This is a genomic window from Hymenobacter gummosus, assembly GCF_003970915.1.
In the GTDB taxonomy this organism is placed as follows: domain Bacteria; phylum Bacteroidota; class Bacteroidia; order Cytophagales; family Hymenobacteraceae; genus Solirubrum; species Solirubrum gummosum.
Genome location: NZ_RXOF01000011.1, coordinates 1 through 220729 on the forward strand (window position 1 = coordinate 1; position 220729 = coordinate 220729).

General features: G+C 65.5%; 216 protein-coding genes. 131 read left to right on the forward strand and 85 right to left on the reverse strand.

Annotated elements, in window-relative coordinates; genetic code table 11:
* Window positions 1–200 precede the first annotated feature (200 nt).
* The 4 genes from EJV47_RS17545 to EJV47_RS17560 all read right to left on the reverse strand — a co-directional run bounded on the left by EJV47_RS17545 (window position 201) and on the right by EJV47_RS17560 (window position 3406).
* On the reverse strand, window positions 201–1346 hold the full coding sequence (locus EJV47_RS17545; RefSeq protein WP_165903811.1) for an aspartyl protease family protein: 1146 nt from the start codon (window positions 1344–1346) through the stop codon (window positions 201–203).
* Window positions 1347–1596: 250 nt separating this feature from the next.
* Entirely contained in the window at window positions 1597–2670 is a 1074-nt protein-coding gene (locus tag EJV47_RS17550) for an o-succinylbenzoate synthase (protein WP_126694484.1), read from the reverse strand.
* Between the two features lie 93 nt (window positions 2671–2763).
* On the reverse strand, window positions 2764–3006 hold the full coding sequence (locus EJV47_RS17555; RefSeq protein ID WP_126694485.1) for a hypothetical protein: 243 nt from the start codon (window positions 3004–3006) through the stop codon (window positions 2764–2766).
* A 121-nt stretch (window positions 3007–3127) separates the two neighbouring features.
* Window positions 3128–3406 (reverse strand): hypothetical protein, encoded by a 279-nt coding sequence (locus EJV47_RS17560; protein ID WP_126694486.1) that lies wholly within the window; start codon window positions 3404–3406, stop codon window positions 3128–3130.
* A gap of 262 nt (window positions 3407–3668) precedes the next feature.
* Here EJV47_RS17560 and egtB point away from each other — a divergent pair, with 262 nt between their 5' ends.
* The 5 genes from egtB to EJV47_RS17585 all read left to right on the forward strand — a co-directional run bounded on the left by egtB (window position 3669) and on the right by EJV47_RS17585 (window position 8863).
* Window positions 3669–4982 carry an ergothioneine biosynthesis protein EgtB gene (gene egtB, locus EJV47_RS17565; protein ID WP_126694487.1) on the forward strand — a complete coding sequence of 438 codons (1314 nt, stop codon included), beginning with the start codon at window positions 3669–3671 and terminating at the stop codon, window positions 4980–4982.
* A 75-nt stretch (window positions 4983–5057) separates the two neighbouring features.
* Window positions 5058–6092, forward strand: a complete 1035-nt coding sequence (egtD, locus tag EJV47_RS17570; protein ID WP_126694488.1) for an L-histidine N(alpha)-methyltransferase — start codon at window positions 5058–5060, stop codon at window positions 6090–6092.
* Window positions 6093–6430: 338 nt separating this feature from the next.
* Complete coding sequence (locus EJV47_RS17575; RefSeq protein ID WP_126694489.1) at window positions 6431–7807, forward strand: MATE family efflux transporter; 1377 nt, start codon at window positions 6431–6433, stop codon at window positions 7805–7807.
* Between the two features lie 42 nt (window positions 7808–7849).
* The gene (locus tag EJV47_RS17580; RefSeq protein ID WP_126694490.1) at window positions 7850–8482 is read left to right on the forward strand and encodes a DUF922 domain-containing protein; all 633 of its coding nucleotides are present in this window, start codon (window positions 7850–7852) and stop codon (window positions 8480–8482) included.
* A gap of 27 nt (window positions 8483–8509) precedes the next feature.
* Window positions 8510–8863, forward strand: coding sequence for a tRNA-binding protein (locus tag EJV47_RS17585; RefSeq protein WP_126694491.1), 354 nt, complete (start codon window positions 8510–8512; stop codon window positions 8861–8863).
* A gap of 297 nt (window positions 8864–9160) precedes the next feature.
* On the opposite strand, the gene EJV47_RS17590 is transcribed toward EJV47_RS17585, so the two are convergent.
* Window positions 9161–9523, reverse strand: coding sequence for a DUF4296 domain-containing protein (locus EJV47_RS17590; RefSeq protein ID WP_126694492.1), 363 nt, complete (start codon window positions 9521–9523; stop codon window positions 9161–9163).
* Window positions 9524–9573: 50 nt separating this feature from the next.
* On the opposite strand from EJV47_RS17590, the gene EJV47_RS17595 reads away from it, so the two are divergent.
* The 5 genes from EJV47_RS17595 (at window position 9574) to EJV47_RS17615 (ending at window position 14018) form a co-directional block, all read left to right on the forward strand.
* The gene (locus tag EJV47_RS17595) at window positions 9574–10494 is read left to right on the forward strand and encodes a DUF58 domain-containing protein (RefSeq protein WP_126694493.1); all 921 of its coding nucleotides are present in this window, start codon (window positions 9574–9576) and stop codon (window positions 10492–10494) included.
* The gene (locus EJV47_RS17600) at window positions 10491–11453 is read left to right on the forward strand and encodes a hypothetical protein (RefSeq protein WP_126694494.1); all 963 of its coding nucleotides are present in this window, start codon (window positions 10491–10493) and stop codon (window positions 11451–11453) included. Before EJV47_RS17595 ends, EJV47_RS17600 begins: the two co-directional genes overlap by 4 nt.
* A 350-nt stretch (window positions 11454–11803) precedes the next feature.
* Window positions 11804–12853 (forward strand): VWA domain-containing protein, encoded by a 1050-nt coding sequence (locus EJV47_RS17605; RefSeq protein ID WP_165903812.1) that lies wholly within the window; start codon window positions 11804–11806, stop codon window positions 12851–12853.
* A 37-nt stretch (window positions 12854–12890) separates the two neighbouring features.
* A complete protein-coding gene (locus EJV47_RS17610; protein WP_126694495.1) occupies window positions 12891–13565 on the forward strand; it encodes a YggS family pyridoxal phosphate-dependent enzyme in 675 nt (224 codons plus the stop codon).
* Window positions 13566–13637: 72 nt separating this feature from the next.
* Window positions 13638–14018 (forward strand): DUF423 domain-containing protein, encoded by a 381-nt coding sequence (locus tag EJV47_RS17615; RefSeq protein WP_126694496.1) that lies wholly within the window; start codon window positions 13638–13640, stop codon window positions 14016–14018.
* Window positions 14019–14098: 80 nt separating this feature from the next.
* Here the strand turns inward: EJV47_RS17615 and EJV47_RS17620 are convergent, their stop codons facing one another.
* From EJV47_RS17620 to EJV47_RS17635, 4 genes are all read right to left on the reverse strand, one after another.
* The gene (locus tag EJV47_RS17620; RefSeq protein WP_126694497.1) at window positions 14099–14611 is read right to left on the reverse strand and encodes a DUF1573 domain-containing protein; all 513 of its coding nucleotides are present in this window, start codon (window positions 14609–14611) and stop codon (window positions 14099–14101) included.
* Between the two features lie 99 nt (window positions 14612–14710).
* Complete coding sequence (locus EJV47_RS17625; RefSeq protein WP_126694498.1) at window positions 14711–14965, reverse strand: hypothetical protein; 255 nt, start codon at window positions 14963–14965, stop codon at window positions 14711–14713.
* Window positions 14966–15027: 62 nt separating this feature from the next.
* A complete protein-coding gene (locus EJV47_RS17630) occupies window positions 15028–16473 on the reverse strand; it encodes an ATP-dependent DNA helicase (RefSeq protein WP_126694499.1) in 1446 nt (481 codons plus the stop codon).
* Between the two features lie 188 nt (window positions 16474–16661).
* Window positions 16662–17111 (reverse strand): PaaI family thioesterase, encoded by a 450-nt coding sequence (locus tag EJV47_RS17635; RefSeq protein WP_126694500.1) that lies wholly within the window; start codon window positions 17109–17111, stop codon window positions 16662–16664.
* Between the two features lie 267 nt (window positions 17112–17378).
* Here EJV47_RS17635 and EJV47_RS17640 point away from each other — a divergent pair, with 267 nt between their 5' ends.
* The 4 genes from EJV47_RS17640 (at window position 17379) to coaD (ending at window position 20118) form a co-directional block, all read left to right on the forward strand.
* Window positions 17379–17996 (forward strand): DUF4126 domain-containing protein, encoded by a 618-nt coding sequence (locus EJV47_RS17640; RefSeq protein ID WP_126694501.1) that lies wholly within the window; start codon window positions 17379–17381, stop codon window positions 17994–17996.
* A 40-nt stretch (window positions 17997–18036) separates the two neighbouring features.
* Window positions 18037–18543 carry an NUDIX domain-containing protein gene (locus tag EJV47_RS17645; protein ID WP_126694502.1) on the forward strand — a complete coding sequence of 169 codons (507 nt, stop codon included), beginning with the start codon at window positions 18037–18039 and terminating at the stop codon, window positions 18541–18543.
* A gap of 133 nt (window positions 18544–18676) precedes the next feature.
* Complete coding sequence (locus EJV47_RS17650) at window positions 18677–19570, forward strand: DUF3822 family protein (RefSeq protein ID WP_165903813.1); 894 nt, start codon at window positions 18677–18679, stop codon at window positions 19568–19570.
* A 98-nt stretch (window positions 19571–19668) separates the two neighbouring features.
* Window positions 19669–20118 carry a pantetheine-phosphate adenylyltransferase gene (coaD, locus tag EJV47_RS17655; protein ID WP_126694504.1) on the forward strand — a complete coding sequence of 150 codons (450 nt, stop codon included), beginning with the start codon at window positions 19669–19671 and terminating at the stop codon, window positions 20116–20118.
* Window positions 20119–20305: 187 nt separating this feature from the next.
* Here coaD and EJV47_RS17660 read toward each other — a convergent pair whose 3' ends face one another.
* Window positions 20306–20785 (reverse strand): hypothetical protein, encoded by a 480-nt coding sequence (locus tag EJV47_RS17660; protein ID WP_126694505.1) that lies wholly within the window; start codon window positions 20783–20785, stop codon window positions 20306–20308.
* A gap of 39 nt (window positions 20786–20824) precedes the next feature.
* Window positions 20825–21526 (reverse strand): NUDIX hydrolase, encoded by a 702-nt coding sequence (locus EJV47_RS17665; protein WP_126694506.1) that lies wholly within the window; start codon window positions 21524–21526, stop codon window positions 20825–20827.
* A 244-nt stretch (window positions 21527–21770) separates the two neighbouring features.
* Here EJV47_RS17665 and EJV47_RS17670 point away from each other — a divergent pair, with 244 nt between their 5' ends.
* Window positions 21771–22265: a metallophosphoesterase family protein gene (locus EJV47_RS17670; RefSeq protein WP_126694507.1), complete on the forward strand. Its 495-nt coding sequence runs from the start codon at window positions 21771–21773 to the stop codon at window positions 22263–22265.
* Window positions 22266–22597: 332 nt separating this feature from the next.
* Here the strand turns inward: EJV47_RS17670 and EJV47_RS28105 are convergent, their stop codons facing one another.
* Window positions 22598–22756: a hypothetical protein gene (locus EJV47_RS28105; protein ID WP_162910472.1), complete on the reverse strand. Its 159-nt coding sequence runs from the start codon at window positions 22754–22756 to the stop codon at window positions 22598–22600.
* 204 nt (window positions 22757–22960) lie between these two features.
* On the opposite strand from EJV47_RS28105, the gene EJV47_RS17675 reads away from it, so the two are divergent.
* The gene (locus EJV47_RS17675; RefSeq protein ID WP_126694508.1) at window positions 22961–23983 is read left to right on the forward strand and encodes a threonine aldolase family protein; all 1023 of its coding nucleotides are present in this window, start codon (window positions 22961–22963) and stop codon (window positions 23981–23983) included.
* Window positions 23984–24010: 27 nt separating this feature from the next.
* Here EJV47_RS17675 and nhaA read toward each other — a convergent pair whose 3' ends face one another.
* On the reverse strand, window positions 24011–25168 hold the full coding sequence (gene nhaA, locus EJV47_RS17680) for a Na+/H+ antiporter NhaA (protein WP_126694509.1): 1158 nt from the start codon (window positions 25166–25168) through the stop codon (window positions 24011–24013).
* A 95-nt stretch (window positions 25169–25263) separates the two neighbouring features.
* Between nhaA and EJV47_RS17685 the strand changes: the two genes are divergently transcribed.
* Genes EJV47_RS17685 through EJV47_RS17695 form a run of 3 tightly spaced genes read left to right on the forward strand, consistent with a single transcriptional unit; the run spans window position 25264 to window position 27681 of the window.
* Window positions 25264–26526 (forward strand): cation:proton antiporter, encoded by a 1263-nt coding sequence (locus EJV47_RS17685; protein WP_126694510.1) that lies wholly within the window; start codon window positions 25264–25266, stop codon window positions 26524–26526.
* Between the two features lie 9 nt (window positions 26527–26535).
* Window positions 26536–27027, forward strand: coding sequence for a GNAT family N-acetyltransferase (locus EJV47_RS17690; protein ID WP_126694511.1), 492 nt, complete (start codon window positions 26536–26538; stop codon window positions 27025–27027).
* A gap of 9 nt (window positions 27028–27036) precedes the next feature.
* Window positions 27037–27681 (forward strand): DNA-3-methyladenine glycosylase family protein, encoded by a 645-nt coding sequence (locus tag EJV47_RS17695; RefSeq protein WP_126694512.1) that lies wholly within the window; start codon window positions 27037–27039, stop codon window positions 27679–27681.
* 242 nt (window positions 27682–27923) lie between these two features.
* Here the strand turns inward: EJV47_RS17695 and EJV47_RS17700 are convergent, their stop codons facing one another.
* Together EJV47_RS17700 and EJV47_RS17705 are read right to left on the reverse strand one after the other, a co-directional pair.
* A complete protein-coding gene (locus EJV47_RS17700) occupies window positions 27924–28121 on the reverse strand; it encodes a hypothetical protein (RefSeq protein ID WP_126694513.1) in 198 nt (65 codons plus the stop codon).
* 19 nt (window positions 28122–28140) lie between these two features.
* On the reverse strand, window positions 28141–29067 hold the full coding sequence (locus EJV47_RS17705) for a DUF58 domain-containing protein (RefSeq protein ID WP_126694514.1): 927 nt from the start codon (window positions 29065–29067) through the stop codon (window positions 28141–28143).
* Window positions 29068–29327: 260 nt separating this feature from the next.
* Between EJV47_RS17705 and EJV47_RS17710 the strand changes: the two genes are divergently transcribed.
* From EJV47_RS17710 to EJV47_RS17735, 6 genes are all read left to right on the forward strand, one after another.
* Window positions 29328–29684, forward strand: a complete 357-nt coding sequence (locus EJV47_RS17710; RefSeq protein WP_126694515.1) for a DUF3276 family protein — start codon at window positions 29328–29330, stop codon at window positions 29682–29684.
* Between the two features lie 272 nt (window positions 29685–29956).
* Entirely contained in the window at window positions 29957–30520 is a 564-nt protein-coding gene (locus tag EJV47_RS17715; RefSeq protein ID WP_126694516.1) for a YdcF family protein, read from the forward strand.
* A 183-nt stretch (window positions 30521–30703) separates the two neighbouring features.
* Entirely contained in the window at window positions 30704–31804 is a 1101-nt protein-coding gene (gene ychF / locus EJV47_RS17720; RefSeq protein ID WP_126694517.1) for a redox-regulated ATPase YchF, read from the forward strand.
* Between the two features lie 84 nt (window positions 31805–31888).
* Window positions 31889–32098 (forward strand): zinc ribbon domain-containing protein YjdM, encoded by a 210-nt coding sequence (locus EJV47_RS17725; protein WP_126694518.1) that lies wholly within the window; start codon window positions 31889–31891, stop codon window positions 32096–32098.
* 88 nt (window positions 32099–32186) lie between these two features.
* Window positions 32187–32741, forward strand: coding sequence for a hypothetical protein (locus tag EJV47_RS17730; RefSeq protein ID WP_126694519.1), 555 nt, complete (start codon window positions 32187–32189; stop codon window positions 32739–32741).
* Window positions 32742–32820: 79 nt separating this feature from the next.
* Window positions 32821–33276, forward strand: a complete 456-nt coding sequence (locus EJV47_RS17735; protein ID WP_126694520.1) for a hypothetical protein — start codon at window positions 32821–32823, stop codon at window positions 33274–33276.
* Window positions 33277–33369: 93 nt separating this feature from the next.
* Here EJV47_RS17735 and EJV47_RS17740 read toward each other — a convergent pair whose 3' ends face one another.
* Window positions 33370–34806, reverse strand: coding sequence for a M48 family metalloprotease (locus EJV47_RS17740; RefSeq protein WP_126694684.1), 1437 nt, complete (start codon window positions 34804–34806; stop codon window positions 33370–33372).
* A 312-nt stretch (window positions 34807–35118) separates the two neighbouring features.
* On the reverse strand, window positions 35119–36435 hold the full coding sequence (locus EJV47_RS17745; protein ID WP_126694521.1) for a cation:proton antiporter: 1317 nt from the start codon (window positions 36433–36435) through the stop codon (window positions 35119–35121).
* A gap of 102 nt (window positions 36436–36537) precedes the next feature.
* On the opposite strand from EJV47_RS17745, the gene EJV47_RS17750 reads away from it, so the two are divergent.
* Window positions 36538–37083 (forward strand): hypothetical protein, encoded by a 546-nt coding sequence (locus EJV47_RS17750; protein WP_126694522.1) that lies wholly within the window; start codon window positions 36538–36540, stop codon window positions 37081–37083.
* Between the two features lie 104 nt (window positions 37084–37187).
* On the opposite strand, the gene EJV47_RS17755 is transcribed toward EJV47_RS17750, so the two are convergent.
* Together EJV47_RS17755 and EJV47_RS17760 are read right to left on the reverse strand one after the other, a co-directional pair.
* Window positions 37188–37589: a hypothetical protein gene (locus EJV47_RS17755; protein ID WP_126694523.1), complete on the reverse strand. Its 402-nt coding sequence runs from the start codon at window positions 37587–37589 to the stop codon at window positions 37188–37190.
* 211 nt (window positions 37590–37800) lie between these two features.
* Window positions 37801–39177 (reverse strand): type IX secretion system plug protein, encoded by a 1377-nt coding sequence (locus EJV47_RS17760; RefSeq protein WP_126694524.1) that lies wholly within the window; start codon window positions 39175–39177, stop codon window positions 37801–37803.
* Window positions 39178–39529: 352 nt separating this feature from the next.
* On the opposite strand from EJV47_RS17760, the gene EJV47_RS17765 reads away from it, so the two are divergent.
* Both EJV47_RS17765 and EJV47_RS17770 read left to right on the forward strand, forming a co-directional pair.
* Window positions 39530–40942: a hypothetical protein gene (locus EJV47_RS17765; protein ID WP_126694525.1), complete on the forward strand. Its 1413-nt coding sequence runs from the start codon at window positions 39530–39532 to the stop codon at window positions 40940–40942.
* Between the two features lie 30 nt (window positions 40943–40972).
* Window positions 40973–41980 (forward strand): hypothetical protein, encoded by a 1008-nt coding sequence (locus EJV47_RS17770; protein ID WP_126694526.1) that lies wholly within the window; start codon window positions 40973–40975, stop codon window positions 41978–41980.
* 233 nt (window positions 41981–42213) lie between these two features.
* On the opposite strand, the gene EJV47_RS17775 is transcribed toward EJV47_RS17770, so the two are convergent.
* Entirely contained in the window at window positions 42214–44121 is a 1908-nt protein-coding gene (locus EJV47_RS17775) for an ABC-F family ATP-binding cassette domain-containing protein (protein WP_126694527.1), read from the reverse strand.
* A 180-nt stretch (window positions 44122–44301) separates the two neighbouring features.
* Here EJV47_RS17775 and EJV47_RS17780 point away from each other — a divergent pair, with 180 nt between their 5' ends.
* From EJV47_RS17780 to EJV47_RS17795, 4 genes are all read left to right on the forward strand, one after another.
* Entirely contained in the window at window positions 44302–44748 is a 447-nt protein-coding gene (locus EJV47_RS17780; RefSeq protein ID WP_126694528.1) for a MarR family winged helix-turn-helix transcriptional regulator, read from the forward strand.
* 14 nt (window positions 44749–44762) lie between these two features.
* On the forward strand, window positions 44763–46130 hold the full coding sequence (locus EJV47_RS17785; RefSeq protein WP_126694529.1) for a serine hydrolase: 1368 nt from the start codon (window positions 44763–44765) through the stop codon (window positions 46128–46130).
* Between the two features lie 207 nt (window positions 46131–46337).
* A complete protein-coding gene (locus EJV47_RS17790; RefSeq protein WP_126694530.1) occupies window positions 46338–46808 on the forward strand; it encodes a hypothetical protein in 471 nt (156 codons plus the stop codon).
* A gap of 44 nt (window positions 46809–46852) precedes the next feature.
* Complete coding sequence (locus EJV47_RS17795; protein WP_126694531.1) at window positions 46853–47287, forward strand: hypothetical protein; 435 nt, start codon at window positions 46853–46855, stop codon at window positions 47285–47287.
* 420 nt (window positions 47288–47707) lie between these two features.
* Here EJV47_RS17795 and EJV47_RS17800 read toward each other — a convergent pair whose 3' ends face one another.
* Together EJV47_RS17800 and EJV47_RS17805 are read right to left on the reverse strand one after the other, a co-directional pair.
* A complete protein-coding gene (locus EJV47_RS17800) occupies window positions 47708–48040 on the reverse strand; it encodes a hypothetical protein (RefSeq protein WP_126694532.1) in 333 nt (110 codons plus the stop codon).
* Between the two features lie 125 nt (window positions 48041–48165).
* Window positions 48166–49188, reverse strand: a complete 1023-nt coding sequence (locus tag EJV47_RS17805; protein ID WP_126694533.1) for an LLM class flavin-dependent oxidoreductase — start codon at window positions 49186–49188, stop codon at window positions 48166–48168.
* A 411-nt stretch (window positions 49189–49599) separates the two neighbouring features.
* Between EJV47_RS17805 and EJV47_RS17810 the strand changes: the two genes are divergently transcribed.
* The gene (locus EJV47_RS17810; RefSeq protein WP_126694534.1) at window positions 49600–51231 is read left to right on the forward strand and encodes a Na+/H+ antiporter; all 1632 of its coding nucleotides are present in this window, start codon (window positions 49600–49602) and stop codon (window positions 51229–51231) included.
* 98 nt (window positions 51232–51329) lie between these two features.
* Here EJV47_RS17810 and EJV47_RS17815 read toward each other — a convergent pair whose 3' ends face one another.
* On the reverse strand, window positions 51330–55697 hold the full coding sequence (locus EJV47_RS17815) for a GEVED domain-containing protein (RefSeq protein WP_126694535.1): 4368 nt from the start codon (window positions 55695–55697) through the stop codon (window positions 51330–51332).
* A gap of 235 nt (window positions 55698–55932) precedes the next feature.
* Between EJV47_RS17815 and EJV47_RS17820 the strand changes: the two genes are divergently transcribed.
* Together EJV47_RS17820 and EJV47_RS17825 are read left to right on the forward strand one after the other, a co-directional pair.
* Window positions 55933–56184, forward strand: a complete 252-nt coding sequence (locus EJV47_RS17820) for a hypothetical protein (RefSeq protein WP_126694536.1) — start codon at window positions 55933–55935, stop codon at window positions 56182–56184.
* Window positions 56185–56204: 20 nt separating this feature from the next.
* Window positions 56205–56618: a hypothetical protein gene (locus EJV47_RS17825; RefSeq protein ID WP_126694537.1), complete on the forward strand. Its 414-nt coding sequence runs from the start codon at window positions 56205–56207 to the stop codon at window positions 56616–56618.
* On the opposite strand, the gene EJV47_RS17830 is transcribed toward EJV47_RS17825, so the two are convergent.
* Window positions 56615–57184, reverse strand: coding sequence for a Riean_0653 family protein (locus EJV47_RS17830; protein WP_126694538.1), 570 nt, complete (start codon window positions 57182–57184; stop codon window positions 56615–56617). The two genes, EJV47_RS17825 and EJV47_RS17830, sit on opposite strands and share 4 nt — an antisense overlap.
* A 172-nt stretch (window positions 57185–57356) precedes the next feature.
* Between EJV47_RS17830 and EJV47_RS17835 the strand changes: the two genes are divergently transcribed.
* Window positions 57357–58454 carry a PAS domain-containing sensor histidine kinase gene (locus EJV47_RS17835; RefSeq protein ID WP_165903814.1) on the forward strand — a complete coding sequence of 366 codons (1098 nt, stop codon included), beginning with the start codon at window positions 57357–57359 and terminating at the stop codon, window positions 58452–58454.
* Window positions 58455–58469: 15 nt separating this feature from the next.
* Here EJV47_RS17835 and EJV47_RS17840 read toward each other — a convergent pair whose 3' ends face one another.
* Entirely contained in the window at window positions 58470–60668 is a 2199-nt protein-coding gene (locus EJV47_RS17840; protein WP_126694540.1) for an AsmA family protein, read from the reverse strand.
* A 289-nt stretch (window positions 60669–60957) separates the two neighbouring features.
* Window positions 60958–62280, reverse strand: a complete 1323-nt coding sequence (locus tag EJV47_RS17845) for an OmpA family protein (protein WP_126694541.1) — start codon at window positions 62278–62280, stop codon at window positions 60958–60960.
* 182 nt (window positions 62281–62462) lie between these two features.
* On the opposite strand from EJV47_RS17845, the gene EJV47_RS17850 reads away from it, so the two are divergent.
* The 7 genes from EJV47_RS17850 (at window position 62463) to EJV47_RS17880 (ending at window position 67394) form a co-directional block, all read left to right on the forward strand.
* Complete coding sequence (locus EJV47_RS17850) at window positions 62463–63062, forward strand: DUF1572 family protein (protein WP_126694542.1); 600 nt, start codon at window positions 62463–62465, stop codon at window positions 63060–63062.
* Between the two features lie 9 nt (window positions 63063–63071).
* Complete coding sequence (locus EJV47_RS17855; protein ID WP_126694543.1) at window positions 63072–63617, forward strand: 2'-5' RNA ligase family protein; 546 nt, start codon at window positions 63072–63074, stop codon at window positions 63615–63617.
* 192 nt (window positions 63618–63809) lie between these two features.
* Window positions 63810–64271, forward strand: a complete 462-nt coding sequence (locus tag EJV47_RS17860; RefSeq protein WP_126694544.1) for a hypothetical protein — start codon at window positions 63810–63812, stop codon at window positions 64269–64271.
* A 76-nt stretch (window positions 64272–64347) separates the two neighbouring features.
* Window positions 64348–64995 (forward strand): hypothetical protein, encoded by a 648-nt coding sequence (locus EJV47_RS17865; RefSeq protein ID WP_126694545.1) that lies wholly within the window; start codon window positions 64348–64350, stop codon window positions 64993–64995.
* 59 nt (window positions 64996–65054) lie between these two features.
* Window positions 65055–65525: a hypothetical protein gene (locus EJV47_RS17870; protein ID WP_126694546.1), complete on the forward strand. Its 471-nt coding sequence runs from the start codon at window positions 65055–65057 to the stop codon at window positions 65523–65525.
* A 125-nt stretch (window positions 65526–65650) separates the two neighbouring features.
* Entirely contained in the window at window positions 65651–66460 is an 810-nt protein-coding gene (locus tag EJV47_RS17875) for a DUF3667 domain-containing protein (RefSeq protein WP_126694547.1), read from the forward strand.
* A 28-nt stretch (window positions 66461–66488) separates the two neighbouring features.
* Window positions 66489–67394: a DUF3667 domain-containing protein gene (locus EJV47_RS17880; protein WP_126694548.1), complete on the forward strand. Its 906-nt coding sequence runs from the start codon at window positions 66489–66491 to the stop codon at window positions 67392–67394.
* Between the two features lie 95 nt (window positions 67395–67489).
* Here the strand turns inward: EJV47_RS17880 and EJV47_RS17885 are convergent, their stop codons facing one another.
* Entirely contained in the window at window positions 67490–68251 is a 762-nt protein-coding gene (locus EJV47_RS17885) for an SDR family NAD(P)-dependent oxidoreductase (RefSeq protein WP_126694549.1), read from the reverse strand.
* Window positions 68252–68328: 77 nt separating this feature from the next.
* Window positions 68329–68742 carry a helix-turn-helix domain-containing protein gene (locus tag EJV47_RS17890; RefSeq protein ID WP_126694550.1) on the reverse strand — a complete coding sequence of 138 codons (414 nt, stop codon included), beginning with the start codon at window positions 68740–68742 and terminating at the stop codon, window positions 68329–68331.
* Between the two features lie 128 nt (window positions 68743–68870).
* Between EJV47_RS17890 and EJV47_RS17895 the strand changes: the two genes are divergently transcribed.
* The 4 genes from EJV47_RS17895 (at window position 68871) to EJV47_RS17910 (ending at window position 72814) form a co-directional block, all read left to right on the forward strand.
* On the forward strand, window positions 68871–69689 hold the full coding sequence (locus EJV47_RS17895; RefSeq protein WP_126694551.1) for a hypothetical protein: 819 nt from the start codon (window positions 68871–68873) through the stop codon (window positions 69687–69689).
* 92 nt (window positions 69690–69781) lie between these two features.
* Window positions 69782–70696: a helix-turn-helix domain-containing protein gene (locus EJV47_RS17900; RefSeq protein ID WP_126694552.1), complete on the forward strand. Its 915-nt coding sequence runs from the start codon at window positions 69782–69784 to the stop codon at window positions 70694–70696.
* 82 nt (window positions 70697–70778) lie between these two features.
* A complete protein-coding gene (locus tag EJV47_RS17905) occupies window positions 70779–71621 on the forward strand; it encodes an SDR family NAD(P)-dependent oxidoreductase (RefSeq protein ID WP_126694553.1) in 843 nt (280 codons plus the stop codon).
* A gap of 341 nt (window positions 71622–71962) precedes the next feature.
* The gene (locus EJV47_RS17910; RefSeq protein ID WP_126694554.1) at window positions 71963–72814 is read left to right on the forward strand and encodes an SDR family oxidoreductase; all 852 of its coding nucleotides are present in this window, start codon (window positions 71963–71965) and stop codon (window positions 72812–72814) included.
* 126 nt (window positions 72815–72940) lie between these two features.
* Here EJV47_RS17910 and EJV47_RS17915 read toward each other — a convergent pair whose 3' ends face one another.
* Window positions 72941–74428 carry a T9SS type B sorting domain-containing protein gene (locus EJV47_RS17915; protein WP_126694555.1) on the reverse strand — a complete coding sequence of 496 codons (1488 nt, stop codon included), beginning with the start codon at window positions 74426–74428 and terminating at the stop codon, window positions 72941–72943.
* 376 nt (window positions 74429–74804) lie between these two features.
* Here EJV47_RS17915 and EJV47_RS17920 point away from each other — a divergent pair, with 376 nt between their 5' ends.
* The 6 genes from EJV47_RS17920 (at window position 74805) to EJV47_RS17945 (ending at window position 79665) form a co-directional block, all read left to right on the forward strand.
* Window positions 74805–75380 (forward strand): hypothetical protein, encoded by a 576-nt coding sequence (locus tag EJV47_RS17920; RefSeq protein WP_126694556.1) that lies wholly within the window; start codon window positions 74805–74807, stop codon window positions 75378–75380.
* A gap of 145 nt (window positions 75381–75525) precedes the next feature.
* The gene (locus EJV47_RS17925) at window positions 75526–75930 is read left to right on the forward strand and encodes a hypothetical protein (protein WP_126694557.1); all 405 of its coding nucleotides are present in this window, start codon (window positions 75526–75528) and stop codon (window positions 75928–75930) included.
* A 172-nt stretch (window positions 75931–76102) separates the two neighbouring features.
* Window positions 76103–76768 carry a hypothetical protein gene (locus EJV47_RS17930; protein WP_126694558.1) on the forward strand — a complete coding sequence of 222 codons (666 nt, stop codon included), beginning with the start codon at window positions 76103–76105 and terminating at the stop codon, window positions 76766–76768.
* A 54-nt stretch (window positions 76769–76822) separates the two neighbouring features.
* On the forward strand, window positions 76823–77869 hold the full coding sequence (locus EJV47_RS17935) for a hypothetical protein (RefSeq protein WP_126694559.1): 1047 nt from the start codon (window positions 76823–76825) through the stop codon (window positions 77867–77869).
* A 482-nt stretch (window positions 77870–78351) separates the two neighbouring features.
* The gene (locus EJV47_RS17940; protein WP_126694560.1) at window positions 78352–79020 is read left to right on the forward strand and encodes a hypothetical protein; all 669 of its coding nucleotides are present in this window, start codon (window positions 78352–78354) and stop codon (window positions 79018–79020) included.
* Window positions 79021–79044: 24 nt separating this feature from the next.
* Window positions 79045–79665: a hypothetical protein gene (locus tag EJV47_RS17945; RefSeq protein ID WP_126694561.1), complete on the forward strand. Its 621-nt coding sequence runs from the start codon at window positions 79045–79047 to the stop codon at window positions 79663–79665.
* Between the two features lie 194 nt (window positions 79666–79859).
* Here EJV47_RS17945 and EJV47_RS17950 read toward each other — a convergent pair whose 3' ends face one another.
* From EJV47_RS17950 to hslV, 3 genes are all read right to left on the reverse strand, one after another.
* Entirely contained in the window at window positions 79860–80831 is a 972-nt protein-coding gene (locus EJV47_RS17950; protein WP_126694562.1) for a deoxyhypusine synthase family protein, read from the reverse strand.
* Window positions 80832–80984: 153 nt separating this feature from the next.
* Window positions 80985–81491, reverse strand: coding sequence for an STM3941 family protein (locus EJV47_RS17955; RefSeq protein WP_126694563.1), 507 nt, complete (start codon window positions 81489–81491; stop codon window positions 80985–80987).
* A 14-nt stretch (window positions 81492–81505) separates the two neighbouring features.
* The gene (hslV, locus tag EJV47_RS17960) at window positions 81506–82045 is read right to left on the reverse strand and encodes an ATP-dependent protease subunit HslV (protein WP_126694564.1); all 540 of its coding nucleotides are present in this window, start codon (window positions 82043–82045) and stop codon (window positions 81506–81508) included.
* Window positions 82046–82301: 256 nt separating this feature from the next.
* On the opposite strand from hslV, the gene EJV47_RS17965 reads away from it, so the two are divergent.
* Window positions 82302–82889 (forward strand): hypothetical protein, encoded by a 588-nt coding sequence (locus tag EJV47_RS17965; RefSeq protein ID WP_126694565.1) that lies wholly within the window; start codon window positions 82302–82304, stop codon window positions 82887–82889.
* A gap of 79 nt (window positions 82890–82968) precedes the next feature.
* On the opposite strand, the gene EJV47_RS17970 is transcribed toward EJV47_RS17965, so the two are convergent.
* The 3 genes from EJV47_RS17970 to EJV47_RS17980 all read right to left on the reverse strand — a co-directional run bounded on the left by EJV47_RS17970 (window position 82969) and on the right by EJV47_RS17980 (window position 86055).
* Window positions 82969–84750, reverse strand: a complete 1782-nt coding sequence (locus tag EJV47_RS17970; protein WP_126694566.1) for a pyruvate dehydrogenase complex dihydrolipoamide acetyltransferase — start codon at window positions 84748–84750, stop codon at window positions 82969–82971.
* A 140-nt stretch (window positions 84751–84890) separates the two neighbouring features.
* Window positions 84891–85229, reverse strand: coding sequence for a hypothetical protein (locus tag EJV47_RS17975; protein WP_126694567.1), 339 nt, complete (start codon window positions 85227–85229; stop codon window positions 84891–84893).
* 211 nt (window positions 85230–85440) lie between these two features.
* Complete coding sequence (locus EJV47_RS17980; protein ID WP_243651209.1) at window positions 85441–86055, reverse strand: histidine phosphatase family protein; 615 nt, start codon at window positions 86053–86055, stop codon at window positions 85441–85443.
* Between the two features lie 97 nt (window positions 86056–86152).
* On the opposite strand from EJV47_RS17980, the gene EJV47_RS17985 reads away from it, so the two are divergent.
* Together EJV47_RS17985 and EJV47_RS17990 are read left to right on the forward strand one after the other, a co-directional pair.
* Window positions 86153–86602 carry a hotdog fold thioesterase gene (locus EJV47_RS17985; protein WP_126694569.1) on the forward strand — a complete coding sequence of 150 codons (450 nt, stop codon included), beginning with the start codon at window positions 86153–86155 and terminating at the stop codon, window positions 86600–86602.
* Complete coding sequence (locus EJV47_RS17990) at window positions 86599–87813, forward strand: chorismate-binding protein (RefSeq protein ID WP_126694570.1); 1215 nt, start codon at window positions 86599–86601, stop codon at window positions 87811–87813. The genes EJV47_RS17985 and EJV47_RS17990 overlap by 4 nt, the downstream gene beginning before the upstream one ends.
* 256 nt (window positions 87814–88069) lie before the next feature.
* Here the strand turns inward: EJV47_RS17990 and EJV47_RS17995 are convergent, their stop codons facing one another.
* Window positions 88070–88966 carry an AraC family transcriptional regulator gene (locus EJV47_RS17995; RefSeq protein ID WP_126694571.1) on the reverse strand — a complete coding sequence of 299 codons (897 nt, stop codon included), beginning with the start codon at window positions 88964–88966 and terminating at the stop codon, window positions 88070–88072.
* A gap of 234 nt (window positions 88967–89200) precedes the next feature.
* On the opposite strand from EJV47_RS17995, the gene EJV47_RS18000 reads away from it, so the two are divergent.
* From EJV47_RS18000 to EJV47_RS18060, 13 genes are all read left to right on the forward strand, one after another.
* Window positions 89201–90139 (forward strand): NADP-dependent oxidoreductase, encoded by a 939-nt coding sequence (locus EJV47_RS18000; RefSeq protein ID WP_126694572.1) that lies wholly within the window; start codon window positions 89201–89203, stop codon window positions 90137–90139.
* 748 nt (window positions 90140–90887) lie between these two features.
* Complete coding sequence (gene menD, locus EJV47_RS28705; RefSeq protein ID WP_243651210.1) at window positions 90888–92879, forward strand: 2-succinyl-5-enolpyruvyl-6-hydroxy-3-cyclohexene-1-carboxylic-acid synthase; 1992 nt, start codon at window positions 90888–90890, stop codon at window positions 92877–92879.
* A gap of 128 nt (window positions 92880–93007) precedes the next feature.
* On the forward strand, window positions 93008–93832 hold the full coding sequence (gene menB, locus EJV47_RS18015; protein WP_126694573.1) for a 1,4-dihydroxy-2-naphthoyl-CoA synthase: 825 nt from the start codon (window positions 93008–93010) through the stop codon (window positions 93830–93832).
* A 187-nt stretch (window positions 93833–94019) separates the two neighbouring features.
* On the forward strand, window positions 94020–94586 hold the full coding sequence (locus EJV47_RS18020; protein WP_126694574.1) for a hypothetical protein: 567 nt from the start codon (window positions 94020–94022) through the stop codon (window positions 94584–94586).
* A 94-nt stretch (window positions 94587–94680) separates the two neighbouring features.
* Window positions 94681–95034, forward strand: a complete 354-nt coding sequence (locus EJV47_RS18025) for a DUF6370 family protein (protein ID WP_207895923.1) — start codon at window positions 94681–94683, stop codon at window positions 95032–95034.
* A gap of 215 nt (window positions 95035–95249) precedes the next feature.
* Window positions 95250–97511: an N-acetylmuramoyl-L-alanine amidase gene (locus tag EJV47_RS18030; protein ID WP_126694575.1), complete on the forward strand. Its 2262-nt coding sequence runs from the start codon at window positions 95250–95252 to the stop codon at window positions 97509–97511.
* Between the two features lie 179 nt (window positions 97512–97690).
* Window positions 97691–98020 carry an ArsR/SmtB family transcription factor gene (locus tag EJV47_RS18035; RefSeq protein ID WP_126694576.1) on the forward strand — a complete coding sequence of 110 codons (330 nt, stop codon included), beginning with the start codon at window positions 97691–97693 and terminating at the stop codon, window positions 98018–98020.
* A 2-nt stretch (window positions 98021–98022) separates the two neighbouring features.
* Window positions 98023–98490, forward strand: coding sequence for an SRPBCC family protein (locus EJV47_RS18040; protein ID WP_126694577.1), 468 nt, complete (start codon window positions 98023–98025; stop codon window positions 98488–98490).
* 6 nt (window positions 98491–98496) lie between these two features.
* Window positions 98497–98880 (forward strand): DoxX family protein, encoded by a 384-nt coding sequence (locus tag EJV47_RS18045; protein WP_126694578.1) that lies wholly within the window; start codon window positions 98497–98499, stop codon window positions 98878–98880.
* Between the two features lie 10 nt (window positions 98881–98890).
* Entirely contained in the window at window positions 98891–99511 is a 621-nt protein-coding gene (locus tag EJV47_RS18050) for a YdeI/OmpD-associated family protein (protein WP_126694579.1), read from the forward strand.
* Window positions 99512–99705: 194 nt separating this feature from the next.
* Window positions 99706–100404, forward strand: a complete 699-nt coding sequence (locus tag EJV47_RS28710) for an RtcB family protein (protein ID WP_243651212.1) — start codon at window positions 99706–99708, stop codon at window positions 100402–100404.
* On the forward strand, window positions 100405–101109 hold the full coding sequence (locus tag EJV47_RS28715) for an RtcB family protein (protein WP_243651213.1): 705 nt from the start codon (window positions 100405–100407) through the stop codon (window positions 101107–101109).
* Between the two features lie 203 nt (window positions 101110–101312).
* The gene (locus tag EJV47_RS18060) at window positions 101313–102440 is read left to right on the forward strand and encodes a hypothetical protein (RefSeq protein ID WP_126694580.1); all 1128 of its coding nucleotides are present in this window, start codon (window positions 101313–101315) and stop codon (window positions 102438–102440) included.
* A gap of 76 nt (window positions 102441–102516) precedes the next feature.
* Here the strand turns inward: EJV47_RS18060 and EJV47_RS18065 are convergent, their stop codons facing one another.
* Entirely contained in the window at window positions 102517–102723 is a 207-nt protein-coding gene (locus tag EJV47_RS18065) for a hypothetical protein (protein ID WP_126694581.1), read from the reverse strand.
* Between the two features lie 148 nt (window positions 102724–102871).
* Between EJV47_RS18065 and EJV47_RS18070 the strand changes: the two genes are divergently transcribed.
* The 3 genes from EJV47_RS18070 to EJV47_RS18080 all read left to right on the forward strand — a co-directional run bounded on the left by EJV47_RS18070 (window position 102872) and on the right by EJV47_RS18080 (window position 107255).
* Window positions 102872–103984 carry an AMP-binding protein gene (locus EJV47_RS18070; RefSeq protein ID WP_126694582.1) on the forward strand — a complete coding sequence of 371 codons (1113 nt, stop codon included), beginning with the start codon at window positions 102872–102874 and terminating at the stop codon, window positions 103982–103984.
* A 467-nt stretch (window positions 103985–104451) separates the two neighbouring features.
* Window positions 104452–106644 (forward strand): dipeptidyl-peptidase 3 family protein, encoded by a 2193-nt coding sequence (locus EJV47_RS18075; protein WP_126694583.1) that lies wholly within the window; start codon window positions 104452–104454, stop codon window positions 106642–106644.
* Window positions 106645–106850: 206 nt separating this feature from the next.
* Window positions 106851–107255, forward strand: a complete 405-nt coding sequence (locus tag EJV47_RS18080) for a hypothetical protein (protein WP_126694584.1) — start codon at window positions 106851–106853, stop codon at window positions 107253–107255.
* 102 nt (window positions 107256–107357) lie between these two features.
* On the opposite strand, the gene EJV47_RS18085 is transcribed toward EJV47_RS18080, so the two are convergent.
* The gene (locus tag EJV47_RS18085; RefSeq protein WP_126694585.1) at window positions 107358–108062 is read right to left on the reverse strand and encodes a hypothetical protein; all 705 of its coding nucleotides are present in this window, start codon (window positions 108060–108062) and stop codon (window positions 107358–107360) included.
* A gap of 115 nt (window positions 108063–108177) precedes the next feature.
* Window positions 108178–108570, reverse strand: a complete 393-nt coding sequence (locus EJV47_RS18090; protein ID WP_126694586.1) for a hypothetical protein — start codon at window positions 108568–108570, stop codon at window positions 108178–108180.
* A 318-nt stretch (window positions 108571–108888) separates the two neighbouring features.
* Here EJV47_RS18090 and EJV47_RS18095 point away from each other — a divergent pair, with 318 nt between their 5' ends.
* From EJV47_RS18095 to EJV47_RS18115, 5 genes are all read left to right on the forward strand, one after another.
* Complete coding sequence (locus tag EJV47_RS18095) at window positions 108889–109347, forward strand: ABA4-like family protein (protein ID WP_126694587.1); 459 nt, start codon at window positions 108889–108891, stop codon at window positions 109345–109347.
* Between the two features lie 195 nt (window positions 109348–109542).
* On the forward strand, window positions 109543–110388 hold the full coding sequence (locus EJV47_RS18100; protein ID WP_126694588.1) for a hypothetical protein: 846 nt from the start codon (window positions 109543–109545) through the stop codon (window positions 110386–110388).
* 69 nt (window positions 110389–110457) lie between these two features.
* Window positions 110458–111015 (forward strand): DUF2867 domain-containing protein, encoded by a 558-nt coding sequence (locus tag EJV47_RS18105; RefSeq protein ID WP_126694589.1) that lies wholly within the window; start codon window positions 110458–110460, stop codon window positions 111013–111015.
* 157 nt (window positions 111016–111172) lie between these two features.
* Window positions 111173–112183, forward strand: coding sequence for a sensor histidine kinase (locus tag EJV47_RS18110; RefSeq protein ID WP_126694590.1), 1011 nt, complete (start codon window positions 111173–111175; stop codon window positions 112181–112183).
* Window positions 112184–112310: 127 nt separating this feature from the next.
* On the forward strand, window positions 112311–113087 hold the full coding sequence (locus EJV47_RS18115) for a LytR/AlgR family response regulator transcription factor (protein WP_126694591.1): 777 nt from the start codon (window positions 112311–112313) through the stop codon (window positions 113085–113087).
* A 62-nt stretch (window positions 113088–113149) separates the two neighbouring features.
* Here EJV47_RS18115 and EJV47_RS18120 read toward each other — a convergent pair whose 3' ends face one another.
* Entirely contained in the window at window positions 113150–113869 is a 720-nt protein-coding gene (locus EJV47_RS18120) for an HAD family hydrolase (protein WP_126694592.1), read from the reverse strand.
* Between the two features lie 288 nt (window positions 113870–114157).
* Between EJV47_RS18120 and EJV47_RS18125 the strand changes: the two genes are divergently transcribed.
* Window positions 114158–114790, forward strand: a complete 633-nt coding sequence (locus EJV47_RS18125) for a chloramphenicol acetyltransferase (RefSeq protein WP_126694593.1) — start codon at window positions 114158–114160, stop codon at window positions 114788–114790.
* Between the two features lie 15 nt (window positions 114791–114805).
* Here EJV47_RS18125 and EJV47_RS18130 read toward each other — a convergent pair whose 3' ends face one another.
* The 8 genes from EJV47_RS18130 to EJV47_RS18165 form a co-directional block, all read right to left on the reverse strand.
* A complete protein-coding gene (locus EJV47_RS18130; protein ID WP_126694594.1) occupies window positions 114806–115342 on the reverse strand; it encodes a GAF domain-containing protein in 537 nt (178 codons plus the stop codon).
* Between the two features lie 55 nt (window positions 115343–115397).
* Entirely contained in the window at window positions 115398–116003 is a 606-nt protein-coding gene (locus EJV47_RS18135) for a hypothetical protein (RefSeq protein WP_126694595.1), read from the reverse strand.
* A gap of 290 nt (window positions 116004–116293) precedes the next feature.
* Window positions 116294–117082, reverse strand: coding sequence for a LytR/AlgR family response regulator transcription factor (locus EJV47_RS18140; protein WP_126694596.1), 789 nt, complete (start codon window positions 117080–117082; stop codon window positions 116294–116296).
* Between the two features lie 139 nt (window positions 117083–117221).
* A complete protein-coding gene (locus EJV47_RS18145) occupies window positions 117222–118328 on the reverse strand; it encodes a sensor histidine kinase (protein WP_126694597.1) in 1107 nt (368 codons plus the stop codon).
* Window positions 118329–118411: 83 nt separating this feature from the next.
* Window positions 118412–119116 (reverse strand): hypothetical protein, encoded by a 705-nt coding sequence (locus EJV47_RS18150; protein ID WP_126694598.1) that lies wholly within the window; start codon window positions 119114–119116, stop codon window positions 118412–118414.
* Between the two features lie 416 nt (window positions 119117–119532).
* Complete coding sequence (locus tag EJV47_RS18155; RefSeq protein ID WP_126694599.1) at window positions 119533–121737, reverse strand: TonB-dependent receptor; 2205 nt, start codon at window positions 121735–121737, stop codon at window positions 119533–119535.
* A 242-nt stretch (window positions 121738–121979) separates the two neighbouring features.
* The gene (locus tag EJV47_RS18160; protein WP_126694600.1) at window positions 121980–122657 is read right to left on the reverse strand and encodes a hypothetical protein; all 678 of its coding nucleotides are present in this window, start codon (window positions 122655–122657) and stop codon (window positions 121980–121982) included.
* Between the two features lie 165 nt (window positions 122658–122822).
* Window positions 122823–124799: an ATP-binding protein gene (locus EJV47_RS18165; RefSeq protein ID WP_165903815.1), complete on the reverse strand. Its 1977-nt coding sequence runs from the start codon at window positions 124797–124799 to the stop codon at window positions 122823–122825.
* 256 nt (window positions 124800–125055) lie between these two features.
* Here EJV47_RS18165 and EJV47_RS28110 point away from each other — a divergent pair, with 256 nt between their 5' ends.
* Together EJV47_RS28110 and EJV47_RS18175 are read left to right on the forward strand one after the other, a co-directional pair.
* Window positions 125056–125472, forward strand: a complete 417-nt coding sequence (locus EJV47_RS28110) for an ester cyclase (RefSeq protein WP_165903816.1) — start codon at window positions 125056–125058, stop codon at window positions 125470–125472.
* A 265-nt stretch (window positions 125473–125737) separates the two neighbouring features.
* The gene (locus EJV47_RS18175; protein ID WP_126694603.1) at window positions 125738–126571 is read left to right on the forward strand and encodes a hypothetical protein; all 834 of its coding nucleotides are present in this window, start codon (window positions 125738–125740) and stop codon (window positions 126569–126571) included.
* On the opposite strand, the gene EJV47_RS18180 is transcribed toward EJV47_RS18175, so the two are convergent.
* Window positions 126568–127113 (reverse strand): DUF4136 domain-containing protein, encoded by a 546-nt coding sequence (locus EJV47_RS18180; RefSeq protein WP_165903817.1) that lies wholly within the window; start codon window positions 127111–127113, stop codon window positions 126568–126570. The two genes, EJV47_RS18175 and EJV47_RS18180, sit on opposite strands and share 4 nt — an antisense overlap.
* A 63-nt stretch (window positions 127114–127176) precedes the next feature.
* Window positions 127177–127611, reverse strand: a complete 435-nt coding sequence (locus EJV47_RS18185; protein WP_126694605.1) for an EamA family transporter — start codon at window positions 127609–127611, stop codon at window positions 127177–127179.
* A gap of 221 nt (window positions 127612–127832) precedes the next feature.
* Here EJV47_RS18185 and EJV47_RS18190 point away from each other — a divergent pair, with 221 nt between their 5' ends.
* The 3 genes from EJV47_RS18190 (at window position 127833) to EJV47_RS18200 (ending at window position 130127) form a co-directional block, all read left to right on the forward strand.
* Entirely contained in the window at window positions 127833–128783 is a 951-nt protein-coding gene (locus EJV47_RS18190; protein ID WP_126694606.1) for a 3-oxoacyl-ACP synthase III family protein, read from the forward strand.
* A 253-nt stretch (window positions 128784–129036) separates the two neighbouring features.
* Window positions 129037–129723 (forward strand): carboxypeptidase-like regulatory domain-containing protein, encoded by a 687-nt coding sequence (locus tag EJV47_RS18195; RefSeq protein ID WP_126694607.1) that lies wholly within the window; start codon window positions 129037–129039, stop codon window positions 129721–129723.
* A gap of 35 nt (window positions 129724–129758) precedes the next feature.
* Entirely contained in the window at window positions 129759–130127 is a 369-nt protein-coding gene (locus tag EJV47_RS18200) for a hypothetical protein (RefSeq protein ID WP_126694608.1), read from the forward strand.
* 101 nt (window positions 130128–130228) lie between these two features.
* On the opposite strand, the gene EJV47_RS18205 is transcribed toward EJV47_RS18200, so the two are convergent.
* Both EJV47_RS18205 and EJV47_RS18210 read right to left on the reverse strand, forming a co-directional pair.
* Complete coding sequence (locus tag EJV47_RS18205; RefSeq protein ID WP_126694609.1) at window positions 130229–130489, reverse strand: hypothetical protein; 261 nt, start codon at window positions 130487–130489, stop codon at window positions 130229–130231.
* Window positions 130490–130910: 421 nt separating this feature from the next.
* Window positions 130911–131375, reverse strand: a complete 465-nt coding sequence (locus EJV47_RS18210) for a hypothetical protein (protein WP_126694610.1) — start codon at window positions 131373–131375, stop codon at window positions 130911–130913.
* Between the two features lie 156 nt (window positions 131376–131531).
* Here EJV47_RS18210 and EJV47_RS18215 point away from each other — a divergent pair, with 156 nt between their 5' ends.
* The 12 genes from EJV47_RS18215 (at window position 131532) to EJV47_RS18260 (ending at window position 142428) form a co-directional block, all read left to right on the forward strand.
* Entirely contained in the window at window positions 131532–131981 is a 450-nt protein-coding gene (locus EJV47_RS18215; protein ID WP_126694611.1) for a GNAT family N-acetyltransferase, read from the forward strand.
* A 276-nt stretch (window positions 131982–132257) separates the two neighbouring features.
* Entirely contained in the window at window positions 132258–133514 is a 1257-nt protein-coding gene (locus tag EJV47_RS18220; RefSeq protein WP_126694612.1) for a porin, read from the forward strand.
* Window positions 133515–133693: 179 nt separating this feature from the next.
* Window positions 133694–134458: a hypothetical protein gene (locus tag EJV47_RS18225; RefSeq protein ID WP_126694613.1), complete on the forward strand. Its 765-nt coding sequence runs from the start codon at window positions 133694–133696 to the stop codon at window positions 134456–134458.
* Between the two features lie 166 nt (window positions 134459–134624).
* Complete coding sequence (locus EJV47_RS18230) at window positions 134625–135689, forward strand: SIMPL domain-containing protein (protein WP_126694614.1); 1065 nt, start codon at window positions 134625–134627, stop codon at window positions 135687–135689.
* A 339-nt stretch (window positions 135690–136028) separates the two neighbouring features.
* Window positions 136029–137243, forward strand: a complete 1215-nt coding sequence (locus EJV47_RS18235) for a Gfo/Idh/MocA family protein (RefSeq protein WP_126694615.1) — start codon at window positions 136029–136031, stop codon at window positions 137241–137243.
* Between the two features lie 126 nt (window positions 137244–137369).
* Window positions 137370–137843, forward strand: coding sequence for a hypothetical protein (locus EJV47_RS18240; RefSeq protein ID WP_126694616.1), 474 nt, complete (start codon window positions 137370–137372; stop codon window positions 137841–137843).
* Between the two features lie 119 nt (window positions 137844–137962).
* On the forward strand, window positions 137963–138133 hold the full coding sequence (locus tag EJV47_RS28115; protein WP_165903818.1) for a hypothetical protein: 171 nt from the start codon (window positions 137963–137965) through the stop codon (window positions 138131–138133).
* Window positions 138106–138234, forward strand: a complete 129-nt coding sequence (locus EJV47_RS28915; protein WP_279389064.1) for a hypothetical protein — start codon at window positions 138106–138108, stop codon at window positions 138232–138234. The genes EJV47_RS28115 and EJV47_RS28915 overlap by 28 nt, the downstream gene beginning before the upstream one ends.
* A gap of 385 nt (window positions 138235–138619) precedes the next feature.
* On the forward strand, window positions 138620–139522 hold the full coding sequence (locus EJV47_RS18245) for a fatty acid desaturase (RefSeq protein ID WP_126694617.1): 903 nt from the start codon (window positions 138620–138622) through the stop codon (window positions 139520–139522).
* Window positions 139523–139667: 145 nt separating this feature from the next.
* Window positions 139668–140114, forward strand: coding sequence for a hypothetical protein (locus EJV47_RS18250; protein WP_126694618.1), 447 nt, complete (start codon window positions 139668–139670; stop codon window positions 140112–140114).
* Between the two features lie 202 nt (window positions 140115–140316).
* Window positions 140317–141615: a PAS domain-containing protein gene (locus EJV47_RS18255; protein ID WP_165903819.1), complete on the forward strand. Its 1299-nt coding sequence runs from the start codon at window positions 140317–140319 to the stop codon at window positions 141613–141615.
* A gap of 198 nt (window positions 141616–141813) precedes the next feature.
* Complete coding sequence (locus EJV47_RS18260; RefSeq protein ID WP_126694620.1) at window positions 141814–142428, forward strand: hypothetical protein; 615 nt, start codon at window positions 141814–141816, stop codon at window positions 142426–142428.
* 54 nt (window positions 142429–142482) lie between these two features.
* On the opposite strand, the gene EJV47_RS18265 is transcribed toward EJV47_RS18260, so the two are convergent.
* Complete coding sequence (locus tag EJV47_RS18265; RefSeq protein WP_126694621.1) at window positions 142483–143340, reverse strand: hypothetical protein; 858 nt, start codon at window positions 143338–143340, stop codon at window positions 142483–142485.
* 107 nt (window positions 143341–143447) lie between these two features.
* Between EJV47_RS18265 and EJV47_RS18270 the strand changes: the two genes are divergently transcribed.
* A complete protein-coding gene (locus EJV47_RS18270; protein ID WP_126694622.1) occupies window positions 143448–145109 on the forward strand; it encodes a M28 family peptidase in 1662 nt (553 codons plus the stop codon).
* 149 nt (window positions 145110–145258) lie between these two features.
* Here EJV47_RS18270 and EJV47_RS18275 read toward each other — a convergent pair whose 3' ends face one another.
* On the reverse strand, window positions 145259–145948 hold the full coding sequence (locus EJV47_RS18275) for a MarR family winged helix-turn-helix transcriptional regulator (protein ID WP_126694623.1): 690 nt from the start codon (window positions 145946–145948) through the stop codon (window positions 145259–145261).
* A gap of 146 nt (window positions 145949–146094) precedes the next feature.
* Between EJV47_RS18275 and EJV47_RS18280 the strand changes: the two genes are divergently transcribed.
* Window positions 146095–148557, forward strand: coding sequence for a TonB-dependent receptor (locus EJV47_RS18280; protein WP_126694624.1), 2463 nt, complete (start codon window positions 146095–146097; stop codon window positions 148555–148557).
* 2 nt (window positions 148558–148559) lie between these two features.
* Window positions 148560–148823 (forward strand): hypothetical protein, encoded by a 264-nt coding sequence (locus EJV47_RS18285; RefSeq protein WP_126694625.1) that lies wholly within the window; start codon window positions 148560–148562, stop codon window positions 148821–148823.
* A gap of 47 nt (window positions 148824–148870) precedes the next feature.
* Here the strand turns inward: EJV47_RS18285 and EJV47_RS18290 are convergent, their stop codons facing one another.
* Window positions 148871–149773, reverse strand: a complete 903-nt coding sequence (locus tag EJV47_RS18290) for a hypothetical protein (protein ID WP_126694626.1) — start codon at window positions 149771–149773, stop codon at window positions 148871–148873.
* A gap of 498 nt (window positions 149774–150271) precedes the next feature.
* Between EJV47_RS18290 and EJV47_RS18295 the strand changes: the two genes are divergently transcribed.
* Genes EJV47_RS18295 through EJV47_RS18305 form a run of 3 tightly spaced genes read left to right on the forward strand, consistent with a single transcriptional unit; the run spans window position 150272 to window position 154031 of the window.
* Window positions 150272–151711, forward strand: a complete 1440-nt coding sequence (locus EJV47_RS18295) for an AMP-binding protein (RefSeq protein WP_126694627.1) — start codon at window positions 150272–150274, stop codon at window positions 151709–151711.
* Window positions 151712–151723: 12 nt separating this feature from the next.
* On the forward strand, window positions 151724–152839 hold the full coding sequence (locus EJV47_RS18300; protein ID WP_126694628.1) for a DUF3419 family protein: 1116 nt from the start codon (window positions 151724–151726) through the stop codon (window positions 152837–152839).
* On the forward strand, window positions 152832–154031 hold the full coding sequence (locus tag EJV47_RS18305; RefSeq protein ID WP_165903820.1) for an aminoglycoside phosphotransferase family protein: 1200 nt from the start codon (window positions 152832–152834) through the stop codon (window positions 154029–154031). The genes EJV47_RS18300 and EJV47_RS18305 overlap by 8 nt, the downstream gene beginning before the upstream one ends.
* A gap of 240 nt (window positions 154032–154271) precedes the next feature.
* Here the strand turns inward: EJV47_RS18305 and EJV47_RS18310 are convergent, their stop codons facing one another.
* A complete protein-coding gene (locus EJV47_RS18310; RefSeq protein WP_165903821.1) occupies window positions 154272–155159 on the reverse strand; it encodes a LysR family transcriptional regulator in 888 nt (295 codons plus the stop codon).
* A 135-nt stretch (window positions 155160–155294) separates the two neighbouring features.
* Between EJV47_RS18310 and EJV47_RS18315 the strand changes: the two genes are divergently transcribed.
* Window positions 155295–155744 carry a GNAT family N-acetyltransferase gene (locus tag EJV47_RS18315; protein WP_126694631.1) on the forward strand — a complete coding sequence of 150 codons (450 nt, stop codon included), beginning with the start codon at window positions 155295–155297 and terminating at the stop codon, window positions 155742–155744.
* A gap of 218 nt (window positions 155745–155962) precedes the next feature.
* Here the strand turns inward: EJV47_RS18315 and EJV47_RS18320 are convergent, their stop codons facing one another.
* The 3 genes from EJV47_RS18320 to EJV47_RS18330 form a co-directional block, all read right to left on the reverse strand.
* On the reverse strand, window positions 155963–157030 hold the full coding sequence (locus tag EJV47_RS18320) for a hypothetical protein (protein ID WP_126694632.1): 1068 nt from the start codon (window positions 157028–157030) through the stop codon (window positions 155963–155965).
* Window positions 157031–157212: 182 nt separating this feature from the next.
* Window positions 157213–159828 (reverse strand): PEP/pyruvate-binding domain-containing protein, encoded by a 2616-nt coding sequence (locus EJV47_RS18325; protein WP_126694633.1) that lies wholly within the window; start codon window positions 159826–159828, stop codon window positions 157213–157215.
* A 32-nt stretch (window positions 159829–159860) separates the two neighbouring features.
* A complete protein-coding gene (locus tag EJV47_RS18330) occupies window positions 159861–160760 on the reverse strand; it encodes a UbiA prenyltransferase family protein (RefSeq protein WP_126694634.1) in 900 nt (299 codons plus the stop codon).
* A 316-nt stretch (window positions 160761–161076) separates the two neighbouring features.
* On the opposite strand from EJV47_RS18330, the gene EJV47_RS18335 reads away from it, so the two are divergent.
* Complete coding sequence (locus EJV47_RS18335; protein WP_126694635.1) at window positions 161077–163329, forward strand: efflux RND transporter permease subunit; 2253 nt, start codon at window positions 161077–161079, stop codon at window positions 163327–163329.
* 28 nt (window positions 163330–163357) lie between these two features.
* Here the strand turns inward: EJV47_RS18335 and EJV47_RS18340 are convergent, their stop codons facing one another.
* The 3 genes from EJV47_RS18340 to EJV47_RS18350 form a co-directional block, all read right to left on the reverse strand.
* Window positions 163358–164272 (reverse strand): tetratricopeptide repeat protein, encoded by a 915-nt coding sequence (locus EJV47_RS18340; protein WP_126694636.1) that lies wholly within the window; start codon window positions 164270–164272, stop codon window positions 163358–163360.
* A gap of 143 nt (window positions 164273–164415) precedes the next feature.
* Window positions 164416–165006 carry a hypothetical protein gene (locus EJV47_RS18345; protein ID WP_126694637.1) on the reverse strand — a complete coding sequence of 197 codons (591 nt, stop codon included), beginning with the start codon at window positions 165004–165006 and terminating at the stop codon, window positions 164416–164418.
* Between the two features lie 99 nt (window positions 165007–165105).
* Entirely contained in the window at window positions 165106–165351 is a 246-nt protein-coding gene (locus EJV47_RS18350) for a hypothetical protein (RefSeq protein WP_126694638.1), read from the reverse strand.
* A gap of 311 nt (window positions 165352–165662) precedes the next feature.
* Here EJV47_RS18350 and EJV47_RS18355 point away from each other — a divergent pair, with 311 nt between their 5' ends.
* On the forward strand, window positions 165663–167024 hold the full coding sequence (locus EJV47_RS18355; RefSeq protein WP_126694639.1) for a YfcC family protein: 1362 nt from the start codon (window positions 165663–165665) through the stop codon (window positions 167022–167024).
* Window positions 167025–167298: 274 nt separating this feature from the next.
* On the opposite strand, the gene EJV47_RS18360 is transcribed toward EJV47_RS18355, so the two are convergent.
* Window positions 167299–167694 carry a DUF6960 family protein gene (locus EJV47_RS18360; RefSeq protein WP_126694640.1) on the reverse strand — a complete coding sequence of 132 codons (396 nt, stop codon included), beginning with the start codon at window positions 167692–167694 and terminating at the stop codon, window positions 167299–167301.
* Between the two features lie 376 nt (window positions 167695–168070).
* Here EJV47_RS18360 and EJV47_RS18365 point away from each other — a divergent pair, with 376 nt between their 5' ends.
* The 12 genes from EJV47_RS18365 (at window position 168071) to EJV47_RS18420 (ending at window position 181717) form a co-directional block, all read left to right on the forward strand.
* Window positions 168071–168784: a DUF421 domain-containing protein gene (locus EJV47_RS18365; protein ID WP_126694641.1), complete on the forward strand. Its 714-nt coding sequence runs from the start codon at window positions 168071–168073 to the stop codon at window positions 168782–168784.
* 37 nt (window positions 168785–168821) lie between these two features.
* The gene (locus EJV47_RS18370; RefSeq protein ID WP_126694642.1) at window positions 168822–169526 is read left to right on the forward strand and encodes a DUF421 domain-containing protein; all 705 of its coding nucleotides are present in this window, start codon (window positions 168822–168824) and stop codon (window positions 169524–169526) included.
* 535 nt (window positions 169527–170061) lie between these two features.
* Window positions 170062–171918: an alpha-amylase family glycosyl hydrolase gene (locus EJV47_RS18375; protein ID WP_243651214.1), complete on the forward strand. Its 1857-nt coding sequence runs from the start codon at window positions 170062–170064 to the stop codon at window positions 171916–171918.
* Between the two features lie 155 nt (window positions 171919–172073).
* Window positions 172074–173918 carry a glycosyltransferase gene (locus EJV47_RS18380; RefSeq protein ID WP_126694643.1) on the forward strand — a complete coding sequence of 615 codons (1845 nt, stop codon included), beginning with the start codon at window positions 172074–172076 and terminating at the stop codon, window positions 173916–173918.
* A 173-nt stretch (window positions 173919–174091) separates the two neighbouring features.
* Entirely contained in the window at window positions 174092–174712 is a 621-nt protein-coding gene (locus EJV47_RS18385; protein ID WP_126694644.1) for a hypothetical protein, read from the forward strand.
* A gap of 13 nt (window positions 174713–174725) precedes the next feature.
* Window positions 174726–175556 (forward strand): DUF4198 domain-containing protein, encoded by an 831-nt coding sequence (locus EJV47_RS18390; RefSeq protein WP_126694645.1) that lies wholly within the window; start codon window positions 174726–174728, stop codon window positions 175554–175556.
* Window positions 175557–175665: 109 nt separating this feature from the next.
* Window positions 175666–176040: an STAS domain-containing protein gene (locus EJV47_RS18395; protein WP_078012567.1), complete on the forward strand. Its 375-nt coding sequence runs from the start codon at window positions 175666–175668 to the stop codon at window positions 176038–176040.
* A gap of 162 nt (window positions 176041–176202) precedes the next feature.
* Window positions 176203–177114 (forward strand): ribonuclease Z, encoded by a 912-nt coding sequence (locus EJV47_RS18400; RefSeq protein WP_126694646.1) that lies wholly within the window; start codon window positions 176203–176205, stop codon window positions 177112–177114.
* 135 nt (window positions 177115–177249) lie between these two features.
* Window positions 177250–178023, forward strand: coding sequence for a queuosine precursor transporter (locus EJV47_RS18405; protein ID WP_126694647.1), 774 nt, complete (start codon window positions 177250–177252; stop codon window positions 178021–178023).
* Window positions 178024–178033: 10 nt separating this feature from the next.
* Window positions 178034–178624 carry a hypothetical protein gene (locus EJV47_RS18410; protein ID WP_126694648.1) on the forward strand — a complete coding sequence of 197 codons (591 nt, stop codon included), beginning with the start codon at window positions 178034–178036 and terminating at the stop codon, window positions 178622–178624.
* 24 nt (window positions 178625–178648) lie between these two features.
* On the forward strand, window positions 178649–179626 hold the full coding sequence (trpS, locus tag EJV47_RS18415; protein WP_126694649.1) for a tryptophan--tRNA ligase: 978 nt from the start codon (window positions 178649–178651) through the stop codon (window positions 179624–179626).
* 333 nt (window positions 179627–179959) lie between these two features.
* The gene (locus EJV47_RS18420; protein WP_126694650.1) at window positions 179960–181717 is read left to right on the forward strand and encodes a DUF262 domain-containing protein; all 1758 of its coding nucleotides are present in this window, start codon (window positions 179960–179962) and stop codon (window positions 181715–181717) included.
* A gap of 268 nt (window positions 181718–181985) precedes the next feature.
* Here EJV47_RS18420 and EJV47_RS18425 read toward each other — a convergent pair whose 3' ends face one another.
* Together EJV47_RS18425 and EJV47_RS18430 are read right to left on the reverse strand one after the other, a co-directional pair.
* Complete coding sequence (locus EJV47_RS18425; protein WP_243651215.1) at window positions 181986–182936, reverse strand: hypothetical protein; 951 nt, start codon at window positions 182934–182936, stop codon at window positions 181986–181988.
* A gap of 89 nt (window positions 182937–183025) precedes the next feature.
* Window positions 183026–184213 carry a CaiB/BaiF CoA transferase family protein gene (locus EJV47_RS18430; protein ID WP_126694651.1) on the reverse strand — a complete coding sequence of 396 codons (1188 nt, stop codon included), beginning with the start codon at window positions 184211–184213 and terminating at the stop codon, window positions 183026–183028.
* Window positions 184214–184532: 319 nt separating this feature from the next.
* Here EJV47_RS18430 and EJV47_RS18435 point away from each other — a divergent pair, with 319 nt between their 5' ends.
* Window positions 184533–185591 (forward strand): Gfo/Idh/MocA family protein, encoded by a 1059-nt coding sequence (locus tag EJV47_RS18435; RefSeq protein WP_126694652.1) that lies wholly within the window; start codon window positions 184533–184535, stop codon window positions 185589–185591.
* 292 nt (window positions 185592–185883) lie between these two features.
* Here EJV47_RS18435 and EJV47_RS18440 read toward each other — a convergent pair whose 3' ends face one another.
* From EJV47_RS18440 to EJV47_RS18450, 3 genes are all read right to left on the reverse strand, one after another.
* Window positions 185884–186549 carry an NAD-dependent epimerase/dehydratase family protein gene (locus EJV47_RS18440; RefSeq protein WP_126694653.1) on the reverse strand — a complete coding sequence of 222 codons (666 nt, stop codon included), beginning with the start codon at window positions 186547–186549 and terminating at the stop codon, window positions 185884–185886.
* Window positions 186550–186641: 92 nt separating this feature from the next.
* Complete coding sequence (locus EJV47_RS18445; protein WP_126694654.1) at window positions 186642–187346, reverse strand: ATP-binding cassette domain-containing protein; 705 nt, start codon at window positions 187344–187346, stop codon at window positions 186642–186644.
* The gene (locus tag EJV47_RS18450; RefSeq protein WP_126694655.1) at window positions 187339–187653 is read right to left on the reverse strand and encodes a hypothetical protein; all 315 of its coding nucleotides are present in this window, start codon (window positions 187651–187653) and stop codon (window positions 187339–187341) included. The genes EJV47_RS18445 and EJV47_RS18450 overlap by 8 nt, the downstream gene beginning before the upstream one ends.
* A 139-nt stretch (window positions 187654–187792) precedes the next feature.
* On the opposite strand from EJV47_RS18450, the gene EJV47_RS18455 reads away from it, so the two are divergent.
* The 5 genes from EJV47_RS18455 to EJV47_RS18475 all read left to right on the forward strand — a co-directional run bounded on the left by EJV47_RS18455 (window position 187793) and on the right by EJV47_RS18475 (window position 194096).
* Window positions 187793–189358 (forward strand): DEAD/DEAH box helicase, encoded by a 1566-nt coding sequence (locus EJV47_RS18455; RefSeq protein WP_341539270.1) that lies wholly within the window; start codon window positions 187793–187795, stop codon window positions 189356–189358.
* A 159-nt stretch (window positions 189359–189517) separates the two neighbouring features.
* Window positions 189518–190087 carry a biliverdin-producing heme oxygenase gene (locus EJV47_RS18460; RefSeq protein ID WP_126694656.1) on the forward strand — a complete coding sequence of 190 codons (570 nt, stop codon included), beginning with the start codon at window positions 189518–189520 and terminating at the stop codon, window positions 190085–190087.
* Window positions 190069–192381: an ATP-binding protein gene (locus EJV47_RS18465; protein ID WP_126694657.1), complete on the forward strand. Its 2313-nt coding sequence runs from the start codon at window positions 190069–190071 to the stop codon at window positions 192379–192381. The genes EJV47_RS18460 and EJV47_RS18465 overlap by 19 nt, the downstream gene beginning before the upstream one ends.
* Before the next feature lie 9 nt (window positions 192382–192390).
* A complete protein-coding gene (locus tag EJV47_RS18470) occupies window positions 192391–192828 on the forward strand; it encodes a response regulator (protein ID WP_207895924.1) in 438 nt (145 codons plus the stop codon).
* Window positions 192828–194096: a hybrid sensor histidine kinase/response regulator gene (locus EJV47_RS18475; RefSeq protein WP_279389065.1), complete on the forward strand. Its 1269-nt coding sequence runs from the start codon at window positions 192828–192830 to the stop codon at window positions 194094–194096. Before EJV47_RS18470 ends, EJV47_RS18475 begins: the two co-directional genes overlap by 1 nt.
* 12 nt (window positions 194097–194108) lie before the next feature.
* Here the strand turns inward: EJV47_RS18475 and EJV47_RS18480 are convergent, their stop codons facing one another.
* From EJV47_RS18480 to EJV47_RS18520, 9 genes are all read right to left on the reverse strand, one after another.
* Window positions 194109–194738, reverse strand: coding sequence for a DUF4240 domain-containing protein (locus EJV47_RS18480; protein ID WP_207895926.1), 630 nt, complete (start codon window positions 194736–194738; stop codon window positions 194109–194111).
* Window positions 194739–194791: 53 nt separating this feature from the next.
* Complete coding sequence (locus tag EJV47_RS18485; RefSeq protein WP_126694660.1) at window positions 194792–195055, reverse strand: hypothetical protein; 264 nt, start codon at window positions 195053–195055, stop codon at window positions 194792–194794.
* A 20-nt stretch (window positions 195056–195075) separates the two neighbouring features.
* Window positions 195076–196032, reverse strand: a complete 957-nt coding sequence (locus tag EJV47_RS18490) for a 1,4-dihydroxy-2-naphthoate polyprenyltransferase (RefSeq protein WP_126694661.1) — start codon at window positions 196030–196032, stop codon at window positions 195076–195078.
* 165 nt (window positions 196033–196197) lie between these two features.
* Window positions 196198–196782 carry a glutathione peroxidase gene (locus EJV47_RS18495; protein ID WP_126694662.1) on the reverse strand — a complete coding sequence of 195 codons (585 nt, stop codon included), beginning with the start codon at window positions 196780–196782 and terminating at the stop codon, window positions 196198–196200.
* 81 nt (window positions 196783–196863) lie between these two features.
* Complete coding sequence (locus EJV47_RS18500) at window positions 196864–197445, reverse strand: LOG family protein (RefSeq protein ID WP_126694663.1); 582 nt, start codon at window positions 197443–197445, stop codon at window positions 196864–196866.
* 138 nt (window positions 197446–197583) lie between these two features.
* Window positions 197584–199374 carry an arginine--tRNA ligase gene (gene argS, locus EJV47_RS18505; RefSeq protein ID WP_126694664.1) on the reverse strand — a complete coding sequence of 597 codons (1791 nt, stop codon included), beginning with the start codon at window positions 199372–199374 and terminating at the stop codon, window positions 197584–197586.
* A 420-nt stretch (window positions 199375–199794) separates the two neighbouring features.
* On the reverse strand, window positions 199795–200232 hold the full coding sequence (locus EJV47_RS18510; RefSeq protein ID WP_126694665.1) for a YbaY family lipoprotein: 438 nt from the start codon (window positions 200230–200232) through the stop codon (window positions 199795–199797).
* A 110-nt stretch (window positions 200233–200342) separates the two neighbouring features.
* Window positions 200343–200564, reverse strand: coding sequence for a hypothetical protein (locus tag EJV47_RS18515; RefSeq protein ID WP_126694666.1), 222 nt, complete (start codon window positions 200562–200564; stop codon window positions 200343–200345).
* A 12-nt stretch (window positions 200565–200576) separates the two neighbouring features.
* Window positions 200577–201551, reverse strand: a complete 975-nt coding sequence (locus EJV47_RS18520; protein WP_126694667.1) for an arginase — start codon at window positions 201549–201551, stop codon at window positions 200577–200579.
* Window positions 201552–201869: 318 nt separating this feature from the next.
* Between EJV47_RS18520 and EJV47_RS18525 the strand changes: the two genes are divergently transcribed.
* The 3 genes from EJV47_RS18525 (at window position 201870) to EJV47_RS28125 (ending at window position 204018) form a co-directional block, all read left to right on the forward strand.
* A complete protein-coding gene (locus EJV47_RS18525) occupies window positions 201870–203270 on the forward strand; it encodes a type III PLP-dependent enzyme domain-containing protein (RefSeq protein WP_126694668.1) in 1401 nt (466 codons plus the stop codon).
* Between the two features lie 227 nt (window positions 203271–203497).
* Window positions 203498–203644, forward strand: a complete 147-nt coding sequence (locus tag EJV47_RS28120) for a hypothetical protein (RefSeq protein ID WP_165903823.1) — start codon at window positions 203498–203500, stop codon at window positions 203642–203644.
* A gap of 221 nt (window positions 203645–203865) precedes the next feature.
* Window positions 203866–204018: a hypothetical protein gene (locus tag EJV47_RS28125; protein ID WP_165903824.1), complete on the forward strand. Its 153-nt coding sequence runs from the start codon at window positions 203866–203868 to the stop codon at window positions 204016–204018.
* 144 nt (window positions 204019–204162) lie between these two features.
* Here the strand turns inward: EJV47_RS28125 and EJV47_RS18530 are convergent, their stop codons facing one another.
* A complete protein-coding gene (locus tag EJV47_RS18530) occupies window positions 204163–204693 on the reverse strand; it encodes a D-glycero-alpha-D-manno-heptose-1,7-bisphosphate 7-phosphatase (RefSeq protein ID WP_126694669.1) in 531 nt (176 codons plus the stop codon).
* A 237-nt stretch (window positions 204694–204930) separates the two neighbouring features.
* On the opposite strand from EJV47_RS18530, the gene hemG reads away from it, so the two are divergent.
* The 3 genes from hemG to EJV47_RS18545 are packed head-to-tail and all read left to right on the forward strand — an operon-like array spanning window position 204931 to window position 208084.
* Window positions 204931–206277 (forward strand): protoporphyrinogen oxidase, encoded by a 1347-nt coding sequence (gene hemG / locus EJV47_RS18535; RefSeq protein WP_126694670.1) that lies wholly within the window; start codon window positions 204931–204933, stop codon window positions 206275–206277.
* Between the two features lie 13 nt (window positions 206278–206290).
* Window positions 206291–207088 carry a polyprenol monophosphomannose synthase gene (locus EJV47_RS18540; protein WP_126694671.1) on the forward strand — a complete coding sequence of 266 codons (798 nt, stop codon included), beginning with the start codon at window positions 206291–206293 and terminating at the stop codon, window positions 207086–207088.
* A gap of 54 nt (window positions 207089–207142) precedes the next feature.
* On the forward strand, window positions 207143–208084 hold the full coding sequence (locus EJV47_RS18545; protein WP_126694672.1) for a TerC family protein: 942 nt from the start codon (window positions 207143–207145) through the stop codon (window positions 208082–208084).
* 122 nt (window positions 208085–208206) lie between these two features.
* On the opposite strand, the gene EJV47_RS18550 is transcribed toward EJV47_RS18545, so the two are convergent.
* Entirely contained in the window at window positions 208207–210381 is a 2175-nt protein-coding gene (locus EJV47_RS18550) for a biosynthetic peptidoglycan transglycosylase (RefSeq protein WP_126694673.1), read from the reverse strand.
* A gap of 393 nt (window positions 210382–210774) precedes the next feature.
* On the opposite strand from EJV47_RS18550, the gene purB reads away from it, so the two are divergent.
* From purB to EJV47_RS18565, 3 genes are all read left to right on the forward strand, one after another.
* The gene (gene purB / locus EJV47_RS18555; protein ID WP_126694674.1) at window positions 210775–212118 is read left to right on the forward strand and encodes an adenylosuccinate lyase; all 1344 of its coding nucleotides are present in this window, start codon (window positions 210775–210777) and stop codon (window positions 212116–212118) included.
* A gap of 154 nt (window positions 212119–212272) precedes the next feature.
* On the forward strand, window positions 212273–212941 hold the full coding sequence (locus EJV47_RS28920; RefSeq protein WP_126694675.1) for a helix-turn-helix transcriptional regulator: 669 nt from the start codon (window positions 212273–212275) through the stop codon (window positions 212939–212941).
* 221 nt (window positions 212942–213162) lie between these two features.
* Window positions 213163–214263 carry a glycosyltransferase family 9 protein gene (locus EJV47_RS18565; RefSeq protein ID WP_126694676.1) on the forward strand — a complete coding sequence of 367 codons (1101 nt, stop codon included), beginning with the start codon at window positions 213163–213165 and terminating at the stop codon, window positions 214261–214263.
* Window positions 214264–214299: 36 nt separating this feature from the next.
* Here EJV47_RS18565 and EJV47_RS18570 read toward each other — a convergent pair whose 3' ends face one another.
* The 6 genes from EJV47_RS18570 to EJV47_RS18595 all read right to left on the reverse strand — a co-directional run bounded on the left by EJV47_RS18570 (window position 214300) and on the right by EJV47_RS18595 (window position 220323).
* Complete coding sequence (locus EJV47_RS18570) at window positions 214300–214866, reverse strand: hypothetical protein (protein ID WP_126694677.1); 567 nt, start codon at window positions 214864–214866, stop codon at window positions 214300–214302.
* 49 nt (window positions 214867–214915) lie between these two features.
* Complete coding sequence (locus tag EJV47_RS18575; protein ID WP_126694678.1) at window positions 214916–216049, reverse strand: glycosyltransferase; 1134 nt, start codon at window positions 216047–216049, stop codon at window positions 214916–214918.
* 104 nt (window positions 216050–216153) lie between these two features.
* The gene (locus EJV47_RS18580) at window positions 216154–217137 is read right to left on the reverse strand and encodes a glycosyltransferase family 2 protein (protein WP_126694679.1); all 984 of its coding nucleotides are present in this window, start codon (window positions 217135–217137) and stop codon (window positions 216154–216156) included.
* On the reverse strand, window positions 217130–217663 hold the full coding sequence (locus EJV47_RS18585; RefSeq protein ID WP_126694680.1) for a DUF4199 domain-containing protein: 534 nt from the start codon (window positions 217661–217663) through the stop codon (window positions 217130–217132). Before EJV47_RS18585 ends, EJV47_RS18580 begins: the two co-directional genes overlap by 8 nt.
* 25 nt (window positions 217664–217688) lie before the next feature.
* Window positions 217689–218189 carry a DUF4199 family protein gene (locus EJV47_RS18590; protein ID WP_165903825.1) on the reverse strand — a complete coding sequence of 167 codons (501 nt, stop codon included), beginning with the start codon at window positions 218187–218189 and terminating at the stop codon, window positions 217689–217691.
* An 85-nt stretch (window positions 218190–218274) separates the two neighbouring features.
* Window positions 218275–220323 (reverse strand): BatA domain-containing protein, encoded by a 2049-nt coding sequence (locus tag EJV47_RS18595; protein WP_126694682.1) that lies wholly within the window; start codon window positions 220321–220323, stop codon window positions 218275–218277.
* Between the last annotated feature and the right edge of the window lie 406 nt (window positions 220324–220729).

A 220729-nucleotide genomic window follows, 5' to 3' on the forward strand; every position in this document is an offset into this window, starting at 1 on the left:
AAAAGAAGTAGCCCCGGCCGCGTGACGGGCCGGGGCTACGCAGGATGAACCCGCAGGCTCTCCTCAAACGAGCCCCAAGGTAAAAAACTGCTCCTGTTTCTTGCTTTCCATCACAGTATCTAGCCCCACGCCGCTTGATGCGCGGAATCATCTGAGGAGGGGAACTAGTCTTTATATTCTAAGCTCTAGCCGCGGCTGCGCTAAATCTGGCGCTTGAGCGTGAGCCGGGTCACGAACAGGTCCCCGTCGGCGCGGCGCACGAAGATGATGAGCTGCTTGCCGTCGGCGGAGTGCAGCAGGCGGGTAATCTGCGTCAGCGACATGGAGGACACGGACACCAGGTTGATGCTCAGCAGCTCGTCCTGGGCCTGCAGATTGGCCAGGGCGGCCGGGGAGCCGGGCTCCACGCGCTGAATGGTGTAGCGCCGGTACTCGGGGCCGCCGGCCAGCAAATCGATGCCGCACATGTCGTGCTCGAACGGGTCGCGAAACAGCTTGTTGGGTTTCAGCCACAGGCGGTTGTGCGGGTAGTCGATGACGACGGAGAAGCGCTTGAGCAGCTCGAAGCCGAGGTTGCCGTTGCGGGGCGCGTCGGCCCGGGCCCGCACCGCGGCTTCGTCGGGGAAGGAGGTGACGGGCGCCTTCACGTAGTACTGGCCCAGCTGCATGCCCGTCACGCGGCCCAGGTAGCCGTGAATGTCGCCGCTGAGGCCGCGGCCGAGGTGGGTGCGCAGGCGCCGGGGCGGCACCGTGAGGCGGCGGTCGGAGCCGGTTTCGATGGACAGGGCGTGGCCGGCACCGGTGTCGAGCACGAGGCGCAGCGGCAGCTGCACGGAGTCGTTGACGGCCACCTGGGTGTGGATGTAGGATTTGTCGCCCTCGATTTCGAGCGGCAGGCCCACCCAGCGCCGGCCGCGCGGGGCCCGGAACCGCTCGGGCCGGTGAAACACCAGCACCTGGTCTTCGGTCAGCACTTCCACCGCGAAGCTGCGGAATACATCGGCCCCGAGGATGCCGTGAATGGGCCGGCCCACGTAGCGCGAGAGGTCGAACACGTCGTCGGAAAGCAGCAGCAGCGAGAGGCTGGGCGCCACGATTTTGCCGGCTTCGGCGCCCAGATCCACCCGCACCGAGTCGGTCTGGAAAGCCACCAGGGGCGCTTCCTCGCCGGCCCCGGCCACCAGGTAGCGCTGGCCCAGCGTTAGGTTGAGCGAGTCACGCAGGCGGGCATCGGTGATGAGCGAGGTGCCCACGCCGGTATCGAGCATGAAGTAGTAGGGGCCGCGGCCGTTCAGGCGCACGGGCAGCACAATCAGGTTACGCTGCAGCTCGAAGTGCAGGCGCACGGCCGCGGCCCGCGAATGGCGCAGCTGAAACCGCGGCCGGGCCGGCTGCGCCTGGACTAAACCACTGCCCAACGCCCATAATAAACCCCACAGCAGCCAAGTACGACCGCGCAAGAACGAACAAATAGGCAGGGGCGCGGCCATGGGTGGCGGGCGGGTGGGCAGTGAGGGAATCGGCGGAATAAGATACTAAACGTTTCCCCCGAATACTATTCTCATTGTCCAATCCTGCGGTCCAATCGGGCCGGGCTCAGGCGGGCTGCTCCCAGGTGCCGGCGGGCTGGTAGTGCAGCTGCCCGCCGCGCACCTGCAGCGGGGCCGCCAGGTTGTTGTGGTACAGCTGCCCGGTGCCCAGTCCCTGAGCCATGTCGCCCACCGGGTACTGGGCCGTAAACTGGCTGATGGCGTTGAGCCCCACGTTGGACTCCAGGGCCGAGGTCATCCACCAGCCAATGCCCAGCGCTTCGGCCTGCGCAATCCAGCGCGCGGTGGCCGCCAGGCCGCCCAGCAAAGTGGGTTTGAGCACGATGTAAGGCGGGCGCACCGTGCGCAGCAGCTCCTGCTGCCGCGCCAGGTCGGTCACGCCAATCAGCTCTTCATCCAAGGCCAGGGGCACGGGCGCGGTGCGGGCCAGCGCGGCCAGGGCCGCCCACTGCCCGGCCCGGATGGGCTGCTCGATGGAATGCAGCTCGAACTCGGCCAGCCGGGCCAGCCGCTCGGGCGCCTCGTCGGGGCCGAAGGCGCCGTTGGCATCCACGCGCAAGACCAGCTCGGCGGGGCCGGCCACCGCGCGAATAAGCCGCAGCAACGCCAGCTCGGCCGCGAAGTCGATGCCGCCGATTTTCAGCTTCAGGCAGCGGAAGCCTTCGGTGAGCTTTTTCTCAATCTGGGCGCGCATGAAGTCGGCGTCCCCCATCCACACCAGACCGTTGATGGGCAGGCCCGCTTCGCCGCGGCTGAACGCGTTGTCGAACAGCTGCCGCCGGGCGCCGCCCCGCCAGTCGAGCAGGGCCGCTTCCAGGCCGAAGCGCAGGGCCGGCCACTCGGGCTCCAGCAGCTCTTCGGCCAGGGCGGGGTCGGCCTCGGCGTAGCGGCGGGCGTTGAAATCGGCGCAGAGCTGCTGCAGGCGGGCTTCGAAGTCGGGGCGGTAGTCGGGGCTGAGGCCGGCCAGCGGGGCGGCTTCGCCCAGGGCCAGCAGGCCGGGCCGGGCCGCGTCGGTGAGGTGCAGGTACCAGGCTACGTGCTCGGTGAGGGCGCCGCGGGAGGTGCGGGCGGGGAAGTTGAAGCGCAGGGCGCGGCGGGAGTAGTGCAGGTGCAGGGCCATAGCGGGGCGGGGCAGAACGGGCCGTAAAAGTACGCGCCGCGCCCCGGCCGGGAAGGCCGAAGCGCGGCGCGCGGTTTGGAAAAACGGGGCCGCCTAGTCCTGCACCGGGCCGGTGCTGGCCTCGGGGCTGCGGCCGATGGGTGAGCCGGCATTCAGGCTTTCTTCCGACACGTCGGACGGTTCGCCCCGGCGCAGCTTTTCGCGTTCGTGGGCTTCCACCAGCGCGTCGTCGAGGCGGCTGCTCATGCCGCTGCTGCTTTGGCTGCCGGGCTCGGTGCTCGGAGTGATTTTCGCGTCGGGCCGCAGCTGATCGGCGGCGGGTTGTTGCTCGGTCATGGCGCTTTGGGAATGAGAAGGTTGAACATCAGGAACCTCGGGCCGGCATACGCCAAACCGGGGTACTACGGTTGGGCTGCTGCCCCGCCCGGCCGGGGCCGAGCGGGGCGAGTCAGCGACGTTACTCGTCGGAAGCGCCCGAGTCCACGCGGCTGTTGCCGTGCTTGTCGGTGGGGGCGGTGCCGGCGCCGCGCTGCTCGCGGCTCACCGAGGAGGTGCTGCTGTCTTCGGCGCGGTGCATCTGGCTCGGAATGCCCGACACGCCGCTCTGCACCGAGCGGTTGCCCTCGATGGAGCCCGCGTGCTGGGCGTCCTCGGAAGACTGCTTGCTTTGCTGATGACCCTGGTTGCTCGAAGCGTTCGGGTCGTTCTGACTGCGTTGGCCGGATTGAGTTGCCATGATTGAAAGCGGTGTTTTGGGGTGGGACGAAGCAGCCGTGCCCGGCCGGCAAACGGCCGGCATGCTGCGGATTGGTACAGTGCAGTACGCCCCGCCGCAAGCCGGGGTTGAGGTTGAAGGCCGTTTTTTCGGCCCGCCGGACCGCATCCGTCCATTCTGATTAACAAATATTTAATCGGATTTTGCCGCCCGCCCCGGGCCGATTAAGCCCGTCGGCGGTTTATTCGCGTACCTACTGCTCGTCCGTCGTTTTCTGCCGCTCATGTCCTCTTCCACCCTCACCGCTGCCCCCACGCTCACGGCCCGCTACCGCGCCGTGCGCGCCCACTCCGAAGCCCTGTGCCGCCCGCTGCTGCCCGAAGACACCGTGGTGCAGCCCGTCATCGACGTGAGCCCGCCCAAGTGGCACCTGGCCCACACCACCTGGTTTTTCGAGACATTTCTGCTGAAGGAGCACCTGCCCGGCTACCGGCTGTTTCACCCGCAGTACGCGTTTCTGTTCAACTCCTACTACAACTCGCTCGGCTCCCGCGTGAACCGCGCCGACCGCGGCACCCTCTCGCGCCCCCCGCTGGCCGACGTGTACCGCTACCGCGCCTACGTCGACGAGCACATGCAGCAGTTGCTGGCGCCCTACGCCGACGAGCCCGCCGCGGCGCCCTTTGCCGAGGTGCTGGAGCTGGGCCTGCAGCACGAGCAGCAGCACCAGGAACTGCTCGTCACCGACATCAAATACATCCTGAGCACCAACCCGCTGGCCCCCGCCTACTTCCCGGCCGATGCGCCTGCCCCGGCCCCGCAGCCCGCGCTGCCGCCGGCCCGCTGGCTCCCGGTGCCGGGCGGCCTGGGCCAGCTGGGCTACCAGCCCGCGGCCGGCGACGCCCCCGGCTTCAGCTTCGACAACGAGCTGCCGGTGCACACGGTCTACGTGGCGCCTTTCGAGCTGCAGAACCGCCTGGTTACCAACGCCGAGTACCTGGAGTTCGTGGAGGCCGGCGGCTACGAGGATTTCCGCTACTGGCTGGGCGAAGGGTGGGAGCTGGTGCAGACGGCGGGCTGGCAGGCCCCGCTGTACTGGGTGCGGCCCGAGCAGCCCGGCGGCGCCTGGCAGCGCTTCACCCACCACGGGCTGCAGCCGCTGGATCTGGCCGCGCCCGTCACGCACGTGAGCTTCTACGAGGCCGACGCCTACGCCCACTGGGCCGGCGCCCGGCTGCCCACCGAGCCCGAATGGGAGCTGGCCGCCCGCCACTTCGGGGCCGAGCCGGCTGGCGGCAACTTCGTGGAAAGCGGCCTGTACGACCCCGCCCCGCTGGCCCCGGACGCCGACCCCGCGCAGTGCCACCAGCTGCTCGGCGACTGTTGGGAATGGACCTACTCGGCCTACCACCCCTACCCCGGCTACAGCAAGGCCGAAGGCGCCCTGGGCGAGTACAACGGCAAGTTCATGGTCAACCAGCTGGTGCTGCGCGGCGGCTCCTGCGCCACCCCCGCAAGCCACATCCGCCTGAGCTACCGCAACTTCTTCCACGCCGACAAGCGCTGGCAGTTCACCGGCATCCGCCTGGCGCGGTAGGCTCGTTTTTCGTTGTTTGTTACTCGTTTTTCGGCACCCGCTTCTCCCCTGGTTGCCGTCTTTCTTTCTCCCTCAATGGCCGCTTCCCTTCCCGACCAATCCTCCACTTCGCAGCCCCACTCCTCCATTTCCAACCCGAAAAACGAACAACGAACGACGAACAACGAAGAACTGGCCGAGCACGTGCGGCAGGGACTGAGCCGGCAGCCCAAGGCCCTGTCGTCGATGTACTTCTACGACGAGGTCGGCAGCCGGCTGTTTCAGCAGATTATGGCGCTGCCGGAATATTACCCCACGCGCACCGAGTTTGAGGTACTGACCCGGCACCGCGCCGCCATTGCCCAGGCCCTCACGCCCGCCGACGGCCAGCCGTTTCACCTGCTGGAGCTGGGCGCCGGCGACGGGCTCAAAACCAAAATCCTGCTGCGCGAGCTGCTGGCCGCCGGCACCCGCTTTGCCTACGCCCCGGTGGATATTTCGCCCTCGGCGCTGGCAGGGCTGGCCGACAGCCTGCGCGCCGAGCTGCCCAGTCTGCAGGTGGAGCCGCTCACGGCCGAGTACACCCAGGCCCTGGCGCAGCTGCAGGGCCAGCCCGGGCGCAAGGCGGTGCTGTTTCTGGGCTCCAACATCGGCAACTTCCCGCCCGCCGAGCGGCAGCAGTTCCTCGGCGCCCTGGCCGCTCAGCTCAGCCCCGATGACCGCCTGCTCATCGGCTTCGACTTGCGCAAGGACCCGCGCCAGATCCGGGCCGCCTACGACGACGCCCAGGGCGTGACGGCAGCCTTCAACCTGAACCTGCTCACCCGCCTCAACCACGAGCTGGGCGCCGATTTCGACCTTGCGGCCTGGGAGCATTTCGCCGAGTACGACCCGCTGACCGGGGCTATGCGCTCCTTCCTGGTCAGCCGCCGGGCCCAGCAGGTGCACGTGGCGGCCCTGGGCCAGCGCTTCGAGTTTGCCGCCTGGGAGGCCATCCACACCGAAAACTCCTACAAGTTCACCCTGCCCCAGATTGAGCAGCTGGCCGCCGCCGCGGGCCTGCGGGTACAGCAGGTGTTCCAGGACGAGCAGCAGTGGTTTGCCGACGTGCTGCTGGCCCCGGCGGAGTAGCCCAGCCCCGTTTGCAGCGAAAGAGGCCTGTGACACTTCAGTTTGTTACGGGCCTCTTTGTTATAAATCAGTTGCCGACGCGAGTTCCGTACGCGTTGTCCGCGTCGTAGCGCGGTGTAGCGCGAACTTTCCAGTTCGCGTCGCCCGGATAGTAATATCAATCGTCCGGTCGACGCTGTTCTACGAATCGTTGGGAATACGCGAACTAAAAGTTCGCGCTACACCGCCCAAGTCATTTCGCCCTCGACACAACCACTCCGCGGCCGGGGCGTATTCCGGCGTGCACGGGGCCGGCGCGGGCCCGGCGTCCTATCTTTGCGGCCTTTTCCCTTCCGCTTATGGCCCTGGCCGACCTCCGCCCGCATTTTCGTCCTACCCTGATTCTGGCCGGCCCGGTGGTGCTCAGCCAGCTCGGCCACGTGCTCGTCAACGTGGTCGACAGCGTGGTGGTGGGCCACACGGGCACGGTGCCGCTGGCGGCCGTGTCGTTGAGCGTGAGTACGGTGACGGTGCTGCTGGTGCTGGGCCTGGGCATTTCCATGGGCATCACGCCCCTGGTGGCCGCCGCCGACGGGCAGCGCGACGTGCCCCGCATCGGGCAGCTGCTGGCGGGCGGGGTGCTGCAGTGCGCGGCGGCCGGGGTGCTGCTGGCCGCCCTGGGCTGGCTGCTCACGCCACTGCTGCCGTTTCTGGGCCAGCCCCCCGCAGTAGTGGCCCTGGCCGCCCCCTGGATTCGCGTCATGCTCCTGTCCCTGATTCCCTTGATGGTGTTTCAGGGCTTCCGGCAGTTTGCCGAGGGCCTGGGCCTGACGTTTCAGGCCATGCTGCTGTCGGTGCTGGCCAACGTGGTCAACGGCGTGCTGTGCTACGCGCTGGTGTTCGGCAAGCTGGGCGCCCCCGCGCTGGGCATGATGGGCGCCGCCTGGGCCACGCTGGCGGCCCGCACCCTCATGGCCGGGCTCATGGCCGCCTACGTGCTGCGCGCCCGGCGCCTGCAGCCCTACCGCGCCCACCTGAGCTGGCGGCCGGATGTGGCCATTCAGCGCCAGTTGCTGGCGTTGAGCTTGCCCATTGGGGCGCAGATGATGTTCGAGGTGGGCGCCTTCAGCGTGTCGGCCATCATGACGGGCTGGCTGGGCGCCAGCACCCAGGCCGCCCACCAGATTGCCATCAACGTGGCCTCGGTGACGTACATGGCCGCCAGCGGCATTGCCACGGCGGCCACCATCCGGGTGGGCAAGCACCGCGGGCAGGCCGATGCGCCCGGTGCCCGGCGGGCGGGCTTTGCGGCCTATATTCTCACGTTTGCCTTCATGGGCAGCATGGGTCTGCTGCTGGTGGCTGGCCGCCACCTCATTCCGCACTTCTACAGCGCCGATGCCCCCGTACTGGCCCAGGCGGCCACGCTGCTGCTCATTGCAGCCCTGTTTCAGGTATCCGACGGCCTGCAGGTGGTGGGCCTGGGCGCCCTGCGCGGCCTGGAAGACGTGAAAGTGCCCTCCATCGTGGCCCTGCTTTCCTACTGGGCGCTGGCCCTGCCCCTGAGCTACCTGCTCGGATTCGTGCTAAATTGGGGGGCGCCCGGCGTATGGCTGGGGCTGCTGGCCGGGCTGTCGGCGGTGGCGCTGGTGCTGCTGCTGCGGTTTCAGCGCGAAACCAGCGGGGTGAGCGTGCCGGGTCCGGAAATGAACGAAACGGCCGCCTCGCGCCGTTAGAACAGTAGGCTACGTAACTTTCCACGTTCAGGTTGCGCTTCTATGCTCGATTTGTTGCTCTCCCCGCTGTTTGTTTTGCGCACCTGGCTGCTGCTGCCGGCCCTTGCCCCCGCCCCGGCGGCGGCTCCGCGCCCCGTCGTAATGTCCGCGCCGGACCCCAAGCCCGAGCTGCTGGCCTGGTCGGCCACGCGCCGCCTCACCTGGGCCGACTTCAAGGCCCGGCCCATGACCGGCGACCCGCTGCACGCGCTGACCACGGCCAACATCGGGGCCCAGATCGGCTGCCAGGACTACGTGTTTTCGGCCAAGGTGCAGGCCACCTTCACGCCCACCGAGTCGTGGGTGAAGGCGCCGCACACGGCGTCGGAAGCCCTACTGCACCACGAGCAGATTCACTTCGACCTGACGGAAGTGCACGCCCGCCTGCTGCGCCAGAAGCTGACCACGCTCAAATTCAACTGCGACCAGCTGCAGCCGGCCTTCAACAACGTGATGAAAGTGGCCATCAGCAACTGGCAGCGCGAGCAGCAGCGCTACGACGGGGAAACCAACCACGGCCTGAACCTGGTGAAGCAGAAAGCCTGGGACGACCAGATTCAGCAGCGCCTCACCACCCTGCAGGCCTACGCCGCGCCCGAGCCGACGGCCGCCACGGCTACTTCCACCGGGCAGTAGCTACGGCCGGCCGCCTATCTTGCGGCCATGTCCGAACCCTCTACCCCCACCATCACCTGGGCCGATTTTGAGCGCGTGGATATGCGCGTGGGCACCATCGTCGAAGCGCACCCGTTTCCCGAAGCCCGCAAGCCGGCCATCCGCCTCGTCATCGACCTGGGCCCCGAGCTGGGCCTGAAAAAATCCAGCGCCCAGATTACCGCCCTCTACACGCCCGAAACGCTCATCGGCCGGCAGGTGCTGTGCGTGGTCAATTTCCCGCCCCGCCAAATCGGCCCCATGCGCTCCGAAGTGCTGGTTACCGGCGCCGCCGACGAGCAAGGCCGCATCGTGCTGACTTCCTTCGCCGGCCCCCTGCCCAACGGCAGCCGGCTGATGTAAGGATTGTTGGGCATCAGGCATTTATGGCAACAAGTGCCAGGCAACGCGTACCCGTTTTGTCCGCCTGCCAACGTCCCAGCCGCGTAGCGGCGTCATATTGGTAGCCCACCATCAGGAAGGAACGAGTAGAGCTGCAGCGCAGCGGCATGGCCTTGAACGAGACGCGTAAACGTCAGCAAAGCCATGCCGCTGCGCTGCAGCTCTATCTGGCTTTGCCTCCACTTCTCTACCAACATGGCGCCGCGCTGCGGCTGGGGTTTCGGGTCATGGTTTTCCCAAAAGAAAACCTGTCACGCGTTATTTGTTGCCCAATTTGCCCTGGCGCACGTTCAGGCTGTCGACTACGGCGGCGTACATCTGCTCCAGGTCCTTGCCGTGCACGGCGTAGTAGCGCATGCTGGCTTCGAAGTTTTCGTTGGTGGTGTTGTAGCGCCGGTAGAGCTGCTTGGCTTGTTGGCGGTACAGCACCTGGGCCGAATCGGGGCGCATGCGGGTGGCTTCTATCTGGGCTTCGGTCAGGTGCAGGTCGATGAGCAGGCTCACCATCGTCTCGCGCGGCACCAAGCCGGTAGGCGGCACGGCTTCGTCGGACTGCTTGCACTGCGTCAGCAAAAGGGTGGTAGCCAGGCCCAGCCCCAGGGTAATCAGCGGATTCTTCACCTTGCAAAAATAGCACTTGGGCGCCGTCCCGTTATTTTAGCCGCCCGGCCATGACTACACCCGCCCCCGACACCTCGCTGCAGGCCATTCTGCGCCGCCTCCGCCAGCTCGAAATCCGCATCCGCAAGGTGGTGGACGCCCAGCTGCAGGGCGACTTCCACTCCGTGTTCAAAGGCACCGGGCTGGAATTCGACGACGTGCGCCAGTACCAGTACGGCGACGAGGTGCGGGCCATCGACTGGGCCGTGTCGGCCAAGGGCCACGGCACCTTCGTGAAAACCTACAAGGAGGAGCGGGAGCAGTCGGTGCTGCTGCTGCTCGACGTGAGCCGCTCCCAGCAGGTGGGCGCCCAGGGCCGCCGCAAGCTCGACGTGGCCCGCGAAATCTGCGGCATCCTGGCCTTGTCGGCCGCCCGGCAGGACGCGCAGCTGGGCATTCTGGCGTTTTCGGACCAGAAGGAGCTGTACCGCCCGCCGGGCAAGGGCATCCGCCACGCCTATTCGCTCATCAAGTCCGTCTTCGGCCTGGAGCCCCAAAGCGCGGGCACCAACGTGGCCGCCGGCATCCGGCAGGCGCTGGGCCTGCTGAAGCGCCGCAGCCTGGTGCTGCTGCTCTCCGACTTTATCGACACCGACTACGAGCGGGAACTGACCATGCTGGCCCGCAAGCACGACCTCATCGTGGTGCAGCTGCTGGACCGCCGGGAGCAGGAGTTTCCGCCCCTGGGCATCGTGCCCCTGCGCGACCAGGAAACCGGCCGCACCGTGTGGGTGAATACTTCCTCCAAGGCTTGGCGGGCCCGCTACCGCGCCACCTACGAGCAGAACCGGGAGCAAATCGGGCAGATCTGCCGGCGCCACCGCACCTCGTTTCTGAGCATTGCCACCGACGTGGACTACGTGCCGCAGCTGGTGAGCCTGTTTCGCCTGCGCAACCGCCGCGGCGCCCAACCCCAAGCCCCCGCCGCGTGACCAGGCCCCTGCTGCTTCCGCTGCTGCTGGCCGCCGGCCTGGCTACTGCGGTGCCGGCCGCCCGGGCCGGCACCGGCCAAACCGCCGCTGCTACCACCGCCGTTGCCGCCGATTCGCTGCCGCGGGGGCGTTTCGTGCAGCCGGCCGTGCGCGTGGGCGAGCTGGTGGAGTACGAGCTGACGTTTCGCCACGCCCCGGGCCTGAACGTGGTTTTCCCCGACTCCACGGCCGAGTACAAGCCCTTCGAGTACGTGCACCGCCGCTACTGGCCCACCCGCACCCGCCAGGGCCTCAGCCTCGACCGCTGCCGCTACGTGCTGCGCACCTTCGCCCTCGACTCGGTGCAGCAGCTGCGCCTGCCCGTCACCCTGCTGCAGGGCCGCGACACGGTGCTGCTCTACACGGAGCCGGCCAGCATCCGGCTGGTGCGCACCGCCCCCACCCTCCCGCCCGACGCCGAGCTGCCCCCGCTGCGCCAGAACACCGCGCTGCTGCCGGTGGCCGAGCAGTTCAACTACCCCTACTGGCTGGCCGCCGCCGCCGGCGTGCTGGTGCTGGCGGGCGTGGTGTGGTGGACGTTTGGGCGCAACCTGCGCCGCCGCTACCAGCGCTACCGCATGGCCCGCAACCACGTGTACTTCCTGGCTCAGTACGCCCGCCACCTGGAGCGGTTCCAGCTCAGCCGCTCCCTGGCCAACATGGAGCGCGCCATCACGCTCTGGAAAAACTACCTGGCCCGCCTCGAAAACAACTCCCTGAACACGCTCACCACCAAGGAAATCGTGCGGCTCTACGAGGGCGACGCCGACGTGGCCACCGCCCTGCGCCTCTCCGACCGCGTCATCTACGGCAACCAGCTACCCGACGAGGCCACCGAGCAGACCGACCACGCCCTGGACTCCCTGCGCCACTTCGCCGACCGCCGCTACGCGCTGGTGCGGGCCGGCAGAAGGGTATGAGACGAGGTTTAGGGGGCCGAGTGAGAGGGTAGACGGGTAGGAGTTGTTTCTGGGAACGGGGGTGCGGGATGGGTGGAGGGCGTCAGGTCGAGCTTGTCGAAACATCTCGCGTGGGGTCGTTGAACAGTAAATCAGGACGTTATGCCGTGTCCCGCGAGGCGTCTCGCATGCTGCGGCCCAATAGCAGTCTGACGATTGTAATTGCTACCTGGCGAGATGCCTCGGCAAGCTCGACCTGCCGCCCTCCTCCTTCGCGCCTTACTCTATACTGTTCTACCCCTCCCAAAACAACTCCTACCCGCCTACCCCCATACCCTCTTACCCTAACCCCTCCCCTATCTTTGCCGCGCATGGACCAATTCTGGCAGCAATTTCTGGCGCCGTTGTTCGATGGGCTGCGCTACAGCACGCTCACCGGCTACACCTGGGCGCACCCGCGCCTGCTGCTGCTGCTCGGGGCCGTGCCGCTGCTGTTTTTGCTGCGCGAGGCCCTGGCCCAGCGCCGGCGCGGCCGGTTGGGCGTGGCTTTCGTGCGGGGGCAGGCCCGGGGCCACTGGAGCGCCCTGCTGCGCTTCATCCCCGACATCATCCTGGGCCTGAGCCTGATGATGGGCGTGCTGGCCCTGGCCCGCCCCCAGCGCACCGACGAGCGGGTGGAGCAGTCGGGCCGCGGCATCGACATCGTGCTGGCCGTCGACGTGTCGGCCTCCATGGAATTACAGGACTTGCAGCCCAACCGCCTCGAAGCCGCCAAGCGCGTGGCCCAGCGCTTCGTGCAAAGCCGCCGCAGCGACCGGATTGGCCTCATTGCCTTTGCCGGCGAGGCGTACTCGGTGCTGCCCCTCACCACCGACTACGAGCTGCTACGCGAGGAGCTGAGCGGCCTACGCCTGGGTTTGATTCCGACTGATGGCACGGCCATCGGCACGGCACTGGGCGTGGCCACCAACCGTCTGCGCAGCGCCCCGGGCCGCTCCCGCGTGTGCATTCTGCTTTCCGACGGCGAAAACACCGCCGGCGCCCTCGACCCGCTCACCGCCGCCCAGCTGGCCCGCCGCTATGGCCTCAAGCTCTACACCATCGGCCTGGGCCAGGACGGGCGCGTGCCCTACGGCAAGGACGAGCTGGGCCGCCCGCGCTACGTGGAAACCCGCCTCGACGAATCGACCATGCGGCAGATTGCCAGCACCGGCGACGGGCAGTTTTTCCGCGCTACCGACAACTCGGCCCTGCAGCGCATCTTCGCCCGCATCAACCGCCTGGAGCAGTCCGAAATCAAGCTCACCCGCTACCGCAACACCCATGACTACTACCGCTACTACCTGTACTGGTGCCTGGGCTTGTGGCTGCTGTGGCTGGCCCTGAAAAACACCTTCCTCACCAATGCCATGGAGGATTAGCGGTGGCACCACGCGGGCCCGTTACCTTTGCCGGCGTATGAGCATTGACAGCCAGATTCACCACTTCCAGCAGGAGCTGCGCGGCAGCGGCTGCCGGCTGGTGGCCGTGTCCAAAACCCACCCCGTCGAGCTGATCCGGGAGGCCTATGATGCGGGGCAGCGCCTCTTCGGCGAAAACCGCGTGCAGGAGCTGACGGCCAAGCAGCCCGAGCTGCCGGCCGATATCGAGTGGCACCTCATCGGGCACCTGCAGACCAACAAGGTCAAGTACATTGCCCCCTTCGTGCACACCATTCAGAGCATCGACAGCCTGAAGCTGCTGCTGGAAATCGAGCGGCAGGCGGCCCGGGCCGGGCGCGTCATTCGCGGGCTGCTGCAGTTTCACATTGCCGACGAGGAAACCAAGTTCGGCCTCTCCCTGCCCGAAGCCGAAGCCCTGCTGCAGGAAACGGCCGGGAAGCTGCAGCACGTGCAGCTGGCCGGCGTAATGGGCATTGCCACCAACACCGACGACGAGGCGCAGCTGCGCCGCGAGTTTCAGACGCTGCGCGGCTACTTCGAGCAGCTGAAAGCCAGTTACTTCCTCGCCGACGACGCCTTCCGCGAAATTTCCATGGGCATGAGCGGCGACTACCGCCTGGCCGTAGCCGAAGGCAGCACCCTCATCCGCGTGGGCAGCGCCATCTTTGGCTCCCGCGCCTACCCCGCCTGACGCCGGTTTGCCGGCAGCGGCCCGCCCGAACGGGCGACTCCCCATTTCACCACCTCACAAGTTCACCACCACATGACTGCCCGATTGATTTTGCTGGCGGCGGCCGTACTCGGCGCCCTGGGCGTGGGGCTGGGCGCTTTCGGCGCCCACGTCTTCAAAGCCCACCTCGAAGCCACCCAGCGCCTCGACACCTTTGAAACGGCCGTGCGCTACCAGTTTTACCACACGCTGGCCCTGCTGGCCGTGGGCGTGCTGCGCCTCGTGCGCCCCGAGCTGAGCAGCCTCGGCACGGTGGCCTGGCTGTTCATTGGCGGCATCATCGTTTTCAGCGGCTCGCTCTACCTGCTGTGCCTGACGGGCGTCACCAAGCTCGGCGCCATCACGCCCATCGGCGGGGTGCTGTTTATTGCCGGCTGGGTGCTGCTGGCCGTAGCCGCCCTGCGCCTGCCCTAACCGAATGCCCCAAAACGACACCGGCCCGGTCAGCAGCTGCTGACCGGGCCGGTGTCGTTTTAGCGCGAGGCGCGTCGTTATTACGACTTCTTGCCCTTCACTTTCATTTTAGCTTCGCCGTCCTTGGCTTTCACCTTGGTGTCGGCGGCAGCAGCTTCTTTGGGGGCTTCGGCGGGGGCCGCGGCCGGGTCGAGCACTTCGCCTACCAGGGCAATGGAGGTGGTGCCGCCGGGTACGTTCGACTCCACGCTCAGCACTTTGTTCTGGGCGCCCATCTTGCCGGCCGAGTTAAACTTGGCGGTGATGGTACCCGACTTGCCCGGCGCAATCGGCTCGCGGGTCCAGTCCGGGGTGGTGCAGCCGCAGCTCACGCCGATGTTGGAAATGATCAGCGGAGCATTGCCGGTGTTCTTGAACTTGAACACGTGCTCCACGATGTCGCCCTGCTTGATTTTGCCGAAATCATACTTCATTTCGGTGAAGGTAAAGGCCGGGCCGTTCACCTTTTCTTTGGCGTTGGCCGGGGCCGTCTGGGCCTGAGCGGCAAAACCGGCCAGCGTGAGCGACAGCGCCAGTACAAGTGCTTTTTTCATGGTGCGGGTAAATCTAGTGAAGAGGTGTTGACAAATTTAGGGGTTTCGCGCCGCCGGCCAAGAATCGGGCCAACTTCGTGAAGCTCAGGTGAACGGTGACTACCAGATGCGCACCATTTTCTTGCTGCGGGCCTTGGGGCCGTAGCGCCGCGGGTTCGGGCAGTTCTCGTAGGCCTGTCGGTCCTGCGCCGACAGTCTCAGGGGCTCCGCCGGTGCAACCGCCGGCGCCGGGTTTTGGTTTCGGTACACCGAAGGCCCATTGCCGCGCGCCGGAGCCGTCGGCTGAGGCTGGGCGGGCGCGGCCGGGGTGTTCTGGGCCGCGGCGGGCAGGCTCAACAGACAAAGGATGGGCAAAAGCAGGCGCAGATAAGTCATTCGCGTACAAATCAAGGGCTTAAACAACAAGCCGCCCGGAATCATTCCGCCTCGCAGTCGACCAGCTTGGCGTTGAAATTCAGCAGGAAGAGCTTGTCGGAGGCGCGGGTGACGGCGGTGTAGAGCCAGCGGGTAAATTCGGCGTTGATCATGTCCTCCTTCAAAAAGCCGTGGTCGACGAAAACGGCGGGCCACTGGCCGCCCTGGGCCTTGTGGCAGGTGAGGGCGTAAGCGAACTTGACCTGCAGGGCGTTGAGGTAGGGGTCGGCGCGCAGGGCGGCCGACTTCTCCTTCTTGGTGGGCAGGTGCTCGTAATCGGCCGAAACGGCGTTGTAGAGGGCCTTGCTGCGGTCGGCGGGGAAGGCCGGGCTTTCGGTGTGCAGGGTATCGAGCAAGAGGCGCACTTCCAGCTCGGGCTCGTCGGGGTAGTCCACCAGGCGGATGCGGGCGTCGGCGAAGCGGCAGTCGAACTCCTCGATGCGGCGCACGATTTTGGTGACTTCCACGAAGTCGCCGTTGGCCAGAAAGCCCGCTTCCGACTCGGCCGGCAGCCAGGTGTAGTTGTTGCGCACCACCATGAGGTAGTCGCCGGCCTCGATTTCGTCCTCCGCGTCGAACAAGGTGCGCCGGATCAGCTGGTTGTACTGGTTGGCGTTCTTGTTGGAGCGGCAGATGATGGTGGTGTTTTCGTGGCCGTAGTGGCGGTAGGCCCAGCGCAGGCCGTCTTCGAGCTTGTCGCCGCCCATCTTGTAGAGGTCGGGGTAGCCCTTGGTGACGAAGTTGATGCGCGGGGTGGCGTCGGCGGAGCCGGGGGTGGCGTCCTGGGCGTGGCGCAGCTCCTCGCGCAGCTGGGTGGCGTTCATCAGGATGCCCGAGGACTCGGCCTGGCGCATGACCTGGCGCAGCTCGGCATCTTCGACGCGGCAGCGGTAGGACGAGGCCAGTACGCCGGCATCCAGCGCGGGGCTCAGGCTCTGGCCCACCGGTGGCAGCTGGGCCGTGTCGCCGATGAGCAGCAGACGGTTGGTGGTTTTCTCGAACACGTAGCCGAGCAGGTCGTCGAGCAGGGCGCTTTCGCCGAACGACTTCTCGTTGGAAATCATTGAGGCTTCGTCGACGATGAAGAGCGTTTCGCCCGCGCGGTTGGGCTGGCGGGTAAAGGCCATGCTGTCGGAGCCGCCCGACTTGCGGTAGATGCGCTTGTGAATGGTGCTGGCCGGCACGCCCGCGTACTGGCTCATCACCTTGGCGGCGCGGCCGGTGGGGGCCATCAGCACGTACTTGCGGCCCATCTTGTCGAGCCACTTCACCAGGGCGCTGACGACGGTGGTTTTGCCGGTACCGGCGTAGCCGCGCAGCAGAAACACCTTGCGGCCGGGCAGTTGGTCTTTCAGAAAACCGTCGAGCCTTCCGAACAAGTCGGCCTGGTCGGCCGTGGGCTCGTAGGGGAAGTAGTTGCGGACGGAAGGTATGCGGGTTGTTATCATTCGGGGCGCTGAACTCAGCTCTTAGAACAGCAAATTAGGCAGCCGGATTCGATACCCGGCGGGAATAGTTTTCCTATTGCTGTTTCTCGCAGAGGTTCGCAGAAGAGTCGCGGAAGCTCGCAGAGGATGTTCCAGAACAGCTCAGCGAACCTCTGCGCAACCCTCCGCGAACCTCTGCGAGAAACTCGTCAGCACGGTTCCACCACGGCCATCGTCGCGGAGGCTTTGGCAATGACGAGGCCTTCGGCCGGGTTCTTCCCCCCAAACGCCCGCACCTCCGCCTCGCAGAAGTGCAGGCGGCGGCCGGCCTTGAGCACCCAGCCCGAGGCCACCAGCCGCTCCCCTTGCCCGGGGTGCAGGTAGCTGACTTTCAGCTCGGCGGTGACCAGGCCGTGGTCGTCGGGAATGAGCGTGGTGCCGGCAAAACCGGCGGCCAGGTCGCAGAGCGTGGCCACGAGGCCGCCGTGGGCGAAGCCGCGCTGCTGCTGGTGCTGCTGGCCCAAATCGAGGGTGGCTTCCACGCGGCCGGGCTCGATGCGGGTGAGGTCGGCGCCGATGAGGTGCATGAAATGCTGGCGCTGCAGCTTGCGGCGGATGCGGGCGGTGAGGTCGGCAGGGGTTTCGAGTACTTCGGACATTAGGGCAAAGGTAGCCCGCAACCGGCGCTGGTCAGGCTGGTTCGGTGGGGAGCTACTGCTGGGGATTAGTCGCAGTTAAGAGGGATTTTCGATTGGTCAAAGGGTATTGCGGTTCCCGCGAATGCGGTTTTGCCACCGGCGAATAGTGTTGCGGCTCACGCGAATGGCGTTTACCGTGCCGCAGCTCCGGTGGCTTGCGTAGCTTAGGGCACCCTGCGCCGTCCACCTCGGCGCCACCAACGACCTACGCCTGCAATCCGCGGTCCTATGAACCCCTCCGACTACTTTCTCTCCGCCGCCCTGGGGCTGGCCCTGGCGGCCTGCAGCGGCTTTCGGGTATTTGTGCCCCTGCTGGCGGCCAGCATTGCCTACCGCACCGGCTACCTGGCCCCCTCGCCGGGCTTTGCCTGGCTGAGCAGCTGGCCCGCGCTGGCGGTGCTGGGCACGGCCACGGTGGTAGAAATGGTGGGCTACTACGTGCCGGTGGTCGACAACTTCCTCGATACGCTCACCACCCCGGCGGCCTTCATTGCCGGCACGCTGCTGATGACCTCTTCGCTGCCCGAGCTAAGCCCGGTACTGCGCTGGGGCCTGGGCGTGCTGGTGGGCGGGGGCGCGGCGGGCGTGGTGCAGTCGGGCACGGCGCTGCTGCGGGCGGGCAGCACGGCCACCACGGGCGGGCTGGGCAATCCGCTCTTCGCCACCCTCGAGAACATACTGGCCGTGGTAGGCGCCGCGTTAGGGGTGCTGCTGCCGCTGATTATGGCCGGGCTAATGGTACTGGTTATTGTATTGGTACTGAGCCGGATTCGGCGCTGGCGGGCCGGCCGCCGGCAGCGCGCAGATGGGCCGTCAGCCAACCTCGACGGCCCAAATTCGGTTTAGGCCTACACTTGCCCTTCACTCTGCCCCTGATTCCGCCCCTATGACCACACCTGTTTCCTCACCGCCCGATTCGTTGCTGGATGCCTACGCCGACCGTGCCCGGGTGCGCGTCTGCGGGCTCTTGGTACACGAAGGCGCCCTGCTGCTCACCGCCCACCGCGGCCTGCTACCCGCCGGGCAGCCGTACTGGTCGCCGCCCGGCGGGGGCTGGCACTTCGGCGAGACGCTGCGCGAGGGCGTGGCCCGGGAGTTTCGGGAGGAAACGGGGCTGGAGGTATCGGTGGGCCGCTTTCTGCACCTGCACGAGTACCACGGCGAGCGGCTGCAGGCTCTGGAAATCTTCTTTGAAGTCACCGCCACCGACCCCGTGGCCCTACCCCGCCTCGGCCACGACCCCGAGCACGCCCCCGACCAGCAGCTGCTTACCGAAGTGGCCTGGCGCCGCCCCGGGGAGCTGGTGCGCCTGCCGCCCCAGCAGGTGCACCCCATCCTGCGCGACCTGATCAGCGCCGACGACGCCTACATTCCGCAGCTGCGCCTGCGCTGAGCCCTCCGGCCCTGTGCCTTTGCGCAGTCGGTTTCCATCGGTCCTCCGACGGCTTTACTGGGGTGCCCAGGCCGCTGCATTGCCCCGGCCTGCGTACCTTTAGGCTTCCCATCTGCCCCCAGCCGAGCCGCCCGTGTCCGCCTTCCTTGCCCCCGCCGATTCCGCTCTTGCCCTGCCGACGGCCCTGCACCGCCTGCGCGACGAAACCCTCGACGTGGGCAACCTGGCCGGCTACAACCTGTACCTGAGCGCCGGAGCACACGGCCTGCGCCTGGGCGTGGCCGACGTGCGCCGCAACAAGTTCGTGGCCCTGGAAGACTACGCCGCCGCGCCCGCCACCTCCCTGGCCGGGCAGGTGCAGGCCCTCAGCGCCCAGCACGACTTATTGGGCCAGCCCGGCTGGAACCGCGTGCGCCTGGCCGTGCAGAACCGCCACTTCACCCTGCTGCCCGCTCCCCTGTTCCGCGACGGCGACGAGGCCTCCTACCTGCGCCTGCACCACGCCGTGGACGCCCAGCACGAGGTGGTGCGCCGCTACCGCCACCCCGGCCAGGAAGTGGTCAGCATTTTCGCCGCCGAGAAGACGCTGGCCGAGTGGTTTGAGCGCACCTACCCCCAGCAGAAACTACTGCACCAGACCAGTGCCCTGCTCGAAGGCGTGGTGCACCAGAGCGAGCGGCAGGGCCCGCCCCGGCTGTTTCTGAGCGTAGGGCCGCAGGAAGTCACCATCGTGGTGGTGCGCGACAAGCGGCCGGAGTTCTGCAACGTCTTCGCCTTCAGCACCGCCGAGGATTTCATCTACTACGTCATCCTGGTGATGCAGGAGCTGAGCCTCAACCCCGACGACGACCCGGTGGTAGTGTACGGCGACCTGCTGCACGACTCCGAGCTGTTCTCCGTGCTGCGCAAGTACATCCGCCACGTGCGCTTCGGCAACCGTCCCTACGACGTGGGCTACAGCTACCGCCTCAACGACGTATTCGAGTACCGCTACTTCGAGCTGTACAGCCTTCATTTGTGTGAGTGAATGGTCAAATGGCTCGATGGCTAAATGGCCGGTCGTTCTGAGTTGCACACGTCAGAACGACCAGCCATTTAGCCATGCAACAGTTTAACAATTAAAGCATGCGCATTGCCCTCTTCCCCGGCTCCTTCGACCCGTTCACCAACGGCCACCTCGACGTGGTGCGGCGCGGGGCGGGCTTATTTGACCACATCATCATTGCCATCGGCAACAACAGCTCGAAGCAGCGCTACCTGCCGGTGGAGCAGATGCAGGCCACCATCGAGGAGGTGTTTCGCGACGAGCCGCGCGTGTCGGTGCGGGCCTATAAGGGCCTCACGGCCGATTTTGCCCGCGAAACCGGGGCGCGGTATCTGCTGCGCGGCCTGCGCAACACCACCGACTTCGAGTACGAAAACACCATTGCCCAGGCCAACCGCCACGTCAACCCCGAGCTGGAAACGGTATTCCTGATTACCTCCCCGGCGCTGGCTGCCATCAGCAGCACCATCATCCGCGAAATTCACCGCTTCGGCGGCAATGTGGATGATTTCGTGCCGTTTAAGATGTGACAGGTGACAGGTAACACGTGACCGGTTTCCGTGCTGACGCCTGCTTTACTGGTGTTACGAAAAAGGCCGGCTGCTCTGCGGAGCGGCCGGCCTTATGTTTTGATTGGTGTCTCGGTGGCAACGGCGTGCGGCGCATCACTCCGCTACCCCGAACCTGTCACGTGTTACCTGTCACCTTATGGCCCGTTCACCGCTTCACCACCCGCACGCCGATGATTTTGGAGGGCGCCGCAGGATCGGCGACGGGCAGCACCAGGTAGTCTTCGTCGACGAGCTGCAGGCCGGCGCGGCGCGTCAGCTCCTCTTCGTTGTCGCCCAGCAGCACGAAGTCGCGCACTTCGCGGGTGCGGGCGTTGAACGTCACGATGATGGTGGTGCCGTCCTTTTCAAAGGTATTGATCCACCCCTCGCCCTTGGTAGCACGCAATTGCTGCGCCGTGGGCTCCAGGCCAACGGCCTGCGCGGCCGTTTCGCGGGGCGGGCCGAGCTGCCGCCGCACCTGGTCGATGCTGCGGCCGACCAGCGCGGGCGCGTTCAGGCGCCGGGCGCTGGCGCGCTCGGGCCGGGCCGTGCCGGGGGCGGCGCCCTCCAGCCCGCTGGTGTTGCGGGTGCAGGCCGCGCCGCCGCACAGCAGCGCCAGCAACAGCAGCAGGCCAACTCGGCTCATAGGCATACGGCTAGGCATAGGCGGCGCCAAAAAGAGCGGCTACTGTTTGCTGACCACGGGCTCGTTGGCCTTGCCCTGCACCTCGCTCAGGTAGTGGCGCACCACCAGCGCAATGGAGGCGTACGACTCTTCCAGCGCCTTGAGGGCCTCCTGGGGCTGCATCCAGCGCACTTCCTCGATGTACTCCTCGGCCTGAGGCTTCATCAGGGAGTCGTCGAGGCACTGCATGACGTACCAGTTGGTTTTCTTCAGGATTTTGTTGCCGTTGTAGGCGTAGGAGTGCCAGGTGCTGGGCAGCTTTTCGCCCAGGGCCAGCTGCACGTTGGTTTCCTCCTCCACTTCGCGCAGGGCGCCCTGTTCGGGGTCCTCGTCCTTCTTGAGCTTGCCCTTGGGCAAGTCCCACTTGCCGAGGCGGTAAATCATCAGAATCATGCCGTCTTTCACCACCAGGCCGCCGGCCGCTTTGGCAATTCGGAACTGGTCCTTGAGGTGCAGGATGAGGGCTTTCTTTTTCTTGGCCATCAGGGTCAGCGAGGTCAGCTTCTTGAGCTTTTTCACTTCCATCAGGCGCAGCATCCGGTCTATGAAGGCGGGCGTCACGTCGCGCACCAGCACGTCGCCTACCAGGTCCTTGGAGATAAACTCCTCTTCAGGACCCAGAATCAGGTCGTAGCGGTGCTTGTAGACCTTGTCGGAGGTCTTCTTGATGATAATCGGGATGTCGTTGATGAAAACGTTCATCGCGGCAAGTCAGATGGGGAATGGAAGCAGTTGAACGTCCGGCAAGCTGCAAAACACAGCATTAATTTCGGCATCCGAAAGATAGGGACCAAGACGGCTCCGGCCGGACGAGCCGGGTGTGACGGCCAATCAGCCCGCATACGGCTGCGGCCGGGAAAGGTAACACCCCGCCGGAAATTAGCCCAACAATCCGCTCGGCCGCGCCGGGCCCCTTACCTTCGCCCCCGGCTTTAATCCTGCTTTCATGCTTATCGGCCTGCTTTCCGACACCCACAGCCACTACGACGAGCGTATCGGCCACCACCTGCGGGGCTGCGACGAAATCTGGCACGCCGGCGACGTGGGCGACGAGCGGGTGCTCGACGAGCTGCAGGCCCTGGCCCCGCTGCGGGCCGTGTCGGGCAACATCGACGACCGCACCGTGCGCCTGCGCTGCCCCGAGACGCTGGTCTTTGAAATTGAGGGGCTGAAGGTGCTCATGCACCACATCGGCGGCTACCCGGGGCGCTACGCCCCCGGGGCCCGGCCCCTGCTGCAGCGGGAGCGGCCGGGTTTGTTTGTGTGCGGCCACTCGCACATCCTGCGCGTGATGCCCGACCGGCAGCTGGGCCTGCTGCACCTGAACCCCGGCGCCGCCGGCCGCCACGGCTTCCACAAGGTGCGCACCCTGCTCCGCTTCCGCATCGAGGACGGGCGGGTGCAGGACTTGCAGGCCGTGGAGTTGGGGCCGCGGGTGTAGGGTTTTGGATGAGCGGCAAAGAAGAACGTCATCCTGAGCTTGCGAAGGACCTTACTCTCACCCCGCACCGCCGCTGATAACAACGTGCCGACGTTCTTTCGGCAGTACGATAAAAGCGCAGCCACCGCGGCCCGGACGATTGGGCATTGGTGGCTGCGCTTTTCAGTTAGTGCAAGGTGCGAGGAAGGTCCTTCGCAAGCTCAGGATGACGTTCTAACTACATCCAACAAAAAAAGCGTCTTGCGTGGCCACGCAAGACGCTTTTCAGGTATTTACCAGCCGACCGGCCGGGAAGTCACGCGGGCTTCCCGCAGGAAGCCGCGGCGGAAAACTTAGGCAGCAGCCTCGTTTTTCTTGAAGCTGGCTTTCAGCTCTTCGATGTCCACGTTCTTCAGAACGGGGGTGCGGAGCAGGTCCTTAATTTCTTGCACCTTGTTGTTGGCGCGGGCAATGTTCTTGCGGTGCTTACGCTTAAGACGAGTAGCGGTCATGACGCGGTCGGTTTGAGTCTATTCTGCAGAATGAGGGGGCAAAGGTAAGCAAAAATCTGACAGCTTGGATCATGCCGGGTGCAGCAGATTCCGCGCGGCCCGTCCGGCGCAAGTTTAGGGCCGTTATTTTTGCCGACCGATGGGCCGCCGGTGCAGCCCCGGGCCCCGCCAGGCCCTCCTTTGGCCCCCTTTTCTGCCTGACTGATGATTGACCTGCGCTCCGATACCGTTACCCGGCCCACCGCGGCCATGCTCGACGCCATGTTTCGCGCCCCCGTCGGCGACGACGTGTACGAGGAAGACCCCACCGTGCGGGAGCTGGAGCACGAGGCCGCCCGCCGCTTCGGGCTGGAAGCCGGCCTGTTCTGCCCCTCCGGCACCATGACCAACCAGATTGCCATCAAGGCGCACACCGAGCCGCTGTCGGAGGTGGTCTGCGAACAGACTTCACACATCTACCTCTGGGAAGTCGGCGGCATTGCCTTCCACTCGGGCGCTTCGGTGGCCCTGCTGCCCGGCGACCGGGGCCGCCTGACGGCCGCGCAGGTAGCCGGGGCCATCCGCTCCGAAAATATTCACTATCCCACCACCAGCCTCATCAGCCTGGAAAACACCCACAACCGCGGCGGCGGCAGCTGCTACAGCTGGGAGGCCCTGACGGACATTGCCGAGCTGGCCAAGCGCCAGGGCATCCCGCTGCACCTCGACGGGGCCCGCATCTTCAACGCGCTGGTGGCCACCGGGCAGCAGAGCCAGGAGTACGGCCGGCTGTTCGATACGATTTCGGTGTGCCTGAGCAAGGGACTGGGTACGCCGGTGGGCTCGGTGCTGCTGGGCCCGGCGGCCTTTATCAAGAAGTGCAAGCGCATCCGCAAGGTGATGGGCGGGGGCTGGCGGCAGGCCGGCTACCTGGCCGCCGCGGGCCTCTACGCCCTCGAACACCACGTGGCGCGCCTGGCCGACGACCACCGCCGCGCCCGGCAGCTGGCCGAGGCCCTGCAGGCCGCGCCCTACGTCGACTTCGTGCTGCCGGCCGAGACGAACCTGGTCATTTTCCGCCTGCGCGACGGGCTGAGCGAGGACCAGTTCCTGCAGCACCTCGCGGCCAACGACATCAAAGCCTCCGCCTTCGGCCCGCAGATGGTGCGCTTTGTGACTCACCTCGACGTGGACGACGCGGCTATTGCGCAGGTGCTGAAGGCGCTGCAGTCGGTGCAAGCGGCGTAGCGCGAGGCGGTCGGCACGGGCAACGCGCTACTCCTCCGCTTCGCCCTCTTCCGTCAGGTGGCCGGGGGCCAGAATCAGCGCGCCGATGATAGCCGAGGCAGCCGAGCCCAGCAGCACGGCCAGCTTGGCCAGGTCGACGGTGGCCGCGTCGCGAAACGAGAGCGTGGCGAGGAAGATGGCCATGGTGAAGCCGATGCCGGCCGTGAAGCCCAGCCCGACGAAGCGGCGCCAGTTGACGCCCGTGGGCAGCTGGCCCAAGCCCAGGCGCACCAGCAGGGCCGTGACGCCCACGATGCCCAGGGGCTTGCCCAGCAGCAGCCCCAGCCCCACGCCCAGGGCCAGGCCCGAGGTCAGCTGCGGCAGCACCGCGGCCGAGAGGGCAATGGCGGTGTTGCAGAGGGCGAACAAGGGCAGGATACAGTAGTTGACGGGCCGGTCGAGGGCGTGCTCCAGGTCTTCGAGGCGGTCGGCGGGCACGGTGAGGGCCAGCAGCACACCGGCAATGGTGGCGTGCACGCCCGACTCCAGCACGCAAAACCACAGGCCCAGGCCCAACACGAGGTAGGGCCAGAGCGGGCGCACGCGCAGGCGGTTCAGCCCGAGCAGCGCGGCAAAGATGACGGCCGCCCCGAGCAGGTAGCCCAGGTGCAGCCCGCCGGAGTAAAAGGCCGCAATGATGAGCACGGCCAGCAAATCGTCGATGATGGCCAGGGCGGTGAGAAACACCCGCAGGGCGGGCGGCACCCGGTCGCCGAGCAGGGACAGGATGCCCAGGGAAAAGGCAATGTCGGTGGCGGTGGGAATGGCCCAGCCGCTGGCCGCGGGCGTGCCCCGGGTGCAGAGCAGGCAGATGGCGGCCGGCACCAGCACGCCGCCCGCGGCGGCCAGGGTGGGCAGCAGGGCCTGCCGGGGCTCGGCCAGTTCGCCGTAGAGCACCTCGCGGCGGATTTCCAGGCCCACCATGAAGAAGAACACCGCCATCAGTCCGTCGTTGACCCAGTGCATGACGGATTTGTCGAGCGGGCCGTAGCCGAGGTGCGTTTCCCAGAAGCTCAGGTAGTTCGGGCCGATACCCGAGTTGCTGAGCCCGAGCGAAACAGCCGTGGCCAGCAGCAGCAGCACGCCCGCCAGCTGGCCCCGCTCCGACAATTCGCGTATGGGACCGATGAGGCGACGAATGGGCATAGGCAACGGAGCGAAGTGAGGCCGGCCGCGGCCGCCAACGGGCTATTTCGGGGCAAAAGTGCCAAATTCCCGCCGCTTCCCCGCCGAAACTGCCCATGCGCCTGTACGACATTTTCGCCCTGCTGCTGGTGGCCGCCGCCGCTTTTGCCTACCTCAACTACCGCTTTCTGCGCCTGCCCGCCACCATCGGGCTGATGGCCCTGGCCCTGGTGGTGTCCTTGGTGCTGGTGGGGCTGGGCCGCTGGGAGTTGGGCGGCGTGGTGGCCATTCAGCAGGCCGTGCGCCAGATCGACTTCCACGGCCTGCTGGTACAGGTGATGCTCAGCTTCCTGCTCTTCGCCGGCGCCATTCACGTCGATGGCCGCCAGCTGCGCCGCATCCGGCGGCAGATTATGGCGCTGGCCGGGCTGGGCACGCTCATTTCGGCCTTTGTGGTGGGCGGGCTGCTCTACTGGCTGCTGCCGCTGCTGGGCTTCGGGCTGCCGTTTTTGTACTGCCTGCTGTTTGGGGCGCTCATCTCCCCCACCGACCCCATTGCCGTGCTCGGCATCATGACGCAGGTGGGCGTGCGCAAGGACCTGGAGCTGAAGATTGTGGGCGAGTCCCTGTTCAACGACGGGGTGGGCGTGGTCTTGTTCGTGGCGTTGTTCGACCTCATTCAGAGCGGCGGGCCGGTGCCGCGGGCCGGGCAGCTGGCCGCGCTGTTTGCCCGCGAGGTGCTGGGCGGCCTGGCCCTGGGCGCCGCGCTGGGCCTGGGCACCGCCTGGCTCCTGCGCACCATCAACAACTACAAGGTGGAAGTACTCATCACGCTGGCGCTGGTGACGGGCGGCACGGCCCTGGCCACCGTGCTGCACACCTCGGCCCCGCTGGTGACGGTGGTGGCCGGCCTGGTGGTGGGCAACAGCGGCCGGCAGGGCGAATCGGAAGTGACGCATACCCACGTCGACACCTTCTGGGAGCTGCTCGACGAAATCCTGAACGCGGTGCTGTTCGTGCTCATCGGGCTGGAAATGCTGGTGGTGCCGCTCAGCGGGCCGACGCTGCTGGCGGGCGTAGTGGCCTTCGGGGCGGTGCTGCTGGCCCGGCTGGTGGCCGTGGCCGCACCCATGGCCCTGCTGCGGCAGTGGGCCGATTTTCGCAACCACGGCCTGACCCTGCTCACCTGGGGCGGCCTGCGCGGCGGCATTTCGGTGGCGCTGGCCTTGTCCCTGCCCGATTCGTCCACCCACCGCCTCATTGTGACGGTAACGTACGTGGTGGTCATTTTCAGCATCCTGGGCCAGGGCCTGACCATCGGCCCGCTGGCGCGCCGCCTGGGCCTCACCGTACCCGGCACCGCCGACCCCAGCAAGTAATCCGCCGCCATGACGCCCACCGATTTGCGCATCCGCCCCTACACCGCGGCCGACGAGGCGGCCGTGCTACAGCTGTTTCGCAGCAACTTGGCGCCCTACTTCACGCCCCCGGAGGAAGCCGAGTTTCGGCAGTTTCTGCGCGTGGAAGTCGTGGCCGGGGGCCTGCCCTACTTCGTGGCCGAGCTGCCCGACTGGCCGGGGCTGGTGGCCGCCGGCGGCTACGCGCTGAATGCCGTGCACGCCGTGCTGACCTGGGGCATGGTGGAGCGGCGCCTGCACGGCCAGGGCCTGGGGCGGGCGTTTACCGCGTTTCGGGTGCAGGAATGCCGCCGAGCTTACCCTGGCCGCGCCATCGAAATCGGCACCTCCCAGCACACCGCGGCCTTTTACGCGAAACTGGGCTTCCGCACTTTGTCGGTGGAGCCGGATAAGTTTGCGCCGGGCCTGCACGAGGTGCACATGCTGCTCGATGCTGATGCGGAAACCGGCGGCGGCCGGTAAGTTTGCGCCATGACTGCTGCCGCTGCCGCGTACACCTACGACCACGACGCCGCCCGCCGCCACCTCAGCCAGGCCGATGCGGTGCTGGCCGGCATCATTGCCCGGGGCCGCCCGGTGCGCGCCTCCGCCCACGAAGACTTGTACCTGAGCCTGCTCAAGGCCGTGGTCAGCCAGCAGATTTCGACCAAGGCCGCCGCGGCCATCTGGCGCAAGCTGGAAGGCCTGTTTCGGCCCGACGGCTACCCCGAGCCCAACGTGCTGGTGGGCCTCTCCGATGAGGATTTGCGCGCCGCGGGCATCTCGAAGCAAAAGGCCGGCTACCTGCGCGCCATTGCCGAGTTCAGTCTGGCCGGGCAGCTCGACCACCGCCACCTCTCCCAGCTCGACGAGGACGCCTTTACCCGGCACCTGACGCAGATCAAAGGCGTAGGCCGCTGGACCGCCCAGATGCTGCAGATGTTTGCCCTCGACCAGCCCGACGTGTTTGCCGAGGGCGACCTGGGCATTCAGAACGCCATGCGCCGCCACTACGGCCTGACGGAAACCGGCCGCGCCCTGCTGCGCCGCATGACCGAGCTAGCCGAGCCCTGGCGCCCCTACCGCTCCCTGGCCTGCAAGTACCTCTGGCAGTCGTTGGATAATTCGCCGGAGTAAGCTGGCGCAGGCTGCAGTCGACGGCAGCACCGGCAGTCATTGCGAGGCGCAGCCGAAGCAACCGCAGGAAGGCGTAGCCAATCGGTCCTGGCCAATGTGCCAACTACGCAAGAAGCCCCGCCCAAAACCCGCATCTGCAGTTTTGGGCGGCGCCGGTTTTGGAGTGCAGGTATTGTGTCGGCGGGGCTGCCAGAGGAAGGATTGCGGCGCTTTGCTCGCAATGGCAGCCATCCGAACCATTTTCAGCGCTTGGCCTGCTCTTCCTCCCGCTTCGCGTCGCGGTACACCACGATCATGGCCACAAAAATCGACAGGAAGGGCAGCACCATCCCGATGAGGAACCAGCGCCAGAACGAGTGTTCCTGGGCAATGTAGGTGGTGAGCAGGGCGCTCAGAACCGTCAGCACGAAGCCGACGATAAGTAAAACCAAATTTTCCATAACGGGCCGCGAAGGTAGCTCAGCGGGCCTTGCCGCGCTTCACCAGGTAGGCGTGCAGCACCTTGTCGAAAGGCTCCTGAATGTCGACGGGCACGAAGTCGATTTTATACTGGCCACAGCGCAGGGCCAGCTCCTGGGTGTACTGCTGCATGGCGGCGCGGTACTGCTCGCGCACCTGGGCGGGGCTGAGCTTCACGCGCTGCCCGGTTTCCACGTCCTCGAACACGTAGGGTCGCTCGGCGAAGTCGAAATCGGCCTCGGTGGCGCGGTCCATCACGTGAAACAGCAGCACCTCGTGGTGCTGGTGGCGCAGGTGCTGCAGCGCCGCCAGCGTGGCGGCCTGGTCCTGCTGGCTGCGGCCCAGCATGTCGGAGAAAATGACCACCAGGGAGCGTTTGGGAATCTGCTGGGCAATCTGGTGAATGACGCCGGCCACGTCGGTGCCGCCCCGCTCGGCGGTGGGCGCGGTGCGCTCCATCAGCTGCTGCAGCTGCAAGAGCAGCGTGTGGCGGTGGGTGCTGGTGGAGCGCACCGGCGTCTGCACCTCAATTTTGTCGGCGAAGGTGACCAGGCCCACCGCGTCGCGCTGCTTCTGCAACAGGGTGGCAATGGCCGCCGCGCACAGCACCGAGAAGTGCAGCTTGTCGTAGCCCGGGCGCGGGTAGTACATGGAGGGGCTCACGTCGAGCAGCAGGTGGCAGCGCAGGTTGGTTTCCTCCTCGTAGCGCTTCACAAACAGCTTGTCGGTGCGGGCCAGCACTTTCCAGTCGAGGTGGCGGGTGCTTTCGCCGGGGTTGTAGAGCCGGTGCTCCGAAAACTCCACCGAAAAGCCGTGGTAGGGCGACTGGTGCAGGCCGGTGATAAAGCCATCGACCAGCTGCCGGGCCAGAAATTCCAGGTTTTCGAAGGAGCGGACGGCGGCCAGGTCGAGGGGTTGGGAAGGCATAAGCGGCGAAAATAGGGCCTACAGGGAAGGACTGCTAAGGTAACGCGCCGGTTGCGCCCGCGGTGCCCCAGCAGCGGCAAAACCGGCCCGAAATCAGCCCGCCGCAGCGGGCCCGGCCGCGGACAAAATTGTACTGGTTAAATTGTTAGGCTCAAAATTTTTATATCCGTGGGTAAAGGATTAGTTTTAGCCGGGAATTTTGCAATCATCTCAAAATAACCCAGTCAACTCCCCTTTCTTCATCTTTTCAGCTGGACCCCGTGGAAGACCGCTACGAACAGGACGAGATTTATTCCCAGCGCATTAAAGCCGGCAAACGCACGTACTTTTTCGACGTGAAGGCCACGCGCGGTCAGGATTACTACCTGACCATCACCGAAAGCAAGCGCCGCCTGCGCGACGACGACACCTTCTCCTATGAGAAGCACAAGATTTTCCTCTACAAGGAAGACTTTCTGAAGTTTGCCGACGCCCTGCAGGACGCCATCGACTACGTACGGCAGGAGCTGCTCACCCCCGAAGAAGTGGCCGAGCTGGACCGCCCCCGCGCCGACTTCAACGACCCCAACCGTTACGAAGGCCCCGAGTACAACACGCCTACTGCCGACAACTACTAAGCCCCTCCGTTTCCGGGAATTGCACACGCGCTAGCGCAGCGGCTTTGTCGCCGCGCTAGCGCGTTGCTGCGTGTAGACTGGCGCCGGTTTAGTGAGCAAAGCAAGTGTAACCGGTGCCCAAAACAAGACAGGCTTGCGGCCTGCGTCCGGCGCCCGGCCAAGTTGTACGATTGAGGTCAGCAACGCGGCTCGCAGGTTGGAAACCTGCTTTATTCTGGGCACCGGTTACGCCACCTGCGGCGGCTAAACCGGCGCCAGTTATCCGTGACTTTATGCGCCACCTGCCCCGCCTGCTCGTTTCCACCTTCATCTTCTGGCTGACGCTGCACCTGGTCTGGACGGTGCAGGACGGCCTGCACGACACGGCCCAACCGGCCGATTGCCTGCTGGTGCTCGGCAACACCGTCAACGCCGACGGCAGCCTCTCCGACCGCCTGCGCGCCCGCCTCGACAAGGCCCTGGCCCTGTACCGCGGCGGCCTGGCTCCGAAAATCGTGGTGAGCGGCGGGCTGGGCAAGGAGGGCCACTACGAAGGGCTAGCCATGGGCCAGTACTTGGTGGAGCAGGGCGTGCCGCGCACTAGCATCATCGTCGACAACCTCGGCAACAGCACCCGGGCCACGGCTAGCAACTTCGCCGCCATTGCCGCGCGCTGCCAGTTCCGCTCGGTGGTGGTGGTGTCGCAGTTCTACCACCTGAGCCGCTGCCGCTACCTGCTGCAGCAGGCGGGCACCTTCCAGATCAGCACCGCCCACGCCGATTACTATGAGCTGCGCGACGTGTACAGCCTGCTGCGCGAGTTTCCGGCGTACTACGTAGCCATGCTGCGGCAGTGATTGAGTGATTGAGTGATTGAGTGATTGAGTGATTGAGTGATTAGGGCGTACTGACCTTCGGACGCCAGGTTTCGTCAATCGTTTATTAGTCATTGCTAATTGGCCCGCCCGGGCTTCGTACCTTTGCGCCCGAATTGGCCCGCCCGGCCAACTCACTATTTCACTATTTCACCATTTCACTGCATGGGTCTTCGCTGCGGTATCGTCGGGCTGCCTAACGTGGGCAAGTCCACCCTGTTCAACGCGTTGTCGAACGCCAAGGCCGAATCGGCCAACTACCCCTTCTGCACCATCGAGCCGAACGTGGGCGTGGTCACCGTGCCCGACCCGCGCCTGAAGGTGCTGGAGGAAATTGTGAAGCCCCAGCGCGTGGTGCCCACCATCGTGGAGTTCGTCGACATTGCCGGGCTGGTGAAGGGTGCCTCGAAGGGCGAAGGCCTGGGCAACAAGTTCCTGGCCAACATCCGCGAGGTGGACGCCATCATTCACGTGGTGCGCTGCTTCGACGACCCCAACATCGTGCACGTAGCCGGCGGCGTCGATCCGGCGTTCGACAAGGACGTGATTGACACCGAGCTGCAGCTCAAGGACCTGGAAAGCATCGACAAGAAGCTGGCCAAGTCGGAGCGCTCGGCCAAGAGCGGCGACGCCGTGGCTAAGAAGGAAGTAGCGGCCCTGACGCGCTTCAAGGCCCACCTGGAAGCCGGCCACAACGCCCGCTCGCTCGACGCCAACGAGGAAGAGCTGGCCGCCGTGGCCGATCTGCAGCTGCTCACCATCAAGCCCGTCATCTACGCGGCCAACGTGGACGAGGCCAGCATTCCGCAGGGCGGCAACGCCTTCGTGGAGGCCCTGCGCCAGCACGTAGCCAGCGAAAATGCGCAGATTGTGGTCATTTCGGCCGCCATCGAGTCGCAGATTGCCGAAATGGATGACCCCGAGGAAAAGGAAATGTTCCTGGGCGAGTACGGCCTCACCGAATCGGGCCTCGACAAGCTCATCCGCGCTTCCTACGACATTCTGAACCTGATTACCTACTTCACCGCCGGCCCGCAGGAAGTGCGCGCCTGGACGGTGCACCGCGGCGACAAAGCCCCCGCGGCGGCCGGCGTCATCCACTCCGACTTCGAGAAGGGCTTTATCCGCGCCGAAGTGATTAAGCTGCCCGACTACGAGCAGTACCGCTCGGAAGCCAAGATCAAGGAAGCCGGCAAGATGGCCGTGGAAGGCAAGGAATACGTGGTGCAGGACGGCGACATCATGCACTTCCGCTTCAACGTCTAAATCACGGATTCGTGCGGATTTGACGGATTACGCGGATTTCGTGGACGATTCCGCCTTACGCCTCCCGCACTGATTTTGAGCCTTATGGACGTAAAAGACAGCAACGGCAACCTGCTCAGTGAGGGTGACTCGGTCACGCTCATCAAGGACTTGAAGGTGAAAGGTTCCTCGCAGACGCTCAAGCGCGGCACTGTGGTCAAGAACATCCGCCTGACGGGCAGCGCCGCCGAAATCGAGGGGCGCGCCGGGGGCAGCGTGATGGTGCTCAAGACGGAGTTCTTAAAGAAAGCGTAATCCGGCCGGCTGCAACGCTTGCGGCCTCGTTGGTATCCTGAAAACGCCCCGGCTGGTCGGCCGGGGCGTTTTTTTATTGCCTGCGTTTATGCGTCTACCAGTACTCACGGCCCTGCTCCTGCTACCGGGCGCGGCGGCGGCCCAGCACAAGCTGCGCCCCTACCTGGGCCTGCACGCCAGCGGCAACGCCGACATGACCTACGTGGGCCCTTCGGGGCAGCTCGGGGCCGATTACTACCCGCTGCGCCGCCTGGGCCTGAGCGCCTACGCCCATTACTTCCGCCGCCGCTTCGACCGCAACTTCAACAATGAGTTCGAGGAGGACAAATTCGACTGCCTTACCGGCGCCGTGCTGCTGGAGCTGCGCCTGGGCCGGCAGCCCGAGCGGCGCGGTTTCTTTGCGGGCGCCGGGGTGGCCCTGCAGTACCTCAAGGACGACTACCACAGCTACTGGGCGCGCATTTATACTCTGCGCAAGCGTGACGTACTACCGGCCTTCCGCCTGGGCTACGCCTTTCCGCTGGGTCGCCACCAGCTCACGGCCGAGCTGAACGCCACTGGTCCGTACAGTGAAACCCGGCCAACCTCTCACTACACTGAGTCGATTACGCAACTAAGCCTGGGCACCCGGCTGGTGTGGTGAAAATGCGGCAGCCTGGTATCTTGAGCGCCCTGGCCAACTAGCTTGACTGGGGCGCTTCTTGTTTTTAACTACTCGTTTGATGCGTCTTCTTATCCTTTCAACTTTGCTGTTGTTAAGCTGTGGCAGTAAGCAGGGAACCATTACTCAAAGCGGCATATTGGTTTTGGACAGTAGCCGCAATCATACGAGTTTCGAGTATTTTATTCCGTGCGCAATAAACGATACCATTCCGCTGGGCAAGAACCTAGCAAGCATCACACAGCCGGTTGCACATTGGGTAGACCCCGCTGCTTTTGATTGGGCCATTATCCGCTCTTCCTGGGTAAGCACCCCTGACTCGTTTTACATAACCCAACGTCCGAGCACCTGGCTTTACGTAGCTGCCGTTGAAGCCACGTTTGACATTGCGCCCATTGGGGATAATAGGGTCACTGATGCTTCAGCTACGCGGCTGGGCGGACTTGTGACTGTTCGTAAGTTCTCGAACCAACAATACCGAATAACTCACCTCAAGCAGTATCTGCTGCCTGAGTAAACTTTAACCAACCTGCTTTGTGTGGTAATCCAGTTCATAAAAACGGCGCCAGCTAAAATTTATAGCTGGCGCCGTTTTTATGGGCTCAATCTCCTACTGCCCCACTACTTTAAACAGCATGCCCGCCGTCAGCTTATCGGTGGTTTTCATGCCGTTCAGGATGGCCATTTCCTCGTGGCGCTTGGCGGGTACGCCGTTGGCCGTGAGGGCCTGGCTGAGCGTCTGGCCGACTTTGGCCGTCTTGATGCGCACGCGCTCGGGCTGGCGGTTAAGCTTGCTGGCCTCGGTGAGGCGGCGGTAGCCCTGGGCCGTGCGCTGGAAGTCGTCGGCGTAGGAAGTGAAGGCGGCGGGCGAAGTCAGGCCCACGAAGGCGTAGATGCTCTGGCCGTCCTGGATGAGGTAGCTCAGCGAGCGGGCCACGATGCCCTGCTGGCCGGTTTGCTGGTCCTGGCCCACCTGGTCGCCCTGTATGGCCACGGCCGGGAAGCCGTTGATGGTCGTTTTCTGGGCCTGGGCGTTCTGCAGGTTCAGCTGCTGGGCCAGAGCCTGGGCGGTTTCATCGAGGCCCTTGTTGCCGGCGGGCAGCAGCACGATGACGGCTTTGCCGTTGGGCTCGGCCATCTGAAACTGCGAGGGCGAGTTCTGCGACTTCCAGCCCGAGGGAATCGGGAACTGGAACTTCAGGTCGGGGTGGTAGAACACGCTGCCCTCCACGTAGCCTTCGCGCGGGTTGTCGCCGTAGGGCAGGCCCTCAATCATGCGCAGGTACTGGTCGCGGTTGGTGGCCAGTTGGCGGCCGGCCTGCTGCTCGGCGGTGGCGGCCAGCTTTTTTACGCGCTGGTAGCGGTCGGCCGAGTTCGGGTGCGAGGAGAGGAAGGTGGGAATGGTGGCCGCCCCGCTGCTCTGCTCGGTGCGCTGCAGCGTGAGGAAGAAATCGGCCATGCTGGCCGGGTCGTAGCCGATTTTGCTGGAGTACTTCACGCCCAGCTGGTCCGATTCGTTCTCGTCGTCGCGGCCGTACTTGAGCAGGCCCAGGCCAATAACCTGGGAAGCCGGCTGGGCCACCGAGGCCACGCGCTTGGAGAGGATGGAGCCCAGAATCAGCGCGCCGTTGGCAATGGTGGAGCGCGTCTGCTGCTTCTGGCCGTGGCGGGCGGTGATGTGGCCGATTTCGTGACCGAGCACCCCCGAGAACTGCGCCTCGTTGTTGAAGTGCGCCATGATGCCGCGGGTGAAGTACACGTGGCCGTCGGGGGTGGCAAAGGCGTTGATGATGGGCGAATCGACGATGGTGAAGCCCTTCACGTCGGCGGGACGGTCGGAAATGCGGCCCATGGCCGAGCCTTTCTGGTCGATGTAGCTCTGCAACTTGCTGTTGTCGAGCAGGCCGAACTGGGCAATGACCTGCGGATCGGGTTGGGCGCCCTGCACGGGGGCGGCCGCCGGGGCCGTACGGGTCGAATGGGTATCGGAGTCGGCCAGGGGCAGCAGCAGCGCCAGTAGGGCGGCCGACCAGGCAGTAGGAAGCATGGAAATCATGGCAGAAAACCGGAGTCGGGGGAATGGTTGGGTTCTGGCGTTTGCAACGAACGTACCAAGCCAGGGTTTCAGTAGATGAGTAGATGAGCGGATGAGTAGATGAACAGAACGTCATCCTGAGCAAAGCGAAGGACATTCCTCGAACCCCGCACCAACTACGAAGCGCAGCCACCAACGCCTGGACGTTTAGTGGCTGCACTTTTGCCGTTCTGGCGAATCAGCGTTTGCACATTGGCATCAGCGGCGGTGCAGGGTGTGAGCAAGGTCCTTCGCTTTGCTCAGGATGACGTTCTTATTATCTGCTCATCCATGCATCTGCTCATCCTTCTGCCCTTCTTTATCCGCGGCTTCCATTTCCTGCAGGTGCTGCTCCTCTTGCTCGGCGGCGGTGGGGCGGCCGTGGCGGCGGTCGAGCCAGTCCATGACGGGCGTGGCCAGGGCGCCGTGCAGCACGATGGAGGTCAGCACCGTAAAGCCGGTGGTAGCCCACAGCGCGCGGGCATCGGGGAAGACGTGCTCGTTGATGGCGTAGGCCAGGTAAAAGAAGGAGCCGATGCCGCGGATGCCGAAAAAGGAAACCACCAGCCGCTCGGGCCAGGTAAGGTGGCTGCGGCCCAGGGTGAGCACGCCGCCCACGGGCCGCAGCACCAGCAGCAGAAACAAGCCCAGCGCCACCCCGCTCAGCGTGAGCGGGGCCAGCAGCCCGCGCACCAGCGCGCCCCCGAACAGAATCAGAATGACCACGATGAGCAGGCGCTCCAGCTGGTCGGTAAACTCGTGCATCTCGGTGTGGTACTCGTGGCTGCGCTCGTGGGCGCGCAGCGTGACGGCGGCTACGAACACGGCCAGAAAGCCGTAGCCGTGCAGCAGCTCGGTGACGCCGTAGGCCGTGAGCGTGACGGCCAGGGCCACGAAGCCGTACGCTTCGGGGTTGATGCGGACGCGGTGCGGCAAATCGAAAATCAGGAAGGACAGCACCTTGCCGGCCAGCCAGCCGCCGAGCACGCCCATGGCGGTGCGGTAGGCCACGTCCAGCCAGGCCCACTCCAGCAGGCGGCCGCCGAAGGCCCCGGCGGCCGGCAGCAGCACGGCGGCCAGGTGCACGAAGGGAAAGGCCAGGCCGTCGTTGAGGCCGGCCTCGCCGGTGAGGGCGAAGCGCACGTTGTCCTCGCCGCCTTCGCCGGGGTTGCCCACCTGCACGTCGCCGGCCAGCACGGGGTCGGTGGGAGCCAGGGTAGCGGCCAGCAGCACGGCCGAGGCCAAGCCCAGCCCGGCCCCGTAATAGGCCGCCGCCACGAAGCCGGCAATGCTGATGATCATCAGGATGAGCACCAGCCGCAGCGGGGCGCGCCAGCGGTGCAAAGAGAATTTCCGGTCGATTTTCAGCCCGGTGCCGGTCAGGGCCACGGTTACGCAGATTTCGGTGAGGTGCATGGCGAAGGTGGAGTACTTCACCGGGTCGGGGTCGGGCAGATTGAGGGGCAGGGCAAATACGGCCGCGCCCAGGCCCACGAACAGGATGGGGTACGAGAGCGGGTACTTTCGCAGCAGGGAGGGCAGCCAGGCTACGGCCAGAATGGCCACGCCCAGCACCACCAGGATCAGGTTGTAAAGCGACATGCGGCAAGGGTCGGCGGTAGGCTGCGCTTACGCAGCGCCCCGGCGGCGGGATGTGCGGGGCCGTTTCCGTAGTTGGCGCTATTTGCGGACCTTCGCTCCCGCATGGACATTCAGCCCCTACTCGACCACTTCAATCAGCTCAGCGCCGAAGAGCAGACCAAGGAAGTATACGCCCATTTCGGCCTGGCGGTGTACTTCGGGCAGGCCCTGGAGCAGCAGCTGAGCAACATGCTCATCTTCGACCAGCTTTTCCAGGTGAAGCCCGAAACGCCGGCCCAGTACACGGCCCTGTTTGAGGAATACGCCGCCGCGGCCAAGCCCGCCGATTTGCTGGCCGTGGCCGCCCAGCTGGCCTACCAGCTCCCCGACGCCGACCGCGACGAGCTGCAGCGCCTGCTGGTGTCGCGCCGCTTCCTGGCCGATTCGTACTTCAAAGTGCACGCCCAGCGTCTGCTGCAGCCCGAGCTGAAAAGCCAGCTGGTGGCCGATTTTGCGGGCTTTCAGAACCGCTGCCGCCAGCTGCACGCCCGTCTGCAGCAGTACCAGCAGCAGTACGTGCAGCGCACCGGCGTGGAGCCCGAGCTGATGCAGCAGACCTGGGCCACCGTGGTGCGCGACGCGCAGCGGGCCCTGGGCGGGCCGGGCTAGCCCGGCTCCTGCCCCGCGGCGCGTTAGTCCCGGCCACAAAAAAGCCCGTCGGCGCGGCGCCGGCGGGCTTTTTGGGGTTGTACGCGGTAGGATTTATGCGTGTATTATCCCCCAACGGGGCCGGGGTTGTCGATGGGGCCGCCACCGCCGGGGCCGGGGCTGCCGCACACGACCTGGGTGTAGTAGCCGCTTTCCAGGCCGCTGTAGTAGCCAAACCAGAAGTCGTACATCTCGGCGGAAGTGGCGTTCTGCATGTAGTACCAGGCCCATTGCCGGGCTTCGTAGTACCACTGTTCGTAGCCGCCGGGGTTGTTGGCGTAGTTGCACTTGTTGGCCTTGGCATCTTCCTCCCCGTCGTAGAAGCCGTGGTCGTATTCGTTGTCGAAGGGGCCGCCGCGCAGCACCTGGGTAAGAGCAGCCGGCTGGGCCGCAACGGCCGAGGCGGGCAGCAGACCGCCGAGGGCCAGGCCCCCGCACAGCAGCAGCAATCGGAAATGCTTAATCATGTTGGGAATTGGTTGGGGTTAGTGAGACATACCCAAACCTGCCTTTATTATCGAACAGCTTCAAGGAAGCTGCCGCCCAACCTGAGACTAGCATTTGCGCCGGAGCAGCGTTGACCTATTCTCAGCTTACCGGGCCCCGTGCCGGCTCCCGCCGGCTTCGCGACGGGCCAGCCCCACGCGCCGCCCCTGCTTTGTGACGCGGCCAGCGGCCCTAGTTCCCGAACAAGCCCTGGCTGGTACGAATCTGCTGGCCATTGACCACGATGGGCCGGTAGCCGATGATGAGGTCGGTGCGGGTGCCGGGCGGGCGGTAGTACACGAGGATGTCGTACTGGTTCTGGGTGAGCTGGTAGCTGCCCTCGAAGTAGCCCGCGTCGGGGGCGGCGCCGGTTTGGCCCACCACGTAGTAGTAGTTGTAGTAGCCCTGCTTGAGCAGGGCGCGGCCGGTGTAAAGCTGCTGCTCGGCGTTGTAGCTGAGCTTGAAGTCGGGGTTGAGCTTCCAGTCGGTGAGAGCCCCGAAGACGTAGACCGGCCCGGGCGCGGGGCTTTCGGCCCGCAGCTGGAAGGTGGTCCACACGTAGTCGGCGTTGGTGTCGCCGTTGCCGTACTCGCGGTTTTCGAACACGCGCTGGCCGTCGGCGTCCTCGTACTGGGTGTAGGTGCGGCCGGCCCGGGTGGCTTCGGGCAGCAGCAGCACCTCGCGCGGGGAGGCCTGCATGTTGATGCGCTCCACGCCCACGCCGGTGGTGCGGATGGAGCGGATATCGGCGAAGCGGAACTCGTTCAGGGCCGGGAAGGCGTTTTCGAAGTTGAAGTACTGGTAGTCCAGCCGCTGCTCGGCGTCGCGCACGAAGGTGGGGCGCAGGCCGTAGTGGGCGTTGTCCCAGCGGAAGTTCTGGCGCAGCACCACCCGGGTTTCCACCGCCGGATTCACCAGCGGATAAGCCCCGTAGCGGATGCCGAAGTCAATCTGCTGCATGGTGTAGCGGGCCGCGCCGCCGGGGGCCAGCCCCAACTGGGCCTGCACTTCCACCAGGTTCTGGTACACCAGCAGGCGGCGCGAAATGAGCGGTTCGCGGGTGTTGGCGTCCTGCACCACCAGCAGGAAGTTGCCCGAAATCTTCACCGCCGGAATGGGCAGGGTGTAGTGGTAGTAGGGCACCTGCGTGCCCACCGAGGTTTTGTAGCTGGTGAGGTTGAACTCGTTGATGGCGTCCAGAAACTGCAGGTCCGTTAGCACCGAGGGCGACCAGTCGGCGTTGCAGTGCACGAGGCGGGCGGTGAGGCGGCGGCTTTGTTCGCCCAGGTAGTCGAATTCCAGCACCATGGAGCCCGCCTGCTCCACCGGGGCCACCGGCGGGTTGAAGATTTCAGTGGGCTGCCCGGTCTGCACGTAGCACTGCACGCTCTGCACGTCGGGGTCGTAGGTGGCGTCCTCGAAGCGCAACTGCTGATTGGCCCGCGGCGCCTGCACCGGGCTGGCCTGGCCCGGCTTGCCGGCATTAGGGTCGGTGATGGGCGTGCCGAGGGGCACGCAGGCCGGCGCGGCGGATACGGCGAGTAGCAGGGTAACGGTGGAGAAGCGCATATTGCGAAGGTACGGGCGGGGCGGTATCTTCTCCGGCCGACGGAAATTTTCCTTATGTTAAAATAACGCCAAGAAGTTATACATTAACCACATTTACTTATATTAGTATCGGCTAACCGACAGGTTAGCAAGAGGACGAAATCAACACCCATGTCGCCCAATGTAACCGCCCCGCCTCTCCCCTCGACAGCCTCGGCCTGTAACCCGCCAACTTACGGTTATAGTGCTACCGTTGGACATATAACCGAAACCAAAACGCTGTTGCCAGTTTCGGCAACAGGAATGTTGTATGTAACCCTTTGGGACACACCCTAACAATCCGAATACTCAAAAGACCTTAATACGCTATAGTATGACCAAATACACATTTCTATTCTGCTTATTGTTAGCGGCAAAAGCCAATGGACAAAATTGTCCAACTGGTTATGAAGAAAGAAATGTAAAGTGTGATGGCAAAACCGTGAAAAAATGTATTCCGGTAAATTTATCATGTAATAAATGCTGGCATGTATCTTATAGCGACTGTCAGGGCAATGTAGAGACATCTATTTGGGGCGGTAGTTTTGATACGTATGAAGAATGTGTAAGAAAAGCTCAAGACTTTCAAAAAAACCACTCTTTCTTGGGAAATTGCCCGCAAGCTGGAAATAAATATTTAATTACATTATTGGGAGCAAAGGTAAACTTATGCACTAATTCTATCAATTATATTGCTATCAATGATTTAAAAAATAAAATCATTCCTTTTCTCAAAAGATACAAGGCGGAAGTTTCCAACTATAGGCGCTATTTCAGTGGGAAGCCCTATAAACCCGGTGCGATAGTTAAAGATTATGAAAGCATGCTCAAACAGGCAGAGGACAATGTAAAAAAATTAGAAAACCATCTGAATAATATTACAGACCAAAATCTTTCGGAAATAGAAACTGCATTTAATGATATTCAGATCGAAGAAATCAAGTTGCAACAGACCCACGCAAACTATGAAAGTTACATCAACAACAAAAGCAATGAAAGTGAAACAGCAACTAATGCTTTGTCTCGCCCAAACACCCGAAACGCTTCTCAAAGCAATCCAAATAGTACCGAGCAACTACAAAATCAACTCAATACCATAAATCATCAATTTCAAACGAGAAGGGAAAACAATGAACAACTTTTCAATTCTCTTCAAACAGGAATTAAGGACATTTCTGATATACTTGCGCAAAATGCACAGAGAAAAACTGAAGCGAGACAACGGCAATATGAAGCAGACCAACAACGGAGACAACAGCAACTACAAGCCAAACTAGAAGAGGAGAGAAAAAGACAGGAAGAAGAAGAACGCATAAATACCGAAATGATAAGGCAATTCTCAATTGATTCTTTAATGCTATCAAATAATAATTTAACCTTAAAAACCAGCGCAATAAATTCTACAATTGATTCCGTATATTATATAGGCTATAAAAGGCAATATGACGAAGCGCAAATAATACCATTATCACTAAAAGTTTTTATTGTATATAGATATAGAGATGGAACATTTCCGTTATTTTCTAATATAGTTGAAAAAAGTAAATTTGAAAATAATATCAATAGGTACGGCATAACACTTTTAGTAGGGTTTTTCAAAAGCCAATCGGATGTTTCCAATGCATTGAAGGAAATACAATCTAATGCAAAAAATTTTGGAGTAAGCTGTGTAGTAGATAGCAATTTCAAAAAAATAAATATTGTTTCTACTTCTAAAACCATAGACAGTAATTTCTGGAATAAGTAACATTTGACAACCAAAAAGCTTACTACTGTCATGCGAAAGTTTTTTTTCTTTTTTTTCTTTGCAACCCTCACATCTTTTGCTCAAGCTCAAATTTCTGATGAAGAGGCGAAGCAGATTTATCAAGATGCTGAAGAACAGTATGAAGCTGGAAGCTTCTATAATTCTTACACTATCTGTTATCAACTAAAAGAAAAAATGGAGAAATGGACTCCCAAAACTCTTTATCTGCTCATAAAGTCAATTTACAATAATCTTGAAAGCAGCAAAGATAAGAGCGAGGAACATATTAAAAAGTCTTACGAAAACTATAGCATTTTTTCAAAGTATTCCAACGATTTTTTCCAATTAATAGACAAAACCACTTATCCTACAGAGAAATACAATGAAATTTTGCAAATTCATCAATATTTTGAGCAAGGGTTAAAAAATTATGAATATGAAAAGAATAGAAAACCTGAAGACGCAATCAATTTCTTAAATGAATGCGCAGCAAAATTCAAAAGAACTAAGAAAGATATTACCAGTACTGATAATTGGGAAACTTCTTATTCTTTACACGATTCCACATTGCAAATAGACATATTTATACAATCACGGAATACTGCTGCTCGTTTCAATAATGTTCAGCGTGAGCGAATCCTTATTGACCTCTCAAAAGCATGGTTTGAAGATAGAGGATTTGAGAAAGTGCCGTATTCAAATAATCAACGTATGGGTTTATATATTGTAAGTACAAAAAGTTTTAAGAATAAATATGAAGTTTACGATAATATAATTTGGTATGATGCAAAACATTATATAAGAAGTTTAGAGTATCCGTTGCAAGAATTTGAACAACAACTTAATGGTCGTGGGGGCTATGGTTCACGATATGTGCAAGATGGCTACCGCATTTACTATACTTTTGATGAATTCTCCAATGAATTTATAAGTGACTACTACTACAAGAGAATTTTCGATGCCTTTGAATTTTTAATTAATTATTATGGAGGAGGAACACCTCAGGAAAAAAAGCAAGAAACAAAAAGCAAATTTTAAAATTCAGGCAGTCTCTTTGTGACACATCGTAGAAGGGCTGCCTACAACATGGATATTTATACAAGTGTGGCTGAACATTATAAATGGAGCGGACGAACATCACGGCATCAGCATTTTTTAAATCAGCAGGAGTGCTACCAATATCACACCTGCATAAAGCTCTGCTCGTTGCACATCAAAAAGCCCCGCCGGAAGCATCCAGCGGGGCTTGCTAATTCACGGAATCAGCCCGCTTACATCTCCGCCAGCATTTCCCACCGGTCGTTGAGTTGGGCCAGCTCCTTCTTCACCTGCTCGAACTTGAGCGTGGCGTCCTTGAGCTGGGCGGCGTTGTTGTAGATCTGCGGGTCGGCCAGCAGCTTTTCGTAGTCGGCCAGCTCCTTTTCGCGCTCCTCGATTTTCTTTTCCACCTCGGCCAGCTCCTTCAGGGCTTTTTTCTGGTCGGGCGAAGGAGTTTTGGCCGGGGCGTCGGCTTTGGGCTCGGGTTTGGGGGCGGCTTTCGGGGCGGCCGGGGCCGTGAGGCCGAGCTTCTTGGCCTCCTTGGCCCGTTCCTCCTGCCACTGCTCGTACTCGTGGTAGGTGCCGGGGTACTCCTTGAGCTGGTAGTCCTCGATGTACCAGATTTTGGTCGCCACATTTTCCACGAAGTAACGGTCGTGGCTGATGACCAGGAAGGTGCCCTCGAACTGCTCCAGCGCCTGAATCAGGATGTTGACCGACTGCATGTCCAAGTGGTTGGTCGGTTCGTCGAGCAGCAGGAAGTTGGCCTCCGAAATCAGCGTTTTCGCGAGGGCCACGCGGCTTTTCTCGCCCCCGCTGAGCACCTTGATTTTCTTGAACACCGAGTCGCCGGTGAACAGGAAGGAGCCCAGCACCGTGCGCAATTCCATTTCCGTCCGCTTCGAGCCGGCCTGCACCATCTCCTGCAGCACCTCGTTGTCTACGTTCAGGCTTTCCAGCTGGTGCTGGGCGTAGAAGGCCATAATCACGTTGTGGCCCAGCTGGTGGGTGCCGGCCGTGGGCGCTTCCGAGCCCGACACCAGGCGCATCAGCGTGGATTTACCCTTGCCGTTGGCCCCGATCAGCGCAATTTTGTCGCCCCGCTCGATGTGCACATTCGTGTCGCGGAAGATGAGCTTCTCGCCGTACTTCTTCGTCACGTGCTCCATGCGCAGGATGTGGCGGCCGGGCTGCACCGAGAAGCGGAAGGAGAAATTCACCTTGGCCGCCTCGGGGGCTACCGAGTCGATGCGGTCCATCTTGTCGAGCATCTTCTGGCGGCTCTGGGCCTGCTTGGCCTTGCTGGCCTTGGCCTTAAACCGCTCGATAAACCGCTCGGCCTGCCGGATGGCGGCCTGCTGGTTGTCGTAGGCGCCCTGCTGAATTTCGTCGCGCAGAGCTTTTTCCTCCTGGTAGAAGGAGTAGTTGCCGGCGTAGGGCACCAGCTTGCCGCCCGTCACCTCCACCGTCATGTTGGTGGTGTTGTCGAGGAATTCCCGGTCGTGCGACACGATGATGACCGCGCCTTCGTAGCCCGCCAGGTAGGTTTCAATCCACTTGATGGAGGGCAGGTCCAAGTGGTTGGTCGGTTCGTCGAGCAGCAGCAGCGAGGGTTGCTGCAGCAGGATTTTGGCCAGCATCACGCGCATGCGCCAGCCGCCCGAAAACAGCTTCAGCGGCTTCTGCAGCTCCTCGGTGGTGAAGCCCAGGCCTTCGAGGATTTCCTCGGTGCGGGCCTGCATGGTGTAGCCGCCCAGGGCCTCAAACCGCTCCTGCAGGGCGGCCAGCTTGTCGACGAGGTCGTCGGTGTAGTTCGTCTCAAACTCCAGCAGCACCTCGTCAATCTTCTTCTGCAGGCCAAGGGCTTCTTCGAAAGCCTGCATGGCCACCACCAGAATGGGCTCGTGCGAGTCGTAGCTAAGCAAATCCTGGTTCAGAAAGCCCAGCGACACATCCTTGCTCATCGAGATGGAGCCGCCGTCGGGGCGGTACTCGCCCACCAGCAGGCGCAGCAGGGTGGATTTGCCCTGGCCGTTGAGCCCGATCAGGCCAATCTTGTCCTTGGGCTTGATGTGCAGGGAGGCCTTATCGTACAGCGTGCGGGCGCCGAAGTGGAAGTCGAGGTCGGAAATGGAAATCATTTACGTCAGGGTATTGGCGACAAAGATACGCAACCCCGCGCGGGCACCCCGGGCTTGCGGAGCAGAATAAGCGGCCGGCGGTGCTTATGCCGTGCCGCTACACCCGACCGAAAAAAGCGGCGGGCCCTCCTTTTGATTTAGTTGATATATCAACTAAGTTTACTGCCATAACCTCCGCCTATGCAGCCCGACCCGCCCCAGCCAACCGTCCTCTACACCCTGGAGCAGACCATCAAGGCCTACCGCCGGCTCTGCCAGCAGAACATCGACCAGGTTATAACGGACCTGACGGTGGACCAGGGCCTGACCCTGATGGTGCTCAGCAACTACCCCGCCCTGAGCCAGCAGCGCCTGGCCGAGCTGGTGTTCAAAGACAAGGCCTCCATCACCCGCATCATCGAGCTGCTGGTGCAGAAGGGCCTGCTGGCCCGGGCCGCCCACCCCACCGACAAGCGCAAATCCGACCTGCGCATCACCGACGGCGGGCGGCAGACGCTGGCCCGTCTCAGCCCCACCATTCAGCTCAACCAGCAAACGGCCCTACAGGGCCTGAGCGCGGCGGAGCTGGCGCAGTTCGACGCCACGCTGCGGAAAATCCTGGCCAACTGCTCCCCCGCCCAACCTTAACCCTCCCCCCTTTCATGCGCCTACCAATCCTCGGGCTGCTGCTGGCCCTGGCCATGCCCGCCTTCAGCCAGCCCGCCGCCGTGCAAGCCAAACTGGCGGCCTACATGCAGGCCCAGCACGCCGTCAACGGCTTCGCGGGCGTGGTGCTGGTGACGCGCCACGACTCGGTGCTGCTGCACCGGGCCTACGGCCTGGCCGACGGCGAGTGGAACGTGCCCAACACCCTGGACACCAAGTTTACCCTGGCTTCCATCAGCAAGCACTTCACGGCCCTGGCCGTGCTGCAGCTGGCGGAGCGCGGCCGGCTGCGGCTCACCGACAAGCTCAGCGCCTTTGTGCCCGGCTTCCCCACGGGCGACGCCATTACCGTGCACCACCTGCTGACGCACACCGCGGGGCTGGCCCTGGATTTTGAGGACATGTACCTGCACCAGATGTCGGCGCCACCGGATTCGGTGCTGGCGTACCTGCGGCGGCAGCCGGTGAAGTTTGCCCCGGGCACCGGGCTGCAGTACAGCAACGTGGGGTATTACCTGCTGGGGCTGATTATCGAAAAGGCCTCGGGCCAAACTTACGGGGAGTACCTGCAGCGCCACATTTTCGACGTGGCGGGCATGCGCAATACCGGCCTGAACAGCAACCTGGCCCTGGTGCCACGCCTGGCCCGGCTCTACTTCCGCGACGGGGCCGCGCTGGTGAAAAACCCCGCCATCAATTGGGACGTGAACCTGGGGCACGACGGGCTGTACTCCACGGCGGAGGACCTGGCCAAGCTGGACCAGGCTATGCGCGGCACGGCGCTGCTGTCGGAAGCTTCCAAGGCCCTGATGAACACCCAGCATAACAAGCAGTTTCCGGGCAAGGGCTTCCTCGACCACTACGGCTACGGCATCTTTATCAACCCCTTCTACAACCAGGGCCACTACCTGCTCACCCACAGCGGGGGCTACTTCGGGGCCATGACCACCATGGACCGCTACCCCCAGGACGCGGTGTTCGTGACGGTGCTGTCGAACAACCAGGCCGAGTCGCACTGGATCAGCTACGGGCTGGCGGGCATCCTGTTCGGCAAGGCCGTGCAGCTGCCCTACGTGCACCAGCCGCTGCCCGTAGCCCCGGCCGGGCTGGCGGCCTACGCGGGCCGCTACGGCGAAACCGACATCCTGCACGTGGGCGGGCAATTGTACCTGCAGAACCTGGAAACGCCCCTGCTGCCCGAATCGGAGCGGAAGTTCTTCAACCAGAAGAATCCCGACCGCACCGTGGAGTTTCTGGTAAGCAAAGCCGGCCGCCCCTACGCGCTGACGCTGACCAAGGGCGGCGTGCCCGAAACGCTGCCGAGACAGGCGCTGTCGAAGCCGGGCCGGGGGGCCGGGCGGTAGTGGCGGCGCGGCCAAAGTTGACCAGCAGGCACGGAGCGGGCCGCTTAGGCAACGTGCTTAGCTTTGCGGCTGCTTCTTCGCTCTACTCTTTATTCTTCAAGTATGAAACCGTGGCCCGTATGTTTCAGCCTGTTGCTAATGACAGCGTGCTCTTCCGAGCCGGAGCTTCACTACCGCACACGCCTGCCGCGCCCCCGGCCTCTGGTCGTGGCCTCCCGACAGTTGGATTCACTGGCCCGCCCGCTGGAGCCCACCGAAACCTATGCCCCGCGGCTGATATCCCTCGGCATCGAAAGGGAGCTGGCCCGCCACGCCAATGGCCAGATCAAGCGGGTGTACTCGCTCAAGGAAAAAACCTACCGCATTGATGACAGCGTCTCGGCTTTCGTGGTGACGGCCGTGCTGACCAAGCCCCTGGAAACCCTCGACTTCGTGGGCGTATACAAGCCCGGCAACTTCGACTTCTGGACCACCATCGGCCACGCCACCGACAGCCTCGTCATGCCCAGGCCTACCGAAGTGACTCGGCTGGAGGGCAACCGCCGGGAGTACAAAGTCACGTTTGTGACGCAGGGCGGACCTTACAGGATGCTAAGCCGCATCAGCTTTAAGGACACGGCAAACCAGTTTATGGCCTACAAGATGGAGCATTACAGGCCGCAGAAACGAGCCCGATGATAATGCTTCACCCGTTGCGCCACGTAAGCCCCGCTCCATTGTCCATGTTCCGTTCGGCTAGGCTGTTGCTCACGGCCGCCATGTGCCTGGCCGCCCAGCCGATGCGGCAGGTAGAGCCCACCACCCTCCCCCTAGCCGAGCGACAACAGGTCCTTCAGCTTCTGCTCGATTTGCCGCAGCTGCAAGGCTTCTACCACCCCGAGCTGGCGGCGCGGCGGCCGGTAAAGCTCCAAACCGATGCTTTTGTCACTGCTGAGCTGCGCCTGAGCAAGTTCAAGCAGCCCGTACTGCTGCTGACGGAGCGCCAACTGCAACAGCAGGGCATCCGCGACTACCTGCAGCTCGGGCAGCTGCACCGGCGGCAGGATACGCTAATTTTTCGCCTGTACTACCGCGTTGAGGGCGTGGTAGCCGAAGGCCGCTTGGTACGGCAGGGCTCCGGCTGGCGGGTAGCCCGGTATTTCGTAGCTGAGCAGTAAACCTGGCCCCGTCCTACGTTTCTTTACTTTATCCACCCTAGAAACTTAAAGTGGGCTTCACCAGCTTTCGGAGGCTACCCTGAGTTTCCAGGTCGAGCATCGACAGCTTGCGGAGGCCGACCTAAGTTTCCCGGGTGCCCGTCGACAGCTTGCACTGGTCAGCCCAACTTTCCCGGCTGACCAGTGCAAGCTGTGGCTGGCCTACCGAAGTTTCCCAGTGGCTGCCGAAACGCGTCGGCAGCATGCTGGGAAACCTGGCAGCGGTACTACCGTGCCGGGCCTGCCGCTCTTCCCCTCTCGGCCGCAGTGAGGTTGCGGCAGCCCAGGTCCCCAAAACAAGGGGCCGCGCCCTGACAAGCAGAGCGCGGCCCCTGGATAAAGAACCGTCGGCCGCGTAATGGTGCGGCCCGGATGGTCGGGCTATTCTTTCGGGGCCTCGTCCGGGGTGGCCGGGCGCGGACCGCTGCCGTAGCGCGGGTCGTCCTTGGCCCAGGCTTCGCGCTTGGCGTCGTTGGAGCTGTTCTCGGTGGCTTTTACGGCCTCGGGGTTCTGGTTTTGCTCCACGTGGCCGGGCTGCGCCCAGGGGTCGGCCTGCTCACTTTCGCGGGAGTAGTCTTCGGTACCTGGTGCGTCGGATTTGCGAAACTCGCTGAACTCGTCCGGGTTGTCGTTGGAGCCGTCGTTGCGGCGCGAGGCGGAAGCGGGCTTGTCGGCGTCGTGCTCGGGGTGCGGGTGGTTGGGCGTGGTAGCCATACGGGGGTTATTAGCGCTAGGTGAAGAAGCAGGGCGCCGGGAAAACGCTCCTGCCGGCTTCTTATACGGGCCACGGCCGAGCTTGGCCGAACGCGGCGCCAAAGCTGGCCGGCGCCGCCGCGGCTTTAGCGCAGCAGGGGCGCCACCCGCGTGCCCAGCAATTCGATGGCGTTCAGCAGCTCAGCGTGGGGCCGGGTGGCCACGTCCATCTGAAAAGTGACCCGCGTAATGCCGCCCAGCGCCTCGGCGTGGCGCCGGATTTTGGCGGCCACGTCTTCGGGGCTGCCCACCAGCAGGGCACCCAGCGGCCCGGTCTGGGCGTCGAAGGCGGCGCGGGTGACGGGCGGGCCGCCGCGCTCCTTGCTGCGGGCCGAGAAGGTGCGGGCGTAGCCGGGGTAAAACGCCTCGATGGCCTCCTCGGTGGTTTCGGCCACGTAGCCCAGGGAGTGCAGCCCCACCTGCAGCTGCTCGGGGGCGTGGCCGGCGCGGCGCCCGGCTTCGCGGTACAGGTCGATGAGCGGGCGGAAGCGGTGGGTGTCGCCGCCGATGATGGCCACCATCAGCGGCAACCCCAGCAGCCCGGCCCGCGCAAACGACTGCGGGGTGCCGCCCACGCCCAGCCAGATGGGCAGTTGCGCCTGCAGGGGCCGCGGGTAGATGCCCTGCCCCGTGAGGGCCGGCCGGAACTTGCCCGACCAGTGCGGCCGCTCCTCGCTGCGAATCTGCAGCAGCAGCTCCAGCTTCTCGGCAAACAGCGCGTCGTAGTCGTCGAGGTCGAAGCCGAACAGCGGGAAGGCCTCGATAGACGAGCCCCGGCCCACCACCAGCTCGGCCCGGCCCTGGGAAATAAGGTCGAGGGTGGCAAACTGCTGGAAGATGCGCACCGGGTCGGCGGCGCTGAGCACGGTGACGGCGCTGGTAAGGCGGATGTTCTTGGTGCGGGCGGCCGCGGCGGCCAGAATCACGGCCGTGGCCGAATCCAGGTACTCGGGCCGGTGATGCTCCCCGATGCCAAACACGTCGAGCCCCACCTCGTCGGCCCGCTCGATGCGCGCCAGCAGTTGGCGCATGGCCTCGGCGGCGCTGAGGGTGGGGCCGCTGCTGGTGCTGAGCAGGTGCGAGGCGAAGCTGTCGATTCCGAGTTCCATAAGAGGGCGTTGGGGCCGGCGCGGCGGCCGTGAGTACGAGTTGCTGCATCAACCACGGCCGGCAGCGCCGGGTTTGGCCGCGGGCTGGTTACCCCGGGTAAAGCAAGGTGCAGTCTTCGGGAAAAGAGTAAGCCCGCTGAAGCTAGCAGCTAGAGCCAAAATCTAGCTCCCCTCCTCAGATGAGGAGGGGTCGGGGGTGGTTGACTTGCCGTTTGAACGACTTCTAGAATTAATTTCTACTTCTAATTTTTCAACCACCCCCAACCCCTCCTCATCTGAGGAGGGGAGCTAGATTTTAGCTCTAGTGGCTGGTTGAGCCGTTGGGGGCCCTGCATGCCGCCGCTGCGCTGTTACTGCCGGGCTCAATCTATTACCTTGAAGCCAGAGTCCGAACCGTTCATTTGCCGCCGTATGCACGATACGCTACTGCTCTGTCTGGGCCTGTTATTGGTCATCTGCCTGCTGGTGGTGCTCAGTCAGCGGCTGCGCCTGCCCTACCCCGTGCTGCTGGTGCTCGGGGGGCTGGCCGTCGGCTTTCTGCCGGGGCTGCCGCCGCTGAGCATCAGCCCGGAGCTCATCTTCCTGATTTTCCTGCCCCCGCTGCTCTACGAAGCGGCCTGGTTTACCTCGTGGAAGGACTTCTGGCGCTGGCGCCGGCTCATCAGCGTGCTGGCTTTCGGACTGGTGCTGCTCACCTCGGGCGCGGTGGCGCTGGTCAGCCAGGCGTTTATTCCGGGCTTCACGCTGGCCCTGGGCTTTCTGCTGGGCGGCATCGTGTCGCCGCCCGATGCGCTGGCGGCCAGCAGCGTGATGCGCAACATGGCCCTGCCGCGGCGCTTCACGGCGGTGCTGGAGGGCGAGAGTCTGGTCAACGACGCGAGCAGCCTCATCGTATTCCGCTTCGCGCCGGCGGCGGTGCTGTCGGGCGCGTTTCAGTGGCAGCAGGCGGCGGGCAGCTTCCTGCTGGTCACGCTGCTGGGCGTGGCGGTGGGCCTGGCCGTGGCCGCCGTGTTCTACGCCATTCACCGCTGGCTGCCCACCACGCCCAGCATCCACACGGCCCTGACGCTGGTGACGCCCTACCTGTTGTACGTGGGGGCCGAGGCCGTGCACGCCTCGGGCGTCATGGCCGTGGTGAGCGGGGGGCTGCTGCTGTCTTACCACAGCCCGCGCATCTTCACGCCCGCCAACCGCCAGCAGAGCCTGCACACCTGGGCCACGGTGGGCTTCGTGCTGAACGGGGCCGTGTTCATGCTCATCGGGCTGGAGCTGCCGGTTATCGTGGCCGGGCTGGAGGGCTACTCCATGGGGCAGGCCCTGGGCTACGGCGCGCTGATTACGGCCGTGGTGGTGCTGACGCGGGTACTTTTCACGGTGGCCGCCTCGCCGTTCAGTCACTTCATCAGTCGGTTTATCGAGGTCAGCGACGCCAACCCGGGCTGGCGCGGGCCGCTGATTCTGGGCTTCACGGGTATGCGCGGGGTGGTGTCGTTGGCGGCGGCCTTGTCGGTGCCGCTGCTGGGGCCGGGCGGGCAGGCATTTCCGCACCGCAACCTGATTTTGTTCATCACCTTCGTGGTGATACTGCTCACCCTGGTGGGCCAGAGCCTGCTGCTGCCGCTGCTCATTCGCTGGATTGGCGTGGAGGACCGCGACGGGCACCGGCCGGAGGCCGAGCAGCAAAGCGCCATCCGGCACCATTTGGCCCGCACCGCTCTGCGCCGGCTGCGCCGTCACTACCCCGAGCAAGTCCGGGCCAACGTTTTGGTGGGCAGCTTGTACAAGAAGCTGGAAAAAGACTTGCGCCTGAACCGGCAGCGCCTGCACCTGGAGCACGACGACGGCATCGAGGCGGAAGTGGCCGAGTTTCACCGCATCAACGCCGAGCTGCTCGGGGCCCAGCGCCGGGAGCTGCAGCTGCTGCGCCGCCGAGAAGAATTCGACGACGAGCTGATTCGCCGGCAGGAGGTGCAGCTGGATCTGGAGGAGGAAAAGCTGGCCCTGCTGCGGGCCGCCGAGCAGGCAGACGCCGCCGAAGCCTGAGCCCCGTCGGCCCCAGCCGGTTGAGGCGCCGATCCGTCAGCCCACAAAAAAGCCCCGCCGTGCAGCACGGCGGGGCTTTTTTCATGGAGCCGAAGCGCTTACTGCTTCAGCACCTTGATGGTCTTGTCGTGGGCGGCGTCGCGGTAGCGCACCAGGTACACGCCGGCCGGCAGCTTGTCGAGGCGGAAGCTGGCGCGCTGCTGGTCGAGGCGACCGGTCTGCAGCACCTTGCCGGCGAGGTCGAGCAGCTGCACGGTGGCCCCGGCGGCCGCGGGCCCGTCGACTTGCACCGTCAGCTCGGCGGCGGCCGGGTTGGGCGCGGCCGTCAGGCTGAGGCTGCCCGCGGCGGCCGGCAGGATGGCCACCGGCGAGTACGCGGCCGAGTTGTCGGTTTCCACGATGCGCAGGCGGTAGTAGCTCAGGCCGGCGGCGGGGCTCAGGTCGCGGTAGCTGTACTCGGCGGCCCGGCCCAGGCCGGCCAGGGTAGCCAGGCGCACAAAGTCGCGGCCGTTGAGGCTGCGCTCCACCTCGTAGCGCATGTCGGGCGTCTCGGAGGCGGTGTGCCAGCTCAGCAGGGCGGCGGCGCCCGCGCGCCGGGCCCCGAAGCGCGTCAGCGTGACGGGCAGCGGCGTGGCGCTGACGCGCACCAGGTAGTCCTCCGCCTCGCCGTTGGCCGAGCCAGTGCTGGCTCCGCAGGCTTCGGCGTCGAGCACGGCCGCGTTGTTGCCGCCGCGCACGCGCATCTTGGTCGGGCCCAGCGGGGTCGTGGCCGGCACGCTCACCGGAATGACGGCCGTGCCGCCCGCCCCGGCGCTGCTGCCCAGCGAGAAGAACTCGGCGGGCTCAAACACGGCGTTCTGGTTGAAATCCACCCACACGCCGCTGTACTGGTTGCCGTCGCCGCCGAACTTCAGCGTCACGTTGCTGGTCTGGCCCGGCACCAGCACCGGCACGAGGATGGCGCTGGTCGAGGTCTGCACCGTGGAGTAGTCGTGGTAGTAGGGCGCGGGGTTGCCCTCGCCGGCCGTGTTGTTGCTGAGCGGCCACAGGTCCACGCTGGTAATGATGTCGCCCGTGCCGCCGGAAGCGTAGCTCGGGGCGCAGTAGCAGTCGGTGAAGGGCGTCTGGGCCACCGTCACCGGGGCCGAGCTGGCCGATTCGCCGCTGGCCGCGCAGCTTACCACCAGGCGGTAGTCGGTAGCGGCCGACTGGCCCGCCACGGCGTAGCTAACGGTCGTGGCCCCGCCGATGGGCGCGAAGGTGCCGGCGCCGGCGGGGGAGCTTTCCCACTGGTAGCTCAGCCCGTTGATGCCGCTGGGCAGGCCCGAGGCGCCGAGCGTGAAGCCCGTGCCGGCGCACACGCGGCTCACCGAAGCCGTGGCCGTGCCGGCCGTGGGCGTGCCCGTGCAGGCCACGGGCGCGCTGATGGTCACCACGTAATCTTCCACCTCGCCCGAGAAGTTGTTCAGGCAGGCCTGCCCGCTGTTCAGGGCGCCGTTGTTGGAGCGCACGCGCAGGCGCGTCGGGCCGGTGAGGGCGCCGGCCGGCACGTTGATGGTCGCGGAGTAGGAAGCGTCCAGGTTCGAGAAGTTGGTGGGCGGGCCGGTGCCCACGGCGGTGTACTCGGCCGCGTCGAAGGTGCCGCTGTGGTCGTAGTCAATCCACACGCCCACCTGGCTGTTGGCCGCGTTGAAGCGCATGGCCAGGCTGATCGAGTAGGCGGTGCCGGGCGTGAGCGTGGTGGTCAGGGCCGAGTTGCCCGAGTAGTCGGCGTAGCCCCCGCTGGTGCAGGTGGTGCCGGTGTTGCTGAGGGTGTTGAGCGTGATGCCGCGCACCCACTCGTTGGCGCAGCTGCCTCCCGTGGGCGCGCAGTAGCAGGCCAGGAAGCTGCTCTGGCTTACCGTCACCACGCTGCTGGTGGTGTTCTGCCCGCCGTTGGCGCAGGTCAGCACCACGCGGTAGTCGGTGGCGGCCGTCTGGCCCGTCACGGTGTAGCCGGGGGTGGTCTGCGCCGCGCCCAGGTTGGTGAAGCTGCCCGCGCCGGCCGGGCTGCTTTGCCACTGGTAGCTCAGCCCCGTGGTGCCCGCCGCAATGCCCGTGGCCGACAGCGTAAAAGCTGCGCCGCAGGTGCTGCCGACGGAGGCCGTGGCCGTGGTGGCCGGCGGGCCGCCAGCGCAGGCCAGCTCGGGCACCAGCGTCACGGTGTAGTCCTCGGTTTCGCCGTAGCTAAAGCCCGCGCAGCTGCTGTTGCCGTCGAGCGTGGACGAGGTGGGGTAGTACTGCGAACGGACGCGCAGGCGGGTGTCGCCGCTCAGGGCCGAGGCCGGGATGCTGATGGTCTGGCTGACCGAGGCCGTGCTGCCCACGGTGTTGCCGCTGTTCGAGCCGATGAAGGTGTACTCCGCGGCGTCGAACTTGCCGTTGTGGTCGTAGTCGATCCACACGCCTACCTTGGCGTAGCGGCCCAGGTTCACCGTGAGCGGGTAGCTCGTGCCGATGGTTAGCGTGGTGGTGTTGGCGGGCGTGGAAGCCGGGTACAGGAAGTAGTAGGGCGTGCCGCCGCAGCCGGTGCTGCTGCTGAGCGTGTTCAGCGCCACGCTGTTGATGGTGGCATAAGTGGCGCAGCCCGCGCCCTGGGTGGGCGTGCAGTAGCAGGTCAGGAAGTCGTTCTGGGCTACCGTCGTCGGGGCCGAGGCGGTGCTCAGGGTGCTGTTGGTGCAGGTTACCACGGCCCGGTACTCGGTGGCCGCGCGCTGGTCGGCCACGGTGTAGGTGGGCGCCGCCGAGGCCGTGCCCAGGTTGGTGAAGGTACCGGTGCCGGCCGGGCGGCTCTGCCACTGAATGCTGTAGCCGGTGGCGCCGGCCGGCAGCCCCGTCAGCGTGAGCGTGAAGGCGGTGGCGGCGCAGGTGCTGCCCGCCGAAGCCGCCACGGTGGTGGCGGGCGGCGTGCCGGCGCAGGCCGAGGCACTGGCAATGCTGACCAGGTATTCCTCGGTTTCGCCGTACCAGCTGGTGCTGCCCGACACGCAGGCGTCGGCCGGGGCAATGGCCGAGTTGCGCCAGCGCACCCGCATGCGGGTGGGGCCCAGCAGGGCCGTGGCCGGAATGCTGAGCGTATTGGTCAGCACCACGTCGGAGGCAATCTGATCGGAGCCGCCAATGGCGGTGTACTCCGTGGCGTCGAAGGTGCCGCTGTGGTCGTAGTCGATCCAGACGCCCCCCTGCGAGCCGCCGGCGTTGGAGCGCACGCCCAGCGCGAAGGCGTAGCTGGCGCCCTGGCTGAGGCTGGTGGTGAGGCTGGCGTTGCTGGTGTAGTCGGCGTAGCCGCCGCTGTTGGCGTTGCTCACGCTGCTGAGCGTATTCACTGCCACGCTGTTGATATACTCGTTGGTGCCAGTACTGGCGGCGGCGCAGTAGCAGTTGTAGAATGGGTTCTGGGCCACCGTCACGGGCGTGGAGGTGGCCGACAGCCCCGAGGCGCCGCAGGTCACGCGGGCGCGGTACTGCGTCTCGGCCGTCTGGCCCGTGGCCGAGTACGTGGCGGCGGTAGCTCCGTTGATGTCGCTCCAGTTCTGGCCGGCGTCGGTGCTGCGCTGCCACTGGTAGGCCAGTCCCGGCGAGGTACTGGCCCCGCTCAGGCTCAGCGCAATGCTGGTAGACGAGCAGGCCGAGGCCACGCCGGCGGTGGTGCTACCAGCCGTGGGCGTGCCCGCGCAGGGCGGCACGATGGTTACGGCCAGCACGTTCAGCGCCCCCGCGGCCGAGGTCTTGTTGAAGCTGATGCGCTCCACCGACTTGCTCAGGTTGCCGGCGCTGATGGTGGCCCGAAGCTGAAACAGGCGGAAGGTGGTGGTGCTGGCGTTGTCGATGGCGTTGTTGCCGCGGCTGACGCGGCCCAGGCCCTGGTAGGCAATGTTGGCGGTGCCCGAAAACCAGTCGCCCACGGTTTGCGCGGCCACGCTCTGGGTGGTGTTATCGGTAAACGTCAGGGTGAGCGTGACGGTGCTGGCGCCCCCGCCCGAGGTAGCCAGCACGTACACGTCGGCGGCGGGCTGGGGCGCGTCCAGCGTGAGCGTGCCCGAGGCGGTGGCGTTGTTGCCGGTGGCGGGCAGGCGCAGGGAGTTGAAGCTGGTGGCCCCGGTGCCGCCGTAGCCCGCCAGCTGGAAGGTCATGCTGGTGTTCAGCCGGTTGGTGATGATGCCGTTGGCGGGCAGCGGCCGGGTGGGCGCCGTGTTTGGAGCGGTAGGGTTGCGGTAGTCCGGGCTCGTGAAGGTGTAGCCCAGTCCGTCGCTGCCGTCCAGGTCGTAGCTGGTGGTGGTGTTGACGGCGGCCGTGCCGCTGGCCACCACGTCAGCGTTGAAGCCGCTGACGACTACGGGCACGTAGCTGGTCTGCCCGCGGGCGGCCTGGATACCCGCCAGCAGCGCCAGGGCGCCGATTAGTAATCGGGTAATCGTTTTTTGCATACCTTTTTAAACAAGGGTGGTGAAAAGAAGGGCTGTTGGGTGTATTTCGCCCAATATAGAAGCCAGCACCCCCAATCAGTAAAGGCATATACTTATTTTCCAATACACTTTTTGGTTACCACCCCCTACTCCGAAAACCCTGCTCCCGCCAGCGGCCCGAGCGGCGGCGCGGCCACCACTTTTGCGCTGCTGCTCCCGCCCGAAAAAGCTACCTTATCGGGGACTTAGTCCCTGATTGCCATGCTCGCCCGCTTGCTGCTGTGCTTCCTGCTGCTCCTGCTGCTGTGCGGCCCCGGCCCGCGGGCAGCGCATCACCCGCCTCAACGGCAGCCGTATCGGGGCCGGGGAGCTGACGCGGCGCATTCAGCCCCCCGACGACCAGGAGCTGCCTCGGCTGCTGCGCTACCTGCTCAGCCTGAAGGATGAAGCCAACGTGCGCCGCCTGGAAAAGCGCTTCTGGCGCGACGCCGTCGACGACCGGCCCTGACCACCGCCTTTGCCTCGCCCATGCCGCTCTACACCTGCCGGGCGCAGTCACGCCCCAGCCTGACCGATTTCTACTCCCAGCTGCTCAGCAGCGACGACGCCCACACCGTCGACGTCGGGGCGGGTATGCTCACGCTCCTCGAACTGGTGCACCACGCCTTTCCGCTGACGCCCATCTGGGGGCTGACCTCGCTCTACCAGCTCCATCTGCTGGCCCACGACGACGACTGCACGCCGTGGTACGTGGCGGTGGCCGCGGCGGGGCGGCAGGAGTACTGGCTCGAATACCTGCTGCCCGCCGCCGAAGCGCCCTGGCCCGGGGCCTTCGTGCGCGGCCGGGCCCACTCGCTGCCGCAGGTGCTGGAGTACCTGCGCACGGCTATGCGGCGCAGCGGGGGCTGGCCCCACAGCCCGGAGCTGGGCCGGGGCCGCTAACGGTTGAACAGCACGTCGAACCGCCCGCTGCCGAGCTGCACCGTGCCTGCCCCGCTCAGCCCGAACAGCTGCCCCTCGAAGGTGCCGGCCACGATGCTGCGCACGGTATCGAGGTGGGTGATGGTGATGCGGGCAGTGCCGGGCCGGCTCTGGTACTGCCGGTCCTGGCGGCTGTCGGCGAAGTAGAGCTTGGTGCCGGCTTCGGCGCCGGTGGCGCTGGGGCCGCCGGCCGTGGCCCGGTAGGTGCCCGGCCCGGCCAGGGAGTCGAGCTGCAGCACAAAATACTCCTGGCGGCGGCCGTCGGTGCGCTCGGCGGTGAGCAGCAGGTGGCGCCGGCCGCGGCCATCGACGTAGGAGGAGGCTTCCACGCGGTTGTCGCGGCAGCCGTAGAGGCCGCAGCGCTGGCCGGCGGGCGTCCAGACTTCGCCGTCGCAGTGGAAGCCCAGGGTTTCGGCGCCGGTGGCCGTGGCGGGCGGCAGGCCGGCGGTGGGCGAGGTATCGGTTTGCCGGCAGCTGCCGAGCAGCAGCGCGGCCCCGGCAACGAGCGGAAGCAGGAGCGTTTTCATGGGCGGTAGCGGGGAAAAAAGCCAACCCGGCGGGCGCCACCGCACCAGCAAAAGCGAGTGGCGCCGGTTCGCCGGGTGCCAATCCTGTGCCAACTGCCCCGCCGCCCCATCTTGCGGCAACGAAACCCGGCCCGCCGGGGTACACTGCGTTACCACGCCTTGCCCCGTCACCATGCCCGACCTTGCCGCGCTGTTTCGCCCCCTCATCGAACATAGCCACACGGTGTACTTCAGCTACGCCGTCGAGCTGCGCCGCCTCACCTACGTCAGCCCCGCCTACGAGCAGCTGCTGGGCGATGCGCCCGTCCACGCCGCCCGCGACCTGCGCCGCTGGCTGGCCCGCATCCACCCCGACGACCGGGACCTGCTGCGCGAGCAGGTGGCCCTGGTGCTGCAGGAGCGGCAGCCGCTGGCCCAGGACGTGGAGCTGCGCCTGCGCCGCCCCGACGGCCGCCGCCAGTGGCTGTGCCTGACCGTGGGCCGCAGCCACGACGAGCAGGACGGGCCGCTGCTGACCGGCTCGGTGCGCGACATTACCCCCATCAAGGAGTACATGCGCAACGCCAAGAAAAACGCCACCCTCGAAATCCTCTCCCACGATTTGTCGGGCCCCCTGCTCATTGTGCAGCAGCTGGCCGAGCACGTGGCCGAGCAGTCGGAAAGCTACGGCAACGCGACGCTCAACGAGCTGGTGCGGCTGATGCGCACCACCTGCCAGGAAAGCGTGACGCTGATCCGGGACTTCGTCAACCAGGAGTTTCTGGAATCGTCCAACGTGGAGCTGAACCTGCAGCGGGTAGACCTGGCCGCCAAGCTGCGGGTGGTGCTGAACCAGTACCAGCACGCGCAGCGCCTGCTGCACAAGCGCATCGGCTTCGAAACCAACGCCGAGCCGGTGTACGTGTACATCGACGACAACAAGTTTCAGCAGGTCATCAACAACCTGATCAGCAACGCCCTTAAGTTTACCCCCGACGGCGGCAGCATCGACGTGCGCCTGGAAAAGGGTGCGGACCGGGTGCGCCTGCTGGTGCAGGATACGGGCATCGGCATCCCGGCCAAGCTGCAGCCCCTGCTGTTCGAGAAGTTTACCAAAGCCCGCCGCACCGGCCTGCGCGGCGAGCGGCCCATCGGCCTGGGCATGTCGGTTATCCAGACGCTGGTGACGCTGCACGAGGGCCGCATCTGGTTTGAAAGCGAGGAAGGCCGGGGCAGCACGTTCTACATCGAGCTGCCGCTGCTGCCGGAAGACGTTGCCCCGCACGCCTGACGCGCGGCGGCCGGTTTACAGCTCGCTCAGCTCCTCGGCCAGCTTACCGGGCACCCCGATGCTGTGCAGCAGCCCGCTCACCACGCCCTGCATCCAGATGGTAAACACGCTGTAGCGCAAGTCGCGGTCGGAGCGCACGGGGGCATCTTTCAGCTCGGCCCCGCGGCGGCGCGGGTTGTCGTCGCGGATGATGAGCACGTTGGCGGCTTTCGACAGCACTTTGGTACCGAAGGTCTGCTTGTCGCGCCCGCCGCCGCTGGTGCTGAGCATGTCCACCTTCAGATCGGAGTAGCGGGCCCACATGCGGCCAGTTACCCGCTGGCGGTTCACCTGCAGCTGCACCCGGATGCCGTGCAGCTGCCCCCGCTCGAAGCGGGCCGAGCGCGTGGGCACCGTGATGGTGTTCAGAATGGCAAACGGGGCCGAGCCGAACGTACCCTCCACCTGGTGCCGGCCCTGCGGGTCGAGCAGCGACATGCGGGCCACGGCCGAGAAGCGGCAGCGGTCCTGCAGGTAAGCCGTGGCCCGGATGACGGCCGGCGTGGCCGCGCTCATGCGCCGCGGGTCGTTGGTGAGGTTGGTGGCCGCGCCGGTGAGGCGGGTAATGGCGAAATAGCCCGGGCGCTTGGCCAGCTCGCCGGTAAACTTGAAGCGGATGGCCAGGTCCTCCACCTGCAGGCGGCGCACGTCGAGGCGAAACGGCAGGCGGCGCACGTTTTCGGGCGACACCTTGGCCAGCGCGTTGCCCAGCGGGTAATGCGCGTTGCCGATGATGTTCAGGCGCATGTGCGGGGCGGCCACCGTCTGGGCGCGCACGGCCTTGTGCAGCAGCCCCCAGTAGTCCAGCCCCGTCACGCGCACCTCGGGCAGGCGCAGCGTGAGGTGGGTGGCCTGGTGCCCCTTGCGCCGCGACAATTCCCCCTGCGACATCACCGGGCTGATGAGCCCGCGGGTAATGCGCAGCGTGCGGGCCTGGGTACCGAGGCGCAGCGCCGCCCACCGCACGCGGTAGTACGGCGCGTCGATGGTGACTTCCCCGATGCCGCTGCCGCCCTGCCAGTCGCGGGCGTAGAGCACGCGCTGCGGGTCGCGGAAGGCGGCGGCGTCCACCCGAATGTCGCGGCCGCTCAGGCTGATGTCGCTCAGGCGCGGGTCCAGCGCCAGGCGGGTGAGGCGAAGCTGGGCGCGCTGCACCTCCAGCCGCCCGAGCAACACCCGGCGCAGGTAGGGCGCCAGGGCTTCGTGCAGCGGGGGCGGCGTCTGGCTGGGCACGGCAAAGCGCAGGGTGGGCGCGCTCAGGCGCAGGGTATCGGCCTGCAGAATGCGGCGGCTCAGCAGCGGCGGGCGCAGGCCGGCCAGCACCAGCCGCGGCAGCCAGAGCGTAATGCGCGCCGCGCCCCCGGGCAGCTGCCGGTCGTCGATGGGCATTACCCGCAGCGAATCTAGGCGCAGCTGCCGGCCGCGGGAGCTGAAGCGGGCCGCGCCCAGGCTCAGGTGGTGGCCCGGCACCTGGGCTTCCAGGCCGTCGATTTTCATTTCCACGGCCGCCGCGTAGCTCAGGCGCGACGAATCCTGGGCCGCGCCGCGGCTGATGAGCACGTCCTGGGCCGCCAGGTGGCCGTGGCGCAGCTGCGTCCGCTCGCCGCGCCCTCGCCCCGCCGATACCACCCGCACGTCGTTTACCAGCAGGTGGGCCAGCCGGATGCCCGGGATGCGCCGTGGCAGCTGCTCGTGCAGGGGCTTGCCGCCAGCGCCGGGCCGCTCGGGCGTGCGCAGCACCCGGGCCCGCACGGTGCGCACCAGCAGGGTATCTACGCTCACCACCTCGCCCCGCAGCAGTGCCCCCAGCCCAATGCCGGCCGCCCGGATTTCATCGACCGTCACCAGGGCCCAGGGTGCGGGGCCTTTGGCCGAGTCGGGCCGGGCCTTGGGCCAGCCGGCGGGCCGCAGCCACAGCCGGCGCAGGGTGATGGAGCGGCGGCCCAGGTCGGTGCGCAGGCTGCCGATGCGCAGCTCGTAGCGCCCGCCCGACTTTTCGGCCACCTGCCGCTCCAGGGTGCGCCGCAGCCAGGGGTCGAGCTGCTGCAGGGCCACCAGGGCCAGCACCAGCAGCAGGGCCAGCGTGCCCAGCCACCACCACAGCCAGCGGCGGCGGGGCCGGGCGGGCGGCGCGGCGGGCGAATCGGAAGCAGTGGAAACGGGCGAATCGAGCACAGGGACGTGGCAGGTCTGAGCCCTTAACGCAGAAAGGCCCGCCGGGGCTACGTTGGCCCACCCGCCGCCGACCGAATAAGCTTCACCCTGGTCGGTTATCCGGCTTCGCTGGTTTTACCCGCAACGCCGGGCAACCGGCAGGCCGACAGCAGCGCGGAAATCCGTTAGCTGCGCCGAGCTACGGTTTCGCGTGGCGCTAAATGCGCCGATGCGGAGCTGCGTGGTACCTGCTACTTGCCGGCGGCTCGTCGTGTACCACAGCTCAGCGTAGTCAGGCCGATTTTCGCCTTTACTGGCCGCTGGCCCCGGGCGCCGCGGGGGTAGGTCGGCCAGGCCCGCGCCGCAGGCTGCGCAGAATAGCCCGCAGCTCCTTTTCGGTTTCGACGAGCCGGAAATCGTGGCGGCGCACCACGTAGGCGCGGCGCAGGTTGCTGTAGGGCAGCTGCTCTATGCGCTTGTTGAGCACGTAGGATTTGTCGCCCAGGCGGCCGACCACCACCAGGCGCCGCTGCCGGGGCGCAATGCCGCCGATGCTGCGGCGGAAGGTGAAGTGGCGCGCGTCGGTGAAGCGGGCCCGCACCAGGGAGTTGTCGCCGTAGCAGTAGGCCCGCACGCGCTCCAGCCGGGGCACGCGGAACTCCAGGCGGCGGGGCCGGGCGCCGCCCCCGAATAGCGAAGCCAGCAGGGCTTTTTCCTTGTCCAGGTTGAGGTTGAACAGGCTGGTGGTCGTCAGCTCGTAGTAGCGTTTGCCGTTGACGATGACCAGGCGCGGTTTTTCGCCCACCGGCTCCCACACGGTTTCCCCGTCGCGCTGCACGGGCCGGTACAGGGCCATGGCCGGGTCCAGCGAATCGGCCGGAATGCGGATGGTAACGGGCGAGTTGGGCGTGAGGGCGGGGCCGCGGGCGTCGCGGCGCACCGAGACGAACAGCATACCGGCCGTTTCGAGCAGGCCGCCGGCCGCGTCTTCGGTGGCCGCGTCGTTGAGCACCATGCTGGTCGGGTTGTACACTTCCTTCACCTGCACTTGCAAGTGGCGCAGCTCGTAGGGCGCGAAGGCATCCTTGGCCATAATCAGCTCGGTGCCTTCCGCCCCGAAAATGACGGTGTCGCGCCGGTTGAAAGGCTCCGCCGGCGGCACGGTGGCCGCGGCCAGGGCCGGAGTCGGTGCGGCCGCCGCTACGACCGGGGCGGTGGCCCAGGCGGCCGTTACGGTCACGCTGCGGTTGCGGGCCCGGCCGGCGGCGCTGCCGTTGTCGGCCAGGGGCTGCTGCTCGCCCAAGGCGGCGGCGGGCTGAAAGGCGGCCAGCGGTACTTGCTGGCGCAGCAGGAACTGCTGCACGGCCTCGGCGCGGCGCCGGGCCAGCTGCTGGTTGTAGCCAGCCGCGCCCACGCTGTCGGTGCGCCCGACCAAGGTCAGCTGCAGCCCGGGCTGCCCGGCTACTGCAGCGGCCAGGCTGCGCAGCGTCTGCTCGGCCGCCGGCGACAAAGCCGCTTCGGCCGTGGCAAATTCTACGCGCTGGGTGAGCTGCTGCCCGGCGGCTTGCTCGGCCCGCGTCAGCAGGCCGGCCAGCAGGCCCAGGCCCGCCACTATTCGATACCAATACTTCATACCTCGACGTAATACTGCCGGACAAGATATTGAAGCAGCGGGAAAAACCAGCACATTATCAAGCCATTTGAGCCCACTTGGCAGCGCAGCCGACCGGGGTTTTCGGGGGCGCCGCCGGGGCCTGGCCGCCGAGTCCGGGCGGCGCTGCCTAATATCGCAGCCACAACCAGCCTCGTTCCGCCATGTCCTCGCCTACTCCTTCCGCCGCCCTGGCTGCCGAGCTGCTGGCCAACCTGCGCCACAGCTTCCGCAGCTACCAGCAGCTGGCCGACACGGCCCTGGCCCGGCTCAGCCCCGAGGAGTGGCTGTGGCGGCCCGAGCCGGAATCCAACAGCGCGGCCGTCATCGTGCAGCACCTGGTGGGCAACCTCCGCTCCCGCTTCACCGATTTCTGGACCGCGGACGGCGAAAAGCCCGACCGGCAGCGCGACCGGGAGTTTGAGGAACCCGCCACGGCGGCCGGCGTGGAGGCGCTGCGCCAGCAGTGGGCGGCGGCCTGGCCCCTGCTCTGGGCCGTATTTGAGCACCTGGAGCAGTACCCGGAAGACTGGCTGCGGCCGGTCACCATCCGGCAGGAGCCGCACACGGCCCTGGCGGCCCTGCAGCGGCAGGCCACGCACTACGCCTACCACACCGGGCAGCTGGTGCTGCTGGCCAAGGCCCGGCGCGGCGCCGGGTGGCTGAGCCTGAGCATTCCGCGGGGCCAGAGTGAGCAGTTCAACGCCCAAATGCTGGCCCGCCACGGCGCTTCGGCCAACCTTGCGCCCGGTTCCGGAGTTTAAGCGCCGCGTATGCTTGCTATTACTTCCCTGCTCAATCCGCAGAACGCCGCCCGCATCAACGGCATCATCCAGAGCCTGGAGGACGAGTTCGGCCTCGACGACGTGCAGGCCACGCCCGACCCGCACATCACCTACCTGCTGGCCGGCGTGAGCAAACACGAGCCGCTGAAGGAGGTGCTCGAGGACATTGCCGCCACCACCGTGCCCTTCGAGGCGCACACCACCGGCCTGGGCTTGTTTCCGGGCCCGAATCCGGTCATCTACATCCCCGTGCTCCGCTCCGACGAGCTGAACCGCCTGCACCGCCGCCTGCTCGGCGCCACCGAGCCGCTGTGCCTGCGCACCGATAAGTTCAGCACGCCCGAGCTGTGGCTGCCCCACATTTCGCTGGCCCTGCACGACACCACGCCCGAGCTGCTGGGCCCGGTGCTGCAGTACCTCAACGAGCAGACCTTCAACCTGAAGCTGCGCATCAGCAACCTGGCCATCCTGCGCCAGGAAGGCGAGCAGTTTGTTCCCGAAGAGGTGTACCCGCTGGAAGGCGAGGATGAGTGAGCAATGACTGATGGCTCAATGGCTAAACTGTTAAATGGCTGTTTGTTCTGACGCGTGCAGCCAGGAACGACCAGCCATTTAACCATCCAGAAGACCAGAACGACCGGCCATTCAACCATGCAGCCATTTGGCCATTAGGAAAAGCAGTCATTCAATCATTGCGTTACTTTGCCCCGCACCAACCCGCTGCCTATGTACTCCACGCTACTACTGCTGCACTCCTGGACGCGCTGGCTCGTCCTCATTTTTGGTTTGATTGCCTTCCTGCGCGCCTTTACGGGCTGGCAGGGCCGCAAGCCCTACGTCGGGGCCGACAACGGCATGGGCGCCGCCTTTGTGGGCAGCATGCACCTGCAGCTGCTGCTGGGCCTGCTGCTTTACTTCACCAGCCCCTTCGGCGCGAAGGCCTTTGAAACGGCCGGCGGCGCCGTGATGAAAGACGCGACTGGCCGCTTTTTCGCCGTGGAGCACCTGACCGTGATGCTGCTGGCCGTCATTGCCGCTCAGGTGGGCCGCAGCCTCTCCAAGAAAGCCCAGGACGCCGTGCTCAAGCACAAAAAGGCCGCCATCTGGTTTGGCGTCGCCCTGCTGCTGGTGCTGCTGATGATTCCCTGGGGCATCTGGAACCCGGCCCGCCCGCTGTTCCGCTTCTAGCCCAGTTCCGGCCTTGCCTGAGCGCCCTGCCAAGCCCAACTTGGCAGGGCGTTTTTTTATCCCCGCCCAGTTTATCATGCCCGCCTCCACGCTAGCTGCCCAGGCCTTCACCAGCTGCCTGCTCCTGCTGAGCGTGCTGGCCGGCTGCCAGCCCAAGCAGCGGCCCGTAGCTGAGGCTGCCCCGACCGGCGCTGAGCCGGCAGCGGATACCGTAGCCGGGCCACTAGCCCGCGCCGCTATTCACCGGCAGTTTGCGCAGTGGCGGCAGCGGCAGGTGCGCGCCGGCCGGCTCTGGGCGCCCGACAGCTGCAAGCCCTGGCTGCTCCGGGGCCGGGAGCTGCCCGAGCTGCCGCTGAGCCTGCCCGACAGCGCGGAGTACAGCTACTCGTTTGCCGACCTCAACCAGGACGGCCGCCTCGACGGACTTATGACTTTCGTGCCGGCTCAGTGCGACGGGGGCACCGGGGTGCTGTGGCTGCACCTGCGCTACGAAGTGCTGGCCTTGTCGGCCGCCCGGGGCTACCGCCTGCACGACTCGCTGCGGCTGGCGCAGTTCAGCCGCCGCCCGGCCGCCGAGAAGGCGGGCTTCTACGAGCTTGACAGCCTGGGCCCCAACCGCCTGTACGCGACTTACCTGGAGTTCGGCCCGGAGTCGTCGGCCTGCTGCCCCAAGGTCCGGCGCCCGGCGGTATTCGACTTCGCGGCCCGGCGGCGCCTGCGCTGAGTGGCCGGCACTCTGCCGGATTAGGGCTAAATTTGAGCCTGTCCCAGCTATTCATCCCCATGAAACAATTGCGTTGGTTTCCGCTACTGGCCCTGCCCCTGCTGTTGAGCAGCTGCGAAGACGACACCACCGACACCAGCCAGTGCGGCGACGTGGCGCCCCCGCCCGCCGGCTATAAAGTGCTACTGAGCATCGATACCGTGCGCGACGCCCAGCGCCAGCTGCAGTTTGTGCTGCGCGCCCGCGACAACCAGACCTACAACTGCGGCAACTACGCGCTGCAGACCATCCTGTACGCCCGCGGCAACCAGCTGGAGTTTTCCGTCTGCGGGGCCCAGCAAAACGGCGCTACCTGCACCACGCCCCCCGGTCCCGCCATTACGCGCACCACCATCAGCGGCTTTTTGGGGGCCAATTTCCCGCTGCAAATCAACATCCGCGGCCAGCGCAGCACCGGCACCCTGAACCTGCGCGACATTCCCTACCAGATATTCCTGAACGACACGACCTACGTAGCCGCGCGCCGCTAAGGCTCCGCTACTGCCCTGGCCCGAGCCGGCTGACTGCGCGTCAGCCGGCTTTTTTTGGGCCCGTCGCGCTGGCCGGCAGCCGGGTAATTGGCTATATTTCCCCCTGACTTGCAGCCCCTACCGCTTTGGAAACGCTTACGCACCCTTCTCCCCCGCTTGAGGCGCCGGCGGCCGCGGCCGCCCAGCACCCCTGCCTGAACTGCGGGCAGGCCGTGCCCGAGCGGTTTTGCACCCGCTGCGGGCAGGATGTGCACCACACGCACCGCATTACCCTGCACCACCTGCTCCACGACATTCCGCACTCGGTGTGGCACGTCGACCGGGGCATCCTGTTTACGGTGCGCGAGACGCTGCGGCGCCCCGGCTCCACCATCCGGCGCTACCTGGCCGGCGAGCGGGCGGCGCACTACCGGCCGCTGGCGCTGGTGCTGCTGCTGGCGGGCGTGTACTCGCTGCTGGTGCTGGCGCTGCCCATTCAGCTGGTCGCGCCCAGGCCAGCTGGCGCCTCGGCGCAGGCCACCCAGATGATTGAGGCCAACCGCTTTGCCTTCAAATACATGGGGTGGCTCTGCGTGGCCATGCTGCCGGTATTTGCCCTGGGCACCTGGGCGCTGCTGCGGCGGCTACGCTACAACCTGGCCGAGCACCTGACCGCCCACGCCCTGGTAATGGGCGCGGCCCTGGCCCTGCAAGTGCTGAGCGTGCCACTGCTGGCCGGCGCCTCGGGCACCGCCGCGTTCAAGCCCGTGTACTACGTGGCGGCCCTGCTGCTGCCCGCGTTTCAGATGCTGGCTTTCACCCAACTGGCCACGCCGGCCTACCGGCTGCCCGCGGCGCTGTGGCGCAGCGGCCTGGCCATTCTGGTGGGCTTTGTGCTGTTCAGCCTCTTCAACAGCACGGTATCCGAGCTGGCCGTGGGCTACCACGGTCACTAACTGTATTCTACTGCCACTTTCGCCGCTTATGAGCACACTTTCTACCCTTACTCCGCCCCCAGCCACGCAGCATTCCGCGGCGCCGCACCACGCCCACCACCCGGCGGACTGCCTCAACTGCGGCCACCCCGTGCCCGACCGCTTCTGCGGCCGCTGCGGGCAGGATGCCCACCACACGCACCGCTTCGAGCTGGCCGACATGCTCCACGACATTCCGCACTCCATCTGGCACGTCGACAAGGGCATCCTGTACACGCTCAAAACGATGGTGCTGCGCCCCGGCCCCACCATCCGCTCCTACCTGGCCGGGCAGCGCGTCGACCACTTCCGGCCCCTGTCGCTGCTGTTTATGATTACGGGCCTGTACGCGCTGCTGTGCTCGGTGCTGCACATCAGCGCCCTGCCCCCCCGCGACCCGAACATGCCCCAGGTGGTGTGGGAGTTGCAGAAGTCGACCACCGACTTCTTCATGAAGTACCTGAGCTGGTTCTACGTGGCCATGGTGCCGGTGTGGGCGCTGTTTGCGCGCTGGCTGCTGCGGCGCGGCGGCTACAACTACGCCGAGTGCCTCATCATCGTGGCGTTTATCACGGCCATCGGCAATTTCTTCGCCCTGCTCTACCTGCCGGTACTCTACAACTACAGCGGCACGGCCCAGATTGGCACCGTCAGCATGTTGTTCTTGCTGCCGGTACTCGGGTACGCCACCTGGGCTTACGGCAGCCTGCTGAAGCACACCAGCCTGAGCCTGTTCGGCCGCCTCTGGCGCGGATTCACCACCTACCTGCTGGGCTACGTGACCTGCGTTACGGCTATTGTTGTCTTCTCTTACGCCATGAACTGGTCGAAGGTGAAGGCCGCTTACAAAGAGCAGATTCGCCTGGAAATGCAGAAGCAGGGCGCCAAAGCTGCGTCGGCGGCCCCCACTCACTAAGGCGGCCACCCCGCGCTGCCGTTGCCAACAACGAAGGGCCGCCGCAACTCAGGTTGCGGCGGCCCTTTTCGTAGCCAGATTTCTGACCGATGTGCCTACAGGAACATGCCCCCCGAGGCTTCGATGCGCTGGGCGTTGATCCAGCGGGCATCCTCGGTGCAGAGGAAGGCCACCACCCCGCCGATGTCCTCCGGCAGGCCCACCCGGCCCAGGGCCGTCTGGCTGGCAATGTGCTGGTTGACCTGGGCGTTGTCGCGCACCACGCCGCCGCCGAAGTCGGTTTCGATGGCCCCGGGCGCCACGATGTTGACGGCAATGCCGCGGGCGCCCAGCTCCTTGGCCTGGTAGCGCGTGAGCACCTCCATGGCGCCCTTCATGGCCGCGTAGGCCGCGTAGCCGGGCGTGGCGAAGCGGGCCAGCCCGCTGGAAATGTTGATGATGCGCCCGCCGTCGGCCAGCAGCGGCAGGGCCTGCTGGGTGAGGAAGAACGGGCCCTTGAAATGAATGTCGACCAGCTCGTCGAACTGCTGCTCGGTGGTGTCGGCGAAGGCGGCGTGAATGCCGATGCCGGCGTTGTTGATGAGGTAGTGGAACCGCTCGGTGCCGAACGTCTGCTGCAGGGTGCCGCGCAGCTGCTCGAAGAAGGCGGGGAAGCTGCCCGACTGGGCCACGTCGAGGGGCAGGGCGGCGGCGCGGCGGCCCAGGGCCTCGATTTCGGCCACCACGGCCGCGGCCTCTTCCTGCTGGCTGCGGTAGGTCAGTACCACGTCGATGCCCTTCTGGGCCAGGCTCAGGGCCATGTTGCGGCCCAGGCCGCGGCTGCCGCCGGTAACCAGGGCAATGTTGGCTGCACTCATAAGATCAGGGTTGGTGAAATGGATGATGCGGCAAAGGTCGCCCCTCGCCCCCGCCGGCTTATGGTGACAGTTTCAGTTTAAATGGTGACTGTTTCCGCTTCCCGCTGCCGGGCCCACTCGGCTTCGCGGTACTGCTTCGGGGTGAGGCCGGCAAAGCGCTTGAAGAACTTGGTGAAGTTCGAGGGGTCGTAGGTGAGGCGGGCGGCCACCTCCGCCACCGGCGCCGCCGATTCCAGCAGCAGGCGCTGGGCCACGGCCAGGATGCGCCGCTCGAAGTAGTGGCAGGGCGAGTGGCCGGTGGTTAGCCGGATGGTGTTGCTCAGGTGCGTGGGATGAATGCAGAGCCGCGCGGCCAAATCACGGATTTCCAGCATTTCCGTGGCGCGGCCCGCTTCCAGATCGGCCAGGTGCTGGTCGATTTCGCGCAGGAAGTCGGCCAGGATTTCGTGCTGCCGGGCCAGGATTTTCTTGGGTATGGGAGTGGGTGCCATGCTAAGCGCAAGTTGCAACGCGGCTCTTTTGTTTGACCACTCCGCCGCCGCCGGTAGCATAATATTTGCGGCTGGTCGTTGTGGCTGCGGTCAGCCCTTTATCAGCCGCCCCTTTTATTTCTTCTCCTATGATTTTTTCTTCTACGCTGCACCGGACCGCCTTGGCCGGTCTGCTGGCCCTGAGCAGCCTCGCCGCCTGCAAGGAAGACCAGGACGCCCTAAATATTGCGTGCACCGGTCCGGGAGCTACCACGCCCGACAAGCTCTTTCTGAGCCCGCAGGAAGAGCTTTCGACCAGCGGCCGAAAGCTGTGGCTGACCGCCCGCACGCAGGCCTGGTTTCCCTGCGCCAACTACCGCCTGCCCACTACGGCTACGCTTAGCGGCTCGCACCTGACGCTGCAATACGGGCAGCCCCAGGAGCCCACCATGTGCCTGACGGCCCCGGGTTTTGCCGGGGCGCAGGAGAATATTACCAGCCTGGCGCCTGGCAGCTACACCCTGCGCTTGCAGGTGGGAACCCGCAAAACCACCGGCACCCTGCTCGTGCAGCCCGACCGGGTGGAGCTCAGCACCTGCGACACCAACCTGGTAGCCGTGCGCCACCCGCTGCTGCGGCGCGTGCCGGTGGGCACCATCTGGACGCGCGCCAGCTCCACCGCGGGCACGGCCGCCGCCGAGGCCACGGTGCGCTCCATGCGCGACTCGCTGCTGCGCCTCGGCGCCCAGCCCCTCGCGCTGCTGCCGGGCTACTACGGGCAGTTCACGCTCGACGCCAGCGGCAACCCGGTTATCGACCGCTCGGGGTATCACCCCTCGGCCGTGCTGACCAGCGCCGTGCTGGCTTACTCGGGCCCGATGGCCCGGCTCCAGGCCTACCTCGACCGCCACCGGGCCAACGGCCTCTACGTGGTCATCCAGGCCGACAACGGGCAGCAGGCACATTAGACGGACCGCAGCAAGGCTACTTTGCCGCCCGGCCGGGGTGCGGGCCTACCTGGCCGGCATCCCGGCCGGTTTGATTTACGTAACTTCCCGGCATGAACGGTCCCCTCACGCTCGAAGAGTTCTACCAGCAGAAAACCAACTGGCTGCCCGACAACCTGCGCCAGGACATCGGCCACTTCAACGTGCTGCGCCTCGACGACTTCGTGGGGCCCAACGCCTCCCACCTGTCCTACAGCCGCAAGGACTTCTACAAAATCGTGGTGACGAGCGGGCGCAGCAACTACCACTTTGCCGACAAGACGGTGGAAATCCGCGGGCACGCGCTGCTGTTCATGAACCCGCTGATTCCCTACCACTGGGAGCCGCTCGACGACGAGCAGACCGGCTACTTCTGCATTTTCACCGAGACGTTTCTGCAGCGGCACCAGGCCGGCCCGGCCCTCGATCTGCCCCTGTTCCGGCCCGGCGGGCAGCCCTCGTACAGCCTCACCGAAGCCCAGCGCGACGAGGCGGTGCGGGTGTTTCAGAAGATGCAGGCCGAAATCAGCTCCGACTACGCCTACAAGTACGACCTGCTGCGCAACTACGTGTTCGAGCTGATTCACAGCGCCCAGAAGCTGCAGCCCACCACCGCGCTCTACTACAATACCACCGCCGCCACCCGCATTGCCTCCCTGTTTGCCGAGCTGCTGGAGCGGCAGTTTCCCATCGAGACGCCCGGGCAGCAGCTGCGCCTGCGCACGGCCCAGGCCTTTGCCGCCCAGCTGGCCGTGCACGTGAATCACCTGAACCGGGCGCTCAAGGAAGTCACCGGCAAAACCACCACCCAGCTTATTGCCGAGCGGCTGGTGCAGGAAGCCCGGGCGCTGCTGCGCCACACCAGCTGGAACGTGGCCGAAATCGGCTACGCCCTGGGCTTCGAGGAGCCGGCCCACTTCAGCACCTTCTTCCGCAAGCACACCGGGCAGGCCCCTTCGGCGCAGCGCAGCCCGGTGGCGGCTGTTTGATTTTCGCAAGTATCCGTTTGAAGCGGGCAAGCCCCTCCCCTGCCCGCGGCTCTAGCTTTGCATTGTCAAAACCAATCAAGCTATGAGCACTACCCCCATCTGGTTTGTTACCGGCGCCTCGCAGGGCCTCGGCCTGGCGCTGGTCCAGCACCTGCTCAGCCTGGGCTACCGCGTGGCGGCCACCTCGCGCCGCCTCGGCAGCCTGGAGCAGACCCTCGGCCCGGCTTCCGCTGATTTCCTCCCCTTGCAGGTCGACTTGGCCGCTGACCACGACGTGCGGCGGGCCGTCGACGCGGCGGTGGCCCACTTCGGCGGCCTCGACGTGGTCGTCAACAACGCCGGCTACGGCATTGGGGGCAGCGTGGAGGAGCTGACGGACGCCGAAACCCGCGCCGCCTTCGACGTGAACGTGTTCGGCACCATCAACGTGATTCGCCACGCGCTGCCCCACCTGCGGGCGGCCGGGGCCGGGCACATCATCAACGTGTCGTCCATTGCGGCGCGGGCCGGGGCTACCGGCTGGGCCATCTACGGCGCCACCAAAGCCGCCGTGTCGGTGCTGACGGAGGTGCTGGCCCAGGACGTGGCCGCCTTCGGCATCCGCGCCACGGTGGTCGAGCCCGGCGGCTTCCGCACCAACTTCCTCAGTGCCGATTCCCTGGCCCTGCCCCAGCAGCCCCTCGACGCCTACGCCGACGTGCGCGCCTCCCACGCCCGCTACCTGCAGCTGCACGGCCAGCAGGGCGGCGACCCGGCCAAAGCCGCCGCGGCCATCGTGCAGCTGGCCCAGGAGCCAAACCCGCCGGTGCACCTGCTGCTCGGCCAGGATGCCCTTAACCGCGCCCAGACCAAGCTCGACGCGCTGCAGCAGGAACTCAACGCCTGGCGCGGCCTGAGCGAGTCGACCGGCTTCGACGCGCACTAAGGCCCGAAAAGTTTTTCGTTTCCGAGTACGGTAAACGGCGGGCCGGTACGTCTGTTTAAGTGAAGCTGCCCAGGAAGCACTCCAGCCCGTCATGTCGAGCCCCGCGAGACATCTCGCGTGCTGATAGGGGATAGTAAATCCTCGTTCAACGAGCAGATTACTATCCGGCGAGATGTCTCGATCCTCGCTTGATGCGCGACATGCTCGACATGACGGGCTGGAGCACTCCATAACCAGCCTCAGTAAGCCCCCTAACTTTTCCGCCCGCCTTATGCTGTATCTGTTCGGAAGCCTCGCCCTCCAAGATTCTCTCGCTTACCACGAATCCACTTACTCAACCCATGACAACTTCCAACACCAACCAAACCTGGTTCGTGACCGGGGCCTCCCAGGGCCTGGGCCTGACGCTGGTGCAAGCGCTGCTGAGCCAGGGCTACCGCGTGGCCGCCACCTCCCGCAACCTGGACACGCTGAAGCAAGCCGTGCCGCATGAAAACGCGGCGCAGTTTCTGCCCCTGGCCATGGACCTCGGCTCCGAAACGAGCGTGCAGCAGGCCATCGGGCAGGCCGTAGCCCACTTCGGCCGCCTCGACGTAATCGTGAATAACGCCGGCTACGGGCAGCTCGGCGCCCTCGAGGAGCTGAGTGACGACGAGGCCCGGCGCAACTTCGAGGTGAACGTGTTCGGGCTGCTGCACGTGCTGCGCCACGCCACCCCGCAACTGCGCGCCCAGGGCGCGGGCCGGGTGTTCAACATCGGCTCCATCGGCGGCTTCACCGGCGACTTTGCCGGCTGGGGTGTGTACTGCGCCACCAAGTTTGCCGTGGCCGGCCTCACCGAGTCGTACGCGGCCGAGGTCAAGGACTTCGGCGTGCAGGCCAGCGTGGTGTACCCCGGCTACTTCCGCACCAACTTCCTCACCGGCGGCTCCCTGGGCACCCCGCAGCAGCCCCTGGCCGACTACAAAGCCGTGCGCGACTCGCTGACCCTGCACGAGCAGATCAACGGCAACCAGCCCGGCGACCCGGAAAAAGCCGCCGCCGTGCTCATCGAAGCCAGCCAGGCCGCGCAGCAGCCCCTGCACCTGTTCCTGGGCCCCGACGCCTACGGCCTGGCCGAGCAGAAAATTGCCCGCGTACAGCAGGATTTGCAGCAGTGGCAGGCTCAGGCCACCGCTACGAATATTGCTTAAATGGCTAAATGGCTGGCTGATTAAATGGCTGGTCGTTCTGACGTTGAACAATCAACCATTTAACCAGCCAGCCATTCAACCCAAAAAAGGCGCCCGGGTCAGCCCGGGGGCCTTTTTTGGCTTTGCTTACTTCATCACCTCCAGCCAGGTCTTGTGCGACTCGCGGCGGCCGGTGCAGTTGGTGTATTCCAGCAGGTAATAGTAGGTGCCGGCGGGCGTGTTGGCGGCGCTCCAGCCCTCGTTGGGGTCGGTGCCGGAGTACACGCGCTTGCCCCAGCGGTTGAACACCTGCAGGCGGTACTCCGTCACGTTGGCCGGGGCCGATACCTTCAGCACGTCGTTTTTCCCGTCCTTGGTGTTGGGAGTCAGCACGTTCGGGTAAAACAGCTCGGGCTTCACCTCAAACTGGGCCACGCTCTGGCAGCCGGTGGTGGGCGTGTAGGTAACGGTGTAGGTCTTCACCTCGGAAGCGCGCAAATCCACCTCGCCGGTGCTGGCATTGATGGACAAGCCCGCGGGCGTGGCCGAGAAAGTGCCGGCTACCGTCGGCAGATCGGGCCGCACGCTGGAGCCGTTCTGGTAGAAGGGCCCGCAGGCGTAGCTGAAGCGGGTGGGCGCCACGGTCACCGTCACGGGCGTGGAGAAGCTGCCCTGCGGGCCGCACACCACGCGGGCGCGGTACTGGGTCGTCACGACGGGGCGGGCGGCGTAGGTGGCGCTGGTGGCCCCGCCGATGTTGGTCCAGGTGGTGCCGTTGTCGGTGGAAGCCTGCCACTGGAAGCCGATGATAACGGAGTTGGTGTTGCCCGTCAGCGAAAGCGTGGTGGAGGCGCCCGGGCAGATGGCGGCGGCGCTGGCCTGGGCCGTGCCGCCGGTGGGGGCCGTCAGGCAGTTGGCGCCCAGGCTCACGCCCATCACATTCAGCACCGGGTCGGTGGAGTTTTTCGACACCTGAATGCTCTGCACCAGCTTGTTGTAGTTGGCCACGGCCAGCGGCAGGCGCACCTCGTAGATGGTCGGGTCGTTGGGCTGGTTCTCGATGGTGTCGTCGGGGCGGTTGACGCGGCTGCCCACGATAATGGCGGGCGTGGCCCCGTTGCCGTACCAGTCGGGCACCACGATGTTGGTAAACAGCTGGATGGAGTTGTCGGTGAAGGTCACCACAAAGGTCTTGGGCGCGGTGCTGCCGTTGCCCTCGGTGGCCAATACCAGGATTTCGCTGCAGGCCTGGGGGTTGGTGAGCGTGAGCGTGCCCGCGCCGGCTCCGTCGATGCGCAGGGAGTTCAGGCCGCTGCTGGGGCCCATCTGGTACGTCAGCCCCGGGGTGGTGCGGCTACGGAAAAAGCCGCTGGCCGGCAGCGCGCGGTTGGGCCGCTGCCCGGCGGGGTTGATGAAGGTGGAGTCGGCAAAGCACCAGCGCACCGAGGCGTTGCCGCGGTCGACGGTGTGGGTGGTGGAGCTGGCCACCGTGCCCCGGCCGTTGGCAATAACGTCGGCGGTGTAGCCGGTGACGGCGGCGGGGACGTAGACGGTTTGGGCGGCGGCCGTCTGGCTGAGCGTGCAGATTCCCAACGCTCCCAGCAGCGGCGCTAAGAGGGTAAAACGTGTATTCATGTGTGGGTGGTAAGGAGGTATAGCGGGAATGCGGCCGTAAAAAACAAACTCCAATCAGGTATTACAATGCTCTGATTTATATTTTTTCCAGACGCCCGGATTGGCCCGATTTCTGCGCCAGCTCCTGCCTTTGTTTAAAAACCGGTGAATAATAAGGCCAAATACATCATTAATAATTTTTAATTCTCATTTTCGGCATTTCGCCGCGCTTTGGCAAATATTATTATCAAAAGTCCAGCTTAAAGCAGCCTTGGTTAAGACGAGGCAGCGCGAAAAAGATAATTCGCACTTCAGCGCGGTCAGTTTCCCTGGCGCCCGCCTCGTTTCGGTCCCGCTTCCGCCCGGCTATCGATGCCCGACCGATATTGCCGCGGCTATGCGTACTCTCGCCCACTTACGACTGCGCGCCGCCCCGGCTCTGATCCTGGCCCCGGCCCTGACGGGCTGCCTGGTCGTGAAGACCGAGGTGGACTGGCGGGGCGCGGCGGACGCCACAAGCCGCCCGCCGCGCCCCGCCGCCGCGGTGGAGCTGCGCCGCCGTCCGCACCTGGCTACCTTGCCCTTCGTGTTCGTGTCGTACGCTACCCGGGGCTACGGCCTGGCCTTCAGCTTCAGCACGCCGCGGGCCTACGCCACCCTCGACTCGGTGCGCTACCGCCTCTACAACCGCCACGACAGCCTGCTGCTGGCCGGCACCTGCCGCACGGCCGCCCGGTTTTACCGCCCGGCCGGGGCCAACTCCCCCAAACCCGGCCCCGCCAACCCGGCCGGGCGGCTGCGCTTTGCCGCCTGCCAGACGCCGCACACCCTGGCCCTGCCCATCCGCGCCGATTCGGTGGTGCGCCTTGATTTCCAGGCCTTCCTCACCGACTCAGCCGGCCGGCCCCAGCGCTGGTCCTACGACAATTACCGCCTGCTGCGGCACGGCCGCCGCGTGGGCAGCTCCTTCTAACTTCCCGCCGGGCCGCAGTTCGATCAGCTTTCATTGAAGTTGTTTAGGACGTGTCATCCTGAGCGTTTTCTACTAACCAGGCTTCCTAAATAGCTTCATTGCTATAAGTAGCGGCCGGCGCGGCGGGTACACCAAGCCCCAAAACATGGATCAGGACCTCGTTATTCTGGCGTTGAACGCCCGCTGGGGCTGCGCTATTCCCTTCGGCTGGGTGCCTATCATTGGCGCCGGCCAGGTGCCCGATACGGAAATCTATTCCGCCCAGGCTTTCGACCAGTTGCTGAAAGACCTGGGGCCGGTTATCCAGCGGCTTTATCCCGGGGAGCTGATTGAAGTCCGGGAGGGCGGCGCCGTGGGCCGGCCGGACCAGGAGGCGGCCTGCTGGGGCTACGACGGGCAGGAATACCTGTACACCAACGACACCTTTGACTTCGTCCTGTACTTCTCGCACGAGGGCACCGTCACAGTTGGGGGCCGGCAGCTGCTGGCCGAAATTCACCGGCGGTGGCCCGCCTACCGGCAGCACTTGTGGAGCGGCAAGCTCTCGTAACCTTCCGCGGCCGGCGTGATTCCAACGGCTGGCCGCGGAAGCTGCAGCGGCCGGCGGGGGCGCGGCAGGCCGCCGTGCAACCTCCGCGCATGCCCGTGCGACCCACGCGCAAGTCTAACTCACCGGATAGTCAACAACTTGCCGGCCACTCCTGCACCTCTTCGCCCCGGCCATGAACAAACTGCTACTCGCCCCCGCCCTGCTGGTCCTGCTGCCGCTGGCGGCCCGCGCTCAGGTGGGCATCGGCACCACCACGCCCGACGCCAAAGCGGCCCTCGATATCCGCGCCACCGATAAGGGCCTGCTCATTCCGCGCCTGACGGCCGCCCAGCGCACGGCCCTCACGGCCGTACCCCAGGACCTGCTGGTGTACCAGACCGACGGCACCGCCTCGGGCGGGGCCCAGACGGGCTTCTGGTACTACGGCGGCTCGGGCGGCTGGGTGTTTCTCGACGCCAGCGCTGGCAGCGGCCTCACCCTGCCCTTCAGCGGCAGCTTCGGCGGCTCGTCGGCCACCCCGGCCCTCGACGTGAGCCATACCAACGGCGGTACTGCCGTGCGCGGCTCCGCTCCGAACGCCGGCATCGGCGTGTTCGGCAGCAGCAGCACCGGCTCGGGCGTGTACGGCTTGGCCACGAGCAGCGGCGGCTTCGGTGTGCGCGGCAACACCTCGGCCAGCAGCAGCGCGGGCCTGTACGGCTCGGCCGCCGGCACCAACACCTACGGCGTCATCGGTAGCGGTGAAACCGGGGTGCTGGGCCAGGGGAGCAGCGGGCCGGGCCTGAGCGGCAGCAGCAACAGCGGGCCGGCCCTGCAAGCGGCCAAAACCAGCGGGTAGACCGGCCGCGCCGCCGAGCTGACCCTGGCCGGCACCAGCAACGACTCGACGGCCGTGTACGTGAGCACCGCGGGGCCGCGGCCGGCGCTGCGGGCCGTCAACAGCAACGCCAGCGTGCAGGCCGCCATCCGCGGGGTGAAAACGGCCGGCACCGAGGGCAGCGGCGTGGAGGGCGTGGTGACCAGCGGCGGCGGCAACGCGGCCGGGGTGCTGGGCCAGGACAAAACCAGTACCGGGGTGGGCAGCGGCGTCATCGGGCTGACGGTGGGCGGCTACGGAGTGCGCGGCGTGGCCTCGGGCACCGGGGGCTACGGCGTGGCCGGCACGGCCACCAACAGCTACGGCGTCATCGGGGGCAGCACCAGCGGCGTGGGCGTGTACGGCAGCAGCAGCAGCAATGCGGGTGTGCAGGGCGCGGCGAACAGCAGCGGCAGCGGCGTGGCAGGCGTGGTGGGTACCAACTCGGCCGCGACGGGCGTGGGGGTGCTGGGCTCGGCGCTCATCGCGGTGCGCGGGGCCAGCACCGGCACCAACGGCCTCGGCGTGTACGGCACGGCCACGGGCAGCGCCGGCCAAGGGGTGTTCGGGCAGGGCAGCAGCGGGGCCGTGGGCATCGAGGGCAACAGCTCCGGCAGCGGCCGGGCCGGGTTGTTTACCAAAACGGGCACCAGCTCGGGCGCGGTGGTCGAAATCCGGCAGGCCAGCAGCACCACCGACGCGGCCCTGGTGGTACAGGGCAGCTCACGGGTGGAGGAAGTCAACACCACGGCCACCGGCACCGCCAACCTGCTGCCCGTGGCGTACGGCCGCGTCGGCCGCACCGGCAATATCCTGGGCGGCACCGGCAACTTCACCGTCACGCAGACCCTGGCCAACTACGGGGTGTACGTCATTACCATCAGCAACCTGAACACCGTGGACCTGACCAACGCCGTGTGCCAGGTGACGTGCCGCTGGGGCGTGCCGGGCCAGGCCAACGCCCAGTTCGTGGCCACGGCCAACGGCCAGACCAACGGCCGGGGGGAAGTGCACATCAGCAACCTCAACGCGCCCAACAACCTGGCCGAGGCCGACTTCACGTTCGTCGTCTACCGGCCCTAGCTACCTCAAGCTGCGGAGCGCCTGCGTCGTAGCGCGAAGCTCTGCTTCGCGTATTCCGAACGACTCGTGGAACGACCATCGTTATTTGTCTGTCAACGACAACCGTGCTGAATACGCGAAGCAGAGCTTCGCGCTACACGCAGACGGCGCCAGCACTCCGCAACTTGAGTTGGTTAGCGGCCCAGGCCGGTTTGCATCCGAAAGCTGCCGTCACAAAGGTTTACGAGGCTGGCTTTCGGGCGAAAGATGCCGTCGTAAACGTTTACGAGGCTGGGTTTCGGGCGCAGGACGGTCCCGTAAACGTTTACGAGACAGGATCACAGGCGAAAGATGCCGTCGTAAAGGTTTACGAAGCAGGGTTTCGGGCGAAAGATGCCGTCACAAAGGTTTGTGACGGCATCTTTCGTTTTCCCAATATGGGGCTTGGAGCCAGGGATTTAGGCCGATATATTGCCGGGCTTTCATCTCATTCCCATCCGCTTATGTTTCTTCCATTTCTCAAGAATCCGTTCCTTTCCCCTGCCCTCAGCCGCGAAGATTTCCGCGAGCTGATGGAAGGCCACCTCAGCCGCCTCATTGCCCAAAACAAAGACGGCCGCTACGACGCCCTGATTGCGGCCCTGCAGCCCCACCACGACGCCTACGCCGCCCTGCTGGCCGCGCAGAGCGAGCAGGTGGGCACCCGCCTCGGCAATACCGATACGGTGGAGCAGCTGCTGGCCGACTTTAAGAAGTTTGCCAAGGACGAGCTGCTGGTCGACGCGGAGTACCAGTTCAAGCGCAAAAGCCCCAACGCCCAGGCCCTGGCCGAGCTGCTGCCCAAAGGCCGCAAGGAATACAGCAGCGCTACCCTGCTGACGCTGCCCACCCTGCTGGAGCGCACCGCCAGCCTCACCCAGAAATACCAAGCCGCGCTGGGCAAGCCCCTGGCCGACCGCGCCGCCCAGCTAAACACGGCCTTCAAAGCCGCCCGCGGCACCCAGGGCGAAAGCAAAGGCCTGGTGCAGGACGACTCGAAGCAGGAAAAGAAGCTGCGCAAAGCCGCCGCCCGCCAGCTGAAACTCGGCCTGCTGGAGCAGCTCCGCCTCCACATCGACGAGCCGGAAGCCGTGCAGGCGCTGTATGATGCGAAGTGGTTTGGGGGGAAGTAGCTTAGCCGGCCACTAATTCAACCCATGTTTCAGTCCGACAGACTGCCTTCCAAACCCGAAGCATTTGGGTACAAGCAAACCTGGCTGGCCGTCAAAGATGCCGACCCGTTTGAGCTGCTGCACGATGTGAACGTGCGCCAAGGGCAGGTATACGCCGCCAACTGGCAGGAGGGGCTAGCACAAGGCGACACATTTATCAGCCCCGCCATCGGGCCGTGGACGCTTGTCATCAACCCCTTGGTGATGGTCGACTTAACCGAACCCCAAACTCAGGCATTTCTAAGTGCCCTCAGCCGCCGGTTTGGGGAGGTTCAGTTTTTCGGCAATCATCGGGTTGCCGGTTATGGCGCCTGGGGACGGTTTGTCGGTGGCGTGCCCACCCGACTGTTCAGCACTGCTGACGGCGTGACCCGGCTCAACCAAGGCCCACTAGCTGACCTGGAATTACGGTACATAGCCGACCGTAAACAGCAATACGCGGAAGAGGGATTTGACTTCCCCGAAGATGAGCTGAGCTGGCTGGGCGACGAGGACGACGTGATGGAAATGGCCGGCCTCTGGAGCATCAACCCGCAGACCTTGGACGAGCAGCCCGAAACGCTGGAATTAGGTTTGCTGATCGTGCCCAGCCGTTCGCGAGGCTAAGCCCGCCGCACCAGCCAAAACGCCCGCCGCAGAAGCTCTGTGGCGGGCGTTTGTTGATGGTAGCCTGACCGACTACCGGGGTGTGGCTGGCTGCTCGACGCAGGTTGAAAACCTGCTTTATGCCGGGCACCGGTTACGCCGCCTGCGGCGGCTAAACCGGCGCCAGTCAGAGCCAGCCAGAGTCCGTCGGCCGCCTACTGGCCCAGCACCATCGCGAAAATCAGCGGGGCCACGATGGTCGCGTCCGATTCGATGATGTACTTGGGCGTGTCCTGGCCCAGCTTGCCCCAGGTGATTTTCTCATTGGGCACGGCGCCGGAGTACGAGCCGTAGGAGGTCGTCGAGTCCGAAATCTGGCAGAAGTAGCCCCACAGCGGCACGTTGGTGCGCTGCAGATCCTGGTGCAGCATGGGCACCACGCAGATCGGGAAGTCGCCGGCAATGCCGCCGCCAATCTGGAAGAAGCCCACCGTGCTTTCGTCGGTGGCCTGCTTGGTGTACCACTCGGCCAGGAAGATCATGTACTCGATGCCGGTGCGCACCGTGTGCACGTTCTTGATGTCGCCCGAAATGACGTGGCCGGCGAAGATGTTGCCCAGCGTGGAGTCTTCCCAGCCCGGGCAGATGATGGGCAGGTTTTTCTCGGCGGCGGCCAGCATCCAGCTGTCCTTGGGGTCGATCTGGTAGTACTGCTCCAGCTCGCCCGACTTGAGGATCTGGTAGAAGAACTCGTGGGGGAAGTACCGCTCGCCGGCCTGGTCGGCCTTTTCCCAGAACTTGAGCACCGAGTGCTCCAGGCGGCGCATGGCCTCCTCTTCCGGAATGCAGGTATCGGTGACGCGGTTCATGTGGCGCTCCAGCAGGGCCTGCTCGTCGGCGGGCGTCAGGTCGCGGTAGTTGGGCACCCGCTCGTAGAAGTCGTGGGCGACGAGGTTGAAGATGTCCTCTTCCAGGTTGGCACCGGTGCAGCTGATGATCTGCACTTTGTCCTGCCGGATCAGCTCGGCCAGCTGAATGCCCATTTCGGCGGTGCTCATGGCGCCGGCCAGGGTAATCATCATCTTGCCGCCGTCGGCCAGGTGTTTATTGTAGCCCTCAGCCGCGTCGATCAGGGCGGCGGCGTTGAAGTGGCGGTAGTGGTGCTTGAGGAAGTTGGTTACGTTCATCGAAGGAAGTTCGGAATGAAGTGGGTTTGCGAGAGACAAATCAAAGGGGAGCCGGGAATCGTTCAATACGGGCGGGCTATATCGAAGATTCCGAATAGCGTCCCATTGCGGCTGGGTTGCTCACCAAAAAGGGGCGGTGAAACGGAAAAGGATTCAGCTTATTTCGCGGCCGGGGAGCTGGGCCAGGGCACTTTGCTTGAGGATGTACTCTAGCAGTTGCTCCGGATTAAGGTCCACGCCGCTCAGGTTAATCGACAGGGGCGTAAAGCCCAGCGCGGCATTGGCCCCGGCCAGCTTGCGTTTCAGCGGCGACAAACGGCTCAGGTAAATGGGCTCGTTGCGCAGGTGCAGGCACACGAAGTACTCTTGGTTCACGGCGTTTAGGTAGGCCCCGCTGATGTCGGCCCAGGAAATGAGCCCGACGCCCAGGGTGCGGTCCAGGATGCCTTTGTCCGAGATTTGCAGGCGCGGCCGGGCATCGAAGAACTGCCGGACGCCCACGGCCGCGCAGGCCCCGAAGAAGAGCACGGTGACCAGGCCCATAGCCCAGTTGCCGGTTTGGACTATCAGCCAGATGCCCATTACTACAAACGCCACCCCACTCAGCGTGAGCAGGGCATAGCGCCAGCGGGAGTTGTAGTAGATGAGGTCTTCGGTCATGCTAGCGGCGGGGCTTAGCTCGGCTCCTCGATGATGAGGTTGTGGTTGGTGTAGATGCAGATATCAGCCGCAATGTGCAGGGCTTCTTCCACCATCTGCCGGGCCGTGAGGTGCGGGGCGTGCTTCTTGAGGGCCAGGGCGGCGGCCTGGGCAAACATGGCGCCCGAGCCCACGGCGGCCACGTCGGAGTCGGGCTCCAGCACGTCGCCCGAGCCGGCAATGATGAGCAGCTCGTCCTTGTCGGCCACCACCATCATGGCTTCGAGCTTGCGCAGGTACTGGTCCTTGCGCCAGTCCTTGGCCAGCTCGATGGCGGCGCGCTTCAGGTTCTGGCCGAACTGCCCGAGCTTTTCCTCGAAGCGCTCCAGCAGGCTGAACGCGTCGGCGGTGGAGCCGGCAAAGCCCGTGACGACCTTGCCGCCGTGCAGTTGGCGGATTTTGCGCACGTTGTTTTTGGCCACGTGCTTGTCCATGGTAGCCTGGCCGTCGGCGCCCACGGCCACCTGGCCGTTGTGGCGGATGCCGAGCACCGTCGTGGAGCGGATTCTGGTCATAAGTCAGCAGCGGCGCCGCTAGGGGCAACCGGGCCGCAAAGCTACTAGGCCAAAAGAAAAAATCGCCGCCCGACCAACCTTTGCTCCTGGCAACGGCACTTCAGAAGGTCAGCTGCCCCGGTTGCGGCGGGCGAAATCACCTTTCGGTGCGCCGGCCCTTGCTGGCAGCCCGTACGGCAGCCGGCCTAAGCTGGAAATAGCTAGTTCATTTGTTCCTACTTTTGGGCTTTCTGTCCCTGTCCCCTTCCCGCTTACTATGAAACTATGCGTGTTGGCCTTCCCGCTGGCCAGCTTGCTTTTAGCCGGCTGCAACAAATCCCAAACCGTAACGGCCAGCGCCCGTGAGTGGCTGCGGCAGTCCGATGGGGAACGGCTCACCTTCCGCGCCGATGGCATGGGTGCTATCGAAACGCTGGTGGTGACGCAGAAAAACTCCGAATCGACCAGCAGCCGCGGTCGGGGCTTCGGCACCATCACTCATCACAACATCACCCTCACCTTCCAAAGCCAGACAGATGCCGATGCCGGCTTAGTGACGGGTTTCAGCTCAGCTAATGTGTTGTTTTCGCCTCTGCGCCCCGGCTCCCCAGACGGCGTGGGGCTATCCACCGACACGGAGCAGTTGTATAATAATAGCGGCTCGATTAACCGCGCTACTCATTCGCTGACCAAAGACACGCTGATCAACGGGCGCACCCACTCCCGCGTGGTGCGGGGTACGTTCTCGGCCCAGGCAGTGGTGTCCGTGCTGCCCAACACCCTGCAGACGTTCTGGTACGCCAAAGATGCCGGACTGGTGGCGTACCGCAAAGTCACCGGCCCGATTTACTACCGGGTGTTTTAGGCAAACCCCGGCCCGGACGCAAACGGCCCGTTCTGCCGTGCAGAACGGGCCGTTTGCGTTGGCGTGACCATCATCAGGCTCAGATCAGCATACGCATCGGGTCTTCGAGCAGGCCTTTGAGCGTCTGCAGGAAGGCCGCGCCGGTGGCGCCGTCCACCACGCGGTGGTCGCACGACAGCGTCACCTTCATGATGTTGCCGACCTCGATCTGGCCGTTGCGCACCACCGGGGTCTGCTTGATGCCGCCCACGGCCAGGATGCAGGCATCCGGGGGGTTGATGATGGCCGTGAACTCGTCGATGCCGAACATGCCCAGGTTGGAGATGGTGAAGGTGCTGCCTTCCCACTCCGAGGGCTGCAGCTTCTTGCTCTTGGCCTTGCCGGCCAGCTCTTTCACCTCGGTGGCAATGGCCGAGAGGCCCTTCTGGTCGGCGTTGCGAATCACCGGCACCAGCAGGCCTTCATCCACGGCCACGGCCACGCCGATGTTGTACACCTTGTTGACGCGGATTTTGTCGCCCAGCCAGGAGGAGTTGACGGCCGGGTGCTGCTTCAGGGCCACGGCGGCGGCCTTGATAACCATGTCGTTGAACGACAGCTTCACCGGCGACAGTTCGTTGAGCCGCACGCGGGCTTCGATGGCCTTGTCCATGGCAATTTCCATGGTCAGGTAGAAGTGCGGGGCCGTGAACAGGCTTTCGGAGAGGCGGCGGGCAATAACCTTGCGCATCTGCGACACCGGCGAGTCGGTGTAAGTGCCTTCGGCAGCGGCGGGTGCGGCCGGGGCGGCCTGCGGAGCGGCAGCTTTCGGGGCTTCGGCGGCCGGAGCGGCCTGGGGCGCGGCGGCCGGCTGCGCGGCCGGAGCGGCCTGGGCCGGGGCGCCGGGCTGGGCGTTTTCCAGGTCGCGCGACACAATGCGGCCGTTCTCACCCGAGCCGCGAACGGCGCCAAGGTCGATGCCTTTGTCCTGGGCAATGCGCTTGGCCAGCGGCGAGGCGAAGATGCGCCCCCCGGCCGAAGCCGTAGCGGGCTGAGCAGCGGGAGCCGCCACGGCCGCGTTAGCCGCCGGCGCAGCTTCGGCTTTGGGAGCTTCGGCGGCCGGAGCAGCCTCAGCCTTGGGAGCCTCCGCGGCCGGAGCCGGCGCAGCGCCACCCGACTGCCCCCCGATCAGGGCCTGCACGTCGGCGCCTTCCTCACCGATAACGGCCAGCACGCCGTCGACCGGCACCGACTCACCGTCTTTGGCGCCGATGTAGAGCAGGGTGCCGTCCTCGTAGTTTTCCAGCTCCATCGTGGCCTTGTCGGTTTCCACCTCGGCCAGCACGTCACCGGACTTCACTTTGTCACCCACTTTCTTGAGCCAGGCGGCAATGACGCCCTCGGTCATGGTGTCGCTCATCTTGGGCATGCGCACCACAGTGGCCTTCTTGCCGTTGCCGGCCGGGGCCGCAGCGGGTGCTGCCGGAGCGGGGGCAGCTTCCGCCTTGGGGGCTTCGGCGGCCGGGGCGGGGGCGGCTTCGGCCTTCGGAGCCGGAGCCGCTTCCTCAGCCTTGGGGGCCCCGGCGGCGGCCGGAGCGGCGCCACCGCCCTGCACCTGGCTTAGCAGGCCGGAAATATCTTCGCCGTCTTTGCCGACGATGGCCAGCACGCCATCCACCGGCACGGATTCCTTCTCTTTCGGACCGATGTAGAGCAGGGTGCCGTCCTCGTAGTTCTCCAGCTCCATGGTTGCCTTGTCGGTTTCCACTTCGGCCAGGATATCACCGGACTTTACCTTGTCGCCCACTTTTTTGAGCCACGCGGCGATGACGCCTTCGGTCATCGTGTCGCTCATTTTGGGCATTTTTATGATTTCGGCCATTGCAAGTCGTCAATTGAGTTCAGAGGGCCAAAAATAGACCGGATTTTTTGGGGGTACAAACCCGAATTTCCGCAAACGATTTCAGTGCATTTGCGGCATTGGCGCCGTGAAAGTGAGGGCTTAGTACGTAAGCCGACTGCTCAACGGACGCGAATGGGGAAAATCCATTCGGCGTGCATTTCGCAGATATTTCGTTCGGCCTTCAACTGGCCTTTACTGGCCACAACCACCTTTGGCCGTAACTTTCTGATGTGCTGTTCTAACAGCGGCAGCAAGCTCGCCAATGAATCCGGCACTGGCTTTTCGGCCCCGAACAGCACCCGAATCGGGGTGTCTTTATTGGCCGGGTGGAGCACAGCTGCCTGCAGGCGAAAATGCGTGAGTTGCCGACGAGCAGTATCCACCTTCACCGCCACCAGCAGCAGCCCGGTGAAGTGGCGGTGCAGCGTTAAAGGCGGAACGGGAGCGTCGTCTGGCAAACGCACAGAGTAACACTGCAACAGGCTGGGGTCGATGATTTGATTATCTGCGCGTGGCTTGGTCGTAGCCGCATAGCTGAGGGTATCAACTGGTCGGCCAGCTGGCGACTCAGCCGCGGCTTGGTCGTGCGCATCCGGCACTCCGCAGGCGGCGACGCACCCCGTCAGCATACAGCCCAACCCGCGAATCAGCTGCCGTCCACTCATTGCTTTACCCCAAATGCCCGGTATCCATGTAGTTGCGGATACTGAACATGGAGCCGGTGTAGTGCACCTTGTACAGGCACAGGTTGCGGTGCTCGAAGTGGTCCATGCGGCTCAGCGGGTAGTTGAGCAGCTGGCAGAGCAGCACCCGCATGGCCCGGCCGTGCATGCACACCAGCACGTTTTCCTCCTCGGGCCGGCCGCGCAGCACCTCGTCGATAAAAGGGCGCTGCCGGGCCGCTACCTCTTCCGGACTCTCGCCGCCGCGCAGGGCCAGGTGCGTCTCGCCGCGCTGCCAGGCCCGCAGCAGGCCGTGGTACTCGATGTCCTCTTCGGGCGTGATGCGCGTGCCTTCGCGGTGGCCCCAGCTGATTTCGTCGAGGGCGCGGTGCTTTTCGTGGGGCAGGCCGGCGTCCAGAAAGGGCTGAATCGACTGCTGGGTGCGCATTAGGGTGGAAATGTGCACGCGGTCGAAGGGCACGCCGTGGTAGGCGGCGTGAAACTGCCGGGCCTGCTGCTGGCCCACGTCGTTGAGGGGCGCGTCGACGCCGCTGCCCTGCACGATGCCGCGCACGTTGAAGTACGTCTGGCCGTGGCGAATAAGGTAGATTTTCTTGACCACGCGGTTTCGGGGCGTAGTTTTGTTGAACCCGGGGGCCAAAAGTAGCACTTTAGCGCCCCCAATTCCGTCGACCCACCTTTTTGCGCTGCTCCGCTTTATGTTACCCGCCTCCCCCACCCTGCCCACCGTCGCCGAGCTGAACGCCTGGTCGCGCAATACCATGGGCGAACATCTGGGCATTGAAATTACCGCCGTCGAGGAGCGGGCCATCGAGGGCCGCATGCCGGTGGACCACCGCACCCACCAGCCCATGGGCCTGCTGCACGGCGGAGCTTCGGTGGTGCTGGCCGAAACGCTGGGCAGCATCGGGGCGGTGCTGCAGGTCGACCGCACCCAGCAGGCCTGCGTGGGCCTGGAAATCAACGCCAACCACATCAAGAGCGTGCGTTCGGGCTACGTGGTGGGCCGGGCCGAGGCGCTGCACCTGGGCCGCACCACCCAGATCTGGGAAATCCGCATCCGCCACGAGGAAACCGACGCGCTGATCTGCATCAGCCGCATTACCATGGCCGTTATCGACCTGCCGGCCAAAAAGCTGCCGGCGTGAGCGTAGCCAGTCAGTCTTCGACGGAAGCGGCGCCCTCGGCCGTGGTGCGCCGTCTGGTGGCCCTGGCGCTGCGCCACGAGGGCTCGGTGGCCCTGTGGCGCCTGCCCCACGCCCCGGCGCCGGTGCTGCTGCTGAGCCTCCGGCCCCTGCACCTGTCGGGCCTGCCGCCCAGCCTGGAGCCCCAGGCCCCAGCGGGCTTTGCCTTTTACCCCTTCCAAGACGGCGACACGGCCGAGGCCATGCTGCTGCCGGCCGACGTGGTGCTGGACTTTTCGGCCGGGCGGCAGCTCAGCCTCTCGCACGCGCTGCCGCCCGAGGCCGTGGCCGCCGTGCAGCGCGTCATCCACGAAACCGACGAGCCCACGGAGCTGGCCTGGCACGTGAGCCCCCAGCCCCTGCCCGCCACCGCCGACCGCGCCGAGTACGAAAGCCTGGTGGCCCGGGCCGTGGCCGCCATCCGCGCCGGGCAGATGACCAAGGTGGTATCGAGCCGGGCGGCGCGGCGCCCCCTACCTCCGGGCTTCGACACGCTGCGGGCCTTCGACGCGCTGTGCCGGCAGCACCCGCGGGCTTTCGTGAGTTTGGTCAGCGCCCCGCAGGCGGGCACCTGGCTGGGCGCCACGCCCGAGGTGCTGGTGGAAACCGACGGCACCGAGTTTCGGACCATGGCCCTGGCCGGCACCCAGCCCCTCACCCCCGACATCACGGCCAACTCGGCCATGTGGCGGCAGAAGGACATCGAGGAGCAGGCCCTGGTGGGGCGCTACGTGGTGGGCTGCTTCAAGCAGCTGCGCATCCGCGACTACGACGAAACCGGCCCCAAAACCGTGCAGGCGGGCAATCTGCTGCACCTGCGCACCGAGTTCCGGGTGGATCTGCGGCGCGTCACCTCCCCCTCCTTTGCCACCGATATGCTGCGGCTGCTGCACCCCACCTCGGCCGTGGGCGGCATGCCTCGCGAGGCGGCCCTGCAGTTTCTGCAGCGCCACGAGGGCTACGACCGGACCTACTACAGCGGCTTCCTGGGCCCGGTGAACCTGCCCGCGCCCGGCACTTCGCGCCTGTTCGTGAACCTGCGCTGCATGCAGCTGCGCCCCACCGAAGCCCTGCTCTACGCTGGCACCGGCCTCACCGAGGAATCGGAGCCCACGAAGGAGTGGCAGGAAACGGAAATGAAGCTGCGCACCGTGGGCTCGGTGCTGGATGAATAGCGGTTCATCCCGCTGTCATTGCGAGGACGCAGGACATTCCGCGCATCAAGCGGCGTCAATCCTTCCTCCAGTAGCACCGCCGAGACAATCCCTACTGACCTAAAACCGGCCCCTCCCGCAACTGCAGACGCAGGATTTCGGGCGGGGCCGGTTTTAGTTGGTGCCAGTTGGGCCGCTTCTGCCGCGAGAGGAAGGATTGACGCCGCTTGATGCGCGGAATGTCGTGCCTCCTCGCAATGACACCCACCCGAACCGCTCACGCCGCCGTGGCGCAGGCGCTGCTGCCGCTGAGCAGGCGGGGCCGGCCGCGCTGGCGGAATTCTTGGATGGTGCAGCCGTAGTACTTGCGGAAGGTGCGCGAGAGGTGGCTGGTGTCGGTGAAGCCCAGCTCGAAGGCAATTTCCTTGGCCGAGTTGTCGGAGTGCAGCAGGCGGGCCTCGGCCACTTTCAGGCGCGACTTGGTGATGTAGGCCTGCAGGGACTCGCCCGCGTGGCGGCGGAAATACTCGCCGAAGTACGAGGGCGCCATGCCGGCGTATGCGGCCAGGGCGGCCACGCTCAGCGCCTCGGGACCATCGAAGAGGTGGAGCTGGATGCGGTTGAGCACGTCGAGGAAGCGGCGGCTGCGCGGGCTGGCGGCGGGCGCCACCAGCCGGGCTTCGATGTGGCGGGTGAGCAGGCCGAGCATGGTCATCAGCGTGGTCTGGATGAGCGGGGCCGAGTGCGCGTCGGGGCGGGCGTGCTCCTGGCGGATGAGCTGCAGGCAGTGCCAGAGGTGCTCTTTGTCGCGGGCGGCCACCACGTCGCCGGGCACGCGGTTGTAGTTGATCAGGATGTAGCTCAGCTTCTGAAACCAGGCCTTGAAATCGAGTCCGCCGCCGCTGCCGGGAGCGAAGACCTGGTTGGTAAAGCGCAGAAACACGAAGCGCGTGGGCAGCTCGATCTGGAAGGAATGGCAATCCAGCGGCGGAAGCAGAAACACGCTGCCCGGCCCGTAGGCGAACTGCTGGTAGTTGATGCACTGCTGCCCTTGGCCCTCCTCCACGAAGACCAGCTCAAAGAAATTGTGGCGGTGGGGCCGCTGCGTCCACTGCGCGGTTTCTTCCAGGGCCAGCTCAAACGGGGCGGGCGCCGATTGCACGTGCTCTTGCATGGGGTTTCATGGGTGACAGGTGACACGTAACAGGTCTCGGACCGGCTGCGCTTGCACGAATCGGGGTTTCTGGAGCGGTTTGCGGGGCAATAGTAGCGGCTTCGCGCGAAGAAAGGCGGCGTACGGCCCGGTTTACCCCGGCCCGTACCGCATTATCCCCGATCCGTACCACAGGCCCGCGCCGGCCGTACTCCACCTTTGCCCCGTTCCAAACCCACAACGATTTTCCGCTTTATGCAAGCTTTCATCCTCAGCGGCACCACCGGCGCCGACGCCCTGCAGCTCACCGACCTGCCCACGCCTACCGCCGCGGCCGGCGAAGTCATCGTGCAGGTCAAAGCCATCAGCCTGAACCCCGTCGACGTGAAAACGACCCAGGGCAAGGGCGTGTACGGCCGCCTCAAGGACGAGCAGCCGCTGATTCCGGGCTGGGACGTATCGGGCGTGGTCACGGCCGTGGGCGCTGATGTGGCCGATTTCCAGGTCGGCGACGAGGTGTTCGGCATGGTCAACTTCCCCGGCCACGGCCGCGCCTACGCCGAGTACGTCACCGCCCCGGCGGCCCATTTGGCCCACAAGCCCGCCACTATCAGCCACGAGGAAGCCGCCGCGGCTACGCTGGCGGCCCTCACCGCCTGGCAGGCCTTCGTCGATAAAGCACCGGTGCAGGCCGGGCAGCGCGTGCTGGTGCACGCGGCGGCCGGCGGCGTGGGCCACTTTGCCGTGCAGCTGGCCAAGGAGCGCGGCGCCTACGTCATTGGCACCTCTTCGGCCGCCAAGCGCGACTTCGTGCTCAGCCTCGGCGCCGACGAGCACGTGGACTACCAGGCCGGGCCCTTCGAGCAGGCCACCGCGCCCGTCGACGTGGTGCTCGATACCGTCGGCGGCCCCAACCTCGTCCGCTCGGCTTCCGTGCTGAAGCCCGGCGGCCAGCTGGTAAGCATCCTGGGCATGACGCCCGAAGCCACGGCGCAGGCCGAGGAGCGCGGGGCCACGACGGCGGCTTTCCTGGTCGAATCCAGCGGCCGGCAGATGCAGGAGCTGGCCGCGCGCCTGGCCGACGGCCGCCTGCGGGCCCACGTCTCGGCTACGCGGCCCTTCGCCGAGCTACCCGCGGCGCTCGGGCTGGTAGAAACCGGCCGCACTCAGGGTAAAGTGGTGGTGACGCTGTAAAGTGGCCGTTTCCGGCGGCTGTAGCGCATGCCCAGGGCGGCTCCACAGCCGCGGAGCGGCGCTATGTTGGTAGCCCCACCGCTCCGCAAGAACCGCTGAGCTGCAGCGCAGCGGCATGGTATTGCTGATGTTGAACCACGTTTGTCGTTCACGCAGTTCCTGTACCTATGCCGCTGCGCTGCAGCTCTTTTCTGCTTTTGGAGCGCAGTTTCTACCAATATGGCACCGCTCTGCGGCTGTAGGCCCGCTAACTCCAGCTCCGCGGCTGGGGGCCGTATTGCGCTACGCCGGGTCAGTAGTTCATCTTGCATGGACAGCAGTTGGTTTCGCCAGACCAGTAGGCGGTTTCGCGCGGCCAGTAGCCCGTGCTACATGCCTAGTAGTCCGTGCTACATGCCTAGTAGTTCGTTTTGCATGTCCATTAGTTGGTTTCGCATGTCCAGTAGTTCGTTTTGCATGTCCAGTAGTCCGTTCTGCATGTCCAGTAGTTGGTTTCGCATGTCCAGTAGTCGGTTTTGCATGCCTAGTAGTCGGTTTCGCGCGGGCAGTAGCCTCTTCGGGCTTGTCAACCCGAGCTGCGGTGCGTTTCCCCTTAACTGATTCCGCAACCGGAGTTTGCTACGGCTGCCTGCTCGCACCGTCACTCAACCCGCGTCGCTGCGTAACAGGGCTGGCGCGGCTGCCTGCCCGGGCCGCACTGTGGCGGCAGTGGCCTCGGCCGGTCGCAGCCGTTACCTTTGCCCCGCCTATGTCCCAGCTGCTGCAGCCCATCCACAACATCCCCGAAATCTGCGCCCAGCACGGCATCACCGACGTGGTGTTGTCGCCGGGCTCCCGCTCGGCCCCGCTCACCATTGCCTTTGCCCGCCACCCCGACTTGCGGGTGCGCGTGGTGCCCGACGAACGGGCCGCCGCCTTTATCGGGCTGGGACTGGCGCAGGCGCAGCGGCGGCCGGTGGCGCTGGTGTGCACCTCGGGCACGGCCGGGCTGAACTACGCGCCGGCCGTGGCCGAGGCGTTTTTCCAGCAGATTCCGCTGGTGGTTTTCACCGCCGACCGCCCGCCGGAGTGGATTGACCAGCTCGACGGGCAGACCATCCGCCAGCCCAACCTCTACGGCCGCCACGCCAAAGCCGCCTTCGAACTGCCCGTGGACTTTTCGCACGCCGACGCCCGCTGGCAGGCCACGCGGCTGGTCAACGAGGCCATCAACATCAGTCAGGAATTTCCGGCCGGCCCGGTGCAGGTGAACGTGCCGCTGCGGGAACCGTTTTACCCCAAGGCCGGCGAGGAAATCCGCTATGAGCAGGTGCGCATCAGCCGCGAGTTAACTGGAGCGCCCCAACTGCCCGCCGGTGAGCTGGACGTGCTGCGCCGGCAGCTGCGCCAGACGCCGCGGGTGCTGGTGGTGGCCGGCCAGCACCCCCACGACGAGCCGCTGCTGCTGGCCCTGCGCCGCTTCTCGGCCGCCTACCAGGCCCCGGTCGTCGGCGACCTGATTGCCAACGTGCACCAGCCCGTCGGCCCCGACTACGACGCGGCCCGCACGGCCCCGCTGGGCCGGCAGGACGTGTTTATGGTGGTGCCCGAGCCGGGCCTGCGCGAGGCCCTGCGCCCGGAGCTGCTTATCACCTACGGCCAGTCGCTGATTTCCAAGGCGCTGAAAAACTACCTGCGCGAGTACCCCGCCACCCAGCACTGGCACGTGCAGCCCGCCGGCCCCGTCGCCGATACCTTCCGCTCCCTCACGCGCATCATCCGCATGGAGCCGGCGGCGTTTTTCGAGGCGGTTCTGACAGAAAACAATAGTTTTAGAGCTGTTGATACTGGTTCGATTCCCGTCGCGGATGCAGCTTCGACGCTGGACGGAGTCACAACCGGCAGTTATACCCAAGAGCCGAACAGGGCTGCGAATCCCCCCCTCTCTGCAAATACAGGTTCGAGTTCCGTCTCTGGTACTGCCCACGAACAACGAACAACGAACAACGAACAACGAACCAGCCGCCTGACCTGGCAAAGCCCCGGCTCCGCGCGCGGCGAAGCCGCTGCGCCCAAAGACGCCTTTACCACGCCTTGGCAACGGGCCAATGGCTGGGCAACGGACTTCGTGCGGGAGTTTCTGACGCAGCCGGAGCAGCCGTTCAACGAGTTTACGGCCATCTACCGGGCGCTGCAGCTGGTGCCCAACGGCGCGGCCCTGCACCTGGCCAACAGCATGGCCGTGCGCTACGCCAACATCCTGGGTTTGCCGGCCAGCTCCACCGCCGAAGTCTTCGCCAACCGCGGCACCAGCGGCATCGACGGCTGTAACTCCACCGCCGTGGGCGCGGCCCTGGCCCAGCCCGAGCGGCCCGTGGTGCTGCTCACCGGCGACGTGGCCTTTTTCTACGACCGGAACGCGTTCTGGCACAACTACCCCACGCCCAATCTGCGCGTTATCCTGATAAACAACCACGCCGGCGGCATCTTCCGGCTGATTGACGGCCCGCGGCAGCAGCCCGAGCTGGAGGAGTTCTTCGAGACGCGGCAGGCGCTGACGGCCGAAAACACCGCCAAGGACTTCGGGCTGCGCTACTTCACGGCCAGCACGTTTGCGGCGCTGGATAAGGTCTTACCCGCTTTCTTTGCACCCGCCACGAAGGGCGGCGCGGCCGTGCTGGAAATTACCACCGACTCGGCCACCAACGCCGCCTTCTTCGAGCAGTACCGCGCCGCCGTGCGCACGTCTTTTTCTTCTTGAACAGCCTCCGCGAACCTCTGCGTTAAACCTCCGCGAACCTCTGCGAGAAACATCAGCCAACGGTTTTTCTCGCAGAGGTTCGCGGAGGGTTTCGCTGAGGTCCGCAGAGGGCATACGACTTCCACTCCATGTCCCAGCAAGTCACCTGGACGCCCATCAAGGAATTCAAGGAAATTCTGTTTTCCTTCCACGAGGGCATTGCCAAAATCAGCATCAACCGCCCGCAGGTCCACAACGCCTTCACCCCGCTCACGGTGCAGGAAATGATTGAGGCCATGCACATCTGCCGCGACCGGACCGACATCGGCGTGGTTATCCTCACCGGCGAGGGCGGCCGGGCCTTCTGCTCGGGCGGCGACCAGAGCGTGCGCGGCCACGGCGGCTACGTGGGCGAGGACACCGTGCCCCGCCTGAACGTGCTCGACCTGCAGAAGCTCATCCGCTCCATCCCCAAGCCCGTCATTGCCATGGTGGCCGGCTGGGCCATCGGCGGGGGCCACGTGCTGCACGTGGTCTGCGACCTGACCATTGCCGCCGAAAACGCCCGCTTCGGGCAGACCGGCCCCATGGTCGGCTCCTTCGACGGCGGCTTTGGCGCCTCCTACCTGGCGCGCATCGTGGGCCAGAAGAAAGCCCGCGAAATCTGGTACCTCTGCGACCAGTACGACGCCCAGGAAGCCCTCGATATGGGCCTGGTGAACAAGGTAGTGCCCCTGGACCAGCTGGAGGAAACCACCCTGCAATGGTGCCGCAAAATCCGCGAGAAAAGCCCGCTGGCCCTGCGCATGCTCAAATCCTCGTTCAACGCCGAGCTGGATGGGCAGGCCGGTATTCAGGAGCTGGCCGGCAACGCCACGCTGCTGTACTACCTCTCCGAAGAAGCCAAGGAGGGCAAAAACGCCTTTTTGGAGAAGCGCAAGCCCGATTTCGACAAGTACCCGAAGTTCCCGTAACCGCCTCGGCTACCCTGGCTACGTAGTTTCTGAACGCCCTACGCTGCGGCCCGCCCGGCGGCGTAGGGCGTTTTGGTGCTTTTGCAGCAGGTGCGCGGCGCCTGATAGTGTACTTTCGATCATACTTTACAGCATGAAATCAGCGCGCATCATTGTCCGGACTACTTCTGCCGATTTCTGGTGGGGCGTGTATGGCCTGACCGACAAAACGGGCTGGGAGGACCTGGAGCTATTTCACGAGAACGGGCAGCGGATTGGCGGCGTTTGTCTGAACGCGAAACGCTACCTCCGGGCCCATTTACCCGACCTGCAAGCCGACCCGACTGAACGCGAATTTGCCCAGGCCATCCAGCGCTACCTTGCCGATACCGTTTGCCACTACTGGTTTTACTACGACGAGCCCGGCAGCGAGGACTTTTACGAGGTGCCGTACGACGCGCCGCGCAACGCCAGCGGCATCAAGCCCCGTTTCGCCGATATCTGGCACCCGGATGAGCGCGTCGGCCTCTCGACGGTGCAGGAGGCCGTGCGCGAGTTTGCCCGGGCGTTTTTGGGGATAGAAAACTGCGAAGTCGAAGTGACGGACGCGGAGCCGCTGGAAACAGCCATAGCGACGTTTAAAGAGCACGAGCGGCTGTTCGGCGGGGCTAATCCGGTTGAAATCCACTTTGCAGATAACGTCGTGGCGGAGCTGGCCGAAGCCTGGGGCACGACGCAAGAGCAGGCACTGGCCAAGCTGAAAGCCAGCCTGTAGCTATTCAAAGCCTGGCTTCGTTCCGCCCACGCCGCACCGGCAGCTGCCGGGCACCGGTCGGCTGTATCTTTAGACGCTTCAAAACCCACAAGCCATGAAACTCCTCGCCCTGCTCCCGCTGCTCGTTGCCTTATCGGGGCCGGCCCTGGCCCAGTCCAAACCCGCACCGGCCGCCACCCAGGCGCAGCCGCCGCTGCGGGTGGTGGAGGCCTCCTGCGGGCAGTGCCAGCTGGGTCTGCCGGGCAAGGACTGCGACCTGGCCGTGCGCTTCGACGGGCGGGCCTACTTTGTCGACGGCACGAGCATCGACGGGCACGGCGACGCCCACGCCAAGGACGGCTTCTGCAACGCCATTCGCCGGGCCGAGGTGCGCGGGCAGGTCGTCAACCAACGGTTCGTGGCCACGCACTTCCGCCTGCTGCCCGATTCGACGGCAACCAACCGCTGACGGGCTTTGCCTTCGGGCACATTAGCGGCCTTACTGCTTTCGAGCCCCGCCCGTTCCGGCGGGGCTTTTTTGTGCGCCAAAGCCGGGGGCTCAAATCGGGAACCGCCTCCCATTTTGACAAACCGTTAAAAAACTTACGCCCACAGCATGAATAATTTCAGCATAGCTGTACTTTACCCATACCAATTCCCAAAACACCTAACCACCGTTCCCCCATGAAAAAACCCCTACTCCTTTGGGTAGGCCTGCTCGGGCTATGCCCCGTCGTGCAGGCCCAAACCACGCCTACGGCCGCCCGCGTGGCCCCCATGGCCAGCACCCCCTACGCCGCCGATTTTGCCGAAGCCTACCGCCGCTACCCCGTTATTCCGCGCGGGGTGTTGGAGGCCGTGGCCTTTACCCAGACGCACATCCGCCACATCCAACCCACGGAGCCGGCCAGCTGCACCGGCATGCCCCTGCCCGTGGGCGTGATGGGCCTGGTGGCCGACGGCAAGGGCTACTTCCGCGAAAACCTGCGCACGGTGGCCCGCCTGGCCGAAGTCAGCGAGGAGCAAATCAAAACCGACCCGCGCAGCCACATCCTGGCCTACGCGGCCGCCTACGCCCGCCTGGCCGCCGAGCAGCGCCTGACGGCCGCCAACCCCGCCGAGCACCGCGCCGTGCTGGTGGCGCTGAGCGAGTTGCCGCTGGCCGCCGACGCCGTCAACACCTTCGCCCTCGACGCCCACCTGTACGGGGTACTGAGCTTCCTGACGCGGCCCGAAAACCAGCTGCAGTACCATTTCCCGAACTACCAGCTCGACTTACCAGCCTTTTTTGGGGCGGGCAACTACCGCGTGCTCAGCGCCGGCCACACCGAGGTGTCGGGCCGCGGGGTGCAGGGCGGCGGACAGGTGTTCGACCCGAGCAGCTCCACCTACTCGGTGGTCACGTCGGCCGACTACGGGCCGGCGCTGACCAATATGACCACCTGCAACTACAGCTCCCGCTCGGGCGTGGCCGTCACGCACTACGCCATTCACACGGTGCAGGGCACCTACGCGGGCTGCATCTCGTGGTTTAAGAACTGCTCCGCCAGCGTGTCGGCGCACTACGTGGTGCGCTCGAGCGACGGGCAGGTGACGCAGATGGTGGCCGAAAGCAATAAGGCCTGGCACATCGGCTCCGAAAACCCCTACACCATCGGCACCGAGCACGAGGGCTACGTGGACGACGCCTCGTGGTACACCACGGCCATGTACAGCAGCTCGGCCGCCCTGGCCCGCGACATCGTGGGCAGCGGCTACGGCATCAGCGGGCTGCGCACTTTCTACGGGGCGGCCACCACGGGCACCTTCAGCACCGGCGGCTGCGTCAAGATCAAAGGCCACCAGCACTACCCCAACCAGACCCACACCGACCCGGGCGTGAACTGGAACTGGGAGTACTTCTACAAGCTGGTGAACAACGCCCCGACGGTAACCACGCTCAGCGCCGCCTCGGGCACAGTGTACGACTCGGGCGGGGCCAGCGGCAACTACGGCGACGACGTGCGCCAGTGCCAGCTCATTGCCCCCACCGGCGCCAGCAGCGTCTCGCTCACGTTCAGCGCCTTCGACCTGGAAAGCAACTACGACCACCTGCTGGTGTACAACGGGGCCAACAACCAAGCCCCGCTGATCGGCAAGTACTCGGGCACTGCGAATCCGGGCACGCTCACGGCCTCCTCGGGCAAGATGTTCCTGGAGCTGCGTAGTGACTGCGCCACCACCCGCCCGGGCTTCGCGGCCTCCTGGACCTCCAACGGCGGCTCTACCACCTCCTGCCCCACCGACAGCTACGAAAGCAACGGCACGCTGGCTACGGGCGCAGCCATCGGCGTGAACGTGAACAACTCGGCCTACATCTGCCCGGCCGGCGACGTGGACTGGTATAAGTTCACCAGCTCCTCGACCAACAACAATATCAAAGTCACGCTCACCAACCTGCCCTTCGACTACGAGCTGGAGCTGTATAATGCTAGCGGCACGCTGCTGTATTCCTCCACCAACTCGGGCACCACGGCCGAAACCATCACCTACAACGGTGCCCCGGCCGCCGCTTACTACGTGAAAGTGTACGGCTACAACGGCGCCACCAGCAACGCCACCGCCTACACCCTGCGCGTGTCGACGCAGTCGGTGGCCTGGCGGGCCGCTGCTACCGGCGAAACCCTGGCGCTCAGCTCCCCCACGCTCGATCAGCCGGTCGTGACCATCACCAACCCGGTGGAGCCCGGTGCCACGGCCCAGCTGCTGGTGACGAACTACGAAGGCCCGGCCAGCATCGTGCTGCGCGACGCCCACGGCCAGCCGGTAGACGCCGGTACGCAAGTGGATATCCGGGCCGAGCAGCCGGTGCGCTTCCCCTTGCCCACCACCCTGCGCCGGGGCGTGTACGTGGCGGCCGTGCAGCTGCGGGGCCGCGTGGAGTACGTGAAGCTGCTGGTGCAGTAGCCGCGCCCCTTGCTGACCCTAAAAACGCCTGTCCGGACTCCGGGCAGGCGTTTGTTTTGGCTGCCTAGGCTGATTTCAGGTACTCCGACCAGCCCGGCAAGGCGCTGGCGAAAAGAAACCAGCCCCGCACTTGCGTAGTCGAATGACTACATATATATTTGTAGCCACATGACTACACGATGAATCTACGCCGCGACGTTTTCCAGGCCCTAGCCGACCCCACGCGCCGGGCCATCCTGTTGCTGGTAGCCTCCCAGGCCATGACGGCGGGGGCCATAGCCGCCAACTTCGACACGGCCCGGCCCACCGTCTCGAAGCACCTGCAGATTCTGACGGAGTGCGAGCTGCTGCGGCAGGAGCAGAACGGCCGGGAAATCCACTACCACCTGAACCCCGGCAAAATGAAGGAAATAGCCGATTTCATCGAGCCCTTCCGCGCCATGTGGGAGGAGCGGTTCAACAAGCTGGAAAGCCTCATGCAAGCCTACCAAGCCCCGAAAGCAAGCTGATTATGGAACGCAAAACCAACGTGGAGGCCGTAGCAGGCACCCAGAACCTGCTCATCACCCGCGAGTTTGACCTGCCCGTGGCGCTGCTGTTTCGGGCCTACACCGAGCCTGCCCTCATTGAGCAGTGGATGGGCACCCGGGTACTCAAGCTGGAAAACCGGGCGCACGGCAGCTGGCAGTACGAAACGGCCGACGCGCAGGGCCAGGTGGTCTTCCGGGCGGGCGGGGTCATCCACGACTTCCAGCCCGGCCACCAAATCACCCGTACGTTTGAGATGGAGCACGCCCCGTTCAGCCTGCAGCTGGAGTTACTGGAGTTCGAGCCGCTGAGCGAGGACCGCAGCCGCCTGCGCATCTGCTCGGTGTTCCGCTCCGTGGCCGACCGGGACCAGATGCTGCGGCTGCCCTTTGCCCGGGGCCTGGGCATGGCCCACAACCGGCTACAGGCGCTGATGACCACCTTCGCCTAGCGCACCGTGCAGAAGCGCAATACCGCTATCTACTGGGTGGCCACCGCCTGGCTGGCCCTGGGTATGCTGTCGACCGGGCTGGTGCAGCTGCTGCACCTGGCGCAGGAAGACGACTTTGCCACTGCCCTGGGCTACCCGGTCTACTTTCTCACCCTGCTCGGGGCCTGGAAAATCCTGGGCGTGGCGGCCCTGCTGCTGCCCCGCTGGCCGCGGCTGAAGGAGTGGGCCTACGCGGGGTTCTTCTTCACCACGACGGGCGCCATCTTCTCGCACCTGGCCGCGCACGCGCCGGTAACCGCCGCGTTGCCCGCCCTGCTGCTGCTGGCCCTGACCGTTGCCTCGTGGTACTTCCGCCCCGCCAGCCGGCGGCTGCTCCCCCTTACCCAATAACACTTGCCCCATGAACCCTCAGGTTGACGCTTACCTGGCCCAAGGCTGCGGCCGCTGCCCGCTCGGCGGCACCCCCGATTGCACCGTGCTGAAATGGCAGCCGGGCCTGCAAGCCCTGCGCCGCCTCGTGCTCGACTGCGGCCTGACGGAAGAGCTGAAGTGGGGCGTGCCCTGCTACACCTTTCAGGGCCAGAACGTGGTGCTGATTCACGCCTTCAAGGACTATTGCGCGCTGAATTTTTTCAAGGGCGCCCTGCTCAGCGACGAACACGGCCTGCTGACCCAGCAGACGGCCAACGTGCAGGGCGGCCGGCAGATTCGCTTTACCAGCGCGGCGCAAATAGCCGCGCTGGAGCCGGTGCTGAAAGCCTACCTTTTTGAGGCCATCGAGGTCGAAAAAGCCGGACTGAAAGTCGCCTACAAGCCGACCACGGAGTTTGCTATGCCGGAGGAGCTGCGGCAGAAGCTGCAGGAAACGCCGGCGCTGCAGGCGGCTTTTCAGGCCCTCACGCCGGGCCGGCAGCGCGGCTACCTGCTGTATTTCGCGGCGGCCAAGCAGGCCAAAACCCGTACGGCCCGCATCGAGAAATACGCGCCGCTGATTCTGGCCGGCAAGGGGCTGCACGACTAAGCCGCAGCGCGGTTGAAAAAGGCGGTCATGCCGAGCCCCGTGAGACATCTTGCGTGCTGACGTGCGGGAGCAAACCCGTTGTGCAACGAGGAAGACTGTATTCGAGCGAAATGTCTCGCGGGGCTCGACATGACGGGCTGACATCGGTATTGAGGATTTATCCGAACTTGGGGCCTCTTCCCATTCCCGTTTTTATGATTACCGGTCAGGATATTATCAACCTGGGCTACCGCCCGTCCAAGTGGTTTAAGGAGGCCCTGGAGCACGTCAACCGGCACGAGCTGAGCGGCGAGGCGCTGGCCCAGTACCTGCAGACGGTGGCCCCGCGCGTGGTGTACCCCTACGACGAGCCGCTGGCTTTTCACCAGAACATCGAGGCCGACACGCCCGAGGAGGCCAGCAACGTGGAGCAGGTGCTCAGCACCATGCGCGAGCTGATGAAGACGCCCACCTTGGTAGCCGGCACGGTGATGCCCGACGCCTGCCCCACCGGCGGCATCGGCCAGATTCCGGTGGGCGGCGTGGCCGTGGCCCGCAACGCCATTCACCCGGCCATGCACTCGGCCGACATCTGCTGCTCGGTGATGATGACCAGCCTGGGTAACCTCGACCCCAAGCGGGTGCTCGACGCGGCCCACTCGGTCACGCACTTCGGCGGCGGGGGGCGGCCGGAGTTTTCGGAGCTGCCGCGGGAGCTGGAGGAGCAGCTGCGCCAGAACCGCTTCCTCAACAACGAGCGGAGCCTAAACCTGGCCAAGTCGCACCTGGGCACCCAGGGCGACGGCAACCACTTCCTGTTCGTGGGCCGCTCCCGCAACACCGGCGAGACCATCATGGTGACGCACCACGGCAGCCGCGGGCTGGGCGCCACGCTCTACGGGCACGGCATGTAGGTGGCCGAGGCCTTCCGAAAGGATATTGCCCCCACGGCCCTGCCCAAAAACGCCTGGATTCCCTTCGACACCGACGAGGGCCGCAGCTACTGGGAGGCCCTGCAGCTGGTGCGCGCCTGGACCAAGCTCAACCACCTCACCCTGCACGACGCTACCGTGGCCGCGCTGGGCGCCGAGGTGCAAAACCGCTTCTGGAACGAGCACAACTTCGTGTTCAAGGACGAGGACCTGTTCTACCACGCCAAGGGCGCTACCCCGCTAGCCGATAAGTTCGTGCCCGACAGCCAAAACGGCCTGCGCCTGATTCCCCTGAACATGAGCGAGCCGGTGCTCATCGTGCGCGGCGCGACGACTGAAACCAACCTGGGCTTCGCCCCGCACGGGGCCGGGCGCAACCTGAGCCGCTCGGCCCACAAGCGCCTGCACGCCCACAAAACCATCGAGCAAGTCTTCGCGGAGGAAACGGCCGGGCTCGACGTGCGCTTTTTCTCGGGCCACATCGACATTTCGGAGCTGCCCAGCGCCTACAAAAACGCGGCGGCCGTGCAGCGGCAGATGCAGCAGTTTGGCCTGGGCGAGGTAGTCGACGCGGTGCTGCCCTACGGCTGCATCATGGCCGGCGACTGGGAAATCGACGCGCCGTGGCGGAAGAAGCGCCTGCTGCGCCAGCAGCAGCAAGCCTCCAACGACGAGTCGGTGGTGTAGTCTTTCGCCCCACCCTGATTATCAGCCGGCCGGTGGCGTCCCGCGCTTGCGGGACGCCACCGGCCGGTTTGCGTTCGGCCCCGGAAACGAACTTTGCTGGTGTCGGCAGCGGCATTAATGCCCCGTTAAATGCAGCATTGCCGCTGGACGGGGCGCCGAATGGGCATTATTTTAGCGCTGATTCCCGCTAAAAGCTATTTCCGATGAACGCATACCGCTACTCACTTCCCCTGCTGCTGGGCACTGCGCTGCTGACCGGTGCCTGCACCAAAGAAAAAATCGTCGTGAAGGAGGTCCGGCTCCGGCATTCCTGGACCCAGGACACGCTGCTCACGGGCTACAACAAGATCCTGCTGACCGCGCAGCGCGTGAACGACTCCCTGCTGGTGGTGGGCAACAACAGCACCCTGTGGTACGTCAGGCCCTACAACCTGAAGCCGCCGATTACGGGCGCGTACTTCAACCTCAGCCCCAGCTACGGCTCCCTGGTTCAGCCTTCGCTGGGCCCCCAGGTCAGCGTGGCGGTGTCGGGGCCCAATACCCTGCAGGTGTTTGCCACCCGGGCGCCCGTTTCCAACATGGCCAGCTTCACCTTCCGGCCCACCTACAGCACTTCCACCAACACGAACAAGGCTTTTCCGCTGCCCATCAGCGGCAACGGCGGCTACGCGGTGGTGGACGGGCGCTACGTGCTGGCCCCCACCGAAAACAGCCAGAGCGAAATCCGCTGCACCATTCTGCGCGTGGGGCCGCGCTACGGCCACCCGCCCGGCGCCCACACGCTGGAGCTGAAAGCCACCCGCCCGGTTACGCTCACGCCCGCGCCCAGCACGATAGGTTTTTCCAACTCCGCCTACTTCTCGGCCGCCTACTTCCACAAGTTCTTTATCGGCATAAGCGGGCAGTTTTACCGGGTCGACACGCTGGGCCGGGTCAAGGAGTTTGGCTACGGACCGGTGGCCGGGCCCAGCGGCTTCGTCGCGCAGATGTTTGTGCTGCGCAACCGCCTGTTTGCCCTCAGCGGCCCGCGCCTGTACGTATCCCTCGACCAGGGCGAAACCTGGAACCTGTACGCCGATTTTTCGGGCGGGCAGCAGGCCCTGGCTACCTACCACGCCGTGGGCGACGCGTTGTACGCCTCGTTCCAGTCGCAGCTGTGGCGGGTGCGCGTGCTCGACGGCCGCATGGAGTTTATCGAGCTGGACAACGACGGGCTGCAGACCAGCCAGATTACCTCCGTCAACAAGTGCGGGCCGTACGCCTTTATCACCACGCTCTCGGGCCTGTACTACCGCGACACGACCAGCCTGAACACCCCTCGCAAGCAGTAAAGCTGGCTGGTTTGCGCCGACCTGAACCAAGCGCGCCGCCCGGTTGGGGCGGCGCGCTTGTCGTTACGGGCAGCTATCAGAAAATCGAGCCGTAGGCCTGCCAGCCAGCGCACCAGCCGAAGAAGTTGCGCAGGCGCTCGGCCTTGGCTTCTTTCTTCAGGCGCTTGCGGCGGCGCTTCTCCTCCTTGCTCGGCCCGGCCGCGGCGGCGGGCGGCGTAGCCCAGTGCAGGCGGAAAACGACTTTGCGGACCGAGGCGAACGGGCTGGGCGGGGCGGTGTACATGGCCGGGCGGGAAGTTAGGGTGGGAGAAGATGCACGTCAGGGAAGATACGTTTTTGGCGGCTCCGGGGCAAGGTCGACCGCGCCATTTGTTACTTCGCGCCCCGCCGCTGCGTATGGATGCGCATCCCGGCTTTCTTTCTCCGCCCTCATGCCCGCTACCGCCCCCGACTCCCTGCTGCTCAACGGCCGCCGCTACCGCTACGCCGACATCCAACAGTACCCCGCCCACGCCGGCGGCGACATCAACGGCTACGAGGCCCGCGTGCTCGACTTCTGCCGGCAGTGGCTCAACGGCGTGCAGGAGTTCGTGCTGACCACCTCGGGCTCGACGGGCACACCCCAGCCCATTACGCTGCGCCGCAGCCAACTAGTGGCCAGCGCCCAGCGCACCATGAGCCACCTGGGCCTGGGCCTGGGCCAGCACATGCTCGTGTGCCTGAACTGCGAGTTTATCGGCGGGCTAATGATGCTGGTGCGCGCCTTCGAGCACGGCCTGCACCTGACCATCACCGAGCCAGTGAGTGACCCGTTTGCCCGCGTGCCCGCCGACGCCGCCTTTGACTTTGCCTCCTTCGTGCCGCTGCAGCTGCGCGCGGTGCTGGCCGGCGGCCACGCCGCGCGCCTGGAGCCGATGAAGGCCATTCTCATCGGCGGGGCGGCGGTCGACCATTCCCTCAGCCAGCTGGCCGGGGCGCTGACGGTGCCGCTCTACCACACCTACGGCATGACGGAAACCTGCTCCCACATTGCCCTGCGCCGCCTCAACGGCCCCGAGGCCTCGCCTTACTACCGCGTGCTGCCCGGCCTGCACGTGGAGCAGGATGAGCGCGGCTGCCTGGCCATCCGCGGCGACGTGACCAGCCAGGAGCTGGTGCAGACCAACGACCTGGTGCGCTTCGCGGAACACGACCACCACCTGTTTGAGTGGCTGGGCCGGGCCGATTTCGTCATCAACTCCGGGGGCGTGAAAGTGCCGGCCGAAAAGGTGGAGCAGGTGCTGGAAGTGACCCTGGCCGAGCTGGGCCACGCGGGCCGCCGCGCCCTCGTCACCGGCCGCCCCGACCAGCGGCTGGGCCAGCAGGTCACGGCCGTTATCGAGGGCGCGCCGCTGAGCGCAGCCGACTGGCAGGCCGTGCTGGCGCTGCTCGGCCAGCGCCTGGGCCGCTACGAGCTGCCGCGGGCCGTGCACTACGCCGGGCAGTTTGCCCAGACGGCCAGCGGCAAGCTGGACCGCCGCGCCACGCTGGCGATGATTGAATGATTGAATGATTGAATGATTGAATGATTGAATGATTGAATGATTGAATGATAAGGCGTACTGCCCGGCCCGGGGCGGGTTGCGGCTTGGGCGGTTTTTTTCGGGCCCACAGCCGCGGAGCGGCGCTATGTTGGTAGCAACGGTGCCTCCCGGAACGACCCGAGCTGCAGCGCAGCGGCATGGCCTTGCTGATGTTGAACGGAGTTGTCGTTCACGCGGCTCCGGTGCCATGCCGCTGCGCTGCAGCTCAATCCGTCTCCACATGCCGTCCGGGCTACCGACATGGCGCCGCGCTGCGGCTGTGGGTGTTGCACCTTGCGGCTGTTTGCGCCTATTCTTTCACCGGCGCCCGTTGCCTGTTCTCTCACCTGCGCCTACTCCCTGCCTTATTCCCCGCGGAGCCTTATTGTTCTGCCGGCGCGAATGTGTTGTTTTGTAGCTGATCATCTTTCGCGTTTTTCTCTCCACCGATGAAATCCACCTCGTTGCGCCCTGCCGCCGCGTGGCTGCTGGGCCTGGGCCTGGCGGGCTGCGCCGGGGCTTCGGCCACCACCGCTCCTTCCCGCAATGACGCCGCCGCCGCGGCCACCAGCTCGGCCGTCAACAGCCTGGGGGCCGCCACGGCCCAGGCTCTGGCTACGGCCCCGGCCGCCGATGCGCCCCTGGTGCGCCCCGAGCCGCCCTTCCAGGTGGTCAGCGAGCAGTTTGCCGATCTGCGCGTGCTGCGCTACCGGGTGCCCGGCTTCGAGACGCTCACGGCCAAGCAGAAGGAGCTGCTCTACTACCTCTACGAAGCCGCCCTGGCCGGCCGCGACATTACCTACGACCAGAACTACCGCCACAACCTGCGCGTGCGCCGCACCCTGGAGGCCCTGTGGCCGCTGAACCAGGAGCGCATGAGCGCCACCACCAACACCCAGCAGGTGGAGCAGGCCCAGAAGTTCAACGTGTACGCCAAGCGCGTGTGGTTCTCCAACGGCATTCACCACCACTACAGCACCCGCAAGTTCGTGCCCGAGTGCTCGAAGGAGTATTTCGCCGAGCTGGTGCGCGCCGCCGACCGCAGCACCCTGCCGCTGCTGGGCGGCGAGTCGGTGGACAAGTTCATTGCGGCCATGACGCCCATCATCTTCGACCCCAACCTGGACGCCAAGCGCGTAAACCAGGAGGCCGGGCAGGATTTGATCAAGACCTCGGCCACCAACTTCTACCAGGGCGTCACGCAGAAGGAAGTGGAGGCCTACTACGCCAAGAAAATCGACAAGAAGGACCCGCGGCCGGTGTCCTACGGGCTGAACTCGCGGCTGGTGAAGGACAAGTCGGGTAAAATCGTGGAGCAGCCCTGGAAAGTGGGCGGGCTCTACGGGCCGGCCATTACGCAGATTGTGTACTGGCTGGGCAAGGCCGCCGACGTGGCCGAAAACTCCGAGCAGCAGAAGGCCCTGCAGAAGCTGATTCAGTACTACACCACCGGCGACCTGAAAACCTGGGACGAATACAACATTGCCTGGGTGCACGATACCAAGTCGCGCACCGACGTGGTGAACGGCTTCATCGAGGTATACGGCGACCCGCTGGGCTACCGCGCTACCTACGAGGCGGTGGTGTCGTTCAAGGACCTGGAAGCTACCAAGCGCATTCAGGCCATCGGCGACCAGGCCCAGTGGTTTGAGGACCACTCCCCCATCAAGCCCGAGCACCGCAAGAAGAACGTGGTGGGCATCACGGCCAAGGTCATTACCACGGTGGTGGAGTCGGGCGACGCGGCCCCGAGCACGCCCATCGGCATCAACCTGCCCAACGCCACCTGGATTCGCAAGGAGCACGGCTCGAAGTCGGTGAACCTGGGCAACATCGTGGAGGCCTACGACCAGGCCTCGGCCGGCGGCATGCTCGACGAGTTTGCCCTCACCGAGGAGGAGCGGCAGCGCGCCCGGCAGTACGGCTCGTTGGCCGGCAAGCTGCACACCGACATGCACGAGGTCATCGGCCACGCGTCGGGGCAGATCAACCCGGGCGTGGGCACCACCAAGGAAACGCTCAAAAACTACGCCTCCGCCATCGAGGAGGGCCGCGCCGACCTGGTGGCTCTGTACTACCTGATGGACCCCAAGCTGGTGGAAATGGGCGTGGTGCCGAGCCTGGAAGTGGGCAAGGCCGAGTACGACAACTACATCCGCAACGGCCTGATGACCCAACTGGTGCGCCTGCCCCTGGGCGAAACGGTGGAGGAAGCCCACATGCGCAACCGCCAGATGGTAGCCAAGTGGGCCTACGAGAAGGGCCAGAAGGACAAGGTCATCGAGAAAGTGACCAAGGACGGCAAGACCTACTTCCGCGTGAATGACTACCAGAAGCTGCGGACGCTGTTTGGGCAGCTGCTGCGCGAAACGCAGCGCGTGACCAGCGAGGGGGACTTCAACGGCGCCAAGGCCCTGATTGAAACCTATGGGGTGAAGGTGGACCCGGTGCTGCACAAGGAAGTGCTGGCCCGCTACCAGAAGCTCAACATCGCGCCCTACGCCGGCTTTATCCAGCCCCGGCTGGTGCCGGTGGAGCAGGACGGCAAAATCGTGGACGTGAAGCTGGAGTACCCCGCCGACTTCGCCCAGCAGATGCTGGACTACGGCCGCAAGTACTCCTTTCTGCCGCACGCCAATTAGTGGTTTCTGGTTTCTGGTTTCTGAAGGTGTACATAGAGCCACTGGCCGGGTTTCGTTACAACAGTCCTTCTTCACCAACCACAACTAGAAACAAGCAACTAGAAACCAGAAACTCCCTTTGTACTTTTCCCAACAAAAAGCCCGCTGGCACCGACGGTTGCTAGCGGGCTTTTTGCTTTCTTCGTGTTCTGACTATTCCCCGCGCTATGAAAAACCTCGCCGCTGCCACCGTTTGCCTGCTGCTTACCCTCGGCCTGACCTCCGCCGCCCACGCCCAAACCAATTCGACCCGCAACCTGGCTACCCCCACGCCCGATGCGCCCCGCTACGAATACTGCGAAGTGCGCATCGTGGGCGAAGACGTGTACGCCGACTTCGGCTACGGGGCCGAGAAGCTGGGCGGCCCGGAGCTGTCGAAGCTGGAGGTGGGCAAGCTGCAGGTGTTTGCCACGCCCATCAGCGCCCTGAACTACATGGGCTCCTTAGGCTGGGAAGTGCTCCAGACCGTGCAAAGTGCTCCGTTCAGCATGGATAAGAAAGGCCCCAGCGGCAACCGCTACTACGTGCTGCGCCGGCTGCGCTCCTCCACCGGCGTGAATGTGACGAAGTAGTAATTAATAATTAAGAATGAAGAATTAATAATTGAGCGGACGAGCCTGGGACGTAAACAGAAATACCCAACGGTCCAATTACCAATTCTTAATTATTAATTATCAATTCCCCCTCGGGGCATAGTCGCTGCGGTGCAGGCCGCGCTGGGAGAACAGCCGCTCCCGGCCCCGCACGACCTTGTACAGGTCGCCGAGGAAGAGCTTGACGCGGCCGTAGAAGATGGCGCCGCTCAGGTCGTCTTCGAGCCGGTCTTCGGTGAGCAGGGCCTGGCGGTAGCCCACGCCCGCGCCCAGGCCCACCCAGCGAAACACCCGCATGTGCCCGCCGATGGTAGGCTCAATCAGCCAGATGTTGCGGCGCGGCGTGCGGTAGACGGTGCCGTCGGGGTAGCGGTAGCGCAGGTAGTACTGGCCCAGGCCGGCCTGCAGGGGCGTGCTCAGCTCCCAGCGCGGGTTGCCGATGAGCACGTACTCGCCGTAGAGCACGGCGTAGCGGAAGCGCACCCGATCCTGGCTGCCGGGCGGCACGAAGCTGGGCACCGGGGCGGTGGTGGGAATGGCGCTGCTCAGAAAGTATACCCCTACGCCGGTGCGCAGGCGGCCGCGCCACTCCACGCCCAGCTTCACGCCCTGAATGCCCACCAGCTCCTGCTGCAGAAAGGAAAAGCGCTGGTCGAACTGAAACACCACGCGGCGGTGCCGCTGCCGTACCAGGGAGCTGTCGGGCGGGGGCGGCAGCGGGGCAGCGGCGGCCGCTGCGGGGGCCGCCAGCAGGCTGGCCAGGGCGAGGCGGTAGAGAGGCTTCACGGGGCAAAGCTACGCGCTGGCGGCGCGGGAAGTTGTGGCCGGCGGAACCAGCCAGGGCCTGTAAGGGCGGTGGCGGCCGGGCACGCCGGGCGGCTTTTTCCCGGCCGCGCCCGGTTCAGCCACGCCGGCTGGCCCGCCACTCGGCGCGGACCAGGACCAGAATAACCGGCACTTCCAGCGCCGCATAAAGCACGCCCAGCGCCGTCAGCCGCGGCCACAGGTGCAGCAGCAGGCCGATAGTGAGGACGCAATACGCCAGATTGGCCCCGGCAATAATGCGCAGACAGGACCGGGCATCGGTGCGCACGAGCCAGCAGCAGCTCAGCGAGTAGGCCGCAAAGCTCAGCGCCACCGGCAGCAGCCCGTAGAGCACCGCCGGCGGCCAGCCCAAAGCGGCTTCGAACCGCGCCAGTAGCCCCAGCCCTGCGGCCGATACGAGGGCACCTACCCCGTCGAGGGCCAGGAGCTGCCGGGGCGTAAGAGGGCGCAGAAACCGTGGAAAGGCCATAAAGTGGTACCCGGTCGACAAGCCTGGCAAACCGGCGGTCAGCTGCAGGATAAGGCTTTCTGCCCAAAGTTTGGCCCGGCAGCCGCGCGCCGGTATCTGCCCGAAGGCAAAACTCGCAGCCCTGCCACCGAACGGGCGGCCAAGTTGTTACTGCGCGTCCGAACAACCCAAACCACCCCGCTGCTTCCGCCGAGCCCCGCGGTTCGCCCGGCCGGGGCCGACGGTTCACCCCGCCTGTCTGGCCGCTTCACCCGGTTTGGGTGCCGGCCGGGCCGGTGGCGGGCGTAGTTTTAGGCATCACTGCTTCTGCCAGCTACCATGCCCGCCCTCACTCCCGATTTCGTTTTCTCCCTGGCCAACGCCGCCGTGCTGCCCGCCTGGCTGCTGCTGGCCCTGGCCCCGCGCTGGACGCTCACGCGCCGGCTGGTGCGCAGCGGCGCCTGGCCCCTGCTGCTGGCCGCCCTCTACGCCGCCCTGATTCTCTCGCACTACCTCGGCCCCTACGGCACGGAGGGCGGCTTCAGCTCCCTGGCCGAGGTGCGGGCCCTGTTCCGGAACCCCTGGGCCCTGACGGCCGGCTGGGCGCATTACCTATGCTTCGATTTGTGCGTGGGCATCTGGGAAGTGCAGGACGCCGAGCGGCGCGGGCTGCCGCGCATTGTGCTGCTGCCTGCGCTGCTGTTTACCTTCTTGCTGGGGCCGGTGGGCCTGCTGCTGTACGCGGCCCTGCGCCGCCTGCGCCCCGCCCCGGCCGCCGAGCCGGGGCAGCTGGCCTAGGTCAGCTGCCCGTTGCGCCGGTTGCCGACGCCCCAGTACGACGCCGTGTAAGCGCCCGGAACTTGCCCGCGCCTGGTGGTGCACCAAAAGCCGGCTTAGCCAACCGGATTTGCGCCGCAACTGACTCAACGGCCTGAATGGCCGCCTCACCATGCGCCCAACCTCTACCATCTACCCCCAAACGCCTTGCTGACTATGAAAACAACCCTTGCCCCCGCCCTACCCCTGCCGAGTACCGCTGCGGCCCGTACCGGGCTGCCCCACTGGCTGCGGGTGCTGCACGGCTGCCAGCCGGCGCTGGCCTGGACGGGCTGGCTGCACCTGGCCCTGCTGCTGGCGTGCCTGCTGCTCTGGCCGCTGGATGAGCGCAGCGTGACGGGCCTGAACGTGTGGGTGAAGCCGGCCAAGTTCAGCCTGGCGGGCGTGGTCTACCTCTGGACGCTGGCCTGGCTGCTGGCCGATGTGCCGGCCGCCGGGCAGCGCAGCGCCCGGCGCATCGGGCGGCTGGTGGCCCTGGCCATGCTGGTCGAAATCGGCAGCATCGTCATGCAGGCGGCCCGCGGCACTAGCTCCCACTTCAACATCGGCTCGGCCTTCGACGGGGCGGTGTTTCAGCTGATGGGCGTATTCATCCTCGTCAATACCGTGGCCATCGTCTGGGCCGTGGTGCTGGTGTTCCGCCACCGGCCCTTCGGCTCGGTGGCATGGGTGTGGGGGCTACGGCTGGGGCTGCTGCTGTTTCTGGTGGGCAGCGCGGTGGGCGGCAGCATGGCCGGCCGCCTGGCCCACACCGTGGGCGCCCCCGACGGCGGCCCGGGCCTGCCCGTGCTGGGCTGGAGCACCCGCCACGGCGACTTGCGCGCGGCGCACTTCCTGGGCCTGCACGCCTTGCAGGCCCTGCCGCTGGCGGGCTGGCTGCTCGGGCGCACGGCTTGGCGCCCCCTGGCGCAGGGCCTGGGCGTAGCCCTGTTTGCCATCCTGTACGGCGCCGCCGTAGCCGGCCTCTACTGGCACGCCCTGCAAGGCCTGCCGCTGTTTTAGAACCTATCCGTCAGGGCCCCCACGCCGCCTGCCCGGCCGGGCCGCCGACTCACTGCTTTTTTCCCCGCTATGCCTGCTATTTCCGTGCGGCCCGTGCCCCTGCCCCCGGCCAGCCAACTGCCTCAGGCCCTGAGTCGCCTCGACTTCGCAGATGCGTACCAAGTGCCGCTGCCGGCCACCGCGCCGGTGCAGCCGCTGCCGCTGGCTTACGCGCTGCTGGGGCAGGCCCCGGGCTGGGTGCGCAGCCTGCTGCGCCTGCGCGATGCGCTGGTGCGCGCCCTGGGCCTGCGCACGTTTCCGGTTCGCCCCACCCATCCCGATCCGGCCGGGTTGCGCCCGGGCGACGAATTCGGGCCATTCGGTGTGCTGCGCGTGCTGCCCACCGAAGTGCTGCTGGGTCAGGACGACCGGCACCTTGACTTCCGGGTATCGGTGCTGCGGCTACCCGATGCGGCCGTTGTCTCCACGGCGGTACGCTTTCACAACCGATTGGGCCGGCTGTACTTTGCCCTGATTCGCCCCTTCCACCGCCTGATTGTCCCGGCCATGCTGCGCTTCGGCTGCCGCCGCTTAGCGCGGCCCGAGCAAGCCGCTTCCGCCCCGCTGCCGGGGGCCGCGGTGGTATGACGCCCTGACGGCGCAGTACCACTGTCCTTGAACTCGTCGGTACCTGCATCCTGCCTTCTCGGCCCCACGGGACCGGCAGCAGCCCCGACTACCAGCCGGCATCGGGCCACCAGCCCCGGCCGGTTGGCCCTTGGCAGCCGGCCTGCATCTTTGCTCCATGAACGATTTGCGCATCCGCCTGATTGGCATTCCGCTCATGAGCCTGCTCATCACTGTGCTCACGGCGGGCCACTACCCCCTGACGTGGAACACGTTGCTGCTGGGCTGGAGCATTTCGCTGCTGTTCACCGCCGTGCTCTGGCAGGGCACGCGCACCATCTGGGGGCTGCTGGTGGAGCGTTTCCCGAGGGTGGAGCAAACGGCCCGGCGCCTGTGGCTGCTGCTGACCCTGGGGCTGCTTTACACCGGCGCCGCCACGCTGGGCATCGTGCTGCTGCTGCACCAGCTCGTGCCGCAGTATTTTCCGCTCACGCCCCGGTTCGTCATGGGCCAGATTGGCTTCTGCCTGGTGCCCACCACCATCGTGCAGCTGGGCTACGAAAGCCGGCACTTCTTTCAGCAGTGGGCCGCGGGCGTGCGCCGCGCCGAGCAGCTGCAGAGTGCCAGCCAACGCGCCCAGCTGGAAGCCCTGCAGCAGCAGCTCGACCCGCACTTTCTGTTCAATTCCCTCAACACCCTGGCGGCCCTGGTGGAGCCCGCCAACGCCCCGGCTCAGCAGTTTGTGGAGCAGCTGGCCGACGTGTACCGCTACGTGCTGCTGAGCCGGGAGCGGCGCACCGTGCCCCTGGGCGAAGAGTTGGCTTTCGTGCAGGCCTACGTGGCCCTGCAGAAAGCCCGCCTGCGCGACAACCTGCACGTCAGCCTGGCAGTGCCCGCGCCGCTGCTCGACCGGCACGTGGCCCCGCTGAGCGTGCAGTTGCTCATCGAAAACGCGCTCAAGCACAACGAAGCCTCGCGCCAGCACCCGTTGCACGTGCACGTCACGGCCCTGGGCGAGTGGCTGATGGTACAGAACCCACGCCGCGCCCGCACCACCAGCTTCACGCCGCCCGGCACCGGCACCGGCCTGCGCAACATCCGCGAGCGGTACGCCCTGCTCCTGCCCGAACGGCCCGTGGAAATTGAGGCCGCGGAATCTACCTTCACGGTGAAGCTGCCGCTTATTTAGGGTAGGAGGGTATGGAGGTCGGAGGGTATGAGTTTTATGAGGTATCAGTGCCGCAACTCATACCTTATTTAGCCTCCCAAACCCAATAACTCCTCAACTCCTACCCCCATACCCTCCTACCCTAAAAATGAACGTCCTGCTGCTCGAAGACGAATACCCGGCGGCGGAGCGGCTGCAGCGGCTGCTGGCCCAGGCGGCGCCCGAGGCCCGGGTGCTGGCCCAGCTCGATACCGTGGCCGGGGCCGTGGACTGGCTGCGCCGCCACCCCGCGCCCGACCTCATCCTGGCCGATATTCACCTGGCCGACGGCATCAGCCTCGACGTGTTCGACCAGCTGGTGGTGACCACGCCCGTCATCTTCACCACCGCCTACGACCAGTACGCCCTGCAGGCCTTCAAAACCCACAGCGTGGATTACCTGCTCAAGCCCGTGAAGCTGGCCGAGCTGCAGACGGCCCTGCAGAAGCTGCGCCAGTGGCACAGCCCCGCCCTGGCGGCCTCCGCCGTGGCCGAGCGCCTGCAGGACCTGCTGCACCAGCAAACCAGCGCCGGCACCCCGGCGGCGCCCAAGACGCGCTTTCTGGTGCGGCAGGGCGAGCAGCTGCTGCCCGTGCAGGCCGCCGACGTGGCCTGGTTTCAGAGCCGCCACGAGACCGTGACGCTGGTCACGCTCGGCGGCCCGCGCTACCTCGTCGACTACACCCTGGAGCAGCTGGAGCAGTTGCTCGACGGGCGGCAGTTTTTCCGGCTCAACCGGCAGTTTATTGCCCAGCTGCCGGCCGTGCAGCGCCTGCACCCCTGGTTCAACGGCAAGCTGAAGCTGGACCTGCTGCCCGCCCCCGCCGACGAGGTCATCGTGAGCCGGGACAAGGCGGCGGCGCTAAAAAGCTGGCTGGAAGGCTGATTTGGCGGATAGCCCGGCCAGCTGTTACGGTCCGTTGTCGCGCCGCAACTATCCGCCCGCTACTAATCGGCCTCGTCGGCGGTCAGCGCCTGGATGTAGCTCACCACCTCGGCCAGGGCCTCTACGCGGTGGAAGTCGACGCCCACGAGCTGCTCGGCGGGCACTTCCTCCATCACCCAGGTGGTGTGGTAGGGCACGTGCACGGCCCGGGCGCCCAGGCGGGCCACCGGCAGCACGTCGGATTTCAGCGAGTTGCCAATCATCAGGAACTCCTCCGGGCGCAGGCCGTAGCGCTGCAGAATGCGCTGGTACGAGGCTTCGTTTTTCTCGCTCACGATTTCGACGTGGTCGAAGTACGGACCCAGGCCGGAACGGGCCAGCTTGCTTTCCTGGTCGAACAAGTCGCCCTTGGTGAGCAGCATCAGGCGGTGGCCCTGTTCCTGCAGCACCTGCAGCACCTCCGTTACGTCGGGCAGGGGCTCAATGGGGTAATCGAGCAGGCGCTTGCCGCGGTCGAGGATGTGCTGGATTTCGGTGCCTGTCACGCGGCCCTCGGTCAGGCTGATGACGGTTTCGACCATGCAGATGATAAACGACTTGGCCCCGTAGCCGAGCAGGGGCAGGTCGCGGCGCTGCACCGCGTTGAAGCGCTGGCTGAGCGCGGCGGCGTCGGCGTAGTGGGTGAGCAGCTCGTAGAGCTGGGCTTCGGCCTCGTCGTAGTGCGGCTGGTTGGGCCACAGGGTGTCGTCGGCGTCGAAGGCAATGAGCTTGGGGGCGGTCATAATCGGGGATGGAAACGGGGGCAGCCAGCACGGGCCCTTGCAGTGCGGCGCAAAGCTACGGCTGGCGCCGGTTTAGCCGTCGAAGACGGCGTAACCGGTGCCTACCATAAGGCAGGCTTTCAGCCTGCGGCCAGCGCCCGGACGAGCTGATTTGGCTTGCTGTAACAACACCCCTATAACAACGCTTCACGCAGGTTGAAAACCTGCTTTATGGTGGGCACCGGTTACCCTCGCTTTGCTCGCTAAACCGGCGCCAGCTACTGCCTGCTTGTCTACCTTTGCCCGGCTATGAGACACCTGCTTGACCTCACCGCCTGGAACCGCCGGGAGCATTTCGCCTTTTTCTCCGCGTTCGAGGAGCCCTTCTTCGGAGTGGTGGCCGACGTGGACGCCTCCCAGGCCTACATCCACGCCAAGGCCGCCGGGGAGTCGTTTTTTCAGCGCTACCTGCACGCCGTGCTGCGGGCCGTCAACGCCGTGGAGGCCCTGCGCTACCGCATCGAGGACGGGCAGGTGTACTGCTACGACGCCATTCATGCCTCCCCCACCCTCACCCGCGACGACAATACCTTTGCCTTCGGGTTCGTGCCCTACGCGCCGGATTTCGCCGAATTCGGCCGGGGCCTGCGGGCCGAAATCGAGGAAGTGCGCCAGAGCACCGGCCTGCGCCTGAACGACAACGCCGCCCGCCTCGACGTCATTCACTTCTCGGCCATTCCCTGGGTGTCGTTCACCGGCCTCACCCACGCCCGCGCCTTCCGCCACCCCGACTCGGTGCCGAAAATATCGGTGGGCCGCACCCGCCGCGAGGGCGCCCGGCTGCTGATGCCGGTGGCCGTCAACGCCCACCACGGCCTGGCCGATGGCTACCACGTCGGCTTGTTCTTCGAGGAGCTGCAGCGGGCCCTGGACGAAGCCTAAGCGGCCAGCGCTGTTTCAGCCCACGTCTTGCCCGCGCATATAGGCCTGCACGGCGGGCATCAGCAGCGGGGCGGCGGCTTCGAGGTAGCGCCGCTCGTCGGCCGTCCAGTGGTGGGGGTGGCCGAACACGCAGGGCTGCAAAATGCCCCACAGCTGCCCCGCGGCGTCGAGCACGGGGGCGTGCACCAGCGCCCGGTGGCCGAAGGTGCGGCGCTCGAAGTCGCGGTTGAGCACCTCGGGGCCGGCCGCGTCCACGTCGTCGACGAACACCGCGGGCTCTGCGGCCAGCGCCGCCCGAAACAGCGGGTCCTGCCGGGGCAGCTCCCCGGTGTCGGACTGCCAGTCGTGGCGCGGGTCGGGCACGGCTTCGTCGAGGCGCCAGACCAGGGCAATGCGCCCCCGCTCCCGGGCCGGGTCGCGCACGTAGAGAAAGCAGCGGTCGGCGCGCACCTGCGGCCCAATCAGGGCCAGGGCGGCGGTAAGGGCAGATTCCGGGTCGAGGGTAGCGGTCAGCAGGGCTTGCAGCTCGGGCAGGGCGGCGAGGTCGTTCATAGCGGCGGGGGTTGGCTGAAGCGTACGAACGGCCGCAGCCGAAGTTGAGGGCTGCTCAGCGCAGGCTCAGCAGGACGGCGGCGGCCAGCAGCCCGGCAGCAGAGCCCACCAGCACCTCAGGGCCGGTATGGCGGCCCAGCACCACCCGCGAGGCGGCAATAACCCCGGCCAGGCCGGCGGCCAGCAGGCCCCAGCCGGTGCCCGCCGCCAGGGCCAGGCAGCCGGCCAGGTAAAACGACAGCGCCGCGTGCAAGGACACCTTCAGGCGCCGGTTCAGCCCGTAGCACAGCAGCACCAGTCCGCCGGCCACGGCCATCCCCGCCCGCCAGCCGGCCGCGGCCGGGTGCAGCCACACGCCGGCGGTGGCCAGGCCCAGCAGCCCCAGCACCAGCGGGTAGAGCGTGCCGCGCTGCTCCCGCCGCGACACGTCGAAATTGGTGTAGCGCCCGCGCCGCACCTGGTAGTAGCTCCAGGCCGCTACCGGCAGCAGCACGCCCCCGGCCACGGCACCCGTCACCCAGGCCGCCGCGGGCGCCGCCAGCTGCCGAAACGCCCAGAAGCCCACGAACAGCCCCACCGTCAGCAGCGGGTGGCCCAGGGTCGATACCACGGCGGCCAGGCGCCGGGCGCGCGGACTTGGTGGAGTAAACAAAGGGCTCATGTGGCGACGCGAGAAGCTGTTCCGGAATCAGGAATCTTGTCAACTCAAGCTGTGGAAAGGCGCTAGGGCTAGTTCCCCTCCTCAGCTGATTCCGCGCATCAAGCGGCGTGGGGTTAGGGGTGGTTGAAAAACTAGAGTTAGAAATTACTTGCGGCAGTCAGCACGCGAGATGTCTCGCGGGGCTCGACATGACGTTCTGGTTGCTTCATTCTAACGTCAAGGTCAACCACCCCTAGCCCCACGCCGCTTGCTGCGCGGAATCAGCTGAGGAGGGGAACTAGCCTTAGCTGCTACCGGTCCAGCCACTGGCGAAAGGCGTTTACCCGTTCGCGGCTGACCAGCACGTCGCCTTCGGGGGCGGTGGGGTGCAGCACGGTTTTCAGGCGGGAGTTGGTGTAGTGGATGATGTCCTGAATGGCTTCGTGGTGGACGAGGTAGGCGCGGTTGAGGCGGAAGAACTGCTGGGGGTCGAGCAGCTTTTCCAGCTGTTCCAGGGTTTGGTCGAGCACGAAGCGGCGGTTTTCGCGGGTCTGCACGAAGGTGGCTTTTTCCAGGCTGAAGAAGTAGCTGACCTGCTCCACCGGCACCACTTTCAGGTGCTCCCCCACCTTTACCACGAACTGCTTTTTGTACTGCTGCTGCTGGGGCTGCAGCTGCTGCAGCACCTGGGCCAGCACGGCCGCATCGAGGCTGGGCGCGGGTGCGGCGGCCGGGGCGGCCTGCCGGGTGGCGCGCAGCTTGTGCAGGGCCCCGGTCAGCTCGTCCTCGTCGATGGGCTTGAGCAGGTAGTCGATGCTGTTGACCTTGAAGGCGCGCAGGGCGTACTGGTCGTAGGCGGTGGTGAAGATAACCGGGCAGCGCACCTGCACCCGCTCAAACAGCTCGAAGCTCAGCCCGTCGGCCAGGTGAATGTCGAGGAAGAGCACGTCGGGCGGCGCGGCGGCATTTTCGAGCAGGGCCACGGCGGCATCTACCGAGTCGGCGTGGGCCAGCACCTGCACGGGCGGCTGCTGGCGGCGCAGCATGTCGGTCAGGCGCTTGGCGGCCAGCGGCTCATCTTCGACGACGAAAGCAGTCATTTATCTAATGTGCTGATGTGGAGAATGTGCTGATGTGCTGATGCGGGCAGTGCGCCGCCCTAATGAGAGGCGGAAGATGCGAATGTACTGAGGGGCTTTCTGCAATTAACACATTAGCACATTCTCCACATTCTGCACATTAAGACAAGGCCAGCACGGGCAGCGTCACGCTGAATTCGGTGGCGCCGCGCTCTACCTGCACGGGCTCGGGGGTGAGGTGGCGGTAGCGGCCCTGCAGGTTGGGCAGGCCCAGGCCGGTGGATTCGCCGGGCAGCACGCGGCGCGGGCGCAGGGTATTGACCACGCGCAGGCGGCGGCCGGTTTCGTCCAGCTCGATGCGCAGCTGCAGGGGCTGGCTGGCGGTGGCTACGTTGTGCTTAAGGGCGTTTTCCAAGAGCAGCTGCAGGCTCAGCGGGGGCACCACGGCATCGGCGGGCACGGCGGCGGGCGGGGGCATGTCCACCTGCAGGGCCTCGCCGTAGCGGATGCGCTGCAGAAACAGGTAGGACTGGGCAAACTCCAGCTCATCGCGCAGCGACACCACTTCGCGGCCGCGGGCGTCGAGCACGTAGCGGTACACCTGGGAGAGTTGGCGGATAAAGCGCACGGCCGTTTTGGGCTCCTCTTCCACCAATGAGGTCAAGGCGTTCAGGGCGTTGAACATGAAGTGCGGGTCGAGCTGCTGGCGCAGGGTTTCGGCCTCGGCCTGGGCCATTTCGCGCTGCAGCCGCTCGTTGCGCAGCAGCTCCTCGCGCCAGCTCAGCAGGAAGGAGCGGCTGTGCATCACCAAGGAAATCAGCGAGGCGGTGGCCAGCGGAAACACGTAGCGCGGCCAGATGCGGCCCGACCAGAGAATGTCCACGTCGTAGCCGCGGTAGAGCACCAGGAAGCCGAAGTTGATGATGACGACCACCACCAACGAGCCGCCCAAGGACACCAGCAGGGTCAGCAGCAGGCGCTTCACCGGCTCGCGCCGCCACAGCACGTAGCCGTCGAGCCAGTCGACGGAGTAGCCGTTGGCCAGCCACAGGCCCATGGAATAGGCGAAGTTCATGGTGTAGTTCACCAGCATGGCCGTGGGGTCGCCCCAGCACGAGGGGCAGGTGAGGGAGCCGATGACCACCGACATGATAACCACCGACAGCAGCAGCCGCAGCCAGCGGCGGCGGTTCTGGCTGGACCAGCGGCGCGGGGAGGGCATCTGGGTTTTGGCTTCGGGCATGGCGGCGGTGGCGAGGGTAGTCATCGGGCGCTACAAGATAATGGGGACAAACTACACGCCCCGCCGGGCGTAGCGGCCGGGCGGGGCGTTGGGGGGCGGGGCCGGGCTTACTTGGCGGCCTGGGCGCTGGCCGTGGCGGGCTCGTACTGCTTCAGGCGGCCCAGCAGCTGCCGCTCACCCCAGTTGGGGGCGTTGGGCGTGGCGGGCTTGAAGGCGGCGTAGCGGGCTTTGGCCTCGTCGTACACCGGCTTGGCAGCCTCGGCCCCGCCCCCGAACATCTTGGGCGTGTAGTAGAGGTTGTTGCCCTGCACCAGGTAGATGCGCGGGTTGGCCGGGCTGAGCTTCTTGGCCTGGGCCAGCGTCTCGTTGACTTTCTGCGAGTAGGTCATGGAGCGCATCATCGGCGAGATGCCCAGGCGGGCCTGGTACACGTAGGCCTGCAGCACCAGCAGCTCGGCTTCGTCGCCGCGCAGCTTGCGGGCCTGCCCGATGGCAGCTTCGGCCTGGTCGAGGTACTTGTCGCGCACGTCGCCGTCTTCCTTGCTCTGGAAGGTGGCAATGAGCAGGGCGTAGGCCTGGTAGTAGCGGGGCAGCCAGTCGGCGGGGGCCACGGCGGCGGCGCGCTCCAGCTTGCCGGCCAGCGCCTTCAGCTCGGCCACGTCGCCGGTGCTCATTACGTCCTTGATGGTGGCGCCCAGCTGCTCCTGGTAGCCGGCGGGGGCGGTTTGGGTGGCGGCGGGGGCGGCTTTCTGCTGGGCAGCGGCGGCGCAGGAAGCGGCGGCCAGGGCGAGGAGGAGCAGGGACTTTTTCATGGCGTTTGGGGGAGGTTGGGGTGAAGGTTTCGGATGAGGCAGCGGGCGTGTGCCGCTCTGGTGATTCAAAGGTGGGCGCCGGCCGGGCCGCCCGAAATTTTTGGTTACCGAAGCGTCGGTTGGGGCGGATGAACCGTAGCCGGGTGGCGACTTAGTGATTTAGCGACTTAGCGAAGTGCCGTGCTGACGTTATTTCTCGCAGAGGTCCGCAGAGGATTTCGCGGAGGTGCGCAGAGGGCAGATGGCTCAAGGCTTGGATTCGTTCTAAACCAACCAAGAGAAAAAGCAAGGCCGGAGCGGCGAAAGTCTAGAAGCAGTCTAGACGCACCCTAGAAGCAGTGTAGAGACAGGATATCGGAATAGTGCTACCAGTATTAGCCCCCCCGCTTCACTAAGTCGCTAAATCACTAAGTCACTTATTCCGGCGCAGTTTCGGTGTCGGCGGGGCGCTGCTTGTTGATGGAGATGAGCAGGCCGGCGAAGAGCATGCGGGGGGCGGCGGGCGTCACGGCCACGCCCTGGTAGAGGCCGGTGGCGTCGGGGGTGGCGGCGTAGCGGTAGCCGAACACGTTGTCGCGGCCCAGCACGTTGGAGCACGACAGGTGCACGATGGTCAGGTGCTTGCGCAGCGTGGTCACGTAGCTCAGGTTCAGGCTCAGGTCCTGGTAGCTGGGCGTGCGGCCCTGGTTGTAGCCCGGGCGGTTGGGGTCGTGGTAGGCCCGGGGCGAGGCGTAGCTGGCGGTAGCGCCCACCAGCGTGTGCAGTCGGTGAATCCAGTACTTGCCCACCACCGTCGCGTTGTGCCGCGACACGAAGGTGGGCACGGCGGCCACCGGGTCCTGGCGCTGCTGCCGGCGGGCGTCCACCAGCCCGTAGCTCACCCAGTAATCGAGGCCCTTGACGGTCTTTTTGTCGCGGAAGAACACGTCGAGCCCGCGGGCGTGGCCCCGGCCGGTGCTGGCGTAGCCGAAGGGGTTGTAGGGGTTCAGCGCGTCGTAGCGCACGAGCTGGCCGTAGGTTTTCTGGTAGGCTTCCAGGCGCAGGGTCCGGTCGTTTTTGATGCGCTGGTAGGTCACGAGGTAATGGGCGGCCCGCTCGAAGCGCAGCGCATCATTGTACTGGCCGAAGCGCAGCAGGTCGTTGGTGGGCGTCTGGTAAAACAGCCCGTAAGCGGCCGAGAGCTGGCTGCCTTCGCCGGGCAGCTGGTAGGCCAGGGCCAGGCGCGGGGCGGCGTTCCAGCGGCCCAGCACCCGCGAGTATTCCCCGCGCAGCCCGGCCCGGGCCACCAGCCGGTTGCTGAACGCCATGTCCGATTCGGCAAAGCCGGCTACCCGGGCCTCGGTGAAGCCGGTGCGGCGCATCAGCTCCTCGGGCGTGGCCTGGAACTGCTGCCGGAACTGTTGGCCCACGGCCTCGGTCCCGAGCTTGAGGTTGAAGTAGGTGCCAGCCGAGTCGTTGGTCAGCACCACGCGGCCCACCAGGCTCTGCTCCAGCTCGTGCAGGTACTGCTGGTCGGGGCGGATGGTCTGCTCGTCGCGGGTGCCGGCCACGCCGGTCTGCAGGCTCCAGCCCCGGCGCAGGGGGCTGCGGAAAGTGGCGTTGAGGTACTGGTTGTTATTGCGCAGCGCCACGGGCATGCCGTTTTCGTAGCCGGGCATGGGCTGGCGCAGGGCAAATTCCTGCTGCGTAACGGCCCCGTAGGCCTTGGCCATGCCGGCCTCCCCTACCCGCTGCCGCCAGGCCACCGAGCCGCCGGCCGAGCGCGGCGCCACCTGCCAGCCCCAGCTCTGCGGCACCACCCGGTAGTAGGGCTGCAGGTTCACGTAGTCGCCCGTCACGGCCACGGAGCTGCGCTCAAACCGCTGCTGGTGCGAGAGGCTCAGCCCCACCGACAGCAGGGAAATGCCGGTCTGCGTTTCGGGGGCGAGGTCCACCGAGCTGAGCCCCACCACCGCCGACAGGGCCTGCCCGTACTCGGCCGAGTAGCCGCCGGTGCTGAAGACCATGCCCTTGAACAGCTGCGGCGAGAAGCGGCCCCGCGCCGGAATGCCCGACACGGAGGCGTTGTAGGGGCTCTGCAGGGGCAGGCCGTCGAGGTACTGCCGGGTTTCGGAGGCCGCCCCGCCGCGCACGAACAGCTTGCCTTCCTCCCCGTTGCGGGTGGTGCCGGGCAAGGTGTTCAGCGCGGCGTTGACGTCGGCCAGGGCGCCGGCGGTGGTTTGCACGTCGCGGGTGCCCAGCACGGTGCTGCGGCTTTCCTCGCTGGCCACGAAGGCCCCGGCCGTGATGGTCACGTCGCCGAGCTGGTTGCGCACCTCCTTCAGCGTGAGGGCGAAGCGCTGCGCCTGCCCGTCGAGCGTCACCGGCTGCTCCTGGGGCTGGTAGCCCAGCAGCGTCACCAGCAGGGGCAGCGGGCCGGTCTGGCGGGTGGTGAAGCGGAAGCGGCCGAGCGAGTCGGTGGTGGCCCCGTCGAAGGTGGTTTTCAGGAACACGTTGGCCCCGGGCAGGGGCTGGCCGGCGGCGTCGCGCACGGTGCCGCTGAGCGTGGTAGTAGTGTTTTGGGCAACGACGGCGCTGGTAGCAAGCAGCAGCGGCAGGGCGAGGAATAGCGGACGGTTCATGGCGCAGAAGGGCGAGGTTCTGCGTCAAAAGTGGCTGTGCTGGGGGCCTGCGCGCCACTTGCTGCTACCGAAGCGTCGGATGAGCGGGATGAAACGTCGGCGGGGCGGATGAGCTGTAGCGCGGGCTTTAGCCCGTGTCCGTCCGCATCCTCCTTCATCCTAGCCTGGTCCCGCCTGCCGAAGCGTAAGCGCCCAAAAAAACGGCAGCGTCCCGCCCTGCCGTTGTTTGCCCTGTTATCAGCCTACAGCCGCTTACGTAGCAGCCGGTACTGCACCGCGATGGTATGGCACAGCAGCTTATCGAAACGGTTGTTGACTACGCCTCGGTAAAGGTAGTTGGTGCCCAGCCACAGCGGCCAGCGCGGCCCCAACGGTTCCAGACTCATCCCGATGCTGGCGTGCCGGATGCGCAGGTCCAGTATGCCATCGTAGGGCCCGTTGCGCAGGTAAAACGACTCACCCGTGTTCAGCACTCCGTAGCCCAGCGACACGGCTGCCGGCGACCAGCGCCGCCGCTTGCGCAGCGTGTAATTTACGCTCACATCCTGGTCATACAGCCATTTCTTCAGGTCTTCGGGCGTGTAAGAGCCCCCAATTGGAACGGAAGGCGGCATAGGCTTATGGTAGATTGGCCCGTAGTGTACAAACCCGCTGTAGGCAATGCCTACCCGACCCTTGGACACCATAACTTTCCCGCCCACGGACACCTGCTGAATATTGGCTTCGGCGTTATAAGGCACGTAAGGGTCGTAGTAGACCGAGCCGAAGTTGAACACGTTCAAGCGCGTGGAGCGCACCTTTACTTCGCCAAATGCCTGCACGTACGCGGGCTGGCGCCAGAACGAGCTGTCCTGCTGCGCCCAGGCGGGGCTGGTGGCTGCCAGCAGCGTCATTACCATAATTAATTTGTCTGGCAGCATGGGCAGTAGCTGATAGCTCAATAGGAAAGAAGACAGGCTGGAGTATTCACCCAACGCGCCTGCTGCTCACATTATTTTCGCCTACCTGCCTGCCGAGTACGTTTCGGGCATTCCGGGGCCGTACCATCATACCGCCGCCCAGCCACACGCGGGCTGAAGCCCGCGCTACGCCGCCCCCGGCAGCGTGATGGTAAACGTGGTGCCCACGCCCTCTTCCGAGTGCAGGGTGAGCGTGCCGCCATGGCCAGTCGTGACGATATCGTGGCTGAGGGCCAGGCCCAGGCCGGTGCCTTCGCCCACGGGCTTGGTGGTGAAGAAGGCCTCGAACACCTGCGCCCGCACCGCCGGGCTCATGCCGATGCCGTTGTCCTGCACCTGGATTTCGGCCCCGCCGCCGGGCAGCGGGCGGGTGCGCACGGTCACGGCCGGCAGGTAGTCGGGCGGGGCCGTTTGCTGGCGCTGGCGGGTGGCGTAAAAGGCGTTGGTGCACAGGTTCAGCAGGGCGCGGCCCAGGTCCTGCGCGGCCACGGGCAGGGCGGGCAGTTCGGGCGCCAGGTCCAGGTGCTGCCGGGCCGCGAAGTCCGGAAACTGCTGGCGCAGGCCCTCGTAGGCGAGGCTCAGCTGCTCGGCGGCCAGGGCATTGAGGTCAGTGGGCTGGCGCGGGGCGCGGCCGGTGCGGGCGTGGTCGAGCATGCCGCGGATGATGGCCGTGGCCCGCTGCCCGTGCTGGCTGATGCTAAGCAGGTTTTCCTTGAGCCCGTCGAGGATTTCGCGGTCCAGGGCCCCGTCGCCGGTCAGGCGCTGCTGCCCGTTGATGGCGGCCAGCAAATCGGTGCCGGCGGCGGCAAACTGCTTGACGAAGCCCAGCGGGTTCTGCAGCTCGTGGGCCACGCCGGCCGTCAGCTCGCCCAGGAAAGCCATTTTCTCGCGCTGCACCAGCTGGGCCTGGGTCTGCTTCAGTTCCACCAACGAGGCCTGCAGGGCGGCGTTGATGCGCTGCTGCTGGCGCTGGTGCCAGGCCAGCAGGCCCACCAGCCCGAGCAGCACCGCCACCCCGCCGAGCAGGGCGTAGCGCTGGTAGCGGGCCCGCAGCTCCTGCTGGGCGGCGGCGGCCTGCTGGGCGCGCTGCCGCTCCCGGTAGTCGAGGCTCTGCAGGCGCATCACCTTCTCCTGCCCGAAGAGCGTGTCTTTCATCACCAGCATGCGGCCCTGGTACTTAAAGGCGCTGTCGATGGGCCCGCGACGGGTGAATTCCTTGGTCAGCACGATACTGGCGTTGAGCACCCCGCGCAGAAAGCCGTTGGTCTGGGCGGCCTGGTAGCCCAGGCGGGCGTAGTAAATGCTGGAATCGGCGCGGCCCTGCTGCTGGTAGAGGGCGGCCAGGCCCACGTAGGCGAAGTTCAGGCTGCGCAGGTGGCGCAGGCGCCGCGACTCGCCGATGCTGCGGCGGTAGTACTCCAGCGCCTCGGCCACCCGGCCTTCCTTGCGGGCTTCCTGGGCCAGGCCGTAGAGGATGTAGTTGGTGGGCGAGTGGATGCGCCGGGCCAGCGTGTAGGCCTGCTGCTGGTAGTACCAGGCCGAGTCGAGCTGGTTGTAGAGGTCGTAGGCCAGGCCGATGTTGCTCAGATCCACCACCTGCCGCTGCTCGTCGCCGAGCTGCTGGCCCAGGCGCAGGGCTTGGAAGTAGTAGCTCAGCCCCACCTGCCGGTCGCGCAAATACACGTAGATAATGCCGATGCTGCGCAGGTTCTGGGCCTGCAGGGGCACATCGTGGGTGGTGCGGGCCAGGTGCAGCGAGGCCTGAAACAGCTCCAGGGCCCGGGCCAGGTTGCTTTCGCGCAGGGCCGCGCCCTGGCGGTTCAGGGCCTCGCCTTCGCCGTGCCGGTAGCCGATGCGCCGGGCCAGCCGCAGGGCGCGGTCGGCGTAGGCAGCGGCCGAGTCGGTGCGCTGGGCCCAGTACTGGTCGCTGATGCGGCAGAGCAGCAGCACGCGGGCGGTATCGGGCAGCTGCGGCTCCCGCACCCGGCGCAGCAGGCTGTCGAGCATCGGGGTGCCGGGGGCCGCCGCGCGGACCCGACCGGGTAGGGCGGCCACGCACAGCAGCGTGCACAGAGCAAAGCGGCAGAAGAAGGAAAGCGGCACTAGAGCGCGGGTAAGGCGGCGGCCGGTATGGGTAGCCGCGCACGGAAGTGCAAATATATCAGCCGGCTCCGCGGTTTGCCGCAGCGCCCCCGCCGCCGAGCAAAACCGCCTGCCAAGCCCCGAAATGCCGCTGCCGGCCGGGTTGGCCGCGCCCCTACCGGCCGGGCTTTCGAAAGCATCATCGAATAAGTATATTGAGTTGCGCCGCCGGCCGGTGGCCCGTTTTCATCCCCTAATCCCTCAACCCCTCCCTGTTATGGACGTTTCAGCCTCCGCCCTGCTGCACTGGTACGAAGACGTGTGGAACCAGCGCCAGGAGCACCGCATCCAGGAGCTGGTGCACCCCGAAGCCGTCATCCACGGCCTGGGCCTCGACGAGACGCGCCGCGGCCCCGAGCTGTTCCGGGAGTTCTACCAGGGCTTCAGCAGCGGCTTCACGGATATCCAGGTGACGGTGCAGCGCGTGGTGGCCGAGGACGAGTACGAAACGGCCCTCTGCGACGTGACGGCCCGGCACCGCGCCACCGGGCAGCCGGTCAGCTTCTCGGGCCTGAACATGGTGCACCTGCGCGACGGGCAGATTTACGAGGCCTGGAACCAGTTTGACTTCCTGCAGATGTACCGGCAGCTGGGCCAGGAGCTGGCCCCGGCCAACGTGCCCGCCGGCGCCTGAGCCCCGGCCTGATAAATACTAGCCTAAGCCAGAGCTACAGGATAAAGGCCAGTTCCCCTCCTCAGCTGAGGAGGGGCTAGGGGTGGTTGACCAACCGTTGAACAGCCACCCAGAAACGTCATGTCGAGCGAAGTCGAGACATCTCGCGTGCTGACTTCCACAAGTAATTTCTAACTCTAGCCCTTCAACCACCCCTAGCCCCTCCTCAGCTGAGGAGGGGAACTAGCTTGTAGCTTCGCAAGCTGATTTCTATCTACACGTGTCTATGCTTCGTCGCACTATCCCCGGCCTGCTGCTGAGTGGCCTGCTGGCCTGTCAGAGCCAGTCAACTGAAAATCAAAGCCCTGGCAACGACGCAGTAGCCACCGTCCCAGCTACCACCGTTGATTCACCGGCCCCAGCAGTTCCGAAGCCTGCTCCGGCGCCGCCGGCCCCCGCCCTGCCGCCCGTTTCTAAAGAATCCTACCCCTACACTATTCCGCCCGTCGACCAGACGCGGGACGATGCGGCGCTGCAGAGCTTTGTGCAGCGGGTGCTGCGGGCCTGCGCCCGGCGCGACCAGGCCGCGCTGCTGGCCCTCGTCGACGACAGCGTGGACGTGTCGATGGGCGGCGGCCTCGTTGGCAAGCGGGACTTCGTGACGGATTTTCTGAATGCGCCCCGCAAAGGCCAGGGCTTCCAGCACCTGGCCGACATCCTCCGCCTGGGCGGCACCGTGCAACGCGACTCGGCCGGCCACCTCACCTCGGCGACGTTTCCGTACCTGCAGGACGCAAAGCTCTACCAGCGCAACCGGCAGCTGGACCAGTTGAGCACCGACCCATTCGCTACCTACGTGGGCACCGCGCCCGGCATCGTGGTGCACGAGCAGCCCAGCGCCCGGAGCCGGGTGCTGCGCCGCCTCGACTACCCCGTGCTGCTGAGCGACTACGGGAATACGCCGGCGCCGGCCGGCTCCTGGCTGCAGGTCACGGCCGCCGACAGCAGCTTCCGCGGCTACACCGACGCCCGCCGGCTCTACTGCCTGGCCGGTGTAATGCTGATTATCCAGCCCCGAAACGGCCGGCTGCTTATCCGCAGCGTGGCGCCCTACGACTAGCGCGCCGGCACCGGGTAGCGGCCGAACAGCTCGGTAATGCCCTCGTCGACGCGCCGGGCCGACTTGGCCGGGTCCTTGCTGAGCGGGCTGGCCGTGACGCCCTGCCAGATCAGGTCGTTGCGCCGGGCATCCACCACGTCGACGGTGACGGTGCCCACCTCGTAGGTGCCTACGGCCACTTCGCCGGCCTGCCAGTGGTAGTTGCGCTGCCCGATGTAATAGGGCGCCCCGTCGGTGCGAAACTCGGTCTGGCGCGTCTGCACCTTTTCCTCGTTTACCACCCCGATGTTGACCCACAGCTCGGGCTGCTCGGCGCGCCGGTAGCCGCGGCGCTCCAGTTCGCGGGCCACGGCCTGCTTCACCTCTTCCACGCCCACCCCGGCCCGGCTGAAGGCGGCCTCGTTGCGGGCCTCACCGGGCAGAAAGTTGTAGGTGCGGTAGGTGCTGAAGTCGACGCCCGGGGCCTGCTCCGTCGACTTGATTTCGGTGGTGGAACAGGCCGCCAGCAGGGGCAGCAGCAGGAGCACAAGGAGCTTTTTCATGGCCGGAAGCGGGTAGGTTGCTACCCCCGTCATACGTAGCCGCGGCCGGCGCGGCCCGGTTCGCTAGTTATTCATCGACTTCTGCGAAAGGGCAATGAGCACGGCGCCACCCAGCATCAGCGCGGCCCCCAGCACCAGCTGCCAGTTGAGCTTTTCCTTCAGGAAAATAGCCGCCAGAATGACCACGAACACCAGCGAGACTTTGTCGAGCACGCCGGCGCGGGAGGCGGCCCCGAGCTTGAGGGCCTGAAACGAGAACAGGGACGAGAGGGTGGTAACAATGCCCGCGGCCACCAGAAACAGCAGGTCGCGGCGCGGAATGCTGCTCAGCTCGGGCAGCTTGCCCTGCCAGCCCGCCACGCCCCACGACACGAGCAGTATCAGCACGGCCTGCACGGCAAAGGCCAGCACCGGGTCCACGTTTTTGACGCCGATTTTGGTGAGCGTGACAACGACGGAGGCCGACAGCGCCGCCAGCAAGGAAAAAACTACCCACATACCTGAAAATCAAGCGGCGGACCCGGGGCCGGGTGGAGTTCCGGCGGGCGGCTCCGCCCCGGGAAGGTACGGGCCCGGGCGGGCCGGGTTACCGCCGCCCTACTTGGCGCAACGCCCCGGCGCGTGCTTCGTACGCCCAAGCCTGCCTACCTTCGAGCCGGCCAGACGCTTTCCCCCGTTGCCGTGCCGTTGTTCCTTGTCTGCCTACCCCCATCTTTTCCGTGTACTTACACCATGTTGCGGCGTACCTGCCCGCTACCGTTGTTGCCAACGACCATTTTACCCGCCTCAACGGGCTGTCTTCCGACTGGATAATTGAGCGCACCGGCATCCGGGAGCGGCGCCGCGCCGCCCCCGGCGAAAACGCCAACACCATGGCCATTGCGGCCACGGAACAAGTGCTGCGCGAAGCTCCCGCCGTGCCAGCTGCCGCCATCGACCTCATCGTGGGTGCCACCTACACGCCCCACGACACCATTGTGACGCTGGCCCACGCCGTGCAGCACGCCCTGGGCGTGGCCGATATTCCGGTGGTGAGCATTTCCTCGGCCTGCTCCTCGCTGCTGAACGCGGTGGAAATCGTGCAGGGCTACTTCGCGCTGGGCAAGGCCCGCCGGGCGCTCATCATTACCTCGGAGCACAACACGGCCTATAACAACGAGCAGGACACCGTGGCCGGCCACCTCTGGGGCGACGGCGCGGCGGCCCTGCTGCTCACGGCCGATAAGCTGGCCGAAACTGATTTGCGCATCGACGAGGTCATTACGGCCGGGGCCGCCACCGTGGGCAAGGCCACCACGGCCGTTACCCTCAAGCCCCTCGACCGCGACATCGTGATGCCCCACGGCCGCGACGTGTTTCAGTACGCCTGCCAGTACATGACGCAGGTGACCGAACAGGTGCTCAAGCGCCACCAGCTCACGGTGCAGGACCTGGCCTACCTGATTCCGCACCAGGCCAACAAGCGCATCAGCGACGTGGTGCTGCGCAACACCGGCCTTGCGCCCGAGCGCCTCGTCTCAAACGTGGAGCGCCTGGGCAACACCGGCTGCGCGGGTGCCGCCATAGGCCTGGCCGACACGCTGCCCCGCCTGCAGCCCCACGACCGGGTGGTGGTGACGGTGTTCGGCGGCGGGTACTCGTACGGAGCCATGCTGCTCACGCGCGAGTAAGCCGCCGGGAAAAAAGTTTCGAGAAAAACCCACCGCTGACCAACGTCAGCGGCCGGCCACCGTGCGCTTTAATTGTCAGTTGGTTACGTTTCCAGACAACATCCACAGCGCTGCCGGACCGCGGGGTTTAGCAGGATAACATATAGCTTTTACTATCCATTAATATGAAACCCTGCTATTCCTTTTGCCTTATAAGGCCCATCATTTGGTTGCCGCGCCACGTGTTTTCTCATCTACCACACCGCGTATTGACATGAAACTTAGTACCACTCCTTTCCACCCGCAGACGGGCGAATTGCGGCCTGCCCACCGGGATGCGTACCTGCGCGGTGATTTGTCGAGCGAAAACACGGCGTTGGTAGATGCCTACCTGCAGGCCAACAAAGGCCTGGCCGACGAGACGCTGCGCCGCTTTTACGAACTGAAAAACAGCGGGCACGCCGTAAAACCCGTGGGCTGGGTACAGCGCCAGTTCGATTTGATGCGCACCGAGCCGCAGCGCTTCCGCCGCCGGGCGGCCACGCTGGTTGTGGGCACGGCCCTGCTGGGCGGCGCCGTTTTCGCCGGCACCAACCTGCCCACCGCCAACACGCCCACGGCCAATCTGCCTACGCTGAACGCCGAAGACCTGGCTGCCGAAGCCGGTGCCGACAAGGCCGTGCGGCTGGTATCGGTGCGGGGCCGCATTCTGGACGAGAATGGCCGGCCGCTGGTGGGCGCCACCGTGCTGCGCAAAGGCACCAGCACCGGCGTGAGTACCGATGCAACGGGCAGCTACACGCTGCGCGTGCCGGCCGGTCAGGCCAACACCCTGCAGTACGCCTACGCGGGCTATAAGGAGGAAGAAATGCGCATTCTGGGCGGCCACACGGGCGACGTGACGCTGCTGCCCCGTGAGGCAGCACCGGTAAAGGCCAAAAAACGCTGGCTGCTCTTCTAATCGGCAGTTCACTTCTCTCTTCCTTTTCCCGTTTTATGTCCACCATTACCCCAAACCAAGCCGTTCAGAACATCCTGAAGGAGCTGCCCTCGCTCGTTGCCGTGGCGGTTGTGGAAACCGAAACCGGCATGCCGCTGGCGCACCACTCCAACCTGGCCTCGTTCGACGCGGAAACCGCCGCTGCCTACAACACGGAGGTTATCAAGCAGAAGCTGAAGGCTATCCAGGCCCTGAAGCTCAACCAGGTGGTGCAGGACATCCTGCTCACGCTCACCGACCAGCTGCACCTGCTCAAGCTCTCGGCCGACGGCGGCAAGTTCATCTACCTGGCCGTCAACTCGGCTGATACCAACCTGGCCATGGCCCGCCAGGTACTGAAAAGCCAGTCGTCGGTGCTGAACTAAGCTACTTCATTGCTTTCCCGAGCGCACCGGGAGCAGCGGGCCAAGCGGCTGCTGCTCCCGGTGCGCGGTTTTAGGGGGGTAGTGGTTTCCGCCGGCCCCGGTTAGCGCGGCGGGGTTGCTTCGTCCGGAAGTGGGGCCGCGGCCCGCAGGCGAAAGACCGCGCCGTACTGCCGGGCTTGGTAAACGAAGTGCGCGGCCTGGGCCCAGTCGGCCACTTCAATTGCGCGGTTGCCGTGGTAGAACAAGCCACCGATTCGCTCACTAGCTTCGCCCAAATGAACCTGAACCAGGTCCATATACAGTTTGACCAGCGCCAGGCGCTGAGTCATCGGTTTTAGCTCCACCAGGACGATAAAAGGCATAGGCTATGCTACATATTTAGCCGCATCCATCGGTCAGCAGCGGCAGCCGTCCTACAAACAAGCCTCGCCATTACCAATTCCTGCATTACGCCGCTGTTATTTCTCGGCTGACTCCAGGCCGTGGAAGTGCACGGTACGGTAGCCAACCGGTAACATTCCGCTAAAGGGGCGGGGGTGGTTTTGCCGCCAAGACCAAACCTCTCCCAACACATGTTGTTTCGTGATTTAGCGCGAGTCACGCAACTCGGCGCGGCCGGTATCGCCTTGCTTTTTCTGAGCCACGCAGTGCTGGCGCAGACGCAGGCCGTGAGCGGCGTCGTGACCGATGAAAAGGGGCAGCCGCAGAACAACGCCGCCTCCCCGCACCCAGTTACGGGCTGCGGGGAGGCGGCGTTGTTCTGCGGACGGGTGAGGCCCGGGCTTAGTCGTTGTTGCCGGTGGCGCCTTCGTCGGTGAAGCCGCTGGTGGCTTTGGGGCTCGATTTGGTTGATTTGGCCACTTCGTCGTTCAGCTTCGCGTCGACCGGGGCTTTCGAGCCCGAAGCCGCGCCGTTGCTGTCGGCGGCTTTGCCGGTGGCCTTTTCTTTCAGATCGGCCACTACCTGCTCGGCCTGGCCCTTGAAGTCAGCGGCGGCTTTTTCGGCCTGCTCTTTCAGGTCGGCACCGGTCTTGCTGGCCTGGTCTTTCAGCCTGCCGGCCTGCTGCTTGATGGCCGGCCACTTGCGGCGGCCCAGAATGGCCAGGGCCCCGGCCCCAACGGCCAGCAGCGCCCCGCCAATGAGGGCTTTGTTGCTGATGCCCCGACGGCGGGGCTGGGCGGAATGTTCGGCGCTGGTAGCGGCACCAGCCGGATGCTGGGCCTTCACGAATTTGAGCTTCTTGGTCATGGTTGTGTGACGTATGAGGGAAGGATGTGCTTGCCCTTACGCAAGCGGCGCGGCCCACGTTGGGAAAAAATGTCCCGGCTCGGCAGCAAACGGTCTTTTGGCCGCAATCCGCGGGCCGGCGCGTACTTTTGCGCCCTTTCCCGTTTCCGCTGCCCCATGACCCTGACCTGGATTACCAAACCCTTCGCCGCCCTCACCCTCGCCGAGCTTTACGCCCTGCTGCAGCTGCGCAGCGAGGTCTTCGTGGTGGAGCAGCAGTGCGCCTTTCAGGACATCGACGGGCAGGACCAGGCGGCCTCTCACCTGCTGGGCCTCACCTACACGGGCGAGCTGGCGGCCTACGCCCGGCTGTTCGGCCCCGGCCTGAGCTACGCCGAAGTAAGCATCGGGCGGGTGGTGGCCGCGCCGCGCCTGCGCCGCTACGGCTTCGGCCGGGAGCTGATGCGCCGCGCCATTGCGGAGTGTGAGGCGCTGTTCGGCCCGCAACCCATCAAAATCGGGGCCCAGCTCTACCTGAAAGCTTTTTACGAAAGCTTCGGCTTCCGGCAGGTGGGTGACGGCTACCTCGAAGACGGCATTCCGCACATCTACATGCGCCGCGAGTAGGCGCATTTGCCAGCCGGCTGGATTGCACGCCAGCTGCCTTGGGGCAAAGCCGCCCGCACCAACGCATAACCACGCCCGAAAACCCGCCGCCGGGCGCCGCGCCAGCCGAGTCAGCTCCGGCCAGCGCGGCGCCCGGCGGCGGGTTTTTCGGGCTAAGGGGGCCGCACCGACTGCTGGCCCCGGGGCCCGCCGCACCGACTTGGTAACACAGGCTTAACACTCGGGACACGCAGAAGTAACAGCTGATAACTCACTTTGCGGTAGCATTATCATTGCATGAAACTTTCGTTAAGCGCCCTGCTTCTGCTCGCCGCGCCGGCCCTGGGCCAGGTGCCCGCCGACTCCGCCAAGCCTGCCGCGCTGCGCCGGCTCATTGCTCCCACGGCCGCCCCGCCCAGCACGGGCGAAACGGCCAAAAAGCACTGGTACGAGGCGGTTTCTATCCGGGGCTACATGCAGGTTCGCTACAACCGCCTGCTCGAAACCAACCCTGATTTGAAGTGCGAGCAGTGCGACAAATCCTGGGGCGACAACGGGGGTATTTTCTTCCGCCGCATCCGCCTGATTGTCTACGGGCAGCTGCACCCGCGCATTTACTTTTACCTGCAGCCCGACTTTGCCAGCACGCCCGGCGGCAGCACGAGCGGGCACTTCGGCCAGATTCGCGACGCCTACTTCGACATCGGCCTGGATGCGAACAGCCAGTTTCGGGTGCGCCTGGGGCAGAGCAAGATTCCCTACGGCTTCGAGAACATGCAGTCGAGCCAGAACCGCCTGGCCCTGGACCGCAACGACGCGCTGAACAGCGCCGTGGTGAACGAGCGGGACCTGGGCGCCTTCCTGTACTGGGCCCCCACGAAAATCCGGCAGCGCTTCGCCAGCCTGGTCAGCGACGGGCTGAAGGGCTCGGGCGACTACGGCGTGCTGGCCCTGGGTGCCTTCAACGGGCAGGCGGCCAACCGCGCCGAGCAAAACAACGGCCTGCACGTGGTGGCCCGCCTGAGCTACCCCTTCCTCATCGGCAAGCAGATTATCGAGCCGGGCCTGCAGGCCTACACCGGCCGCTACGCCCTCTCGACCGACCAACTCTCGCGCGGGGTGAAGTATTGCCCCACGATGAACTACGTGGACCAGCGCGCGGCCGCCTCCTTCGTGCTGTATCCGCAGCCGCTGGGCTTTCAGGCCGAGTACAACGTGGGCCGCGGGCCGGAATTCAACGCCGCCACCGACAGCATCGAGACGCGGCGCCTGCACGGGGGCTACGCCACCGTTTCGTACCGCGCCCGGGTGGGCGGGCAGCAGTTTTACCCCTTCGTGCGCGGGCAGCACTACGAGGGTGGCAAAAAATACGAGCGGGACGCGCGCAGCTACCACGTGCGCGAGCTGGAAATCGGGCTGGAGTGGCAGCCGCTGAAGTTTCTGGAGCTGGTGCCGATGTACACCATTTCCTCGCGCCGCTTCGAGGACTACCAGACCCAGGGCAACCGCCAGCGCGGCCGCCTGCTGCGCCTGCAGGCCCAGCTGAATTTCTAGCCTTGCTCCGACACTCGTCTGCAACAGGCAAACCAGAACGAGTGCGGGCCTTGCGGACAAGCGCAGGCGCCGAACCGGCGCCGCTTCGCCCGTAGCAGACCGCTACAGCGGCCACTGGGCGGCAAAAATAGGCCCGCAACTATATACAGCCTGGGCCATCGACGGCTATTTTAGCCGCCATGCGCCACTTCGCCCCGCTCCTGCTTGCCCTGCTGCTTGCCCTGCCGGCCCGGGGGCAGCAGGCGGCCCGCTACCTGTTTCTGCAGGTGTACCAGCCCCTGAGCATCGACCAGCGCCTGCTGCCGCTGGCGCCCCCACTGGGGCCCGAGGCGCGGACCGAAGTAGCCGCAGCCCTCACCGGGCGGCTGCAGCAGCTGGGCTTCACGGTGCTGACGGACCGGGCCGCGTTTCGGCAGCTGGCCGCCGGCAGCTACCACGCCCTCACCTACGCCGAGGTGCTGTGCCGGCCCCTGGGCAGCCGCTGCGGCGTGACCGTGCTGGTGCACGACAGCCTCAACAACGTGCTGCTGCGCGAAACCGAAACCCGCGCCACCTACCCGGCCGCTGCCCGGGCCCTGGCCACCCACGGCCGCTTCGAGCTGCGCTACCGCGGCCTGATTCCGGCCCTGGAAACGGCCAACCCCCAGTTGCCAGACGTGGATGGCCTGGGCCTGCTCGACTACGCCGCCGACCTGTTTCGCGACGCCAAGCTCAGCCGCCGCATCCAGCAGCAGGGCCTGGCGCTGGAGCTGCACGTCGACGAGGTAGGCCTGCTCACGCTGCAGTGCGTGGCCGTGCCCGCCGACCTTTCCGCCGCCCAGCAGGAGCTTATCGGCCGGGCCCTGGCGGCCACGCCCCGCTGGCGGCCGGCCTACGCCGAGGGCCGCCGCGTGGCCCGCAGCTTCCGCCTGCTGCAGGACGGCGACGCCGGCCCCAGCAAGTAGCCCGGTGGCGGGCCGCCCGACGGCTTTCCGACTATTTCACTGGCCCCGGTTAAACGCCGGGGCCTTTTCATTATCTGACCGTTACCCATCCCGCCCGGGCCGCGGGGCCGCCAGGCTGGCGGCCCCGCGGCCCGGCGGTATCCATTCACCTATTTTCCTTATTCCCATGAAAGCTCGTCTACTTCTGCTCAGCGCCCTGACCCTCGGCGGCAGCCTCGCGGTCCGCGCCCAATCGGCCGGCAACGCGGTGTACAGCTCCCGCGGCAGTCAGCAGGACTACTCCGCCGTGCGCCGCGCCCAGCTCAACGCCAACGTACTGCACGAGCAGGACGTGGTGCTGGAAGCCAACGTGCTCAGCAACCTCAAGGCCACCAGCTACGTGGCCATTTTCAGCGTGACGCAGAACGGGCGCACCGCCGCCGAGGCCGACTCCCTGCTGAACCTGCGCCTGCAAGTGGCCCAGACGGCCATGAACGAGTTGGGCATCCGGCCCGAGGCCCTGCACGTGGACATAGTGTCGTTGGTGCCCACCTACGCCATGGTGCTGGAGCAGAAGAAGTTCAGCCGCACGGCCAACGAGGTGCCCACCGGCTTCGAGCTGAAAAAGAACCTGCACGTCATCTTCACCGACCATGCGGTGCTGGACAAGCTGGTCACGCGCCTGGGCCGCGCCGAAATCTATGACCTGGCCAAGGTCGACTACAACCTGGCCGACTTGCAGGGCGCCTACGAGGAGCTGCGCCGGGCCGCGGCCGAGGTCATCAAGCAGAAGGAAGGCAACTACGCCCGCATGGGCCTGCACGTGGAGGTGCAGAACATGACCGACGGCTTCCAGGCCGTGTACCCGCTGGAGCGCTACACCAGCTACACCGCCTTCCGCAGCGGCAGCACGCCCGAAGAAGTGCGCCTGGCCCGGCAGCGCAAGGCCGCCGCTGCCAATGTGTACGTATCGGCCAACAACGCCACCGTGAACGTGCGCCCCGCCGCCCGCACCCGCGAAGACGACTCCGAGTTCATCGTGCGCACCGCCGACAAGGCCCAGACGATTTACTACAACCGCACGCCCTACAACTCCTTCGACACGGTGCTGCACGCCGACTTCGCCGAGCCCCGCGTGCAGCTGATTTACACCCTGAACGTGCGCTACAGCGTGCTAAACCAGAAACAGTACGAGGAGTACGAAGCCGAAAAAGCCAAGCAGAAAAAAGGCCACAAGAAGGACAAGGATTAGCCCGCTGGCTGATGGCCGCTGCTTGCTGGCCATATGCACCTAGAGCTAAGAGCTAAGCTTAGTTCCCCTCCTCAGATGAGGAGGGGCTAGGGGTGGTTGAAAAGCTAGAGTTAGAAATTACTGTTTAGAGTCAGCACACGAGATGTCTCGCGGGGCTCGACATGACGTTCGGGAGCAAGATCAACCACTCCTAACCCCACGCCGCTTGATGCGCGGAATCATCTGAGGAGGGGAATCAGCCTTAGTTCCTAGTCTTACGCTGTTGCTGCGCCCGGCCCTGCCCAACCTTCGGCGGCATTGCGCAGTACCCCATGACGTTAGCCCTAACCGCCCTGCGCCATGAACCAGCCCTTCTTCCCCGCATCTGCCGCCGCTGATGCTTCCCGCCGCCGCTTTATCCGCTCGGCTTCGCTGGCCCTGGGCGGGGCGCTGCTCGGCGCCGAGGCCCTGGCTTACCCGCTCGACTGGCTGACGACGAACCCGGACTTTGGGCCGGCCAGCCTGGAGGCCCTGCGGCAGGGGCGCAAGCTGGGCGTGGCCCTGGTAGGCCTGGGCAAGTACAGCGGCGGGCAGCTGGCCCCGGCCCTGCAGCAAATCAGGCTCTGCCAGCTCACCGGCATCGTGACGGGCACGCCGGCCAAGGCCCGGCAGTGGCAGCAGCAGTACGGTATTGCGGCCAAGAATACCTACGACTACCAGACGTTCGACCGCATGGCCGACAACCCGGCCATTGACATCGTCTACATCGTGCTGCCCAACGCCCTGCACGCCGAGTACGCGGTGCGGGCCGCCCGGGCCGGCAAGCACGTCATCTGCGAGAAGCCCATGGCTACCACGGTGGCCGACGCCCAGCGCATGATTCAGGCCAGCCGGCAGGCCGGCAAAAAGCTCAGCATCGGCTACCGCCTGCACTTCGAGCCCCACCACCGCGAAATGATGCGCCTGGGTCAGCAGCAGGTGCTGGGCCCGGTGCGCCACCTGTGGGCCGACAACGGCTTCCGCTTCAACAACGACACGCCCTGGCGCGTGGACCGGCAGCTCAGCGGCGGGGGCCCGCTCATGGACATGGGCATCTACTGCCTGCAAGGCGCCCTCTACACCAAGGGGCAGGTGCCGGTGTCCGTCACGGCCAGCTTCGCGCCCAAGCCGGCCGGCGGCCTGTTCAAGGAAGTGGAGGCGGGCGTGGATTGGCAGCTGCAGTTTGCCGACGGGGCCGTGGCCGACTGCCGCACCTCCTACGCCGAAAACATGCAGAGCCGCCTGCGCGCCGAGGCGGCCAAGGGTTGGGCGGAGCTGCAGCCGGCTTTCGGCTACGGCGGTCTGCGCGGCAGCACCAGCCAGGGCCCGATGAACATCCAGAACGTCAACCAGCAAGCGGCCCAGATGGACGACTTTGCCGACTGCGTGCTCAACAACAAGCCCACCCGCGTGCCCGGCGAAATGGGCCTGCGCGACGTGGAGCTGCTGCTGGCCATCTACCGCGCCGCCGAAACCGGCCAGAAAATATCGACGCGCGACGTGAAGGACGTGCTGGACCGCGTCGGCAAGGGCTGACCAGGCTTCCTTTCGGAGCGGAAAAAGCCGCGGCTTGAGGCGGATAGCTTGAGGCTTGTTGCACCTGATAATCCTTCTGCTATGCTGCTGCGCCTACTCGTTCCCGCGCTGTCACTGCTTCCCCTCGTGCCCCGCCAAGACGACGGGTGCGTCCGCGGGCTGCCCGAGCCGGTGCTGAACAAAGCCGTGTTTCCTACCGCCACGTTTCAGCTGAACAAAGCCCGCCGGGAGGGCCTCGAAACCGCCCGGCTCGGCGGCGGCACCCGGCTCAGCCTGCGCAACTCAGGCTGCGAGTATTACACCCTGACCTTCCGCTTCGAAGGCCAGCTCGGCACCACGCCAACCGACACCCGCGGCTGGTACCGGCAGGCGGCCGCCCTGCTGCGCCAAACCGCCCCCGGCCTCCAAGCCTCCGTGCATCCTCTCCAAGCCGCCACCGCCCTCACGCGCGCCGCCGCGGCCCGGGCGGCGCCCGCGCTAAACCAGGAGCTGTACTACGGCGGCAACGACGTGCGCGAGTACGTGACGTTGGATCAGGCCCGCCGGGTTGGTAGCAACGGCTACTTCTTGGAGCTGACGGTGGCCCTCGGGCCGCTGTAGCGCGAAGCACCCGCAAGCCAATGATTTCTAGCCATGAAGCAGGCCAGCGGCCGGGCCGCAGCCGTTTCGGAAGGATTCTTGCGGCGGGGGCTCCGAACCCCACCAATCAGCCCAAACCGATGAAACCCGACGCTTACACCAAATCCGTGCTGACCGTTATTGCCCTTTGCCTCGTCGTGCTGGTGCTGCGCGGCGTGGACGTGCTGCCCCGCGCCGTGGCCGGTGGCGCCGCGGCTTACCCGCTGGTGCCGGCCACGCCCTCGTGCCCGTCGACGCCAACGGGGCCGTGAAGGTGCGCCTAAGCCCCGCCGAGGACCTCAACGTGAACATCAAGTCCGTCGACCACAACCCCATCATCGGCGGCAAGCTGCCGGTGGCCGTGTACTGGTAAGCAAAGCAAAAACGGCCCGTCCTGCGCAGGACGGGCCGTTTTTGCTGGTAGCGGGGCCGGGCTATTCGCTCCGGTCGCGCAGCTTTTTCTTTTCTTCCTTGGCCGCCTTTTTCTCTTTGGGCGACTTGGTGGGCTCTTTCTTCTTCTCCTTGCGGGCGTCTTGTGCCTTAGCCATGATGAGGGGGAAAATGAGGTGAGTGAACGGACTGGTTTTAACGGCCGAACGGACGGTGGTGTTGTAGCCCGGGGCTCCGGCCGGCGGCTAATTACGCCAAAATTCCGGCTTGCGGGCCCGGCTGCCCTCCCGCCGAAAAAAGACGGATTTCTCCTGCTTTTCCGCCCGCGGCGTGCTACCTTCAAGTAGGTATTCAAACGTCGTGATGGTATGCTGGCTGACCGCATAATTCCGCCCGGCGACCGGCTCTCGGTGGGCTGGCCGAAAGTATTCTGGTTGTACCTCATGCTGGTGCCCGCCCTCCTCTGGGCCCCGGCGGCCTTTAGCTGGCCCCGGGCCCTGGCCTCGGCCCTGCTCACCCTGCTGACGGTGGGCGTGGGCCACTCCGTAGGGCTACACCGCGGGCTGATTCACCGGGCCTACCGCACCGGCCGCTTCACCCGCGGCGTGCTGGCCTACCTGGCCGTGCAGGCCGGCATGGGCGCCCCCCTAGCCTGGATTCGCATCCACCACTACCGCGACTACTGGCAAAACCAGCCCGACTGCCCGCGCTACTTTGCCTACCGCCACTCGGCCCTGCAGGACTACTTCTGGAACCTGCACCTGGCCTTCGAGCCCGCCGACGACGCCCGCTACCCCCTGCCCGCCGCCGTGCTCCACGACCCCTGGCTGCGCTGGCTCGACAAAACCTGGTACTGGCACGTGCTGGGGTTTATCGGGCTGCTGGCCCTGGTATTCGGGCCGGAGGTGGCGGTTATCTGCGGCTTTGCCCGCATCAGCGGGGCCATTCTGGGGCACTGGTTTGTCAACTACATGGTGCACTCCTACGGCTACGCCCGCTACCGCATCGAGCGGGCCACCGAAAGCGGCTACAACGACTGGCTGCTGGGCTTGCTCTCCTTTGGGGAAGGCTTCCACAACAACCACCACGCCCACCCCGGCTCGGCCAAGCTCAGCACGGCCTGGTACGAGGTAGACCTGGGCTGGCCCGCCGTGCGCCTGCTGCGCGCCCTGGGCCTGGTGTGGCGGGTGCAGGCCGTGGGCCACACGCCCACTCAGCGCCGCCGCGCCCGCACCGGCCCGCTGCGCTGGCGCTTCTGGTGGCAGAAGTAGCCAGCAGCGCGCTGGCTGCGTTGTAGCGCATACGAGCAGCTGCTACCCGGGGCCTAACCCGCGCCGCCCTTGCTGCGTTGAGCTAAGCGAACCGCCGACCGTTCCCGGGCCGGCGGGCCCTGTTCACCCCAAGCTCTTCTTCCTCATGGTACACCCGCACACCGTCATCGGCGCCTTTGGCACCGTGGAGGCCGCCCAGCGCGCCGCCGACCAGCTTACCCAGCACGGCTTCGCGCCCGAGGCCGTGGAAGTATCGGACCACGACACGACCACCACCGAAAACCCCACCGGCGAATTCCCGGAAAACGACGGTTTTCACCACCTCATCATGGCCATTTTCGGGCCGCCGGCCGATAGCAGCGCCCCGCGCTACGACGCCCGCCGCCACGGCTTCGTGGCCGCCCACGTGGATACCTACCTCGAAGCCGAGCGCGTGCGCGACCTGCTCGACCACGCCGGCGCCGTCGACGTGCACGAAATCGGCATTGGGCACCGCGGCGCCGTGGCCGGCACGCCCCAGGACGCGGAGCTGCGCCCCCAGCGCAGCCGTATCATCGAGCGGCGCCCGGGCGAGCCGCTGCGGCCGCTGTAGCTGCGGCCGTCTTACTCGGTCGTAGCCAGCCTTCCGCGAGCCGGCGCAAACAAACCGTTTGCGCCGGTTTGCGTTGCTAATCAGGCCTATGCCCGCACCGCAGCGGCTGGCGGCGGCCAATTGGCGTCCTGCTTTCCGCCAGAATCGTATTTTTCGGGTCGGCGGGGCCCTTACCGGTCCGGCTGTTATTTCCCTGCTTCCCATGCCCGACGCTTCTCCCCTCGACTACCAGCACCTGTTTCGCGCCCTGGCGGACAACTTCCTCGTCATTGCCCCGGACGCCGACGCGACCATTCTGGATGATACCGACAGCCACGCCGCGGTAGCCATGAAAAGCCGGGCGGAAGTGGTGGGCAAGCCTTTTTTTGAGGCCTACCCCGTGGCCGACCAGAACGAGGCCGACGTCATCCGGGCTTCGCACGAGCACGTGCGCCGGCACCTGGAGCCGCACACCATGCCGCTGATTCGCTACGACCTGGAGCGGCCCGCGGCCCAGGGCGGCGGCCTGGAGGAACGTTACTGGCAGGCCACCCACTACCCCATCCTCGACGAGCAGGGCCGGCTGCGCTACATCGTGCAGCGCACCCAGGACGTAACCGAGCAGCACCGCGCCGAGCTGCTGCGCCAGCAGATGCAGCGCGAGCTGGCCGAAAGCCAGGAACGGGCCCAGTTTACCCTGGAAGCCCTGCCTATTATGGTCTGGACCACCACGCCCACCGGGGAAGTCGACTACTTTAACCAGCGCTGGCTGCAGTTTACGGGCCGCCAGCTGCCTGAGCAGCTCGGCTCCGACTGGACCAACTCGGTGCACCCCGACGACCAGGCGCCCACCCTGCAAACCTGGCAGCAGGCCCTGGCCGACGGCGCGGAAGTGCAGCTGGAGTACCGCCTGCGCCGTCACGACGGGCAGTACCGCTGGGTGCTGGCCCGCGGGGTGCCCCGCCGCAACGCCGAGGGCCGCATTACCATGTGGGTGGGCGGCGGCATCGACATTCACGACCAGAAGCAGATGGTGCAGGAGCTGCTGACGGCCAACGAGCAGCAGGCCAGCCTGTCGGACCAGGCCTACCAGGCCTACCAGCTGGCCGAAAGCCAGCGGGAGCTGTTCTACAACCTGTTTATGCAGGCGCCCGCGCTGATTGCCATCCTGCGCGGCACCGACCACCGCTTCGACTTTGCCAACCCGCCCTACCAGCGGCTATTTGCGGGCCGGCAGCTGGTGGGCCTCACGGTGGGCGAAGCTCTGCCGGAGGTTATCGAGCAAGGCTTCCTGGACTTGCTGAACAAGGTGTACGAAACCGGCGAAGCCTACCACGGCGATGAAATCATGATTATGATCAACGACCCGGACGGCTCGGCTCACCCTATCTACGTCAACTTCACGTACCAGCCCTTCTACGAGGGCGGGCAGCGGGCGGGCATTGCGGTATTCGCCTACGAGGTAACCGATCTGGTGCAGGCGCGCAAAGCCCTGGAGCGCCACTCCGGCAACCCGAGCTAAGCACCCACGCGTCCCCAAAGAGCCCGGCCCCGCCGCCCATTATGGAGCAGCGGGGCCGGGCTTTTTGGGAGCTATTTCCGCTGGCGGCCGTGGCCCTGGGGCCTAGCCACCGAATGCGTTGGAATCAGTCAGCTGATTCTTGCTATTTTGCAAGCAAACTTGCGGCGCCAGCTGCCCGGCCTCTTTGCCTTGCCTGCCATGAAACTGTTTGGTCACCGTTCGTCCCGTTTGCTCTCGGCCGCGGCTGCTACCCGCTGCGAGGCCTGTGGCGCACCAGCCGCGCTGCACTTGAGCGTACTCGGGCGCTACGTGCACGCCTTTGGGCTGCCACTGGTAGCCGTGGGCAAAACCGCCGCGGGCCAGTGCCTCGCCTGCCGGCGCGAGTTCCGGGCCCCGGAGCTGCCCGCACCGCTGCAGCCGACGCTGGCCGCCCTGGCGCCCCGGGCCAAGGAACCGCTCTGGCATTCGGCCGGGGCGCTGCTGGCGGGCCTGGTGGCGCTGGGCATCTGGGGCGGGGGCGTGTGGCAGCACTACCGCAGCGAAACCCTGCTGCACCACCCCCACGTGGGCGACCTGTACCACATCCGCTCCGAGGCGCCGGGCTACTACACCCTGCTGAAGGTGGAGGAAGTGCACGGCAACAGCCTGCGGCTGCGCCAGAACAACTACGAAACCGATATCGAAGCCGAGCTGCCGCAGCTGGATCAGCCCAAGAACTACGCCGCCGAGCCCTTCGACCTCACCCAGCTGGATCTGCAGATCATGCAGGTGCAGCACGAGCTGGTGGCCGTGGAGCGGCCGGGGAAGAAGTAGCCAACTTCGGTAGCGGCGCAGTCCTCAGGCCCTAGGTTTAGACTGGCCCGCATGTTATTTCCCGTAAACCTCCGGCCAGCGCAGCCGCAGGTAATCCGCCGGGTGGCGGCCCAGCCAGAGCAGGGCCAGCGTCCATTGGTTCAGGTGGTCGTCGCGGCTGTACTTCGTGTGGATGACGTAGCCCTGAACCTGCTCGGGCAGTATGCCGTGCTGCGCTTCAAACTCGGTCCGGCTGCGCGCTACCAGGGCGTCCTCGTAGCGGCTCAGAATATCGTCGTAGCGGTAGCCGATGTCGCTGCGCAGCTCCTCGAACAGAAACTGCACCACGGCCCGCGTCGGGGCGTCGGCGGCTTCGATGAACTCCGCGTAGTCCGGCATCAGGGCCAGCAGCTCGAAGTGCAGCAGCTGCTCCTGCAGAATCCGCGGCGCGAATTGCCGGTGCTGCCGGTAGTGCTCAATCAGCGCGCGTTTCTTCCCGGCGCGCAGAAAACGCTCGTATTCGGCCACGACGAAGGCTTGCTTGGCCGGTTCGTTTAGTGAGCCAAACGGCAACAGCAGCGGCTCCCGGTACAAGGCCGGAATCAGCTCGTCGCGGCAGTAAGCCAGGTGCCGTTGCCGCTCCGGGATGTTTTCGGCCGCGGCGGCATCAAACTGGGCCAGCTGCTGCAGCCAGGCTTGCACGTTGGCCTCGTGCAGGGCCTGGTAGCGGCGCAGCTGTTCGGGGGTGAGGATGCGCTGAAACGTGTCGTACTCAAAGTCCAGCTTTTCCCAGTGCGAGAAGTCGTCGGCGGAGTCAAAGTCCCTTTCCTGCTCGAACTGAAACACCGCCTCGGCTTGCGCAAAGGTCAGCTTTAGCGCCGGGTACTGGCTTTGCACCCACTCGACCTGCCATTTGTATTCTTCGGGCGACATAGCAACGAAAATCAGGGAGTAATCTGGCCGCCAAAATAGCCGCCGGCACCGCAAACGCCACCCCAGCCGCCCCGGGGCCGTATGTTTGTCCTTTCCCCGCTTTGCCTATGCTGACTTTCCGTTCCTGCCTGGCCCTGGCCAGCCTCTGCCTGCCGCTGGCCGCCGCGGCCCAGTCCCTTTCCGTCGACAAGCCCGTGGCGGCGGCCCTCAAAAAGGTGAAGCCCACCGACATCAAGGCCCACATCGAGTACCTGGCCGACGACAAGCTGCAGGGCCGGCAGCCCGGTACGCCCGGCTACCAGATGGCCGTGGCTTACGTAACCCAGCAGCTGAAAAAGTTCGGGGTGCAGCCGGCCGGCGACAAGGGCAGCTACGTGCAGACGGTGCGCCTGCGCCGCGCCACGGTGCAGCCCGAGCCGCTGCTGGCCCTCATCGAAGACAAGAAAGTGCCCACGCCCCTGCGCGCCGGCGAGGATTACGTGTACTACCCCAACCCCGAGCAGCCGCGCGTGTTTCAGGAAACGCCCGTGGTGTTTGCCGGCTACGGCATCACCGCGCCCGAGCTGAAATACGACGACTACCAGGGCCTCGACGCCAACGGCAAGCTGGTGGTGGTGGTGCGCGGGGCGCCCAAGGGCTTCCCCTCAACCGTAGCTGCCGCCAGCCAGGATTTGCTGATGATTATGCAGAACGCCGCCCGGCACCAGGCCGCGGGCGTGCTGGTGGTCAGCCCCAACCCCAAGGCGCCGCTGCCCAACCTCAAGCGCGGGGCCTACAGCGTGCTCAATCCCAAGGGAAAGGTGGCCGCCTCGCGCAGCTACCTGCCGGGCGCGGGGCTGGGCGTGGTGGGCGCCGCCACGGCGGCCACGCTGCAGCGGCTGCTGCTGGCGGCGCAGTCGGATACCGCGCGGGTGCTGCCGGCGCTGCGCAGCGGCAAGCCGGCTTCGCTGCCGCTGCGCACCGTAGCCAAGGTTGACTTCGGCAGCACTTACAAGGACTTCGACTCGTACAACGTGGTGGGCAAGCTCCCCGGCGCCGACGCCCAGCTGCGGCAGGAGTACGTGGTGCACTCGGCCCACCTCGACCACCTCGGCGTGGCCGCGGCCGTGAAGGGCGACTCCATCTACAACGGCGCCCACGACAACGCCTCGGGCGTGGCCTCGGTGCTGGAAATTGCCCGGCTCTACTCCCAGCTCAAGGACAAGGAGCGGCCCAAACGCTCCATTCTGTTTGTGCTGCAGACCGGCGAGGAGCTGGGCCTGCTCGGCTCGGCCTACTTCGCGGCCAATCCGACGGTGCCCAAGAGCAAGATTGTGGCCGACGTGAACACCGATATGCCCACCATCATTGCCCCGCTGCTGTCGGTGGTGGCGCTGGGGGCGCAGCACTCCACGCTGGAGCAGCCGGTGAAGCGCGCCGCCGCCTACCTCGATATTGCCGTCGAAAACGACCCGGAGCCGGAGCAGAACCGCTTTATCCGCTCCGACCAGTACAGCTTCGTGATGCAGGGCATTCCGGCCCTGCACATCAAGTACGGCAACAAAACCGCCGACGGGAAAAACAACCTCAGTGAGCTGGTGCAGAAGTGGCGCGCCGACACCTACCACAAGCCCCAGGACGACATCAACGGCCTGTTCGACTTCGACGCGGGCGTGAAGTACGTGCAGCTGAACTTCCTCATCGGCTACCAGGTGGCCAACGCCGCCCAGCGTCCCCTCTGGAACAAGGGCGACTTTTTCGGCGGCCGGTTCGGGAGTGGCCTGCGGTAGTAGCGCGGGCTTGAGCCCGCGTCCGCCTGAACGATGTCGGCGGAACCACCCAAGCGCAGACAACTAAAGTTACTATCTGATGGACGCGGGCTGAAGCCCGCGCTACACGCTAATGGTCCGCTGGTTTCGTACCGGCGGGCCGTTTGCTTTTATTCCGGGCGCCAGTCGGCGGGCACGTGGGGGAAATACTTCTGGCGCATTTCCTCCAGGCTGGCGGGGCGCGCGGCGGCGAAGACGGGGAAGTGGAAGGCGTCGAGCTTGGTGAGCAGGTAGGCCAGCTGCTCCTGCTCGGCGGCGGTGAGGTTGCCGGCGGCCATGGCGGCCACCTGGCTCATGTTGGCAAAGGCCTCGAACAGCACCTGCTGGCCGGCCGGCGTCAGGCTCAGCAGCTTGCGGCGGCGGTCGGTGGCGTGGGGGGCTTCCTGGATGAGGCCGGCCGCCAGCAGCCGCCGGATGATTTCGGAGCCGGTGGGCTTTTCGTGGATGTTGCGCGTTATCAGCTCACTCTTGCTCAGCGGCCCGCGGCCGTACACTGCCGCCAGGTAGGAAAAGTCGTCGTAGGTGATGAGCGGGGTATTGAGCAAGGCCAGGCGCGAGTAGGTGCGCAGGTAGCGGTACATGAAGGTGACGAACTTGCCGATAACCGAGGCGGCCGTTTCCATCGGGTGGCTGGGCTCCCGCTCCACCGTCTGGCGCTGGGGCGCGTCGGCGGTGCCGGTGCGGGCCTGCAGCCAGCGGCTGAACGCGGCCAGCTCCGCAGCCGAATCGGCCGCCGGGGACGCGTCCCGGTGAAATTCTTCCGCCAGCTCTACCAGCTGTTTGACGAGGCTGTAATCCATACGAACACTATCGGCTACCCGGCGGCTGGGAGCCGCTGGTTTGCATTACGAAAGGTACAAAAACATTTAAAACATATTCTGATATAGAACGTTTTTAGACTAAATGCGCTAACATTGCGCCACCAAACCGTCTAATAACATCCTATATGCGCCAGCTTCTACCCTATCTGCGCCCGGCCACCATCCTCGCGGCGGCGCTGAGCAGCTCCGTGGCCCTGGCCCAGACCACTGGCATCGTCACGGGCACGGTGCGCGACCGGCGCACCCAAGAGCTGCTGCCGGGCGTGTCGGTGGTGGTGGAAGGGGCGAATGTGGGCACCGTAACCGACGAGCAGGGCCGCTACCGCCTCACGGGCGTGCCCACCGGCAGCTACAACCTGCGCGCCTCCTTCGTGGGCTACGACGCGCTGCTGCGGGCCAACGTGGTGGTGACCAGCGGCAACGCCAACGTGCTGAACCTGGAGCTGAGCCCCGCGGCCCAGCAGCTCGGCGAGGTGCAGGTGGTGGCCAACCGGGCCATCCGCGTGGCCACGGCCGAAACGCCGCTGTCGGTGCAGCGGCTGAGTACCGAGGAAATCCGCTCCAACCCCGGCGGCAACTTCGACATCTCGAAGGTGGTGCAGACCTTGCCCGGCGTGGGCGGGGGCGGCACCGGCGGCACGGCCGGCTTCCGCAACGACATCATCATCCGTGGCGGGGCGCCCAACGAAAACGTGTTTTACCTCGACGGCATCGAGGTGCCCGTCATCAACCACTTCCAGACCCAGGGCTCGGCTGGCGGGCCCACGGGCATTCTGAATGTGTCGTTTATCGAGGACGTGACCTTGAGCACTTCGGCCTTCGAGGCGCGCTACGACAACACCTTGTCGTCGGTGTTCCAATTCCGGCAGCGCGACGGCAACCCCGACCGCCTGCAGGGCAACGTGCGCCTGAGCGGCACCGAAGTGGCCGGCACCCTGGAAGGCCCGCTGGCCCCGAAAACCACCTTCCTGGCCTCGGCGCGGCGCTCCTATTTGCAGTACCTGTTCCGGCTGATTGACCTGCCCATCCGGCCCAACTATTGGGACTTCCAGTTCAAGACCACCACCAAACTCTCGCCCAAGACCACCATTACCACCCTGGGCATCGGGGCCATCGACAAGTTCCGGCTGGCCGTGCCGCGCGAGTCTTCGCCCGACAAGGAGTACGTGCTGCGCTCCAACCCCAGCGTCGACCAGTGGAACTACACCGTGGGCGCCTCCCTGCGCCAGCTGCTCCCCGACGGCTACCTGAACGTGGCCCTGAGCCGCACCCAGCTCGATAACCGCCTCGACCAGTTTCAGGACGGGCAGACCGGCGACGAAACCAGGCGCGTGCTGCTGACCCGCTCGGGCGAAACCGAGAACAAGCTGCGCGTGGACGTGAACAAGGCCCGCGGCCGGTGGCAGTGGGCCTACGGCGGCTCGGCCCAGCTCATCGGCTACGACAGCCGCTACTTCGCCCGCCTGCGCCGCGAAGTGCGCGACGCCGGGGGCAACGTCGTCTCGCCCGACGTGGACGTCAGCTTCCAGACCGACCTGAGCTTCCTGCGCTACGGCCTGTTCGGGCAGGCCACCCGCACCCTGCTGCCCGACGACCAGCTGACCCTCTCCGCCGGCCTGCGCACCGACGGCAACACCTTCACCGACGACGGCCACAACCTGCTGCGCACCCTGTCGCCGCGCCTTTCGGCCTCCTACGCCCTGGCCGACAAGTGGAACCTGAACGCCTCGGTGGGCCGCTACTACAAGATTCCGCCCAGCACCATCCTGGGCTTCCGCGACGAGGCCGGCAACCCGGTCAATAAGTCGAGCCGCTACATCCGCTCCGACCACTACGTGGCCGGCCTGGAGTGGCTGCCCGGCCCGGCCACGCGCTTTACGCTCGAAGGCTTCTACAAGCGCTATAGCAACTACCCGGTGTCGGTGCGCGACGGTATTTCCCTGGCCAACCTCGGCGGCGACTTCACCGCCCTGGGCAACGAGGCGGTGAGCAGCACGGGCCGGGGCCGGGCCTTCGGGGTGGAGTTTTTCTTCCAGCAGAAGCTCACCCGGCGCATCTTCGCCGTGACGTCGCTGACGGCCTTCCGCTCGGAGTTCAGCGGCCGGAGCGGGCAGTACGTGCCTTCGGCCTGGGATTCGCGCTTTCTGGCTTCGGCCCTGTTCGGCTACAAGTTCGGCCGGGGCTGGGAAGTGGGGCTGAAATACCGCTTTGCCGGCGGCTCGCCCTACACGCCCTTCGACGAGGCCGCGTCGCAGGCCAGCTACCTGGCCACCGGCCGCGGCGTGCTCGACTACGCGCGCCTGAACACCCTACGCCTGGGCAATTTCCAGCAGCTGGATTTCCGCCTCGACAAGAAAATCAACTGGCGCCGCACCACGCTCGACCTGTTCATCGACCTGCAAAACGCGCTGCTCATCGTCAACCCCAGCCAGCCCAGCTACACCTTCCAGCGCCTGCCCGACAACTCCGGCTTCGCCAGCACCGACGGCCAGCCCGTGCAGCCCGACGGCTCCAACGCTATTCCGGTGCTGCTGCAGGACGACGACGCGCTGATTACGCCCACCATCGGCTTCATCTTCGAGTTTTGAGCATGATGTTCGCCGCCATCGAGCGTACCCTGGGCCAGCTGCTGTACCGCGACCTTTGGACGCCCACGCCCGCTGCCCCGCTCCCGCTCACGTTTCGGGCGCTGGGCATGAGCGAGCTGGATTTGCACCTGCTGCTGTTTGAGCTGCAGATGAGCCACGGCGCGGTGTACCCCGCCGAGTCCGTCGGCCTCGACGACGCGCTGCACTACCTGGTGGCCTTGACGGCCGTGCTGATTCCGCCGGCTACCCATCCGCAGGCCGGCTAAACTGCTCCTCTTTGTTAGGGGCGCCGCTATGGTGGCGGCCGCCAGTTTCAGCGGCAGTAGCGCGCTATCATGGTGTCGGCCTCCGGCACACCGTAGCGCTTGGCCAGGCGCAAGTCGGGGCAGGCCTCGCGCCCTCGGCGCCACCGCGTCAGATATATTGCCTTTTCCAGGTGCTCGTTCCCCATTCTCTCCTGCAGATAGTGCTGATCCGCCACGCCGGACTGTCCCTGCCGCTGCGCCGCCACCATTTCCCGCCGCATGTCGGCAATAACCGAGTCCTTGGCGCGCAGGTACTGCGCCTGCTGGTCGCCCTCGACATAGATCTGGGCTAGGGCCTGGTACAGTCCGCGCTTATCCTTGAATAAGGTCAGGGCCCGCTCATAGTCGCGGATGGCCGCCGCGTTGTCGTCGTGCAAGCCAGCCCGCAGGGAGTAGTAGGCGCCCACCTGATCGTTGCGGCGGATGGCCTCGTCGACGGAAGCCCGGGCGGCGGCCCGGTCGCGCCGGCGGCTTTGCAGCCCGGCCAGCAGGTACCAGGCCACATCCGACTCGGGGTGCCGCTGCAGCACCCGTTCCAGCTCCGGGGCCGGCGTCCAGCGGATTACGGGGCCTTGCATATAGTCCAGAAACACCGCGGCCGTGAGGTTGGCGGCGTCGGGCTGTTGGCGCAGCAGCGCGCGTAGTGTGTCGGCCTGGGCCGCCGGAGTAGGAGCTACCGGCCGGTTCACGTAGAACCGCATGAACTGCTGCCCCTCGTAGCGGCGCTCCAGCAGGGGCCACAGCTCGGGGCCCAGCGCCTCCAGCTGCTGCAGCACGCTCACGCCGGCCTCGGCGGGCGTGCTGGGCCGCACCGACGCCGCTGCCTGTTTCGGAGCATCCGATTGGCAGCCCGGCGCCAGCACGCACACGGCTAGCCCCGTAATCAGTAGTCGGCCCAGGCGGTTTTTCATCCGGGAAAATTAGACAAGCGCCCGATTATGCCGCTGATGGTGTAGCGCCAACCCCGAATCCGCTACCCGCCCGCCGCAGGCCGGAACCTGGCGCGGGCTTAGCTGAATGCGGTACGGCGGCATCCCGGGGCAAGGAAAGGCCGCCGGCTTCACTTGGTTTAATGCCCCATAAAAAACGATGTCTGCTGGCGTGCGCGCTTTGCCCTCACATAATTGGGTGAATTCAGCTTTTGACGGGGCCTTATCCGGGCGTTTCAAAAATCAGATAAACTCATTGACAACAGGCTGCAATAGCAGTCCGCACAATGATCCAGGCGGGGCTAAAACAGCGCCATAAAGCTACCCAATGCCTTTATTCCGCTATTCAGCACCAGCTACCGTTAGCTTCTACCGTAGCATTTCACGCAATTTTCAAAAGTCTGATTCCGCCCAGCATTAGCCTATCATTTCTCCGGCCGATTCGCCAGCTTTGGTCACTGACTTGCTCCAGTTACCGCCATGACCACCCCCAACTTCTACCAGCACATTCACCACACGCTGCGCCAGCAGGCGGAGCAGGTGCTGCTGGTGTGGCCGGGCACGGGCGGCATTGAAGTCCGCTACACCGGCCGCGACCTGGCCGGCCGCATCGGGGCCTACCAGCAGTTGCTGCGGGCCCAGGGCGTGCGGGCCGCGCAGCCAGTGCTGCTGGCGTTGCCGGTAGGCGCCGAGCTGATTTGCGGCTTACTGGCGGTGATGAGCCTGGGCGCCGTGCCGGTGCTGCCGCCGGCCGGCACCACCGCCCGCGGCCTGCTGGCGCTGGCGCGGCGCAGCGGCATCCGGGCGGCGCTGGTGCCGCTGGCCGCCGCCGGGCGCCTGGGCTGGCTGACGCGGCTGCTGGGTTTGCGCCTGCTGGGCGCCCCGGCCGCCGAGGCCGCCGCCGAGCCGCTATCCGCCCCCGCGGTACCGGCCGAGCTGCCGGCCCTGGTGTCGCACAGCTCGGGCTCCACGGGCCGGGCCAAAGCCATCCGGCGCAGCCACGCGGTGCTGTCGGCCCAGCACGCGGTGTTGAAAGCGGTGTTTCCGCCCTGGGCCGGGCAGCGCGACTTTCCGCTCTTCCCCAACATTCTGCTGCACAACCTCTCGGTGGGCGCCCGCACGGTGCTACCCGACGTGCCCTGGGGCCAGCTGGCCGATTTCGACCCGGCCCGGGTGGTGCAGCAGCTGCGCACCGCGGGCGTGGAGACGCTGACCGGCAACGTGTTCTACTTCCGCCGCCTGCTGACCTACCTGCGCCAGCACCCCACCGCGCTGCCCGCCGTGCGCGCCGTGGGCGTGGGCGGCTCCCCGGTGCCCGAAAACCTGCTGCAGGGCCTGCAGGAGTGCCTGCCGCAGGCCGCCGTGTACGGCATCTACGGCTCCTCCGAAGCCGAGCCCATTGCCGTGCGCCGCTTCGACGCCGCCCGGCCCGCCGACCCGCGCCAGGGCTACTGCGTGGGCCCGGTGGTGGCCGGTCTGGAGTGCCAGCTGCAGGGCGACGGCCACAGCCTTGAGCTGCCCGACGGCCGGCGCGTCGTGGTGGGCGAAATAACGGTGCGCGGCGCCCACGTAGCCGCCCCCGCCGGCCAGTGGCTGCGCACCGGTGACTTCGGCTATTTCGACGCCGCGGGCTGCCTGTGGCTAACCGGTCGGCTCGGCAACGAGGCCATCCGGGGCGGCGTGATGCACTATCAGGTGGAGCACGTGCTGCAGCAGCTGCCCGGCGTGGAGCGCGCCGCCGCCCGTCCCACCGACCCGGGTTTTGCGGTGTACGTGCAGGGCGACATCAGCCCGGCAGCCGCAGCCGAAGTGCTGGATGCGCAGTTTCCGCCGGGGCTGTGCCAACCAATCCGGCGGCGGGAGCATCTACCTGTCGACAGCCGCCACCTTTCCAAGATTCTCTACGCCCAATTGCGCTAAGCGCCTCGCCCGATGCAATCCGAATTCTATAACGTCGACCTGGACCGCCTGCGCTACGCGCTGGTGTGGGAAAGCAGCCGCACCCTGGCCGCCAGCCTTGATATCCGCCCCGACGACGAAGCCCTCATCATCAGCTCCGCCGGCTGCAACGCGCTGAACACCCTGCTGCTCGGCGCCCGCCGCGTCACGGCCATCGACCTGAACCCGGTGCAAAACCACCTGCTGGAGTTCAAGCGCTACCTCATCCTGCACCACGAGCCGCGGGTGCTGCGCGCCCTGCTCGGCCTCGACGGACCGGCCGCCGTGCTGCCCTGCTGGCAGCAATTGGAGCCCGGGCTGCCCACCGAGCTGCGGGCCTACTGGGCGCCGTTTTTCGAGAGTCACCCCAGCGGTATTCTGCCAGCCGGCAAGCTGGAAAGCTACCTGCTCGGCTTCCTGCCCACGCTCAGCCCCGAGCTGCAGCAGCGGGTGCGCCGCCTGGTGGAGTTCGACGCGGTAGCGCAGCAGCAGCGCTGGTTTGAGGAGCAGCTGCACGGCACGGCCTTCGAGGCCCAGTTCGTGCGCTACTTCGACGAGGCCAACCTGAGCAAGGGCCGCGACCCGCGCCTGTTCAAGTACGCCGCCGAATCGGGTGGGCAGGCCTTCTACCAGCGCCTGCGCCAGCACCTGGGCGCCGAGCTGGTGCGCGACAATTTCTTTTTCCGCTTCTTCTTTTTCGGCCCCGAGGGCCTGCCCGAGCCCGTGCTGCCGCCCTGCTATCAGGCCCGCAACTTCGCGGAGCTGCGCCGCCGCCTCTCCCGCCTGACCGTGGTGCAGGGCGACGCGGCCGAGTTTCTGCTGTCGGCAGCTGGCCGGCGCATTACCAAGGCCAGCCTCTCCAACATGTTCGAGTACGTGAGTCCGGCCGAGTTTGAGCGGGTGCGCCAGGCCCTGCTCGGCCGCCCGCAGGCCGCCCCGCTGCGCGCCGTGTACTGGAACCTGCTGCAGGCCCAGGGCGAAACCACGGCCGCCGCCCAGCCCGCCGGGCCCGGCGCCTGCTTCTACTTCCGCGACGTGCGCGTGCTCGATGCCCGCCCCCAGCCGAGCGTTTCCCCTTCCTCCCACCCCACCGCTGCCGTTTATGCCTAGCCTCGATTATTTCTGCTCGCGCCTGTTCGTGGAAAGCCTGATGCGCGCCCACGCCCCACAGCGCCAGCTGCGCGTGCTGCGCGTGGAGCCCCTGCCCGTCGACAACTCCGCCAGCATTCTGGCCGTGCTGACGGCCGGGCAGACGGCCCGGCCCGTGGGCCACTTCGGCCTGCAGGTCACCTTCGAGGCCGACGGGGAGCCGGCCCGCACCGAGCGGATGGTGCTCAAGCTCAAGCCCCCCGGCCACGAGGTGGCGGGCATGCTGGCGGGGCTGGCCCAGGCCTGCGGCGGCGAGCTGGCGCGGGTGTACCCCGGCTTTGCGGCCCGCAGCGGCTTTCAGCACACTCACCACCGCGAGCTGGCCCTCTACGCTCACCACCCGAGCCCGCTGATGCCCCGCATCTGGGGCCTGCACCAGGACGACGAAACCGACGAGGTCTACGCCATTCTGATGGAGTACTTCGACGCGGAGGAAGTGGAGCTGCTCAACTCGGTAATGCAGCCCGAGGCCTGGACCGACGAGCACCTGCGCGCCGCCCTGGCCCAGCTGGCGGAGTGGCACGCCGCCCACCTCGTGGAGCCCGGCGCCCCCGGCCTCCCCGCCTGGCCCGATTTGCCCTCCGAAGCCTACATGCAGCAGCTCACTCCGCTCTGGCAGGGCCTGCTCGACAACGCCGCCCAGCACCACCCCGGCCTCTACGGTCCCGAGCGGGTAGCCCAGCTGAGCGAGGCCATCCGCCAGATTCCGGCCTACTGGGCCGAACTGGCCGCCGCGCCCAAAACCCTCATCCACAACGACCTGAACCCGCGCAACACCTGCTTCCGCCGCAACGCCGCCGGCGAACTGCAGCTCTGCGCCTACGACTGGGAGCTGGCCACCTACCACGTGCCGCCCTACGACGTGGTGGAGCTGCTCAGCTTCGTACTCGACGCGGACCGCTACCACCTGCGCCCGCATTACTTGGAGTATTACCGCCAGCAGCTACACGCCCGCACCGGCCGCTTCGCCGACGCGGAGGCCTTCCGGCGCCTCGCCGGCCTGGCCGCCCTCGATTTCGGCCTGCACCGCATCGGCATGTACATGATGGCCCACACCGTCGGCCCCTACCCCTTCCTGCCGCGGGTGGTCGACAGCCTGTTCGACACACTAACCCAGCTGCAGCCCCTGCGCCCGGAACCGGCCTACGCCTGAGCTTCTAGATGGCATAATTTGCCAACCGTATCAGGCCTTGCCCCAGCCGCGTAGCGGCGCCACGTCAATAGTAGCAGACCGGCAAGGACGTTTTGGAGCTCCGTAGGAGCGGCACCTTATCCGCGCGGATAGGGTGCCGCTCCTACGGAGCTCGGCTTATTTCTACTCTTTCGGAGCTATTGACGTGGCGCCACTACGCGGCTCGGGTAGCAGCAACGGAATCTGCTGGTCAACGCTGAATTAGCCTACGGCAGGACTGGCGGCCAGCCGGGCGGCTTCGGCCCGGAGGTTGCCGACGACGGCCGACGGGTCGTTGCGGCGGCAGGTGAGGTACACCGTGGAATGGTGGGGCAGCGGGATGAAGCGCAGACCGGCTACCGGGCTACCGGCGTAGGAGGCCGGCAGCACCGAGACGCCCAGCCCGGCCGCTACCAGGCTCAGAATCGTGGCGCCGAAATCGGAAGTAATGGTGCGCTGCGGCTCGTAGCCATAGCCCTCGAACATTTGGCGCAGGGCGCGGCCGTAGGCGCCCTCCTCCCCCAGGGAAGGCAGGATAAACCGCTCTTCACGCAGCGCGGCCAACGAGGTGAAGGTACCGGCACGGACTGGATGCGCCGCGGGCAGCACCAGCACCAGCGGCTCCGAAAACACGGCCGTGGATTCCAGCGCGGGGTTTTGGGCCGGCTCGCGCCAGAAACCCAGGTCGAGCTGGTAAGTCAGCAGCAGCTGCTCCGACTGGGCGGCCCCGACTTCCAGCAGCTCCAACTGCACCTGCGGGCAGCGGGCGGCAAAGGCCGTCAGCAGCCGCGGCAGCCACTGGGGCGCCACCGAGCCCACGTGCCCCAGGCGCAGGCGGCCGACTTCGCCCGCACTGACCAAGCGGGCGTAGCGGTGCACGGCGTCCAGCTCGGCGAGCAGGCGCGTCCATTCGGCTTGCAGCAGCTGGCCGGCCTCGGTCAGGCGCACGCGGCGCTGGCTGCGCTGGAGCAGGCGGCAGCCCAACTCCTGCTCCAGGGCCTGCACGTGGCGGCTCAGGGAAGACTGCGTGATGCCCAGCTCGTCGGCCGTTTGCCAGTAGTGCAGCTTGTCGGCCAGGCGCAGGAAGTAGCGGATGTGGTGCAGGTTCATTGATGCAGCTTCGGCATTGATTGCCGCGAAAGTAGCATTGCCGTGCATCAAACGAGCCGGTAGCTTTGCCCTCGTTCCTTGCTTCACCAAGCGCTGCGGCTGCCACCGCGCCGTCCTCTTCCCTCCTGTCTCACTATGCTGCGCCTCGTCCGTACCGATTCCGACAATGCCGATTTCCGCGCCCTGGTGCGCCTGCTCGACCAGGATTTGCACCTGCGCGACGGGGCCGAGCACGCGTTCTACGCCCAGTTCAACAAGGTCGACGCCATCCGGCACGTGGTGGTGGCTTACCTAGACGAGGTTCCCGTAGGCTGCGGAGCCTTCAAGCCCTTTGCCGGGGAGCAGGTGGAAGTCAAGCGCATGTTCGTGCAGCCTGCGTACCGCGGCCGGGGCATTGCCGGGGCCGTGCTGGCCGAGCTGGAACGCTGGGCCGCCGAGCTACACTACACCGCCTGCGTGCTCGAAACCGGCAAAAAGCAGCCCGAAGCCATCGGCCTCTACCAGAAGAGCGGCTACCAGCTCATCCCGAATTACGGGCAGTACATCGGCGTCGACAACAGCGTGTGCATGCAAAAGGCGCTGTAGACCTACTCACTGTCGCCCCGTGCCCGCCGGCCCGCTACCCGCTGTCGTCAGTCGGAGCGCGGCGGGGACTGACTGACGCCGCAAGTTTCCGACTTGCGCGGAACCGCGTCATCCGGGTTTTCTCTGCCTTGCCCCGCCACCTACATGCTTTTGGGGCGCTTATCCTCGTTCGACGATGTTGTTGCTACGACTCCCAAAGTCGTAGGACCACGGCGTGCTTACAGCTCCCGGCCGAACAGGGCGTAGTGGGCGGTTTCGGCGGGCAGGCCGTCGGTGAAGTGCAGGGAGAGGTTGCCGGTGCGCATCAGGCAGAAAATGACGTCCTCGTACCGCTCGCGGAAGTGCACCATGCCGTAGGCGCCCAGGTACGACATGAGCCCGCGCTGCCGGTAATCGGGGTGCACGCCCACGGTCTTGGCCAACAGCTGCTTGCGCTGCAGCTGCGGAAAGTCCCGCTCGAACACCGGCGGGCGGTCGGCGGGCAGCTGCAATTCGCTGTAGTTGGGGTGGCAGAAGCTCAGCGCGGCCAGGGCGCCGCTGGCCTGGTCGCGGAACAGCACGGAGGTGTGCGGGCAGAGCCGGGCGGCGTACTGCTGGTTGTAGAGCAGGCTAAACTGCTCGGGCGGCACGGGCCGGTAGCCGGGGTTGGCCCCGAAAATGGCGTGCACCAGCTCGAAAATCTGCGTTTCGTGCGCGGCCCAGGTTTGCTCGTTGAGCGGGATGAAGTCGAAGGGAATCTGGGCCAGCTCGCGCAGCAGCATATCCTTTTCGGTAAACACGGCGGGCACGTCCTGGGGCTGGATGCGGCGGCTCTCGAAGGTGCTGACGGGCGCCAGGCCCAGGGCGGCCAGCCGGGCCGGGTAGTAGTCGGGGTTGACGGGCTCCCGGTCGAACTGTCCCCAGCCGGGCGCGGGCGGCAGCCGCAGGCGGTAGCTGTGGAACGTACTGAAGTTCAGCGGCCCGACCAGGCGGCGCCGTCCCCGCTGCCGGGCGTCCTCGGCCAGGGCGTCGAAGGCCTGCTCCAGCAGCGCGGCATCATCGAGGGCCTCCCAGAAGCCGAAAAACGCCTCCTCCGAATCGTGCGGGAAGATGCCGACCAGGCGCAGGGTGGCGTGGTCGGTGTAGACGACGATGTCGTTGCGGCTGGCTTCCTGGGCGAAGAGTTGCTCGGTCAGGCGGCGGCTTTCCTGGGGGCGCAGGGGCTGGTCGGCGTACACCCGCTCGGTAATGGTCCAGAACGAGTCGGGCAGCTGGCCCTGGTAGGGAATGCGGCTGAGGGTGGGCATGGTGTAAAAGTAGTAGCGGCTGGCGCCGGTTTAGCCGCCGCAGGCTGCGTAACCGGTGCTTGAAATAAAGCAGGTTTTCAACCTGCGTGGACCGTTGCTGCGCCCAAACCGGCTCGTCCGGGCGCCGGACGCAGGCTGAAAGCCTGTCTTATTTTGGGCACCGGTTACACTCGCTTTGCTCGCTAAACCGGCGCCAGCTCCGGCAGCTCCTCGATTTCGCCGCTGCGGCCGTCCATGCGCACCGGCTGGCCGCTGCGCAGGCGGCGGGTGAGGTCGGGCACGTTGATGATGGTGGGAATGCCCAGCTCGCGCAGCAGAATGACGGAGTGCGACAGGGACGAGCCTTTTTCGATGATGACGCCGCGGCAGACCGGGAACAGGGCGGCCCAGCCCGGGTCGGTGCGCAGGGCGCAAACGATTTTGCCGGCCACGGCCAAATCGTCGTCGGGGCTGGTGACGACGATGACTTCGCCGCTGACCTGCCCGGGGTAGCAGCCAGTGCCGCGCAGGGCGCCGTCGGCGGGGGCCGCGGCGGCCAGCGGCGGGCTGGGCACCGTCACGCGGCTGGGCACGTGCTGGCGGGCGTAGCCGGCAAACTCCCGCTGCCGCTCAGCCACCAGCGCAGCCAGAGTACCGACGCTACCAGGCGCGGACAAACCAGGAGCATTGGCGGCTGGCAGCGCCTCGGCGGCGGTTTCGATTTCGTCCTCGGTCAGGTAGAACACATCCTCTGCCGCGGCCAGCTGGCCGGCCGCCATCAGCCGCTCCCCCAGGGCCCGGTACAGGCCGCGGTACATGCCAAACAGCCGGGTGCGCTCCAGCCGCAGCGACTCCCGGTGCGCAATGGCCTGCTGAAGCTGCCCGAGCTGGCGCCGCAGCCGGCGGCGCCGGAGCGGGCCGCGGCCGCGCAGCAAACCGGCTATTTCGGCTTCGGCCCCGCGCAGTACCTCGTGGCCGGCGCTGCCGAAGGTAGCGGGGGCGGGCCCCAGCAAGTAGTTGCGCAGGTACTGGTAGAAAATCTGCGGGCGGGTGCGCATGGTGGCCGTTTCCAGCTTCAGCTCCCCCACCGTCCGGTCGCCGAAGGCGTCGATGAACTGCGCCACTTCGCGGGCGAAATCCGGGTAGCGGGCTTCGATTTGGGCGGGCAAGTCGTCGGGGAAGGCCACGATGAGCTGGCGCAAGGGCTCCTGCGGGCGCGCGGCGGCGGCCAGGGCCAGCAGGCGGCGGGTGGGCTGGGTGCTGGCCAGGTCCTGGTCGGCGGCCAGGTAACGGCGCAGCAGCTCCTCGGGCTCGGGGGCGCCCAGGGCGCGCAGCTGGCGCAGAGCCCGGCCGTTGGTCATCATCACGTAGAAGTCGTTGACGATGGGCGTGCTCCACTGGCCGAGCAGCTCCGCGTCGAGGCAGCGCTTTTCGGCCAGCAGCTCGGCCGGGCTCAGGCCACTGAGCGGACGGGCGTAAAACTGCGCGTAGTGGCGGGCAAAGCGGGCGTGAAAGGCGCGCACGGCCTTATCGAGGCGGGCAAAGGCGGTGAGCAGGCGGGTCAGGTTGAGCAGCAGGCGCGGCAGCAGGCGCAGCTTGGCCGGGAGGCTTTTCTTGCGCGTCTGCACGAAGTCGACCGGCTCTTCCAGGCCCATCATGCGCTCCATATCGTCCTTGTTCTGGCGGAACGAGGGCAGCAGCTGCAGGCCGCGGTACCAGTTGTTGATGTTGTAGTAGATGCGGCCCTGCACCAGTCCCAGCAGGTTGGTCACCACCGACTCCTGGGCCCGGATCTGCGCCGCTGGCAGGCCCAGCGCGTGCATGGTCTGGCGGTAGACGGTGGCGTAGGCGCGGCGGGCAAAGCTGAAGGTGAGCGGCGTGGTCACCCCGCAGTAGCTTTCCTGGATGTTGCTGTTGTCGTACACGACGACCTCCGGAATGGCCTGGGTGACGGGCCGGGCCTGCACTATCCACAGCGTACCGGCCGCATCGACCACAAACTCCACGTCCTGGGGCCCGCCGAACGCCTGCTCCAGCCGCTGCCCGGTGGCAAACAGCTCCTGCAGCTGCGCCTCGCTGAGGCAGGGCGCGTCCTGCCGCTCGGCGGGCACCGCCGTCGTTTCCAGGCCGCCAGCCGGGCGGGCACTCAGCTGCTGCTCCTTGGCGGCAATGGTCTGGCGGTGCAGGCGGCCGGAGGCTTTGGCGAAGTAGAACTCATCGGGCTGCAGCTGCCCGCTTACCAGCCCTTCGCCGAAGCCCCAGACGGCGTGCACGGCCAGCTCCTGCGGGTACTCGGGAAAGCTGGTGAACATCACCCCGCTGGCCACGGGCGTCACCTGCCGCTGCACGATGACGGCCGGGCGGGCCGCCAGCGGCAGGCCCTTCTGCCGGCGGTAGGCCAGGGCGCGGTCGGAGTAGGCGGAGGCGGCGCAGCAGGCAATGGCCCACCAGATGCTGCCCAGATTGGTCAGGTTCAGGTACGAGTCCATGAGCCCGGCAAAGGCGTCGTGCCGGCCGTCTTCATCGGCGACGGAGGAGCGCACCACCATGGGCTGCCCCGGATAGCCCCAGCGGTGCAGGGCAGCCTTCAGCTGCCCGCGCAGCTCCACCGGCAGCTGGTAGTTGCCCAGCTGCTGGCGGCGCTGGCGTAACCCTTCCGCGTCGAGGGGCAGCGCGGTCAGCAGCCAATCAAACTCCTCGGCGGGCAAAACGGCGAAATCGGGCACGCGTACGCCGGCGGCCTGCAGGCGCAGCAGCCCCTGGGCCTTGCCGCCCACGGACCAGGGCCGCGTCAGTCGGGTAGTGGAAGAGAGAATCATGGCAGCGGGGCAAGAATTGGCGGCTGGGCCAGCTACGCGGCCGCCGCAATTTCCACGATGATGGCCACGTAGCTCGTGAGCATGAACAACGACACCAGCAGCTCGGCCACTTTCAGCGTCTTGGCTTGGGGGCGGCGCCAGCTCAGCGCGTAGGCCAGCAGCGTGGCCGCGAACAGGGCCGCCATCAGCCCGAACGGCCAGGGCCGGGCCGCCAGCAGCCGTAGCAGGTAGCCCTGCACCGCGGTGCCAGCCAGCAGCACCAGCAGCACCGCCACGATGGCCCCGCCGTAGCCCAGGGTGCGCGAGTAAGAGTCGACGCCGGGCCGCTCCTCGGCGGCGGGCTTGATTTTGCGGGCAATTTCGAAGGCCAGGCCGCCGAGCAGACTCAGCAGCCCGAGCAGCAGCAGCGGCAGCGTGAGCAGGGGCCGCGCCGCGTAGGCCGACCACACCCAGCCAATAATCAACGGCATGATGAGCAGGTGGGTGAGGGCGTAGAGCACCAGCCGCGCCCGCAGCCACTGGGGGGCAAAAAACTCGTAGCGCATCACCAGGCTGTAGCCCAGGGCCAGCCCCCAGGCCAGCAGCGTGGCCCCGCCCTGCCAGCCCGACCAGCCCAGCTCCAGCAGCAGCCCGGCCCAGGCCAAGCGCTGCAGCTGCCCCAGCGTCACGCGGCCCGACTGCAGCACGCGCTGCGGGAAATTCACCGCGTCGGCGGCGTAGTCCTTGATTTCATCGAAGACGCGCAGACGAAAGAAAAAGGAAATGACGGCCAGGATGCCCACCGCTTCGTTGGGCCCGAACGAGGCGGCCGCCGCACTGGGCTGGGTGGCGCGGGCCACGGCGTACACCGTCAGAAACAGGATGGCAAACAGGGCCATGTTGACGGGCGGAAACCGCTCCTGCAAGTAGGCCCACAGGGCTCGTAGATTCATGCCGGCAAATTAGCCCGCCAGCGGGCTTATCCGGGCATAATGCGCGGCAGGTTCGGACTTTTTACTGCTACTGGCACGTGCTGACCAACTGATGATGAGGCCAGCGCAACGAACAGGCGAAGCGCAATTGATTCACCGCTATTAATCAATTGCTTACGCCTCAGCATATTTCATCTGAGCCCTGCCGGTGTAGTGCGCACCTTGAGCGGCGGTACTCTGTTCCGGGCTGGAGCGTCTGACTTTAGCTTTTCCACCAGCCCAAGTCCAAACCGACTCCGTTACGCCGGATGCTGCGGCCACCGCGCTACTTTGCCGCATGATTGAGCTTCTCTACCGCCTGCGCTTTGGGCTGCTGGGCCTGCTGCTGCTGGCGGCGGTACTGCTCTGGCCGGGCGTGCAGCGGGCCGTGCAGGTCGACAACAGCCTGGAAGCCTGGTTTCTGCAAAACGACCCGGCCCTGCGCGCCTACCAGGATTTCCAGCAGCGCTTCGGCAACGACGAGGTCATCATCGTGGCCACGCACGACGCCCGGGGGCTGCTGACGTCCGACTACTTCCAGCGCTTCCAGGAGTTGAGCCGGGCGCTGGAAAGCCTGCCCGCGGTGGCGGCCGTCATCGGCCCGGGCAACGCCACCGTGCCCACCCGCGCCGGCCTGCTGGGCAGCGGGTCGAGGCCGCTGCTGCCGGCCCCGCCCGCGCAGGTGCGCCGCACCCTGCAGCAGCACCCGCTGCTGCAGGAGCAGCTGTTCAGCCCCGATTTCCGCACGGCCCGCTTCGTGGTGGTGCTGCGCCGCCTGCCCGATTTCGACGCCCGGCGCGGGGAAATCCTGGCTGCGGTGGAAAGCACGGTGCACCGGCACCTGCCGCCCGGGCAAACCTACCTGGGCGGGGTCGGCGTCATCTTCGCCGGGCTCAACGCCCTTTCTCAGCACGATTTCGGCCTGTTTCTGGGCCTAGGCTACCTGCTCATGTTCACGGTGCTGGCCCTGCTCTACCGCAACGCCTGGCTGCTCCTGTACGTGCTGGGCATCGTGGGCCTGGCGACGTATCTCACGCTGGGCGCGTACGGCGCCCTGGGCTACCGCCTGAATCTGATGACGGTGCTGCTGCCGGTGGTGCTCATCCTGCTTGGCATCATGGACGCCATGCACGTCATCAACGAGCGGAACCTGGTGGCCGAGCACGGGCCCGGCCTCTCAGACCGCGAAACCGCCCTGCTGGCCTTGCAGCGCACGTTTTCGCCCTGCCTGGCCACCATGCTCACCACCGTGGCCGGCTTCCTGGCCCTGGTCACCAGCCCCATGGCCATTCTGCGCAACTTCGGTTTGTTCGCCGCCCTGGGCATTGCCCTCTGCCTCGTGCTGACCTTCGTGCTCGGGGCCATCATCCTGCCGCTGACCCGGCCCGCACCCCGCGCCACCCGCGCCGCCAGCCTGGGCCTGGCCCGCTTCTACTCGTCTATCCTGACGCACAAAGGACGCTTCACGGCCCTGTCGGCTGCGCTGGTGCTGCTGGCCGCGGCGGGCTTATTTTGGCTGAAATCTGACACCTACACGCTCGGCTACTTCCCCCAGGGCCACCGCGTGGTGCAGGACCACCAGCGCCTCGAAGCCACCTGGGGCCCCTATCTGCCGCTGGAGCTGCTGGTGGAGCCCCGTCCCGGCCACCAGTTGCACGATGCGGCCCTGGTGCAGGCCACCGCCGCCTTCGCCGACTCGGCCCGCCGGCTGCCGGGCGTGGGACGGGTGTTCGGTTTCCACTCGCTCTACGAGGCCGGGCTGGCGGCGCAGTTTCCGGGCCGGGGCCGGGCGGCACTGGGCAGCCAGAGCCTGCTGCGGGCCGTGGATCAGCAGCTGGCCACCGATTACCCACAGCTGGCGGGGCAGTTTATCCACCGCGGCAGCGGCACGGGGCGCATCACCGTGTCGGGGCGCATGCTCACGGCCCGGCAGCTCACGGCCAAGACCGACACCCTGCTCGGGCTGGCCCGCCGCACGCTTGGTTCGGTTGCTACAGTGCGCCCGGCCGGCTACCAGCCCCTGTACGCCCGCATCGTGGAGTACGTCACCACCTCGCAGACCGAGAGCCTGCTGCTGTCCATCCTGACGGTATCGGCACTGGTGTGGCTGTACGTGCGCAGCCTGCGCCTGGCCCTGCTCACGGTGCTGCCCAACCTGTTTCCGGTGCTGGTGCTGCTGGGTTTGATGGGCTGGCTGGGCATCCGGCTCGATACGGCCACGGCCAGCATTGCCGCCATCGTGCTCGGCCTCTGCGTCGACGATACGGTGCACTACATTCACCACTACCGGCAGGCGCGGCGCAGCGGCCAGCCGCCGCACGCGGCGCGCCTGGGCACCATCACCCACGTGGGCCCCACCATCGTGCTGACCAGCGTGGTGCTCTTCCTCGGCTACGCCGTAATGGGCCTGGGCGCGCTGAAAACGGTGCAGCTGTTCGGGCTGCTGACGGCCGTGAGCGTAGCCGCCGCCCTGTTCGGCGAAATCGTCATCTTCCCGCTGGTACTGGAGCGGTTCGACCGAGAGCCGGCCGCCAAGGCAGATCGGCCCTAGGCCGCGGCCCTTCTCAACCGGCGGCGGCCTAGTCTTTCACCTCGAACGAAATACCGTAATCCTTGGCCCGGGCCAGAAAACGCTCGATTTTTCCGGTCTTCTGCATCTGCGCGTAGAGCATCACCAGCAGCTGCTGGCTGTCGGATACGTAGGCCGATTTGGCATCGACGTACAGGCGGTGCACCTTGAACAGGTTGGTCATGGCCGCCTCGTGGTCCTCGCTGAGCAGGGCCAGCTTGCCCAGCCCGAAATAGCCCTCGGGGTTGTCGGGGTGGGCCCGCTGCAGCAAGCCGTAGTACTTGCGGGCGTTGTCCCAGTCCTTCAGGAGCGAGTACACCACGGCCTGGTTCAGCAGGGCCACGTCGCCCTCGGGATAAATGGCCAGCGACCGGTCGTAGGTGGCGCGGGCTTCGTCGTAGTGGCCCAGCTGGCGGTGGCTGATGGCCAGGTGGTCGAGGGCGTACACAAACTGCGGCTCCAGGGCCAGGGCCTTCTCGTACTGCTTGATGGCGCCCTTGTAGTTTTTCTTCTCCCGGAGCGCGTTGCCTTCCTGGTAGAACTTGTTGGCCTCGCGCGAGTCCGACAGGCGGTAGTATTTGTCCTGCTTGGCCTTGCCCTCCGGCTCCGGGGCACTGAGCGGAGCCCCGGCCGTCAGCTTGGCCACGGCCGGGCACATTTCCGGCAGCAGCTGGTACAGGCGCCGGTAGGTGCTCTGCATCCCGTCGACGGTGGATATAAGCTGTTTATCGGCCGCCGTGCCGCTTTCCAGCACTTGCCCCATGGCCAGCGGGGCACAACGGCGCAGGCGCTGCTGCAGGGAATCGGGGCTGGCCACGGCGCCCAGACAGTCGCAGGTGCGGGCGGCTACTTTATCGACTGTGCTCTGGGCATGCAGGGAGGTCAGGGCCAGCAGGCAGCCGGCCACGGTCAGCAGATACTTCATCGGGGGAAATAGAAAGCGGAAAGGACAGCCTCGAAACGAAGTCAGCCGCCCCGCCGGGCCGCTGCTTCGCGCGGATTCTTTAGCGCCAAAATAGCAACTTCCCCGGGTTGCCCGCCGCGCGGCGGGCAGAAATTTCCGTCGGTTCAGCGGAAGCGCAGGGAATGGAACGCCGGCTCCATACCCGGCTCCAGGTCGGCTTTGTTGGCGGCCAGGTAGAAGTAGTAAGCGTCGGCCCGGTTGGCCTTGTGCAGGGCCACCACCATGCAGTATTTGTAGCCGGGCGCAAAGCTCGGGCTGGGCGTCAGCAGGCTGGTAGCGCCCCAGTCGGCCCCAAATTCCTGGCGCACGGCCTGGGCGTCGAATTCCTGCACCGGCGCATCCTGCCCGCCCGAAATGTTGAGCAGCATGGCCTGCAGGGTGCCTTCGTGGAAGTTGTTGGGGTCGACCATCACCTCACCCTTCTTCTTGGCCGCCGCGTACTCGCGCAGCAGCCCAGCCAGCGGCCGGATGGCGTAGCGCACCTCAAACTTGCGCGTGGGATGCTTCAGGGCGTACTCGTAGTTCATGTCGCCGTTGGGCCGCACCGGTACCGCCTTCCAGCTGGCCGGCGCGGTGTAGGCCATGCCGGCTTCGGTCAGGCCCTTCTGAAAACTTGCCGGCAGGGGCGTGGCGGCCGGCAGCCCGGCGGCGGACAGGATAACGGCAGCCAGCAGGCCGCCTGCGCGAGAGAGCATAACAAACGAAAGCGCCGCTGCTTGCCGGCGGCCCCTGCCACCAAAGCTACGCGGCCGCCACCGATTGGCAGCGCCGATGCTCGGCTTTTCGGCTCGCTGTTACAGCTCCTCAGGCAGCTGCACCGCGTCGAGCCAGCTGTGCAGCAGGGCGGGCTTCTGGAAAAGGTTGATGAACAGCACCCGCTCCTCCCCCGCCAGCCGCCACACCTCGGCGTAAAAATCGGCCAGGGCCCAGAGCTGCAGGCGGCAGCCGTGCTCGGCGCGGTCGGCCAGGTGGTGGCCGGCGCAGCGCAGCACCTCGGCCTGCTGGCCCATCGAAAGCTGGGTAAAGACGGCGTATTTCATGGCAACTCGGGTAACAACAACGCGGCCGGTCGGGGGCAAGATAGAAGGTTTCGGCGAAGTACCACCAGCAGGCTGGCGCCGGTTTAGCCACCGCAGGCGGCGTAACCGGTGCCCCCAAATAAGGCCGGCTTTCAGCCTGCGTGAAACGCTGGGAGCCGGCTGAGCCGAATTGTTCGGACGCCCCACGCAGGTTGAAAACCTGCTTTATGATAGGCACCGGTTACGCCGCCCGCGGCGGCTAAACCGGCGCCAGCCGCGCTGGGTTCCGCCCTACCTTCGCGTTCTTTACCGCTGCGTTTACCCCGCTTCCTATGCCTTCGTTTCGTTTTCCGCACCCGCTGGTGCTCCTCGTTGGATTTATCCTGCTGGCCGTGGCCCTGAGCTACGTGCTGCCCGCCGGCCGCTTCGAGCGGCGCGAGGACGCGGTGACCAAGCGCGAAGTCGTCGTACCCGGCTCCTACCACCGCGTACCGGCCACGCCCGTCTCGCCCCTGGATGCGCTGACGGCCATTCCGCGCGGCCTGCAGGACGCGGCCGACGTTATCTTCCTGGTGTTCCTGGCCGGCGGGGCCTTCACCGTGGTCGACCTCACCGGGGCGCTGCGCCGCGGCGTCGACTGGCTGCTGGAGAAGCTCAGCGGGCGCGAGGCGCTGGTCATCCCGGTGGTGGCGCTGCTGTTTGCCACCATGGGCGCGCTGGAAAACATGCAGGAGGAAATCGTGCCGCTGGTGCCGGTGCTGCTGGTGCTGATGCGGCGCATGCGCTACCCGGTCATCGTGGCCGCCGCCGTGAGCATCGGCGCGGCGGCGGTGGGCGCGGCCTTCAGCCCGATGAACCCCTTCCAGGTGGGCATTGCCCAGAAGCTGGCCGGCCTGCCGCTGCTCTCGGGCCTGGGCTTCCGGCTGGTGTTCCTGGCCCTGGCCCTGCTCATCTGGATCGGCGGCACGCTGCGCTACGCCCTGCGCCACCGCGAAACCGCCCCGCTGGCCGTGGATGATGCCCAACTCGAAGCCGAGCACTCGGCCCAGGCCGGCGGCCACCGCCACGGGCTGGTACTGCTGCTGCTGCTGGTCACCTTCGTGGTTTTCGCCTACGGGGTGCTGCAGCTGAGCTGGGACTTCGGCCAGATGGCGGCGCTGTTCTTCGCCCTGGGCGTGGCCGCCGGCCTGGTGGGCGGGCTGGGCCTGACGGGCACCGCCGAGGGCTTTATTGCCGGCTTCAAGGACATTGCCTTTTCGGGCATGCTCATCGGCTTTGCCCGGGCCATCTTCGTGGTGCTGGAACAGGGCCAGATTGTCGATACCATCGTCAACGGCCTCTCCGCGCCGCTGGCCGAGCTGCCGGTGGCGGCCTCGGCCCTGGGCATGCTGGGCGTGCACACGGCCCTGCACCTGCCGGTGCCCTCGGTGAGCGGCCAGGCCGTGCTGACCATGCCCATTCTCACCCCGCTGTCGGATCTGCTGGGCCTCTCGCGCCAGGTAACGGTGCTGGCCTACCAGTACGGGGCCGGCCTGTGCGAAATCATCACCCCCACCAACGGCGCCCTCATGGCCATCGTGGCCGCCTGCGGGGTGCGTTTCGACCAGTGGTGGAAGTTTGTCTTCCCGCTCTACCTGCTGCTGCTGGCCCTGGCCGTGGTGGCCATCCTGGTCGGCATTGCCGTGGGCGTGTAAGTGGCAATGATTGAATGATCGAATGATTGATTGAACGTCATCCTGAGGCGCAGCCGAAGGACCTTCCTCTAGCCCCGCACCGCCGCTGCCTACGAAGCGCAAACGCTAATCAGCCAGAACTATAAAGCGCAGCCACCAACGTCAGGGCGTTGGTGGCTGCGCTTTATCGTTGCTGAAATAACGTCAGCGCATTGGCTTCAGCGTTGGTGCAGGGTATGAGGAAGGTCCTTCGCTAAGGCTCAGGATGACGTTCTTTCACTCCGTCACTCCCTCACTACCCCGCCCGCAGCTCGTCGGCTTCGTAGATGCGGGGCACTTTCTTTTTGCGGGCTACCACTTGGTAGCGCGCCCGGTAGTGCCGCTCGTCCCACATGATGTCGGACACGAGGCCGCGCACCCGGGGCTGCCCGGGCTCCAGCTCGACGGCCTCCACCAAGTCGCCGAAGCCGAACGGGGGGCGCGGCACGGGCCGAAACAGCTCGGGGCGCACCAGAAACTGCTTTTCGTCGTAGCGCAGCGTAATCCAGTCCTCGTCCTCGGCAATCTTCTCGAAGACTTTATCGATGGGCTCCACCCACTCGAAGGAGCGGCGGTTGGCCGGGTGCAGGTAGGAATAGCCGTAATCGGGGGTCCAGCCATACAGGCCGTACTCAAGCATCGGACGGGGCACGAAACGCGGAATTTAGGGTGTGAGGTAGACCAATAAAACATCGGCCCGGCGCCGGGGGTTCGGCGGGCGGCAAAAGTAGCAAGGTCCAATTCGCGGCGCCCGGTAGCCGCAGCAGCATTATTCCGGGCCGGTCCGCACGAACCGCTTTGGGCGCGCCGGCGGCCCCCATGCCGGGTCCCGGCAAATTGCACAGTACGGCTTTACTCCGTCAGGCAGAAGTGCTAACCAGCCGCCCGGGCCTGCGCAGCCGCCACCGAATCCGGCACCCGAAATCCGTATTTATCGGGCCAACGGCGCGAGCCGCTGGCCGTTGAAGAGCACTCGTGCCAGCTCCCAAATAAGCTGAACGATAGGACCTTTAGCTGCCAGCCAAGCCATGAAACCCGAAGATATCCACCTCTGGGACCTGAAACGCATTCTGCTCGGCCAGGCCCCGGGCGAGTTTATGCTGGAAGTGCTCATCCGCTCCCTCATCATGTTTGTGGCGCTGCTCATCGTGTTCCGGCTGCTGGGCAAGCGCATGAACGCCCAGCTCACCGTGACGGAAATGGGCGTGATGATTACGCTCGGGGCCATCATTGCCGTGCCCGCCCAGATTCCCGACCGCGGCCTCGTGGTGGGCCTGGCGGCCCTGCTCACCGCCCTGGCGCTGCAGCGCGGCCTCAACTACTGGGCCGTGCACCGGCGCCCCGTGGAAGTCACCCTGCACGGCGACGCGACCCTGCTCGTCAAGGACGGGGTGCTGCAAACCGAGGAGCTGACCCGGGCTAATATCTCGCACGAGCAGCTGTTTGCCCAGCTCCGCGCCCACGACGTGCTGCACCTGGGCCAGGTGCGGCGCGTGTACCAGGAGGGCGGCGGGCACTTCAGCGTCTTTCACCTCCCCCAGCCCCGGCCCGGTCTGAGCGTGCTGCCGCTCAAAGACCAGAAGCTGCACGGCGAGGAGGCCCGCGCCGAAGGCCTGCAGGCCTGCCTGCGCTGCGCCACCGTGGTCGACGCGCCCGCCGCCCAGCGCCCCTGCCCCACCTGCGGCCAGCAAGAGTGGACCTACGCCGTGCCGGCCGAAGAGCAGGCCGTGGCCAAAGTCTGACCGGCCCGCTTTTTCCACCGCTTAGCCCCGCCCCGCCGTGAAACCCGAAGACATTCACCTGACCGATTACATGCGCATCATCCTGGGGCAGGTGCCCTGGAGCTTCGTGCTCGAAGCGGTGCTGCGCATGGTGTTTCTCTACCTGCTGCTCATCGTTTCCATGCGCCTGATGGGCAAACGCATGGCCGGCATGCTCAGCCGCATCGAAATGGCGGGCATGGTCACGCTGGCCGCCGCCATCGGCGTGCCCCTGCTGGCTCCCGACCGCGGCCTGTTGCCGGCCGTCATCATTGCGGCGGTGGCAGTGCTTATTCAGCGCCTCATTGCCCGCCTGGGCGTCGACCACAAGGAGCTGGAGCAGGCCACCCAGGGCGACATCGGCATCGTGGTGGCCGACGGGCGCCTGCACTACCCGGACATGGAAAAAGCCGTGCTGTCGAAGGAGCGGCTGTTTGCCGAGCTGCGCTTTTCGGGTATCGACAACCTGGGGAAAATCAAGCGCGCCTACATGGAAGCCAACGGCAGCTTCACCATCCTCAAGGCCACTGAGCCTAAGCCGGGCCTGACGCTGATTCCGAGCTGGGACGAGGATTTCCTCAACGCCCAGCCCAAGGCCCCCGACACCTACGCCTGCTGCCACTGCGGCTTCGTGCGGCGCAGCGTCGGCCACGAGCCCAACACCCGCTGCGACGCCTGCGGCCACAAGGAATGGACGCCGGCCGTGCTCTGCGAGGAGGAATAGATGAGTAGATGTTGAACGTCATGTCGAGCTTGTCGAGACATCTCGCGTGCTGACTCCTGATAGTAAACCCTACTCCGCGGACAAGGCCCCGGGTTTTCCCCCGCCCGTTCTCAAACCGCCAATGCCCGGGCCGAATCAATAAATGCTTCGCCCCAACCGGCCAAACCTTCGCCTCACTCGTCCAAACCTTCGCCTCGATGTCTCAAACCTAAGTTCCGGTCGTCCAAACCTTCGCCCCGGTCATCCAAACCTATGTCACGCCCCTTCAAACCTTCGCCTCGATCATTCAAACCTATGTCACGGGCTTCCAAACCTTCGCCCCGGTCGTCCAAACCTATGTCACACTTTTTTCCCGCCAGCAAATCACCCCTTCCCGGCTCAGCACCGGACCAGCTCCAACGGTAGAGTTGGCGTAGCCCGAAGTCCCGCCCTCCGGCGCCCCGCCCGTGCTTCCCCGGCCGTAACCGCCGCCGGCACAACCCAAACTCGACAAAAGCAGTTAGTGCGAACTGATTCGCCGCATACTGCTTTTCTCATGCCTAGCACTTCAACTCCCGAAAAACCCCGCCGCGCTACCGCCGCGCCGGCCAAATCCGTGGCTGCCCTGCCCGCTGGAATGGGCGCCATTCTGCACGAAAACGGCGTGGCCTTCCGCGTGTGGGCTCCGCACGCCCAGGCCGTGGCCGTGGTCGGCCCCTTCAACGACTGGAACCCCGAAGCCCACCCGCTGCAGCACGAAGCCGACGGCTACTGGGCCGCCGACGTGCCCGGCCTCAAAGCCGGCACCGAGTACAAATTCTGGCTGAAAGCCGAATCCGGTGCCGAGCTGACCCGCAACGACCCCTACGCCCGCGAAGTCACCCACTCGGCCGGCAACTCCGTGGTGCACGACCCCAACTTCGACTGGGGCGACGACCATTTCCAGATGCCCGCCTGGAACGAGCTGGTGGTGTACGAGCTGCACGTGGGCACCTTCTTCCGCCCCGACCCCTCGCGCCCCGGCTCCTTCCGCGACGCCATCGAGAAGCTGGACTACCTCAAGAACCTGGGCGTGAATGCCGTCGAAATCATGCCGGCCACCGAGTTTCCGGGCTCCATGTCCTGGGGCTACAATCCCGCCCACCCCTACGCCATCGAAACCGACTACGGCGGACCGCTGGCATTCAAGGAGTTTATCCGGGCCGCCCACCAGCACGGCATTGCCGTGATTCTGGACGTGGTTTACAACCACTTCGGCCCCGGCGACCTGGATTTGTGGCAGTTCGACGGCTGGCAGGAAAACGACGGCGGCGGTATCTACTTCTACAACGACTGGCGCGCCGAAACGCCCTGGGGCCACAACCGCCCCGACTACGGCCGCCCCGAAGTGCGCCAGTACATCCGCGACAACGCCCTGCTCTGGCTGGAAGAATACCGCGTCGACGGCCTGCGCGCCGATGCCATTGCCCACATCCGCAACGTGGACGGCACCAACGACCCCAGCCGCGACCTGCCCGACGGCTGGAGCCTGATGAAGTGGATCAACGAGGAAGTGCACGCCCGCATGCCCTGGAAAATCACCATTGCGGAGGATTTGCTCGGCAACGACTACATCACCAAAACGCCCGGTGAAGGCGGCCAGGGCTTCTCCACCCAGTGGTGCTCGGGCTTCGTGTACCCCGTCCGCGACGCGCTGGTGACGCCCAACGACGAGGACCGCAGCATGCCCGCCGTGGCCGCCGCCCTCACCCGCATCTACAACGGCGACGCGTTTCAGCGGGTGGTCTACACCGAGTCGCACGACGAGGTGGCCAACGGCAAGGCCCGCGTGACCGAGGAAATCATGCCCGGCAACGCGGCTTCCTGGTTCCCGAAGAAACGCTCCACCCTGGGCGCCGGCCTGGTTTTCACCGCCCCCGGCATTCCGATGATTTTCCAGGGCCAGCCCATGCTCGCCGACGGCTCTTTCTCCGACGACCAGCCCCTGGACTGGAGCCGCGAGGAGCAGTTCAGCGGCCTGGTGCACCTGTACCGCGACCTGATTGCCCTGCGCCGCAACCAGCGCGGCACCACCCGCGGCCTGCTCGGCCAGCACATCGAGGTGTTCCACATCAACGACGAGGACAAGGTGCTGGCCTTCCGCCGCTGGGACCAGGGCGGCCCCGCCGACGATACCATCGTCGTCTGCAACTTCGCCGACCGCGGCCACGACGCCTACACCATCGGCCTGCCCGCCGGCGGCCACTGGCACGTGCGCTTCAACTCCGACTGGGCCGGCTACGACGAGGAGTTCGGCAACTTCGAGAGCGTGGACACCCGGGCCGAGGAAGCCAGCTACGACGGCCAGCCCTTCGCCGCCGCCTTCGGCCTGGCGCCCTACTCGGTGCTGATTATTTCCCAGGACCCGAGCTGACGAGTTTGCTCGCAGAGGTTCGCAGAAGATTACGCAGAGGTACGCAGAGGACGTTCTAGAACAGCTCTGCGTACCTCTGCGCTTTTCCTCCGCGCACCTCTGCGGGAAATGCCGCCCGCGCCTCTATCTTGCCGCAACACCCGCCTTCACGAAGAATGCAGTTCCCCGCACCCACGCCCGAAACCGTTGCCCCGAACGCCCTGCTGCTGGAAATAGCCTGGGAAGTGTGCAATCAGGTGGGCGGCATCTACACCGTTATCCGCTCCAAAGTACCCGCCACCGTCGACGTGTGGGCCGACCGGTACTGCCTGCTCGGGCCCTACTTTCCGCAGCAGGCCCAGGTGGAGTTTGAGCCCCTCTCCGACACCCAGCTGGCCGCCGCCTACCACGACCCCGTCGCCCGCGCTGTGCGCCAGCTGCGCCAGCAGGGTGTGGAGGTGCACTACGGCCACTGGCTGGTCACCGGCAAGCCCCGCGTGGTGCTGATTTCGCCCTTCCAGGCCTACAACCAGCTGGGCCAGATCAAGGCCGACCTGTGGAACCACCACCACATTCCGTCCCAGGAGCACGACGATTTGCTGCACCAGGTCACGGCCTTCGGGCACCTGGCCACGCGCTTTATCCAGCTGTTCGAAGCCGAAGCTACCACCGCCGGCCACCGCATCATTGCCCACTTCCACGAGTGGATGACGGGCACCGCCATTCCGGCCCTGCGCCATCAGCAAACCACGGCCAAGCTCGTTTTCACGACCCACGCCACCCTGCTCGGCCGCTACCTGGCCATGAACGACCCCAACTTCTACGACCACCTGCTGTACGTGGACTGGGAGCGGGAAGCCAAGCACTTCAACATCGAAACGGCGGTGAAGATGGAGCGGGCGGCGGCGCACGGCTCCCACGTCTTCACCACCGTGTCGGAGCTGACGGTGCGGGAGTGCATCTACCTGCTCGACCGGATTCCGGACGCGGTGCTGCCCAACGGGCTGAACATCGAGCGGTTTGTGGCCCTGCACGAGTTTCAGAACCTGCACCAGCTCTACAAGTCGAAGATTCACGAGTTCGTGATGGCGCACTTCTTCCAGTCGTACTCCTTCGACCTGGACAAGACCATCTACTTCTTCACCTCCGGCCGCTACGAGTACCACAACAAGGGCTTCGACCTGACGCTGGAAGCCTGCGCCCGCCTGAATTACCGCATCCAGCAGAGCGGGCTCGAAGGCCAGGTCGTCCTGTTCATGATTACCAAGCGGCCCTACCACAGCATCAACGCCGAGGTGCTCCAAAGCCGGGCCATGCTCGACGAGGTGCAGGACACCTGCAAGGCCATCGAGCAGCAGGTGGGCGAAAAGCTGTTCTACCAGGCCGCCAGCTCCACCGATTACCAGCTGCCCAACCTCACCAGCCTCGTCGACGACTACTGGAAGCTGCGCTACCGCCGCGCCCTGCAAAGCTGGAAAACCTCCCGCCTGCCCCCGGTCATTACCCACAACCTGGTCGACGACGCCAACGACGACATCCTGGGCTTCGTGCGCCGGGCCAACCTGGTGAACAACCGCCACGACCGGGTCAAAATCGTCTACCACCCCGATTTCGTCTCCACCACCTCCCCGCTGTTCGGCATGGAGTACGGGCAGTTCGTGCGCGGCTGCCACCTGGGCATCTTCCCCAGCTACTACGAGCCCTGGGGCTACACCCCGCTCGAATGCGTGGCCCGCGGCGTACCGGCCGTAACCTCCGACCTCTCCGGCTTCGGCGACTACGTGCAGCAGCACGTGCCCGACCACGAGCAGAAGGGCATCTTCGTGGTGCGCCGCAAGGAGCGCAGCTTCGACGAAGCCGCCGAGGAGCTGACCGACATGCTCTGGCGCTTCGTGATGCTCAACCGCCGCGAACGAATTGCCCAGCGCAACCAGGTGGAAAGCGCCTCCGGCCAGTTCGACTGGCACCAGCTCCGCCAGTACTACGACCGCGCCTACGAGCTGGCCCTGGAGCGGGAGTAATCGAAGGCCGTTTACACGGAGAAGCCCGTCATTCAGAGCGTAGCGAAGAATCTCGCGTGCTGATGCCAGATAGTAAATCACCGTTGAATGATTACTATCCCACGTCAGCACGCGAGATTCTTCGCTGCGCTCTGAATGACGTTTATTTATCAGACTTTTATCTTCTCTATCCGATGAAAAAACGCCTCCTGCGCTACCTCGCTCTCACCGCCACGGCCGGCGCGGCGCTGCTCTTGCTCCTCGTCTTCGGCACCGGCGACGCGGGCCTGACCCAGCGCCTGCTCAACGGCATCGAAGCCCGCGCCCTGGCCGGCCGCTCTACCCTGCCCGATAAGCTGCTGCTCAAAGGCCTCTACCAGGGCATGATGCTGACCGGCCGCCTGCGCTACCCCCAGGCCACCGCGTTTCTGCGCTACTACGTCGGCGGCCGCGGCGACACCCTGCGCTTCGACGCCCGGGCGCTGCTGCGCCACCCCGAGGTGCAGCAGGCCCTGCAGCGGCGCAAAACGGCTATTACCTTCCGCCACCAGCCGCCGCCGCGGCCCACTTACCACGCCGTCCGCCGCACCGACTGGGACTTGTTCTACACCTTCGACCTGCTCTTCATCCGCCAGCAGGGCGGGCAGGTGGAGTTCTACGACCAGTATTATTTTCAACCCCTGCAGCGCCGCTCCCGCACGCCGTTCCGCATCGGCAACATCCGCTTTAAGCTCAACGACGGCCTGATTCACGTGGCGTATCCTGAGGCCAAGCGGTTTACTTCCTACGGCCAGGCCGCCTGGGCCCGCCGCTGAAGCCACCATCCCCATGCGCCACCGCTACGCCTCCCACCTGCTGCTGCCCCTGTTGCTGCTGGCCACTGCCGCTACCGCCGCCGAGTTCTGGCTGCGGCCCACCCGCTTCATGGTGGCCCCGGGCAGCCGCGTGCACCTGGGCCGCTGGGTGGGCGCCGGCTTCCAGGGCCAGCGGTGGACCGGCCTGAGCACCCGCCTCGAGCAGCTCACCCATTTTCAGCCCGGCACCACTGAACCCCAGGACCTCACCGCCCCCGCCCGGCAGGCGGACACGCTCAGCACCACCGTTACGCTCGCGCAGCCCGGCGTGCACCTGCTGGCCCTGCGCACCAACGACGCCTACCTCACCCTGCCCGCCGCCGAGTTTGAGGCTTACCTGAAAGAAGAAGGCCTGAGCGACGTGCTCTGGCAGCGCCAGAAGCGCAAGCAGCAAGACCAGCCGGGCCGCGAAGCCTACCGCCGCTGCGCCAAGACCCTCGTGCTGGCCGGCACCCTGCCCGCCGCCGATACCACTTTCCGCCGCCGTGCCGGCCATCCGCTCGAAATTATTCCCGAGCAAAATCCCTACGCCCTCAAACCAGGTGCCTCTTTAACCGTACTGGTGCTGGCCGACGGAGCGCCTTTGCCCAGCCAGGCCGTGCACGCCCGGCTGCGCCCCACCGACGGCCACCCGCCCCAGGATTTTACGCTCCGCACCAACCAAAACGGCCGCGCGCTGTTACGAATGCAATACCCCGCCGACGTACTTCTGGCTACAATGCAGATGCGGCGCCTTTCCCAGCACCCGCAGGCCGATTGGCAAAGTACCTGGGCCACACTCACCTTTGGGTTCACCGCCCATTGAAATTGTCTGAAAACCGGTAACTTCGTAGGGCTTCATGCAATTCTCAGACCCGGTTTTTTTCTTTACCTTCGCAACCTACCCTCCTACCGCAAGCCCCTTCCTTCCTGGTATGAAGTACTCCATCGATAAAAAAGAGAACTACACGATCATCACGATTGACGAGAAAAAGCTCGACACCACCGTCGCGCCGGACTTGAAATCGGAGTTCGTGAAGCTCAATGCTGAGGGCATCAACAACCTCATCCTGGACCTGCAGAACGTAAAGTACACCGACTCGTCGGGCCTGAGCTCCATTCTGATTGCCAACCGCCTGTGCAACTCCACCGGCGGCCTGTTGGTACTCACCGGCCTGCAAGACCACGTGATGAAGCTCATCACCATCTCCAAGCTCGAATCGGTACTGCACATCCTGCCCACGGTGGAAGAAGGCATCGACCGCATCTTCCTGCACGCCATCGAGCGTGACCTGACCAGCAAGGAATAGTTTTCGCCAAGCTGTTGGCTGTTGGCTGCTAGCCGTTAGTGTTCGGCTAACGGCTGGCAGCCAACATTTTTTATTGCTAAATGGCTCGAGGGCTAAATGGCTGGTCGTTCTGACGGCAGAACAATCAGCCATTTAACCATTCAGCCATTTTACCATTCCCGAATGGAGTTTGAGCTAACCATACTCGGCAGCGCTTCGGCCACGCCCATGCTGGGCCGCCACCACACGGCGCAGGTGCTGACGGTGGGCCGCGAGCTGTATTTGATTGACTGCGGCGAAGCCACCCAGGCCCGCCTGATGGAGCAGCGCATCCGCTTCGGGCGCATCAACCGCATCTTTATTTCCCACCTGCACGGCGACCATTTCTTCGGGCTGTTCGGCCTGCTGGGCACCTTGCAGCTACAGGGCCGCACCGAGCCGCTGCAGATTTTCGGCCCCGCCGGCCTCGATGAAATCCTGACTACCCAGCTGCGCTGCTCGGGTATGGCCCTGGCCTACGACATCGACTTTCAGCTGGTGGATACCGAGCGGCACCAGCTCATCTTCTCCGACCAGCAGGTGCAGGTGTACACCCTGCCCATGCGCCACCGCGTGCCCTGCTGCGGCTACCTGTTTCGGGAGCAGCCGCGCCGTCCGCGCCTGGTCAAGGAAAGCCTGCCCGCCGCCCTCACGCCCGAGCAGCTGCAGGCCCTCAGCCGCGGCGAAGACCTCCGCGACGAAGCTGGCCACGTATGGCTGCGCCACGCCGACGTGACGGCCCCCGCCCCGCCGCCCCGCGCCTACGCCTACTGCTCCGACACCGTGTATCTGCCCGAGCTGGCCGAGCTGGTGCACGGCGTGGATTTGCTCTACCACGAGTGCACCTTCCTGCACGACATGCTGGAGCGCGCCCAGCAAACCGGCCACTCTACCGCCCGGCAGGCCGGACAGCTGGCCCGCTTGGCCCAGGTCAAGCGCCTGCTCATCGGGCACTTCTCTTCCCGCTACCGCGAGCTGCAACCCCTGCTCACCGAAGCCAGCCGCGAGTTCGAGCCCACCGAGCTGGCCCTGGAAGGCCTGACGGTGACGGTGTAGCCCATTATCTGTTTTGGACGGGCTCCGCTGCGACGGAGTACGTGTTTTCGGCCGAAAACGGGTTTTCACCGCGGTTTCACTGGCTTCGTTGGTCTGACAACGCGCAACTGCCAACCGACAACTTACTTTGCGGCCATGTCGACGCCCGCCAACTCGCTTTTCACCCACAAGAAGCAGCAGCTCTACCTGGTGCTCAGCGCCATTTTCATCGTCAATGCGCTGCTGGCCGAAATCATCGGGGTGAAGATTTTCCACGTCAACGGCCTGCTGCACCTGCCCGAGTCGGTGCCGGGGGATTTGACGGCGGGCGTGCTGGTGTGGCCGGTGGTATTCGTCACCACGGATATCCTCAATGAGTACTTCGGGCGCAAGGGCGTGCTGCGGGTGAGCCTGCTCACCGCCGGGCTGATTCTGTACGCCTTCGGGGTGATTTTCGCCACCACCCACCTGCAGCCGGCTGCCTTCTGGCTCGACGTGAACAAGACCGACGCCGCCGGCCGGCCCTTCGACATCGACTTCGCCTACCAGAGCATTTTCCGGCAGGGCGGCAACATTATCATTGGCTCCATCGCGGCCTTTATCATCAGCCAGGTGCTCGACGCCACCGTGTTTCAGGCCCTGCGCCGCGTGACGGGCAGCCGGCTGATCTGGCTGCGCGCCACCGGCTCCACCCTCGTCTCGCAGCTGGTCGACTCGTTCGTGGTGCTGTACGTGGCCTTCTACCTGTTCGGCAACTGGTCGTTCGGGCAGGTGCTGCAGGTGGCCAACAACAACTACTGGTACAAATTCGCCGCCGCCGTGCTGCTCACGCCGGTACTCTACCTCGCTCACGCCCTCATCGATAGGTACCTGGGCCGGGCAGAAACGACGGAGCTGCAGCAGGAAGCCGCGCAGAACGTGTCGGTGTAAGCCTGCCGCTATGTTTATTCGTCTGTTTTGGATGTGCCTGCTGGTGCCGATGGTCGGCCGGGCGCAGTACCGCTTCGCGCCCGGCCGCTACACCCTGACCAACGGCCGTAGCATTGAGGGCGTTTTCAAGCTGGACGTAAACCGCATTTCGGGCGGCCGCCTCTACCAGCGCGTGGATTCAACCCACCAGCGCCGTATTCAGCTGCGCGACGTGGCCTCGGCCACGCTGGCCGGACGCCGGTTTCTGGTACTGGAGAAGTTTCGGGCTGGCGTTGGCATCAACGAGCACGAAGTAGCCCGCGACCTGGTGGAGGTGGCGGAGACAGGGTCGGTGGAACTGCTCCGGTATACGTTCACGTCCTACCATCCTTCGGCGGCCAGCGGGCCTTTTCAGTACAGCCGCAGCTACTACGCCCGGCCCGGTGGCACGGAAGCGCTACTACCCTATTTCACCAGGGGCACCGAGCCTTTCTGGGCCGACAACACCGACTTTGCCGAGCTGTTTCCGCGCTGGCCCGCCCTGCAAGCCCGCCTGCTGTTGGGCACGGTTGCCCCCGATAGCCTCGCCCATTACGTGCGCCGCTACAATAACTCTTTGTAGCTTCGTCCGCTTTTTTCCTTTGCCATGTCCCGCATCCTGACCGGCATTCAGAGCACCGGCCGCCCGCACCTGGGCAACCTGCTCGGCGCCATCCTGCCCGCCATTGAGCTGTCGAAGAACCCAGCCAATGAGTCCCTGTTGTTCATCGCCGACCTCCACTCGCTCACCACCGTGCGCGACCCGGAGCTGCTGCGCCAGAACACCTACGCCGTAGCCGCCGCCTGGCTGGCCTGCGGCTTCGATACCGACAAGAACCTGTTCTACCGCCAGTCCGACGTGCCGCAGGTGACGGAGCTGACCTGGTACCTCTCGTGCCTGACGCCCTACCCGATGCTGGCCAACGCGCACTCGTTCAAGGACAAGTCGGACCGGCTCTCGGACGTGAATGCAGGCCTGTTTACCTACCCGGTGCTCATGGCGGCCGATATTCTGCTCTACGACGTGGACTTCGTGCCCGTGGGCAAGGACCAGATTCAACACCTGGAAATTACCCGCGACATTGCCTCCACCTTCAACAACCGCTACGGCGAAACCTTCGTGCTGCCCCAGGCCCGCACCGACGAGCAGGTGATGATTGTGCCCGGCCTCGACGGGCAGAAGATGAGCAAGTCGTACGGCAACATCATCGACATCTTCCTCGACGACAAGGCCCTGCTCAAGAACATCAAGCAGATTGTGTCGGACAGCACCCCGCTGGAGGCGCCCAAAAACCCGGATGCCGACACCACCTTCAAGCTGTTCTCGCTGCTGGCTGCGCCGGCCGAGGTGGAAGAAATGCGCCAGAACTACCTGCGCGGCGGCTACGGCTACGGCCACGCCAAGCAGGCCCTGTTTGAAGTCATCCGCACGCGCTTTGCCCAGGAGCGGGAGCAGTTCAATTACTACATGCAGAACCTGCCCGAAGTGGACCGCCGCCTCGCCGAAGGCGCCCGCAAAGCCCAGGCCTACGGCAGCGAGGTGCTGAACAAAGTGCGCGAGAAAACCGGCTACCTGCGGCGGTAGCTCCGGCCATCATAACGCGGCTCCACTGGCCGTCATTGCGAGGACGAAGGACGAAGCAATCCTTCCGCTAGCAGCACCGCCGACCCAATACTTACTACCCGAAACCGGCCCCGCCCGGAACCACAAACGCTGGTTCCGGGCGGGCCTGTTTTCGGGTAGTGTTATATGTACCGTTGTGCCGCGAGGGGGAACGATTGCCGCGGCTGCGCCTCGCAATGACTGCCAGTGGGGGCCGTTGCCAGGGTCTGCCGTCCAGCTGATTTTTTGCCTCGAAACGCCGCCGCGCCCTGCGGCTGGCCGGTTATCTTTGACAACGAGTTATTCCAGGAGCTTATGCACGAACAGACGGTAACCAACAGCCTTTTCGCCATGATTTTCGCCGGCAACGTCCGGTACGAAATACCCTTCTTTCAGCGGGGCTACGCCTGGGAGCGGGAGCAGTGGGACCAGCTGCTGTTCGACCTGGAGGAAAACGTGCTCGACGCCGATGCCACCCTGCACCGCCCCGAGCACTTCTTCGGGCCGGTGGTGCTGCTGCGCAAAACCCTCACTGCCCACCCGGAGCTGCGCGAGTACCTGGTTATCGACGGGCAGCAGCGCATCACCACGGTGTATCTGCTGCTGCTGGTGCTGGCCCACTTACTGCGCCCCCACGCGGCCGATGCGGCCGTGGCCGGCGTGCGGCAGGAGCTGGAGCCGCTGCTGGCCAACGAGCTGCCCGGCGCCACCGATTCCTACCTGCACCTGAAGGTGTTCAGCACCAAGGGCGACCGGCTGCCCACCTACCGCATCCTGACCGGCCAGAACCCGCGCAGCCCGCACCTGGCCTCCGATTTGCGCCTCTACGACGAGCATACCAACGGCATCACGGCCCTGGCCCGCTACCTGCAGGAGCGCCTGAGCGGGCAGCCCGCGGCCTACCTGGCCCAGCTGGCCCGGGCCGTGCTGCACGGGCTGAAAGTGGTCTGGATTCCGCTCGACGAGGCCCGCGACAACCCGCAGTCCATCTTCGAGAGCCTGAACAACCGCGGCCGGCCGCTTACCGCCGCCGAGCTGCTGTGCAACTACCTGTTCCGGGCCCTGCCCGCCACCGCCGACGCCGGCTCGGCCCGGCGCATCGAGGAGCTGCACAACGAGTACTGGCTGGTGGCCCAGCAGCGCATGGGCGCGGCCGAGTCGTTCGAGGAGTACCTGCGCTGCCTGCTCTCCATCGACGAGCCGCAGCTGGTGGAGCCGGGCCGGGCGCTGTACCTGCACTTCAAGCGCCGCTACCGCCACCTCGATATAGCCACCGTGGAGCAGCTGCTGGACCAGCTGCGCGGCGGCGTGAGCCAGTACCTGTACCTGCGCTTTCCGCACCGCTACAGCATCGGCGACGCGGGCATCCGGCAGGCGCTGCAGCAGCTGGCCGTGGTGCTGACGCCCAGCGTGCAGCCTTTCCTGCTGGCGTTGCTGCAGGCCTGGAAAGCCCAGCGCGTGACGACCGAGCAAACCCGGCAGCTGCTCGAAGCCACCTACGGCATCCTGGCCCGGCGGCGCCTGGCACGCCTGCCCGAGCAGCCCTACGCCAGCTTCTTCCCCGCCCTGCTCACCCGCCTGCTCACCGCCGACGACCCCGTGGCGGCCTTCGGGCCGGCCGTGCGCCGCGCCGGCCTGCTGGTGCCCGATACCCTGCTCACCTCGGCCCTGACCGAGCAGCCCCTGTACCAGCCCCAGGAGGAGCCCTTCGTGCGCCACGTGCTTACCTGCCTCGACGGCACCCTGCAGCCCGGCGGCCAGCTGCCCGACTACGAGCACCTCACCGTGGTGGAGCACGTACTGCCGCCCGAAACGCCCGCCGGCTTCGACACCCGCCCGCCGGTGTGGTACGACAAGCTCGGCAACCTGGCCCTGAACACCGCCGACGCCTTTGCCCTGTTCGGGCACCAGTCGCCGGCCGAGAAGGCCCAGCAGTACCGCCAGCCCGCCAGCGCCCTGCTGCGGCAGGCCCTGGCCGAGCGCACCTGGGACGAAACCACCGTGGACGCCCGCACCCGCGAGCTGGCCCAGCGCGTAGCCCGGCTCTGGCCCTGCCCCGTGGTGACTGAGTGAGGGAGTGAAAGAACGTCATCCGGAGCGCAGCGCAGGACCTTCCTCCCATCCCGCACCGCCGCTGATGCCAACGTGCAGGCGCTAATCGGCAAGAACGATAAAGCGCAGCCACTATGGATTAGTGGCTGCGCTTTTCAGTTGGTGTAAAGTAAGCGTCGTTGCTTCGTAGGCAACGGCGGTGCAGGGTGCGAGGAAGGTCCTTGGCTACGCCGACCTTCGGTTCGCTGCGCTCAGGATGACGTTCTTTCACTCCCTCACTCATTCACCGCTAGTACGTCAGCCCGTCGTAGCCGCGGGGGTGCTGCTGCTCGTTGCGGAAGTTGAAGCCGACTTTGCTGCCGCGGCTGACCTGCTGGTTTTCCAGCTTCTGCTTGACGCTGATTTTCTGGATATCCTGGATGGGCGGGGCCATCAGGTCGTTGTTGACGGCCGCAATCATGGCGCTTTCCACGTACAGGCGCATGGCGTCCTCGTTCACCACGTTGTGCTCCATGTCGTTGTCGGGCAAATCCAGCTGCTTGGCCCCCTCGATGTAGTAGTGGTTGTCGATGTTGATGAGCAGGCGGCCGACCAGGTAGCCCGGGTCATTTAGGCGCTGGTACTTAATGCTGTCGGCCATGAAGTTGTAGGCCATGATGTGGCCGAAGAAGCGGCGGCGGAAATCCTCGCTCACGTAGCGCGAGCCGAACAGCGGGAAGTCGTCGGGAAAGGTGATGATGTTCGAGTGCATCACGAACACCAGCAGGTCACCCGAGAAGCGGATGTGAAATTCCAGCTCGTTGATGGGCCGGTACTCGATAATCACGCTCGAATCAACCGAGGTGACGCGGCGGGTGAGGTCGAGCACCAGCTCCTGCGTGACGGTGCGCAGGCACTCGAAGGCTGCCTGGGCATTGCGGTAGATGGCCTGCTTGGCGGCCGATTTCTGCCGCAGTCCCTCGAAGATGATGTCGAGCTTGTCCTCCACTTCCTCGGGCGCGGACGCGGCCTTGGGCGCTTCCGAGGCAGCCGCCGCTTTTTTACGGCTGGCGGGCTTGGCCGGGGCCGGCTTTTCCGCCTTGGCGGCCGGGGCGGCTTTGGCTGGCTTTTCTGCCTTGGACTTAGCCGCTTTGGCTGCTTTACCGGCTTCGGCGGGCGCGGCGGCCCGACGCTGGTCCAGCTCGGCGGGGTTTTCGGTGAATTCGGCGGCGGGGCTTGGGTGGTTGTTTTCCTCGGGCATAGGTGAGCGGGCGGGGCCCTTTGGGGGTCAGATGCGGAATAGCACGCGGGGCCGGCCGGAACCGGCGGGTAGCTTAATGCTACGAATCTTTAGCCGCCGGGGGTTGGATTTTCGACCGAAAGCCCATCAGCGTCGTCCAACGCGGCCGTGTGCGCCCCCAGCGTCGGCGGGGCCGCCAGCCCCGCGGCCGTGGCCCAGTGCGGGCTCCGAAACGCCACCGTGCGCAGCCCCGGGTGCGGAAAATCGGTGGTAGCGGGCAGCAGCATGGCGGCGGCGCTGGGCTGGCTGAGCGCCTCGCCGGCCGTGCGCACGGCCCCGGCCGGCACCGCGGCGGCCTCCAGCGCCGCCAGCAGCTCCGCCCCGCTCACCTCCCCGATGCGCCCGCTCAGCAGGGCTTCCAGCGCGGCGCGGTGCTGCACGCGGTCCTTGTTCGTGGCAAACCGCGCTTCCCGGGCCCACTCCGGCCGCTGCAGCGCGGCGCATAGGTCCTGAAACTGCCGGTCGGAGCCCACGGCCAGGATGAGGCGCCGGCCGTCGGCAGCTTGGTACACGGTGCCGTAGGGCGCAATGCTGGGGTGGGCCGAGCCCAGGGGCTGCGGGTCGTGGCCCGTCACCAGCCAGGTGCTGCCCTGGTTGGCCAAGGAAGCCAGCCCGGCTTCCCACAACGACACCTGCACCAGGGCGCCGCGGCCCGTACGCTCGCGCCGGTACAGGGCCGTGAGCAGGCCTTCCTTGAGCTGGTGGGCGGCCAGGAGGTCCATCAGGGCCACCGGCATCTTGAGCGGCGGCTGGCCCGGCTCCCCGTTGAGGTGCATGAAGCCGGCTTCGGCCTGCACCACGGCGTCGTAGCCGGCGCGGGCCACCTCGGGGCCGTAGCCGCTGATCTGCCCGTAAATTAGGCGCGGGTTCCACGCGCTCAGGGTGGCGTAGTCGACCTGCAGCTTTTCCGCGTCGCCGGGCTTGTAGCTGGCCAGCACGATGTCGGCCTGCGCTGCCAGCTGATGCACCCGGTCCAGATCGGCCGCTCGGCGCAAGTCCAGCACCACCGACTGCTTGCCCCAGTTGGCGCAGGCGAAATAGGCCGACACGTCGGTATCCGCGGGCTCGGCCGGGGTGCGCCAGCTGCGCGTCACGTCGCCCGCCGGCGGCTCGATTTTGATGACCTCAGCGCCCAGCTCGGCCAGAAACTGCCCAACCTGCGGCCCGGCCAGTACGGCGGCCAGCTCCAGCACGCGCAGGCCGTGAAGGGGAAGTGGGGCAGCAGGAGTTTGGGACATGGCAGGGGAAAGCTGATGGTGCGCCGCGAAGGTAGCAGCGGCCCCGTCGCTCCGGTGGCCAGGTGGCGGGGCATAGTTTAGATGAGTGGCGGCAGAATTGTGTGCTGCTGCTGCATAAATCTGCGAAGGGCCGAACACCTGTGCGCCGACGCTGTATAATTCTTGGGCGCATCCAAAAATTACGACGTGGCTTCTGTTATAATTTCTGGAAACGCCCGGGATTACAACAGAGCGGTGGTGTTCAACGGGACCGGTTTCGCGCGGAGCGGGCCGGGGCGGGCCAGAAGCTGCTTGCGCGGCTTCGCCTTACCTTGCCGCCATGAGTTCTTCCAACCCGATCCAGACCGGTCTGCTCGCCTACGGCATGTCGGGCCAGCTGTTCCAGGCACCCTTCGTGGCCGCGCATCCCGCTTTTGCCTTTCGCGCCGTGGTGGAGCGCACGCGCAAGCAGGCCCGGCAGCGCTACCCCGACGCCATTAGCTACGACGCGGTGGACGCGCTGCTGGCCGACGAGGCCATCGAACTGGTCATCGTCAACACGCCCAACGACTCGCACGTGGCCCTGGCCCGGCAGGCTCTGCAGGCCGGCAAGCACGTGCTGCTGGAAAAGCCCGTAGCCACGTCGGTGGCCGAGCTGATGGAGCTGTACGCGCTGGCCCGCGCCCGGAACCGGCAGCTGCTGGCCTACCAGAACCGCCGCTGGGACTCGGATTTCCAGTCGGTGCGCGAGGTGGTGGCGAGCGGGCAGCTGGGCCGGCTGGTGGAGGTCACGTTCCGCTTTGATCGGCACAAGCTGCCGCTGCACCACAAATTGTTCAAGGAGGAGCCCGAGACGCCCGGCAGCGGCCTGCTCTTCGACCTCGGCCCCCACGTGCTCGACCAGGCCCTGAGCCTGTTCGGCCGGCCCGAGCACGTGCGGCGCACCCTGGGCCAGTTTCGCCCCGGCTCCCGCGTGGCCGATTACTTTCAGCTGCAGCTGCACTACCCCCAGGGCCCGCTGGTGACGGTGGCCGGCGGCCTGGTAATTCCGCAGCCGCTGCCCTCCTTTGTGCTGCACGGCACGCACGGCTCCTTCCTCAAGCCCCGCGCCGACGTGCAGGAAGCCCAGCTCAACGACGCAATGTCGCCGCTCGACGCCGCCTACGGCCTGGAGCCCGCCGAGCTGGCCGGGCAGCTGACGGTGGTGGCCGCCGACGGCCAGCGCCGCACCAGTAGCGTAGCCGCGCCCAAGGGCGACTACATGGGCCTGTTCGAAGCCGTGTACCAGTCGCTGCGCCACGGCGCCCCCTACCCCATCACCGAAGAGCAGCTCCTTTGGCAGCTACGGGCCCTCACCGAGCCCGACGACGCCTGGGCGCTGGACGGCGTGAACCAGTGATAGTAAGCCGCATCACAGCCGCGTAGCGGCGCCACGTCAATAGCACAAGCGTGGTGAGAATGAACCCGAGCTCCGTAGGAGCGGCACCAACCTGCACGGTCAAGGTGCCGCTCCTACGGAGCTCCAGACGCTCTTGCTCCCTGTTGCTATTGATGTGGCGCCGCTACGCGGCTGTAGTACCAGCCTGTAACCGGGCCGCCCCACTGGCGCGCGTCTGCGACGCGCCTGTCATAACGACCAGCATCCTGCCGGCGTGGTCGATTTGCAACCCAGGTGCGGGCCAGCGTCGGGCTCAATCCCGGTACCGGGCGGCCAGCTCCACGATATCCTTGACTTCGAGCACCCGCTTCTCGTAGCCGTGGCGGGTCACGTTGATCATGGCCCGGCCCACTTCGGCCATGGTCGAGACAAAGCCGGGCGTGAGCCGCCGGGCCAGGGGGTAGAGCCAGGCAATGTACTTGTAGAAGGGCAGGATATTTCGCTGCCCCGGCGTGACTTTCATAAAGCCCGGCCGGAACATATAAGCGGCCCGGAACGGCAGGCGCAGCAGCTCGTTTTCGGTGCGGCCCTTCACCCGCGCCCACATCTGCCGGCCCTTCTCCGTGGAGTCGGTGCCCGCGCCCGAGACGTAGCAGAACGTCAGCTGCGGGCTCTGCCGGGCCAGCGTGCGGGCGAAGCCCAGGGTGAGGTCGTAGGTCAGGCGCCGGTATTCGGGCTCCTTCAGGCCCACCGACGACACGCCCAAACAGAAGTAACAGGCGTCGTAGCCCCGCAGCTCGCTTTCGATGGATTCGGGGTGCTCAAAATCGGCCAGCAGCACTTCGCGCAGCTTGGGGTGCTGCCGGCCGGTGGGGCGGCGCGTCACCACCAGCACTTGTTCGATGCTGGTATCCTGCAAGCATTCGAGCAGCACGCCTTCGCCCACCATGCCGGTGGCGCCGGTTACTATAACTTTCATATCGGGGGCATTACCGTGAGGGTTCTATCCCTACGTCGGCCAGCCAGCCCCGATACTTTACGGCGGGCGAAAATTCCGCGGCCGGCACCGGCTCAGGGCGCCGCGTAGCCGCCGGGCAGGTAACCGTACTCAATCAGCTGCGGCGTGGGCTGCGCCGCATCGAGGGGCAGCAGCCGGCCTTCGTTGAGCAAATACAGGCGCTGACAGAGCGGCAGCAGCGCGCGGTAGTCGTGGTCGGTGAGCAGCAAGCCCTTGCGCTGGGCAGCTGCCCGGATTTCCTCGCCCAGGCCCTCCAGCTGCACCGGCGCGAGGTGGGCCAGCGGCTCGTCGAGCAACGTAAACTGCGTGGGCTGGTGCAGCAGCAGCAGGGTTTCGGCCAGGCGCTGCTGCCCGCCCGAGAGCCGGCCCACCGGCTCGCGCAGCCGCGCCAGCAGCCCCGGGAAGCGGGCAAAAGCCACGGCAGGCTCTACCGCCAGCCAGCGGGCCGCCGTACCGAGCGACAGCGCGGCGGGCAGCAGCGGCGTCTGGGGCAAATAGTTGATCAGGCCCGGCCGGCGGTAAGCCGGGTACACGTAGCGGCCATCCAGGCGCACCGAGGCATCGGGCACGGTGCGCGGGCCGAAGACGGCTTGCAGCAGGGTGCTTTTGCCGCAGCCGTTGCGGCCCAGCAGCCCGGCCACCACGCCGGTTTCCAGCTTCAGGTAGATGCTGCTGAGCAGCGTCCGCCCGCCGGGCAGCTCCACGCGGATGCCATCGGCTTCGAGGATGTGGGCGGTGGGTGGGGCCAGCTTAGCCAAGGCGCATCAGACTTAGCTGCCACGCCACGCCGAACAGGGCCATGTCGAGCCCAAAAGACCAGCCCCACAGCGCCGGCCGCGACCAGCCCAGGTTGTGCCACCACCACCAGCGGGCGGGGCGCAGTTGGTTGTGCAGGTAGGCCAGGGCGGGCCAGCTCAGCAGCTTCAGCAGCCACGGCACCGCGCCCAGCCCGCCGCCCGCCGCCCAGACCGGCCCCAGAATAGCCGCCGATACCAGCCCGTGGCTAAGGGCCACCGAGCGGTAATACAGCCCGAACACGCGTAACAAGCGGAGCAATAGTGCCATAGAATAGCGCCCCAATAATACCGGGCGAACCATCCAACGCCGGCGGCTGTTCTTTTCGCGTATCTTTAGCCAGAATACGCTGCTGTTGCTGACCAGGAACCCAAGGTCAGCCATCTTTTCAAACCCAATTGCTGAACCCTTGACGTTCGACGATTTTCAACTGCACCCCGACGTAGCCGACGGAGTGCACGGCATGGGCTACACCAAGCCCTCCCCCATTCAGGAACAGGCCATTCCGGCCGCCCTCGCCGGCAAAGACCTCATTGCCTGCGCCCAGACCGGCACCGGCAAAACCGCCGCCTACCTGCTGCCCGTCCTCGATTTCATTGCCTACGAGCGGCCCGCCCACACCACCGCCCTCATCCTCTGCCCCACCCGCGAGCTGGCCAAGCAGATCGACGAGCAGGTGGAAGGTTTCGGCTACCACGTCGGGGCCAGCAGCATTGCCATCTACGGCGGCGGCAAAAGCGAGAACTGGGAGCAGCAGAAGCGCGCCCTGACGCAGGGCGCCGACATCATCATCGCCACCCCCGGTCGCCTCATCGCCCACATGCAGCTGGGCTACGTGAAGCTGGAGCAGCTCGACTTCCTCATCCTCGACGAAGCCGACAAGATGCTGGACATGGGTTTTTCGGACGACATCATCCAGATTGTCTCGCAGCTGCCCACCAAGCGCCAGACCTTGCTGTTCTCGGCCACCATGCCGAACAAGATCCGCGAGTTTTCGAAGAAGATTCTGCACGAGCCGGAGGAAATCCGCCTGGCCGTATCGAAGCCGGCCGAAAACATCAACCAGCAGCTCTACATGGTGTACGATACCATGAAGCTGGCTTTGCTGGAGCACCTCATCGGCACGCTCGACGTGCAGAGCATGATCCTGTTCACCTCGCGCAAGATGAACGTGGGCCCCATCGAGCGGGCCCTGCGCAAAAAGGGCCTGGCCGTGCGCGGCATCACCTCCGACCGCACCCAGGAGGAGCGTGAGCAGGTGATGCGCGACTTCAAAAACAAGCAGTTCCAGATCCTGGTCGCCACCGACGTGATGTCGCGGGGCATCGACGTGAGCGAGCTGAGCCACGTGGTGAACTTCGACCTCCCGCGCGACGCCGAGGACTACGTGCACCGTATCGGCCGCACGGCCCGCGCCGGCACCTCCGGCATGGCCATTACGTTCGTATCGGACCACGACCAGGACGCGGTGGTGAAGATTGAGAAGCTGATTGAGCGGGAGCTGGAAAAGAAGCCCACGCCCGAGGAAATCGGCCCCTCGCCCGAGTTTGACCCCAAGAAATACCGCGGCCGCGGTGCCAGCGGCCCCGGTGGCCGCGGCGGCAAGTCCTCGCCCTTCGGGGGCGGGGGCCGCAGCGGCGGCAGCCGCTCGGAGCGCCCCGCCCACCCGGCCCCGGCGCCCAAGCTGGCCGTGGCCGCTACGGCCGACGGCGAAACCGCCGCGGTAGCCGCTGAATCGGAGGAGCAGAAAAAGCGCCGCAAGAAGCGCCGCCGCGGGCCCAAGCCGGAAGGCGTGGCCACGGCCGGCAGCCCCGACGCGGCGGCCGTAGTCGGCCCCGGGGCCGAAGGCGCGGAAGCGGCCACCGGCGAAGCCGCCAAGCGCCGCCGTAAGCGCGGCGGGCGCAAGCGCAGCGGCCGCGGCGGACAGTCGGCGGAAGCGGCGGTCAGCACCGAAACCACGACGGCCGGCGAGTAGCCCCCACCTGCTTTGCACAAGCCCAGCCGCAGACGCGGCTGGGCTTTTTGTTGCCGCCGCGCCGGCGAATTTCCTGGACGTTACCGGGCTCCTTGGCCGCCGTGAGTACGCCTCAAGCGGCTTACTCTATCTTTACCTTTCATTCCCTGTCCTCTGCCCATGCCCACCGCCCTCGACAAGCCCGCTATCCTGCAGCAGCTGCGCCACGGCACCGCCGCCGCGCACGCGGCCCTGGAGCAGGGCGCCTTCAATCGGGCCCTGAGCGCGGGTACGGTATCGGCGGCCGACACGGAGCACATGCTGAGCAAGCTCTACGGCTTCTTGGTACCCTACGAAACCGAGCTGCGGCGCCGCGCCGACGAGTTCGGGCCGGAATGGGAAATCGGGCAGCGGCAGCGCGCCCAGCTTATCCGGCAGGACATGCCGCACGCCGCGCAGCTGCCGCTGTGCCCGGCCATGCCGCCCCTGCGCACGCGGGCGCAGCTGCTCGGGGCCATGTACGTGCTGGAAGGCTCCACGCTGGGCGGGCAGCTCATCACGCGGCAGCTGGCCCAGGCCGGCATTGGGCTGCGCACCTATTTTTCGGGCTACGGCGAGCTGACCGGCCCGCGGTGGAAAGCCTTCTGCCAGTTGCTCGGGGCCGAGGCCGCCGACGCCGACGCGGCCGAAATCGTGGCTTCCGCCGTCCTCACGTTTGAACGCCTGCACGCATGGATCGAGCAACCCTAGTCAACGTCAACGAGCCGCTGCTGAACGCCCCCGTCACGCTGACCAACTGCGACCGGGAGCCCATTCACATTCCCGGCTCGGTGCAGCCCTACGGCTTTCTGCTCTGCCTGAACCCGGCCAACCGACGCGTGACGCACGCCAGCCGCAACACCGCCGCGCACATTGGCATTGAGGCCGAGGAATTGCTGGACACCGATTTGGCCCAGCTGCTGACCCCGGCCCAGCTGGCCGAGCTAACGGCGCTGTACCCCACCCTCACCGAGACGCCCCGCCTGCTGGGGCTGCGCCTCGACGCGGTGGCCGGCCAGCCCTTCTACAAGCTCATCATGCACCGCTACGACGGGCTGCTGTGGCTGGAATTCGAGCCCGTTTCCGACGGCGAAGCCAGCGCCGTCGATTTATCTTCGCTGAACGTGGCCCTGGGCCAGATGCTGGCCGCCGGCTCGGTGCTGGAGTTCTGCCAGCACGCCACCGACCAGATTCGCGACATCACCGGCTTCGACCGGGTGCTGATGTACCGCTTTGCCGAGGACGCCAGCGGCGAGGTGGTGGCCGAGGCCAAGCGCGACGACCTAGAGCCTTACCTGGGCCTGCACTACCCCGCCACCGACATTCCGCAGCAGGCCCGGGCCCTGTACCTGAAAAACTGGCTGCGTTTCATCCCCGACGTCAATTACCAGCCCGCCCCGCTGGTGCCGGTGCTCCACTCCACCACCAGCCGCCCGCCCGATATGACGCACGCGGTGCTGCGCAGCGTGTCGCCGATTCACCTGGAGTACCTGCGCAACATGGGCGTGGCGGCTACCATGACCATTTCCGTCATCGTCGACGGGCAGCTGTGGGGGCTGATGACCTGCCACCACCTCACCCCGCGGCTTGTCAGCTACGAGCTGCGCGAGCTGAGCCTGATTGTGGGCAAGACGTTTTCGGCCCTGCTCAAGAGCAAGCTGCAGAACGACGACTACGCCTACCAGCTGCACATCCGCGAAACGCAGGTGCGCCTGTTCGAGCAGATTGGCCGGCACGCCAACTTCATCGAGGGCCTGTACCAGCGCCGCCCCACCGTGCTGGACGTGTTCGACTGCGGCGGGGCGGCCATCTGCTTCGAGGGCGACATCATTACCCTGGGCAGTACGCCCACCAAGCCCCAGATTGAGGAGCTGCGCCAATGGCTGCGCGAGAACGTGACCCAGGAGGTATTCCACACCACCTCCTACTCCCGCCACAACCCGGCCGGGCTGGCCATCCGCGGCACGGCCAGCGGCCTGCTGGCCATTTCGCTGGCCCAGGAGCCGGGCGACTACCTGATCTGGTTCCGGCCCGAGGTGCTGCAAACCGTAACCTGGGCCGGCAAGTCGCAAAAGGCCGAGGTGCACCAGGACGGGCAGATTTTCCTCTCGCCGCGCCAGTCCTTCGAGGCCTGGAAGCAGACGGTCGACAATACGTCGACCCCGTGGCGGCCCATGGAGGTGCAGGCCGCCCAGGAAATCCGCCTGCACCTCTCCGACGTGCGCCTGAAAATCTACAACGAGCTGCAGGCCCGCGCCGCTTCGCTGAGCAAGCTGAACTCGGAGCTGGAGCGCAGCAACGACGAGCTGGACTCCTTCGCCTACGTGGCCTCGCACGACCTCAAGGAGCCCCTGCGCGGCATTCACAACTACTCCATCTTCCTGCTCGAAGACTACGCCGACAAGCTCGACGGCGACGGGGTAAACAAGCTGCAGACCCTGGTGCGGCTGAGCCAGCGCATGGAGTCGCTGATTGAGTCGCTGCTGCAGCTCTCGCGCGTGGGCCGCCTGGAGCTGGCGGTGCAGGAAGTCGACCTGAACGAGCTGCTCGACGAGGTGCTGGAGCTGCTGCAGCCGCGCCTGGAGCAGCTGCACGCCTCCATCGCGGTGGTGGATGCCCTGCCCACGCTGCGCTGCGACCCGGTGCGCCTGCGCGAGGTGTTCCACAACCTGTTCACCAACGCCATGCGCTACAGCGACAAGCCCGAGCGGCAAATTACCGTAGGGTTGGCGCCGGCCAAAGTGCGCGGGCCGCGGGGAACCGGCAGCCCCTCGCATTACGTATTTTACGTGCGCGCCAACGGCATCGGCATCGACCCCAAGCACCACGACAATATCTTCAAGATTTTCCGCCGCCTGCACGCGCAGGACAAGTACGGCGGGGGCACGGGGGCCGGCCTTTCCATTGCCCGCAAAATGATTGGACGACACGACGGCGAAATGTGGGTGGATTCCGTACTAGGCAGTGGGGCCACCTTTTATTTTACCGTCTCAAAGCACCTGTAAGTGAAACCCTTGACTCACAAACCCATCTTGGTGGTGGAGGACAGCATGGAGGACTTTACGGCCCTGGGCCGCGCCTTCCGCAAGCACGCGCTGCCCAACCCCCTGCTGCGCTGCGAAGACGGTGACCAAGCCCTGGAATACCTGCAGGGCTACGGCAAGCATCCGGGCTGGCCGCAGCAGCTGCCCGCCTTCGTGCTGCTCGATCTGAACCTGCCCGGCACCGACGGCCGGGCCGTGCTCGGAACCCTCAAGCAGGACCCGCAGCTGTGCTCCATTCCGGTCATTATCTTCAGTACCTCCACCAATGTCCGGGACATTGAGGAGTGCTACCGCCTCGGCGCCAACAGCTACCTGACCAAACCCATCGAGTACGCCACGCTGGAAGAGAAAACCAAGCTGCTGGTGCGCTACTGGTTGGATACCGCGGAGTTACCCTTGATGAGCTAGTGGGGCAGAGCGGCGCAAAAAAAATCCTTCTCGTCGACGACAACGAGCACGACCGGCTCTTGTACCGACGCTTTTTGGGCAAGCACATCGGCCCCGAGACGTTTGAGGTGTTTGAAGCCTCATCGGGGGACCAAGGGCTGGCGCTGTTTCAGGAGCGGCAGCCCGATTGCGTGCTGCTCGACTACAACCTGCTCGATACCGACGGCCTGGCCGTGCTGGCCGATTTGCTGCAGCTTACCCCGCCCGACACCCTGTGCGTGGTGATGATTACCGGCGGCGGCAGCGAGCAGCTGGCCGTGCGCGCCCTCAACAACGGCGCGCTGGACTACCTCGTCAAGGGCCACTTCGACCCGGAGCTGCTGTGCAAGACGGTGCTGCACGCCATCGAGAAAAACGAGTGGCGCCAGCACCTGGCCCGGCAGCACCAGGAGCTGCAGGCCGTCAACCAGCAACTGCGCGACTCGCTGGCCGAGCTGACCACGACCCGCCAGCAGCTGCAGCAGATCAACGCCCAGCTGGTATCGGCCAGCGCGGCGGTGGAAGCCCGCAACCAGCAGCTCGACCTGGCCAACCAGCAGCTGGCGCGCACCAATGCCGACCTGGACAACTTCGTGTACGCCGCCTCGCACGACCTCAAGCAGCCCGTCAACAACCTTACGGGCCTGTTCGAGGAGCTGCGCCGCTCCGCCACCTTCGCCGACCCCGACGAAGCGCTGGTGCTGCGCCTCATCGACGAATCCTTGCGCGATTTGACCGGCACCATCGGCGGGCTGGCGGCCGTGGTGCAGATGCAGCGCCAACCCGGCGAGCAGGTGGCCGAGCTGGTGCAGCTGCCCGAGCTGGCCACCGACGTGCTGCAGACCATTCGCCCGCAGCTGCAAGACGCGCAGGCAGCCGTGCACACCGACTTTACGGCCCTGCCCGAGCTGCTGTACGTGCGCAGCAACCTGCGCACCATTCTGCTAAACCTGGTCAGCAACGCCATCAAATACCGCCACGCCGAGCGGGAGCCGCGGGTGTGCGTGCAAGCCCGCCTCGTAACCGGGCAGCCGGTGCTGGAAGTGCGCGACAACGGCCTGGGCATCAACCTGGAGCGCCACGGCCGGGAGCTGTTTCAACTGTTTCGCCGCTTTCACCCCGCCGCCAGCGACGGTACCGGCGTGGGCCTGTTCCTGGTGAACCGGCTGGTGCAGTCGCACGGCGGGCGCATCGAGGTGGAAAGCGAGGAAGGCGCAGGCACTACGTTCCGGGTGTTTTTGCGAAGCTGACCTGCGCGCTTGCTACCACACCAGCAGCCACAGCTCGGGGTAGCGCAGCAGGGCCGCGCGCTCATCGAACATCGGGCCTTTGAGCTGATAAGGGGCAGATTCGGCAGCAGGCATCCGGCGGCCGGCTTTGCGCCAATACTGCGCCGCCGCCACGTGTTCCAGGCCCTCGTAGCCCTGGGCAAATTCACTGCGGCCGGTCAGCAGCAGCAGGCGCGGGTGGCGCAGCGTCCAGTAGAATTTGTCGCGGCCCTGGGTCATGAGCCAGCCGCGGAAATACTCAAAACAATCATCGGAGCAGCCCCCGTTGACGGCGTAGGCCGCCTGCCACAGCCGCGCGTCGTAGCTCTGCCGCAGCAGGTGGGCCAGCGTCCGGTCGAAGCGGCGCAGCGTGAGCGTGTCGAGCCCGGCCAGCTCCTCGCTCAGGGTGCTCAGCTGCCCGTTGTAGCTCGTCAAGCCGTGGTGCCGCGAGGCTTCGATGAGGCGCCAGAAGTCGGCTTCGGGCAGTAGTTCCGCCGGCCGGCTGGCTTCCGGCAGCAGTTCGGGACCATCGTAGCGCGGCAAGGGCACGAAGCGCTGCACGATGACGCGCAGGAAGAAGACCAGCAGGAAGATTTTCAGGCTGGTCAGCAGGAGTCGTACCACTTGTAGAGTTAGGAACTTACGACCGGCCGGATAGTGACACGTTTCACCGCGGGCTATTCTTTAGGCAAGTTACGGGGCTGTTCCAGCGCCATAAAAGCCTCAATGGCCTCGTCGGATACTGGCCAGTCGGCGCCTTTGCACTGGAGAATATACACCAGCCCGCACAGCTCGATGGGGTCGTAGGCCAAGACTTCCAACTTGCCTTTTCGGGCGGTCCACCACTGCTGCTCGGCGTCGTACAGCACCTCAAATCCTTGTTCCCGTAGCGCGTAGTAAGCGGGTGCCAGCACGTTAGAGGCCGCAGCTAGGTAAGGCATAATTGACGCGTCTGGAAGCTCTACACCAACTGCCCGATGCCGAACAGCAGCACGAACAGCAGGGTGCTCATGGCCATCTGCTTCAGCAAGGGGTCGAGCTGCATAGACTGCTGGCGCTTCCACACCTGCAGGCCGTTGAAGAGCAGCAGCGGTACGGCGCCCAGAAACAGCCACTGCCAGGGCGAGCGGTAATTCTGGGCCACGTACGTCACGGCCGCGCCCAGGCCCAGCAGCAGCAGCAACCAGTGGTAGAGGCGGGCGCGCTGCGGCCCCAGGCGCACCGGCACGGTGATTTTGCCGGCCAGCTCATCGGAGCGCATGTCGCGGATGTTGTTCACGTTCAGCACGGCGGCCGAAAAGCAGCCCAGGCTCACGGCCGGCAGCAGCACGTCGAGGGGCAGGGCGCTGGCCCAGCCGTCGGCCTGGCGGTAGGCCTGCAGAAAGTAGGTGCCGCACACGCCCACCAAGCCGAAAAACAGGAACACCGACACGTCGCCGAGGCCGGCGTAGCCGTAGGGTTTGGCGCCGGCGGTGTAGTTGATGGCCGCCCAGATGGCCGACAGGCCAATAACGAGGAAGGCCCCGAATACCCACAGCCCGGCAAAGCCCAGCGCCACCCACAGCAGCGCCACGCCCGCTACCAGCGAAGCCGCCCCGAACACCAGCATGCCCCGCTTCATCTGCTCCGGGCTGATGGCCCCGCTCTGCACGGCCCGCTGCGGCCCTTCGCGGTGCACGCTGTCGGCCCCGTTCTGTGAGTCGCCGTAGTCGTTGGCCAGGTTCGAGAGAATCTGCAGCAGCACGGTGGTCAGCGCGGCCAGTCCCACCACGGCGCCGTTGAACCGGCCCTGGCTGGCGGCCAGAAAGGCCCCCATCAGGATGCTGGCCAGGGCCAGCGGCAGGGTACGCGGCCGGAAGGCCGAAATCCAGGCTTTGGCGGTGCTGGGCTGGGCGGAAGGATGCTCGGAGGTAGTCACGGCGGGAAGGGAAATCGGGAGGGTAGCGGCGGCAATTCGCGGCGGGCCGCAAAGGTGGCTTTTTCCGGACACAGTAATGTCCGGGGCCGGACCACGAGTTGTCCGACCCCGGACATTACTGTGTCCGCTGTTATACGTCGTGGGCCGTGCCCAGGGCAGGCGCCGTTATTTCTGAATGGCGGCCAGCAGCTCCTCGCTCATGGGCTTCACCTTGGAGGGGTAGAAACCAACGACGTTGCCTTTCTCGTCGATGAGGTACTTGCAGAAGTTCCAGGTCGGCTTGGCGTCGGTAACGCCGTTCTTGGCTTTGTCGCCGAGGAACTGGTAGAGCGGGGCGGTGTCGGCGCCCGTCACCGAGACTTTGGAGAACAGCGGGAAGGTCACGCCGTAGTTTTTCTCGCAGAACGAGGCAATCTGCAGGTTGGTGCCCGGCTCCTGCCCGCCGAAGTTGTTGGCCGGAAAGCCCAGCACCGTCACCTTGTCGCCGTGCTTCTTGTACAGCTCCTCCAGCTCCTTGTACTGCGGGGTGTAGCCGCACTCGGAGGCGGTATTGACGATGAGCAGCTTTTTGCCCTTGTACTGGCTCAGCTTCACCGGCTTGCCGTTAATGTCCTCCACGGTGAAGTCGTACACGGTGGCCTTGGCGGCAGTTTCGGCGGCAGTGGTTTCGGTCATGGCAGGGATGGTGGGAGTGGTGAGACGGGCGCCAGCGGCCAGGGCGGCAGCGGCGCAGAAGAGCAGAACTTTCATGAAATGCGGCGGGAAAAAGAAGTTAACAGTCAGCCGGTGGGCTAATCGCCAGCAGATACGGAATGTTGGTCGGCGGCGGACCTAGCTGCGGCCCGGGGTGAGCCACTTTTCTACGTTGGAGGGCTGCCAGGCGTCCATCTGGGCCAGCAGCTCAGTGATGTTGTCGGCCACGATGAGCTGGCGGCGGTTTTCGGCCCGCAGCAGGCCCTGGGCGGTCATGTGGTCGAGCAAGGTCACCAAGGCGTCGTAGAAGCCGGCCACGTTCAGGATGCCGATGGGCTTGCGGTGCAGGCCCAGCTGCCCCCAGGTCAGCACCTCGAACAGCTCCTCCAGCGTGCCGTAGCCGCCGGGCATGGCAATGAAGCCCTCGGCCAGCTCGGCCATGCGCAGCTTGCGCTGGTGCATGTTGTCGACGACTTCCAGCGAAGTCAGCCCCAGGTGGGCCACTTCCTTGTCTTTCAAAAAGCCGGGTATCACGCCGATAGCCTGGCCGCCGCTGCTCATCACGGCATCGGCCACGGCGCCCATCAACCCCACCTTGCCGCCGCCAAACACCAGCGTAACGCCGCGCTTGGCCAGGGCCTCCCCTACTTCGGCGGCGTGCTGGGCATAGCGCGGGTCGATGCCGGCGCTGGAGCCGCAGTAAACTGCAATTACTTTCATATCCGGAACGGCGTGGTGCCACGACTCCAAGTCGTGGCACCACTATGTTTATTCAGGCTGTCGGGCCTGACGATTTAGGTTACTTGTAGCTTAAAAGTAGTGGTGCCACGGCTTCGAGCCGTGGCACCACCCGTCGGTTTACATGCGTTCGGGCGCCTGAATGCCGAGCAGCTTCAGGCTCTGGCGCAGCGTGTCGGCCACCTGAGCCGAGAGGGCCACGCGCATGTCGCGCAGGCTGGTATCAGGCTCGGTCAGCACGTACACCTCGTTCCAGAAACGGTTGTAGGTTTTGGCGAGGTCGTAAGCGTACTGGGCAATGACGGCTGGTGAATAGGCCTTAGCCGCGTCGGCCACCGCCGTTGGATAGCTGGCCAGCAGTTGGATAACTTCCCGTTCTACGTCCTGCAGAGCCGCTGCCTGCTCCGGTACGCTGGGCGTGATGTTCATGTCGGCCGCCTTGCGCCGTAGGGAGCTGATGCGGGCGTGGGTGTACTGAATAAACGGCCCCGTGTGCCCGTGCAGCTGCACCGACTCATTCGGGTCGAACAGCATGCGCTTCTTCGGGTCGACTTTCAGCAGGTAATACTTCAGCGCGCCCAAACCCAGGGTGTGGTAGAGCTGCGCGGCTTCCTGCTCGCTCAGGCCCTCGATTTTGCCCAGCTCGGCGGTGGTCTGCCGGGCCGCGTCGGTTACTTCCTGCACCAGCTCGTCGGCGTCGACCACGGTGCCCTCGCGGCTTTTCATCTTGCCCGAGGGCAGGTCCACCATGCCGTACGAGAGGTGGTAGATGGCGTCGGCGTAGGGCTTGCCCAGCTTTTCCAGCACCAGCTTGAGCACCTGCATGTGGTAGTTCTGCTCGTCGGCAATGACGTACACCGAGGAGTCGTAGCCGAAATCCTGGTACTTCAGCTCGGCCGTGCCCAAATCCTGGGTCATATACACCGAGGTGCCGTCGGCGCGCAGCAGCAGCTTCTGGTCGAGGCCCTTGTCGGTGAGGTCCACCCACACCGAGCCGTCATCCTTGCGGAAGAACACGCCCTTCTGCAGGCCCTCTTCCACCCGCTCCTTGCCCAGCAGGTAGGTTTCCGACTCGTAGTAGAACTTGTCGAAATCCACCCCGATGCGCTGGTACGTGTCGTTGAAGCCCTCGTACACCCAGCCGTTCATCTGCCGCCACAAAGCCACGGTTTCCGCGTCGCCGGCCTCCCAGTCGCGCAGCATGTCCTGGGCGTGGCGCATCAGCGGGGCCTCGCGCTTGGCTACTTCGCTGGACACGCCCTCAGCCTCCAGCTGCTTGATTTGCTCCCGGTAGTGCTTCTCAAACAGCACGTAGTACTTGCCGATGAGGTGGTCCCCCTTCATGCCCGCCGACTCCGGCGTCTCGCCGTGGCCGTACTGCTGGTAGGCCAGCATGGACTTGCAGATGTGGATGCCCCGGTCATTCACCAGGTTGGCTTTGGTGACTTCGGCGCCGGTGGCTTTCAGGATTTCGGCCACCGAGTAGCCCAGGAAGTTGTTGCGCAAATGGCCCAGGTGCAGGGGCTTGTTGGTGTTGGGCGAGGAATACTCCACCACCACGCGCTGCGGGCCGCCGGTTTGCACGGGCGCGGCCACATCCTGGCTGCGCAGCTGCTGCAGGAGCCGCAGCCACTCGGCATGGGCAATTTCCAGGTTCAGAAAGCCCTTCACCACGTTGAAGCCGCTCACGCGGGGCTCATTCGCCTGCAGCCACTCGCCCAGGGCCTGCCCGATTTGCTCCGGGCCTTTGCCCAGGGCTTTGGTCAGCGGGAACGTAACGAGGGTGAACGTGCCCGCGAAGTCCTTGCGGGTGGGCTGAATGGTCAGCTGCTCGGCCGGCACCTGGGCGCCGAAAACTTGCTGAATGGCGGCGCTCAGGGCCGCTTTGAGGTCTTGTTCGAGTTGTTGCACGGAGGGGGTGCGGATTTGGGTAACGCTGCGCCGGGCCCGGGGGCCGGCGAGGTTGAAAACAATGGGTTTGGAAGGCGAAAAGCGGACTACGGCGTAAACCCCGCCCGCGGCAATAGTCCTTGCCGCGCCGGCCGGAGGCTTACGCTACATTCGTCGCTCGTTCCGGCTCCGAAACGACCGCACCACGGGCATCAATACGAAGAGAGGCAGCGGTTTCACGGCCGCAAAGCTAATCACGGATTCTTCCGGATTCATCGGATTTCACGGATTTTGTAGCCGATTGGGCCTATCCGAACCGCAGGAACGGGATTGATGGCCCGGCCCTGCGGCTTGCGTCGCGTGCCGTTGCCTCACGGCTGCGGCCACCGGCCATAGGTATGGTACCAAGCTAAAATTTCCCGCTGCCGCTGACATTCCGGCCTATTCCGCGGCCCGGCGCAAGGTCATCTGCAGGCGCTTGGGGTTGCCGCGGGTGATGACCGGGTAGGCCGCGTCGTTGGCAAACAGCAGCCGCCCGCCCACTTCGATGCGGGCCTGCACGGCGTAGGTGTTCGTCGGGTCGATGCGCAGCGTGTCGTAGGGCAGGCTGAATTTCAGCGGCACCTGCCGGCCCTGCGTCAGGGCCGTGCTGGTGGCTACTACGGTGGCGGCCGAGCCGGGCCTGGATACGTCCTGCAGCTGCAGCTGCAGCACCGCGTCGGAGGGCAGGGCCTGCCGCTCCCGGTAGGCCACGGTGCCGGTAATAGAATCCTGCACCACCGCGACGGGGGCGCCGGTGGCGTTCTGGGTGGTGGGCTTGGCGCAGGCGGTCAGCAGGGCGGCCAGGCCCAGGACAACGGGCTGAATAGCAATTCTCATGGCAACAGACGGCGAAACCGACCCAAACGTGACTGATTCTCACGAATGTATCCGATTTCGCCGTTTTTGCACTATTCAGGCCGAAGTATCTTTATTATTCACCGAAACGGCTACGTCCGCTCGAAGGCGGCCCGGCAGGTGGCGCACATCTGCAGCTCATCCAGGGCCAGCGGCCGGAACAGGCGCCGCAGGTTGTGAGCCGCCCCGCCGGGGTAGATTTGGGCGGGCATATCGGGCCGGTACCCCTGCGCCTGGCAGATGACGCACTGGTTGAGCCAGCGCTGCAGCGCCGGGTACATCCGCAGGTACAGCTCCGCCTCGCCTTTTCGCATGGGCCAGCCGCGTCAGCGCCCCGTCACGGTATCCAGCCGCAGCCGCTCCTGAATGGCCTCGGTGGCCACTTCCAGGATGTCGAAGGCGTTGGAAGCCATGGTGTTTTCCGAGTCGAGCGTGGGGTTGATTTCGCCCATTTCGAAGCACACCACGCGGTTGTTTTCGAGCAGGTAGCGGCACAGGGCCATGGCTTCGGCCACGTCGAGCCCTTGCTCCACGGGCGTGCCGGTGCCCTTCGAGAAGCGCGAATCCAGGGAGTCCACGTCGAAGGAAATGTAGACCATGTCGCAGAAGCGCAGCTGCTCGTAAATCTCGCGGGCCACGCGGCGGGCGCCCTTGGCCCGGAACTCGTCGAGCCTGAAGTTGCGGATGTGCTGCTCCTCGATAATGCGGTCCTCTTCCGGCTCGGTGTCGCGCACGACCACGTAGATGAGGTGGTCGGGGGTGATTTTGGCCCCGGCTTCGCCCAGGTCCTTGAGCTTGCGCCAGAAAAACTCGGTTTCCGGCTCTACCTGGTTGTGCTGCAGGGCGCGGTGGTCGGCGCCCAGGGCCATGGCCAGCGGCATGCCGTGCACGTTGCCCGAGGGCGTGGTGTAGGGCGAGTGAATGTCGGCGTGGGCGTCGATCCAGACGACACCCAGGGTTTTGTGCGGGTAGGCGGCCTTGATGCCGGCAATGGTGCCCGCGGCGTTGCTATGGTCGCCGGCCAGCACCAGCGGAAACTCCCCGAAGCGCAAGGTTTGCTCCACCGTGCTGCTGACGCCCTTGAGCACGTTGTAAATGCTGTCGATGTGCTTGGCGTAGGGGAAGTGGTTCTTGTCGAACAGCACCTGGTTTTGGTCGGGCACGACCACGGAGTTGAAGCGGCGGAAATAATCCGAGCCTTTGTTGAGGCAGGCCACTTTCAGCGCGTCGATGCCCAGGCTGGCCCCGCGGGTGCCAGCGCCGAGTTCGGACCGAACTTCGATCAGTTTGATGCGTCGCATACAGTTTTACATGGGCAGAAGGGTTAAAAGGTGTTGTTTGCCGATTGGTGGGTGGGAAGAGTCACTCAACCAGGCTCGGAGCGAACGGACTTTCCGCTCTGTTATTCTCCGACGTACAATCAACAACCAAAACACCCCCGAGGGGGTATCTTTGCAGGCCTAAAGATAGGGTCTTGGGGGCTTGGGGTCTTAGGAGCTTGGTTGATTTTGAATGCCAGCGCATTCGAACGGGACCAACTTCGCAAAACCAAGCCCCAGGCTCCTATTATCCTCCAAACCATCCAAGACCCCAAGCTCCCAAGCCCCTAAGCCCCCAGCATGGACACCTACCACGACCTGATCAGCCAGACCTTCGATTTCCCGTCGCAGGAGTTTACCGTCGAAGGCAACGAGCTGTACTTCCACGGCTTCCCGCTGATGCCGCTCATCCAGAAGCACGGCACGCCGCTACGCCTCACGTTCCTGCCCAAAATCAGCCAGAACATTCAGCGGGCCAAGCAGTGGTTTCAGCAGGGCATCGAGAAAATCGGCTACCAGGGGTCGTACACCTACTGCTACTGCACCAAGGCCTCGCACTTCGCCTTTGTGGTGGAAGAAGCGCTGAAAAACGACATCCACATCGAGACGTCGTCGGGCTACGACATGCACATCATCCGGGCCCTGCACGAGAAGGGCAAGATCCGGAAGGATACCTACATCATTGCCAACGGCTTCAAGCGGGAGCGGTACAAGCGCTACCTCACGGAGTTCATGAACGACGGCTTCGTGAACTGCATGCCGATTCTCGACAACCTCAACGAAATCGACTACTACAAGGAGCACGTGCGCGAGGACGTGCGCGCCAACCTGGGCATCCGCCTGGCCTCCGACGAGGAGCCGCGCTTCCAGTTCTACACCTCCCGCCTCGGGGTGCGCTACGCCGACGCCATTCCGCTCTACGAGGAAAAAATCAAGGAGGACCCGCGCTTCGAGCTGACGATGCTGCACTACTTCATCAACACGGGCATCAAGGACACCTCCTACTACTGGTCGGAGCTGCGCCGCTTCGTGCACAAGTACTGCGAGCTGCGCAAGGTGTGCCCCACCCTGCACACCATCGACATCGGCGGCGGCCTGCCCATTCAGACCAGCATCCAGCCCGAGTACGACTACGCCTACATGGTGGAGGAAGTCTTGCGCACGATTCAGCGCATCTGCCGCGAGGAAGGCGTGCCCGAGCCGCACATCTTCACCGAATTCGGCATTTTCACGGTGGGCGAGTCGGGGGCGCACATCTACAACATCCTCGACGAGAAGCTGCAGAACGACAAGGAGCTGTGGTACATGATTGACGGCTCGTTCATTACCAACCTGCCCGACACCTGGGCCCTGAACCAGCGCTTCATCATGCTGGCCCTGAACGGCTGGGAGCGGAGCTACAAGAAGATTCAGCTCGGCGGCATGACCTGCGACTCGCAGGACTACTACAACGCCGAAAAGCACATCTACCAGGTATTCCTGCCCGAGCAGGGGCCGCAGAAGCCGCTGTACGTGGGCTTCTTCCATACCGGCGCCTACCAGGAGCAGCTTTCCGGCTACGGCGGCATCAAGCACTGCCTCATCCCGGCGCCCAAGCACGTCATCCTCGACGTGAACGAGGACGGCACCCTGCGCGACTGGGAATTCGCCCCGGAGCAGGACCCCGAGTCGATGATGCGCATCCTGGGCTACACGGAGTAGGCTGGTTTTGCTGACATAGAACGTCATTCAGAGCGAAGCGAAGAATCTCGCGTGCTGATAGTAATCTTCTCTAGTGAGTTTACTACCTGACAATGCCACGCGAGATTCTTCGCTGCGCTCTGAATGACGTTCTGGTTTATCGACTTGAAATTCGCCGGTGCGGTTGGCGCCAACCGCGCCGAATTTGTAAGTTTGTAAAGCTCACATCACACAAGCTTCACCAAACCATGAAAAAAGCACTACTCCTGCTGACGGCCGCCGCCACGCTGGGCCTGGGCGCCTGCAACAAAACCACCTGCCCGGCTTACTCCAAGGCCGACACCCAGAAGTCGGAAGCCGTAGCCTCGGCCGACGCTTCGGTAGTTCGTCAGTAATACAGTCTGCTTCGGCACCAAAGCCCGACGGGCGCCTCCACTGAGGGCGCCCGTCGGGCTTTTTCGTGGGTGAGTATTACCAAATTATTACCCCGTTCAATTCAGCAGTAGAATAGTTACAAATAAAATTTTTCCAATACCGCACAAACTAAGAACCATCTATAGGCCGTTAATTCAGCGTGTTTCACCCGAAACCGCCCGTTCCTCTTTTTACCTTTTCCATGAAAAAGCTTTCAATCATTGCTGCCGTAGCTTTCGGCGCGGGCCTGGCTTCGTGCCAGACCAAGTGCCCGGCCTACACGCAGAAAGCCGCCAATCGGCAGGCTTCCGCCGTCACCGCTAGCGCGGCCCAGCCCCTGGCTGAGCAGCTGTAAAACGTAAGGTTGCGTTAGGGGCGCAACCTTGGCGTCCCGGTCGGCAGTTGCTCCGCTACGGCAGCTGCCCGGCCGGGACGCCGCTTTTTGGGGTAGCACGAAAAGTTACCCTGTCATCCTTCGCTGCGTTCAGGCTGACAGAGTTTAAACGGCTCCGGCGCCATGGTCAGCCGCCAGAATAAGGTCGGCGGCGGTAGCCAGGTTGGTGGTACGCGGCTCGTAGGCCAGCGTTTCCTCGTGGCCGACCAGGATGGCGCGCACACCGACGCGGTGGGCGGCCTCCAGGTCGCGGGCCCGGTCGCCGACCAGCCAGCAGCGGGCCGGGTCGAGCTGAAAGCGGGCCAGGGCTTTTTCCAGCATCAGGGAGCCGGGCTTGCGCGCGAGAGACTCCGACACCGAGGGGTGGCCGGGAGCAAAGTAGAACGCGTCGATGAGCCCGCCGCAGGCCTGCTGCAGCTTGTGGTGACAGGCGTCCATGTCGGCGCGGGTGTAGAGGCCCTTGGCAATGCCGGCCTGGTTGGTGACGACGATGAGGCGGTAGCCGGCCGCGTGCAGGCGCTGCAGGGCGGCGGGCACTTCGGGCAGCACCTCAAATTCTTCCAGACGCCACACGTAGTGGCCAATTTCGGCGTTGAGTACCCCGTCGCGGTCGAGAAAAACAGCTTTGTGGACCACAGATGGCAACGGATGTTGTAACAGAGAAAACGGATTCGTTCAGGTAACCAGGCCGGACCTGGGGCTGGTCAAGGCGGAGCACGGCTTACCGCACTGCCCGCCGCCGCGCCGAGGAAACAAACCACGCGGAACGGCTTGTCAAAGGTACCTACCACCTGAGCGAATCCGTTTCCTCCGCTCAAGTATCCGTTGCCATCTGTGGTCTATTTTTGCGGTTTCGACGCAGTATTCAGCAGCATGAACGTAGCAGTTATCGGGGGCGGCATTACGGGCCTGGTCACGGCCTGGCACCTGCAGCAGGGCGGGGCCACGGTCCGGGTATTCGAGGCGGGCGAAGAGGCCGGCGGTAACATGCGCAGCCGCGAGCTGCCCGGCGGCTACGTGGTGGAGCTGGGCCCCAACTCCCTGCAGCTCAGCCCCGAGCTGGAACAGCTGATTCGGGAGCTGGGCATCGAAGGCCAGATTCAGGAGCCCGCGGCCGTGAGCAGCCGGCGTTACGTGGTGCGCGACGGGCGGGTGCGCGAGCTGCCCGGCAAGCCCCAGCAGCTGCTCCTGAGCGGCTTTTTCAGCCTCGGCGCCAAGCTCAGCGTGCTGCGCGAGCTGCGCCGCCCCGCCCAGCCGCCCAACCCGCAGGAAACCCTGGCCGACTTCGTGCGCCGCCGCTTCGGCCAGGAAATCGTCGACTACGCCCTCAACCCCTTCGTGTCGGGTATCTACGCCGGCGACCCGGCCCGGCTGCTGGTGCACAAGACTTTTCCCCTGCTGCCGGCCCTGGAGCAGCAGCACGGCTCGGTGCTGCGCGGCTTCGCCAAGACGATGAAGGGCGCGGCGCGGCGGCGCATCATTTCGCTGCGCGGCGGCCTGCAGACGCTCACCGACGCCCTCGTAGCCCGCCTGCCCCAGCTGCAGCTGCGCACCCGCGTGGAGGCCCTGCTGCCCGAACCCGACGGCCGCTACCGCCTGCGCCTGGCCGGCCAGTCGGCCCCCACCGACCTCTTCGACGCGGTGGTGCTGGCCCTGCCCGCCTACGCCGCCGCCCCGCTGCTGCAGCCCCTGGATGCCGAAGCCGCCGAGGCCCTGGCCGCCGTGCACTACCCGCCCATGACGGCCGTGCACACGGCTTACGACCGCGCGGCTATCCGGCACCCGCTCAACGGGTTCGGGGCCCTGAGCCCGCGGGTGGAACAACCCGTAGCCGCCGGCACGTTGTGGAGTAGCTCCCTGTTTCCGGACCGGGCGCCGGCCGGGCAGGTGCTGCTCACTTCCTTCGTGGGCGGGACGCAGTACGAAGCCCTGGCGCGCCAGCCCGATGAGCAGTTGCTGCAGGCCCTCCGGGCCGAGCAGGAGCGGCTCTACGGGCTGCAGCCGGGGGCGCCGGCGCGGCTGCAGCATATTTTTCGCTGGCCCCGAAGCATCCCTCAGTTCGATTCCGGCATCTTACCAGCACACGCCGCTGCCGACCGGCTGGAAGACCGCGGCATCTGGACGGTGGCCAACTGGCGGGCCGGCGTGGGCATCCCCGACTGCCTGCGCCGGGCGGCGGAAGTAGCCAAAAAATTAGCCCCGGGGCCTGAACCGAATTAGTACATTTGCCTAAATGAACGATTCGCTCGTCATCATACCGACCTACAACGAACGGGAAAACGCCGAGCTGATCATCCGCAAAGTGTTTTCGCTGCCGAAGCTATTCGATGTGCTCATCATCGATGATGGCTCGCCCGATGGCACCGCCGAGGTGGTGCGCGGCCTGCAGCACGAGTTTCCGGGGCGCCTGCACCTGGAGGAGCGCAGCGGCAAGCTGGGCCTGGGCACGGCCTACCTGCACGGCTTCAAGTGGGCCCTGCAGCACGGCTACGGCTACATCTTCGAGATGGACGCCGACTTCTCCCACAACCCCGACGACCTCATTCGCCTCTACGAAGCCTGCGCCGTGGAGGGCTACGACATGGCCATCGGCTCGCGCTACATCACCGGCGTGAACGTGGTAAACTGGCCCATGGACCGGGTGCTCATGTCGTGGTTTGCCTCGGCCTACGTGCGCTTTATCACCGGCATGCCCATCATGGACGCCACCGCCGGCTTCAAGTGCTACTCGGCCAAGGTGCTGCGCACCATCACGCAGAACAAGATTCACTTTGTGGGCTACGCCTTCCAGATCGAGATGAAGTGGCTGGCCTTCAAGCACGGCTTCCGCATCAAGGAGGTGCCCATCATCTTCACCGACCGCACCCGCGGCGCCTCCAAGATGTCGAAGGGCATTTTCAAGGAAGCCCTGCTGGGCGTGGTGCAGATGAAGGTGGGCAGCTGGTTTCGCCAGTACCCCCAGCCCACCGATGCTGCGGCCGATACGGACTTTGCTCCCTCGGCAGCAACCCCCGCCGGCGAAACGCGGTAAGGCCCCAACAGGGAGCAGCGGCCGGTTGGCGGCGCTTTCCCTGCATATTGCGGCATGATTACTCCCTGGTTCTGGGTTGGCTTCAACCTCTTCGTGCTGGCCATGCTGCTGCTGGACCTGCTGGTGCTCAACCGCAAGGCCCACGTGGTGCGCATGCGCGAAGCGCTGGGCTGGAGCGCGTTCTGGGTGGCGTTGTCGCTGGCCTTCGGCTACTTCGTGTACCGGGAGCTGGGCCGCGAGGCGGGCATGAACTTCCTCACCGGCTACCTGCTGGAAAAGGCCCTGAGCGTGGACAATCTGTTCGTGTTCCTGCTCATTTTCACCTACTTCAAAGTCCCCGGCGAGTACCAGCACCGCATCCTGTTCTGGGGCGTGCTGGGCGCGCTGGTGCTGCGGGCGCTGTTTATTGTGGTGGGGGCGGCCCTCATCAGCAAGTTCAGCTGGACGCTCTACCCGCTCGGCGCCTTTCTGGTGTACACCGGCTTCAAGATGGCCACCAGCAGCGGCGACCCGGACATCGACCCGGAAAACAACCCGGTGGTGAAGTTTCTGAGCCGGCACCTGCCCATTACCTCGCGCTACGAGGGCGGCAAGTTCTTCGTGCGGCGCGAGAAGCTGCTATTTGCCACCCCGCTATTCGTGGTGCTGGTGATGGTGGAAACCACCGACGTGGTCTTCGCCGCCGACTCCATTCCGGCCATCCTGGCCGTGACGCAAGACAAGTTCATCGTGTACACCTCCAACGTGTTTGCCCTGCTGGGTCTGCGCGCCCTGTACTTCGCCCTGGCCGGGCTGATGTCCCTGTTCCATTACCTGCACTACGGCTTGGCCCTGATTCTGGCCTTTATCGGCACCAAGCTGCTGCTGCACAGCGTCGTACACATTCCGACCGAGTGGGCCCTGGGCACGGTAGCCGGACTGCTGGCTTTGTCGGTTATCGTCTCGCTGCTGTTTCCGAAGAAGGACAACCCGCTGGAGCCACCCACCGCACCGTAAGCCAGGCTACTACTCTAGCCTCTGCTGCCATCAACGGTCAGCGCTCATCAAGGCCCGTAAACTCAGCGGCCCGCCGAAACCAGGTGTTTCAGCGGGCCGCTGGGTTTTACGGGCCTGGTGCGCTAGGGCTGCCGCGGCGGGGCGTCGGTGCCGCCCGGCTGGGTGGCGTTGACGCCCGCGTCGGGGGCGCCGGTGGTGTTCAGCAGGTCGATGAGGTTGATGGGCTCGTCCATGGTGCTGTCGGCGGGCACCTGCCGGGTGGTATCGGGGCGCACGGCAAAGCTCATGTAGGCGCGGGCCGGGCCGGTGATGCTCACCGAGCGGCTCAGCCCGTCGGCCTCGGCTTCGGGAATGTAGCCGCGGGCGGCCATGATGTCGGCAATCAGGCGGAAGAAGTAGCGCGGGCTGCGGCGCAGGTCGCCGTAGGCATCGAACGACTGGCGGGCGTACTTGGGCCGCGGGATGATGCTGGCCAGGTACAGGCTCTGCTGCAGGTTCAGGTTGGCCGGCTGGGTGTCGTAGTAGAACTTGGCCGCCTCGCCCACGCCGTACACGCCCCGCTCACCGCCGGGCCAGCGGTACTTGCTCGGGCCCCACTCGATGATGTTCAGATACACCTCCATCATGCGCTGCTTGCTCACGAGGCGGGTGTTTTCGATCAGCCACACCATCAGGGCTTCCTCGGCCTTGCGGGCAATGGTTTTCTGCCGGGTCAGGAACACGTTCTTCACCAGCTGCATCGACAAGGTGCTGCCGCCACGGGCGAAGCGCTTCTCCTTGATATTCTGGATGGCCGACTTCACGAAGGCCTTTTCCATGAAGCCCTTGTGGGTGAAGAAGCGGGGGTCCTCGGCCGTGATGATGGCGTACTTCAGGTAGTTCGACACCTGATCAAAGGGCACGAACTCGGGGTTGGAGGGACCCACCAGGAAGGTCTTAAGTGAGTCGCCCTTGTCGTTGTAGGCCGTGTAGGGAAACTCCTGGTTGAGCATGCGCAAATCGGTCTTGCCGAAGCGCGTGATGCGGAAGTTCTTGCCCGTCAGGCCCGAGTCGAACTTCAGGCTGTCGACCTGCTGCATGTCCAGGGCCAGGCTCATGCGGTACTTGAGCGTGCCGTCGCCCTGCATGCCCTCCACGGCCTCGAACACGCCCTGCGGCAGCGAGGCGAAGAAGTCGGTGGCCGGCGTCTCGGCCGATTCCACGCTGGCGGCCAGCAGCAGGCCGCGCAGGCGGGGGCTGTAGTTGAGCGTATTCTCGTCGTAGCGGCCCTTGAGGTCGGCGGCGGTGCGCAGGCGCACGCTCAGCTGCGGGTAGGCATCAATCTTATTCAGGCGCACCTTGGTGCCCTTGTCCAGCGAAAGGTAGTTCTGGCCCAGCGTGGCCACGAAGTCGATGCCGCCGCGGCGCACCACCACGTCGGAATCGGCAATCTTGGGGTGATTCAGGCGGAAGTTGCTGGCGGCGGCGGCCCCGCGCACGGTCAGCTGCTCGTCGTCGAAGTCCTTGCCGGCCAGGCTCAGGTGCAGGGTATCGAACTGCACGCGGGCCCCGTAGCGGCGCTGCAGCACGGGCAGCACCACCGGCTGCCGGTTCTGGCCGAACACCTGCACGTCGAGGTTTTCGTCGCCCTGCTCCACGTGCCCGGTTAGCCCGATGCGGTTGGTGACGGAGTCGAGCACCACGGTCAGCTGCCCGTTCAGGTCGCCATCCTCGATGGTCAGGCGGGGCATGGTGAGCAGAGCCGCGTGCCGCGGGCTCTGGTAGCTGACCAGGAAATCCTCGAAATCGGCCTGGCCGGGAATGTTGTCGAGGCCTGCGTCGAGCAGCTGGTTGAGCACGGCCCCGTAGTTGGTGCCCTTGGTAGTGTCGCGCTTGACGGTGGCCGCGGCGCCCCGCTTTTTCAGCAGGAAACCGTAGTTGTCGTCGCCGGCCTCGGTTTTGCGGGCGCGCAGCCGGGCCTGGTGAATCTGCAGGTCGCTGAACACCGGGCGGCGGGCAAACAGGGAGCGGAGCGAAATACTCACGTTCAGGCGCTGGGCCGTCAGCAGCGTGTCGCGCAGGCCTTCCCGGGGCACCAGGCTCAGCCCGTCGATCTGCACCGATTTTAGATCGGTGAAGCGGGCCGGGCCCAGGGTGAGCGTAACGGGATATTTGCGCTCTACCCTGGTCTTGACTTCGCCGAGGGCGCTGCGCAGCAGCTCTTCGCGCTTGAGCAGAAAAATTCCCAGGCCAATCAGCAGCAGGGCGGCTACCGAGCCCAGGCTCCAGTACAATATTTTCTTGGTCTTCGGCTTCACGCAGGCAGTCAGAGGAGGAATTTAGCGGCGGCTCCGGCCACTTTCGTGCCGAAGCAAAAAGGGCCTCGGAACAAAAGTACCATAAACTGCCCCTACGCGCCGAGCTAAGTTGCGTTGCCGGGGCCGCAATTGGGGTCTTGGGGTCTTGGGGTCTTGGGAGCTTAGGGGCTTGGGCCAGGAATGGCCCCTGTTTAGCGCCTATCCGGAAAGTCCAGAACGTCATGCTTCATCTGGCGTCCGCTTGTCGAAGCACGACGGCCTTGTCTCATCTCAGACAGCTTTCCGGGTGGGCTTTTAGGTTATTATACTCAACCAGATTCAGCGCAACTTTGTGCCCGTACATCCGGCCGTGGCGTCTAAGCGCCCAAGACCCTAAGCCCCCAAGACCCCAACATGCAGCTGACGCCCCTCACCGCCCTCTCGCCCCTCGACGGCCGCTACCGCCGCCAAACGGCCCCGCTCGCCCCCTATTTCTCCGAGCTGGCCCTGATCCGCTACCGCGTGCTGGTGGAAGTGGAGTACTTCATTGCCCTCTGCGAGTTGCCCCTGCCCCAGCTCACGGGCGTGGACCAGGCCGTGTTCGAGCCCCTGCGCCGCCTGTACCAAGACTTCACCGAGGCCGACGCCGAGGCCATCAAGGCCCACGAGCGGGTAACCAACCACGACGTGAAAGCCGTGGAATATTGGCTGCGCGACCAGTTTCAGGTGCTGGAGCTGGACGAGTTCGTGGAGTTTATTCACTTCGGGCTGACCTCGCAGGACGTGAACAACACCGCCGTGCCGCTGAGTTTGCGCGAGGCCCTGCAGCGCGAAATCCTGCCCGCCTACGAGCAGCTGGCCGACCAGCTCCGCTCCTTTGTGGCCCAGTGGGCCGCCGTGCCCATGCTGGCGCGCACCCACGGGCAGCCCGCCTCGCCCACCCGCCTGGGCAAGGAGCTGGACGTGTTCGTGGCCCGGCTCGAAGCCCAGCTGCACCTCTTGAAGCAAGTGCCCTACGGCGCCAAGTTCGGCGGGGCCACCGGCAACTTCAACGCCCACCACGTGGCGTATCCTGACGTGGACTGGCACGCGTTCGGTAACCGGTTTGTGAACGAGCAGTTGGGCCTGCACCGCTCCTACCCCACCACCCAGATTGAGCACTACGACCACCTGGCGGCCACCTGCGACGGGCTCAAGCGCCTCAACACCATCCTCATCGATTTGGCCCGCGACGTGTGGCAGTACATTTCGCTGGGCTACTTCCGCCAGCAGGTAAAGGCCGGCGAAGTGGGCTCCTCGGCCATGCCCCACAAGGTCAACCCCATCGACTTCGAAAACGCCGAGGGCAACCTGGGCATGGCCAACGCCGTGCTGGAGCACCTCGCGGCCAAGCTGCCGATTTCGCGCCTGCAGCGGGATTTGACTGACTCCACCGTGCTGCGCAACCTGGGCGTGCCGCTGGGCCACATCCTGATTTCGCTGACGGCCCTGCAGCGCGGCCTCGCGAAGCTGGCCCTCGACGAAACCGCCCTGCAGCGCGACCTGGAAGCCAACTGGGCCGTGGTGGCCGAGGCCATTCAGACCATCCTGCGCCGGGAGCGGTACCCCGACCCTTACAACGCCCTCAAGGCCCTCACCCGCACCGGCACGGCTATTTCGGCCGCTACCATTGCGGAGTTTGTGGACGGGCTGGACGTGCGCGAGGCGGTGAAAACGGAACTGCGCGGTATTACGCCAGGCAATTACGTGGGCCTCTAAGCGGAACTGTATATATATTGTTGCGCATATCGGCCGGCCGATATGCGCTGGTGGAACCGCGCGGATGAGGGGCTTCGGCCCGCTTGTTCGCGCGGTTTGCTTGCCGCCCCACTGGCCGCTGCCTTCTCCGCTCCCCGCACCGCCCACCTGTTGCATGACCACGCATGACGCTACGCATCCCAAGATTACCGAAATAGCCTCCCTGGCGGACCACTACCCCGGCGTGGTCATCATCCTCGACGAGCAGGCCAACCGGGTGCGCTACATGTCGCCCACGGGCCTGCGCAAGCTGGGCGTCACCGTGCCCGAGCTGACGGCGCTGGGCCCGGGTTACTACGAGCGGTATTTCAACCTGGAGCACGCCCACGACTACGTGCCCAAAGTGGTGGAGCTGCTGGAGCGCAACGACCTGAGCTACGCCGTCACGTTCTTCCAGCAGGTGCGCACCGGGGCCGGCGGCACCTTCGAGTGGTACCTGAGCACGGCCCGCATCCTGACGCAGGACGCGGCCGGGCACCCCGAGCTGATTATTTGCTTTGCCTGCCCCATCGACCCCGAAACCCACATTACGCCCAAAGTGCGGCGCCTGCTCGACGAAAACAACTTCCTGCGCCGGCACCACCAGCAGTTTGCGCGCCTTACCCCCCGCGAGCGGGAAGTGCTGCGGCTGCTGGCCCTGGGCCACTCGGCCCCCGAAATTGCCGGGCAGCTGTTCATTTCGGCGCAAACGGCCGAGACGCACCGCCGCAACATCCGCCAGAAACTCGGAGCCGAATCGGTGTTTGAGCTGGGCGAGTTTGCCCGGGCCTTTGACCTCATCTGAGCCCCCACCCGCAAATACCCGGAAGCGGGTATTGCCAGCGCGTGCCGCCCACCCCATCTTTGGGTTCTGCTTCTTCAGCTTCCTTTCTTGCATAAACAGGCTTGACTTCCCACGCCGCCGCTCCCACCTCGGGGGCGGCGGTGCTGCTTTGGGGCCGGCAGTGGTGCTTTGGGCGCGGCCGCTTAATTTTAGCCTCCCGCTTAGCTTATTCCGCCCACTTCATGCCCGACCTCCACGGCATCACCGTTCATCCCGACTGCCGCCACTTCCGCGGTGACTTGCCCTGCCGCCCCAATAAGGAACACGGCTACCAGTGCGGCGGCTGCCCGGTGTACGCGCCCGTGCAGCAGCGCATTCTCATCATCAAGCTCGGGGCCATCGGCGACGTGATTCGCACCACCCCGCTGCTGCGCCGCCTGCGCCAGGAATACCCGCACGGGTACATCACCTGGCTCACGCATACGCCCGCCATTCTGCCCCGCCACGACGGGCCCGACGAAATCCTGAAGTTTGAGCTCAGCAGCGTCGTGCAGCTGCAGGGCCGCGAGTTCGACGTGGTCTACAACCTCGATAAGGACAAGGAAGCCGGCGCCCTGCTGAATTCAATCAAGGCTGGGCAGAAGTTCGGCTACGCCCTGCGCCCCTACGACGGCGTGGTGTGGCCCCAGAACGAGCTGGCCGAGCACAAATACCTCACCGGCGTGTTCGACGAGCTGAGCCTGCAGAACCAGAAACCCTACGTGCAGGAAATCTTCGAGCTGTGCGGCTTCGAGTTCCGCGGCGAGGAGTACGTGTTCGACTCGCACGCCGACAAGGGCTACCTCTGGCCGATGCTGCCCCCGGCCGGCCGCCGCGTGGGCCTCAACACCGGCTGCGGCGACCGGTGGACCACCCGCCTCTGGTCCGACGAGAAGTGGATCAGCCTGATCCGGCAGCTGCAGTACGGCGGCTACCAGCCCGTGCTGCTGGGCGGTGAAGCCGAAGATGCCCGCAACCAACGCCTGCACGCCGCTACTGGCGCCGTGTACCCCGGTACCTTCCCCCTACCCCAGTTCATTAACCTGCTCGACCAGATGGACCTCATCGTGACGCAGGTGACCATGGCCATGCACATCAGCATCGCCCTGCGCAAGCCCACGGTGCTGATGAACAACATCTTCAACCCCTACGAATTCGACCTCTACGGCCGCGGCCAAATCGTGCAGCCCGACCGGCAGTGCGTGTGCTTCTACCGCGGCACTTGCAGGCTGGGCACCAGCTGCATGGAGGAGCTGCCGGCCGAAAAGGTATTCCAAGCCGTGCAGCAGAGCCTGCCGGCGTAATTACCCGCTCGACCTGGTTATCTGGCCAGTTGCCGGCTAGATGACCTGGGGCCGCGGCCGTTTGTATAGTAGCCATCCGGCCCCGCTTAGCACTGCAACGAAACCCACGGACCACGCCATGCCGGGGTAGTGGGGCGGGGCCGGCGCGGCGGGCACCAGGGCGGATTTTTTGCGCTTGGTTTTCCGCTTGTCCAGCACTGGCTTCCCCGCCGGTTTAGGCGGCAATACCGGCGCTTTTCGCACGCTGTCGGGGCTGAGCAGCGTCACGTCTATTTGGTATTCCCGATACCGTTCGACCATACGCGGCCATTCCTGCTTCTTAAAAGTAGCCAGCAGTGGTTGCCGCTGCTCGGCGATGCTGCTGTCGAGTACGCCGCCCAAGGTGTCTTCGGCGCCGCCCAGGTGCTGCCAATGGCCGTATTGCAGCGCGCTCGTATCGGAAAGCTGACGGACACGATGAATCACAAACACCGAATCAAGCCGGTTGCCGGTTGCTGCGGCCTCTGGAGTCTTTGCGCGGCGGCCCAAAGGGGTATTGCGCGCCGTTTGGGCGAAGGTGGGGCAGGCCAGAGCGGCCAATACGCAGGCAACAACTGAACGCATGAAGCAACAGGATTAATCTACTCCCGGAAGATACGCCGCCACCTGCTGCCTAGCCCAGCTCTGCCACGGCCTTGAGCGCCTTCACCATCTCGGCCCAAGAAAACTGCTTCTTGTAGTGCCGCGTGCCAGCTTCGAATACCGCCTCTTTTTCCGGATGCGTGGCAAAGTCCACCAGCGCGTCGGCAATGGCTCGAGGCGTGGGCGGCACCACGTAGCCCACTTCGCCGTTGGGTATCAGCTCGGCCAGCCCGCCCACGTCGGTTACCAGCATGGGCCGCTCGAAGTGGTAGGCAATCTGCGAAACGCCGCTCTGGGTGGCGTCTTTGTAGGGCTGCACTACCAGGTCGGCGGCGCAGAAGTAGTCGGGCACCTGCTCATTCGGGATGAAGCGCGTGGCCCGCACCAATCGGCTTTCCAGGTTGTACTTGCGAATCAATTCCTCGTAGGCACTCGGGTCCTTGTAGAATTCGCCCGCTACAACCAGCTTCAGCGGTAACTGCTGTAGCCGCTCGTCGGCAAAAGCCTCAAGCAGAATATCCAGCCCCTTGTACTCCCGAATAAGACCAAAAAACAGCAGGTAGTGGTACTGCGGATCGAGGCCTAGCCGGCGCAGGGCCTCGGCTTTGGGCACGATGGGGCCGAAGTTGTCGTAGAGCGGGTGCGGCTCGTAGCGGGCGGGCTGCCGCAGGCCCAAACGGCGCAAATCGGCCAGCACGGCCCGGCTCATGGTCACGAAACCGTGGTTCTTCGGCAGGAAGTACATCGTCAGCGGCCGGTCAGTCGGGTTCGGCTCGTGCGGAATGGCGTTGTCGGCAATGGTGACCAGGCGAGTGTGCTTGTTGCCGCGCACCAGGCGGGCAATGGTACCCAGCGCCGGGCCCATAAAGGGCAGCCAGAAGCGGAAAATCACTAGGTCGGGCCGCTCCCGGCGTAACTGCCGGCCCACCCGCCACCAGCTCAGCGGGTTCACCGAGTTGATGCTGACTTCGATGTCCAGGTCGGCCGGGGCCGGGCTGCTGCTGTACTGCGTGGTGCCCGGAAACAGAAACTCCGGGTACTGCAGCGAGAACGTGACGATGCGCGCCTCGTCGCCGGCCTCACGAAAGGCCCGCGCCAGCCGCTCGTTGTACGTCGCCAGCCCGCCCCGCAACGGGTATGCCGGCCCGATGATGACTACTTTCATTAATTAAAAATTGAGAATTAAAAATTAAAAATTGACCAGTTGGCGCGGTTGCCTGAGCAGTGACCAGCCGGCTGAGGTGTCGTATTGCCCGACATTTTTAATTTTTAATTCTCAATTTTTAATTTCTCCCGCACCAGGTACTCGCGGTGCCCGTTCAGCTGCACCATCTCGGCCAGGAAGCCCACCAGAAACAGCTGCACACCCACAATGACGGCCACCAGCGCGAAGAAGAACAGCGGCTGGTCCGTCACCGAGCGGGCCCGCAGGTTGTGCATCGACAGCCAGAACTTCTCCCCCGTCAGCCACAGGGCAATGATGGCCCCGATAAAGAAGGCCAGCACGCCCATGGTGCCAAAAAAGTGCATGGGCCGGCGCCGGAAGCGGCTCACGAAGGTGATGCTCAGCAAGTCCAGGAAGCCGTACACGAAGCGTTCCAGGCCGAATTTGGTCACGCCGTACTTCCGCTCCTGGTGCTGCACCACCTTCTCGCCGATGCGCCGGAAGCCGGCCCACTTGGCAATGACGGGGATGTAGCGGTGCATCTCGCCGTACACCTCGATGCTCTTCACCACCCGGCTGTCGTAGGCCTTAAGGCCGCAGTTGAAGTCGTGCAGCTGAATGCCCGAAATCCAGCGCGTCACGCCGTTGAACAGCTTGGTCGGAATAGTCTTGCTGAGCGGGTCGAAGCGCTTTTTCTTCCAGCCGCTGATCAGGTCGTACTTCTCCTCGGTGATGAGCCGGTACAGCTCGGGCAGCTCCTCGGGCGAGTCCTGCAGGTCGGCGTCCATGGTGCACACCACCCGGCCGCGCGTAGCCCGGAAGCCCGTGTCCAGCGCCGCCGACTTGCCGTAGTTGCGGTTGAAGCGAATACCGCGCAGGGCCGCATCGGAGGCCGCCAGCGCCTCAATCACTTCCCAGCTGTCGTCCGTCGAGCCGTCGTCGATGAGAATGACCTCGTAGCTGAGCCCGCGGGCCAGCAGTACGCGCTGAATCCACTGCGTTAGCTCCGGCAGCGACTCCGCTTCGTTGAGCAGCGGAACGACGATGGACAGCTCAACGGGGAAGGTCTTGGGGGGAAGCTTACTCAAACTCGGGGCGGTTGCGCTTGGTAATGGCCGAAATAATCAGGGACAGCAAAAACGCGAAGAAGGCAGTGCCCAATACGGCAATCAGAATGCCCATCGGGCCGCTGGGCGTGAAGCGCTGGGTCATCTGCATGGCCTGGTCGATTTGCTCGTCACTCATGTTGCCGGCTTCCTCAAACTTGGCCCGCATGGCGTTCATAGCGTTTTCCTGGTATTGCGGGTCGATGAACGTCACGTACACATAGCGGAAGATGCCGCTGAGCAAACCGATGACGGCGCCGGTGATGGTGGCAATGCCCAAGCCCTGCCCGTAGGACATGAAGCCCCCGTTGTGCTGCTTGTAGTAACGGTGCGCCAACACGATGCCCCCGATCAGAATAATGAAGGTCACAAAACCCATTCCGGCATTCTGCTCCATGTTCGTGAGCATCAGAATGAAGGAATAAATGATGGTGACCACGCCGATAATTAGCCCGTAGCGCAGGCCGGCGGAGGTGGTAGTAACGGCGGAAGTAGAGGTGTTTTCCATGTTTGGAGGTTGGGGATTTGAGGAATTACCGACGTAAGAAAATAGCCCCGGGCAAAATAATCAGCAGCCCTGCTATTAGTTTTTTCTGAAAATCCTCATTGGCCACGCCCTGGGCCGTACCCGCCGCCACGGGCAGGCTGCGCAGATTGGCTTCGTAAGCCGCTTGGCTCAGTTCCTTTTCGCTGAACTGCTTGCGGCTGGCCCGCACGATTTGGGTGGCTTCAGCCAGGTTCTGCCGCATCAGCGGTTCCCCGCCCGTACGCGCCACGCTGTACACACCCACCGCCGACAGCGCCGCTGTCAGCCCCACCGCCAGCAGCCCCACCAGCAGCTGCCGCCCGAGCGAGGCCTGCTCGCGGTGATGCTTGCGCACCTGCCATTGGGCTACCACGGCGGCCACTGGCGCCACGAAAATGGTCATCAGGCGTTTCGGGCCGAAGGGGCTTTGACCGGTGGCATATAACAGCACCGTCCACGCAATGCATACCGCCCCGGCCAGCAGGCCCACGCGTAGTGCCGTACGCATTACTGCTTGATTATTCATGCTTGAGCGAACGAAATAGTCGTTCCGGGCGGCAAGTTAGACCTCTTTTGCCAACTCAGCCGCCCTCTTACGCCGCCGACAACGCCCCCTGGCCCGCCGGCCGGCCGAAGCGCAGTACCACCACCTCGCCCAACAGGCACAGCAGGGCCGCCAGCAGGCAGTAGCGCCACAGCGGCGTGCCGCTACGCTCCTCCACAAGCTGGGCCGCCGCGCTCCGCTGTCCACCAGCTTCGTACACGTGCACGTTGGGGTAGTCCGCCGTCAGCTGCCGCAGCTCATCCGCCGAATACTGCGCCAGCTCTGATTCCTTCTTGTCCGGATTGAACGCCAGCGTCGTCAGCAGCTTGCCGTTCAGGGTAAGCCGGTAAAAGCCCGGCTGCCGCATCGGGGTGGGCAGCTGCAGGTACAAGCGGCCCGCGCGCACCTGCGGGGCAGGTACGAAGGTGTTACTGTCGTTGCTGAGCTTGTACACCGCCTCCGCCGTGGGCTGCTCCAGCACCGGTTGCCGTAGCACCACGGCCCGCTCCGTCAACCGGTACGCCGGTAGCTGTTCACTGGATTTGCTGAGGGTGGCCAGCCGGTACATCACCGGCACAAACAAAGGGTGCTCGGTAAACGTCGAGTAGCCCGCCTGCAGCGGCGAAGCAAACAGGTACACCGTGCCTTCCCCGCTACGGAATCCCGACAAAAAAGGCTGCCCGTCGCGGAATTTCAGCACGTCAGTGGTCGAGCGGCCCCAGCTCAGCAGCGGCGTAGCCTGGGGCATGTCGGGCTGCCGGGCCTGCTCGGCAAATATTTCCTTGAAAAAAGGGTTCTGCGCCTCCGGCAACGCTAACTCCTGGGCGGCCGCAACACCCGCGTTCCAGCGCACCGTCGTCAGCCCTAACTCCGCCAGCAAAGGCTCGTAGTCCCGCCGCTGCCCGGCCGCCGTCGGGGGTACCAGTACCAGCCGTCCACCTTGCTGCACAAATTGCTTCAGCAGCACCCGCGACGCCTCCGTCAGCCGGGCATTATCCTGCAGCATCACCATATCCGCTCCATTCAGTACCGCCGCCGACAGCGCCGCGGGTCGCAGCAGCGAGTAAGCAAACGTCGTTTCGTTTGGATACAGCTTCTGCGTAGCCACTGCCCCGTTGGCCACGTCCACAATGCGAATACGCCCGGCCGGCCGCAGGGTGAAATAGTAGGTATTATCAAACGTCACCGGCTGCTCCTCGATTTCTATCCGGCAGAGTTGGGTGTCGTCGCCGTTCAGCCTGATGCGCACCGTATTCTCGACGCTGCTGCCAGCAGCCACGGCCGTTTCGTAAGCAGCCACTTGCCGCGCCCCCACCAGCACTCTTACGCGCACCCCGTCCGCATCCTTGGTCCCGCCGTTACGCAGACGTATATGCAAGGGCATATCAATTCCCGCACGTACAAACTCCTCGCTCAGGTAAATACTGTCAACGTAAGTATTAGCTACTGCTTGCGCTCCGAGCGGTAGGAGGTATACCTCACCCGCTCCACGCAGCTGCTTGGCTAGTTGTGCACTGAAGTCCGACTTTTGAAAGTCCGACACCACGAAAGTACTCTGCTTGGCCAAACCCGGTACATTCAGCAGACGCCGCAACGCCAAAGCACTACCATTGCTAGCCGGCGAAGCATTCAACTGGCTTACCTGCTCTACCGTTTTCTCCGCCGACAGCGTGGTTTGCGGAGCATTCTCCGCCCAGATCCTGTATTGTGCCGATGAAGGCAGTGCTTGTCCGACGCGCTCTATTTCGCCAACGGCTTGCTCCAATAAAGGCTTGCCGTTAGCAGCCTCAACAGCCATGCTGGAAGAGTTGTCAATTACAACGTTGATACCTGCCTCGGATAAATTCGACTCCCGCTCGGCTTTAATAACTGGTTGACAAAACAAAAGCACTAGAAATAATAAGAATCCTAAACGTAGCAGCAACACCAACAGATGCTGCAAACGGCGCTGCTTGGCGGTTACTAACTTTACTTCTCTGATGAACTCTACGTTCGTAAACAGTACCTGCTGCGGCCGGCGCAGTTCATACAAATGCAGAACAATTGGTATTGCTAAAGCTAATAAGCCCAGAAGGAACCATGGATGCGCAAGCGTCATGCAGAAGAAATTATGTCAACAGCTTTCCGGTTAAAGAACGCCAAAAAGCAGAAAAAGACGCCTAGTCTCCAACGTTTTCATTCCGAACTAAACGCAATTGCATAGCTAATAAAGAGCTTTCCCTAAAACGTCAACTGAGTCACTGCTGTCCTCGCCCACAGTCTTTCTTCTGCCTCATCCAACACATCAGCCTCATCCGCTGAGCAGCTCACGCGGGAGGAGTGCGCGTGAGAGCCGGGGCGTCCCGCGCGGCCGGTTGCGGCCGGGCTCCGGCGCAGGGCCCGCGGGAAACGGGGCCCTTAAACGGCGACAGCCCCGCGGTCCGGGGCTGGACCAGCGGGGCTGGGGCGTGACAAGGTTGGCGGCGACCGACTCTCCCGCCGGCGAAGGCAGTACCATGGGCGCT

Coding starts and splice junctions, on each gene's coding strand:
- EJV47_RS17550 (WP_126694484.1), bottom strand. CDS start 2,670: ATGGCCCTGCACCTGCACTACTCCCGCCGCGCCCTGCGCTTCAACTTC.
- EJV47_RS17555 (WP_126694485.1), bottom strand. CDS start 3,006: ATGACCGAGCAACAACCCGCCGCCGATCAGCTGCGGCCCGACGCGAAA.
- EJV47_RS17560 (WP_126694486.1), bottom strand. CDS start 3,406: ATGGCAACTCAATCCGGCCAACGCAGTCAGAACGACCCGAACGCTTCG.
- egtB (WP_126694487.1), top strand. CDS start 3,669: ATGTCCTCTTCCACCCTCACCGCTGCCCCCACGCTCACGGCCCGCTAC.
- egtD (WP_126694488.1), top strand. CDS start 5,058: ATGGCCGCTTCCCTTCCCGACCAATCCTCCACTTCGCAGCCCCACTCC.
- EJV47_RS17575 (WP_126694489.1), top strand. CDS start 6,431: ATGGCCCTGGCCGACCTCCGCCCGCATTTTCGTCCTACCCTGATTCTG.
- EJV47_RS17580 (WP_126694490.1), top strand. CDS start 7,850: ATGCTCGATTTGTTGCTCTCCCCGCTGTTTGTTTTGCGCACCTGGCTG.
- EJV47_RS17585 (WP_126694491.1), top strand. CDS start 8,510: ATGTCCGAACCCTCTACCCCCACCATCACCTGGGCCGATTTTGAGCGC.
- EJV47_RS17595 (WP_126694493.1), top strand. CDS start 9,574: ATGACTACACCCGCCCCCGACACCTCGCTGCAGGCCATTCTGCGCCGC.
- EJV47_RS17605 (WP_165903812.1), top strand. CDS start 11,804: ATGGACCAATTCTGGCAGCAATTTCTGGCGCCGTTGTTCGATGGGCTG.
- EJV47_RS17610 (WP_126694495.1), top strand. CDS start 12,891: ATGAGCATTGACAGCCAGATTCACCACTTCCAGCAGGAGCTGCGCGGC.
- EJV47_RS17615 (WP_126694496.1), top strand. CDS start 13,638: ATGACTGCCCGATTGATTTTGCTGGCGGCGGCCGTACTCGGCGCCCTG.
- EJV47_RS17620 (WP_126694497.1), bottom strand. CDS start 14,611: ATGAAAAAAGCACTTGTACTGGCGCTGTCGCTCACGCTGGCCGGTTTT.
- EJV47_RS17630 (WP_126694499.1), bottom strand. CDS start 16,473: ATGATAACAACCCGCATACCTTCCGTCCGCAACTACTTCCCCTACGAG.
- EJV47_RS17635 (WP_126694500.1), bottom strand. CDS start 17,111: ATGTCCGAAGTACTCGAAACCCCTGCCGACCTCACCGCCCGCATCCGC.
- EJV47_RS17640 (WP_126694501.1), top strand. CDS start 17,379: ATGAACCCCTCCGACTACTTTCTCTCCGCCGCCCTGGGGCTGGCCCTG.
- EJV47_RS17645 (WP_126694502.1), top strand. CDS start 18,037: ATGACCACACCTGTTTCCTCACCGCCCGATTCGTTGCTGGATGCCTAC.
- coaD (WP_126694504.1), top strand. CDS start 19,669: ATGCGCATTGCCCTCTTCCCCGGCTCCTTCGACCCGTTCACCAACGGC.
- EJV47_RS17660 (WP_126694505.1), bottom strand. CDS start 20,785: ATGAGCCGAGTTGGCCTGCTGCTGTTGCTGGCGCTGCTGTGCGGCGGC.
- EJV47_RS17665 (WP_126694506.1), bottom strand. CDS start 21,526: ATGAACGTTTTCATCAACGACATCCCGATTATCATCAAGAAGACCTCC.
- EJV47_RS17670 (WP_126694507.1), top strand. CDS start 21,771: ATGCTTATCGGCCTGCTTTCCGACACCCACAGCCACTACGACGAGCGT.
- EJV47_RS28105 (WP_162910472.1), bottom strand. CDS start 22,756: ATGACCGCTACTCGTCTTAAGCGTAAGCACCGCAAGAACATTGCCCGC.
- EJV47_RS17675 (WP_126694508.1), top strand. CDS start 22,961: ATGATTGACCTGCGCTCCGATACCGTTACCCGGCCCACCGCGGCCATG.
- nhaA (WP_126694509.1), bottom strand. CDS start 25,168: ATGCCCATTCGTCGCCTCATCGGTCCCATACGCGAATTGTCGGAGCGG.
- EJV47_RS17685 (WP_126694510.1), top strand. CDS start 25,264: ATGCGCCTGTACGACATTTTCGCCCTGCTGCTGGTGGCCGCCGCCGCT.
- EJV47_RS17690 (WP_126694511.1), top strand. CDS start 26,536: ATGACGCCCACCGATTTGCGCATCCGCCCCTACACCGCGGCCGACGAG.
- EJV47_RS17695 (WP_126694512.1), top strand. CDS start 27,037: ATGACTGCTGCCGCTGCCGCGTACACCTACGACCACGACGCCGCCCGC.
- EJV47_RS17700 (WP_126694513.1), bottom strand. CDS start 28,121: ATGGAAAATTTGGTTTTACTTATCGTCGGCTTCGTGCTGACGGTTCTG.
- EJV47_RS17705 (WP_126694514.1), bottom strand. CDS start 29,067: ATGCCTTCCCAACCCCTCGACCTGGCCGCCGTCCGCTCCTTCGAAAAC.
- EJV47_RS17715 (WP_126694516.1), top strand. CDS start 29,957: ATGCGCCACCTGCCCCGCCTGCTCGTTTCCACCTTCATCTTCTGGCTG.
- ychF (WP_126694517.1), top strand. CDS start 30,704: ATGGGTCTTCGCTGCGGTATCGTCGGGCTGCCTAACGTGGGCAAGTCC.
- EJV47_RS17725 (WP_126694518.1), top strand. CDS start 31,889: ATGGACGTAAAAGACAGCAACGGCAACCTGCTCAGTGAGGGTGACTCG.
- EJV47_RS17730 (WP_126694519.1), top strand. CDS start 32,187: ATGCGTCTACCAGTACTCACGGCCCTGCTCCTGCTACCGGGCGCGGCG.
- EJV47_RS17735 (WP_126694520.1), top strand. CDS start 32,821: ATGCGTCTTCTTATCCTTTCAACTTTGCTGTTGTTAAGCTGTGGCAGT.
- EJV47_RS17740 (WP_126694684.1), bottom strand. CDS start 34,806: ATGCTTCCTACTGCCTGGTCGGCCGCCCTACTGGCGCTGCTGCTGCCC.
- EJV47_RS17745 (WP_126694521.1), bottom strand. CDS start 36,435: ATGTCGCTTTACAACCTGATCCTGGTGGTGCTGGGCGTGGCCATTCTG.
- EJV47_RS17750 (WP_126694522.1), top strand. CDS start 36,538: ATGGACATTCAGCCCCTACTCGACCACTTCAATCAGCTCAGCGCCGAA.
- EJV47_RS17755 (WP_126694523.1), bottom strand. CDS start 37,589: ATGATTAAGCATTTCCGATTGCTGCTGCTGTGCGGGGGCCTGGCCCTC.
- EJV47_RS17760 (WP_126694524.1), bottom strand. CDS start 39,177: ATGCGCTTCTCCACCGTTACCCTGCTACTCGCCGTATCCGCCGCGCCG.
- EJV47_RS17765 (WP_126694525.1), top strand. CDS start 39,530: ATGACCAAATACACATTTCTATTCTGCTTATTGTTAGCGGCAAAAGCC.
- EJV47_RS17770 (WP_126694526.1), top strand. CDS start 40,973: ATGCGAAAGTTTTTTTTCTTTTTTTTCTTTGCAACCCTCACATCTTTT.
- EJV47_RS17775 (WP_126694527.1), bottom strand. CDS start 44,121: ATGATTTCCATTTCCGACCTCGACTTCCACTTCGGCGCCCGCACGCTG.
- EJV47_RS17780 (WP_126694528.1), top strand. CDS start 44,302: ATGCAGCCCGACCCGCCCCAGCCAACCGTCCTCTACACCCTGGAGCAG.
- EJV47_RS17785 (WP_126694529.1), top strand. CDS start 44,763: ATGCGCCTACCAATCCTCGGGCTGCTGCTGGCCCTGGCCATGCCCGCC.
- EJV47_RS17795 (WP_126694531.1), top strand. CDS start 46,853: ATGTTCCGTTCGGCTAGGCTGTTGCTCACGGCCGCCATGTGCCTGGCC.
- EJV47_RS17800 (WP_126694532.1), bottom strand. CDS start 48,040: ATGGCTACCACGCCCAACCACCCGCACCCCGAGCACGACGCCGACAAG.
- EJV47_RS17805 (WP_126694533.1), bottom strand. CDS start 49,188: ATGGAACTCGGAATCGACAGCTTCGCCTCGCACCTGCTCAGCACCAGC.
- EJV47_RS17810 (WP_126694534.1), top strand. CDS start 49,600: ATGCACGATACGCTACTGCTCTGTCTGGGCCTGTTATTGGTCATCTGC.
- EJV47_RS17815 (WP_126694535.1), bottom strand. CDS start 55,697: ATGCAAAAAACGATTACCCGATTACTAATCGGCGCCCTGGCGCTGCTG.
- EJV47_RS17825 (WP_126694537.1), top strand. CDS start 56,205: ATGCCGCTCTACACCTGCCGGGCGCAGTCACGCCCCAGCCTGACCGAT.
- EJV47_RS17830 (WP_126694538.1), bottom strand. CDS start 57,184: ATGAAAACGCTCCTGCTTCCGCTCGTTGCCGGGGCCGCGCTGCTGCTC.
- EJV47_RS17835 (WP_165903814.1), top strand. CDS start 57,357: ATGCCCGACCTTGCCGCGCTGTTTCGCCCCCTCATCGAACATAGCCAC.
- EJV47_RS17845 (WP_126694541.1), bottom strand. CDS start 62,280: ATGAAGTATTGGTATCGAATAGTGGCGGGCCTGGGCCTGCTGGCCGGC.
- EJV47_RS17850 (WP_126694542.1), top strand. CDS start 62,463: ATGTCCTCGCCTACTCCTTCCGCCGCCCTGGCTGCCGAGCTGCTGGCC.
- EJV47_RS17855 (WP_126694543.1), top strand. CDS start 63,072: ATGCTTGCTATTACTTCCCTGCTCAATCCGCAGAACGCCGCCCGCATC.
- EJV47_RS17860 (WP_126694544.1), top strand. CDS start 63,810: ATGTACTCCACGCTACTACTGCTGCACTCCTGGACGCGCTGGCTCGTC.
- EJV47_RS17865 (WP_126694545.1), top strand. CDS start 64,348: ATGCCCGCCTCCACGCTAGCTGCCCAGGCCTTCACCAGCTGCCTGCTC.
- EJV47_RS17870 (WP_126694546.1), top strand. CDS start 65,055: ATGAAACAATTGCGTTGGTTTCCGCTACTGGCCCTGCCCCTGCTGTTG.
- EJV47_RS17880 (WP_126694548.1), top strand. CDS start 66,489: ATGAGCACACTTTCTACCCTTACTCCGCCCCCAGCCACGCAGCATTCC.
- EJV47_RS17885 (WP_126694549.1), bottom strand. CDS start 68,251: ATGAGTGCAGCCAACATTGCCCTGGTTACCGGCGGCAGCCGCGGCCTG.
- EJV47_RS17890 (WP_126694550.1), bottom strand. CDS start 68,742: ATGGCACCCACTCCCATACCCAAGAAAATCCTGGCCCGGCAGCACGAA.
- EJV47_RS17895 (WP_126694551.1), top strand. CDS start 68,871: ATGATTTTTTCTTCTACGCTGCACCGGACCGCCTTGGCCGGTCTGCTG.
- EJV47_RS17900 (WP_126694552.1), top strand. CDS start 69,782: ATGAACGGTCCCCTCACGCTCGAAGAGTTCTACCAGCAGAAAACCAAC.
- EJV47_RS17905 (WP_126694553.1), top strand. CDS start 70,779: ATGAGCACTACCCCCATCTGGTTTGTTACCGGCGCCTCGCAGGGCCTC.
- EJV47_RS17910 (WP_126694554.1), top strand. CDS start 71,963: ATGACAACTTCCAACACCAACCAAACCTGGTTCGTGACCGGGGCCTCC.
- EJV47_RS17915 (WP_126694555.1), bottom strand. CDS start 74,428: ATGAATACACGTTTTACCCTCTTAGCGCCGCTGCTGGGAGCGTTGGGA.
- EJV47_RS17920 (WP_126694556.1), top strand. CDS start 74,805: ATGCGTACTCTCGCCCACTTACGACTGCGCGCCGCCCCGGCTCTGATC.
- EJV47_RS17925 (WP_126694557.1), top strand. CDS start 75,526: ATGGATCAGGACCTCGTTATTCTGGCGTTGAACGCCCGCTGGGGCTGC.
- EJV47_RS17930 (WP_126694558.1), top strand. CDS start 76,103: ATGAACAAACTGCTACTCGCCCCCGCCCTGCTGGTCCTGCTGCCGCTG.
- EJV47_RS17940 (WP_126694560.1), top strand. CDS start 78,352: ATGTTTCTTCCATTTCTCAAGAATCCGTTCCTTTCCCCTGCCCTCAGC.
- EJV47_RS17945 (WP_126694561.1), top strand. CDS start 79,045: ATGTTTCAGTCCGACAGACTGCCTTCCAAACCCGAAGCATTTGGGTAC.
- EJV47_RS17950 (WP_126694562.1), bottom strand. CDS start 80,831: ATGAACGTAACCAACTTCCTCAAGCACCACTACCGCCACTTCAACGCC.
- EJV47_RS17955 (WP_126694563.1), bottom strand. CDS start 81,491: ATGACCGAAGACCTCATCTACTACAACTCCCGCTGGCGCTATGCCCTG.
- hslV (WP_126694564.1), bottom strand. CDS start 82,045: ATGACCAGAATCCGCTCCACGACGGTGCTCGGCATCCGCCACAACGGC.
- EJV47_RS17965 (WP_126694565.1), top strand. CDS start 82,302: ATGAAACTATGCGTGTTGGCCTTCCCGCTGGCCAGCTTGCTTTTAGCC.
- EJV47_RS17970 (WP_126694566.1), bottom strand. CDS start 84,750: ATGGCCGAAATCATAAAAATGCCCAAAATGAGCGACACGATGACCGAA.
- EJV47_RS17985 (WP_126694569.1), top strand. CDS start 86,153: ATGTTACCCGCCTCCCCCACCCTGCCCACCGTCGCCGAGCTGAACGCC.
- EJV47_RS17995 (WP_126694571.1), bottom strand. CDS start 88,966: ATGCAAGAGCACGTGCAATCGGCGCCCGCCCCGTTTGAGCTGGCCCTG.
- EJV47_RS18000 (WP_126694572.1), top strand. CDS start 89,201: ATGCAAGCTTTCATCCTCAGCGGCACCACCGGCGCCGACGCCCTGCAG.
- menD (WP_243651210.1), top strand. CDS start 90,888: ATGTCCCAGCTGCTGCAGCCCATCCACAACATCCCCGAAATCTGCGCC.
- menB (WP_126694573.1), top strand. CDS start 93,008: ATGTCCCAGCAAGTCACCTGGACGCCCATCAAGGAATTCAAGGAAATT.
- EJV47_RS18025 (WP_207895923.1), top strand. CDS start 94,681: ATGAAACTCCTCGCCCTGCTCCCGCTGCTCGTTGCCTTATCGGGGCCG.
- EJV47_RS18030 (WP_126694575.1), top strand. CDS start 95,250: ATGAAAAAACCCCTACTCCTTTGGGTAGGCCTGCTCGGGCTATGCCCC.
- EJV47_RS18035 (WP_126694576.1), top strand. CDS start 97,691: ATGAATCTACGCCGCGACGTTTTCCAGGCCCTAGCCGACCCCACGCGC.
- EJV47_RS18040 (WP_126694577.1), top strand. CDS start 98,023: ATGGAACGCAAAACCAACGTGGAGGCCGTAGCAGGCACCCAGAACCTG.
- EJV47_RS18050 (WP_126694579.1), top strand. CDS start 98,891: ATGAACCCTCAGGTTGACGCTTACCTGGCCCAAGGCTGCGGCCGCTGC.
- EJV47_RS28710 (WP_243651212.1), top strand. CDS start 99,706: ATGATTACCGGTCAGGATATTATCAACCTGGGCTACCGCCCGTCCAAG.
- EJV47_RS18060 (WP_126694580.1), top strand. CDS start 101,313: ATGAACGCATACCGCTACTCACTTCCCCTGCTGCTGGGCACTGCGCTG.
- EJV47_RS18065 (WP_126694581.1), bottom strand. CDS start 102,723: ATGTACACCGCCCCGCCCAGCCCGTTCGCCTCGGTCCGCAAAGTCGTT.
- EJV47_RS18070 (WP_126694582.1), top strand. CDS start 102,872: ATGCCCGCTACCGCCCCCGACTCCCTGCTGCTCAACGGCCGCCGCTAC.
- EJV47_RS18075 (WP_126694583.1), top strand. CDS start 104,452: ATGAAATCCACCTCGTTGCGCCCTGCCGCCGCGTGGCTGCTGGGCCTG.
- EJV47_RS18080 (WP_126694584.1), top strand. CDS start 106,851: ATGAAAAACCTCGCCGCTGCCACCGTTTGCCTGCTGCTTACCCTCGGC.
- EJV47_RS18090 (WP_126694586.1), bottom strand. CDS start 108,570: ATGGCCTTTCCACGGTTTCTGCGCCCTCTTACGCCCCGGCAGCTCCTG.
- EJV47_RS18095 (WP_126694587.1), top strand. CDS start 108,889: ATGCCCGCCCTCACTCCCGATTTCGTTTTCTCCCTGGCCAACGCCGCC.
- EJV47_RS18100 (WP_126694588.1), top strand. CDS start 109,543: ATGAAAACAACCCTTGCCCCCGCCCTACCCCTGCCGAGTACCGCTGCG.
- EJV47_RS18105 (WP_126694589.1), top strand. CDS start 110,458: ATGCCTGCTATTTCCGTGCGGCCCGTGCCCCTGCCCCCGGCCAGCCAA.
- EJV47_RS18110 (WP_126694590.1), top strand. CDS start 111,173: ATGAACGATTTGCGCATCCGCCTGATTGGCATTCCGCTCATGAGCCTG.
- EJV47_RS18115 (WP_126694591.1), top strand. CDS start 112,311: ATGAACGTCCTGCTGCTCGAAGACGAATACCCGGCGGCGGAGCGGCTG.
- EJV47_RS18120 (WP_126694592.1), bottom strand. CDS start 113,869: ATGACCGCCCCCAAGCTCATTGCCTTCGACGCCGACGACACCCTGTGG.
- EJV47_RS18125 (WP_126694593.1), top strand. CDS start 114,158: ATGAGACACCTGCTTGACCTCACCGCCTGGAACCGCCGGGAGCATTTC.
- EJV47_RS18130 (WP_126694594.1), bottom strand. CDS start 115,342: ATGAACGACCTCGCCGCCCTGCCCGAGCTGCAAGCCCTGCTGACCGCT.
- EJV47_RS18135 (WP_126694595.1), bottom strand. CDS start 116,003: ATGAGCCCTTTGTTTACTCCACCAAGTCCGCGCGCCCGGCGCCTGGCC.
- EJV47_RS18140 (WP_126694596.1), bottom strand. CDS start 117,082: ATGACTGCTTTCGTCGTCGAAGATGAGCCGCTGGCCGCCAAGCGCCTG.
- EJV47_RS18145 (WP_126694597.1), bottom strand. CDS start 118,328: ATGACTACCCTCGCCACCGCCGCCATGCCCGAAGCCAAAACCCAGATG.
- EJV47_RS18150 (WP_126694598.1), bottom strand. CDS start 119,116: ATGAAAAAGTCCCTGCTCCTCCTCGCCCTGGCCGCCGCTTCCTGCGCC.
- EJV47_RS18155 (WP_126694599.1), bottom strand. CDS start 121,737: ATGAACCGTCCGCTATTCCTCGCCCTGCCGCTGCTGCTTGCTACCAGC.
- EJV47_RS18160 (WP_126694600.1), bottom strand. CDS start 122,657: ATGCTGCCAGACAAATTAATTATGGTAATGACGCTGCTGGCAGCCACC.
- EJV47_RS28110 (WP_165903816.1), top strand. CDS start 125,056: ATGGACGTTTCAGCCTCCGCCCTGCTGCACTGGTACGAAGACGTGTGG.
- EJV47_RS18175 (WP_126694603.1), top strand. CDS start 125,738: ATGCTTCGTCGCACTATCCCCGGCCTGCTGCTGAGTGGCCTGCTGGCC.
- EJV47_RS18180 (WP_165903817.1), bottom strand. CDS start 127,113: ATGAAAAAGCTCCTTGTGCTCCTGCTGCTGCCCCTGCTGGCGGCCTGT.
- EJV47_RS18185 (WP_126694605.1), bottom strand. CDS start 127,611: ATGTGGGTAGTTTTTTCCTTGCTGGCGGCGCTGTCGGCCTCCGTCGTT.
- EJV47_RS18195 (WP_126694607.1), top strand. CDS start 129,037: ATGAAACTTAGTACCACTCCTTTCCACCCGCAGACGGGCGAATTGCGG.
- EJV47_RS18200 (WP_126694608.1), top strand. CDS start 129,759: ATGTCCACCATTACCCCAAACCAAGCCGTTCAGAACATCCTGAAGGAG.
- EJV47_RS18205 (WP_126694609.1), bottom strand. CDS start 130,489: ATGCCTTTTATCGTCCTGGTGGAGCTAAAACCGATGACTCAGCGCCTG.
- EJV47_RS18210 (WP_126694610.1), bottom strand. CDS start 131,375: ATGACCAAGAAGCTCAAATTCGTGAAGGCCCAGCATCCGGCTGGTGCC.
- EJV47_RS18215 (WP_126694611.1), top strand. CDS start 131,532: ATGACCCTGACCTGGATTACCAAACCCTTCGCCGCCCTCACCCTCGCC.
- EJV47_RS18220 (WP_126694612.1), top strand. CDS start 132,258: ATGAAACTTTCGTTAAGCGCCCTGCTTCTGCTCGCCGCGCCGGCCCTG.
- EJV47_RS18225 (WP_126694613.1), top strand. CDS start 133,694: ATGCGCCACTTCGCCCCGCTCCTGCTTGCCCTGCTGCTTGCCCTGCCG.
- EJV47_RS18230 (WP_126694614.1), top strand. CDS start 134,625: ATGAAAGCTCGTCTACTTCTGCTCAGCGCCCTGACCCTCGGCGGCAGC.
- EJV47_RS18235 (WP_126694615.1), top strand. CDS start 136,029: ATGAACCAGCCCTTCTTCCCCGCATCTGCCGCCGCTGATGCTTCCCGC.
- EJV47_RS28115 (WP_165903818.1), top strand. CDS start 137,963: ATGAAACCCGACGCTTACACCAAATCCGTGCTGACCGTTATTGCCCTT.
- EJV47_RS18245 (WP_126694617.1), top strand. CDS start 138,620: ATGCTGGCTGACCGCATAATTCCGCCCGGCGACCGGCTCTCGGTGGGC.
- EJV47_RS18250 (WP_126694618.1), top strand. CDS start 139,668: ATGGTACACCCGCACACCGTCATCGGCGCCTTTGGCACCGTGGAGGCC.
- EJV47_RS18255 (WP_165903819.1), top strand. CDS start 140,317: ATGCCCGACGCTTCTCCCCTCGACTACCAGCACCTGTTTCGCGCCCTG.
- EJV47_RS18260 (WP_126694620.1), top strand. CDS start 141,814: ATGAAACTGTTTGGTCACCGTTCGTCCCGTTTGCTCTCGGCCGCGGCT.
- EJV47_RS18265 (WP_126694621.1), bottom strand. CDS start 143,340: ATGTCGCCCGAAGAATACAAATGGCAGGTCGAGTGGGTGCAAAGCCAG.
- EJV47_RS18270 (WP_126694622.1), top strand. CDS start 143,448: ATGCTGACTTTCCGTTCCTGCCTGGCCCTGGCCAGCCTCTGCCTGCCG.
- EJV47_RS18275 (WP_126694623.1), bottom strand. CDS start 145,948: ATGGATTACAGCCTCGTCAAACAGCTGGTAGAGCTGGCGGAAGAATTT.
- EJV47_RS18280 (WP_126694624.1), top strand. CDS start 146,095: ATGCGCCAGCTTCTACCCTATCTGCGCCCGGCCACCATCCTCGCGGCG.
- EJV47_RS18285 (WP_126694625.1), top strand. CDS start 148,560: ATGATGTTCGCCGCCATCGAGCGTACCCTGGGCCAGCTGCTGTACCGC.
- EJV47_RS18290 (WP_126694626.1), bottom strand. CDS start 149,773: ATGAAAAACCGCCTGGGCCGACTACTGATTACGGGGCTAGCCGTGTGC.
- EJV47_RS18295 (WP_126694627.1), top strand. CDS start 150,272: ATGACCACCCCCAACTTCTACCAGCACATTCACCACACGCTGCGCCAG.
- EJV47_RS18300 (WP_126694628.1), top strand. CDS start 151,724: ATGCAATCCGAATTCTATAACGTCGACCTGGACCGCCTGCGCTACGCG.
- EJV47_RS18305 (WP_165903820.1), top strand. CDS start 152,832: ATGCCTAGCCTCGATTATTTCTGCTCGCGCCTGTTCGTGGAAAGCCTG.
- EJV47_RS18310 (WP_165903821.1), bottom strand. CDS start 155,159: ATGAACCTGCACCACATCCGCTACTTCCTGCGCCTGGCCGACAAGCTG.
- EJV47_RS18315 (WP_126694631.1), top strand. CDS start 155,295: ATGCTGCGCCTCGTCCGTACCGATTCCGACAATGCCGATTTCCGCGCC.
- EJV47_RS18320 (WP_126694632.1), bottom strand. CDS start 157,030: ATGCCCACCCTCAGCCGCATTCCCTACCAGGGCCAGCTGCCCGACTCG.
- EJV47_RS18325 (WP_126694633.1), bottom strand. CDS start 159,828: ATGATTCTCTCTTCCACTACCCGACTGACGCGGCCCTGGTCCGTGGGC.
- EJV47_RS18330 (WP_126694634.1), bottom strand. CDS start 160,760: ATGAATCTACGAGCCCTGTGGGCCTACTTGCAGGAGCGGTTTCCGCCC.
- EJV47_RS18335 (WP_126694635.1), top strand. CDS start 161,077: ATGATTGAGCTTCTCTACCGCCTGCGCTTTGGGCTGCTGGGCCTGCTG.
- EJV47_RS18340 (WP_126694636.1), bottom strand. CDS start 164,272: ATGAAGTATCTGCTGACCGTGGCCGGCTGCCTGCTGGCCCTGACCTCC.
- EJV47_RS18345 (WP_126694637.1), bottom strand. CDS start 165,006: ATGCTCTCTCGCGCAGGCGGCCTGCTGGCTGCCGTTATCCTGTCCGCC.
- EJV47_RS18350 (WP_126694638.1), bottom strand. CDS start 165,351: ATGAAATACGCCGTCTTTACCCAGCTTTCGATGGGCCAGCAGGCCGAG.
- EJV47_RS18355 (WP_126694639.1), top strand. CDS start 165,663: ATGCCTTCGTTTCGTTTTCCGCACCCGCTGGTGCTCCTCGTTGGATTT.
- EJV47_RS18365 (WP_126694641.1), top strand. CDS start 168,071: ATGAAACCCGAAGATATCCACCTCTGGGACCTGAAACGCATTCTGCTC.
- EJV47_RS18375 (WP_243651214.1), top strand. CDS start 170,062: ATGCCTAGCACTTCAACTCCCGAAAAACCCCGCCGCGCTACCGCCGCG.
- EJV47_RS18380 (WP_126694643.1), top strand. CDS start 172,074: ATGCAGTTCCCCGCACCCACGCCCGAAACCGTTGCCCCGAACGCCCTG.
- EJV47_RS18385 (WP_126694644.1), top strand. CDS start 174,092: ATGAAAAAACGCCTCCTGCGCTACCTCGCTCTCACCGCCACGGCCGGC.
- EJV47_RS18390 (WP_126694645.1), top strand. CDS start 174,726: ATGCGCCACCGCTACGCCTCCCACCTGCTGCTGCCCCTGTTGCTGCTG.
- EJV47_RS18395 (WP_078012567.1), top strand. CDS start 175,666: ATGAAGTACTCCATCGATAAAAAAGAGAACTACACGATCATCACGATT.
- EJV47_RS18400 (WP_126694646.1), top strand. CDS start 176,203: ATGGAGTTTGAGCTAACCATACTCGGCAGCGCTTCGGCCACGCCCATG.
- EJV47_RS18405 (WP_126694647.1), top strand. CDS start 177,250: ATGTCGACGCCCGCCAACTCGCTTTTCACCCACAAGAAGCAGCAGCTC.
- EJV47_RS18410 (WP_126694648.1), top strand. CDS start 178,034: ATGTTTATTCGTCTGTTTTGGATGTGCCTGCTGGTGCCGATGGTCGGC.
- trpS (WP_126694649.1), top strand. CDS start 178,649: ATGTCCCGCATCCTGACCGGCATTCAGAGCACCGGCCGCCCGCACCTG.
- EJV47_RS18420 (WP_126694650.1), top strand. CDS start 179,960: ATGCACGAACAGACGGTAACCAACAGCCTTTTCGCCATGATTTTCGCC.
- EJV47_RS18425 (WP_243651215.1), bottom strand. CDS start 182,936: ATGCCCGAGGAAAACAACCACCCAAGCCCCGCCGCCGAATTCACCGAA.
- EJV47_RS18430 (WP_126694651.1), bottom strand. CDS start 184,213: ATGTCCCAAACTCCTGCTGCCCCACTTCCCCTTCACGGCCTGCGCGTG.
- EJV47_RS18435 (WP_126694652.1), top strand. CDS start 184,533: ATGAGTTCTTCCAACCCGATCCAGACCGGTCTGCTCGCCTACGGCATG.
- EJV47_RS18440 (WP_126694653.1), bottom strand. CDS start 186,549: ATGAAAGTTATAGTAACCGGCGCCACCGGCATGGTGGGCGAAGGCGTG.
- EJV47_RS18450 (WP_126694655.1), bottom strand. CDS start 187,653: ATGGCACTATTGCTCCGCTTGTTACGCGTGTTCGGGCTGTATTACCGC.
- EJV47_RS18460 (WP_126694656.1), top strand. CDS start 189,518: ATGCCCACCGCCCTCGACAAGCCCGCTATCCTGCAGCAGCTGCGCCAC.
- EJV47_RS18465 (WP_126694657.1), top strand. CDS start 190,069: ATGGATCGAGCAACCCTAGTCAACGTCAACGAGCCGCTGCTGAACGCC.
- EJV47_RS18485 (WP_126694660.1), bottom strand. CDS start 195,055: ATGCCTTACCTAGCTGCGGCCTCTAACGTGCTGGCACCCGCTTACTAC.
- EJV47_RS18495 (WP_126694662.1), bottom strand. CDS start 196,782: ATGAAAGTTCTGCTCTTCTGCGCCGCTGCCGCCCTGGCCGCTGGCGCC.
- EJV47_RS18500 (WP_126694663.1), bottom strand. CDS start 197,445: ATGAAAGTAATTGCAGTTTACTGCGGCTCCAGCGCCGGCATCGACCCG.
- EJV47_RS18510 (WP_126694665.1), bottom strand. CDS start 200,232: ATGAGAATTGCTATTCAGCCCGTTGTCCTGGGCCTGGCCGCCCTGCTG.
- EJV47_RS18515 (WP_126694666.1), bottom strand. CDS start 200,564: ATGCGAAAAGGCGAGGCGGAGCTGTACCTGCGGATGTACCCGGCGCTG.
- EJV47_RS18520 (WP_126694667.1), bottom strand. CDS start 201,551: ATGCGACGCATCAAACTGATCGAAGTTCGGTCCGAACTCGGCGCTGGC.
- EJV47_RS18525 (WP_126694668.1), top strand. CDS start 201,870: ATGGACACCTACCACGACCTGATCAGCCAGACCTTCGATTTCCCGTCG.
- EJV47_RS28120 (WP_165903823.1), top strand. CDS start 203,498: ATGAAAAAAGCACTACTCCTGCTGACGGCCGCCGCCACGCTGGGCCTG.
- EJV47_RS28125 (WP_165903824.1), top strand. CDS start 203,866: ATGAAAAAGCTTTCAATCATTGCTGCCGTAGCTTTCGGCGCGGGCCTG.
- hemG (WP_126694670.1), top strand. CDS start 204,931: ATGAACGTAGCAGTTATCGGGGGCGGCATTACGGGCCTGGTCACGGCC.
- EJV47_RS18540 (WP_126694671.1), top strand. CDS start 206,291: ATGAACGATTCGCTCGTCATCATACCGACCTACAACGAACGGGAAAAC.
- EJV47_RS18545 (WP_126694672.1), top strand. CDS start 207,143: ATGATTACTCCCTGGTTCTGGGTTGGCTTCAACCTCTTCGTGCTGGCC.
- purB (WP_126694674.1), top strand. CDS start 210,775: ATGCAGCTGACGCCCCTCACCGCCCTCTCGCCCCTCGACGGCCGCTAC.
- EJV47_RS28920 (WP_126694675.1), top strand. CDS start 212,273: ATGACCACGCATGACGCTACGCATCCCAAGATTACCGAAATAGCCTCC.
- EJV47_RS18565 (WP_126694676.1), top strand. CDS start 213,163: ATGCCCGACCTCCACGGCATCACCGTTCATCCCGACTGCCGCCACTTC.
- EJV47_RS18570 (WP_126694677.1), bottom strand. CDS start 214,866: ATGCGTTCAGTTGTTGCCTGCGTATTGGCCGCTCTGGCCTGCCCCACC.
- EJV47_RS18575 (WP_126694678.1), bottom strand. CDS start 216,049: ATGAAAGTAGTCATCATCGGGCCGGCATACCCGTTGCGGGGCGGGCTG.
- EJV47_RS18585 (WP_126694680.1), bottom strand. CDS start 217,663: ATGGAAAACACCTCTACTTCCGCCGTTACTACCACCTCCGCCGGCCTG.
- EJV47_RS18590 (WP_165903825.1), bottom strand. CDS start 218,189: ATGCGTACGGCACTACGCGTGGGCCTGCTGGCCGGGGCGGTATGCATT.
- EJV47_RS18595 (WP_126694682.1), bottom strand. CDS start 220,323: ATGACGCTTGCGCATCCATGGTTCCTTCTGGGCTTATTAGCTTTAGCA.